Annotated in this window: 203 protein-coding genes and 2 pseudogenes; 94 read left to right on the forward strand and 111 right to left on the reverse strand. The window is 70.2% G+C overall.

The features are described from left to right. The 3 genes from CIK81_RS04540 to CIK81_RS04550 all read right to left on the reverse strand — a co-directional run. The coding region (locus tag CIK81_RS04540; RefSeq protein ID WP_241963962.1) for a tryptophan-rich sensory protein at positions 1-812 on the reverse strand (812 nt) is incomplete at its 3' end. After that, positions 809-2,422 carry an SDR family oxidoreductase gene (locus tag CIK81_RS04545; protein WP_114307490.1) on the reverse strand — a complete coding sequence of 538 codons (1,614 nt, stop codon included), beginning with the start codon at positions 2,420-2,422 and terminating at the stop codon, positions 809-811. The genes CIK81_RS04540 and CIK81_RS04545, both read right to left, overlap by 4 nt. Continuing rightward, complete coding sequence (locus tag CIK81_RS04550) at positions 2,419-3,564, reverse strand: polyprenyl synthetase family protein (protein WP_114307489.1); 1,146 nt, start codon at positions 3,562-3,564, stop codon at positions 2,419-2,421. Before CIK81_RS04550 ends, CIK81_RS04545 begins: the two co-directional genes overlap by 4 nt. Positions 3,565-3,739: 175 nt before the next feature. On the opposite strand from CIK81_RS04550, the gene CIK81_RS04555 reads away from it, so the two are divergent. The 4 genes from CIK81_RS04555 (at position 3,740) to CIK81_RS04570 (ending at position 6,990) form a co-directional block, all read left to right on the forward strand. Continuing rightward, positions 3,740-4,258 carry a MarR family winged helix-turn-helix transcriptional regulator gene (locus CIK81_RS04555; protein ID WP_114307488.1) on the forward strand — a complete coding sequence of 173 codons (519 nt, stop codon included), beginning with the start codon at positions 3,740-3,742 and terminating at the stop codon, positions 4,256-4,258. Between the two features lie 12 nt (positions 4,259-4,270). Next, positions 4,271-5,401 (forward strand): aromatic acid exporter family protein, encoded by a 1,131-nt coding sequence (locus CIK81_RS04560; protein WP_114307487.1) that lies wholly within the window; start codon positions 4,271-4,273, stop codon positions 5,399-5,401. 171 nt (positions 5,402-5,572) lie between these two features. Then, positions 5,573-6,094, forward strand: coding sequence for a MarR family winged helix-turn-helix transcriptional regulator (locus CIK81_RS04565; RefSeq protein WP_241963964.1), 522 nt, complete (start codon positions 5,573-5,575; stop codon positions 6,092-6,094). 56 nt (positions 6,095-6,150) lie between these two features. Further along, on the forward strand, positions 6,151-6,990 hold the full coding sequence (locus tag CIK81_RS04570) for an SDR family NAD(P)-dependent oxidoreductase (RefSeq protein WP_114307486.1): 840 nt from the start codon (positions 6,151-6,153) through the stop codon (positions 6,988-6,990). A 69-nt stretch (positions 6,991-7,059) separates the two neighbouring features. Here the strand turns inward: CIK81_RS04570 and CIK81_RS04575 are convergent, their stop codons facing one another. From CIK81_RS04575 to CIK81_RS04605, 7 genes are all read right to left on the reverse strand, one after another. After that, complete coding sequence (locus CIK81_RS04575; protein ID WP_158541914.1) at positions 7,060-7,650, reverse strand: DUF4282 domain-containing protein; 591 nt, start codon at positions 7,648-7,650, stop codon at positions 7,060-7,062. 202 nt (positions 7,651-7,852) lie between these two features. Next, positions 7,853-8,734 carry an aldo/keto reductase gene (locus CIK81_RS04580; RefSeq protein WP_114307484.1) on the reverse strand — a complete coding sequence of 294 codons (882 nt, stop codon included), beginning with the start codon at positions 8,732-8,734 and terminating at the stop codon, positions 7,853-7,855. 9 nt (positions 8,735-8,743) lie between these two features. Continuing rightward, on the reverse strand, positions 8,744-9,049 hold the full coding sequence (locus CIK81_RS18130) for a hypothetical protein (protein WP_158541944.1): 306 nt from the start codon (positions 9,047-9,049) through the stop codon (positions 8,744-8,746). A gap of 21 nt (positions 9,050-9,070) precedes the next feature. After that, a complete protein-coding gene (locus CIK81_RS04590; protein WP_114307514.1) occupies positions 9,071-10,210 on the reverse strand; it encodes a N(5)-(carboxyethyl)ornithine synthase in 1,140 nt (379 codons plus the stop codon). A gap of 304 nt (positions 10,211-10,514) precedes the next feature. Then, positions 10,515-10,895, reverse strand: coding sequence for a RidA family protein (locus CIK81_RS04595; RefSeq protein ID WP_114307483.1), 381 nt, complete (start codon positions 10,893-10,895; stop codon positions 10,515-10,517). Next, a complete protein-coding gene (locus CIK81_RS04600) occupies positions 10,892-12,634 on the reverse strand; it encodes an amidohydrolase family protein (RefSeq protein WP_114307482.1) in 1,743 nt (580 codons plus the stop codon). Before CIK81_RS04600 ends, CIK81_RS04595 begins: the two co-directional genes overlap by 4 nt. Positions 12,635-12,636: 2 nt before the next feature. Then, entirely contained in the window at positions 12,637-14,013 is a 1,377-nt protein-coding gene (locus CIK81_RS04605) for an MFS transporter (RefSeq protein ID WP_114307481.1), read from the reverse strand. An 85-nt stretch (positions 14,014-14,098) separates the two neighbouring features. Between CIK81_RS04605 and CIK81_RS04610 the strand changes: the two genes are divergently transcribed. The 3 genes from CIK81_RS04610 (at position 14,099) to CIK81_RS04620 (ending at position 16,812) form a co-directional block, all read left to right on the forward strand. Then, on the forward strand, positions 14,099-14,914 hold the full coding sequence (locus CIK81_RS04610) for a transcriptional regulator (RefSeq protein WP_158541915.1): 816 nt from the start codon (positions 14,099-14,101) through the stop codon (positions 14,912-14,914). A gap of 143 nt (positions 14,915-15,057) precedes the next feature. After that, entirely contained in the window at positions 15,058-16,113 is a 1,056-nt protein-coding gene (locus CIK81_RS04615) for a hypothetical protein (RefSeq protein ID WP_114307479.1), read from the forward strand. A 60-nt stretch (positions 16,114-16,173) separates the two neighbouring features. After that, positions 16,174-16,812 carry a Type 1 glutamine amidotransferase-like domain-containing protein gene (locus CIK81_RS04620; RefSeq protein ID WP_114307478.1) on the forward strand — a complete coding sequence of 213 codons (639 nt, stop codon included), beginning with the start codon at positions 16,174-16,176 and terminating at the stop codon, positions 16,810-16,812. Positions 16,813-16,884: 72 nt separating this feature from the next. Here CIK81_RS04620 and CIK81_RS04625 read toward each other — a convergent pair whose 3' ends face one another. The 3 genes from CIK81_RS04625 to CIK81_RS04635 all read right to left on the reverse strand — a co-directional run bounded on the left by CIK81_RS04625 (position 16,885) and on the right by CIK81_RS04635 (position 21,472). After that, positions 16,885-18,129 (reverse strand): alanine racemase, encoded by a 1,245-nt coding sequence (locus tag CIK81_RS04625; RefSeq protein WP_114307477.1) that lies wholly within the window; start codon positions 18,127-18,129, stop codon positions 16,885-16,887. Between the two features lie 144 nt (positions 18,130-18,273). Continuing rightward, positions 18,274-18,936, reverse strand: coding sequence for a carbonic anhydrase (locus CIK81_RS04630; protein ID WP_096166714.1), 663 nt, complete (start codon positions 18,934-18,936; stop codon positions 18,274-18,276). A gap of 202 nt (positions 18,937-19,138) precedes the next feature. Next, positions 19,139-21,472 carry an AAA family ATPase gene (locus CIK81_RS04635; protein WP_241963965.1) on the reverse strand — a complete coding sequence of 778 codons (2,334 nt, stop codon included), beginning with the start codon at positions 21,470-21,472 and terminating at the stop codon, positions 19,139-19,141. A 45-nt stretch (positions 21,473-21,517) separates the two neighbouring features. Between CIK81_RS04635 and CIK81_RS18485 the strand changes: the two are divergent. Next, positions 21,518-21,654 (forward strand): annotated as a pseudogene (locus CIK81_RS18485) (DUF2277 domain-containing protein); the annotation flags it as partial. Positions 21,655-21,718: 64 nt separating this feature from the next. Here CIK81_RS18485 and CIK81_RS04645 read toward each other — a convergent pair. After that, entirely contained in the window at positions 21,719-22,426 is a 708-nt protein-coding gene (locus CIK81_RS04645) for a TetR/AcrR family transcriptional regulator (protein ID WP_114328973.1), read from the reverse strand. A gap of 51 nt (positions 22,427-22,477) precedes the next feature. Here CIK81_RS04645 and CIK81_RS04650 point away from each other — a divergent pair, with 51 nt between their 5' ends. Together CIK81_RS04650 and CIK81_RS04655 are read left to right on the forward strand one after the other, a co-directional pair. Next, positions 22,478-23,923, forward strand: coding sequence for an MFS transporter (locus CIK81_RS04650; RefSeq protein ID WP_338076148.1), 1,446 nt, complete (start codon positions 22,478-22,480; stop codon positions 23,921-23,923). Positions 23,924-23,925: 2 nt separating this feature from the next. Further along, positions 23,926-25,221 carry an alpha-L-fucosidase gene (locus CIK81_RS04655; protein ID WP_114328969.1) on the forward strand — a complete coding sequence of 432 codons (1,296 nt, stop codon included), beginning with the start codon at positions 23,926-23,928 and terminating at the stop codon, positions 25,219-25,221. A 33-nt stretch (positions 25,222-25,254) separates the two neighbouring features. Here the strand turns inward: CIK81_RS04655 and CIK81_RS04660 are convergent, their stop codons facing one another. Both CIK81_RS04660 and CIK81_RS04665 read right to left on the reverse strand, forming a co-directional pair. Continuing rightward, a complete protein-coding gene (locus CIK81_RS04660; RefSeq protein WP_114307473.1) occupies positions 25,255-27,024 on the reverse strand; it encodes an ABC transporter ATP-binding protein in 1,770 nt (589 codons plus the stop codon). Next, the gene (locus CIK81_RS04665) at positions 27,021-28,673 is read right to left on the reverse strand and encodes an ABC transporter ATP-binding protein (protein WP_199586280.1); all 1,653 of its coding nucleotides are present in this window, start codon (positions 28,671-28,673) and stop codon (positions 27,021-27,023) included. Before CIK81_RS04665 ends, CIK81_RS04660 begins: the two co-directional genes overlap by 4 nt. Positions 28,674-28,936: 263 nt before the next feature. Here CIK81_RS04665 and CIK81_RS04670 point away from each other — a divergent pair, with 263 nt between their 5' ends. The 6 genes from CIK81_RS04670 (at position 28,937) to CIK81_RS04695 (ending at position 35,123) form a co-directional block, all read left to right on the forward strand. Then, positions 28,937-29,722, forward strand: coding sequence for an AraC family transcriptional regulator (locus tag CIK81_RS04670; RefSeq protein WP_114307472.1), 786 nt, complete (start codon positions 28,937-28,939; stop codon positions 29,720-29,722). 170 nt (positions 29,723-29,892) lie between these two features. Continuing rightward, positions 29,893-30,969 (forward strand): ABC transporter substrate-binding protein, encoded by a 1,077-nt coding sequence (locus CIK81_RS04675; protein ID WP_114307471.1) that lies wholly within the window; start codon positions 29,893-29,895, stop codon positions 30,967-30,969. Next, on the forward strand, positions 30,966-31,883 hold the full coding sequence (locus CIK81_RS04680; protein WP_114307470.1) for a siderophore-interacting protein: 918 nt from the start codon (positions 30,966-30,968) through the stop codon (positions 31,881-31,883). The genes CIK81_RS04675 and CIK81_RS04680 overlap by 4 nt, the downstream gene beginning before the upstream one ends. Before the next feature lie 239 nt (positions 31,884-32,122). Beyond that, positions 32,123-33,088: an iron ABC transporter permease gene (locus CIK81_RS04685; RefSeq protein WP_114307469.1), complete on the forward strand. Its 966-nt coding sequence runs from the start codon at positions 32,123-32,125 to the stop codon at positions 33,086-33,088. Then, positions 33,085-34,167 carry an iron chelate uptake ABC transporter family permease subunit gene (locus CIK81_RS04690; RefSeq protein ID WP_114307468.1) on the forward strand — a complete coding sequence of 361 codons (1,083 nt, stop codon included), beginning with the start codon at positions 33,085-33,087 and terminating at the stop codon, positions 34,165-34,167. Before CIK81_RS04685 ends, CIK81_RS04690 begins: the two co-directional genes overlap by 4 nt. A 53-nt stretch (positions 34,168-34,220) precedes the next feature. After that, complete coding sequence (locus tag CIK81_RS04695; RefSeq protein ID WP_114307467.1) at positions 34,221-35,123, forward strand: ABC transporter ATP-binding protein; 903 nt, start codon at positions 34,221-34,223, stop codon at positions 35,121-35,123. A gap of 6 nt (positions 35,124-35,129) precedes the next feature. On the opposite strand, the gene CIK81_RS04700 is transcribed toward CIK81_RS04695, so the two are convergent. After that, on the reverse strand, positions 35,130-35,768 hold the full coding sequence (locus tag CIK81_RS04700; protein WP_114355454.1) for a TetR family transcriptional regulator: 639 nt from the start codon (positions 35,766-35,768) through the stop codon (positions 35,130-35,132). A 60-nt stretch (positions 35,769-35,828) separates the two neighbouring features. Between CIK81_RS04700 and CIK81_RS04705 the strand changes: the two genes are divergently transcribed. Genes CIK81_RS04705 through CIK81_RS04730 form a run of 6 tightly spaced genes read left to right on the forward strand, consistent with a single transcriptional unit; the run spans position 35,829 to position 40,463 of the window. Continuing rightward, complete coding sequence (locus CIK81_RS04705) at positions 35,829-36,494, forward strand: biotin transporter BioY (protein ID WP_114355455.1); 666 nt, start codon at positions 35,829-35,831, stop codon at positions 36,492-36,494. Next, positions 36,491-37,615, forward strand: coding sequence for a class I adenylate-forming enzyme family protein (locus tag CIK81_RS04710; RefSeq protein ID WP_114355541.1), 1,125 nt, complete (start codon positions 36,491-36,493; stop codon positions 37,613-37,615). Before CIK81_RS04705 ends, CIK81_RS04710 begins: the two co-directional genes overlap by 4 nt. Further along, positions 37,608-38,735 (forward strand): thiolase family protein, encoded by a 1,128-nt coding sequence (locus CIK81_RS04715; RefSeq protein ID WP_096196404.1) that lies wholly within the window; start codon positions 37,608-37,610, stop codon positions 38,733-38,735. Before CIK81_RS04710 ends, CIK81_RS04715 begins: the two co-directional genes overlap by 8 nt. Beyond that, positions 38,732-39,418: an energy-coupling factor ABC transporter ATP-binding protein gene (locus CIK81_RS04720; RefSeq protein ID WP_096196405.1), complete on the forward strand. Its 687-nt coding sequence runs from the start codon at positions 38,732-38,734 to the stop codon at positions 39,416-39,418. Before CIK81_RS04715 ends, CIK81_RS04720 begins: the two co-directional genes overlap by 4 nt. Further along, the gene (locus CIK81_RS04725; RefSeq protein ID WP_096166722.1) at positions 39,412-40,008 is read left to right on the forward strand and encodes an energy-coupling factor transporter transmembrane protein EcfT; all 597 of its coding nucleotides are present in this window, start codon (positions 39,412-39,414) and stop codon (positions 40,006-40,008) included. The genes CIK81_RS04720 and CIK81_RS04725 overlap by 7 nt, the downstream gene beginning before the upstream one ends. Beyond that, entirely contained in the window at positions 40,005-40,463 is a 459-nt protein-coding gene (locus CIK81_RS04730; RefSeq protein WP_114355456.1) for a CHY zinc finger protein, read from the forward strand. Before CIK81_RS04725 ends, CIK81_RS04730 begins: the two co-directional genes overlap by 4 nt. A gap of 48 nt (positions 40,464-40,511) precedes the next feature. On the opposite strand, the gene CIK81_RS04735 is transcribed toward CIK81_RS04730, so the two are convergent. Then, complete coding sequence (locus CIK81_RS04735) at positions 40,512-41,045, reverse strand: SRPBCC family protein (protein WP_114355457.1); 534 nt, start codon at positions 41,043-41,045, stop codon at positions 40,512-40,514. Between the two features lie 179 nt (positions 41,046-41,224). Between CIK81_RS04735 and CIK81_RS04740 the strand changes: the two genes are divergently transcribed. Beyond that, positions 41,225-42,673, forward strand: a complete 1,449-nt coding sequence (locus CIK81_RS04740; protein ID WP_241964038.1) for an SDR family NAD(P)-dependent oxidoreductase — start codon at positions 41,225-41,227, stop codon at positions 42,671-42,673. 73 nt (positions 42,674-42,746) lie between these two features. Here the strand turns inward: CIK81_RS04740 and CIK81_RS04745 are convergent, their stop codons facing one another. Further along, positions 42,747-44,345, reverse strand: coding sequence for a C69 family dipeptidase (locus CIK81_RS04745; RefSeq protein WP_114355459.1), 1,599 nt, complete (start codon positions 44,343-44,345; stop codon positions 42,747-42,749). 135 nt (positions 44,346-44,480) lie between these two features. Next, positions 44,481-45,731, reverse strand: a complete 1,251-nt coding sequence (locus tag CIK81_RS04750) for an MFS transporter (protein WP_241963966.1) — start codon at positions 45,729-45,731, stop codon at positions 44,481-44,483. 242 nt (positions 45,732-45,973) lie between these two features. Here CIK81_RS04750 and CIK81_RS04755 point away from each other — a divergent pair, with 242 nt between their 5' ends. Next, positions 45,974-46,291 carry a hypothetical protein gene (locus CIK81_RS04755; protein WP_096166732.1) on the forward strand — a complete coding sequence of 106 codons (318 nt, stop codon included), beginning with the start codon at positions 45,974-45,976 and terminating at the stop codon, positions 46,289-46,291. Positions 46,292-46,404: 113 nt separating this feature from the next. Here the strand turns inward: CIK81_RS04755 and CIK81_RS18140 are convergent, their stop codons facing one another. Continuing rightward, entirely contained in the window at positions 46,405-46,878 is a 474-nt protein-coding gene (locus tag CIK81_RS18140; RefSeq protein ID WP_158541918.1) for a CvpA family protein, read from the reverse strand. A gap of 252 nt (positions 46,879-47,130) precedes the next feature. Here CIK81_RS18140 and CIK81_RS04765 point away from each other — a divergent pair, with 252 nt between their 5' ends. From CIK81_RS04765 to CIK81_RS04780, 4 genes are all read left to right on the forward strand, one after another. After that, a complete protein-coding gene (locus CIK81_RS04765; protein ID WP_241963967.1) occupies positions 47,131-48,306 on the forward strand; it encodes an alcohol dehydrogenase family protein in 1,176 nt (391 codons plus the stop codon). Next, positions 48,296-49,327, forward strand: coding sequence for a proline racemase family protein (locus CIK81_RS04770; protein ID WP_114307454.1), 1,032 nt, complete (start codon positions 48,296-48,298; stop codon positions 49,325-49,327). The genes CIK81_RS04765 and CIK81_RS04770 overlap by 11 nt, the downstream gene beginning before the upstream one ends. Before the next feature lie 103 nt (positions 49,328-49,430). Beyond that, positions 49,431-51,512: a PhoX family phosphatase gene (locus CIK81_RS04775; protein ID WP_158541919.1), complete on the forward strand. Its 2,082-nt coding sequence runs from the start codon at positions 49,431-49,433 to the stop codon at positions 51,510-51,512. A 285-nt stretch (positions 51,513-51,797) separates the two neighbouring features. Next, positions 51,798-52,175: a PH domain-containing protein gene (locus CIK81_RS04780; protein WP_096196411.1), complete on the forward strand. Its 378-nt coding sequence runs from the start codon at positions 51,798-51,800 to the stop codon at positions 52,173-52,175. A 24-nt stretch (positions 52,176-52,199) separates the two neighbouring features. Here CIK81_RS04780 and CIK81_RS04785 read toward each other — a convergent pair whose 3' ends face one another. The 7 genes from CIK81_RS04785 to CIK81_RS04815 all read right to left on the reverse strand — a co-directional run bounded on the left by CIK81_RS04785 (position 52,200) and on the right by CIK81_RS04815 (position 61,764). Then, positions 52,200-52,964, reverse strand: coding sequence for an SDR family oxidoreductase (locus tag CIK81_RS04785; protein WP_114307453.1), 765 nt, complete (start codon positions 52,962-52,964; stop codon positions 52,200-52,202). Between the two features lie 134 nt (positions 52,965-53,098). Next, positions 53,099-53,803 (reverse strand): DUF3841 domain-containing protein, encoded by a 705-nt coding sequence (locus CIK81_RS04790; RefSeq protein WP_158541920.1) that lies wholly within the window; start codon positions 53,801-53,803, stop codon positions 53,099-53,101. A gap of 125 nt (positions 53,804-53,928) precedes the next feature. Then, positions 53,929-56,130 carry a PQQ-binding-like beta-propeller repeat protein gene (locus tag CIK81_RS04795; RefSeq protein WP_114328946.1) on the reverse strand — a complete coding sequence of 734 codons (2,202 nt, stop codon included), beginning with the start codon at positions 56,128-56,130 and terminating at the stop codon, positions 53,929-53,931. Between the two features lie 106 nt (positions 56,131-56,236). Then, complete coding sequence (locus CIK81_RS04800) at positions 56,237-57,649, reverse strand: sulfatase (protein WP_114307695.1); 1,413 nt, start codon at positions 57,647-57,649, stop codon at positions 56,237-56,239. A gap of 122 nt (positions 57,650-57,771) precedes the next feature. After that, positions 57,772-60,072, reverse strand: coding sequence for an alpha-N-acetylglucosaminidase (locus CIK81_RS04805; RefSeq protein WP_114307696.1), 2,301 nt, complete (start codon positions 60,070-60,072; stop codon positions 57,772-57,774). Next, positions 60,062-60,793, reverse strand: a complete 732-nt coding sequence (locus CIK81_RS04810) for a sugar isomerase domain-containing protein (RefSeq protein WP_114307697.1) — start codon at positions 60,791-60,793, stop codon at positions 60,062-60,064. Before CIK81_RS04810 ends, CIK81_RS04805 begins: the two co-directional genes overlap by 11 nt. After that, a complete protein-coding gene (locus tag CIK81_RS04815) occupies positions 60,790-61,764 on the reverse strand; it encodes an N-acetylglucosamine kinase (protein WP_158541921.1) in 975 nt (324 codons plus the stop codon). The genes CIK81_RS04810 and CIK81_RS04815 overlap by 4 nt, the downstream gene beginning before the upstream one ends. A 207-nt stretch (positions 61,765-61,971) precedes the next feature. Here CIK81_RS04815 and CIK81_RS04820 point away from each other — a divergent pair, with 207 nt between their 5' ends. The 4 genes from CIK81_RS04820 to CIK81_RS04835 all read left to right on the forward strand — a co-directional run bounded on the left by CIK81_RS04820 (position 61,972) and on the right by CIK81_RS04835 (position 65,921). Beyond that, the gene (locus CIK81_RS04820; RefSeq protein WP_158541922.1) at positions 61,972-62,682 is read left to right on the forward strand and encodes a GntR family transcriptional regulator; all 711 of its coding nucleotides are present in this window, start codon (positions 61,972-61,974) and stop codon (positions 62,680-62,682) included. Between the two features lie 116 nt (positions 62,683-62,798). After that, on the forward strand, positions 62,799-64,091 hold the full coding sequence (locus tag CIK81_RS04825) for a sugar ABC transporter substrate-binding protein (RefSeq protein WP_114328944.1): 1,293 nt from the start codon (positions 62,799-62,801) through the stop codon (positions 64,089-64,091). Further along, positions 64,088-65,041 (forward strand): carbohydrate ABC transporter permease, encoded by a 954-nt coding sequence (locus CIK81_RS04830; RefSeq protein WP_114307700.1) that lies wholly within the window; start codon positions 64,088-64,090, stop codon positions 65,039-65,041. The genes CIK81_RS04825 and CIK81_RS04830 overlap by 4 nt, the downstream gene beginning before the upstream one ends. A 1-nt stretch (position 65,042) precedes the next feature. Further along, positions 65,043-65,921, forward strand: coding sequence for a carbohydrate ABC transporter permease (locus tag CIK81_RS04835; RefSeq protein ID WP_241963968.1), 879 nt, complete (start codon positions 65,043-65,045; stop codon positions 65,919-65,921). A gap of 224 nt (positions 65,922-66,145) precedes the next feature. Here CIK81_RS04835 and CIK81_RS04840 read toward each other — a convergent pair whose 3' ends face one another. The 13 genes from CIK81_RS04840 to CIK81_RS04895 form a co-directional block, all read right to left on the reverse strand. Continuing rightward, positions 66,146-67,096, reverse strand: a complete 951-nt coding sequence (locus CIK81_RS04840; RefSeq protein WP_114307701.1) for a GntR family transcriptional regulator — start codon at positions 67,094-67,096, stop codon at positions 66,146-66,148. Then, positions 67,044-68,234 (reverse strand): ABC transporter substrate-binding protein, encoded by a 1,191-nt coding sequence (locus CIK81_RS04845; RefSeq protein WP_114307702.1) that lies wholly within the window; start codon positions 68,232-68,234, stop codon positions 67,044-67,046. Before CIK81_RS04845 ends, CIK81_RS04840 begins: the two co-directional genes overlap by 53 nt. An 89-nt stretch (positions 68,235-68,323) precedes the next feature. Further along, positions 68,324-68,860 (reverse strand): inositol monophosphatase family protein, encoded by a 537-nt coding sequence (locus tag CIK81_RS04850; RefSeq protein ID WP_114328943.1) that lies wholly within the window; start codon positions 68,858-68,860, stop codon positions 68,324-68,326. Positions 68,861-68,866: 6 nt separating this feature from the next. After that, a complete protein-coding gene (locus CIK81_RS04855) occupies positions 68,867-70,177 on the reverse strand; it encodes an ISL3 family transposase (RefSeq protein ID WP_096166914.1) in 1,311 nt (436 codons plus the stop codon). A 103-nt stretch (positions 70,178-70,280) separates the two neighbouring features. Continuing rightward, the gene (locus CIK81_RS04860; protein ID WP_114307139.1) at positions 70,281-70,595 is read right to left on the reverse strand and encodes an inositol monophosphatase family protein; all 315 of its coding nucleotides are present in this window, start codon (positions 70,593-70,595) and stop codon (positions 70,281-70,283) included. After that, on the reverse strand, positions 70,592-71,689 hold the full coding sequence (locus tag CIK81_RS04865; protein WP_114307140.1) for an ABC transporter ATP-binding protein: 1,098 nt from the start codon (positions 71,687-71,689) through the stop codon (positions 70,592-70,594). Before CIK81_RS04865 ends, CIK81_RS04860 begins: the two co-directional genes overlap by 4 nt. 1 nt (position 71,690) lies before the next feature. Beyond that, the gene (locus CIK81_RS04870) at positions 71,691-72,950 is read right to left on the reverse strand and encodes an iron ABC transporter permease (RefSeq protein WP_241963974.1); all 1,260 of its coding nucleotides are present in this window, start codon (positions 72,948-72,950) and stop codon (positions 71,691-71,693) included. An 8-nt stretch (positions 72,951-72,958) separates the two neighbouring features. After that, positions 72,959-73,429 carry a hypothetical protein gene (locus tag CIK81_RS18325; RefSeq protein ID WP_220224682.1) on the reverse strand — a complete coding sequence of 157 codons (471 nt, stop codon included), beginning with the start codon at positions 73,427-73,429 and terminating at the stop codon, positions 72,959-72,961. Positions 73,430-74,196: 767 nt separating this feature from the next. After that, positions 74,197-75,291, reverse strand: a complete 1,095-nt coding sequence (locus tag CIK81_RS04875) for a glycine betaine ABC transporter substrate-binding protein (RefSeq protein ID WP_114355462.1) — start codon at positions 75,289-75,291, stop codon at positions 74,197-74,199. 2 nt (positions 75,292-75,293) lie between these two features. Next, positions 75,294-76,070 (reverse strand): ABC transporter permease, encoded by a 777-nt coding sequence (locus CIK81_RS04880; protein WP_114307142.1) that lies wholly within the window; start codon positions 76,068-76,070, stop codon positions 75,294-75,296. Continuing rightward, the gene (locus CIK81_RS04885) at positions 76,063-77,325 is read right to left on the reverse strand and encodes an ABC transporter ATP-binding protein (protein ID WP_114307143.1); all 1,263 of its coding nucleotides are present in this window, start codon (positions 77,323-77,325) and stop codon (positions 76,063-76,065) included. The genes CIK81_RS04880 and CIK81_RS04885 overlap by 8 nt, the downstream gene beginning before the upstream one ends. After that, on the reverse strand, positions 77,322-77,960 hold the full coding sequence (locus CIK81_RS04890; protein ID WP_114307173.1) for an ABC transporter permease: 639 nt from the start codon (positions 77,958-77,960) through the stop codon (positions 77,322-77,324). Before CIK81_RS04890 ends, CIK81_RS04885 begins: the two co-directional genes overlap by 4 nt. Before the next feature lie 147 nt (positions 77,961-78,107). Further along, positions 78,108-78,782 carry a hypothetical protein gene (locus CIK81_RS04895; RefSeq protein ID WP_114307144.1) on the reverse strand — a complete coding sequence of 225 codons (675 nt, stop codon included), beginning with the start codon at positions 78,780-78,782 and terminating at the stop codon, positions 78,108-78,110. 149 nt (positions 78,783-78,931) lie between these two features. Here CIK81_RS04895 and CIK81_RS04900 point away from each other — a divergent pair, with 149 nt between their 5' ends. Further along, positions 78,932-79,663: a hypothetical protein gene (locus CIK81_RS04900; protein ID WP_114307145.1), complete on the forward strand. Its 732-nt coding sequence runs from the start codon at positions 78,932-78,934 to the stop codon at positions 79,661-79,663. 51 nt (positions 79,664-79,714) lie between these two features. On the opposite strand, the gene CIK81_RS04905 is transcribed toward CIK81_RS04900, so the two are convergent. Together CIK81_RS04905 and CIK81_RS04910 are read right to left on the reverse strand one after the other, a co-directional pair. Then, entirely contained in the window at positions 79,715-80,833 is a 1,119-nt protein-coding gene (locus CIK81_RS04905; protein WP_114307146.1) for a mandelate racemase/muconate lactonizing enzyme family protein, read from the reverse strand. Next, positions 80,830-81,582, reverse strand: coding sequence for a creatininase family protein (locus tag CIK81_RS04910; protein WP_114307147.1), 753 nt, complete (start codon positions 81,580-81,582; stop codon positions 80,830-80,832). The genes CIK81_RS04905 and CIK81_RS04910 overlap by 4 nt, the downstream gene beginning before the upstream one ends. Before the next feature lie 49 nt (positions 81,583-81,631). On the opposite strand from CIK81_RS04910, the gene CIK81_RS04915 reads away from it, so the two are divergent. After that, entirely contained in the window at positions 81,632-82,582 is a 951-nt protein-coding gene (locus tag CIK81_RS04915; protein ID WP_114307148.1) for an ROK family protein, read from the forward strand. A gap of 47 nt (positions 82,583-82,629) precedes the next feature. Here the strand turns inward: CIK81_RS04915 and CIK81_RS04920 are convergent, their stop codons facing one another. Genes CIK81_RS04920 through CIK81_RS04940 form a run of 5 tightly spaced genes read right to left on the reverse strand, consistent with a single transcriptional unit; the run spans position 82,630 to position 87,809 of the window. After that, on the reverse strand, positions 82,630-83,610 hold the full coding sequence (locus CIK81_RS04920; protein ID WP_114329564.1) for an ABC transporter ATP-binding protein: 981 nt from the start codon (positions 83,608-83,610) through the stop codon (positions 82,630-82,632). Beyond that, a complete protein-coding gene (locus tag CIK81_RS04925) occupies positions 83,607-84,419 on the reverse strand; it encodes an ABC transporter ATP-binding protein (protein WP_114307150.1) in 813 nt (270 codons plus the stop codon). Before CIK81_RS04925 ends, CIK81_RS04920 begins: the two co-directional genes overlap by 4 nt. Next, positions 84,416-85,297 carry an ABC transporter permease gene (locus CIK81_RS04930; protein WP_114307151.1) on the reverse strand — a complete coding sequence of 294 codons (882 nt, stop codon included), beginning with the start codon at positions 85,295-85,297 and terminating at the stop codon, positions 84,416-84,418. Before CIK81_RS04930 ends, CIK81_RS04925 begins: the two co-directional genes overlap by 4 nt. Then, entirely contained in the window at positions 85,294-86,274 is a 981-nt protein-coding gene (locus CIK81_RS04935) for an ABC transporter permease (protein ID WP_114307152.1), read from the reverse strand. Before CIK81_RS04935 ends, CIK81_RS04930 begins: the two co-directional genes overlap by 4 nt. Beyond that, a complete protein-coding gene (locus CIK81_RS04940) occupies positions 86,271-87,809 on the reverse strand; it encodes an ABC transporter substrate-binding protein (protein WP_114307174.1) in 1,539 nt (512 codons plus the stop codon). Before CIK81_RS04940 ends, CIK81_RS04935 begins: the two co-directional genes overlap by 4 nt. 93 nt (positions 87,810-87,902) lie before the next feature. On the opposite strand from CIK81_RS04940, the gene CIK81_RS04945 reads away from it, so the two are divergent. Together CIK81_RS04945 and CIK81_RS04950 are read left to right on the forward strand one after the other, a co-directional pair. After that, complete coding sequence (locus CIK81_RS04945; protein WP_114307153.1) at positions 87,903-88,562, forward strand: helix-turn-helix domain-containing protein; 660 nt, start codon at positions 87,903-87,905, stop codon at positions 88,560-88,562. After that, a pseudogene (locus CIK81_RS04950) lies at positions 88,552-89,567 on the forward strand (serine hydrolase domain-containing protein). Before CIK81_RS04945 ends, CIK81_RS04950 begins: the two are co-directional and overlap by 11 nt. Positions 89,568-89,576: 9 nt before the next feature. On the opposite strand, the gene CIK81_RS04955 reads toward CIK81_RS04950, so the two are convergent. The 4 genes from CIK81_RS04955 to CIK81_RS04970 all read right to left on the reverse strand — a co-directional run bounded on the left by CIK81_RS04955 (position 89,577) and on the right by CIK81_RS04970 (position 93,899). Next, entirely contained in the window at positions 89,577-90,641 is a 1,065-nt protein-coding gene (locus tag CIK81_RS04955; RefSeq protein WP_114307155.1) for an NEW3 domain-containing protein, read from the reverse strand. After that, positions 90,641-92,062 carry a Gfo/Idh/MocA family protein gene (locus CIK81_RS04960; protein WP_241963976.1) on the reverse strand — a complete coding sequence of 474 codons (1,422 nt, stop codon included), beginning with the start codon at positions 92,060-92,062 and terminating at the stop codon, positions 90,641-90,643. Before CIK81_RS04960 ends, CIK81_RS04955 begins: the two co-directional genes overlap by 1 nt. A 212-nt stretch (positions 92,063-92,274) precedes the next feature. Continuing rightward, complete coding sequence (locus tag CIK81_RS04965) at positions 92,275-93,210, reverse strand: ribokinase (RefSeq protein WP_241963978.1); 936 nt, start codon at positions 93,208-93,210, stop codon at positions 92,275-92,277. 224 nt (positions 93,211-93,434) lie between these two features. Next, the gene (locus CIK81_RS04970; protein WP_114305662.1) at positions 93,435-93,899 is read right to left on the reverse strand and encodes a hypothetical protein; all 465 of its coding nucleotides are present in this window, start codon (positions 93,897-93,899) and stop codon (positions 93,435-93,437) included. Positions 93,900-94,319: 420 nt separating this feature from the next. Here CIK81_RS04970 and CIK81_RS04975 point away from each other — a divergent pair, with 420 nt between their 5' ends. Further along, the gene (locus CIK81_RS04975; RefSeq protein WP_114355463.1) at positions 94,320-94,919 is read left to right on the forward strand and encodes a GNAT family N-acetyltransferase; all 600 of its coding nucleotides are present in this window, start codon (positions 94,320-94,322) and stop codon (positions 94,917-94,919) included. Here CIK81_RS04975 and CIK81_RS04980 read toward each other — a convergent pair. From CIK81_RS04980 to CIK81_RS04995, 4 genes are all read right to left on the reverse strand, one after another. After that, positions 94,871-96,157, reverse strand: coding sequence for an ISL3 family transposase (locus tag CIK81_RS04980; RefSeq protein WP_114355297.1), 1,287 nt, complete (start codon positions 96,155-96,157; stop codon positions 94,871-94,873). The two genes, CIK81_RS04975 and CIK81_RS04980, sit on opposite strands and share 49 nt — an antisense overlap. Positions 96,158-96,533: 376 nt before the next feature. Further along, positions 96,534-97,265, reverse strand: coding sequence for a hypothetical protein (locus CIK81_RS04985; protein WP_114355464.1), 732 nt, complete (start codon positions 97,263-97,265; stop codon positions 96,534-96,536). Positions 97,266-97,475: 210 nt separating this feature from the next. Beyond that, complete coding sequence (locus CIK81_RS04990; RefSeq protein WP_114355465.1) at positions 97,476-99,209, reverse strand: DEAD/DEAH box helicase family protein; 1,734 nt, start codon at positions 99,207-99,209, stop codon at positions 97,476-97,478. Positions 99,210-99,271: 62 nt separating this feature from the next. Beyond that, positions 99,272-100,171 (reverse strand): ArgP/LysG family DNA-binding transcriptional regulator, encoded by a 900-nt coding sequence (locus CIK81_RS04995; protein WP_114355466.1) that lies wholly within the window; start codon positions 100,169-100,171, stop codon positions 99,272-99,274. 86 nt (positions 100,172-100,257) lie between these two features. On the opposite strand from CIK81_RS04995, the gene CIK81_RS05000 reads away from it, so the two are divergent. Continuing rightward, complete coding sequence (locus CIK81_RS05000) at positions 100,258-100,860, forward strand: LysE/ArgO family amino acid transporter (RefSeq protein WP_241963979.1); 603 nt, start codon at positions 100,258-100,260, stop codon at positions 100,858-100,860. A gap of 64 nt (positions 100,861-100,924) precedes the next feature. Here the strand turns inward: CIK81_RS05000 and CIK81_RS05005 are convergent. Continuing rightward, a protein-coding gene (locus CIK81_RS05005; protein WP_241963980.1) for an IS5 family transposase occupies positions 100,925-101,813 on the reverse strand; the annotation gives its coding sequence in 2 pieces (ribosomal slippage) (positions 100,925-101,449 and positions 101,451-101,813; 888 coding nt in all). A 47-nt stretch (positions 101,814-101,860) separates the two neighbouring features. Then, positions 101,861-102,598 carry a DUF429 domain-containing protein gene (locus tag CIK81_RS05010; protein ID WP_114355542.1) on the reverse strand — a complete coding sequence of 246 codons (738 nt, stop codon included), beginning with the start codon at positions 102,596-102,598 and terminating at the stop codon, positions 101,861-101,863. A gap of 346 nt (positions 102,599-102,944) precedes the next feature. Here CIK81_RS05010 and dld point away from each other — a divergent pair, with 346 nt between their 5' ends. Beyond that, positions 102,945-104,654 (forward strand): D-lactate dehydrogenase, encoded by a 1,710-nt coding sequence (gene dld, locus CIK81_RS05015; RefSeq protein ID WP_114355468.1) that lies wholly within the window; start codon positions 102,945-102,947, stop codon positions 104,652-104,654. A gap of 16 nt (positions 104,655-104,670) precedes the next feature. Here dld and CIK81_RS05020 read toward each other — a convergent pair whose 3' ends face one another. Then, positions 104,671-105,426 carry an SDR family oxidoreductase gene (locus CIK81_RS05020; RefSeq protein ID WP_114355469.1) on the reverse strand — a complete coding sequence of 252 codons (756 nt, stop codon included), beginning with the start codon at positions 105,424-105,426 and terminating at the stop codon, positions 104,671-104,673. Between the two features lie 137 nt (positions 105,427-105,563). Here CIK81_RS05020 and CIK81_RS05025 point away from each other — a divergent pair, with 137 nt between their 5' ends. After that, on the forward strand, positions 105,564-107,063 hold the full coding sequence (locus tag CIK81_RS05025; RefSeq protein WP_096166888.1) for an SPFH domain-containing protein: 1,500 nt from the start codon (positions 105,564-105,566) through the stop codon (positions 107,061-107,063). 143 nt (positions 107,064-107,206) lie between these two features. Here CIK81_RS05025 and CIK81_RS05030 read toward each other — a convergent pair whose 3' ends face one another. Further along, positions 107,207-108,217: an IS481 family transposase gene (locus tag CIK81_RS05030; protein WP_114355470.1), complete on the reverse strand. Its 1,011-nt coding sequence runs from the start codon at positions 108,215-108,217 to the stop codon at positions 107,207-107,209. 196 nt (positions 108,218-108,413) lie between these two features. On the opposite strand from CIK81_RS05030, the gene CIK81_RS05035 reads away from it, so the two are divergent. Together CIK81_RS05035 and CIK81_RS05040 are read left to right on the forward strand one after the other, a co-directional pair. Then, entirely contained in the window at positions 108,414-109,163 is a 750-nt protein-coding gene (locus tag CIK81_RS05035; RefSeq protein WP_096164495.1) for a hypothetical protein, read from the forward strand. A gap of 93 nt (positions 109,164-109,256) precedes the next feature. Beyond that, complete coding sequence (locus tag CIK81_RS05040; protein ID WP_096164496.1) at positions 109,257-110,198, forward strand: endo-beta-N-acetylglucosaminidase; 942 nt, start codon at positions 109,257-109,259, stop codon at positions 110,196-110,198. Between the two features lie 5 nt (positions 110,199-110,203). Here CIK81_RS05040 and CIK81_RS05045 read toward each other — a convergent pair whose 3' ends face one another. From CIK81_RS05045 to CIK81_RS05090, 10 genes are all read right to left on the reverse strand, one after another. Then, entirely contained in the window at positions 110,204-110,785 is a 582-nt protein-coding gene (locus CIK81_RS05045; RefSeq protein WP_096164497.1) for a hypothetical protein, read from the reverse strand. Then, positions 110,782-112,059, reverse strand: a complete 1,278-nt coding sequence (locus CIK81_RS05050; protein ID WP_096164498.1) for an AAA family ATPase — start codon at positions 112,057-112,059, stop codon at positions 110,782-110,784. Before CIK81_RS05050 ends, CIK81_RS05045 begins: the two co-directional genes overlap by 4 nt. Positions 112,060-112,144: 85 nt before the next feature. After that, on the reverse strand, positions 112,145-113,632 hold the full coding sequence (locus CIK81_RS05055) for a C69 family dipeptidase (RefSeq protein WP_096164499.1): 1,488 nt from the start codon (positions 113,630-113,632) through the stop codon (positions 112,145-112,147). 102 nt (positions 113,633-113,734) lie between these two features. Further along, positions 113,735-114,637, reverse strand: coding sequence for a nucleotidyl transferase AbiEii/AbiGii toxin family protein (locus tag CIK81_RS05060; protein WP_158541924.1), 903 nt, complete (start codon positions 114,635-114,637; stop codon positions 113,735-113,737). Beyond that, positions 114,600-115,712 carry a type IV toxin-antitoxin system AbiEi family antitoxin domain-containing protein gene (locus tag CIK81_RS05065; protein ID WP_096164501.1) on the reverse strand — a complete coding sequence of 371 codons (1,113 nt, stop codon included), beginning with the start codon at positions 115,710-115,712 and terminating at the stop codon, positions 114,600-114,602. The genes CIK81_RS05060 and CIK81_RS05065 overlap by 38 nt, the downstream gene beginning before the upstream one ends. Positions 115,713-115,943: 231 nt before the next feature. After that, the gene (locus CIK81_RS05070) at positions 115,944-117,773 is read right to left on the reverse strand and encodes a hypothetical protein (RefSeq protein ID WP_096164502.1); all 1,830 of its coding nucleotides are present in this window, start codon (positions 117,771-117,773) and stop codon (positions 115,944-115,946) included. A gap of 162 nt (positions 117,774-117,935) precedes the next feature. After that, positions 117,936-118,565, reverse strand: a complete 630-nt coding sequence (locus CIK81_RS05075; RefSeq protein ID WP_096164503.1) for an OmpA family protein — start codon at positions 118,563-118,565, stop codon at positions 117,936-117,938. After that, positions 118,562-119,275, reverse strand: coding sequence for a hypothetical protein (locus CIK81_RS05080; protein WP_141393698.1), 714 nt, complete (start codon positions 119,273-119,275; stop codon positions 118,562-118,564). Before CIK81_RS05080 ends, CIK81_RS05075 begins: the two co-directional genes overlap by 4 nt. 118 nt (positions 119,276-119,393) lie before the next feature. Beyond that, positions 119,394-120,647 (reverse strand): serine/threonine-protein kinase, encoded by a 1,254-nt coding sequence (locus tag CIK81_RS05085; RefSeq protein ID WP_096164505.1) that lies wholly within the window; start codon positions 120,645-120,647, stop codon positions 119,394-119,396. Beyond that, positions 120,647-121,315, reverse strand: coding sequence for an RNA polymerase sigma factor (locus tag CIK81_RS05090; protein WP_096164506.1), 669 nt, complete (start codon positions 121,313-121,315; stop codon positions 120,647-120,649). The genes CIK81_RS05085 and CIK81_RS05090 overlap by 1 nt, the downstream gene beginning before the upstream one ends. On the opposite strand from CIK81_RS05090, the gene CIK81_RS05095 reads away from it, so the two are divergent. Further along, positions 121,316-121,798, forward strand: a complete 483-nt coding sequence (locus CIK81_RS05095) for a hypothetical protein (protein ID WP_114355471.1) — start codon at positions 121,316-121,318, stop codon at positions 121,796-121,798. It abuts the gene before it with no gap. Between the two features lie 44 nt (positions 121,799-121,842). Here CIK81_RS05095 and add read toward each other — a convergent pair whose 3' ends face one another. Together add and CIK81_RS05105 are read right to left on the reverse strand one after the other, a co-directional pair. Then, positions 121,843-122,856 carry an adenosine deaminase gene (gene add, locus CIK81_RS05100; protein WP_114305096.1) on the reverse strand — a complete coding sequence of 338 codons (1,014 nt, stop codon included), beginning with the start codon at positions 122,854-122,856 and terminating at the stop codon, positions 121,843-121,845. A 78-nt stretch (positions 122,857-122,934) separates the two neighbouring features. Then, complete coding sequence (locus CIK81_RS05105) at positions 122,935-126,132, reverse strand: GH92 family glycosyl hydrolase (RefSeq protein ID WP_114355472.1); 3,198 nt, start codon at positions 126,130-126,132, stop codon at positions 122,935-122,937. A gap of 248 nt (positions 126,133-126,380) precedes the next feature. Here CIK81_RS05105 and CIK81_RS05110 point away from each other — a divergent pair, with 248 nt between their 5' ends. From CIK81_RS05110 to CIK81_RS05120, 3 genes are all read left to right on the forward strand, one after another. Beyond that, a complete protein-coding gene (locus CIK81_RS05110; RefSeq protein WP_096196461.1) occupies positions 126,381-127,349 on the forward strand; it encodes a hypothetical protein in 969 nt (322 codons plus the stop codon). 285 nt (positions 127,350-127,634) lie between these two features. Then, positions 127,635-131,567, forward strand: a complete 3,933-nt coding sequence (locus CIK81_RS05115; protein ID WP_096196462.1) for a GH92 family glycosyl hydrolase — start codon at positions 127,635-127,637, stop codon at positions 131,565-131,567. A 9-nt stretch (positions 131,568-131,576) separates the two neighbouring features. Beyond that, the gene (locus CIK81_RS05120) at positions 131,577-134,837 is read left to right on the forward strand and encodes a GH92 family glycosyl hydrolase (RefSeq protein ID WP_096196463.1); all 3,261 of its coding nucleotides are present in this window, start codon (positions 131,577-131,579) and stop codon (positions 134,835-134,837) included. 125 nt (positions 134,838-134,962) lie between these two features. Here the strand turns inward: CIK81_RS05120 and CIK81_RS05125 are convergent, their stop codons facing one another. From CIK81_RS05125 to CIK81_RS05155, 7 genes are all read right to left on the reverse strand, one after another. Continuing rightward, on the reverse strand, positions 134,963-135,982 hold the full coding sequence (locus CIK81_RS05125) for a LacI family DNA-binding transcriptional regulator (RefSeq protein ID WP_096196464.1): 1,020 nt from the start codon (positions 135,980-135,982) through the stop codon (positions 134,963-134,965). A gap of 57 nt (positions 135,983-136,039) precedes the next feature. Continuing rightward, the gene (locus tag CIK81_RS05130; protein WP_241963981.1) at positions 136,040-137,053 is read right to left on the reverse strand and encodes a LacI family DNA-binding transcriptional regulator; all 1,014 of its coding nucleotides are present in this window, start codon (positions 137,051-137,053) and stop codon (positions 136,040-136,042) included. A gap of 80 nt (positions 137,054-137,133) precedes the next feature. Further along, complete coding sequence (locus CIK81_RS05135) at positions 137,134-138,231, reverse strand: sugar-binding protein (RefSeq protein ID WP_114305098.1); 1,098 nt, start codon at positions 138,229-138,231, stop codon at positions 137,134-137,136. A 64-nt stretch (positions 138,232-138,295) separates the two neighbouring features. After that, positions 138,296-139,567 carry a sugar ABC transporter permease gene (locus CIK81_RS05140; protein ID WP_096196467.1) on the reverse strand — a complete coding sequence of 424 codons (1,272 nt, stop codon included), beginning with the start codon at positions 139,565-139,567 and terminating at the stop codon, positions 138,296-138,298. Positions 139,568-139,594: 27 nt separating this feature from the next. Continuing rightward, a complete protein-coding gene (locus CIK81_RS05145) occupies positions 139,595-141,142 on the reverse strand; it encodes an ATP-binding cassette domain-containing protein (RefSeq protein ID WP_096196468.1) in 1,548 nt (515 codons plus the stop codon). Between the two features lie 200 nt (positions 141,143-141,342). Then, on the reverse strand, positions 141,343-142,020 hold the full coding sequence (locus CIK81_RS05150; protein ID WP_114305099.1) for a YitT family protein: 678 nt from the start codon (positions 142,018-142,020) through the stop codon (positions 141,343-141,345). Between the two features lie 23 nt (positions 142,021-142,043). Next, positions 142,044-142,352, reverse strand: coding sequence for an MGMT family protein (locus tag CIK81_RS05155; protein WP_096196469.1), 309 nt, complete (start codon positions 142,350-142,352; stop codon positions 142,044-142,046). A gap of 324 nt (positions 142,353-142,676) precedes the next feature. On the opposite strand from CIK81_RS05155, the gene CIK81_RS05165 reads away from it, so the two are divergent. The 3 genes from CIK81_RS05165 to CIK81_RS05175 all read left to right on the forward strand — a co-directional run bounded on the left by CIK81_RS05165 (position 142,677) and on the right by CIK81_RS05175 (position 144,303). After that, positions 142,677-142,877, forward strand: coding sequence for a hypothetical protein (locus CIK81_RS05165; protein ID WP_096196470.1), 201 nt, complete (start codon positions 142,677-142,679; stop codon positions 142,875-142,877). Between the two features lie 95 nt (positions 142,878-142,972). Then, the gene (locus CIK81_RS05170) at positions 142,973-143,416 is read left to right on the forward strand and encodes a carboxymuconolactone decarboxylase family protein (RefSeq protein ID WP_096196551.1); all 444 of its coding nucleotides are present in this window, start codon (positions 142,973-142,975) and stop codon (positions 143,414-143,416) included. 233 nt (positions 143,417-143,649) lie between these two features. Then, positions 143,650-144,303 carry a VOC family protein gene (locus tag CIK81_RS05175; RefSeq protein ID WP_096196471.1) on the forward strand — a complete coding sequence of 218 codons (654 nt, stop codon included), beginning with the start codon at positions 143,650-143,652 and terminating at the stop codon, positions 144,301-144,303. Positions 144,304-144,409: 106 nt separating this feature from the next. Here the strand turns inward: CIK81_RS05175 and CIK81_RS05180 are convergent, their stop codons facing one another. Beyond that, positions 144,410-145,828, reverse strand: a complete 1,419-nt coding sequence (locus CIK81_RS05180; RefSeq protein ID WP_241963984.1) for an FAD-binding oxidoreductase — start codon at positions 145,826-145,828, stop codon at positions 144,410-144,412. Between the two features lie 236 nt (positions 145,829-146,064). Here CIK81_RS05180 and CIK81_RS05185 point away from each other — a divergent pair, with 236 nt between their 5' ends. The 6 genes from CIK81_RS05185 (at position 146,065) to CIK81_RS05210 (ending at position 153,734) form a co-directional block, all read left to right on the forward strand. Continuing rightward, positions 146,065-147,162: an iron ABC transporter permease gene (locus tag CIK81_RS05185; RefSeq protein WP_096196472.1), complete on the forward strand. Its 1,098-nt coding sequence runs from the start codon at positions 146,065-146,067 to the stop codon at positions 147,160-147,162. 86 nt (positions 147,163-147,248) lie between these two features. Further along, positions 147,249-148,124 carry an ABC transporter ATP-binding protein gene (locus CIK81_RS05190; RefSeq protein WP_158541926.1) on the forward strand — a complete coding sequence of 292 codons (876 nt, stop codon included), beginning with the start codon at positions 147,249-147,251 and terminating at the stop codon, positions 148,122-148,124. A gap of 118 nt (positions 148,125-148,242) precedes the next feature. Then, the gene (locus CIK81_RS05195; protein WP_096196474.1) at positions 148,243-149,244 is read left to right on the forward strand and encodes an ABC transporter substrate-binding protein; all 1,002 of its coding nucleotides are present in this window, start codon (positions 148,243-148,245) and stop codon (positions 149,242-149,244) included. 338 nt (positions 149,245-149,582) lie between these two features. Continuing rightward, positions 149,583-151,013 carry an ATP-binding cassette domain-containing protein gene (locus tag CIK81_RS05200; protein WP_147272341.1) on the forward strand — a complete coding sequence of 477 codons (1,431 nt, stop codon included), beginning with the start codon at positions 149,583-149,585 and terminating at the stop codon, positions 151,011-151,013. 787 nt (positions 151,014-151,800) lie between these two features. Then, positions 151,801-152,790 carry an ABC transporter ATP-binding protein gene (locus CIK81_RS05205; RefSeq protein WP_158541927.1) on the forward strand — a complete coding sequence of 330 codons (990 nt, stop codon included), beginning with the start codon at positions 151,801-151,803 and terminating at the stop codon, positions 152,788-152,790. 77 nt (positions 152,791-152,867) lie between these two features. After that, positions 152,868-153,734 (forward strand): arylamine N-acetyltransferase, encoded by an 867-nt coding sequence (locus CIK81_RS05210; protein ID WP_096196477.1) that lies wholly within the window; start codon positions 152,868-152,870, stop codon positions 153,732-153,734. Positions 153,735-153,797: 63 nt separating this feature from the next. On the opposite strand, the gene CIK81_RS05215 is transcribed toward CIK81_RS05210, so the two are convergent. The 6 genes from CIK81_RS05215 to CIK81_RS05240 form a co-directional block, all read right to left on the reverse strand. Continuing rightward, positions 153,798-154,862, reverse strand: a complete 1,065-nt coding sequence (locus tag CIK81_RS05215) for an ABC transporter ATP-binding protein (RefSeq protein WP_114305101.1) — start codon at positions 154,860-154,862, stop codon at positions 153,798-153,800. Next, on the reverse strand, positions 154,859-156,070 hold the full coding sequence (locus CIK81_RS05220) for an iron ABC transporter permease (RefSeq protein WP_143277938.1): 1,212 nt from the start codon (positions 156,068-156,070) through the stop codon (positions 154,859-154,861). Before CIK81_RS05220 ends, CIK81_RS05215 begins: the two co-directional genes overlap by 4 nt. 398 nt (positions 156,071-156,468) lie before the next feature. Next, the gene (locus tag CIK81_RS05225) at positions 156,469-157,503 is read right to left on the reverse strand and encodes an ABC transporter substrate-binding protein (RefSeq protein ID WP_096165872.1); all 1,035 of its coding nucleotides are present in this window, start codon (positions 157,501-157,503) and stop codon (positions 156,469-156,471) included. Between the two features lie 24 nt (positions 157,504-157,527). After that, positions 157,528-158,952 (reverse strand): MFS transporter, encoded by a 1,425-nt coding sequence (locus CIK81_RS05230; protein WP_096165871.1) that lies wholly within the window; start codon positions 158,950-158,952, stop codon positions 157,528-157,530. Positions 158,953-159,105: 153 nt separating this feature from the next. Further along, positions 159,106-159,852, reverse strand: a complete 747-nt coding sequence (locus CIK81_RS05235) for a response regulator transcription factor (RefSeq protein WP_096196480.1) — start codon at positions 159,850-159,852, stop codon at positions 159,106-159,108. Continuing rightward, complete coding sequence (locus tag CIK81_RS05240; protein ID WP_096165869.1) at positions 159,845-160,678, reverse strand: sensor histidine kinase KdpD; 834 nt, start codon at positions 160,676-160,678, stop codon at positions 159,845-159,847. Before CIK81_RS05240 ends, CIK81_RS05235 begins: the two co-directional genes overlap by 8 nt. 579 nt (positions 160,679-161,257) lie before the next feature. On the opposite strand from CIK81_RS05240, the gene CIK81_RS05245 reads away from it, so the two are divergent. The 4 genes from CIK81_RS05245 to CIK81_RS18150 all read left to right on the forward strand — a co-directional run bounded on the left by CIK81_RS05245 (position 161,258) and on the right by CIK81_RS18150 (position 164,421). Then, positions 161,258-162,136 (forward strand): hypothetical protein, encoded by an 879-nt coding sequence (locus CIK81_RS05245; RefSeq protein WP_114382951.1) that lies wholly within the window; start codon positions 161,258-161,260, stop codon positions 162,134-162,136. A gap of 198 nt (positions 162,137-162,334) precedes the next feature. After that, positions 162,335-163,228 (forward strand): alpha/beta hydrolase, encoded by an 894-nt coding sequence (locus tag CIK81_RS05250; RefSeq protein ID WP_096196482.1) that lies wholly within the window; start codon positions 162,335-162,337, stop codon positions 163,226-163,228. A gap of 70 nt (positions 163,229-163,298) precedes the next feature. Beyond that, positions 163,299-163,616: a hypothetical protein gene (locus tag CIK81_RS05255; protein WP_096196483.1), complete on the forward strand. Its 318-nt coding sequence runs from the start codon at positions 163,299-163,301 to the stop codon at positions 163,614-163,616. Positions 163,617-164,211: 595 nt separating this feature from the next. After that, complete coding sequence (locus CIK81_RS18150; protein ID WP_158541929.1) at positions 164,212-164,421, forward strand: hypothetical protein; 210 nt, start codon at positions 164,212-164,214, stop codon at positions 164,419-164,421. Between the two features lie 86 nt (positions 164,422-164,507). Here CIK81_RS18150 and CIK81_RS05265 read toward each other — a convergent pair whose 3' ends face one another. Beyond that, positions 164,508-165,269 (reverse strand): SDR family NAD(P)-dependent oxidoreductase, encoded by a 762-nt coding sequence (locus tag CIK81_RS05265; protein ID WP_114355475.1) that lies wholly within the window; start codon positions 165,267-165,269, stop codon positions 164,508-164,510. 128 nt (positions 165,270-165,397) lie between these two features. Further along, positions 165,398-165,805, reverse strand: a complete 408-nt coding sequence (locus tag CIK81_RS05270; RefSeq protein WP_158541930.1) for a hypothetical protein — start codon at positions 165,803-165,805, stop codon at positions 165,398-165,400. A 647-nt stretch (positions 165,806-166,452) separates the two neighbouring features. Here CIK81_RS05270 and CIK81_RS05275 point away from each other — a divergent pair. From CIK81_RS05275 to CIK81_RS05295, 5 genes are all read left to right on the forward strand, one after another. Beyond that, positions 166,453-167,412: a carbohydrate ABC transporter permease gene (locus CIK81_RS05275; RefSeq protein WP_114355476.1), complete on the forward strand. Its 960-nt coding sequence runs from the start codon at positions 166,453-166,455 to the stop codon at positions 167,410-167,412. After that, positions 167,412-168,353: a carbohydrate ABC transporter permease gene (locus CIK81_RS05280; RefSeq protein WP_114305108.1), complete on the forward strand. Its 942-nt coding sequence runs from the start codon at positions 167,412-167,414 to the stop codon at positions 168,351-168,353. The genes CIK81_RS05275 and CIK81_RS05280 overlap by 1 nt, the downstream gene beginning before the upstream one ends. A 29-nt stretch (positions 168,354-168,382) precedes the next feature. Then, positions 168,383-169,780, forward strand: coding sequence for an ABC transporter substrate-binding protein (locus tag CIK81_RS05285; RefSeq protein WP_096165862.1), 1,398 nt, complete (start codon positions 168,383-168,385; stop codon positions 169,778-169,780). An 18-nt stretch (positions 169,781-169,798) separates the two neighbouring features. Continuing rightward, complete coding sequence (locus CIK81_RS05290) at positions 169,799-170,536, forward strand: glycerophosphodiester phosphodiesterase (RefSeq protein WP_114355543.1); 738 nt, start codon at positions 169,799-169,801, stop codon at positions 170,534-170,536. Positions 170,537-170,612: 76 nt separating this feature from the next. Then, a complete protein-coding gene (locus CIK81_RS05295) occupies positions 170,613-171,548 on the forward strand; it encodes a sugar-binding transcriptional regulator (protein WP_096196490.1) in 936 nt (311 codons plus the stop codon). Positions 171,549-171,688: 140 nt separating this feature from the next. Here the strand turns inward: CIK81_RS05295 and CIK81_RS05300 are convergent, their stop codons facing one another. Both CIK81_RS05300 and CIK81_RS05305 read right to left on the reverse strand, forming a co-directional pair. Continuing rightward, positions 171,689-172,408 (reverse strand): dihydrofolate reductase family protein, encoded by a 720-nt coding sequence (locus CIK81_RS05300; protein WP_114329143.1) that lies wholly within the window; start codon positions 172,406-172,408, stop codon positions 171,689-171,691. Between the two features lie 128 nt (positions 172,409-172,536). Further along, positions 172,537-172,743: a CsbD family protein gene (locus CIK81_RS05305; protein WP_096165858.1), complete on the reverse strand. Its 207-nt coding sequence runs from the start codon at positions 172,741-172,743 to the stop codon at positions 172,537-172,539. Positions 172,744-172,984: 241 nt separating this feature from the next. On the opposite strand from CIK81_RS05305, the gene CIK81_RS05310 reads away from it, so the two are divergent. Further along, complete coding sequence (locus CIK81_RS05310) at positions 172,985-174,139, forward strand: class I SAM-dependent methyltransferase (protein WP_096165857.1); 1,155 nt, start codon at positions 172,985-172,987, stop codon at positions 174,137-174,139. A gap of 13 nt (positions 174,140-174,152) precedes the next feature. Here CIK81_RS05310 and CIK81_RS05315 read toward each other — a convergent pair whose 3' ends face one another. Next, entirely contained in the window at positions 174,153-176,102 is a 1,950-nt protein-coding gene (locus CIK81_RS05315; RefSeq protein WP_096165856.1) for an aconitate hydratase, read from the reverse strand. Between the two features lie 393 nt (positions 176,103-176,495). Between CIK81_RS05315 and CIK81_RS05320 the strand changes: the two genes are divergently transcribed. Then, positions 176,496-177,629 (forward strand): 3-deoxy-7-phosphoheptulonate synthase, encoded by a 1,134-nt coding sequence (locus CIK81_RS05320; protein ID WP_096165855.1) that lies wholly within the window; start codon positions 176,496-176,498, stop codon positions 177,627-177,629. A gap of 633 nt (positions 177,630-178,262) precedes the next feature. After that, positions 178,263-179,681, forward strand: coding sequence for a DUF1990 domain-containing protein (locus CIK81_RS05330; RefSeq protein WP_114329139.1), 1,419 nt, complete (start codon positions 178,263-178,265; stop codon positions 179,679-179,681). Positions 179,682-179,693: 12 nt separating this feature from the next. Here the strand turns inward: CIK81_RS05330 and CIK81_RS05335 are convergent, their stop codons facing one another. The 4 genes from CIK81_RS05335 to CIK81_RS05350 form a co-directional block, all read right to left on the reverse strand. Next, positions 179,694-179,885, reverse strand: a complete 192-nt coding sequence (locus CIK81_RS05335) for a hypothetical protein (protein ID WP_096165853.1) — start codon at positions 179,883-179,885, stop codon at positions 179,694-179,696. 251 nt (positions 179,886-180,136) lie between these two features. Further along, positions 180,137-181,705: an MDR family MFS transporter gene (locus CIK81_RS05340; RefSeq protein ID WP_114355477.1), complete on the reverse strand. Its 1,569-nt coding sequence runs from the start codon at positions 181,703-181,705 to the stop codon at positions 180,137-180,139. Positions 181,706-181,962: 257 nt separating this feature from the next. Next, positions 181,963-182,670: a response regulator transcription factor gene (locus CIK81_RS05345; RefSeq protein ID WP_114329135.1), complete on the reverse strand. Its 708-nt coding sequence runs from the start codon at positions 182,668-182,670 to the stop codon at positions 181,963-181,965. Then, the gene (locus tag CIK81_RS05350; RefSeq protein WP_114329133.1) at positions 182,667-183,986 is read right to left on the reverse strand and encodes a sensor histidine kinase; all 1,320 of its coding nucleotides are present in this window, start codon (positions 183,984-183,986) and stop codon (positions 182,667-182,669) included. Before CIK81_RS05350 ends, CIK81_RS05345 begins: the two co-directional genes overlap by 4 nt. 153 nt (positions 183,987-184,139) lie before the next feature. Between CIK81_RS05350 and CIK81_RS05360 the strand changes: the two genes are divergently transcribed. Continuing rightward, entirely contained in the window at positions 184,140-184,685 is a 546-nt protein-coding gene (locus CIK81_RS05360) for a hypothetical protein (protein WP_199586292.1), read from the forward strand. Next, positions 184,682-184,891 carry a hypothetical protein gene (locus CIK81_RS05365; RefSeq protein ID WP_114329131.1) on the forward strand — a complete coding sequence of 70 codons (210 nt, stop codon included), beginning with the start codon at positions 184,682-184,684 and terminating at the stop codon, positions 184,889-184,891. Before CIK81_RS05360 ends, CIK81_RS05365 begins: the two co-directional genes overlap by 4 nt. Positions 184,892-184,928: 37 nt before the next feature. Here the strand turns inward: CIK81_RS05365 and CIK81_RS05370 are convergent, their stop codons facing one another. Both CIK81_RS05370 and CIK81_RS05375 read right to left on the reverse strand, forming a co-directional pair. After that, positions 184,929-185,765 carry a response regulator transcription factor gene (locus CIK81_RS05370; protein WP_241963985.1) on the reverse strand — a complete coding sequence of 279 codons (837 nt, stop codon included), beginning with the start codon at positions 185,763-185,765 and terminating at the stop codon, positions 184,929-184,931. Next, positions 185,762-187,153: a sensor histidine kinase gene (locus CIK81_RS05375; protein WP_114355478.1), complete on the reverse strand. Its 1,392-nt coding sequence runs from the start codon at positions 187,151-187,153 to the stop codon at positions 185,762-185,764. The genes CIK81_RS05370 and CIK81_RS05375 overlap by 4 nt, the downstream gene beginning before the upstream one ends. A 103-nt stretch (positions 187,154-187,256) precedes the next feature. Here CIK81_RS05375 and CIK81_RS05380 point away from each other — a divergent pair, with 103 nt between their 5' ends. Further along, on the forward strand, positions 187,257-187,997 hold the full coding sequence (locus CIK81_RS05380; RefSeq protein ID WP_114355544.1) for a GAP family protein: 741 nt from the start codon (positions 187,257-187,259) through the stop codon (positions 187,995-187,997). On the opposite strand, the gene CIK81_RS05385 is transcribed toward CIK81_RS05380, so the two are convergent. Further along, positions 187,984-188,616, reverse strand: a complete 633-nt coding sequence (locus CIK81_RS05385; protein WP_114355479.1) for a hypothetical protein — start codon at positions 188,614-188,616, stop codon at positions 187,984-187,986. The genes CIK81_RS05380 and CIK81_RS05385 overlap by 14 nt on opposite strands. 89 nt (positions 188,617-188,705) lie before the next feature. Here CIK81_RS05385 and CIK81_RS05390 point away from each other — a divergent pair, with 89 nt between their 5' ends. Continuing rightward, a complete protein-coding gene (locus CIK81_RS05390; RefSeq protein WP_114355480.1) occupies positions 188,706-189,329 on the forward strand; it encodes a TetR/AcrR family transcriptional regulator in 624 nt (207 codons plus the stop codon). A 31-nt stretch (positions 189,330-189,360) separates the two neighbouring features. Here CIK81_RS05390 and CIK81_RS05395 read toward each other — a convergent pair whose 3' ends face one another. From CIK81_RS05395 to CIK81_RS05410, 4 genes are read right to left on the reverse strand one after another with little or no spacing between them, the layout of a single operon-like run. Beyond that, positions 189,361-190,215 carry a class II fructose-bisphosphate aldolase gene (locus CIK81_RS05395; RefSeq protein ID WP_114355481.1) on the reverse strand — a complete coding sequence of 285 codons (855 nt, stop codon included), beginning with the start codon at positions 190,213-190,215 and terminating at the stop codon, positions 189,361-189,363. After that, positions 190,206-191,219, reverse strand: a complete 1,014-nt coding sequence (locus tag CIK81_RS05400; protein ID WP_114355482.1) for a 1-phosphofructokinase family hexose kinase — start codon at positions 191,217-191,219, stop codon at positions 190,206-190,208. The genes CIK81_RS05395 and CIK81_RS05400 overlap by 10 nt, the downstream gene beginning before the upstream one ends. Beyond that, on the reverse strand, positions 191,216-192,181 hold the full coding sequence (locus CIK81_RS05405) for an ROK family protein (RefSeq protein ID WP_158541931.1): 966 nt from the start codon (positions 192,179-192,181) through the stop codon (positions 191,216-191,218). Before CIK81_RS05405 ends, CIK81_RS05400 begins: the two co-directional genes overlap by 4 nt. 20 nt (positions 192,182-192,201) lie before the next feature. Then, entirely contained in the window at positions 192,202-193,125 is a 924-nt protein-coding gene (locus CIK81_RS05410) for an SIS domain-containing protein (protein ID WP_114355484.1), read from the reverse strand. Positions 193,126-193,390: 265 nt separating this feature from the next. Here CIK81_RS05410 and CIK81_RS05415 point away from each other — a divergent pair, with 265 nt between their 5' ends. The 5 genes from CIK81_RS05415 (at position 193,391) to CIK81_RS05435 (ending at position 198,263) form a co-directional block, all read left to right on the forward strand. Further along, positions 193,391-194,257, forward strand: a complete 867-nt coding sequence (locus CIK81_RS05415; RefSeq protein WP_114305121.1) for a DeoR/GlpR family DNA-binding transcription regulator — start codon at positions 193,391-193,393, stop codon at positions 194,255-194,257. Then, on the forward strand, positions 194,254-195,312 hold the full coding sequence (locus CIK81_RS05420; RefSeq protein WP_114305122.1) for a LacI family DNA-binding transcriptional regulator: 1,059 nt from the start codon (positions 194,254-194,256) through the stop codon (positions 195,310-195,312). Before CIK81_RS05415 ends, CIK81_RS05420 begins: the two co-directional genes overlap by 4 nt. 2 nt (positions 195,313-195,314) lie before the next feature. Continuing rightward, entirely contained in the window at positions 195,315-196,604 is a 1,290-nt protein-coding gene (locus tag CIK81_RS05425) for an alpha/beta fold hydrolase (RefSeq protein ID WP_158541946.1), read from the forward strand. A 179-nt stretch (positions 196,605-196,783) separates the two neighbouring features. Continuing rightward, positions 196,784-197,245: a GNAT family N-acetyltransferase gene (locus CIK81_RS05430; protein ID WP_199586304.1), complete on the forward strand. Its 462-nt coding sequence runs from the start codon at positions 196,784-196,786 to the stop codon at positions 197,243-197,245. 34 nt (positions 197,246-197,279) lie between these two features. Further along, positions 197,280-198,263, forward strand: a complete 984-nt coding sequence (locus CIK81_RS05435) for a S66 peptidase family protein (protein WP_114307083.1) — start codon at positions 197,280-197,282, stop codon at positions 198,261-198,263. Between the two features lie 41 nt (positions 198,264-198,304). Here the strand turns inward: CIK81_RS05435 and CIK81_RS05440 are convergent, their stop codons facing one another. Further along, positions 198,305-198,514, reverse strand: a complete 210-nt coding sequence (locus CIK81_RS05440) for a hypothetical protein (RefSeq protein ID WP_241963986.1) — start codon at positions 198,512-198,514, stop codon at positions 198,305-198,307. A gap of 268 nt (positions 198,515-198,782) precedes the next feature. Here CIK81_RS05440 and CIK81_RS05445 point away from each other — a divergent pair, with 268 nt between their 5' ends. Further along, the gene (locus tag CIK81_RS05445; protein WP_158541932.1) at positions 198,783-200,123 is read left to right on the forward strand and encodes an MFS transporter; all 1,341 of its coding nucleotides are present in this window, start codon (positions 198,783-198,785) and stop codon (positions 200,121-200,123) included. A 112-nt stretch (positions 200,124-200,235) separates the two neighbouring features. Then, complete coding sequence (locus CIK81_RS05450; RefSeq protein ID WP_096165839.1) at positions 200,236-200,877, forward strand: TetR/AcrR family transcriptional regulator; 642 nt, start codon at positions 200,236-200,238, stop codon at positions 200,875-200,877. 109 nt (positions 200,878-200,986) lie between these two features. Here the strand turns inward: CIK81_RS05450 and CIK81_RS05455 are convergent, their stop codons facing one another. Continuing rightward, a complete protein-coding gene (locus CIK81_RS05455) occupies positions 200,987-202,036 on the reverse strand; it encodes a formylglycine-generating enzyme family protein (protein ID WP_241963987.1) in 1,050 nt (349 codons plus the stop codon). A gap of 465 nt (positions 202,037-202,501) precedes the next feature. Here CIK81_RS05455 and CIK81_RS05460 point away from each other — a divergent pair, with 465 nt between their 5' ends. The 6 genes from CIK81_RS05460 (at position 202,502) to CIK81_RS05485 (ending at position 210,119) form a co-directional block, all read left to right on the forward strand. Next, entirely contained in the window at positions 202,502-204,025 is a 1,524-nt protein-coding gene (locus CIK81_RS05460) for a sugar ABC transporter ATP-binding protein (protein WP_176485625.1), read from the forward strand. After that, the gene (locus CIK81_RS05465) at positions 204,022-205,041 is read left to right on the forward strand and encodes an ABC transporter permease (RefSeq protein WP_096165838.1); all 1,020 of its coding nucleotides are present in this window, start codon (positions 204,022-204,024) and stop codon (positions 205,039-205,041) included. Before CIK81_RS05460 ends, CIK81_RS05465 begins: the two co-directional genes overlap by 4 nt. Before the next feature lie 173 nt (positions 205,042-205,214). Next, entirely contained in the window at positions 205,215-206,186 is a 972-nt protein-coding gene (locus CIK81_RS05470; RefSeq protein WP_096165837.1) for an ABC transporter substrate-binding protein, read from the forward strand. Between the two features lie 140 nt (positions 206,187-206,326). Further along, positions 206,327-206,749, forward strand: a complete 423-nt coding sequence (locus CIK81_RS05475) for an RbsD/FucU domain-containing protein (RefSeq protein WP_096165836.1) — start codon at positions 206,327-206,329, stop codon at positions 206,747-206,749. Between the two features lie 156 nt (positions 206,750-206,905). Further along, the gene (locus CIK81_RS05480; protein ID WP_241963989.1) at positions 206,906-208,273 is read left to right on the forward strand and encodes an exo-beta-N-acetylmuramidase NamZ domain-containing protein; all 1,368 of its coding nucleotides are present in this window, start codon (positions 206,906-206,908) and stop codon (positions 208,271-208,273) included. A gap of 10 nt (positions 208,274-208,283) precedes the next feature. After that, positions 208,284-210,119 carry a glycoside hydrolase family 3 protein gene (locus CIK81_RS05485; RefSeq protein WP_096196506.1) on the forward strand — a complete coding sequence of 612 codons (1,836 nt, stop codon included), beginning with the start codon at positions 208,284-208,286 and terminating at the stop codon, positions 210,117-210,119. 99 nt (positions 210,120-210,218) lie between these two features. Here CIK81_RS05485 and CIK81_RS05490 read toward each other — a convergent pair whose 3' ends face one another. Next, positions 210,219-211,532: an MFS transporter gene (locus CIK81_RS05490; RefSeq protein WP_241963991.1), complete on the reverse strand. Its 1,314-nt coding sequence runs from the start codon at positions 211,530-211,532 to the stop codon at positions 210,219-210,221. A gap of 163 nt (positions 211,533-211,695) precedes the next feature. Here CIK81_RS05490 and CIK81_RS05495 point away from each other — a divergent pair, with 163 nt between their 5' ends. Next, entirely contained in the window at positions 211,696-212,271 is a 576-nt protein-coding gene (locus tag CIK81_RS05495; protein WP_096165833.1) for a helix-turn-helix domain-containing protein, read from the forward strand. Between the two features lie 4 nt (positions 212,272-212,275). Here CIK81_RS05495 and CIK81_RS05500 read toward each other — a convergent pair whose 3' ends face one another. Further along, positions 212,276-213,595: a DUF4185 domain-containing protein gene (locus CIK81_RS05500; RefSeq protein WP_114355486.1), complete on the reverse strand. Its 1,320-nt coding sequence runs from the start codon at positions 213,593-213,595 to the stop codon at positions 212,276-212,278. Positions 213,596-214,124: 529 nt separating this feature from the next. Here CIK81_RS05500 and CIK81_RS05505 point away from each other — a divergent pair. From CIK81_RS05505 to CIK81_RS05525, 5 genes are all read left to right on the forward strand, one after another. Then, a complete protein-coding gene (locus CIK81_RS05505) occupies positions 214,125-214,982 on the forward strand; it encodes a glycosyl hydrolase family 32 (protein WP_158541933.1) in 858 nt (285 codons plus the stop codon). Then, a complete protein-coding gene (locus tag CIK81_RS05510; protein WP_114355488.1) occupies positions 214,979-216,085 on the forward strand; it encodes an enolase C-terminal domain-like protein in 1,107 nt (368 codons plus the stop codon). Before CIK81_RS05505 ends, CIK81_RS05510 begins: the two co-directional genes overlap by 4 nt. 35 nt (positions 216,086-216,120) lie before the next feature. Next, a complete protein-coding gene (locus tag CIK81_RS05515; protein ID WP_096196514.1) occupies positions 216,121-216,870 on the forward strand; it encodes an SDR family oxidoreductase in 750 nt (249 codons plus the stop codon). Positions 216,871-217,059: 189 nt separating this feature from the next. Further along, on the forward strand, positions 217,060-218,004 hold the full coding sequence (locus CIK81_RS05520) for a phosphotransferase family protein (RefSeq protein WP_096165828.1): 945 nt from the start codon (positions 217,060-217,062) through the stop codon (positions 218,002-218,004). 291 nt (positions 218,005-218,295) lie between these two features. After that, positions 218,296-219,015 (forward strand): PepSY domain-containing protein, encoded by a 720-nt coding sequence (locus CIK81_RS05525; RefSeq protein ID WP_096165827.1) that lies wholly within the window; start codon positions 218,296-218,298, stop codon positions 219,013-219,015. A 397-nt stretch (positions 219,016-219,412) separates the two neighbouring features. Here CIK81_RS05525 and CIK81_RS18695 read toward each other — a convergent pair whose 3' ends face one another. The 5 genes from CIK81_RS18695 to CIK81_RS05545 form a co-directional block, all read right to left on the reverse strand. Continuing rightward, entirely contained in the window at positions 219,413-219,934 is a 522-nt protein-coding gene (locus CIK81_RS18695; RefSeq protein ID WP_158541934.1) for an extracellular solute-binding protein, read from the reverse strand. Beyond that, a complete protein-coding gene (locus tag CIK81_RS18700; protein WP_158541935.1) occupies positions 219,862-220,806 on the reverse strand; it encodes an ABC transporter substrate-binding protein in 945 nt (314 codons plus the stop codon). Before CIK81_RS18700 ends, CIK81_RS18695 begins: the two co-directional genes overlap by 73 nt. A 264-nt stretch (positions 220,807-221,070) precedes the next feature. Continuing rightward, positions 221,071-221,967: a carbohydrate ABC transporter permease gene (locus CIK81_RS05535; RefSeq protein ID WP_096165826.1), complete on the reverse strand. Its 897-nt coding sequence runs from the start codon at positions 221,965-221,967 to the stop codon at positions 221,071-221,073. 3 nt (positions 221,968-221,970) lie between these two features. Further along, positions 221,971-222,900 (reverse strand): carbohydrate ABC transporter permease, encoded by a 930-nt coding sequence (locus tag CIK81_RS05540; RefSeq protein ID WP_241963992.1) that lies wholly within the window; start codon positions 222,898-222,900, stop codon positions 221,971-221,973. A gap of 3 nt (positions 222,901-222,903) precedes the next feature. Then, positions 222,904-224,253, reverse strand: coding sequence for an ABC transporter substrate-binding protein (locus CIK81_RS05545; RefSeq protein ID WP_096165825.1), 1,350 nt, complete (start codon positions 224,251-224,253; stop codon positions 222,904-222,906). Positions 224,254-224,578: 325 nt separating this feature from the next. Between CIK81_RS05545 and CIK81_RS05550 the strand changes: the two genes are divergently transcribed. From CIK81_RS05550 to CIK81_RS05565, 4 genes are read left to right on the forward strand one after another with little or no spacing between them, the layout of a single operon-like run. Next, positions 224,579-225,712 (forward strand): glycoside hydrolase family 172 protein, encoded by a 1,134-nt coding sequence (locus CIK81_RS05550; protein WP_096165824.1) that lies wholly within the window; start codon positions 224,579-224,581, stop codon positions 225,710-225,712. A 26-nt stretch (positions 225,713-225,738) separates the two neighbouring features. After that, a complete protein-coding gene (locus CIK81_RS05555) occupies positions 225,739-227,388 on the forward strand; it encodes a fucose isomerase (RefSeq protein WP_241963998.1) in 1,650 nt (549 codons plus the stop codon). A 35-nt stretch (positions 227,389-227,423) separates the two neighbouring features. Further along, the gene (locus tag CIK81_RS05560) at positions 227,424-228,476 is read left to right on the forward strand and encodes a LacI family DNA-binding transcriptional regulator (protein WP_096165823.1); all 1,053 of its coding nucleotides are present in this window, start codon (positions 227,424-227,426) and stop codon (positions 228,474-228,476) included. A 9-nt stretch (positions 228,477-228,485) separates the two neighbouring features. Continuing rightward, a complete protein-coding gene (locus tag CIK81_RS05565) occupies positions 228,486-229,370 on the forward strand; it encodes an aldo/keto reductase (protein ID WP_096196521.1) in 885 nt (294 codons plus the stop codon). The last annotated feature ends 52 nt before the right edge of the window (positions 229,371-229,422 follow it).

A 229,422-nucleotide genomic window follows, 5' to 3' on the forward strand; every position in this document is an offset into this window, starting at 1 on the left:
CCGATCACCGCCGCCACCGCGATCACGAGGGCCGCGACGACGGCGGCGATCGCGACGACGGGGGAGTGCGGGGCATCGGTCGCCCGGCCGACGGCGATCCAGGCCAGCCCCCAGATCATCGCGGCCGGTGCGGCGAGCGGGCGGCGCCCCAGCACCGTCAGCGCGATGCCGATGGCGGCGACCGCCGCGAGCACCACGACGGCGAACAGCTCGGGGACCCCGAGCCCCAGGAAACCGGAGCCCTTCAGTGCTGCGGCGATGTCTGCGCAGGTCGCCACGCTCACCCAGCCGAGGTACAGCCCGAAGGTGCCGTCGACCACGAGACATTCGACGAGGCTGCGGGGCGGATGCACCGTGATCCGGCGGAACAGAAGCGCGAGCACCGCGAGGAGCAGGGCGATCACCGGCACGCTGACCCACACCCAGCCAGCCTGGATCACGAGGATCCAGGCGGCGTTGAGCAGCATGGAGGCGATGGCCGGCATGGCGATCCCGCGGTCGTCGCGAGGATCCCACCACTGCCACAGGGTGTAGGCGCCGAGGCCGGCGTAGATCAGCGTCCAGATCGAGAACGCCGAGGAGGCAGGGGCGAGATGGGTGGAATCCGCGGCGAGGAGGCCGCCGGCGGCCTCCTCGATCGGGTCCCCGCCGAAGGCGCCCACGCCGACCGCGGTGCCGGCCATGGCGGCCAGGAACGCGACCGTCACCGCCGCGCGCCGCAGCAGGATGCGGGAGCGGCCGTCGGCGGCACGTCGGCGTCTCGCGGTGTCGGCTCCCCGAGGTGGGGCGGTCCGGCGGTGCGGGGTGGTCATGTGTCCGGCTCCTGGTCGTGTCGTCGCGTGATGCCCTGCCCGGTGGGGCGGGTGGTGAACGGCGTGGGGGACGGTGAGGTGCGCCCGGGCGGGGGCTCGGCCGCGGCGCCGTCGGCGTTCTCGGCCGCGCGCGCAATATTGCGCTGCATGCCGCCGAAGACGATGCCGTGGAAGGGCCACACGGCCCACCAGTAGGCGTCCCCGAGCAGACCGCGAGGATGGTAGACGGCGCGCTGGTGCAGGAGCGACCCGCCGTCGTCGGCGGACTCCACGCCGAGCTCGAGCCATGCCTCGCCGGGGACCCGCATCTCGGCGCGCAGGCGCAGCAGGCGGCCCGGTACGAGGCGCTCGACCCGCCACCAATCCAGCGCGTCGCCCACGGCGAGACGTTGAGGATGGCGACGGCCACGACGGAGGCCGGGACCGCCGACGATCCGGTCCATGAGTCCGCGGGCGACCCAGCCGAGCCGCCAGGAGTACCAGCCGTTCGTGCCCCCGATCCCCTCGATGACCGACCACAGCGTCTCGGGGGCGGCCGCGACGTGCCGACTGCGCTCGTCCCCGCGGACGATGCCGCCGGTCCACTCCGGGTCCTCCGGCAGCGGGGCCGACGGGGCCCCGGCCGGGGCGGCGGAGTGCCAGGCGGTGCTCACGTCGAGATCCCGGATCCGGGTCAGGGCGAGGGAGATGGCACGGTCCACATCGGTGAGTCCGCCCTCGGGGTCGGGGACGAGATCGCGGAGGTCGGACTCCGCGGCGACCGATTCATGGATCAGCGACTCGACCAGGGGGCGGGCGATCCCCGTGGGGACCGGGGTGACCAGGCCGATCCAATGGCTCGCCAGGCGCGGGGTGAGCACGGGCACGGCCTGGATCCGCCGCGGGCGGAGACCGGCGACAAGGGCGTAGGCCCGCAGCAGACCGGAGTAGGTGAGCACGTCCGGGCCGCCGATGTCGAAGGTGCGGTTCGGTGCGCCCTCGAGCCGGGCGGCGCCGACGAGGTAGTGCAGCACGTCGCGCACGGCGATCGGCTGGATGCGGTTGTGGATCCAGCGCGGGGCGACCATGACCGGTAGCCGTTCGGCGAGGTGCCGCATCACCTCGAAGGACGCGCTGCCGGAACCGAGGATCACCGCCGCGCGCAGGACGACGGCGGGGACCGGGCCCGCCAGCAGGATGTCGCCGACCTCCTTGCGGGAGGCCATGTGCGGCGAGAGCTCCTCGTCGTCGGGGTGGATGCCGCCGAGGTACACGATCCGTCGCACCCCGGCTCGGGCGGCGGCGTCGGCGAAGTTCTGCGCGCCGGCGCGGTCGTGCGCGGCGAACCCCTTCCCGCCGCCCATCGCATGGATGAGGTAGTACGCGACGTCGACGCCGTCCAGGGCGTCCTCCAGCGTCGCGGGGTCCATGACGTCGGCCTCGACGACCTCGATGTCGCCCCGCCAGGGGCGTCCGTCGAGCCGGTCGGCGTGGCGGGCCATCGCCCGCACCCGCAGACCGGCGCGCAGCAGTTCGGGGACGACCCTGCCTCCGATGTACCCGGTGGCGCCGGTGACCAGGACCAGCGGCGGCTCCGAGGGGGCGTCGGCGCGGATGTCGGGGGAGCTCATGAAGGGCGTCCTGTCGTCGCAGGGGTGCGATCCGCCGTCATTCCCGCTTCCGTGTCCGCCGTCGCCGTCGACTCGGGCGGGAGCAGGAGGTCGGCGGTGCGGAGGATCTCGTCGGTCACCGTGCTCAGCGCATGCACCAGGGCGCTCGGCAGCCCGTGCCTGGATGCGGAGGAGACGGCGCTGGTCAGGTGCCAGCGGGCGAGCTCCTCGGTCCAGGCACGGGAACCGCTGTCGGTGAGCAGCGCACGGGCGCGTCGCGCATCGGCGGCGTCGAGGTCCGGCTCGCCCAGCAATGGCCGCAGCTGGGGCCACTGGGCGGTGGTGGTCGCGTGCGCGATGAGCGCGGTGCGCTTGCCCTCGCGCAGGTCGCCGAGGGCGCTCTTGCCGGTGAGTCGTTCGTCGCCGAACATCCCCAGCAGGTCGTCGACCAGCTGGAAGCCGATGCCGAGCAGGCCGCCGATCTCGTCGAGGACGCCGAGCATCTCGCTGTCGGCGCCGGCGAGCAGCGCGCCCGCGTGGAGGGGGAACTGGAACGAGTAGACGGCGGTCTTGAACTCGGCGACGGCCAGCGCCTCGCGGAGGGCACCAGGCTGCTCGGTCGGGCCCAGCTGCAGGCGCACATCGGCGAGCTCGCCGATCGCGGAGGAATGGACGGTGGTCTCGAAGAGGTCCAGGAGACGCTCGACCACGGGGGCGGGCGCGTCGCAGCGCGCGATCGCCCGGAACGCGGTGAGCAGGCCGAGATCCCCGGCCAGGATGCCCGCCGCATCTCCATAGCGGCGGGCCTCGGCGGCCGAGGTGCCGTGCTGCTGGACGTCCTGCGCGAAGCGGCCGGGCAGGCTCGGCACGCCGCGGCGCATCAGATCGCCGTCGATCACGTCGTCCTGGACGACGAAAGCCGTGTGCAGCAGCTCCAGCGCTGCGGCGACCTGCACCGCGGCCTCGCCGCGGAGACCGCCGAGGGCGCGATGCGTCGCGGTCAGCAGCGCCGGACGGAACCGCTTGCCGTCGTCGGTGGCCTGCGCGAAGGCTGACCACAGGTCACGCCGACCCGTGCTCGGGGCGGTGCCGTGCGCGGAGACGGCGCCGGTGAGCAGCCGCGCGATCTCGCGATCCACGGCGCGGTGGTCCGCCGTGCTCACGATCCGCTCGCAGGTGCAGGTGCAGGTGCAGGTGCAGGTGCAGGTGCACGCGAGAGTGCGGGGGCGGACGCGGCGTCGGTGCCGCTCGCGGCGTAGGCGGCCGGTGCGGTCGCGGTCATGTCGCCTCCTCGAAGCTGCTTAGCCTATCTATGTAGTTTGACTGTAGCATCGGAGGATGGTCAAGAGTGCGGGCGAGCCGGGCAGTTCGTACTGGTACGACGGCGAGGATTCCGCCGTCGACCTCCTCTCGGCTCTGAGCGGGTTCCGCGCGGCGGATCACGAGCTGCGTCGGCGCCTCAGCGCCGGCATGGAGATGAACAGCACGGACCTCTCCGCGCTCCGCTATGTGATCGCCCATGAGGTCGGGGAGGACCCCGCGACGCCGCAGGCGCTCGCCCGCCACCTGGGGATCTCGGGCGCGTCGACCTCGAAGCTGCTGGACCGCCTCACCGCATCCGGCCACCTCGAGCGCGTGCCCCACCCGCGCGATGGCCGCTCGCGCATCGTCGTGGCCACGGACCACGCCCACGCCCAGGTGCGCGAGCGACTGGGCGGGATGCACGAGCGGATGCTCGCCATCGCCCGCGAGGTGCCTCCGGCGGACCGGCCGGCGATCATCGAATTCCTGCGCGCGATGGCCACTCACCTGGACACCGAGGCGCCGCCCGAGGAGCTCACCGCTCCCGAGGTGTGAGACCGTCAGGTCATGGCGACCTCGGTGCAGCAGCGTGCGCGGACCCTCTGGAGCGCTGCGGCGCAGCCGGAATCGGTCACCGGATGGCTGCAGATCGCCAAGGCCGTGATCGCGGGGACCGTCGCCTGGTGGCTGTCGAGGGACGTGCTCGACTCCCAGATGCCCTTCCTCGCGCCGTGGACCGCGCTGCTCACGGTGCAGCTGACCGTGTACCGGTCCGTCTCCCACGGCCTGCAGACCCTCGTCGCCTCGATCCTCGGGGTCGCGCTGTCCTTCGTCATCGGCGTCGGGCTCGGGGTGAGCGTCGGGACCTTCGCGCTCGCCCTGGCCGTCGGGATGCTCGTGGCCCTGGTGCCGTGGATCCGTGACGAGGGGATCGCGATCGCGACCACCGCGATCTTCGTGCTGGGCGCGGGCTTCGGGGAGCAGCAGCCTCTGCTGCTGGACCGCATCGTGGAGATCGCCCTCGGCGTCGGGGTCGGCGTCGTCGTGAACCTCCTGATCGTCCCGCCTCTCCGGGAGAAGCAGGCGTCGCGCTACGTCGACAGCATCAACCGCAGGATGGGCGGTGTGCTGGTCGACATGGCCGACGAGTTCGCCACCGCCTGGGACATGGAGCGGGCCGACGCCTGGGTCCAGGAGACCCGGGCGATGTCGGAGGAGCTCGGCGGCGCCTGGCAGATGGTGCGGTTCGCGCGCGAGAGCGAACGCGGGAACCCGCGTACCCGGCGTGCGACCGGCCGCTCCCGCCGTGGGCAGGGGGTGGCGGCCGACCATGCCGAGGAGGCCTCCTACGAGGACATCCTGGCCCGGGTGGAGGAGGGCGTCTCCCACCTGCGGCATCTGTCCCGCACGCTGCGCGAGGGCGCCTACGCGGACGACGAGTGGGACGACCGGTTCCGAGAGCGCTGGGTCGCGGTGGCCCGGGACGCCGGCCGCGCGATCGCCGATCCCGACGCCGAGGTGGAGCCGATCGCGGACCGGCTCTCCGCGCTCGCCGTCGACCTGGCGGATCACACCGAGCTGCCGCGCCGCTCGTGGCCGCTGTACGGCTCCCTGATCGCCAGCATGGAGCACATCGCCGTCATCGTGGACGACGTCGCCTCGGCGAGGGCCGCCCGGGAGGCGCCGACGGACGGATGAGGCATGAGGCGTGGGCATCCCGGGCGATCCGGAGCGCCCGCGCCGAAACTGGAGCCGGATTTCGAGGCCGAAGGATCCGATCTCCCCAGATGTGGAGCGCTCCCGCTGGAGCTGTCGGCTGCGTCGCAATATAGTTTCCTCAGGCAATCATATGGGCGTACTGTTCCCCTCATGGACACCGAGAACCTCGAGCAGCGCCGCACGATGCTGCACGCCCTGACCGCGCTCATGGCGCAGTGGTCCTCCCGCGACTTCCAGCGCCGCATCACGGCGCAGAGCGGAGTCGTCCTCGACCCCACGGGCGTCCGCGCGCTCTACGTGCTCGGCATCGCCGGCGGCTCCGGACGGCCCAGCGATCTCGCGGACGAGCTGCACCTCACACGCCCTTCGGCCTCGAAGCTGATCAGACGGCTCACCGCTGCGGGGCTGCTCGAGCGCACTCGCGACACCGCCGATGGCCGCGCGGCACGGATCGCCCTGAGCGCCGAGGGGCAGCGCACTTACGAGCAGCTCGTCGCGTCAGGAATAGACCTGCTCTCCGCCGCCACCGAGGGCTGGGAGGAGGCCGATGTGCGCGCCTTGTCGGCGCTGCTCGAACGATTCACCGACGGACTGCTGCGCAGACCCGGCGGTCCCGAAATCGAGGACGAGTCGCCCTGCCGGACGTCCGAGTCGTCGAGCCGACCCGACTGAACGCTTCATCACCCAGCCACCCGCCGCGGGCGGCTGTCACCCCGAAAGGACACACCATGCCTCGCACGTACGTCATCACCGGAGCCGCCTCCGGAATCGGTCGCACGACCGCCCAGATCCTCACGGACCGTGGTGAGAGGGTCATCGGCGTCGACCTCCAGGGCGCCGACGTCTCCGGAGATCTCTCGACGACCGAGGGCAGGGTCGCGGCGGCCGAGGAAGCCGCACGTCTGGCCGGTGGCACCCTCGACGCGGTGATCGCCTGCGCCGGTCTGTCGATCCCCCAGCCGATCACCGCGTCGGTGAACTTCTTCGGGATGACGGAATTCCTCGAAGCCCTGCAGCCGGCGCTGACCCGGTCCGAGGCCCCTCGCGTCGCGCTGGTCTCCTCGATGGCCTCGATGCAGCCCGTGGTCCCTGCCCTGGTGGACGCACTGCTCGCAGGAGACGAGGGGGTGGCCGTCGAGATCGCGACCCGTATGGCGGATGACCCCCGCACCGCGAACGTCATCTACCCCTCGTCCAAGCGCGCCATCTCCCGCTGGGTGCGCCGTGAGGCCCCCACGGCTCAATGGGCGGGAGCCGGCATCCCGTTGAACGCTGTGGCGCCCGGCACCGTGGTCACCCCGATGACGAAGGATCTCCTGGCCAGTGACGACGGCCGCGCGATGACCGACGCGTACGTGCCGATGCCGCTGAACTCGCACCAGGGGCCGGAGAGCATCGCGCACCTGCTGATCTGGCTCACCTCGGTCGAGAACACCCACTGTGCGGGCCAGACGATCTACTGCGACGGTGGGGCGGATGTCGTGCTGCGTGGAGACGACGTGTGGTCCTGGAACGATGTGGCGATGCGCGAGACCTTCGCGGAGATCGGCGCCGGACTGCAGGAGTGAGCGCTGCGCATACCGCAGGAGAGGCCCGATCGATGATCGGGCCCCTCGTCGTCTGGTGCGCGAACGGCGTCAGCGGGTTGTGGTGGCCGCTTCGGCGATCGTCTTCGTGTTCTGCGCGGTGCGGACGGTCGCGACGCTGAACTCGAGGCCGAGGCGCATTGCGATCAGCGAGATCACCGAGGGGATCCACCCGAACACGATCGCGAGGACCAGGGGCACGGCATTGAAGCTCGCCTCGTCGAAGTAGCTGTTCGCACTGCCCAGCAGCACGCCGAACAGGATCGCAGCGACGATCTGGCCCAGCCACATCAGGATCGCGACGAGGAACGCCACGATGTAGAGGAACGCCGAGAACTTCACCGTGATGAAGTGGGTGAACGTGAAGTCGAACAGGGCGCGGAAGAATCCTGCCTCGCCCTGCGCCGTGGGCGCAGGGGCCCAGGAGGTCTCCTGCGGAATCTGCGGGCCGGAGGTCGGAGAGCCCTGCCCGTACGCGGGGGAGCCCTGTTCGTAGGGGGTGGAGCTCTGGTCGGCACCGGGCACCTGCGCATCCCCGTACGGTGACTGCGGCTGCTCGGAGGTGGCCCAGGGCTGGTCGGCGGAGCTGTTCTGCTCCGGGTGCGGCGATTCGAGGTGGTCCCCGTCGGATGGATGCGTCATAGCGCGATTCACGTCCTTCATGCGTCGATGGCTGGTGCGCGGTGCGCGCGAAGAGGGCCCGGAACGGCTGCCGATCTCCTCGTACTGTCCCCACGGGAACCATAGTGCGGATCCGTGCCCGCAGGCGACGAAACTCCGCAAGCCGAGATCAGCGACGGCAGGCGGCAGCTCGGTGCGCGGTGGGCCAGCATCGCGGGGTCGCTCAAGCCTCGGGGATGTCTCTGCCGAACGACTCGAGCGTGATGTCCACGGGTTCGGGGCCGCCGCGGGTGCCCGTCTCCAGAGCATCGAGGCGGGAGAGCTCCTCGTCGCTGAGCTCGAACCCGAGCACGTCGAAGTTCTCCGCGATCCGCTCGGGCCGCACGGACTTGGGGATCACCTGGCGGCCTTCCTGGACGTGCCAGCGCAGGATCACCTGGGCAGGCGTTCTGCCGTGGGCCTCGGCGATCCCGGTGACCGCGGGATCCTCCAGAGGGCTGCTGGCGTCCGTGCCGTAGGCGACGACCCCGCCGATCGGCGACCAGGCCTGAGCGAGAATGCTCCGCTCCGCGCCGAGAGCGATGACGTCGCGCTGCTGGAAGTAGGGATGCATCTCGATCTGGTTCACGGCGGGAGCGACCTCCGTGGCGGCGAACAGGCGCTCCAGATCCTCCACCATGAAGTTGCTGACGCCGATCGCCCGGACCCTGCCGTCGGCGTACAGCCTCTCCAGCGCCTTGTACGCCTGGATCGTGCGGTCGAAATCGCTCGTGAGCGGCTGGTGCAGGATCAGCAGATCGATCGTGTCGAGCCCGAGCTTGCCGGCCGCCTTGTCGAACGCGTGCAGCGTCTCCTCGTACCCGTAGTCGGAGATCCAGATCTTCGTCTCGACGAAGATCTCCTCGCGCGGGATGCCGGAGCTCGCGATCGCCTCGCCGACACCGCGCTCGTTGCCATAGGCCGCGGCGGTGTCGATGTGCCGGTAGCCCACGCGCAGGGCTTTGACGACGGCCTCCTTCGTCTGCTCCGCCGGGGTCTGGAAGACGCCGAAGCCGATGGACGGGATGACGACGTCGTTGTTCAGGGTGAGATCGGAAGTGGTCATGCGGCCACGCTAGGCGCGGGACGGCGCACGAGGGAGGCACTGGGAGTACGTGGAACGGTGGACCCTTCCGCTGCACGATCCGGCCCGGCAGCATGAGGACGTGGTCGACGCTCTCGAGGAGTTGGACATCGCCCTGGTGGCGTCCTGTTCGGAGTTCGACGAGAGCGCCATGGCCTCGAAGCTCAGCGTCAGATCGCCGACGACCGGATGGTGCAGCCGCTTCACGCCGGTGCGATGGAATCGCACGTTGTGCGCGGCCCAGCGCCGCCGGAAGTCCGCGCTGCACGTGGAGAGCTCCCCGATGTGGTCCTGCAGGTTCTGGTCCGCGCACGACGGTCAGCGGTGCGGGTAGGCCGCTTCGCGGTCCTGGAACTCGAGGATGGCGGGGTTCCGGATCACGCCGTCCTGGATCTCGATCGCGCTGTCGATGGTCTCTTCGCTCGCCCAGGCAGACGGACCCGCCATGACGGTCTCCAGGAAGGGCAGGAGCGCGGAGCTGTTCTCCCAGCTCGCCGAGTTCCAGAGGTACGAGGGGCTGTGGTCGACCGCGTAGTAGTACACGCCGTTGTCGAGGCGGAGCATCGGCTCGACGAAGGAGGTGGGCCGGGCGAAGGAGAAGCCCATCCCCTCGTCACAGGAGACGTCGATGATCAGGCTTCCTGGCGTGAACTGCTCGAGGTCCCCCTCGTTGAGGTACAGCAGCGGGGCGTTGGGGTCCTGCAGGGTGCAGTTGACCACGATGTCGCTCTCGGCGAGGAACGGCGCCAGCGGGACTCGGCCCTCGTCGGTGATGGCCTCGCTCATGTACGGCTCGTCCTCATGGGCGAACTGCACGATGTCCACCGAATGGATCGGGGAGGCGACCGCGGCGACGGCGCGGTTGGTGAGCACGCGGATCTGGGTGATGCCGTGGGCGCCCAGCGCGGTGATCGCCCCGCGCGCGGTGGCGCCGAACCCGATGACGGTGGCGGTGAGGCGGCGGCCGTAGTTCCCCGTCGAGCCCAGCAGCTGCAGGGAATGCAGCACCGAGCTGTAGCCCGCGAGCTCGTTGTTGGTGTGGAACACGTGCAGGTTGAAGGAGCCATCCGCGTTCCAGTGGTTCATCGCCTCGAACGCGATCAGCGTGAGGCGTTTGTCGATGGCCAGCTGGGTGAGGGTGCGGTCCTGCACGCAGTGCGGCCAGCCCCAGAGCGTCTGACCCTCGCGCATGGAGCGGATGTCCTCGTGCTGAGGCTTCGGCAGCGCGAGGATGTCGGCCTGCTCGAACAGCTCGGCGCGGGTGCACACCCGGGCCACGTGCGGGGCGAGCTCGGAGTCGGGGACGCCGAAGCGCTCGCCGTAGCCCTCCTCGATCAGCACCCGGCCTTGCAGATCCGGGGGGATCCGCTCGAGATGCGCCGGGTGCAGGGGCACCCGCCATTCATCCGTCTTCCGGGAGAACCCGAAGAGTCCGAGGGTGGGCGCGGGGCTGGTCATCGACCCGCTCTGGTCGTGGTGATGTGGCAGCACGTGCTTCCGTTCCTGGGTGCCCGGTGGCGCCCTGGCTCTTGACGATAGAGCATGGCGCTTCCCGGCCCCTGCCGCGGTGAGACGACGGACCCCTGCCGCGGTGAGGCAATGGGCCCCCGCCGCGGTGAGGCGACGAGCTCTTGCCATGGCGAGGCCGCGGGCCCCTGCCACGGTGACATGGGCAGGGGCCCGCAGGCGGTCGGCGTGCCGGATGCCGAGGCGTTCAGCCGATCACGGGCTCAGCCGAGCACGGGCTCAGGCGCTGACGCGCTCAGTCGCGGAGACGGGCCACCAGGTCGATCTCGACCCGGATGTTCGCCAGCTGCGAGCCGACGGTGGTGCGCACCGGGAACGGCTCGGAGAAGAACTCGCGGTAGGCCTCGTTGAACTCCTGGAAATCGGCGAGGTCGGCGAGGTGGACGGTGGTCTTCAGGGCGTCGTCCAGGGTGGCGCCGCGCTCGGCGAGCACCGCCTGGATGTTCCGCAGCACCTGGCGGGTCTGCTCGCCGACGTTCTCGGAGACCTCCCCGGTGGTCGGGTCCTGCGGCCCGAAGCCGGCCGTGAACAGCAGGTCTCCGCTGACGATCGCCTGGCTGTAGGGGCCTGCGGGCTGCGGGGCGCTGGTGGTGTGGAGGGCTTCCTTGTGGCTCATCGTTCTCCCTGATGGGTTGTGCTGATAACTGCAGGTGCAGGGTCTGCGCCCTGCGGGGCCGACGGAGCGGGGACATGCCCGCCGTCGGAGCTGTGGTCGTGCCCACCACCGGGTGCGTGAGGGGCCGCGGCGCTGTCGGGGCTGGGGGCGGAGGCGGCGCGCAGGCCGCGGCCGCGATGCTCGCCGGTGAGACGGCCTCCGGCGAGGACGGGTCTGCCGGCGACGAGCACGTCGTCGATGCCGACGGCGAGGGCGGTCGGGTCGTCGTAGGTGGCGCACGCACCCACAGCGTCCTCGTCGACCAGGACGATGTCGGCGAGGTGACCGGGACGGAGACGGCCTCGGGCGCCGAGCCGGAACCGCTCTGCCGCTCCGGTGGAGAGATGCTGGGCGGCATCCGGCCAGGTGAGGAAGCCATGGTCGCGCACATAGGTCGCGAGATAGGTCGCGAACGTGCCGCGGGAGCGCGGATGGGGGTGGGCGCCGACGAAGATCCCGTCGGACCCTCCGAGGTGCCCCGGATGGGCGATGAGGCGGCCGAGGTCCTCGACGGGGCGCTGATCGCGCACCGCCATCACCACGTTGACCTCGAGCGCGGAGGCGGCCAGCAGATCCAGCGCCGCATCGATCGGATCGGTGCCGTGGCGCGCGGCGACCTGGGCGAGGGTCAGGCCGTGCGCCCAGGCGAACTCCGGGGCGACGGTATGGGCGATGGTGATCAGCACCGGCCACTCCGGACCGAGGCTCGGGTTGTGGGCGACCTGTGGGAACCACTCCCGGCGCAGCTGCTCGCGCTGGGCCGGATCGCGCAGCAGCACGGTCGCCTCGGCGGGATCCATGGCGTTGACCGCCGGGGGCAGCAGCGTCATCCCCAGGATCGAGCAGCCTCGCGTGTACGGATAGGCGTCGAAGCTGGCGTCCAGCGCCTGCGCCCGGAGCCAGGCCATCAGCCGTGCGGCCTCGTCGGCCCGGGTGTGGAAGTGGGAGATGTGCACGGGCACGCCGGCGTCGAGCCCGATGCGGGCCGCTTCCTCGATCCCCACCTGCGAGTTCTCCTCGTAGCCGCCGCGCATGTGCGTCACGTACGGCAGGCGGGCCGCCGAGAGCGGGCGGCACAGGGCCGCGATCTCGTCGGCCGCGGCGTAGATGCCCGGGGTGTAGTCCAGCCCGGTGGAGAGGCCGACGGCTCCGTCGGCCACCGCCTGCGCCACCAGCGCCGTCATCTCCTCGATCTCCGCCGACGTCGCGGGGCGGTCCGCGCTGCCCATCACCTGGTGGCGCACGGTGCCGGCGGGCACCAGGTAGGCGACGTTCAGGGGCGTCGTGTCGTCGTAGGTCGCCAGGAGATCGGCCACCGAACCGCCGCGGAAGGTGGGGTGCGGGCCGTTGATCGCCGCGAAGTACCTGCTGCCGTGGGCACCGTCGCCGGGGGCGTAGGAGACGCCGTCCTGCCCGCCGATCACGCTGGTCACGCCTTGGCGCAGCAGTGCGAGCTGCACGTCCTCGTCGAACACGGCGCCCTCGGCATGGGAGTGGGCGTCCACGAAGCCGGGCATGACCAGGCGTCCATCGGCCTCGAGCACCTGCGCGCCCGCCGCACGGTCCGGATCGATCCGGCCGACGGTGGTGATCTGCTCGCCCTCGACGAGCACGTCGGCCGGTGTGACCATGCCGTCCTCGACGACGCGGCCCCCGCGGATCAGCAGGGCGGTGGGACGGAGAGGATCGGGAACGGCCATGGTCATGATCCTTGCAGAGCGTTCAGCCGGTCGGGGTTCGCGATATCGGGTCGCAGGCTCGCCGCGGCGGTCGCGATCGCGCCGACGGTGCAGATCACCACCACGTAGACGATCACCGGCCAGATCGAACCGCTCGCCCAGCCCACGAGCGCGGTGGCGATCAGCGGGGCGAGGCCGCCGCCGAAGGTGTTGGAGAGCTGGTAGCCGATGTTCACGCCCGTGGTGCGCTGCTCGACGTCGAACATCTCGGTGAGCATGGTCTGCAGCGTGCCCTGCATGGCGATGCCGGGGATCACGAAGCCGACGATCATGCCCAACCAGATCAGCACGGGGACGTGCGTGCCGAACAGGGCGAAGGCCGGCCAGACCAGCAGGGCGAAGCCGATGCAGCCCGCGATGTACACGCGGCGTCGGCCGATGCGGTCCGAGAGCATGCCGTAGGCGGGTGCCATGACGATCTGTAGGGCGCCGACGATCATCGTGCCGATGAATCCGACCTGCGGCGGCACCCCGCCGGAGACCATGAAGGCCAGGCCGAAGGTGAGCACCACGTAGCCGGCGATCGACTGGGGCAACCCGATGAGGATCCCGAGGATCGCGTTCCTGGGGTGGCGGAGCACCTCGCGCAGGGGTGAGGGGGCTGCGATCTTATCGTCGGCGATGTCCTGGCTGTGCTGGGTGAACTCCTCGGATTCCTCGAGGTGGCGGCGCAGGAACACGGCGATGATCGCGAGCACCAGGGCGAACACGAACGGGATGCGCCAGCCCCAGGTCATGAAGAACGACTCCGGCCCCAGGCCCAGGCCCGCCATCATCCCGGCCGAGACGACGTTCGCGACGCCGGCGCCGCTGATGAGGAGCGCTCCGTACAGGCCGCGGCGGCCGACGGGGGCGTGCTCGACGACCATGGTCGCCGCGCCGCCCATCTCGCCGCCGACGAACAGTCCCTGGAACATCCGCGCGATGACCAGCAGGATCGGGGCGGCCAGACCGATCGCGGCGTCCGACGGGATGAGGCCGATCGCGGCGGTGGTCAGACCCATGCCGATCACGGTGATCAGCAGGGTGAGCTTACGGCCGAAGCGGTCGCCGATGTAGCCGAACACCAGCCCGCCGATCGGGCGCAGCAGGAAGCCGACGGCGAAGGTCGCGAAGCTCGACAGCTGCGCGACGAAGGCGGAGTCCGACGAGAAGAAGACGGCAGGGAACACCGCCGCCGAGGCGAGCCCGTAGAGGTAGTAGTCGAAATACTCCATGAGCGTGCCGATGGCGCCGCCCGCGATGGTGCGCTTCTGGGTGCTGCTGAGCGTGGCGGCGGGGCCCTGATCTCCGGGGATCGGGGCGTCCGGCTGCACGGTGACGCCTGATGTCGACGACATGCTGTCCTCCTCGACGAGCATTGATTGACTGACTGTATACATGGTTGACAGAGATTATGTCCACCCCGGGTGTCATCATGGCGGCATGACGGCCGAGCGCACCAGACCGAGCACCCCCGCACGCACCACGTCGAGCGCCGAGCCGAGCACCGGCGCCGCTGCCGAGTCGGAGACGGGGGCGGGCATGGCTCCGAGCGCCGGGCCGGGCGCGGCGGCGAGCACGGCTGCCGAAGGGCTGCCCCGGGCCCGATTCGCGACCTTCGAGGACGCCTACCGCGCGCTGACCCCGCTGATGGAAGCGATCACGTCGGTGGTGGGCTCGCACTGCGAGGTGGTGCTGCACGACCTGAGCCGGGGCGACCTCGACCATTCCGTCGCCGCGATCGTCAACGGGCACCTCAGCGGTCGCACCGTCGGCGGACCGTCGACGAACCTCGGTGTCGAGGTGCTGCGTGACCAGAGCACCGACCACGATGCCCACGGCTACCGCGGCCGCACCGCCGACGGTCGCGAGCTGATCAGCTCCTCGACCTACTACCGCGACCACGACGGAAACGTCATCGCCGCCTTCTGCATCAACGTCGATCTGACCCCGGTCCAGACCGCGATGACCGCTCTGGACGCCCTGCTGCCCACGGCCCGCGAGGACGTCGCCGAACGGCCGAAGGAGCTGGTGGGTCCCGATATCTCGAGCGTGCTCGAGGAGATGGTCGACGAGTCCATCGCGCATGTCGGCAAGCCCGTGCCGGTCCTGACCAAGCCCGAGCGGATCGAGGTGCTGCGCCTGCTCGAGGAGCGCGGCGCCTTCCGCATCAAGCGAGCCGCCGATCTCGTCTCCGCCCGGCTCGGGGTCTCCCGTGTGACGGTCTACGGCTACCTCGACGAGATCCGCCGCGGCTGACCCCGGGGGAGTGGGGCGGGCTGTGCCGTCCGGCTCGCCCCGTGCGCTGCCGGCTCGACGGTCCAATCGGCTGATGCGCGAGAAGCTGCGAACCCGCCACGCGGCCGATGCGGAGCAGGGAGCGCGTCCCTAGCGTGACGGGTATGCCTCGCTCCGAGAAGAACCTCCCCGAGAGGGCCCGACGAGACGCCCCCACCCATCGCGGTGGCCGCACCGTCCAGATCCTCGCGGTGCTGGCGCTGACCGGGATCGGTGCAGAGCTGCTGGCCGCGTACGCCGAGACCACCGGTGACCTCGGCGGCGTGGCGTTCTCCCTGGTGTTCTTCGCGGCGCTCTACGGGGCGCCGGCGCTGCTCGCCCGCGACCTCGCACGACGCCTCGGCTGGGGCTGGCCGAGCATGCTCTGCCTGTTCGCGGCGCTGGGGGTGATCCAGGCATGCCTCATCGACCAGTCGCTGTTCTCCGCCGACTACGGCGGGTACGCGGGCTGGGCCGAGAACCGCGAGCCCACACTGATCCCCACGCTGGGCTTCAGCGGATTCAACGCCTACTCGTTCCTGATGGGCCACCTGGTCTACAGCTTCGCGGCACCGATGGCGCTCGCCGAGGCCTGGTCCCCACGGCGGGCCCGCACGCCCTGGCTCGGCCGGGTCGGCACGACGATCGCCGTGCTCGCCTATCTGCTCGCGGCGCTGATGATCCTCGGGGACGAGTCCTCGCACTCCGGCAGCGTGGCCCAGCTGTTCGGCGCAGGGGTGGTGGTCACCGCTCTGGTGGGGATCGCCGTGCTGTGCGGGCGCAGGTCTCGAGGGGCCGGTTCGCCGGACGAGTCTCCCGATGGCCGCCGACGGGTCCCGATCTGGATGGCGATCATCGTGGGCCTCGTCGCCGGGCTCGTTCCGGATCTCATGCCGCCGACGTGGCTCGGGACCGCTCTGTCGATCGCTGTCACCGCGGCGCTCGGCACCGGGGTGCTCGTGGCCTCCCGACGGTCCTGGTGGACGGGGCGGCAGATGGCGGCCGTCGCGTTCGGACTTCTCCTCGAGCGCGGGCTGCTGGCCTTCACCTACTACCCGCTGGCGGGCGAGGTGACGGCAGCGGCGAAATACGGCCACAACCTCGTCATGCTCCTCGCGGTGCTGCTCGCCGGCGTGCTCGCACTCCTCCCACGAGGCCACGAGCAGGAACGCTCACACTGACCGCCTGTCCGTCGGCGGTGTTCAGGTGCGGAGCGCGCAGGATCGTGCAAAGGTCATCGCATGAGGCTCTATCTGTCGTCGTACCAGATCGGTCTCCACGGCGACGTGCTCGCGGGACTGGTCGGCGGGCAGCGGCGGGGGCGAGTGGTCTCGAATGCGTTGGACGGCTACGACGAGGAACGCCGCCGAGCTGATACCCGCCGACAGATCGCGCAGCTTGCCGAGCTCGGACTCTTGGCGACCGACCTCGATCTTCGCCAGCACGACCCGGACACGATCGCTGACGAGGTCGGAGAGCCGGACTTCCTGTGGATCCGCGGAGGGAATGTCTTCACGGCGCGCATGGCGATGGCTCGCTCCGGCCTGGACGAGGTGATCATCGAGGGCCTGCGCCAGGATGCGTTCGTCTACGCCGGATTCAGCGCCGGTGCGTGCGTGCTCGCCCCGAGTCTCGCGGGGCTCGAGCACTGCGACCCCGTGGAGGACTGCATCGCGGAGCACGGCACCGTGCGATACGACGGATTGGGAATCCTCGATCGACCAGTCGTCCCGCACCTCGAGTCACCAGAACATCCGGAGACTGCGCTGCTCGGGGAGGTCGCGGCACGCTACTCCACGGCAGGAGAGCCGTTCTGGGGACTGCGCGATGGCGAGGTCCTGGTGACGGACGGCAACGGCGGTGCTCCGAAAGTCCTCTGAGCTGCGGGTCCGGCGGCCCTCCCGGCTGCCCGCTGCAGACGCCCGCTCACCGACCTGTAGCGGGCGGGCGGCTCAGAAGAAGGTCTCGACCGCCTCGAGCACGGTGCTGCCGTCGGCGTCGACGACGGGGATCAGGCGCCACTTGTCGAAGGCTGTGCAGGGGTGGGACAGCCCCAGGGTGACCACGTCACCGATCGCGATGCCCGGATCGCCCGTGTAGCGCAGAAAGGTGTGCTGGTCGTTCAGCGCGGTGATCTCCGCGGCGGCCTCGGGTGTGAACGGGCGCTCCGCGCCGCCGAGCCGGCTCGCGACGGCAACCGGCGTGGGCAGGCCTTCGTCGAAGGGGACGTCGCGCTTGCCGGCGTCGAGCAGGGCGAGGCCGGGCTCCGGCATCGAGACCACCCGGGCATAGGCGCGCATCGCAGGCAGCAGGGCCTGCTCCGTCGCGACCTCGCGCGTCGTATCCAGCGGGGAGATGCCCCGGTAGAAACCGGAGTCGTGCACGATGTAGGCGCCCGAGCGCAGGATCGCCCGCACGTCGGTCAGCGTCTCGAAGCTCGCGGCGACCAGATCGAAGTAGGCACTGCCGCCGGCGCTCACCCACGGGGTCCCGTCGATCAGCGGGCGCAGGCGCTCCACCAGCGCGGCGAGAGCGTCACAGTAGGCGCCGACCACCCGCAGGGACTCCTCAGCCCGGTCATGGGCGAGCGCGCCCTCGTATCCCGCGGCCCCGTACAGGGTCAGCGTGGTGGAGGCGGCGATGCGCTCGGCGATCGCGACGGCGGTGGCCTCGTCCCGGGCACCGGTGCGGCCCCCGTCGGCCCCGAGCTCGACCAGCACGCCGAGGCGGGAGCCGTCGGGCAGCTCGCGCTCCAGCAGGTCGACGGTGGCGAGCGAATCCGCCCAGCACACGAGCTCCTGCTCGGGATGCTCGGCCAGGTGTGCAGCGAGCCGGCGCAGCAATGCCGGATCCGTGCAGGCGTTCGCGAGCTGCACGGTGGGGATGCCCTCGCGCAGCGCCACATCGGCCTGCCAGCCGGTGGCCACGGTGATCCCGGTGCAGCCGGCGTCGAGCTGACGACGCCACAGCACGGGGGCCATCGTCGTCTTGCCGTGGGGCATCAGCTCGAGCCCACGCTCGCTGGTCCACGCGGCCATCACCTGAAGGTTGTGCGCCATCGCCTGCTCGTCGAGCACCAGCAGCGGGGTGGAAAAATCCGCCAGCGGCGCCTCCAGCGCGGTGATCGGGCGGCCGACGAGGCCCGCCGGGAACGACTTGTCGAGCAGCTCGACCGTGCGCTGGACCTGCTGGGACATGGAGACCTCGTTCGGCTCGACAGTGATGAACTGCGAGTCTCCGAGCTTGGCCAGGATTATGCAAGGCGCGGCAGGCCGACCGGATGGCGGGGCCCGATCGGGACAGGGACCGGGCTGCCGGGCAGGACCGGCAGCCGTCGTCCGTCAGCGCCCGATGTCCAGGCGTCCCACCGAGGTGATCGGGGCGACGCGGCCCTCCTCGAGCTGGTACTGGCAGCCGACGATGCCGAGCTCGCCGGCGGCGACGGCGTCGCTGATCACGCGCGAGGAGCGCATGAGGGCGTGGATGGTCTCGTCGAGGTGGCGGCGGCCCACGGCGTCGGCGTCGATCTTCGTGATGTCGACGTACGGGGTGTCCTGGTGGCTGGCGAGCCACTCGCGCTGCACGGCGGGCTGGATCAGCTCGAGCTCGCGCAGGATCGCGGGGGTGACCGTGCTCGGGTGGGCGGTGGTCTGGTCGATCGCGGCCTTCACCGCGCCGCACGAGCCGTGCGCGAGCACCACGATCACGGCGACACCGAGCTCGGCGACGGCGAACTCCATGGTGGCGACGGTGTTCTCGTTGGCGATCTGGCCGATGTTGCGCACCACGAAGAGATCGCCGAGACCGCAGTCGAAGAGGATCTCGGCGGCGACACGGGAGTCCGAACAGCCCAGGAACGCCGCATCAGGGGCCTGGTAGCCGGTCAGCTGACTGCGTCGCGCCGCGTCCTGCTCGGGGTGCCGCAGCTCGCCCTGCATGAACCGCTCGTTGCCTTCGGCGAGGGCATCCCACGCCTCCTGCACGCTGACGCGGGCTGTACCCATGGTCGACATCCTTCCGGGTGGTCATCGGACGATCGGCGAGGCACTCCTCGTCGATCGAAATCTCGCTGCACACTACTCCGCGCCGCGCGGTGGGCCCGCGCCGAACACCGCTCGTGAGATGGCCGCGACACGGCCACGGAGGGCGTGAAGAGGTGCTTCGCACGCGGCCGGGTCCCCTCGGAACGACCCCCGGGAATCTGTCTCAGTGAGCAGCATCGGCCCAGGTCAGGAACTCTTCTGCGTCCAGCACGGGCTTGCCCCATTTCGCCGCGTTCTTCGACTTGTTGGACTGGGTTCCGCGCTCGGCGACGACCAGCACATCGGTCTTCGTCTTGGTGACGTTCGCGACGGGATGCAGGCCGCGCTGCTCCGCCAAGCGCTCCATCGTCGACCTGTCGAGATAGCCGTGCTCGGGGTGGACCACCTCTCCCGTGAAGCACACGCGCACGCCGGGCCGGAGCACGTCGGCGGCGGTCGGCGGGCCCTCGAGCACGAGGTCCTCCGGGAGGACGCGCACACCGAAGTGCTCCTCGGCGCCGCGCAGCCTCTCCACCACCGCGTCGTCCCGATCGATGACCCGCTCCCAGGCGGTGCGCAGGGCATCGGCCAGCACCTGCGCGGGGTCGTCGTCGGCCGAGAGATTCCCGCCGACGACGAAGCCCTCGGGGCCGGCGGTCCCGCTCTCCCCGTGCGTGCGGGCCAGCAGATAGCCGGTGCCGTGGGTGAACGGCGGGAACGCGGTGCCGGCCGGCGGCTGCCACGCGGAGGGGCCGGTGGCCCCTGCGCGGAGCCGCTGCACCGCGTCCCGCACGGCCCGGGCCCGCTCCAGGGCCGACGGGGCATTCAGCGCGGAGCGCTCGTCGGCCGTGAGCTGGGCGGTGGGCAGGTCGATGCCCAGCGGCATCGGGTCCACCACGCCGTTGCGCTTGAGCTCGAAGTCGATCCAGGCCAGCTGCTCGTCGACGCGGGGGCCCACGGGCACACGCCCGGCCAGCAGGGGAGCGAGGGCGGGCCAGGCCTCGGCGAGCACCGGGGCGAGCTGCACGTCGCGGGTGGTCAGCCCGAACTCGGTGCGTGCCGCATAGAGGTCGCTGGTGGGGTTCACGACGGTGGTGGCCTCATCGCCGTCGTCCGTCACCACCGCGAGCTCCACCGGTCGCGGGCGGTATTTGTCGCCCATCGTGCCCACCGTCAGCGCCGCCAGGTACACCTCGCCGAGCGCCTCGGCCGGCGCGCTGGGATCCGTGGGGGAGGCGAGGAAGCGCCGCACCCGGGTATCGGATTTGAGGTCGCGCGGCAGCACGTCCCGTCGCAGCACCAGGCCCTCCAGGCTCGTGCACCGTGACAGCGCCACGTACAGCTGCCCGTTGGCGAAGGTGCCGCCGGTGAGGTCCACGACCACACGATCGAGGGTCTGCCCCTGGGACTTGTGGATGGTGATCGCCCAGGCGAGCTTCATCGGCAGCTGGGTGAAGGTGCCGATGACCTCGTGGATCAGATGCCCGCCGTCGACCGAGGGGCGCGTGACGTCCCACGTGTGCGGGCGCACCTGTTCGCTGCGCCCGTCCCGCAGGAGCACCTCGACGAGCGGCCCGTCGGAGTCCGTGCCCAGAGCGGTGATCCGACCCAGGGTGCCGTTCACCCAGCGGTCCCACGGATCGTTGTTCAGCATCATCACCTGCGCGCCGACCTTCAGCTGCAGCTGCACGTCCGTGGGGTGCTCGAAGCCGTCGGTCTCGCCGCTGATCTGGGCGGTGAGGGTGTGCACCGGATCGGGGAGGCGCTCGAGCATCTGGCGATTGCGGGAGGTGACGATGCGATTCGTGGTCGCCAGCGTCAGCCAGAACTCCTCCATCGGTGGCTCGAAGTCCTTGTCGGTCCGGGCGTTCAGCTCCTCCCGCGCGTCCTCCAGCAGCGCGCCCTCGCGCACCGCGTTCAGCAGGTCCACCAGGCGGTCATCGCCCTGCTGGCGGAAGACGGTGGTCAGCTCGACCACTTCGACTGCGGAACGGTCGAAGGCGTCGGCGGAGAAGAAGAACGGGGTGCCGTAGCGCTGCTCGAGATGCGCGGCCTCGCTGTCGTGCACCACCGGCGGCAGCTGGTACAGATCGCCCACGAGCACCAGCTGCACCCCGCCGAACGGCTCGCCCGGCTGCGGCCCGAAGCGCTCGAGCGCGGCGGCGAGAGCATCGAAGAGGTCCGCCCGCACCATCGAGGCCTCGTCGATGATCAGCACATCCAGCGCGGCCAGGGTCGAGGCGAAGCGCCCGGGGTAGTAGCGCGGGGAGCGCACGAACTCCTCGTTCGCCCCGATCGGGAAGGAGAACAGGCGATGGATCGTGTAGCCGTCGACGTTCAGTGCGGCGATGCCCGTGGGCGCCACCGTGATCGCGGCGCTGTCGGTGGTCTCCAAGAAGTGCCTGATCAGCGTGGACTTACCCGTGCCTGCGCGGCCCGTGAGGAAGAGGTGGCGGCCGGAGCTGAGGGCATCCAGGGCGCGCTGGAAATCCTCGGTGATCGTGAGCGGAGCAGGCATGGGGAGATTCTCCCGCATGGCGCTGAGGATCGCCGACGCTGCATCGTGGCCGAGATCGCCCACCCCCCGAGCATCTGCTGGCTGACCTGGTGACCTCCGCTCCGCCGAAGGACCGTGACGTCGAGCGAGAGAAGGCCCGCGCCCGCAGCGCCAGGCGGTTCCCGGCGGCCGACGTGTCCTGACTCCACGAGCCGTGCCGACCTCTCAGTCGCGCGAGTGAGCAGCCCCGTGCCGTACTTGTCGGACCTACGCGAGGTTCCCGAGGAGCAGCTCGAGCGTGAAATCGAACCGCTCGTGCTCAGTTCCGGACACGAGCTCGGTCGCGTGATCGCTGATGTGGGGGAAACGGTCTGTCGGCAGAGCGGCGAACCGGGAGATCAGCGCAGCGCGGTCCGTCGTGCTGTGCCGCCAGTCGTCCTGGTCCGACCCCTGGCGTGCGGCAGCGATATCCAGCGTGTAAGCACCGACATAGAGGAACAGGGCATCGATGGTCCATGCCGCCACTTGAGGCGCGATACCGGCCGCGATGAGGATGGCGAACATTCCCTCGTTGATGCGCAGGATCTCGAGGTCCGAGACATCCATCGCGAGGGCGGCCCGTGAGATGCCGGGGTAAGTCAGGTACTGGTCGCGCAGTTGGGCGCAGATCTCGGTGATCTGCTCCCGCCAGAGGCCCGGAGCCACATCGGGCAGGACGATCTCGCTGCACAGGCGGCTGATGATCAGCTCGTCCAGATCGGCCTTGTTCACGACGTGCGCGTAGAGCGACGCGGGGCCCGTTCCGAGCTCGGTCGCCACGCTCCGCATCGTGAGGGCGTCGTAGCCGCGAGCGGCGACGATGCTGAGTGCGGCATCGGTGATCCGATCCACGGTGATCGGAGCCCTGCGGGGAGCGGACGGTTTGTCGCTGTTCGCGCGCCGGGCCGCACGTCGCCGCTGGGGTTCCGAGTTCATGGCGCCACCATACCTTGACACGAACACTGTTCGCCACATAGAACAGCGTTCGTGATTAACGAACAGCGTTCTACTCCGTCTCTCCGAGGATCATGGATAGCCCTGGCGGGCCTGTCCGCCGTCTTCCTCGTCGAGATGCTCGACAACTCGATCCTCAACCTCGCACTGCCCACGATCGGGCGGGAATTGCAGGCATCGACGATCGCTCTGCAATGGGTGACCAGCAGCTATGCGGTGGTCTTCGGCGGCTTAATGCTGGCATTCGGCGCGCTCGCAGACCGTTTCGGCCGACGTCGGATGATGCTCATCGGCCTCGTGCTGCTCGGCGCGGCGAGCATGGCGACTGCGGTCGTGACGACCGCCGAACAGCTGATCGTCGTCAGGATGCTGATGGGCGTCGCGGCGGCGATGACCACTCCGGGCTCGATGGCTCTCGCATTCCGTCTGTTCGAGGAGGAGAGCCTGCGAGTCCGAGCTATCACCCTCATCTCGACCGTCGGTCTCGTGGGACTCGCGCTCGGCCCCGTGCTCGGCGGCCTCGTGCTGACCGTTGCGCCCTGGCAGATGCTGCTGCTGGTCAATGCGCCAATCGCGCTCCTCGCCATCATTGGAATCCGGGGAGGCATCGCGGCCGACGATCCCGCCGAGCTGCACCATGACCCGCTCGATATGCTCGGCGCGCTGCTCGCCACGACGACGATCGCGCTGGCGCTTCTCGCGCCGACGGTCTTCGTCGAGGAGGGTTCGGGAGCGTGGAAGTCGTGGGCGATCGCCGCGTCGGCGGTGATCATGGCAGGACTGTTCGTGATCAGAGAGCGTTCTGCCGAGCATCCGCTCCTGGACCTCGGCTTGATCGCGCGCCCTTCCGTCGCAAGCGGCCTGGCCTTCAAGACAGCGGCGGGACTGGCGACGGCAGGACTCAGCTATCTGGTGACTCTGCAGCTCCAGCTCGCCTGGGGGTGGAGCCCGACCCAGGCCGCCCTGGGCATGCTTCCGCAGGTTGTCGTGCTGCTGGCGCTGGGCCCCTTCGTGAATCGGCTCGTCCAGCGGGTCGGGATCAGCCGTGCGGCCTGGATGGGAGCGGTGGCAGTAGTGGCAGGACTCGCCGTCTACGGCCTGCTCAACGGGTTCGGCTACGTCTGGATCGCGATCGCGCTGGCTCTGGTCGCGGGCGGCCTCCGCGTGGTCGGGGTCGTCTCGGCCGTCAGCGTTCTGAACGGTCTGCCGGATGACCGGACATCCATCGGCGCTGCGCTCATCGACACGACCACGGAGGTCGCCAACGGGGTCGGCATCGCCCTGGCGGGAACGGTTCTGGCTGCGCTGTTCTCCGGGAGCATTGCGACGTCCGGTTGGTCTGCCCAGCAGGCCGAGCAGTTCGAGAGCGGCGTGAGCGTCGGTGGTCTCCTGCTCACCGTGGTGGCAGGCGCTCTCGTCGGATTCGGGTTCGTGCGTTCGCGGGCATTGTCGTCGGCAGCGGCTCGTGCAAGCCTTTAGACATGCGCACCTCCACGGCCTGGGACGCCCTCCCGCAGCGACTGCCCGACTGGTTCCGCGATGCCCCGCTGGGCATCTTCATCCACTGGGGCGCCTACTCGGTCCCCGCCTGGGCGGAACCCACCGCCGAGCTCGGGGCGGTCGAGAGCGACCTCGGCTGGTTCGCGCACAATCCCTATGCCGAGTGGTACTTCAACACCATCCGCATCGACGGCTCGCCCGCTGCCGAGCACCATCAGGAGGTCCACGGCGGCGCCCCCTACGACGACTTCCTGGACCAGTGGGCGCCCACCGAGTTCGACCCTGCCGCGTGGGCGGATCTGTTCCGCCGGGCCGGCGCCGACTACGTCGTGCCCACCACCAAGCACCACGACGGGATCACCCTGTGGGATGCGCCGGGCACGGGGGACCGCAACACCGTGCAGCGCGGCCCGCGCCGGGACCTCGTGGGCGAGATCGCACGCGCCACCACGGATGCCGGGCTGCGCTTCGGCGTGTACTACTCCGGCGGTCTGGACTGGCACGTGCGGCCGACGGATCCGCTGGTGAGCGGGGACGATGTGGGCGACAGGCTGCGACCGCGCGATGACGAGTACGGGACGTACTGCAGCGCGCACGTGCGGGACCTCATCGACCGCTATCAGCCCGACGTGTTCTGGAACGACATCGGCTGGCCCGACGAGAACTTCCACTTCGACGAGGGCGGGCTCGGGGAGCTGCTCGCGCACTTCTATGCCCAGCGGCCCGAGGGTCTGATCAACGATCGGTTCGCCGGCGCCCACCAGGACTTCGTCACCACCGAGTACCAGGCCGGGGAGATCCCGGAGGGTCAGCCGTGGGAGAACTGCCGCGGCATCGGGCTGTCCTTCGGCTACAACCAGGTCGAGGACGCCTCCCAGTACATGTCCGGTGCGCAGGCCGTTCGCCACGTGGTCGACGCCGTGTCCAAGGGCGGCCGCGTGCTGCTGAACGTCGGCCCGCGGGCCGACGGCACCCTGCCGGAGCTGCAGGTGAAGGCGCTCGAGGCGCTCGGCGATTTCATGGCCAAGCACAAGGCGCACCTCGCCGGATCGCGTGGTCTCGGCGAGCTGGAGATCCCCGGCGTGAGCTGGGCTCGCGCGGTCGAGCAGGAGAGCACGTGCTACGTGTTCCTCTCCGGACCGCAGGGACGAGTGTCGCTCAGCGGCGCCGACCTTCCTGGCGGCTACGACTGGCCGGCCGAGGGCGTCGAGGTGGACCTGGCCGGCGAGGAGTCCGCTCCGATCGCGGTCAGCGCGAGGGCCACGAACGGTTCCTGACCGGTAGAGCCGCCGCGCACCACGAGGGCCCGATCAGCCGGCGCTCGGGGACTCGGCGTGCGACGGCCGGTCCTCGTGCCAGGCGGACCAGAGCCGCGCGAAGGGTCCGTCGCCCTCCACCAGCTCAGCATGCCCACCGCTCTCGACCACTCGGCCGTCCTCCATCACTACGACGAGGTCGGCATGCTCGGCGTGGAGGAGGCGGTGTGCGACGACCAGAGCGGTGCGGCCGGCCACGACCGCGGCGATGGCACGGTCCAGCGTGCCATCGCTGCCGGCCTCGGCGGTCGCTTCGTCGAGCACGACCACGGGAGGGTCGGCGAGCAGCACTCGCGCCAGGGCGATCTGCTGGATGCGTGCCTCGTCGAGAGCAGCCCCGGGAATACCCGCAAGACCGCCCGTGGCGTCCGTGCCTGTCGCCCAGCGCGCCCCGACGGCCTCGAGCGCAGCGATCAGCTCAAGGTCCGTGGCCTCGGGGCTCGCTAGCCGGAGGTTGTCCGCGACGGAGCCGGTGAACAGGTGCGCCCCCTGGGTCACCAGCAGCACGGCGGGTCGGGAACCTGCCCGGGCGGAGGCCGGGTCGACGCCGCCGATCCGGGCGGTGCCGGAGACGGGCGCGAGGGACCCGGCGACCGCGCGCGCGAGCGTCGATTTCCCGGACCCGGACGCCCCCACCAGCACCGTCGTGGACCCGGCGGGGAGGCGCAGATCCACGCCGTCCAGCGCGCGGCGCGTCCCCACCTGCCCGGGATAGGAGTGCACGAGAGCATCGATCTCGACCGCGGCGTCGGCGATCTCCCTGGCTGCCGGGACGGGACGCGCCACCTGCAGCACCCCGACCAGCCGTTCGAGCCCCGCGTGCGCCCTCTGCAGATCGTCGATGCTGGTCAGGAGATCGCCGATGGGGCCGAAGAGGCGGTGGAAGAATAGGGCGGCGGCCGTCACGGCACCCACGCTCAGCACTCCGGAGTCCACCCGCCAGTACCCGGCCGCCAGCACCGCGGCGAGACCGATGAACTCCGCGGTGTTCAGGCCGCCGAAGAAGCAGTTGCGCACGGCGGCCTGCCGGAGCTGTGTGGCCACGGCATCGAGGCTGCGCTGCGAGATCAGGTGCAGCCGGTCCTCCGCCCGGCCGTGCGCGCGCACCGTCGCCGCACCAGCCACGGTCTCGATGAGGGCCTGGCCCCGGCCGGCCTCCTGGTGCCGCATGTGCACGTACAACGGTCGGGAGCTCCGCAGGAAGCGGAGGGAGGAGAGCGTCTGGAGCGGGACGGCGAGCAGGGCCGCCGCGGCCAGCCAGGGGTCGAGAGCGGCGAGTCCCACGGCGGTCAGGACGATGGTGAACAGCGCCCCGACGACGCGCGGCAGCACCCCGGAGACGGCGTCGGTGACCGCCTCGACGTCTCCGGTCACCCGGGAGACGACGTCGGAGCTGCCCGCTCCTTCGACGACCCCCGCGTCCAGGCCCACGGCCGCTCGGAACACGTCCTCGCGGAGCTCGGCGAGGGCGTCCTGCAGGCACGCCACCAGGAGTCGGCCGCCCGCCCAGGAGGTCGCGGCGGCGATGACCCCCGCGGCGAGCACCACGAGGCATACGAGCGCGACGCCGCCCGCACCGCCGCCCGCGATCACGTGGTCGACGATCCGGCCGAGGGCGGGCGGGACGACCAGTGCAGCGGCCGAGCCGGCCAGCAGCAGCCCCGTGGTGGCCAGGAGGACACCCCATCGCCGCCCGAGGAGTCGCAGGACCGTGCGGGCGGTGGAGCACGGATCGGCGATCGGCAGCGAGGGTCCAGGCATCATGCGGCGACCTCGGTGCGGAGGGCGCGGGGAGCGACCGTGCGGGCATCGAGCACGTGGGAGCAGGCCGCGAGCAGCGGAGGCTCCCCGGTGACCACGACGAGCGTCCGGCCCAGGCGTGCCAGGCCCTCGGCGACGCGTCGGGCCGTGAGGGGGTCCAGGGCGGTCGTGGGCTCATCGAGCACGACGACCTCGGCGTCGTCGTGCAGCGCACGGGCCAGCAGGAGCCGTTGGCGCTGCCCGCCGGAGAGGCGTCGCCCGGATTCGCCGACCGGCGCCTCCGGAGACCCGACGTGGTCGATCACGTCGTCCAGGGCGGTCGCCGACGCCAGCCCGGGATCGATCGGTCCGCCGGTGAGGCAGACGTTCTCGTGCAGGGTGCCGGTGAACACTGCGGCGTCGTGCGGGGGAGCGATGACTCGCACGCGGTACCTGGCGGGCCCGAGGGTCAGCGCGTCGTCCCCGTCGAGAAGCAGCTCCCCGGGGTCCGGGGCGACGCGGACGGCGAGGAGCGCGGCGATCTCGCGGGCCTGGGCGGCTCCCTCGACGTGCACACCGACCATCTGCCCCGCGCGCACGAAGAGCGATCCCGCCGTGCCGGACGCGTCGGGCTTCCATTCGAGCACCGCCGGGGACTGTGGACCTGACGCGGCGCCGCTGCCCTCGGGCAGGACGAAGTCCTCGGCGATCAGCGCGTGCAGGCGCGCGGCGGAGGCCCGCTTGTGCGACCAGTTCGCCCCGAACGTGCCGATGTGCGCGAGCGCCCCCTGCAGGAACTGGGCAAGACCCACGACGGTCACGAGCTGTCCCGGGGTGATCCGCCCCGTGACCGCCATCCATCCGGCGACCAGGGTCAGCACGGACATGTACAGCACTGAGACCGTGCTGGAGACCGCCTGGTAGGTCAGCAGCGATCGGGCGGCCGCGACGGCGCCGTCGCGGGAGGCGGCACTGGCCCGCCGGTAGCGGCGCACGACCTCGCGCTGCGCACCGAGCCCCTGCAGCACCCGCAGGCCGGCCATCGCATCGGTGGCGACCTCGCTCGCGGACGCCGCCGACGCCTGCTCCCGTAACCCCAGCAGCTCGAGGGGGCGAGCGAGGGCCTTCATCCCCCACAGCACCAGGACCGCTCCGAGGAGCACGCCGAGTCCCAGCGGGCGCGAGATGACCAGCAGCGCCGCGGTGCTCGTCAGCAGCGCCATGACGGTCGCGCCCTGGGCGGCGACGCTCCAGGCCACCCCGGCGACCCGGTAGGTGTCGCTGGTGGTGATCGAGAGGATCTCTCCGGTGGGGCGCGGCGTGTGCTGGCGGTGGTGCAGCACCCGCGAGGCCGTGAGCTGACGCAGATCGTGCTCCCCGTGGCCGTACACGGCGACCATCCCGCGCGAGGCCCGTTGGTAGCTGAGCGAGAGAACGACGAAGACGGCGGCGAGCAGGCCCAGCCAGAGCACGAGCGCGGCACCGTCCCGGGGCATCACGGCACGGTCGATGACCACGCCGATGAGGATCGGGACGGCGGCCTCGCAGGCCTGGTGCAGCATGAGGCCCGCCGTGCACGCGGCGAGGCGGCGATCGCGGCCGTCGCGTGCGAGGGCCACGCGCAGCATGCTGGCGACGGTCAGGGACGGGGGACGCTCGAGGAGGCTCTGCACCCTGTCGACGCTAGGTGTGGCAGGCGCCGCGCGGGTGACGAGGACTGTCGAGCAGCGGACACCTGTGACTTAGGATCACCTCACTTCACCTCCTGGGTGATGGGCCGGGCGTCCAGCGCCTGCCCGTCGCCTTCCCGCCTTCCGCCCGCCCGTGCGGGCCGCATCTCTCTGGAGCCTCCGTGACCGACCTCGTGGACCGACCTCCGGCGCGCCCCGACGCGGGGGCGGCGCCCGCTGACCCTGCGCCTCCGTGCCGCGGGAGCATGATCCCCGAGGGGTACCTGCTCACCACGAGGTTCCTGCGGTACGTGTCCGCCGATGACGAGCAGTCCTCCTGCGTCCCATCCCCGCACGTCCACCGGGAGCACGCCGTGTTCTGGGCCGCCCGCGGCGTCGCGTCGGACCTCGAGGTCGACGGGGTCCAGCGCAGCCTCGCGCCGGGGCAGGGCCTGTTCGTCCCGCCCGGCACGCCGCATGGGGCGAGCCGGGCGGAGACGACGGCACTGGCGGTGCTGTTCGTGCATCCTCACGCCTGGCCCCAGGCTCCCGATCAGGTGGCCTCGGTGGTCGCGAACGCCGCGCTGCGGGAGATGCTGATCCATCTTGCACAGTTCGCCATGCCGAGGGATCAGCGGCTGCGGGCCCAGCGCGTGTGCCTCGAGCTGATCACGGAGGAGCCCCGGGTCTCCCTCGCCCTGTCGGTGCCGAGGGATCCACGCATCGTCGGTATCGCTCGCGCGATCCTGTCCGATCCGGCAGATGGCCGCTCCCTCGAGGACTGGGCGTACCTGACGTCCTCGAGCACGCGCACCCTGGTGCGGGCCTTCCGGGCCGAGACCGGCATGACCTTCGCCGAATGGCGCTCGTGCGCGCGGATGTCTGCGGCGGTTGCGCTGCTGGGTGACGGATTCCCTGTCGGGGTGGTCGCCCGGCGCGTCGGCTACGCGACCGCGAGTGCGTTCAGTGCCGCCTTCCATCGGACGATGGGCCGGCCGCCGCATCGCTTCCTGCCGACGCGAGGGGCCGACGCCTGGCAGACGGACGTCTGACGGGCCGACGTCTGGCGGGCGGACGTGATCGACGCCACCGGCTTCGGGGTGCGGATGTCCGCTGCGCGACAGGTCGTGTCCCTTCTCGACATGCGGACCGCTCTAGGTTTATTGAGGTTTGCCTAACCTATCCTGGCTCTTCGCCCGGCCCCTCTCCGAAAGGTCGCTCCATGGTCACCATGCGCCGTTCCTCGTTCCTGCTCGGCCTCGCGGCCGCTCCGCTGCTGGCAGCCTGCTCGACGAGCGAGGCGGGGACCGGATCCGCCTCCGACGGCGGCAGCACGTCCGGGGGAGACGCCGGCGCGTTCCCTGTGACCCTCGAGCACGTCTACGGGACGACAGAGATCCCCGCCAAGCCCGCCCGTGTCGTCACGATCGGGTGGATGACCCATGACATCGTCGCTGCACTCGGGACCGCGCCCGTGGGCGTCAGCACCAGCTGGGGCGGGGACGAGGAGGGCTTCAACCCGTGGTTCCGCACCCAGGTCGAGGGCGTCCTCTCCGCCGAGCTGCCGACGATCCTCACCGAGGAGGAAGGGCCCGACTACGAGCAGATCCTCTCGCTCATGCCGGACGTCATCCTGGCTCCGCACTCCGGTATCACCGAGGTGCAGTACGAGCGGCTCACCGAGATCGCGCCGACGGTCGCCTATCGCGAGGGGGCCTGGTCCTCGGGAACCTGGCAGGACCTGACCGGCATCGTCGCCACCGCGCTCGGCGAGTCAGAGAAGGGTGATTCCCTCATCGCAGAGACCGAGAAGGGCATCACGGAGGCGGCCGCGCAGTACCCCCGCCTCGACGGCGCGAGCTTCATCTACAGCCTCGCCCTCTCCGCGGCAGACGGCGGCACCGAGATGGGCGTGTACGTCTCCGGGGACCCGCGGGTCTCGTTGCTGCACGCCTTCGGGATGGTCGACTCCCCGGCCCTGGCCGCGGCGAGCGAGGGTGCGGACGCCGATACCTTCAACGTCGCCGTGAGCCTCGAGGAGCTCGACACCGTCGAGGCCGATGTGCTCGTGGCCTGGTCCAACTCCGCAGAGGACACGCAGTACTCGCTCGAGCACCCCCTGTACTCCCGCTGGGCCCCCATCGCCGGCGGTCACTACTTCATCACGGAGGACCCCGTCATGGGCATGGCCACCAGCGGGCCGTCCGTCCTCAGCATCCCGTGGGCGATCGAGGAGGGCTACGTCGAGGGCATCTCCCAGGCCCTCGAGGGTGACGCCGTGGTCAGGCCCGCGGAATGAGCGCCGATGCCATCGCGGATCCCACGGGTGCCTACGTGCCGCGGATCCATGCCGCAGAGGTCACCGGAGCGCGTCGCCTCGGCCCGGGCATGATCCGCATCAGCCTCGGCGGACCGGACATGCTCGACTACCCGACCACCGGCGTCGGCGACGAGTACGTGCGCATCTTCTTCCCCGACGAACCCGACGTCGAGGTGCGCATGCCCTTCGTCGCCGATCGCGGCTGGGACTATCCCGAGGGCGTCGAGCCCTCCGAGATGCGCACCTACACGATCCGCGCGCACCGGGCGGGGGAGGTCGACATCGACTTCGTGGTCCACGAGGGCGGCCTCGCCGCCGACTGGGCCCTGCAGGCCGTCCCCGGCCAGCGCGTCGCGCTGAACCCACCGCAGAAGCTGTACGCGCGGCCTGAGAGCGCGCGCCGTCAGCTGCTGATCGCCGACGAGCCCGCCCTGCCCGCTGCGCTCCGGATCGCGGAGCTCACCGGGCGCCAGGTCGAGACCACCGTGCTGGTCGAGCTCCGAGGCCGGGAGAACGCGCTGCGCACGGAGCACGGGGAGGAGGACCCCACCACCTATCGGTGGCTGTGCGGCACCGGCAACGGGGCCACGCCCAGCCAGCTGCTCGAGACGCTGCGCCGCGAGAAGCTGGAGCACGACACCTACGTGTGGGTGGCAGGGGAGACCCGCCTGACCCGAGAGGCCCGCTCCTACCTCCGGCACGAGCTGGGCCTGCCCGCCGAGGCGTACAAGTGCGTCGGGTACTGGACCGACAAGGCGGAGCAGTGGCGGGAGCGCTACGACGCGCTCGGCGAGGAGTTCCACGAGCGCCTCCGCGCCCTCTACGCCTGCGAGCTGGACGAGGAGGAGATCGTGGACGAGGTGCAGCGGATGTACGAGGCCGTCGGACTGTGAGTTCCGCACCGACGACACCGCCCGACTCCGCGGGCCCGTTCAGCACGGCAGGACGGCGTGCGGTGCAGGTCTCGTCGCGCTCGGGATCGGCGCTCCCAGCCTTGTCGCGCGAGAACCCGTTGCACCGGGATCCGTCGCACGAGGATCCAGCACACCCGGATCCGACGGAGCGCGGGCGGGAGGAGGGCCCGTCGGGCCTGGCCCGGAGCACCTCCACCAGGACCTTCGGGTTCCTTCTCATGGCCGTGCTTCTGCTCGCCGTCACCGCAGCGAGTGTCGCCGTCGGCGCCCGCGACATCGCGTTCGCCACGATCTGGGAATCGCTGGTCGCCTACGACTCCGACCTCGCCGAGCACCTCATGATCCGCGAGATGCGCATCCCGCGCACCGTCGTCGGGCTCGTGATCGGCCCCGCCCTCGGGCTGTGCGGCGCACTGATCCAGGCCTTCACGCGCAACCCGCTCGCAGACCCCGGGATCCTCGGGGTGAACGCGGGGGCGACGTTCGCGGTCACCCTCGCTGTGGGATTCCTAGGCCTGGCCTCCCCACTGGGCTACATCTGGTTCGCGCTCGCCGGAGCGGGTGCGGTGACGGTGCTGGTGTATCTGCTCGGCTCGATCGGCGGCGGACGATCCACGCCCGCGAAGCTGGTCCTGGCCGGGGTCGCGATCAGCGCCGTCCTGGGCGGTCTGACCAGCGCCGTCATCCTCGGCGACCGCGAGGCGTTCGACGACCTGCGGTTCTGGGGCGTCGGCTCGATCGGTGGTCGCCAGCTCGACGTGGTGCTCTCCTTCGCCCCGTTCATCGCGGTCGGCGTGCTGATCGCCCTCGCCGTCGCCCGCCCCTTGAACGCGCTCGCGCTCGGTGACGAGCTCGGCGCCGCCCTCGGGGTGCGGATCGGCATCGTGCGCGTAGGCGTGATCGTCGCCGTGACGCTGCTGGCCGGGACCGCGACGGCGCTCGCGGGCCCGATCGGCTTCCTCGGCCTGATGGTCCCCCACGTGGTGCGCTGGATCGTCGGACCCGACCAGCGCTGGATCATGGCCTACACCCTCCTGGTGTCCCCGGCACTGCTGCTGATCGCGGACATCGTGGGCCGGATCATCATGCCCAGCGGCGAGCTGCGCGTGGGCCTGGTGACCGCCGTGGTCGGAGCGCCGGTCCTGATCCTGCTCGCACGACGCAGGACGGTGAGCGGGCTGTGAGCACTGTCCACCGCGCGGGCACGACAGGCACGACGGGCGTGCGCCTCGAGCACGGCTACCGGGCGCTCGTACCCCGTCTCGGGCGCGTCTCCGCTCTCATCCCGGTGCGGTCGGTGATCGTCTGCGCGATCCTCGCCGTGGCGGTGGCGGCCCTGGGCATCGCCTCGCTCGGGATGGGCAGTTTTCCGCTGGGGATCGGCGAGGTGATCGACGCACTCCTGGGCCGCTCCGACCAGCAGACCCGGCTGCTCGTGGTCGGCTGGCGGCTGCCGCGCATGCTCTTCGCCGTCCTGTGCGGCACGGCGCTCGCCCTGTCGGGGGCGATCTTCCAGTCGCTCACCCGCAACCCCCTGGGATCCCCGGACATCATCGGCTTCTCCTCCGGCTCCTACACCGGCGCGATCGTGGTGATGCTCCTGCTGGGATCCTCCCGCTACCTGGACATCGCCGCCGGCGCCCTGCTCGGCGGCTGCGTGACCGCAGCGGTGGTGTACCTGCTCGCGATCCGGCGCGGCAGCGTGCAGTCGTTCCGGCTGATCATCATGGGTATCGGCATCGGGGCGATGCTCTCCTCGCTGAACTCCGGGCTGATGCTCATGGTCGATGTGGACACGGCGATGCTGGCCGCCGTCTGGGGCGCAGGGTCGCTCAACGCCCTCGGGCACGCGCAGCTGTGGCCGATGGCTCTCTGTCTCGCCGTGCTGCTCGTCCTGCTCGTGGCCGTCGCGGCCCCGCTGCGCCAGCTCGAGCTCGGGGACGACGCCGCGCGTTCGTTGGGGCTGCGCGCGAACCGGATTCGGGCGCTCTCCGTGATCCTCGGCGTGGCGCTGACAGCGCTCGTGACCGCTGCGGCGGGGCCGATCTCCTTCGTCGCGCTCGCGGCCCCGCAGATCGCCCGCCGCCTGGTGCGGGGGTCCGGCGTGATGCTGGTGCCCTCCGCACTCGTCGGCTCCTTAGTCCTGCTGGGATCCGACGTGCTCGCCCAGCGCCTGGGCTTCCCCGTCGGCGTCGTGACGGTGTCCCTGGGCGGGGCCTACCTGGTCTGGCTGCTGGCCGTCGAGTTCCGAGCGCGGCGATGAGCGCGCGCACCCGGAGGAGAACCACATCGCTACTGCTGGAAGGGCACGAGGAGATGACCGTGGACGAGACGGCGACGGGAGTCGCGAGCACCGGCCGGCTGGGCGCCGGGGCGGCGGGGCCGACGGACAGTGTGCCTGCCGGGCTCGCGGCCGTCCCGCCCGCCGCACCGGACGAAGAGGCCCTGCGCATCGAGTCTCTGCGCGTCGGCTACGACCGCAAGGTCATCTGCGAGAACGTGGACCTGCAGATCCGGCGCGGTTCGTACACCGCGGTGATCGGGCCCAATGCCTGCGGCAAGTCCACCCTGCTGCGGGCGATCGCGCGCGTGCTGCCCTTCACGACCGGCAGCGTCCTGCTCGACGGTCAGGACATACGCAGGGTGCCTACCAAGGAGCTCGCGACCCGGCTCGGGCTGCTCCCGCAGACCTCCCTCGCCCCGGACGGCATCCGCGTCTGCGACCTCGTGGCCCGCGGTCGGTACCCACACCAGGGGCTGTTCGACCGCTGGTCCTCGCAGGACGAGGCCGCGGTGAGCGCCGCCCTCGAGGCCACCGGCATCGCCGACCTCTCCGGCCGACTCGTCGAGGAGCTCTCCGGTGGTCAGCGCCAGCGGGTCTGGGTCGCTATGGCCCTCGCCCAGGAGACCCCGGTGCTGCTGCTCGACGAGCCGACGACATTCCTGGACATCACCCATCAGTACGGGCTGCTCGAGCTATTCGAGCGGCTGCGCTCGACGCTGGACCGCACCGTCGTGGTGGTCCTGCACGATCTCAACCAGGCTGCGCGCTTCGCCGATCACCTGGTCGTCATGAAGGACGGCGACGTGGTCGCGGCCGGACCGCCCGCCGAGATCCTCACGGCGCAGCTCGTCGAAGAGGTCTACGAGCTGCCCTGCCGGATCATGCCCGATCCCGAGACTGAAGCGCCGATGGTGATTCCGCGTGCGATGAGCTGAGCGCCGTCAGCCGTGCGGCCCCGCGCCCCGCGTCACGGAGACGTCGAGACCGTCGGCGATCATCGTGAGCGCCTTGGCGAAGCTGTCCCCGTCGCTCGTGGCGGCGACCGCATCGTCGGGGTTCAGGGAGTCCGGTGCGTCCAGGAGCCCGAGGGAGTCCGCGGTGCGGCGCTGCTGCTCGTGGAAGACGTAGCCGACGGTGAAGTGCACGAGCACCTCGGCGGCCACCTCGGACAGTGCATCGGGCACGCCGTGGCGTCGTGCGACCTCCAGCAGCTGGGGTCGCACCGGTGACCCGACCAGCCCGAGGGACAGGGAGCTGGAGACCAGCTCCGAGGCATCCCGGTAGGTGAGCAGGCAGTCGCGCAGCCGTGCACCGAGCACGCGCACCGCCTCATGCACACCCAGGGCACCCAGGTCCTCGATCGGGAGCTCCGCGAGCGGTGCGAGGATCCGCGCGCTGACGGCGGCGAGCAGCGCCTGCTTGTTCGGGAAGTGCCAGTACAGGGCGCTGGGCTGCACGCCGAGCGCCGTCGCCAGGTTCCGCATCGTCAGGTCGGGGAGCCCGTACTCGTCCAGGAGCTGCAGGGCCATCTCGGCGACGTCCTCACGGCTCCGTCTGCGGGGAGTTCCTGAAGTCGCCATCTCTTCACTATAGTGATGAACGGCGTTCAGGTGAACGCTGTTCAGGAGAGAGGTGGTCAGATGGCCGACAGGACCCAGAAGCAGGACAGCACCGACGGGACCGACGGGTGGCGGTGGTCGCTGGACGCGCAGGACATCGCGCGGGTGGCGGTGTTCGCCGCGCTCGTGGCCGCGCTGGGCCTGCCCGGGAGCTTCAACGTGTTCGGCGGTGTGCCGATCACCGCACAGACCTTCGGCGTGATGCTCGCGGGCGCCGTGCTCGGTCCGCGCCTGGGCGCGCTGTCGATGATCGTGCTCCTGGCCCTCGCCGCCGCGGGCCTGCCGCTGCTGGCCGGTGGGCGTGGTGGGCTCAGCGCGTTCGTCGGACCGTCGGCCGGATACATGTTCGGGTGGATCCTGGGCGCGTTCGCGGTCGGTCTGATCGTGCACGCCTCGACCCGCAAGCCCTCCGCGCTCCGGGTCGCGCTCGGCGCGATCATCGGCGGCATCCTCGTGATCTACGCCGTCGGCATCCCCGTGCAGAGCCTCGTGACCCGCCTGCCGCTCGAGCAGACCGTCCTGGCGAGCCTCGTGTTCCTCCCTGGGGACCTGCTGAAGGCCGCTCTGGCCACCGCCGTCGTCGCCACGCTGCTGCGCGCCTACCCGCGAGCGTTCCGCCGCACGTGGCAGCCCGCCCGGCGCTCGGTCCGCCGGGCCGACGCCGCGCCCGCGCAGAGGCAGCGGTGAGCTCGCAGATCGTGGTGCTGGGCGGCTCGGGGGAGGGCCTGCTGGACCGTCTCCGGGCGGTGCGCGCCGACGGCGACGTGCCCCAGGTGGGCAACGACCGCTGGCCGGCGGCGCACTGGGACGCGGTGCGTGAGCTCGCCGCATCCCGGCCCGTCCCGGCGGAAGCGGCCTGGGCAACGCAGACCTCCGGGACCAGTGGGACACCACGGATCGTGCTGCGCAGCGCCGCCTCCTGGGAGCGCTCCTTCGAGGCCGTCTCCGCGCTCCTCGCGAGCCCCGGGGGAGCGGACGCCGAGCAGCGGATCCTGCTGCCCTCGCCGCCCGCCTCCTCGCTCACACTGTTCTCGCTCGCGCATGCGCTCGCGGGTGGCCCGCGACCGGTCCTGCCCGACAGCGCGGACCGCGCCGAGGCTACCGTGCTCCACGGCACGCCGCAGGCCCTGAGCGCCGTCCTCGCGGCCGGCGATCTCCCTCACCTGCGCACGGCGCTCATCGGCGGCTCGCACCTCCCGGCCGGTCTGCGCGCCGAAGCCGAGTCCCGCGGGGTCCGCGTGGTCTCCTACTACGGCGCGGCTGAGCTCTCCTTCGTCGCGCTCGACACCGGCGACGGGCACCGTGCCTTCCCCGGTGCCGAGCTCGAGATCCGTCAGGGCGAGCTGTGGGTCCGCTCGCCCTACCTGGCGCTGGGATACCTCGGCGGCCCGGGCCCGGTGCGCACCGACGGAGACTGGATGAGCGTCGGCGACCTCGCGACCCTCGAGGACGGCGTGCTCACCGTGCACGGGCGAAGGGACGCGGCGATCCTCGCCGCCTCGGCCACCGTGATCCCGGACGAGGTCGAGGCCGGCCTTCGCACGCTCCCCGGGATCGCCGACGCCGTTGTGCTCGGGCTGCCCACGGACGGCATCGGCGCGCTCGTCGCCGCGATGATCGAGCCGGAGCCCGGCGCCGCCGTCCCCACGGCCCGCGCGCTGCGCTCCCTGGCGGCCACCCGCTTCACCTCGTCGCATCGTCCCCGGATCTGGTTCGAGGGCCCGGTGCCGCGCACCGAGTCGGGCAAGCCGGCTCGCGCCGAGGCGCTGCGCCGCGTGCAGGCGGGGGAGGTGAGGCGCTGTGCGTGATCACGCCGTCGTCGTCGCTGCGCGGCGCACCCCGATCGGCACCCGCAGCCGCGCCCTCGCCGCCCACGGCGTCGAGCAGCTGGCCGCGCCGGTCCTGCGCGCCGCCGTGCATGAGGCGTCGGCCGCCCTCGGGACCGAGCCCGTCATCGCGGACGTGGTGCTCGGCAATTGCCTGGGCCCGGGCGGGAATCCCGCCCGGGTCGCCGCCCTCGCCGCGGGACTCGGTGTGAACGTGCCGGCGGAGACCGTGGACCGCCAGTGCGGCAGCGGCCTCGCCGCCGTGATCGACGCGGCGCGCGCGATCGAGGCCGGGGACGAGCGCGCCTTCCTCGCCGGCGGCGTCGAGAGTGCCTCGACCGCGCCGCGACGCTTCAGGGACGGCGTGCCCTACGACCGCGCACCGTTCACCCCGGACGGTTGGCCCGACCCGGACATGCCGCGCGCCGCGGACGCCCTCGCTGCGGCCGACGGAATCGGCAGGTCCCGCCAGGACGCGCACGCCGCCCGCAGCCATCGACGTGCACACGCCGCCCAAGGCGCCGGCCGGTTCGACGCAGAGCTCGTCCCCGTCGGCGGAGTGACCGCCGACGACTCCCTGCGCGCCTCCGCGCCGTCGTTCGGACGGCTGCCCCCGCTGTTCCCCGGCGGCACCCTCACGGCAGGGACCTCGACCCGGATCAGCGACGGCGCCGCAGCCCTGCTGCTCGTCCCGCAGTGCGCGCGGGGCCGTGCCCCGGGACTGGCGATCCGTTCTCACGCCGTCGTCGGCTGCGACCCCGCGCTGCCGGGCATCGGCGCCGCTCCCGCCGTCGACGCCGCCCTCGTCTCTGCGAGCCTCGGCCTCGAGGACCTCACCGCGATCGAGATCGTCGAGGCCTTCGCCGCGCAGTCGCTCGCGGTGCTGGACCGCGTGGGCCTGGCCGAGGACGATCCTCGGGTCTGCGCCGACGGCGGGGCTCTGGCCCTCGGTCATCCCTGGGGCGCGAGCGGGGCGGTCGCCATGGTGCGGCTGTTCAGCCGGCTGATCAGGGGAGCCGCCCCGGCAGGGTCCCTCGGGGTCGCCGCCGCCTCGATCGGCGGGGGCATGGGCATCGCCGCCGTCGTGGAGGTGATCCGATGAGCGTCCTGGACCTCGAGAACGTCGGCGTGCGCCTGGGCGATACCGACGTGCTGCACGGCGTGACCTGCTCGCTGGATGCCCGCACGATCGCCGTGGTGGGGGAGAACGGTTCGGGCAAGTCCACGCTCGCGCGGCTGGCGGGCGGGCTGGTCACCGCCACCAGCGGCAGGATCCGCGTGCTCGGCCTCGATCCGGAGCGTGAGGCCTCACAGCTGCGGCGGGGCGTCTCCGTCGTCTTCAGCAACCCGGATGCGCAGATCATCATGCCCACCGTCGCGGAGGACGTCGCCTTCTCCCTGCGCTCGGAGAAGCTGCCGCGTGCCGAGAAGGCCCGTCGCGTGCAGGCTGCCCTGGAGCGCTTCGGTCTCGTCGAGCTCGCGGACCGTTCCGCGCACGACCTCTCCGGCGGGCAGAAGCAGCTGCTCGCCCTGTGCGGGGCATTCGTGCGGCGCCCCGGACTGGTGATCGCCGACGAGCCGACGGCCTATCTCGACGCCCGCAACGCCCGCCGGATCGCCGATCACCTCTTCGCCGATGCCGGGCACCGGCTGCTCCTGGTCACGCACGATCTCGAGCTCGCCCGGCGCTGCGAGACCGTGGTGCTCGTCCGCGACGGCACGATCATCGCCACGGGCGCGCCCGACGCGATCATCGCGACCTACGAGGAGGCCCTGCGATGCTGACCCTGTACCGACCCGGCACCGGGCTCTGGCACCGCCTGCCGGCCGGCCCGAAGGCCGCGGTGCTCATGATGATCGTGCTCGGCGTGTGCCTGCTGCCCGTGAGCTACACCAGCGCTGCGATCGCCGCGGCGGTGTGCGTGGTCTGCTACGCGGTGCCGGGCACCGGGCCGCGGGAGCTCGTGCGGCAGCTGTACATCACCCGCTGGATCCTCGTGGTGACCGTCGCCGGGCAGCTGCTGTTCCTCGGGCCGGAGGAGGCGGCCGCGAACACCATGCGGGTCGCGGCGGCCGTGGTGCTGAGCGGTCTGCTGGCCCTGACCACCCCGGTCAGCGAACTGCTGGACGCGCTCGAGCGGGCGCTGGGCCCGCTCGCCCTGCTGCGCATCGACCCCCAGCGCGCGGCGCTCGTCCTCGCCGTCACGCTGAACACCCTGCCCGTGCTGGCAGGGCTGGCACGGGACGTGCGCGAGGCGCAGCGGGCACGTGGCGGAGGGCAGAGCCTGCGCCACTTCGCCATGCCCTTCCTCGTCCTCGCGCTCAAGCACGCGGACGCGCTCGGGGATGCGCTGACCGCGAGGGGCGTGCGATGACCCGGCGAGGTCCGGTCGACCCGGTCGACCCGGCCGACCCGGTCGACCCGGTCGAACCGGTCGGCCCTGTCGGCCCTGTCGGCCCGGCGGGGCCGGTGGACCCGGCGGCGCCCGGAGATCGGGCGGACCCGGCGGAGGGCGAGGTGCCGGTGGTGCACGGGCCGACGGTCGATGCGCAGACGCGGTGCATCCACTATCGGACGCCGCTGGACGTGATCGCGCTCCGCTTCGCCTGCTGCGGCGAGTACTACCCGTGTCACCTGTGCCACGAGGAGACTGCCGGCCATGCTTCGCGCCCATGGCCCGCTTCGTCGCGGCACGAGCGCGCGGTGCTGTGCGGGGTGTGCTGGAGCGAGCTGACCATCGCGAAGTACCTCCAGGCGGAGGACTGCCCGTACTGCGCGGCCGCCTTCAACCCCGGGTGCGCACTGCACCACGAGCTGTATTTCGAGTAGGCCGGTCGTCAGCCGTCGTCAGCCGTCGTCAGCCGTCGTCAGCCGTCGTCAGCCGTCGTCAGCCTGATCGGGCCTCGTCTGCGATCTGCCCTCGAAGTCGGCCTGGAGGGCGGCGAGGGTCCGCGCGATGTTGCCGCGCTGGAAGTCGGAGAACAGCTGGCCCGACGTCACGAACCGGTCGAACCGTGCGGCCAGGACATCTGGCCAGCGCCTGCGCCCGTCGGTCCACGTCTCGGTGACCCGGGTGCCGCCCTCGACCGGTTCGAAGGTGTATGCCCAGGTCGCGATGCTGCCCTTCAGGAGGGGCTTGGTCGGCCCGATCGCGGTGACGTCGAAGGCGAACCTCTTCCCGGGGTCTGCCTCGGTGACGGTGCAGGACGTCACCCAGCGGGCCTTTCCACGGTGGTTCGAGCCGACGAACGTCATGCCCACGGTCGCCGGACGGCCGGGGGAGGGCACGCTGGCTCCGGTGTTCTCGGGGCTCCAGCGGCCCATCTGCGAGGGGTCGGCGATCTGCTCGTAGAGCTCCATCGCCTCGGCGGCGACGACGACGCTGTCCTGGACCTGCATGATTCTGGCCATCTGCGGGATGCTACAGCGCGGGGTTGTGAGGCTTTCGGTCATACACTCGCCCGGTGCCAGACCACGATCCTTCCGCGTCGCCCGCGTCGCCCGCGTCGCCCGCGTCGCCCGCGTCGCTCGCGTCGCCCGCAGGCGCCAGCACGCCTGCCGAGTTCACCCCCGAGGAGCTCGCCACCGCCCTGCGCGTGCTGCAGGCCGCGCCCGCCCTGGCCGACGGCAGCGAGGACCTCGTCGCCCTCAAGCGCGCCTCGCGCACCTTCGAGAAGCGCCTGGCGAAGTCGCGCCGCGGCACCAAGACGTGGGCGCAGCGCAAGGCCGACCGCGCCGTGGTGGAGGCGACCGCGACCGGTTCCCCGCTGCGGATCGACGACGAGACCAAGGGGATCCCGCTGGTCTCCACGGCGAAGGGTGCCTACGCCGGGGAGCTGAACAAGGCGCGCGGCTGCTACATCTGCAAGCAGGACTACACCCTGGTGGACGCCTTCTACCACTGGCTGTGCCCGCAGTGCGCGGCGATGTCCCACGCCAAGCGGGACCAGCACACCGACCTCACCGGCAAGCGCGCGCTGCTCACGGGCGGGCGTTCCAAGATCGGGATGTACATCGCGCTGCGCCTGCTGCGCGACGGCGCGCACACCACGATCACCACCCGGTTCCCCAAGGACGCCGCGAGGCGCTTCGCCCAGATGGAGGACGCGGCGGACTGGATCGACCGGCTGAAGATCGTCGGCATCGACCTGCGCGATCCCACCCAGGTGATGGCGCTGGCCGATGACGTCGCCGCCGCCGGCCCGCTGGACATCCTCATCAACAACGCCGCCCAGACGGTGCGCCGCTCACCCAGCGCCTATTCGGGCCTGGTCGAGCTCGAGGACGCTCCGCTGCCCACCGACCTCGCGCTGCCGGAGATGACGGCTTTCGACCGCATCTCCCAGGCGCATCCTGCGGCGATCGCCGGGGTGCTGGAGTCGACGTCGGTGTCCCAGCACGACGGGGAATCTCTCGAGCATGCTCGGGCGGCGCAGTCCGCGGCCTCGATGACGGCGCTCGCGCTGCGCGCCGGGAACGCGAGCCTCGAGCAGCATCGCGCCGGGACCGCGGTCGACGCGGGCGGCCTGCTGCCGGACCTGCAGACCACCAACTCGTGGACGCAGACGGTGGACCAGGTCGAGGCCCTCGAGATGCTCGAGGTGCAGCTGTGCAACGAGACCGCGCCGTTCCTGCTGATCAGCAGGCTGCGGGCTTCGATGCGCGCTGCCGTGCAGGCCGGGGCGAGGCGCGCGTACATCGTGAACGTCTCGGCGATGGAGGGGCAGTTCTCGCGCCGCTACAAGGGCGCCGGCCACCCGCACACCAACATGGCCAAGGCCGCCCTGAACATGCTCACCCGCACCAGCGCCGGCGAGGCCTTCGAGACCGACCGCATCCTGATGACTGCCGTGGACACCGGTTGGATCACCGACGAACGCCCTCATCAGGACAAGCTGCGCATTGCGGCGGAGGGGTGGCACGCCCCGCTGGATCTCGTGGACGGCGCCGCCCGCGTGTACGACCCGATCGTGCGCGGCGAGGCCGGCGAGGACCTCTACGGCTGCTTCGTGAAGGATTACAAGCCCAGCCCGTGGTGACCTGTCGGCGCACGGCCACCCGCTGAGCCACCGCTGGCCGCGCGCCGACGAGCCGGCACCGTGGGCGTCTGCCTCAGCCGTCCGAGCGCGAGAACCGGTTGGTCATGAGGTTGCTCGTCGTGTGCAGCACGGCAGCGAGCACCTGATCGGTCTCGGCCCGGATCTGCTCGGCGATCGTCGTGTTCGCCTCGGCCAGCCGTGCTGAGACCGACGACGTCGAGTCGCCGTCGGCCGATTCCCGGGCAGAGGTTCCGATGGCCTCGTCCGTCGCGTGCACGGCGGCGCGGCCGAGCGCGAGGGTCGTGCGCTGGTACCGCTCGATGTCCGCGATGGTCTCGGCGTAGTGGCCGTCGGCGAGGATCGCGAGCAGACGCGAGGTCCAGTAGAAGCTGTCCGTGCTGACCTGCCCGGTCGTCCTCGTGAGGTACTCGGGGGCTTCGTCGACGTTGGTGAACATCGGGATCAGCGTGGTGAACGGGTTCGAGGCGTAGGCGATCCACTGGAGCGCGCGCGAGCTCTCCGGTCGGTCGGGCCGGATCTGGAGGATCGCCAGCGCGTTGTGCCGGTTGATGCCGATCGGGCGGAACGCTCGACGCTCCGCCCGGGTGCCGTGCGGGGAGTACGGATCGAACGGGGTGCCCTGGTAGTGCGAGCTGAGCACGTCCTTGACGTCCTCGACCGTCAGCTTCCGCTCCGGCCGACGGCTCCAGGGAAGGTCATCCGAATCCGGCCGGTTGCCGGGCTCCGGACCGTCCCAGTCCTCGCTCGTGGGATTCAGGGTGCGCTGCATGTACCAGGCGCGGGGCGTGTTGTAGCGATGGTCGGCGTTCGAATGGGAGCCGAAGGCGTCGCGCGGGTTGAACACGTGCGTGCTCGGCGCGCCGGTGGCTGGATCGGCGGAGGGACCGGGTGACGGGGCGGCCGACGGGTCAGCCGATTCATCGCGCAGCGTGAGGTCGAGATGATGAGTCTGCACGAAGGTGCGCAGGTCCGGGCTCGCGAGATGATCGCGCCCCTCGCCTTCGGCGTCCTCGAGGTCGAAGGAATCGATGCTCAGCTGATTGGGGATCGCCGCGTAATGGTCTTCGGGCACGCGACGCGCGATCCAGTGGTGGCCGCCCACGGTCTCGAGCCACCAGATGTCCTCGACGTCGGAGAACGCGATCCCGTTCATCTCATAGGTGCCGTGCTCGGCGAGCAGCTCGCCCAGGCGCAGCACCCCTTCGCGAGCACTGCGGATGTAGGGCAGGACGAGGGTCAGCATGTCCTCCTCGCTGATCCCGCCGGGTACCTCCGGCCGGTGGCCCGGCGACCCGGGCGTGCCGCTCTCGGGCACGTACTCCACCAGTGGATCCGCGCCGAGCACCCGGGGATTGCTGGTCAGCGTCTCGGTCGCGCTCATCGCGACATTCGCGGAGTTGATGCCGGCGCAGCCCCAGATCCCCTCATCGGGCAGGGCGTTGGGGACGGCGGTGTAGCGCAGCGGGTCCTGCGGCAGCTCGACCCGTCGGTGCGCGAGCACGCTGGTGTGGGTGCGGGGCTGATCCTCGGGACGAACCACGACGACCCGCTTGGGGTCGAAGGACCCGTTCGAGGAATCCTCCGTGCGCGCCACGAGCGGGGACCCGTCGGCGCTGGCCTTCCTGCCCACCAGAAGCGTTGTGCAGCCCATCTGTGACCTCCTTGCGTCGTCCCACTCTCGGAGCGGTCCCGACGTGCCGGGATCGCGTGCCCTGCCACGGTAGTCCTTGGCCAGCGCGAGGCGGGGGTGCTGGCACGTGCCCGGAGCGCGGGCGCGCTGCCCGGATCAGCAGGCGGCGGGGACCTCCGACGCCTCGGCCACGGCCGCCCCGGCCCGCGCCTGCTGACGCAGGTGCACGCGATAGGACCACGTCACGACGCCGAGCCCCAGCACCGCGAGCGCCACGCCGGTCCAGGCCGGGGCGAGCAGGCCCCAGCCCGCGGCGAGCACTCCGGCGCCGAGGGCGGCCCCCAGCGAGTTGCCGATGTTCAGCGCCGAGTGATGCAGTGCGGCGGACAGCGAGGGCGCCTCGGGGGAGGCGTCCAGCAGGAACACCTGGAGCGAGGGGCCCATGAACTGCGAGGTGACGGCGATCGCGAACAGCAGGAGCAGGCCGGCCCAGGCCTGGTGGGCGACGAGCGCGAACACGGCGAGGCTGATCGCCATGCCGATAAGGCCGAGGAAGATCGTCCCGTAGATGCTGCGGTCGGTGAGGCGCCCGGCCACGATGTTCCCGATCGTCATGCCCACGCCGAACACGAACAGCGCGACGGGCACCGCTCGCTCGCCCAGCCCCATGACGCCCGGGACGATCTCGCCGATGTAGCTGTAGACGGCGAACATGCCGCCGAAGCCGATCGAGCCGATGCCGAGGCCGAACCACACCTGGGCACGGCGCAGGCCGCGGAGCTCCCCACGGATCGAGCTCGCGATGCCGGTGCCCTCGGGCTCGGGGACCAGGCGCCAGATCGCGATAGTGGTGGCCGCGGCGAGCACCACCACGATCACGTAGGCGGAGCGCCAGCCCACGTGCTGCCCGAGCGCGGTCGAGGCGGGCACGCCGACCATCGTCGCGATGGTGAGACCCAGCATGACCAGGGAGACGGAGCGGGCGCGTCGGCCGGGCGGTGAGAGCCGGGAGACCACGAGAGCGGAGACGCCGAAGAACGCCCCGTGGGGGAGACCGGCGAAGAGGCGGGCGGAGGCCAGCACCGCGAAGCTCGGCGCGATCGCCGAGAGCAGGTTCCCCAGTCCGATCAGGGCGATCAGTAGCACCAGCAGTCGTGCGCGCGGCATCCTCACGGCGGCGATCGTCACCAGCGGCGCACCGATCACCACCCCCAGGGCGTAGAGGGTGATGAGCATGCCGGCCTGGGGGATCGACACCTCGAGATCGCGGGCGATCTGCGGCAGCAGACCCATGCTGGCGAATTCGGTGGTCCCGATCGCGAAGGCGCCCAGTGCCATGGCCAGGATGACCAGTCGCAGGCGGCCGGGACTCAGCGGGGCGGACGGCGAGGTGGGATGCGAGGTCACAACAGCTCCAGCACAGATCGGGCGGGGAACGCTGCCGACGCTGGTAGCGGTGAGTACGCCTCGATCCTATAGGCGGGCTCGTGCCGGGGCCAGGGTGGGGTGAGGGATCTGCGGCGGCCGCCCGTGGATGGTCCGCGGTCGCGCTGGACGATCCCGGTACTCTGCTGTGGAGCCGGTCGCAGCAGCCCGGCAGGCGCGCAGGGACGTATCGCGCGCCGATCCTCGATACGTTGGGACGCACCATGGAACACATCACCGTCGCCGGCCACTCTGAGCCCATCCCTGCTTCCGCCGTCGCCGCCTCCCTGCTGGAGCAGCGCCTCCAGAGCGTTCGCGAGAAGCGGGGCACCGAGGCGGCCGAGACCCTCGAAGTCCTCGTCGGCGAGCGGATCGGGACCCTGCTCGAGGACGGCATGCCCAGCGTCGACTTCGCGACCATGCGCGCCGTCGTCGACTACGTGGAGCTGCCCGAGGAGGAGGACAACGCCTCAGGACTCGGTCGCGCACTGCGCGGGGTCAAGGAGAAGCTCGCCCAGCGGGGAGGGCCCGCGGGCGGCTGAGCGCGGACGGAGCACGCCTGCACGTCGCCGCCGACGGCTGCTCCGGCGCGAGACCGCCGACGGTGGCTTCTTCGCGTCTCCGCGTCACCCGTGTCAGCCCGGGCGGGTGCTCGTCACCGCAGCCGCTCGAGCACCCCGTCGAGGGCTGCGGGCGTCGTCTCCACCACGATCTGCAGCGCGCGGGAGGAGTCCACGGCCGAGGAGAGGGCGGGGATGCCCGATCCGGTGAGGACTGACCCGGCCAGGTAGACGACGGCCGCGCCGATCACGAGGCCGAGCGCGCCGCCGAGAAGACGGTCGATGATCCCCAGGTGCAGGCGGTCCGCGCCACGGCGCACCATGTGCCCGATCCGGCCGCCGATGCCGCTGCCGATCAGGAGCAGCGCCAGGAGCGAGCCGACCGCGGCCAGGGTGCGCCAGTCAGGATCGACGGCGTCGGTGATGTGCGGGATCGCCCAGACGGCGGCGCCGATCCCGGCGGCCAGGCCCAGCAGTGCCCCCAGGGTCGCGGCGAATCCTGAGCGCAGCCCGGAGGCGGTGGTGCCGAGCAGGATCAGCACGATCACGACGTCGACGATCCAGTCCATGGTCCACCTCTTCTGCTCTTCTGCGTTCAGGGCGTGCGATGGAGGCATCGTGCCACGGCGAGCCTGGGTGAGTGGTGAGTGGTGAGTGGTGAGTGGTGAGTGGTGAGTGACGAGTGGTGAGTGGTGAGCGCGCGGCGCGCCACGCGCGGCGCCGTCGGCCCTCCCTATGGACCGGGACCGCTCCGAGGTGGAATCCTCGATGGGAACCGCGCGACTGCATGGTCGGGCGTTCCGAGCAGGGGAGGCACCCCGATGATGTCGACGACCTCGAACCCAGAGAAGACCTCGATCCCCGAGACGATGAGCGCGGTCCAGCTGGTGGGCCATGGCGGTCTCGAGCAGCTGATCCACACCCGCGAGGCGCCCACGCCGAGCCCGGTGGCGGGGGAGGTGCTGATCGACGTCCACGCCTGCGGGATGAACAACACCGATGTGTGGGTGCGCGAGGGCGCGTATGGCAGCGACACCGATCCCACCGAGGTGTCCTCCTGGCGGCGCGGCCGCTCCACGCTCGAGTTCCCGCGCATCCAGGGCACGGACATCGTCGGCCGCATCGTGGCCGTCGGAGACGGCGTGCCTGAGGCGCGCCTCGGACAGCGGGTGATGGTGGACTTCAGCATCTACCACCGGCCCGAGGGCGACGACAGCCTGGCGGACATCGACTACATCGGCCACGGCCGCGACGGCGGGTACGCCGAGTACGTCGCGGTGCCCTCGGAGAACGCCTACGAGATGACCACCGGCATCAGCGACGCCGAGCTCGCCACCTTCTGCTGCGCCTATCTCACCGCCGAGCAGATGCTGGTGCGCAGCCGTCTGGCCGCGGAGGAGCGGGTGCTGGTGACCGGGGCCTCCGGGGGCGTCGGCTCGGCGATCATCCAGCTGGCGCGGGCGCGCGGGGCGATCCCCTACGCCGTCACCAGCGCCGGCAAGGAGGAGGCGCTGCGGGAGATCGGCGCCGAGGGCATCATCCTCCGCGACGCCCCGGACCTGGTTGCCGAGGTCGCACGCGTGGTCGACGCACCCGTGGACGTGGTGGCCGATCTGGTCGCCGGGCCGATGTTCAACGATCTGCTGCGGATCCTGCGCCCGGAGGGCCGCTACAGCACGGCCGGCGCCATCGGCGGCCCGGTGGTCGATCTGGACCTGCGCACGATGTACCTCAAGCAGCTCGAGCTGCACGGCTCCTCCCAGGGGACCCGCACCGCGTTCCGGCGCCTGGTGCGTTACATCGAGGACGGCACGATCCGTCCACTGCTGGACCGCACCTTCCGCCTCTCCGATTTCCACCAGGCGCAGCGCACGTTCCTGGGCAAGAGCTACATCGGCAAGCTGGTCGTCGTGCCGGACCGCCACTGGGACGAGGTCGGCGCGCCCTTCGCTACGGCCGACGCGACTTCGACGGGCGGTGATCCCGATGCGCGATGAACGCACGATCGAGCTGATCGACACCCAGGCCGGCGGCGACGTGAGCCGCATCGTCACCGCCGGCATCGAGCCGCTGCCGGGGAGCACCGCGCTGGAGAAGGCCCGCTACCTCCAACGGGAGGGAGACGGGCTGCGCCGACTGCTGCTGTCCGAGCCGTACGGGGACCCGGCGATGTCGGTGGATCTGATCGTCGAGCCGGGGCATCCGGAGGCGCAGGCCGGATACATCATCATGGAGGCGATGGGATACCCGATGTACTCCGGGTCCAACACGCTCTGCGCCGCCACCGCCCTGCTGGAGAGCGGCATGATCGAGATGACCGAGGGCCTGCAGGAGGTGGTCCTGGAATCCCCGGCCGGGCTGGCCCGGATCACCGCCCGCAATCGCGACGGGCGGGTCGAGTCGATCACCACCCAGGGCGAACCAGCCTATGTCGCCGAACGTGGACTGTCGGTCGAGGTGCCCTCCTACGGACGGGTCCGCTTCGACCTGGTGTGGAGCGGGGCCTACTACGCCATGATCACCGCCGCCGACCACGGCTTCGAGCTCACGGCCGACGAGCAGATCGCGCTGACGGCCTTCGGGGACGCCTTCGTGCGCACGGCCCGCCCGGGGCTGCGCCAGGAGCATCCGACCCTGGGCGACGTGGGCCCGCTCCCGTTCGTCCACTTCATGGGGCGGGTGCGCACGCTCGAGAACGGCACGGTCGAGTCGCGGTCCGCGACCTACGTGCATCCCGGCGTCATCTGCCGCAGCCCGACGGGGACCGGCACCTCCGCGCGGCTGGCGCTCCTGGCCGGGACCGACGAGCTCGCGACCGGGGACACTCTGGAGACCATCTCCCCGCGGGGCAACCGCTTCGTGGGCACCGTCGGCGAGGAGGCCATGGTCGGGGACTTCCCCGCCTGGCAGTCGACGATCACGGGCCGGGCCCGCCTGATGGCCCGTTCGCGGATCACCGTGGACCTCGATGACCCGCTGGTGGACTCCTCCGATCTGGAGAAGCTGCTCAGCTCGTGAGCCCTCCGGGACGAATCGCCCCGTCATCTGGGGAACGACTCTCCGCCGACCCACTTTGTTAGTGTGGCGCGGGTCACTTGTGCTCGATGGAGAGGACCCCGGCATGCCGATCACCCTGCCCCTGCTGATGACGGGACGCACGCGCGGCAAACGCTCGGCCGTCACCTGCGCGCTGAAATGCGCGAATCAGTGCGCCTACGACACCTGCAACACCAGCGGGAACAGCTACTTCGGCGACATCGCCGATGCCGCCATCTCGCGTCGTGCCCTGTTCGGCGCCGCCGGCGCGGGGGCCATGGTCGTCGCCTATGCCGGCGTCGCGAGCTCTCCCGCACTGGCCGACGGGGCCGAGCCCCCGTCGGACCGATACGCGCCGGCCGGCACCCCGCTGCGCTTCGAACCGATCGCCCCGGTCGATGCCGAGGCCGACGAGATGACCGTGCCGGCCGACTACACCTGGTCGCCGATCATCCGCTATGGCGATCCGCTGTTCGAGGACTCGATCCCCTTCGATCCGGAGAACACGACCGCGGAGGCGCTCGCGACGCAGTTCGGCTACAACAACGACTACACAGAGATCCTCGAGGTCGAGGGCTCCCACGGACGACGCGCCGTCATGTTCAACAACCACGAGTACGACAACATCGCGCTCATGGTCCCGCCGAGCATCGGCGAGAGGGAGAGCATCGAGATCCAGATGGCCGCACATGGGCTCTCCGCCGTCGACCTCGAGCGCAGAGGGCGCGACGGACCCTGGAGCTATGTCGTCGGCGGTGAGCACAACCGTCGCTTCACCTTCGACACCGACTTCGAGCTGGACGGCCCGGCCGCCGGCGGCGAGTTGGTGCGGACCGTCGCCGACCCCGCCGGCCGCACCGTCAAAGGGACGATCAACAACTGCGCCGGCCGCCGCACCCCGTGGGGCACCGTGCTCTCCGGCGAGGAGAACTTCCACGGCTACTTCGGCGGCGGCGCCCAGAACGCGGCGCACGAGCGCTACGGGGTGGGCGTCAGCAGCCGCAACTGGGAGTCCGTGGACCCGCGGTTCTCGACGGCCGACGAGGGCTACGAGAACGAGTGCAACCGGTACGGCTGGATCGTGGAGGTGGACCCCTTCGATCCCACCTCGACCCCGAAGAAGCACACGGCGATGGGCCGCTTCAAGCACGAGGGGGCTTCCACGATCATCGGGGAGGACGGGCTCGCCGTCGCCTACATGGGGGATGACCAGGCGTTCGAGTACATGTACAAGTTCGTCTCCCGCGACGCGTACATCGAGGGCGACCGTGCCCACAACATGACCCTGCTGGAGAACGGCAGCCTGTACGCCGCGAAGTTCACCGGCGACTCGGAGCTCGTCGACGAGAAGGGCACCCTGCCCGAGGACGGCGAGTTCGACGGCACCGGCGAGTGGCTCCAGCTCACCGACGGCGAGAGTTCCCTGGTCGAGGGATTCACCCTCGAAGAGGTCCTGGTCAATACCCGCCTCGCCGCCGACGCGGCCGGCGCGACCGTGATGGACCGTCCGGAGGATGTCGAGCCCAGCGTGCTGACCGGCAGGATCTACGCGGCCCTGACCAAGAACGAGGACCGTGAGGAGTCCGGCGAGCTCGGCATCGACGAGGCCAACCCCCGTGCCGCGAACCGCAGCGGCCAGGTGCTCGAGCTCATCGAGGCCGACGGCCAGTCCGGCACCCTTTTCACCTGGAACATCCTCATCATGGCGGGGGATCCGGACAGCGAGGACTACGAGGTGTACTACGGCGGCTACCCGGTGGACAAGGTCTCGCCGATGTCCTGCCCCGACAACGTCGCCTTCGACTCGGTGGGCAACCTCTGGGTCTCCACCGACGGCGCCCCCGGCGGCATCGGCTGCAACGACGGCCTGTTCCGCGTGACGCTGGAGGGCGAGGCGCGCGGCTACACCGAGCAGTTCCTGTCCGTCCCGGTCGACGCGGAGGTGTGCGGCCCGAACGTCTACGACGAGGACGGCCTGGTGGTCGTCGCCGTGCAGCACCCGGGTGAGGACGGTGAATGGGGAGCCCAGCGCTCGCAGTTCCCGTACCAGGAGTTCTCCGAGCTGCTGCCGCGTCCCGCCGTGATCCAGGCCTACCGCGAGCACCACACGCCGCCGCGCGGTGCGAGGAGCAGCGGCGGCACCGCCGACACCCGGGGCCAGGGCTGAGGCTGACGCCCTCCGGGGTGGATCCCCCGGGGTGAGGTCCGCGGGCCGACGTCACCAGGCCGCCATCATGAGGGCGACATCGTCAGGGTGACGGCCCGAGGGCTGACGACTCCCGGAGCCGATGAGCCGACGGCTGACCTACCCGTCGGGGAGGGCCGCGAAAAGCTCGTCACGGGACGGGCGACCGTATGTCGGTGCTGCTCGGTACTCTGGGCGGAGAAGCACGTTGCCGACTCGACGGCCGCTGCTGACCACCTTTCCCGTAGACATCAAGGAGTCGGCCACATGGACACGTCGGTTGCTGCGATCACCTCGTGGACCTTCCTGGAGGAATGCCCGATCCCCGAGGACGTCACGCCGCTGCTCGTCCCGGAGGAGCGCGCCATCGCGGCGTACAAGACGTTCCGCGACTCCGCCGTCTTCACGACGAAGCGGCTGATCGTGCGCGATGCCCAGGGGCTCCGCGGGAAGAAGGTGGAGATCTACTCCCTGCCCTACTCGGCGATCAACATGTGGTCCTCGGAGAACGCCGGCACCTTGGACATCAATGCCGAGATCGAGCTCTGGACGCGAGCCGGTCACATCAAGATCAACGTCGGCAAGCACATCGATGTGCGCCGCCTCGACCTGCTGATCGCGAACGCGGTGCTGCACTCCTCCTGAGCACCTGCGGCCGCACGACGGCGCTCAGCGCCCTCGCGCCGCGAGCCGGGACATGAGCCCGGCCGGGGCGAAACGGGCGGCGGTGTAGATCGCGCGGTAGCGGCGGCTCGGCACGGAGAGGGACTTCCCGCGATCGACGTCCCGCAGGGATTCCTCGACGACCCGTGGGGCGTCCAGCCACAGCCAGCCGGGGATCCCCTCCTGGCCCTTGGCCAGGCCCAATCGGGCGTGGAAGTCGGTGTGGGTGTAGCCGGGGCACACCGCCGTGACGGTGACTCCGCGCGGCGAGTACCGGCCGTTGGCCCACTGGGAGAAGGACACCAGCCAGGCCTTGCACGCGGCGTAGGTCGACCGGGGCATCACGGCGGAGGCCGAGGAGATGTTGATGATCGTGCCGGAGCGCCGTGCCAGCATGCTCGGCAGCACGGCGTGCATGAGGCGCATGGGCACCTCGTCGTGCAGGCGGAGGTGGCGCACCTCGTCCTCGATGTCGTTCGTCTCGAAGGCGAGGGGGAGACCGAAACCGGCGCTGTTGATCACGGTGTCGACGGGCCGCGCCACGTCGGCGAGGCGATCGCCGACCGCTGCGATGTCGTCTGGCGAGGACAGGTCCGCGGCGAGGACCTCGACCTCCGCCGCGCCCTCCTGTGCCAGCTCGAGCGCCAGGGCCTCGAGCCGGGCGCCGCCGCGCGCGACGAGCACGAGGCGGTCGCCGCGACGGGCGAGCTGGCGGGCGTATTCGGTGCCGAGGCCGGAGCTGGCACCGGTGATCAGGGACGTCGAAGTCATGGGGCGAGCCTAGGTGCTGCGGGCCATGGCGCTGCCGCCGTCGGCGAGCAGGCGCGTGGCCGGCGCATGAGCACCAGCACCATGAGCAGCGGAGATGTCGAGCGATCTGGGGTAGATCCCGAGCGTTTTGCAGCTCAGAGGATCCTCACGGCTCGAGTGACGTCGTCGGCGTGCAGTTCGCGCACCGTGGCCTGCAGGGTCCGCTCCGGCACCCAGGTCGCAGGATCGAAGATCGCCTCCCACGAGGTCTCGAGCTCGGCGCGCAGATCATCGGGCCACCGGGGGAGCGGCCACGAGTAGTAGGGGCCCGCACGAGCGCTGAAGGCCTCCTCGAGCGAGGTCCACCGTTCCTCCCAGGAGCTATAGCTCTCGCCGGGTATCAGGGGCACGTGGAGATACCGGTTCAGTGCGGCGTGCCAGTCCTGGAGATCGCTGATCAGCGCCTGGTCGCGGGGGATCCGCACGGTCAGCATGACCTCGCCGCGAGCCCCACCGGCGTTGTAGCGGAGCACGTTGCGCCGGGTCGACGCGTACAGCCACAGCATCCGGCCCCGCGGGCCCGGGATGTCGCGCTCGTCCATCTGCCGCAGCATCCAGGAGTACGCCTCCTGGAACTCCGGCTCCCCGAGCCAGGACTCCCCGCACAGCACGCCGTCGGCCACCAGTATTCGATAGGCCGACGCGGTCTGGATCGTGTGCAGGGTCAGCACATCGGCCGACGGGTCCGCCGCGACGGTCAGCGGCGGCGCGAGGAACCACGGCCGGATGGGGAGCCGGCCATAGGGCCGCAGGGAGCCACGTGCTGCGGTCCGTCCACGAGCGATCACGTCGTCGATCATGGACCCCGCCCCCGACATCCGAGGGCCCTCAGGACATGACGGTCTCTGCGGAGCGCCGTTGCTGGGACCGAGCGGGCCCGGTTCTCAATCCCACGCTCCACGGCATGCGCCGCCCCCGCCGGTTCTCAGACCCGCTCCACGGCATGCACCGTGCCCGCCAGATCACCGAACACGATGTGGTCGCCGAAGGCCGTGCCGGGAGCGAGCACGGGAGCGATCCCGAGCCGGGTGAGCTGTTCGATGTCCCCGGTCTCCAGATGCACCGCCGTGATCAACCCGGAGTGGCTCGCCGCGTAGACGACGTCGTCGACGAGCACGAATCCCTCGTCGAGGACGCGCTCGGCGGTCGCATGGCGGTCGAGCTCCTCCCCGGTGGCCGGGTCGACCCGCACGATCTCGCCGGCCTCGTTGGCCAGGACGAGGTCGCCATCGCCGGTGACGGCTTCGCGGGCGTACTGGAAGGACCCCTCGAGCCGCCAGCGGGAGCTGCCGTCGGCCGGGTCGAGGCACCAGGTGTCGGCGATGCCCGAGGCGATGACGCCGCCGTCGGGCAGCACGCTGATCGCATCGTTCCAGGGCCCGTAGATGAAGCGCTGATAGCTCCCGGACTTGTCCGTCAGGGACGTCGTCCACAGGGACGTGCCGTCCCGGGCGTCCAGGGCGTGCGCGCATCCGTCGCCGACACCGATGTAGACGCGGTCCCCGTCGGCGGCCGGAGCGCCCATCGCCGACGCCGGCAGCTCGGCCGTCCAGAGAGCCGCCCCGGAGGAGGCCTCGATGGCGTGCAGCGTCGAGCCGGAGCAGATCAGGAGCGCGTCGGTTCCCGCCAGGAGGCCCGCCCCGGGGTCCGCCGCAGTCGGCGTTCCGGTGTCGTACCGCCACTGCGTCGAGCCGTCCGCGTCGAGACGGTGGAGGATGCCGCTGGAATCGGGGACCACGACCGACTTCCCGTCGTCCAGGGCGAGGAGGTCGTGGCGGATCTCCCCGGGCACCTGCTCGGTCCAGAGCGTGTCGCCGACATGATCGATCCCGGCGACCAGGCCGGAGCTGCTGCCGACCACGAGGAGGTCCTCGCCGTCTCGTCGGGCCAGCACCGGCCCGGACTGGACCATGCCGCCCAGAGCGTTCGTCCAGGCGACCCCTGAGCTGCCGCGGACATACGGGACCGTGAGCAGACGGTTCCCGGACCGGTCCTCCGGACGCATCCGCAGATGCAGGCGGTTGTCCCCGGGGGCGACCTCCGAGGCGTCCAGAGCCCCGGAGAACCGGCCGTGCCGCTCCTCGAGCGCGGTCCAGGAGAGCTCGTCATTGCGGCCGGCATAGACCGACGTGTCGTAGAGGGCGGCGTCGATGGCGCCCTCGAAGGGTCGGGGCAGCCGCACGTCGACCGTGACCGCGTCCCCGTCGTCGACGGGCTCCACCCCACGGGGCATCGCGGTGTCCGTGCCGCGTCCGGGCCGCAGGTCGTAGGTGGTGACCGGAGTGCGCACCACGTCCGTGGGCGCGGAGACGTCGGGGATCTCGACCCGGGTGACGTCGAGGCTGTCGACGGTTCCGGTGAGCTCGTAGTAGGCGGCGTCGATCTTCGCCGCCGCGGCTTCCAGCTGGTCGCGACGGTTCACGCGGGCCAGCACCTCCCGGTGGGTGTGCCCCGTTAGATGCAGGGAGATCGGATGCTCGGCGAGGACGTCCTCGAACTGCTGCTGGTTGGCGACGTAGTAGTAGCCCTCGCCCATCGGGAAATGGGTCACGAGGATGCGGGGCAGGTTCCTGGCGGCCGTCATCGCGTCGTCGAGGTCTGCGAGGGCCTGCTCCGACCACCACGCCACCTCCTGCTGGTGGGCGGTGGTGTCCGCCAGGATCACGCGCACCCCGCTGACGTCCCGCACCCGGACGTCGTCCCCGATCCATCGGTGTCGTCTCTCGCCGGCGGTCGAGTCCCACCGGGTCTCGTGGTTCCCCGGCACGGCGACCATCCGGTCCCGCAGGCGATCGGGGACCAGCTCGTCGAACGCCTCGTACTCGACCTCCGTGCCGTGCTCGGTGACGTCGCCGCCGTGGATGACGAGGGTGGGATCGAACTGATCGATCGCGTCGAAGACGGCGTGCAGCCGGGGCATCGTCTCGTCGTTCTCGGGGTCCACGTGGGTGTCGGCGACGAACGCGAGACGCAGCGCCTCCGCGCCGGAGGGGCCGGCCGGGTGCGCGGCGCCCTCGGCCGATGCGGCGGCGGAGGCGGTCGGTGCGGCGTGGGCGGTCGCAGCGGTCGTCGCCCCGGCGAGGGGCAGGGAGGCGAGAGCGGCACGGCGGGAGAGGCGAGTGGTCATGAGCTGTCCTTCGTCATCGGAGGGAGGGTCGTCGTGGCGGCGGTCCTGAGGTGAGCGGTTCTCGAGTGCTGGCTGTGCTGGCGGGAGGGGCGGGGCCGGGAGCGGTTTACTGCGGGGGAGGCTGATCGGGATGCGGCTCGTCGCCCAGCTCGGCCTGGAGCTCCCGGAGACGTCGGGTGAGCTGCCGGCGGATCTCGGCATAGGCCGGGTCGTGCGCGACGTTGAGGACCTCGCTCGGATCGGCTCGCAGGTCGTACAGCTCCCACTCCGGGATGAAGCGACGGCTCGAGGATCCGGGATGCCCGAGCCCGTCGTTGTAGAAGTAGATGAGCTTGTAGCGGTCCGTGCGTATCCCGTAATGCGCGAGCACGTGCGATTCGCGATCGTCGTTCTCGTAGTAGCGGTAGTAGACCGCGTCCTGCGTGGCGGCGGTCGATCCGCAGAGCTGGGGGAAGAAGCTCACGCCCTGCATGTCGTCGTGGGGCTCGGCGCCGGCGGCCTCGAGGATCGTGCGGGCGAAGTCGACGTTCGTGACCAGCTGCTCCACGGGCGGGCCGGGCTCGATGCGCCGCGGGTAGCTGACCAGCAGAGGCATCCTCATCGATTCCTCGTAGATGAAGCGCTTGTCGAACCAGCCATGGTCTCCGAGGAAGAAGCCCTGGTCGGAGCTGTACATCATCATCGTGTCGTCGAGATCGCCGCGATCGTGCAGCCACTGGGCCACCCGGCCGACGCTGTCGTCGATCGCCGCCACGCAGTCCAGGTAGTCCTCCATGAACCTCTGGTACTTCCAGCGCCCCAGGTCCTCCGCGGAGAGATCGGCCGGCGGGTCGATCTTCATGTCGTGCGTGGTCAGATGATCGGCGACGCGCATGGCGGCCAGGTGGGCCGCGGAGGAACGGGTCGAATAGTCGTCGCCGAACGTCCGGGGCAGCGGGATCGGATCGCGGTGCAGACCCGCGTGCGCGGCGTCCGGTTGCCAGTTGCGGTGGGGCGCCTTGTGGTAGATCAGCAGGCACCACGGCTCCTCGCCCTCGAGGGAATCCACCCAGGCCATCCCCCGTTCCGTGAGCACGTCGGTAACGTAGCCCTCTGCGACCTCCACCCCGTCGGGGGAGAGCAGCTGCGGGTCGACGTACTCGCCCTGGCCGCGCAGCACCTCCCAGTGGTCGAAGCCCTGAGGATCGTGCCCCTCGCCCTCGCCGAGATGCCACTTGCCGACGATCCCGGTGCGATAGCCGGCCTGCTGCAGCTGGGTCGCGAAGGTGGGCAGGGAGGCGTCGAACGAGGAGTGGAGCGTGGTGACCTCGTTGCGGTGGCTGTGCTGGCCGGTGAGGATCGAGGCACGGCTCGGGGTGCAGACCGAGTTGGTGCAGAAGCAGGCGTCCACGCGTCGCCCGCGGTCGGCGATCGCGTCCAGGTGCGGGGTGCTGGTGACGACGGATCCGTAGGCGCTGATCGCATGGCTGGCATGGTCGTCCGAGAGGATGAGCAGGATGTTCGGTCTGCGGGTCGTCATGGTCTCCTCGGATGCGGATGCGGATGCGGATGCGGATGCGGATGCGGATGCGGATGCTGACGTGGGCCTGGGCGCGGGTGGGGGCGGGCGCAGGGGAGAGGGGCCGAGGTCGGCAGCCGGGGTCACTCCCGGGATGGCTCGTCGGGGACGAGCCGGGCGAGCTCGTGCTCGGCGAGGTCCAGCAGCTGTTGGATCTGCTCGGCGGGGTCCCCGTTGGGGGAGACCGGATAGGGGGCTGTCGACCCTCTCCAGTCCTCTTCGAGACGTCGGATCTCGTGATGGAGCGTCTCGGGGTCGGGTGCCGCCGTGGGGTCCTCCGCGCCGACAGCGAGCCAGTCCGCCCACGCGCGCCACCTGGCCAGGTGCAGATCGGTCAGGGACCCGGACCAGTGCCGCGCGGAGTAGTCGTGCAATCCGCTGTCCTGCTCGCCCCAGACGCTGATCAGCGACCGTGCGTCGCGCTCGAGCGCGTCGGCGAGATCAGGATCGGATCCGGCTCCGCGGCGGGCATCGGCGATCCATCGGCCGACGAGGTGCTCGGGCCGGGTGGCGGCGACGCGATCTGCGCCGAGGATCAGAGCCTCGAGGCGGCGAGCCTCGCGGCGGAGCCCGGCGCCGTCTCCGGCCTCGGCCGCGGCGACCATCGCCCGCAGGGGAGCACGCGCGGACTGCGCGGCGACGTGGAGCGCGATCTGGACCGCGTCGTGCTCCAGCGCCTCGGTGTGCTCGGGATGACGCAGGAGGGACGTCAGGTCACGGGCGGCCCGGGCCAGCGCGGGCAGGGCCCGGAGCATGTCCTGGTCGTTCTCGGCGTCGACGTTCGCCGAGGGAGGCCCGTCGGCGTCGGGGAGGGCCTCGCCCGCGAGCCGCTGCGTGGCGAAGGGCAGCGCCCGGGTCCAGGGCCGGGCGATCAGCGGGGACGGGGTGGCTCGGGTCCGACCGGGGCCGTAGAGCGTTCGGGAGAGGAGGTCCCAGACCTCGAGGGCGACCGCGGATCGGGTGCCGTAGCGGCGTGCCACGAAGCTCTCGCGCCACCGATCCACCGACGGCATGGGCGACCACAGGGCTCGGGTGGCGAGCTCGTAGACCACCGCATTGTTCTCGAGCGCCTCGGACGTGATGCCGAATCCTTCGAGCCGACCCCGGGTGGAGTCCGCGGCGGCATGGCGGAGCTCGGCGAGATCGGTGCCGAGCGAGGCCAGGTCCCCGAAGACGCCGAAACGTCCGCCGAAATTGTGCGCGAGGCACCACAGCCAGCGGCGGCCGTACATCTCTCCGGTGCTGTGCCACATCGGGGCGTACTCGCCCCAGAGGTCCAGGAGCACCAGTCGGTCCTCGGGGACGCGGGAGAGCAGACTGCGGACCCGCTCCTCGGTCCAGTAGCCGGCGCGATAGTGGAACGGCCATCCCTGCAGGATCCAGACCGCCTCCGGGTCGGCGGCGTGCATCGCGTCGTAGATCGCCCCGGCGTGGGCGGCGAGATCGTCCGGGGACGTGGTCGGGGGCAGCGACTCGATATAGGGATCGACCGCGTAGTGGTGGTCGGTGCCCAGCAGCTCCCGCTGATGGCGGTGGAGCGAGGCGGCGGCCTCGGCGAACAGCGGATCGCCCGGGTCCGCCAGGGAGTTCTGCCATCCCTGCCACTCGATGGTGCGGTCCGACCCGATGAGGGCCTCGGGCAGCTGCCCTCCGAAACCGGGCAGGACCACCGTCATCCCGAGCTCACGCTCCCTCTGCGCGATGCGCTGCCCGAGGCGAGCGCGCGAGGCGAGGGCGTCGTCCGTCAGCGCCGCGCCGAGGTCGTGGGTGATCCCCATCGTGGTCCAGGGCAGGAAGGCGTTCCCGCCCACGAAGCGCCTCGCGTCGTCGTGCTCCATGCCGAGGTCGCCGAGCATGCGGACCAGCACGGCGTCGTGCCCGACGAGGTTCAGCGGGGTGGTCACCCCGTGCAGGGCCATCCAGTCGATGTGGCGCTCCCACTGCTCCCAGCCCCAGAAGGCCATGCTGTAGCCGAAGGTCACCGGGTTGAGGTGATACCGGGTGCGCAGGGAGGTCTCGAACCGCTGCGGGTCCGTCTCGGGCAGGGGAGCGACGGCCTCGATGACCGGCGGGCCGTCCCAGGAGAGATCGGCGTCGAAGAAGGTCTCGAGGGCGCGGGCGAGGCCGACGGAGGCGGCCGACGCCGAGCCGGCCTCGAGGATCAGCTCGTCGTCGGAGGTGCTGACGGTGACGTGCTCGACGCCAGGGGCGGCGGCACCGGAGGCTGCTCCGCCGGAGGCTGCTCCGCCGGAGGCTCCGGAGGCCGCGGCGGGGACGGCGCGCAGGTGAAGGCGGCCGACGAGACCCGGTGCGCGTCGGCGCACCAGATCCCGGACGCCGTCGAAGGGGTCGGCGGAATGGGTGTCGGTGGCCTCAGGGTTCACGGCTCAACCTCTCCCGGAACGGAGCGAGCACCGTCTCGTTGGACTCGTCCCCGTCGGCGCGGTTCATGCTGCGCAGGACGGGCAGCCGTGCCCCGGTGGCCGCGAGCTGCTCCATCGTGGCGATCACGAGCGAGTGCAGCAGCAGGGCAGCCAGCATCGTCGAGGTCGGGCCGGTCTCCGTGCCGTCCTCCAGGGCGATGGTCACATCGCCCTCCGGGGCGTGGGTGTCGAGCACCACGTCGGCGACGTCGAGGAGTCGCAGCCCGTCCGGGTGACGGGACCGGCTCGCCTGGGAGTGCTCACGGCTGGTGATCGCGACGACGAACAGGCCGAGTCCTCGGGCTTCCTCGGCGAGCTGGACGGGGACGGGGTTGATCCCGGAGTGGGACACGATCACGAGGACCTCTCCCCGGCGGAGATCGTGCAGCTCGGCGATCGCCGTGCCGTACCCGGGAAGGCGTTCGATCCGGGAGACGCGCGTGGGCTCCCAGGGCGCCAGCGCCGGATCGTGCAGAAGGTTCACCGGGGCGAGGCCCCCTGCCCGGAAGGTGGCGTCGATCGCCGGGAGCATCGAGTGGCCCGAGCCGAAGACATGGAGCACGCCGTCGCCCTCCAGGGATCGGGCGAGCGCCCGGGAGGCCCGCTCGAGATCCTCGGTCTCCTCCGCTCCTCGTGCGACGAGCTCCAGCACGGAGCGGCGGTACATCTCCACGGATTTCATGCGTCCTCATTTCGGCAGGCAGTGGTCAGCAATCGGGTGATCGGATGCTCCCGGGCGGTGGCGAGCAGCCGACCGCCCTCGAGCGCATCACCGGCGCTCTCCCGCACCTCGGCGCCCGGGCAGTGCTCGCGCAGCTGCGCGGTCACCGTGTCGGCGAAGAGACGGTCGGCGAAGAGCCCGCCGACGCCGGCTACGGGAAGCACCTCGAGGTGCGGGTCGCCCAGCCGCCGTGCGGCGGTACGGATCATGGCGGCCAGCTCCTGCGCGATCGTGGTGACCACGTCGAGGGCCGCCCGGTCGCCGGCAGCGGCGGTGCGCAGCACCGTCGGGGCCAGCGCGGCGACGTCCTTCACCGGGGATACGGAGGAGTAGAGATCACGGATGACCTGCTCGGGGTCCGGCCCGGTGAGATGCCGGGCGAGCTCTGTGTCCGCTCCGGTGCCGTCGAGCGCGGAGCAGGCTGCGCGCAGCCCTGCTCGGCCCAGGGCGAAGCCGCTCCCACGATCTCCGGCGAGATGCCCCCAGCCATCGAGGTGCACCGGTGGTCTTCCGTCGGCGACCCCGAGGACCAGCGAGCCGGTCCCGGCCTGGACGAGAACGCCCGACGACGGACCGAACGCCCCCAGATAGGCGGCGACCACATCGTTGGCCACGATGACCTCGCACCCCAGGTGCTCGGTGAGAGACGTCCGGAGACTGCGCTCGGCCGCTCCGATGGTGCGGATGCCGGTCGCGGCGAGCACGACCAGGTCGTAGGGCGCGCCCCCGAGGGAGTGCAGCGCCCGGCCGACGAGCTCGAGCCCGAGTTCGCGCGCGCCGGGCGCTCCGGGGTGCGGGAATCCCTCGTCGTCCCGGTGCCGGGCGAGCACCCGTTCACCGACGAAGACGGCAGCGCGCACCGTGGACTTCCCGGCGTCGATCACCACGATCCGTCGGGCGTCGCCGTCGTGGGGCGAAGAGGGTCCGATCATGCGGCGGATGCTATGTGGTGTGCTCCACGACGGCCAGAGTAACCAGACCAATGGACCATCGGGCAGGGGTCGCTACGCAGGTCGGCGGGTTCATAGGTGGACCACGACGACGGATTCTCTTGCGGTGGGTAGACCGGTGGTCCAGGATCTTGGGCACCGGAGGGAACGAGGAGGTGCCCTATGCGGCCGGCACGGATTGCTCACGAGGTGCGTGACGCCATCGAGGCGCGGTACATCGCCGGCAGCGAGCCCTCCTCCGTCCTCCCGTCCGAGCGACGACTGGCGGCTGAGTTCGGCGTGGCCCGGGCGACCATCCGCGCGGCGCTCGCGATGCTGCGCGAGCAGCAGCAGATCCGGTCGGGGCCCGGCGCTCCGCCGGTGGTCGTCGACCCCCGCCTGACCAAGGCTCCGCAGCTGACCTCCTTCACCCAGGATGCGCTGGCGCGGGGCTGGCATCCCTCCAGCCGGCTCCTCGAAGCCGTCGACGAGGAGGCTGATGTGTCGATCGCCCGGGACCTGGGGATCGCGCCGGGCAGCGCGGTCCATCGGGTCCGCCGGCTGCGGCTCGCCGATCGCAGTCCGATGGCCCTCGAGGAGGTCTGGCTGCCCCAGGAGATCTTCCCGGACCTGCTCTCCCACGACCTGACGGGCTCCCTCTACGACCTCTTCGACCAGCGGTACGGAACGGTCGTCTATCGACATGACCGGCGGATATCCGCCGTCTCCGTCGATGCCCTGCATGCCGACCTGCTGGAGATCCCGCTGGGCAGCGCGGCGCTGTTCGCCACCCAGATCGGCTACGACCGGCACGGCCGACGTCTCGAGCTCGGTCGCTCCGTCTATCGCGGCGACCGGTTCGACTTCACCACGGTCACCTTCGCCGCCCGGCGCTCGCCCCCATCGGCGAGGAGCGGGTGAGGGGAGAGCCGGACCGGCCGACCTCTCCGTCGGGACGCACCACCGCAGCGGCACGACCTCTCGCGGGCGACACCGCAGCTGAGACCACACCTTCCATGTGAACAAAGGGGAATGTCATGAAACGACGTACTGTTCTGGCCGGGATGGCCCTCGCGGGACTCACCGCCGCAGGATGCAGCAACGGTGGCGGAGGCGGTGGCGCCGGCGGCGATGTCGACATCTCCGACACCGAGATGACGGCCACGATCGAGTTCGCGGTCTGGGAGTCCGACTTCGACTGGGCCTCCGTGATCGACGGGTTCAACGAGAAGTATCCGAACATCACCGTGCAGATGACCAAGAGCCCCTTCAAGGACTTCTTCACCAGGTTGCAGACCCAGGCGTCGGGGGACAACCTGCCGGACGCCTTCATGATGAACGGTCCCAACTTCCAGCTGTATGCCAGCCACGAGAAGCTCGTGTCCTTCGAGTCCGCCGTCGACGACGGCGAGCTCGACTTCTCGAACTATCCCGAGGCCATGGAGGAGCTGTACACCTACGAGGACGTCCCCTACGGCATTCCGACGTCGTACGACTCCATCGGCCTGTGGTTCAACCAGGAGCTGTTCGAGAAGGCCGGTGTCGACCTGCCGACCGACGAGTGGACCTGGGACGACCTGCATGCGGCGGCCAAGGAGATCAGCGAGCAGCTGGAGGGCGAGGGCGTCTACGGCTTCGCCGGTGGTGCCTACAACCAGGAGCTCTTCTACAACCTGATCTTCCAGGCCGGCGGAGAGGTGCTCAACGAGGAGGCGACGGAGGCCGGGTACTCGAGCCCCGAGAGCCGGTCGGCGCTCCAGTTCCTCCGCGACATGGTGGAGGACGGATCCTCCCCGACGATCCAGACGACCGCCGACACCTCGCCGGACGAGCTGTTCAAGAGCGGCAAGGCCGCGATGGTCTACGGCGGCAGCTTCCGCGTGGCCGGATACGCCGACTCGGCGGTCGCCGACGTCATCCAGGTGGTCCGCCTGCCCGAGGGGGAGCAGCGCGGGGTGGTGCTCCACGGCGGAGCGGTCGTGGCGCATGCCGACGGCGAGAACCGCGACGCCGCCGCGGCCTTCGCGGTGTACACCGGCACCCAGGAGGGCCAGCAGATCATCGGTGAGTCGGGGGCATCGATCCCTGCCTACCAGGGCACGGAGCAGGAGTACATCGCCGCCCATCCGGAGTACGACCTGAGCATCTTCCCGGAATCCGCGGAGGAGTACGGCTTCCCCTATCCCGTCTCCGCGAACACCCAGGCCTGGCTCGAGATCGAGAGCGACATGGTTCCCAAGATCCTCGCCGGTGACCTCGGCGTGGACGAGGGCACCGAGCAGCTCGACGAGAAGATCGACGCGCACCTCGCGGAGGAGGCCGAGCAGTGAGCCAGCTGACGGCGTCGCACTCCTCGCCCCCGGCGGAGCCGACGGCTCGGGGGCGACGAGGCGCCAAGCGCGGGGTCTCCAACCCCGACGGGATGTGGCCGTGGCTGTTCGTGCTGCCGACCCTCATCGGGCTCGCGATCTTCTACTTCTGGCCCGTGATCCAGACGGCGTACTACTCGTTCACGAGCTGGGGCGTCTTCGGCGGTGCCGAGTTCGTGGGCCTCAAGAACTGGGTGAGACTGCTCGAATCCGGCGAGGTCCCGCGGGCGCTGGTGAACACCCTCCTCTACACCGCGATGCTGCTGCTCGGGATCCCGATCGCCATCTACATCGCCAGCCTGCTGAACCGGCCGGGGCTGCGGTTCGCGGCGTTCTACCGGGTGCTCTACTTCGCGCCCTTCGTCTCGATGCCGGCCGCGATCGCACTGGTGTGGGGGATGATTTTCAACAGCCAGTACGGCATCCTCAACCAGTTCCTCGGCCTCTTCGGGGTGCCGGCCGTGCACTGGACCTCGACCGAATGGGTCGCGCTCATCGCGATCGGCATCGTGGGGATCTGGTCCGCACTGGGATTCAACATCATCATCCTCGGCGCCGGTCTGCGCAGCATTCCCACGGACCTGTACGAGGCCGCGCGGATCGACGGGGCGACGAACTGGCGACAGCTCATCTCGATCACCGTGCCCTTGCTGAGCCCGAGCATCTTCTTCCTGTTCGTGCTGAGCGTCATCCACGGCATGGAGCTGTTCGACCTGATCTTCATCATGATCGGCGAGTCGAACCCGATCAAGGGGGATACGCAGTCGATGGTCTCGCTGTTCTATCGCGAGGCGTTCATCAGCAACGACAAGGGCACCGGAGCGGCGATCGCGATCCTGCTGATGCTGATCATCGCGGTGCTGACGGCGATCCAGTTCTGGGTGCAGAGGCGGTGGATCAACTTTGACTGACGTGACGACTCCGACGGGCGTGGAGAACGCCCCGAGCACGCGCGGGCGAGCTCCGCGGGGCGGCCGCGGGGGCAACAACATCGGTGCCCACATCATCCTGTCCATCGGCGGGTTCATCATGGTGTTCCCGTTCCTCTGGCAGATCCTCATGTCCCTGTCGAGCACCGCGGAGGTCACCTCGGTCCCGCCCACGCTGTGGCCGAGCGAGCTCCGCTTCGACAACTATCTGGAGGTCTTCCGGCAGGTCCCGTTCCTCGACCAGTTCTGGGTATCGGTGCAGGTCGCCGTGGCGACCGTGATCGGACAGATCGTGCTGTGCAGCATGGCCGGCTACGCGTTCGCGCGGATGCGCTTCGCCGCCAGCGCGATCATCTTCGCCGTGATGCTCTCGATCCTGATGATCCCCAATCAGGCGTACATCATTCCGCAGTACCAGATCGTGCAGAGCCTGGGATGGCTCGACACCGTGCAGGGCATCGTCATCCCGACCGTCTTCAGCGCCTTCGGGACCTTCCTCATGCGGCAGTTCTTCGTGAACCTGCCCAAGGAGCTGGAGGAGGCGGCGCGGCTCGATGGTGCCAACTCCTTCCAGATCTTCTGGAAGGTGATGCTGCCGCTGGCCCGGCCGTCCATCGGCGCGCTGGCGATCGTCACGATCCTCGCGGCCTGGAACAACCTCCTGTGGCCGCTGGTGGTCACCAGCCGTGCGGAGAACCGGCCGTTGTCCGTCGGGATCGCGTCGCTGAACGGGCAGTACGTGATCGACTATCCCGTGATGATGGCCGCCTCGCTCATGGCCATGGCCCCCATCCTCATCCTGTTCATCGTGATGCAGCGCCGGGTGATCGAGGGGCTGGCGCATTCGGGGCTCAAGGGCTGAGCGGATCCGACTCCAGCCCAGGCGGCGAGCAACTGCGCACGCGCTGCGCGAACTTGCTCGCGGGCTTCAAGGCACCCCCGGAATGGGAGATCGTCGACGTCCTGCCGACCTCCTCGACGGCAAGGCGCTCAAGCGCTCCCTGCGTCTGCTGCGCAGCGTTGGCAGGGAGCGAGGGGCCGACCCGCGGCCCGGCGTAAGCCGTCGTTCGTGCCTCGAAGGTCTCCTCATGGAGTGATGGCGCCGCGCACCCGCTCGTTCTCGGGATGGCTGACATGGTGGGAGTATTCGTACTGCCCCTCGTTATCGTGCACGTGCCGGATCTCGTCGATGACGGGAGTGTCGGCGGAGACGCCGAGGAACTCCGCATGGTCACCAGCGACGGTCGCCCGGTACTCGAAGAGCACGCGTCGCTGGCGCACCCCGCCCTCCTGCAGGAGCATCTCCATGCTCTCCATTCCGAGGCGCTCTGGCGCGAAGGTCACGTGGTCCTCGAGGATCCAGTTCTCGAGCACGGCGATCGGCTCCGCGTTGGCGCTGCGATGGCGCAGGATATGGATGACGCGGGTCCCGACGGAGAAGCCGCTGGTGACCGAGAACGTCTCGTCGACCAGGTGATGCTCGTAGGTCAGGAGCGTCGTGATCGGCAGCCGGGACGACGCGGCGATCATCTCGTACAGCGTCGTGGTGGTCCCCGGGGAACGCGTGATCGGTTCCGCGTGGACCACCGTCGTGCCTTTGCCGCGGCCGCGCTCGCGGAGGATCGCCCCGCGCTCCTCCAGACGCGCCATAGCGCGTCGGAGCGTGGTCCTGGAGACCTGAAATCCCTTGCCGAGATCCAACTCGGAGGGTAGCTGATCGCCTTCCGAGAGCATCCCCGCTCGCAACGCCTCCTCGAATTGCAGGACGATCTGAGTGTTCAATGGGATCGATGTGGAGTGGTCGACCGGTACGAACGCTCGCCGGAACGGTACTTTCATCGTGGCGGTCTCCATTCGTCGTCGCCTGCGCTCGCCGCACGCCGTGGTTCGGCGGCTCCTCCCTCGCCTCGGGCGGACACCCTCGCACACCATGATCGAGGCTTGCCCCCATCCGCGATAACGCTCGGACAGTGCATCACGATCTTCACCGGTTCGAGCGCCAGAAATCCTGCCACTGAACAGTATTCTTGAAATCATCTTCGAGGTACTTCGTGCTGAAGTCCTGAGTCTGGTCCAGGAGTTCCTCGATGCCGTGGGGATCCTCCGTGGGCTTCACGTCGGGATTGTAGGACCGTTTGCCGTCGGGCATGATGAATTCCATGCCCTCCTGGCTTGTCGCGAAGTGGATGTACAGCTTCGCGGCGTTGGGGCTCTTCGACTTCGTGACGTACTGCATCGTCTGCGGCATCGGGCCGGCGACGTAGGGGGCGAGGCCGTCTGCGGGGGCGAGAAAGTACCCCTTCTCCTCGTTGTTCCGGAACTTTGCCGCTGCCATCAGTCCGACCGGAGGGTCCTGCTGGCCGGGGGCGCCGACGGCCTCGGAGACCTCCTCGTCGCTCTTGAACACGGCGGGCGAGTTGCTCGCGAGACGCTTGAGCCATTCGTGGAAGGCCGAGGGCTCGTCGGTCTCGAGCTTCTCGCCGAACAGGTCCTCATATGCCTCGGACCACTCGTCCGCATGGTCACGCGCTGATTGGTTCCAGATGTTCGTGTACATCGCCCGGGCCTCCGGGTCCGGTATGGCGATCTTGCCCTTCCAATCCTCCTCGGTCAGCTGCCAGACGTTGGAGATCGGGGACGTGTCCCCGTACGCTTCGGTGCTGTAGGCCCACCAGAGCCAGTTCCCGCTGGTGAGGTATGGGTAGCGGGCCTCCTCCGGGAGCTTGTCGTACGTATCGCCGGGCACCCAGTTGGTGAGGATCCCGTCCTTCAGGAGCTCGGCATACACGGCGGGCGGCTCGGAGATCGCGAGGATATCGGCGATGATGTTCCCCGATTCGCTCTCTCGCTTGATCTTGTCGATTGTATTCGTCTCGATCTTTACGCCGTTGGCCTTGATCTCGTATTTCTCGCTGAAGGCTTCCGCGATCTGCTCGACCTTCCCTGTTTCGTCATAGATCGTGATCGGTCCCTCGTCCTGCGCGGCCTTCACGAGAGCGTCGAGATCGAAGCCGTCCGCTGTCTCATCATCCTGCAGCTCGATGTCCTCGCGCTCGTCCTCCTTCGCCTCCCCTGGATCATCGGCACCGGGCGGCGCGCAGGCAGCGACGGAGAGGCCGAATGCGGCGGTCAGGGCGATGCCTCCGACGGCTCTGCGCGAAATATGGTTCATCATCGATCCAACTCCTGTGTTGTTGGTGTTCTCGTTTGTCGTACACGGCTCCGAGAGCCGAGTGGGGTGCGGGGTGCCGCCGGCTCGAGCTTTCACGGAAGCGGCCGTTTGCTCTGGTGGCGCATGATGCGCTCGAGGATCTCGAAGCTCGCTCCCGGCACGGAAGCGTAGTAATGCGGGTTCTCGTAGTCTCGCGTTGCCGGAAGCTCCTCGCCGTGAAGATAGGTCCGGTAACTGCCGCCTGCTTGTCTGACGATGAATGCCGAGGCGGCGACGTCCCAGGAGTGTGCCTCGAACGAGATCGTTGCATCGAGCCATCCGGCCGCGACCCAGCACAGTGCGATGCAGCTGCTTCCAAGGGCTCTGATTTGAGCGAACTGGTTTGTGACCTCGGCGAACTGTGCGAGGGAGACCTCGGGCTCGTGCACGAGATCCCGCGGGAGGGGGAAGCTACAGGCAACTGTCGCCGCGGCGGGGTCGGTGAAGCCCCAGCTGTGCATTCGCTCCTCGCCCAGGAACGCACCCCGATCGTCGGCCCAGAAGAGATGGTCGTTGGCGGCGTCGTAGACGACACCGACGACTATCTCTCCGTCGAGCGCAACGCCGATGCTGACTGCCCAGAGGGCCATGCCGGCTCATCGCATCTGAGGGTGTAGCTGGTTTCTGAATCCTCCTGATTCGAGCAGGCTGCGGGCGACGTAGTTGGTGAGGTTTCGGAAGCCGAGGGCGGAGCCGCGGAGGTGTTCAAGCCGTCCGTTGATCGCCTCTGTCGGCCCGTTGCTGGTGCCGGGGCGATCGAAGAACGCCAGGACGTCGTCGGCGCGCTTGGTCAGCGTCCGGCCCAGCTTTCCCAGCTCGACGAGGGTGTCTGGGACCTTCGCCCTGAGGGCCGCGATGACCTTCTCCATCTTCGATCTGGCTCTGGCCCGGTCGGGTTCTCGATAGGCGGCGATCATGGCCTGGTAGATCTCCCAAGTAGCCTCGACCGCAGCGTGAGGGTGGTGGGCGAACAGGGCGTTGAGGCGTTCGCGCTGCCGCTGGGTCAGCAGCTTGGTCCCGGTGTGGAGGGTGCGGCGGGACGTGTAGAGAGGGTCGTCCTTGCGGCCTCGACGCTTGTGGAGCTTCTGCTGGATCCGCCGCCGGCAGTCATCCAGAGCGTCCCCGGCGAGGCGGACGACGTGGAAGGGATCCATGACCGCGACCGCGCCGGGCAGGGCCTCGCTCGTCGCGGTCTTGAACCCTGTGAATCCGTCCATCGCGACGACCTCGACGCGGTCCTTCCACGCCTTGGGTCGCGCTTCGAGCCAGGCCTTGAATGCCGCCTTGGAGCGTCCTTCGACCATGTCCAGCAGCCTCGCCGGCCCGGTCTTGTCCCTGGCGGAGGTGAGATCGATGATCACGGTGACGTACTTGTCGCCGCGGCGGGTGTGGCGCCAGACGTGCTCATCAACGCCGATCACGCGGACTCCGTCGAAGCGGGCCGGGTCATCGATCAGCAGGCGCTTCCCCTCGGCCAGGACGGCGTCGTTCGCGGTGTGCCAGGCCACGCCCAGCCCGGCAGCGACCCGCGCGACCGAGAGGTGATCGATGACCAGCGCCTCCAGCGCCCACCGGGTCCCGCCCCGGGAGAGCTTCGCCCGCCCGGCCGCTGCAGCCGTGGTGTCTTCGCGCCAGTGGGTTCCGCAGTGGTCACATCGGTAGCGCCGGATTCGCACCAGAAGCGTCGTGGGGCGGTGGCCGAACGGCTCATGCGCCAGGGACCGCGAGATGGAACCCCGCGACGTCGCCCGTCCTCCGCAGGCACGGCACCACGATTCCTCCTCGGCGACCCGACACTCCAGCACCGCTCGATCGGCCGTGAGGTTCTGGCCGACCACGACCAGACCAAGCTCCTCAAGGCGGGTGAAGGTCGTCAGGTCGGGGTCGCCGAAGGTAGCGTTGGGCATGTCGAGGTCTTCCTGATGGCGAGCGTGAGAACTTCCATCATCGGGAGACCTCGACGTTTATCCCGGCACCGACGCGCCCACCCCACGCCCCGCAGCTACCCCCTCAACTGCGAAGAGCCGCCATGCCCCGGGCGAAATTGGACGTCCCGTCGATCGGGTCGATGTGCCACGCGAGAGGTCCGTTACCGGGCTCCTCTCCGCTCTCCTCCCCGATGATCCGCGAGCCCGGATAGGCCTCTGCGATGGCGGCGCGGATATGGTCTTCGCACGAACGGTCGTATTGCGTGACCATGTCGTGGAAGTCCTCCTTGAGGTCGATGGTGAGGTCTCGATTTCGAAACCCGCCCATGGCGATCGCTCCCGCCTCCTGGGCCACGCGCTGGGTGAACTCGCTCAGTTCTCGGATGTTCTTGGTCATTCCCCTACCTCGATTCTTTGCTCGTGGAGATCGAATGCGTGGATCTGTTCACTTCCAAGGAGCAGGTCGATGTCGCCGCCCGCGAGGAGCGATCCGCGCTGAAGGGTGGTCGCATAGATGCGCTGCGACCCGACCGAGGCTTCGATGGTCCAGCTGCCGCCTGTCGGCATTACGGACTCGATGCGGCCGGTCAGCACGAGGCGCTCAGCCGGATGCTGTCGGCCGGGGATGCCGACGGCGAAGGACTCCGGCCGGATCCCTACTGAACCCAGCCGGCTCGGATCCTCGATCTGCCGCCCAAGGTGTTCCCGCACGGCGGTTGCTTGGGGGGTCTGCTCGGTCGTTTCGATGAAGTTCATCGGTGGCACGCCCAAGAAGTTGGCGACGAAACGGTTCACGGGACGGTCGTAGATATCCATGGGGCTTCCGACCTGCTGCAGCACGCCCTCGTTCATGACCGCGACACGGGTGGCCAGGGTCATCGCTTCCCACTGGTCATGGGTCACGAAAATGACGGTCGCGCCATACTCGGCGTGGATCCGCTTCAGCTCGGCGCGCATCTCCAGGCGCAGGCGCGAATCGAGGTTGGACAGTGGCTCGTCGAGCAGCATCAGATCTGGATTTACGGCGAGCATCCGCGCAAGGGCGACTCGTTGCTGCTGGCCGCCGGAGAGCTGGGATGGGAAGCGATCGCGGTACTGCTCGATTCCCATCGTGGCCGTCAGCTCGTCCACCCGCTTCACGCGCTCGGCTGAGGACATCTTCTGGATCTTCAGCCCGTAGGCGATGTTGTCCGCGACCGACATGTGCGGCCACAGTGCGTAGCTCTGGAAGACGAGTCCGATGTTGCGCTTCTCGGGGGAGACGAACCGCGACGCGCGCGGTTCGTCCACCACCCGGTCTCCGATCGAGAGACGACCCTCGGTCACGGTTTCGAGCCCAGCGATCATGCGTACGGTGGTGGTCTTCCCACAGCCGGAAGGGCCGAGCAGACACATGAAATCACCGTCGTCGATCTGCAGGTCCAGGCTCTCGACCGCATTGGTCTCGCCGCCATAGTTCTTCACGACGTTGTGCAGGCTGATGTCGGGCACGTCATCCTCCGATCCCGTGCGCGAGATCGGTCTTCATGACCTTCTGCACGGTGTAGGTACCAGTGAAAGAGATAAGGGCGATGAGCAGGACCACGGCGTTTCCGGCTTGCGAGTAGCCGACGTCCAGCAGACGGATCGACAGGGTGGTCAGCACATCCATTCCTGGGACGGCCAGGATCACCACGAGGCTGAGGCTCTTGATCCCGGAGATGAAGGCCATGATCGCGCCGGAGGCCAGAGCGCCCTTCTGGATCGGCAGCACGATGGTGGCGAACCGGCGCCACCATCCGGCCCCCGCCATCTGCGCCGACTCCTCGGGGTCAGCGCCCAGCTGCATCATCGCGGAGATCCCGGAGCGGGACGTGAAGGGCATCTGCTCGGTGAAGTAGATGAGAACCAGGATCGCCGCGGTGCCGTACAGGGCTGGGATCGGGCCGCGCTGCACCGAGAACAGCGAGAGGTAGGCGACCGCGAACGCGATGCCGGGCACGAGATAGGGGAAGAACACGAGCTGGCGCAGCGCCGCGGAGAGTAGGGGGGACGGGGAGCGGACGACGACATACCCGACGAAGAGCCCCATGATTCCGGAGAGCGTGGCGGCGTGCCCCACGATCCAGACGCTGTTCCACGCGGCCTGCCAGACGCCGGAGTTTCGAAGGATCCCCTCGGAGAATCCGATCGTGGACAGATCCTTGCCGATCCAGAAGTCGAGGGTGAAGTTGCTGGCGGCGAACACGCCGGGGTTCCACATGACGGTGGACAGGGCGAGGACCACGATCGGGATGGCGACGCTTGCGGTGAAAAGAAGTGTGCAGGCGAGGGTCGCGATCCAGCGGGACTTGCCCAGTCGTGCCACCGTGCCGCTGGAGCCGCTTTTGCCGGAGATCGTGACGAACCGTTTCGACTCGCGGAGGAAGTGTGTGTCGACCCAGAGGGAGAGCGCGCCGATGAGGACGATCGCAGCGACCATCACGGCCGCCGAGCCCTTCTGATCGCTGTACACGTTGCGGTACAAGCTGGTCGCGAGCACGTTCATGTTGACCGGAAGCCCCAGGATGTAGGCGACGCCGAACTCGCCGAGGATCTTTGCGAGCATCAAGGTGACCGCGGAGATCAGTGCAGGGCGCAGAATAGGGATCACGATGCTGAACGTGGTTGCCAGGCGTGACGCCCCGAGCAGGCGGGAGGACTCCTCGAGGGTCGTGTCGAAGCTCTTCAGGGCGTTGCCGATGAGCATGATGACAAACGGCGAGAAGTGCACCGCGAAGATCAGAATGATCGGCAGGCGGCCGTAGGAGAGCCAGTTCGGATGGCGAGGCCGAGGTTCTCCATCCAGCCCGCCTGGCCGCCCGTGGTGCGGTTCTTGAAGAGGGTTACCCACGCCAGAGCGAACGTCCAGGCGGGAAGCATGTACGGCACGATCAGGGCCGTGGAGAACCACTTGCGCCCCCACATGTTCGTCCGTACGAGCAGCCACGCGGCGGAGCCGCCGATCACGAGTGCGAGGATGATCGCGCTGACCGCGATCAGCAGGGTGTTCGCGAGCGGTTCCCAGAAAATCGACACCGCCTGTGGCGAGACGAGGACCCGCCAGAGGTAGTACGAGGTCGGGGCTCCCTCCTCTTGCTGGGTGATCGCAGTGTCCTGTCGATGCACCACGAAGGCGTCGACCAAGAGCGAGACGATCGGCGCGGCGATCAGGTACGTGAAGAGCACCAGAGCGACGACGCCGATGGCCACGACTGGGTTGCGGGCGTAGAGCCTGAGCCGGTGGCTCAGCGGTGTGCGGGGCCGACGACCTGTAGGGCGCCGGCTCTTGCGAGCCGCCTCAGGCGAGCGAACAGGAGGGGTGGTCGTCACGAGACATCCTTGTCCGAAACAAACGTATTGGATAGAAGACCTTTTGTGTAAGTTAGCGAGCCGTCCGGTCGGTGTCAAGGATTTGCCGGACTCCGACGTGGTTCGGAGGCCTCTTCGCTTCGCCGGTCAACAAGCGTCGGAGTCATGCGGAGGGCAGGACTTCTTGCTCAGGTTGCACCTGCCTCGCCGTGCACCGTCCGGATCGTGGCTATCCACGCGGGAGCGGTAGCCCAGCTGCTCGCCGGCGTCTGCTCCCTGGTCGGCATGATCCGGTCATCGACGAAGCCGCCCGATGCGGTCTCTCCCACGATGTCGGGAGCCCGTCGAGCCTGGCGACAGCAGTCCGAACGACCGTGAACAGACCATAGGCGAGCCTGACAGCGGTCGCGGCGGTGCTCGCTGTGTCGTTGCTGATGTACTGGCTCGCTCTGTAGCGGTTCGTGCCGCTCACTGTCGGGATCCAGATATATGCAGTGGTCCGGATACTGCGGCGCGCGGCCAACGCTGCTCGTGATGCTGATGATCGGGCCGACATCTGGCCAGAACCTTGATTGCCGAGGCCGCCGGCTGCTATGTCGCCTGCTCCCCGGTGTTTCTTCGTGCAGAGTGGTCGTGCTGCCCGCTCGCGGAGGCAGACTCGATGCCGGTCAGGGCTTCGTGACGAATCCCTGCTCGACCATGAACTCGAAGGCGACGTCGGCCGGGAGCTCGCCGTTCTCGTCGACCCGCAGGTTCAGAGTGCGCAGCGCGTCGTCGGTGAGGACGGGGGTCACCTGGTCGTAGACGTCGGCGAGCTCGGGGTAGGTCTCCAGCGTGCTCGTGTTGAGTATGGCGGCGACGTTGTAGGCGGGGAAGTAGCCGAGGTCGTCCTCGAGCACCGTGAGGTCGAGGCTCTCGATCCGACCGTCGGTCGTGAAGACCTCGCCGAAGTTGCAGGAGCCGCGGGCGGTCGCGGTGTACACGGCGCCGGTGTCGTAGATGCTGATGTTGTCCTCGGGGACCCCGTCGGGGTCGTCCCGCGGGATGCCGTAGGTCTCGAGCAGGGGGATCAGCCCGTCGGCCCGGGAGTTGAACTCGGCCTCGACGCAGAGCGTGCGCTCCTCGATGGGGAGGTCCGCGAGCTCGCTGAGGGTCGAGATCCCGCCGAGCTCGTCGACCGCGTCCGAGCGCACGGCGAGGGCATAGGTGTTGTTCAGGGGAGCAGGCTCGAGCCAGGTCAGCCCGGCAGGTTCGTCCATGTCCCGCACGGCCTCCCACTGCTCGGTCTGGTCGGGGATGCCCTCGGTCTGGCCCATGTACGTCAGCCAGGCCGTGCCCGTGTATTCCCAGCTCATGTCGGCTTCGCCCGAGGTCATGAGCTCGCGGGCGGGCACGCTGCCGGGCACGTTGGTGAGGTCGACGACGTCGAATCCGGCAGCGGTCGCGGCGATCACCCCGATCTTCCCGAGGATCAGCTGCTCGGTGAAGTTCTTCCCGGTCACGGTGATGCTCGCACCGGCGGGCAGGCCATCGATCGGCGTGATCGATCCGGGGGCGACCTCGGGGACGTAGGCCGTGGCCGGGCGCAGGCCGCAGCCGGCGGGGGAGGACAGGGCCAGCCCGGCGAGCGCACCGAACTCTCGGCGCCCAGGCGGACCGGCACCGCCCGTGCCGGTCGTGCCGCGCGCGCCCACCGTGCCGCCGTGCCGGCCGTGCGGCGGTGCCGGTGCGTGTGACGTGATGTCGCGTGGAGTGCCGGGCATGGTCACAGTCCCTTCGGTCGGGCGACGTGCTCGACGACGCGTCCGAGCCAGTCGATCATCAGCGCGAGCAGTGCGATCAGCACGGCACCGGCGATCAGGACGGTGAAGAGGTAGAGGTTCACGCCGGTCGTGATCAGCAGGCCCAGGCCGCCGCCGTTGACGAAGGCGGCGAGGGAGGCGGTGCCCACCAGGAGCACGAGCGCGGTGCGCACGCCGGAGAGCATGACGGGCACGGCGAGCGGCATCTCGACCCGCAGGAGCACGGAGAGCCCGGTCATCCCCATGCCGCGGCCGGCCTCGACCAGCCGCTGGTCCACGCCGCGGATACCGATCATCGTGTTGCGCAGGACCGGCAGCACGGCATAGGCGACCAGCGCGACGATCGAGGCCTGGAAGCCGTCGGGGATCGCCATGGCCAGCAGCACGATGAGACCGATGGCCGGGGCCGACTGGCCGAAGTTCGCGATCGCGAGCACGGGCTCGGCCACGATCCGCAGCGGGCTCCGCGTCAAGAGGATCCCGAGCGGGATCGCGATCAGCAGCACGATCACGGTGGCGACGAACGTGAGCGCGAGGTGCTGGCCGGTGAGGTTCAGCAGCGTGGTGGGGTTCAGGGTGTTGCGCTCGGCCTCCGTCAGCGGAGCGACCAGGAGCCAGATCGCGAAGCCGACGAGGATCGCCAGCAGCACGGCGATCTGGATGCCGAGCGTCTTCCAGCCCCGGAGCGTCTCGCTGCCGGCGGTGGTCGTCGTGGCGTCCTCGGTGGTGGTCTCAGACATCGGAAACGGTCCCGGCAGCATCGTCGTCGGCCGGAACCGTATCGAGCGTTCCGGTGTTGGTCCCGACGGGGGCGTCGCTCGAGCGCTCGGCGGCGGATTCGCGGGCGGCCCTGATCGCGTCCATCACGGTCTCCACGTCCACGACCCCTTCGAGGGCGCCGCCGCGACCGGTGACGAGGGTGGCGCCGGCGCTCGAGACGAGCATGGTGTCCAGCGCGTCGTTGAGGGTCGCGCCGGAGCCGACGAGCGGGATCGACGGGTCGACCTCGGTGGGGAGCCGCGCCATACGGGCCAGGGCACGACGAGAGGGCCAGGCGACGGGGCGGCCCCGGGAGTCGGTGACCACGACGTGGTCGTGGCCGGCATCCTTCGCGCGGCGCAGGGCGTCGGCCGGGTCGCCGCCGGCGGCGGCGACCACGGCGTCGGTGACCTCGACCTCGCGCACCCGGCGCAGGGCGAGCTGCTTGAGCGCGGCTCCGGAGCCGATGAAGTTCTCGACGAACTCGTCGGCGGGCTCGGCGAGGATCCGTTCGGGGGTGTCGTACTGGACGATCTGGGCGCCCTCGCGGAACACGACGATCCAGTCGCCGAGCTTCACGGCCTCGTCGAAGTCGTGGGTGACGATGACCATCGTCTTGCGCACCTCGTGCTGGATGCTGATGAGCTCGTCCTGCAGGCGCTGGCGGGTGATCGGGTCGACCGCTCCGAACGGTTCGTCCATGAGCAGGACGGGTGGGTCGGCGGCGAGCGCCCTGGCCACTCCCACGCGCTGCTGCTGGCCGCCGGAGAGCTCCTTGGGATAGCGGTCCTTGTACACCTCGGGATCGAGGCCGACGAGGTCGAGCAGCTCGTCGATGCGGGCGTCGATCCGGGCCTTGTCCCAGCGGAGCATGCGGGGCACCAGGGCGATGTTCTGGGCGACGCTCATGTGCGGGAAGAGGCCGCCGGCCTGGATGACGTAGCCGATGCGGCGGCGCAGCTCGTCCCCGTCGATCGCGGTGACGTCCTCGTCGCCGAGCATGATGCGGCCGTCGCTGGGCTCGATGAGCCGGTTGATCATCTTCAGCGTCGTGGTCTTCCCGCAGCCCGAGGGGCCCACGAGCATGACCACCTGGCCCTCGGGGATCTCGAGCGTCACGCCGTCGACGGCGGGACGGGCCTGTCCCGGGTAGCGCTTGGTGACGTTGTCCAGGCGGATCGAGCGGCCGGAGATCTCCTGGTCCGTCGAGGCGGTGGTGTGGTCGATGTCAGTCATCGGATGCCCTTCGAGGTCGTGAGCCGGCCGATGCCGAGCAGGATGAGGTCGAGGATCAGCGCGAGCAGGACGACGCCGACGGTGCCGGTGATGACCGACTCGGTCGCGCCGGCCCCGCCGAGGCGGGAGAGCCCCTGGAAGATGAAACCGCCGAGGCCGGGCCCGAGGACGTAGGCGGCGACGGCCGCGACGCCCATCACCATCTGCGCGGAGATCCGCACGCCGCTGAGGATCACGGGCCAGGCCAGCGGCAGCTCGACGCGCAGGAAGATGCCCAGCCGGCTCATGCCGAGACCGCGGGCGGATTCGACGAGGGCGGGGTCCACGTTCGCGAGGCCGACGACCGCGTTGCGCAGGATCGGCAGCGTCGCGAAGAAGACCACGACGACGACGGCGGGGGTCACGCCGAACCCGAAGGGCGCGACCATGAGGCCGATGAGTGCGAAGGACGGGATCGTCAGCCCCACCGCGCTCACCGTGTTGGCGATCCCTCGTCCGGTCTCGCTGCGGTGCACCAGGGCGGCGACCACGATCGCGATCACGGTCGCGAGGACGACCGACTGGGCGACGAGGCTGAAATGCTGGAACGCCGCGAAGAGGATCTCATCGGAACGCGAGCGGACGAAGTCGCCGATGTTCACGTCAACCTCCTCGCTGAGCGTACGGATGCAGCTCCGATGGTAGCGCGGCCCGGCCCCGGAGGCCCTCGGGCCGTGCCACCGGGCGCGGCCCGCGCTCGCCGGCAACGGCTGGAACGTGCTGCGTACTGCGCTCTGCGACGGTCAGACGCTGTGCGGCTGGACCTTCAAGGCGGGGCCGCCCGGATGGACCGGGATCCGCGTGCCCGAGAAGGTGCGGCAGGCATGTTCGTCGGCCGTGTCGACATCGAAGGACACGAGCTCTCGTGTCGGATGACGGGTGGCTCCTGCGATGCGTCCCGTGAGCGTGACGAACCCTGCCAGCGACGCGACGAAGGGGCGTCCGATCCAGTCCTCGATACGCGTGAAGTACCACCATTCCGTGGCGGCGTCGTAGCGCTCGGGCTCGGTGAAGGCACGGTGGAAGCCGACGTACTGGCGAGGGTCATCGGGTTTATCGGTCAGCGTTCCGGGCCCCAGGCGCACGTTGATATAGGGGCCCGGGGCCTCGCCCGCCAGCGGGACGTCCGCCAAGAGGTCCAGCCCGTGGTGAGGCATCAGGAGCTTCGACCCTGCCCGGATCACCCACGTCTCCTCGGAGGTCTCGGCTGCGGACTCTCGCACGGCCAGGTCTCCGGCCAGCTCGGAGACCATGAGCTGGGTCGCGAGGGACTGGGTGAGGCCGAGTCGATCCATGACGGTTCCCGTCGAGGCCCAGCCGTCCGGGAGCGGCACGGCGAGAGGGCGCCCTGCGAACGTGGACAGGTCAGGGGAGAGGACCGACCGCATGTTGCGCTCCTTGGTCGACGGATCAGACATGGGTGCTCGTGCTGCGCCGTTCGGCCGCCCCCGCGGGGCTCACCAATGTTAACGTGTGACGACATGGGGTTGGTGCGGACGACGGGCGCGGGCCGCGGGGGCCACGCCGGGCAGCTCTCCCTCGATCATCCCCCGACTGAGGAGCGCTCATGACGCAACACGCTGAGACGGCGGAGCATCCGACCCCCGGGCCAGTCCTCGCAGGGGTCGTGGCGCTGGGGCTCGCTGCCCTGCTCAGCGTCCCCTCGCCGTTCTTCACCGGCCTGCTCCTCGTCCCCGCCTTCGGCGCGAGCGCCGTCCTCGGGTACCGCCGTGTGCCATGGGCAGGATTCCTGGGCCTCGCCGCCTCTGCGGCGGCCCTCCTGATCGCCCTGGTCGCCGCCGTCGCGTCGATCTCCCAGCCCACCGCCGTGTCCACCTTGCTAGCTGCATTCGGCGCTCTGCTGGTCGGTCTGTGCGCGTTGGTCGGGGGTGTCGCCTCCGGCGTGCTGGTGATGTACCGCCACCGTCTCGCGCGGGCGTCGGATCGCCCGTCGGGATCCCCGCAGCCGCCTGCCACGTACCCCTCCTCGCCGGCTCCTGAGCAGGACGCCACTCAGCCCGCAGGCGCGTCGTCGCAGCGCCGTGACGACGACTTCCGCAGGGTCGGGCGGGCCACTGCCACCGGCGCACGAGCGCTTGCGGCGGGCGGCGCCGCGGCGTGGAGGACACAGAGACGGCGGGCAGCTGCCCGTGAGGAGCGCGGGGCCCGGGAAGCAGCGGCCCGTGGACCGTCGTACTTCAGCACCCGAGCGATGGATGTGAGGAAGCGCGATCGCGAGGATGCGGAGATCCGCAAGGCGCAGGTCGCACAGGCCCGTCGGTACAACAACCGTCACTGAAGCCGCCGACCCCCTGAGCTGCCGTCGTGCAGGCCGCTCAGGTCGACATCCTCACCCCGTGTAGTCACCCTCTCGTGCGTTGAGGTCGGTGTAGTGGGCGAGCTTCTCCTCGTCGACCTCGACGCCGAGGCCCACCCCCTCGGGCACGCGGAGGCAGCCGCCTTCGAAGGGCAGGGGGTCGATGATGTCGTCGTCGTGCAGGTAGTACATCGAGTCGATCGCACTGGAGAGCACGGGGGTGCTGGCCACGATCGCGAGGTGGGCGGCGGTGGCGATGCCCAGCTCGCCGCCGCTGTGGAGGTTCATGCCCAGCCCGAAGGCGTCGCAGTGGGCGGCGAGATGCTTCGTGGTCGCGATGCCGCCCCACTTGTAGACATCGCCGTGGATGACCTGCACGGCGTTCAGACGCACGGCAGGGGCGAGATCCTCCCAGCGCACCACGCACATGTTCGTGCACAGCGGGATGCGCACCGCCTCGGCCACCCGGGCCATCTGCTCGAGCCCCTGGCAGGGATCCTCGAGGTACTCCAGCCCCAAGGGCTCCAGGGCATGGCCGGCCCGGATCGACTCGGGCACGCTCCACGCGGCATTGGGGTCCACCCTCAGCTCCACCTCGGGGAGCCGCTCGCGCAGGGCCTGCATGATCGCCACGTCGGCCCGGGCGTCGGTGCTGCCCTTGAGCTTCACGGCGGTGAAACCGTTCTCGGCGACGACCTGCTCGGTGGCGTCGGCGAGCGAGCCGGGGTAATCGCGCTCGTCGCCGTCGGAGCGGGTGATGAGCGCGGTCAGGGGAATCTGATCGCGCACGCGACCTCCGAGGAGGTCCACGACGCCCATCCCTGCGGCCTTGCCGAGCAGATCCCAGCAGGCCACGTCGATCGCGGCGAGGGCCGCGTAGCCGAGGTAGCCGTGGAAGAAGGGCAGCATGCGGTGGCGGCCATGGAAGGCCTCCAGGGCGCGTGGGTCGGTGCCGATCACGTCATCGGCCAGCTGGCGCACGAGCCGGGCGACGGGCGCCCCCCACATCGTCTCGCCCCACCCGACCAGGCCATCGTCGGTGGTCATGCGCACGATCGTGCGGGTCTCTCCCTGCTTGGTCTCGAACGACGAGGTGAACCCCTTGCGCATCGGCAGGTTCACCACGCTGACCTCGAGGTCGATGATCTTCATGCGGTCTCTCCTTCGTCAGGGATCCCTGCCGTATCGGGCAGCGAGGTGGTGAGCATCGCGTCGATGCAGGCCTGCAGAGCGGTCGCGGCGTCGGTGAGCTCGGCGTCGCCACGAGCGGGGTCGCCCGCCCCGGGCGGGTCGGTGACCCCGCCGGTGCGCGGCCATTCCCCGTGACGTTCGAGGTGGAGGCCCGGTACCAGCTCCTGATCGAACAGCGGGAGCTCGCTCGGGCCGTGGCCGTCGGGGGCCACGAGCTCGGGATGGGCGGAGCTCATCAGAGCGGTCTCGAACGCGCCGGCATGCCCGGGCGCGTCGGGTGCGGGTTCCAGCAGCTGCCAGTAGCTGCAGCAGGCGGCGAGGATCGGATGCTCGAGAGCGGCGAGCTTCACGGCCTGGCTCATCATCTCGACGTTCCCGCCGTGCCCGTTGACCACGAGGATGCGGCGGAAACCTGCGGCGACCAGGGAGTCCAGAAGGGCGGAGAGCACGTCGAGCAGTGTTCTCGGGGGAAGGCTGAGAGCGACGGCGAACTGGTGGTGCCCGCTGAATCCGTAGGGCAGCGTGGGGCACAGCACCACCTCGTCGCGCTCGCCGAGGGCGCGGTCGACGACAGCCTCCACGAGCAGGGAGTCGGTGCCCAGCGGCAGGTGCTCGCCGTGCTGCTCGAGGGAGCCGATCGGCAGCACGGCGACGCTGCCGGGGGCGAGGTCGGCGACCTCTTGGCGTCGCAGTCCGGTCAGTCGGTGCACGGGGTCCTCCTTCGTCGTGGTGGCAGGGCGGCGCGACTACTGTGTGCGCATGTCCGGTCGAGTCCTGTCCTTCGAGCCGCCCGCTTCACGGAACGGCTCCTATCTCGCCCTGGAGCTCCTGCCGGGGCGGGTCCACGGGGCGCTGATCGACCCCACCGGCCGCTTCCGGGCGCGGCGGGAGCTGACCTTCGACCCGGCGGCCCCGCGATCGGAGATCCTGGCCGAGGTCGACCGGGTCGCGGCGGGACTGACGCGCAGCAGCCGACTGGGCGGGTGCGTGATCTCCGCAGGAGGCGTGCTGGACACCGCCCGCGGAACGATGGTGCAGGTCGTGGACATGCCGAGCCTCGAGGGCTGCGCGATCGCGGAGCATCTGAGCGCGGTGGTCGATGCACCGACGCTGCTCGAGCACCGGGCTCGTCTGCAGGTCCAGGGCGACCACTACTTCGGGGCCGGCCAGGGGGAGGAGACCTTCGCGTCCGTCGCGACCGGGCGCACCCTCGGGGTGGGCATCCTCTACCAGGGCATGATCCTGGCTCCCGACGGAGGGCGCAGCGGGGCGCACATGACGGTGGCCAGCGGACAGATCGCCTGCAGCTGCGGGAAGCGGGGTTGCTGGCGCACGATCGCGACGACCGCCTGGTTGCGTGAGCAGGCGGAGACCCTGGGCTTTCCCGAGCACGATCTCCCGGCCTGGGAGAGGCGTGCCGCGCAGGACCCGAGGGCGGCCGCCGTGGTCACGGAGTACGCCCGGAACATCGCCGTGGGCCTGGCGAACATCCAGCAGCTGTGCATGCCCGGGCTGTTCATCCTGCACGGGGAGGCAGCGCAGGCCTCGGACGGCTTCCGGGACACGATCCTGGACACCCTGCGGGACCTGTCCCGCACCGGCGGAGAGATCGAGCCGCGCCTGGTCACGACCTCGCTGGTCGAGGACGATGCCACGCTGCTGGGCGGGGTGGCGCTGCTGCTGCACCGCGGGCTCCCCTCCATCGGCTGACATCATCCGGCGAGAGGCGCAGGGGACCGGGCGCCCCGATTCCGGGGTCATCCGTCGTCCTCGGACTCCGCGCGAGGCTTAGCCGGTGCCGGTGCCGGTGCCGGTGCCGGTGCCGGTGCGGCTGCCGTCCCGTGAGCTTCGGCTTCGGCCGCCCCGGCCGCCCCGGCGGCGAACGCGGGGTTCGCACGCCGCGGGTCGGGATGGGCGATCGAGCCCAGCAGGCGTCGGGTGACAGCTGAGGAGGGGGCCGACAGCACCTCCCGGCACGGCCCGATCTCCTCGATCCGACCGTCCGCCATCACGGCGACCCTGTCGGCGATCCCGGAGACCACGGCGAGATCGTGGCTGACGAAGAGGTAGGCGACCCCGGTGCGCTCCTGCAGCTCGCGCAGCAGCTCCAGGATCGTCGCCTGCACCGAGACGTCCAGGGCGCTGGTGGGCTCGTCGAGCACCAGGAGCCGCGGTTCGAGCGCCAGGGCGCGGGCGATCGCGATGCGCTGTCGCTGGCCACCCGAGCACTCGTGCGGGAAGCGGCGGGCGAGATCAGGGTCGAGATCGACGGCCTCGAGCAGCCGCCCCACTTCTCGGCGGACGCCGTCGGAGCCGAGCTCACGACGGCGATGGGTGATCAGCCCTTCGGCGATCACGTCCCGGATCCGCATCCGCGGGTTCATGCTTGCGTACGGGTCCTGGAAGACCATCTGCACGGCGCGAGCCTGCTGGGTGGAGGCCCGTCGCCGACCAGTCCTGAGATCCTCGCCGAGGGTGAGCACCTGGCCGTCGGTCGGCTCGACGAGGCCCACGACGATGCGGGCCAACGTGGTTTTTCCGGAGCCGGATTCCCCGACGAGCGCGAGGGTCTCGCCAGCGTGGATGTCGAGGTCGATGTCGGTGAGCACCGGGGCGGAGCGGTGTCCGCGGCGGAACGTCTTGCCGATGCCCAGGAGGCTGATCACCGGGCTGTCGTCGGGGCCCTCGGCGGCAGGGTCGTCGGCCGTCCCGGGGGAGGCGGTGTCGAGGGGACTCATGCGGGGGCTCCGATCTCGAGGCGCGGCGTCGCGGCGAGGAGACCACGGGTGTAGTCGGCGCGCGGCTCCTCGAACACCTGGAGCACCTCGCCCTGTTCGACCAGCACGCCGTCGTGCAGCACGGCCACCCGGTCGGCGACCGAGGCGACCACTCCGAGGTCGTGGGTGATCAGCAGGATCCCCATGCCCGTCTCGACCTGCAGCGTGCGCAGGAGATCGAGGATCTCCGCCTGGGTCGTCACGTCCAGCGCGGTGGTCGGCTCGTCGGCGATCAGCAGGCGCGGGCGGCTCATGAGAGCCATGGCGATCATGACCCGCTGGCGCAGGCCGCCGGAGAGCTGGTGCGGATACTGGGCTGCGCGCTTCTCGGGCTCCGGCACCCTGGCCTGCTCGAGCGCCTCGAGCATCCGCCGCCGACGCTCGTTCCGATCCCCGGTGCGATGGATGCTCATCACCTCCATGAGCTGGCTGCCGACGGTGCGCAGCGGGTTCAGCGTGGCCATCGGGTCCTGGAACACCATCGAGATGTCCCGCCCGCGCACCGCCCTGAGCTGCTTCGGGGGGAGCGCCAGCAGGTCGGTGCCCTCGAAGCGGATCTCGCCGCGCGGGTACGTGGCCGGCGGCTCGGGGTTCAGCCGCAGCACCGACAGGGCGGTGCTGGATTTCCCGGAGCCGGATTCGCCGACGAGGGCGAGGGTGCGGCCCTCCTCGACGGCGAGGTCGATGCCCCGCGCGGCTGCCACCTCGGTGCGGCGCGAGGAGAAGGAGATGTGCAGGTCGGAGATCTCGAGCAGGGGTGGAGTGGTCATGAGGTGTACGTCCTGGGATCCCACCGGTCGCGCACGGCGTCCCCGGCGATGTTGATCGAGAGCACGGTCAGCAGCAGCGCACCGCCCGGGAGCACGGCGAGCCACCAGGCGGTGCCCATGTACAGCTGGCCGTCGGCGAGCATCGAGCCCCAGGTGGCGAACGTGGCCGGGATACCGAGACCGAGGAAGCTCAGCGCCGCCTCGGCGAGGATCACGGTGCCCACCTGCAGGGTGAGGATGGTGGCGAGAGGGCCGGTGACGTTGGGCAGCATGTGCCGCAGCATGATGCGGTGGGCGGGCACGCCCATCACCCGAGCCGCTTCGACGAACTCGCGAGTGCGCAGGGAGATCACCTCGGAGCGCAGCACCCTGGCGTACGACACCCAGCCGGTGACGCCGAGCACCAGGATCACGGTGGTCAGGCCCGGGCCCACGAATCCGATGACGGCGAGGGCCAGCAGCAGGGTCGGGAAGGCCAGCTGCACGTCGGTGAGCCGCATGAGCAGGCGGTCGGTCCAGCCGCCCGCATAGCCCGCGACGATCCCGACCGTCGAGCCGATCACGCCGGAGAGCAGCGCTGCGGTCAGCCCCACGAGCACCGAGATCCGGCTCCCCACGACGAGCCGGGCGAGCACGTCACGACCCAGCTGGTCGGTGCCGAGCACATGGCCCGCCGTGCCGGGCGGCGAGAGGCGCTGCAGCAGGTTCTGCGCGCTCGGGTCCCCCACGAGCAGGTGACCGAGGAGGGCGAGCAGGACCACGAGGCCGAGGAAGGCCGTCGATGCCGCCAACGGCACGTCGAGGCGTCGGCGTCGTCCGTTCGTCCGCGGGGGATCGGCGCGGGTGGGGGAGAGGTCGGGAAGGGCGGTGGGGTTCATGCCTCGGTCCTCACTCGCGGGTCGATGACCGCGTAGGAGAGATCCACCAGCAGGTTCACCACGATGAAGGTCGCGGCGAAGAGCACCACGGTGCCCTGGACCAGGGGGAAGTCGCGGAAGCTGATGGCGTCGATGGTGAGCCGGCCGATGCCGGGCCAGTTGAAGATCTGCTCGGTGAGGATCGCCCCTCCCAGCAGGGCCCCGAGCTCGAGGCCGAGCACGGTGATCACCGGGATCGAGGCATTGCGCAGGGAATGCCCCAGCAGCACGCGGATCTCGCCGGCGCCCTTGGCGCGGGCGGTGCGCACGTGGTCCTGGCCCATCACCTCGATGAGCGAGGAGCGCAGCAGTCGCGCCACGACCGCGACCGAGAAGATCGCCAGGGTCGTCGCGGGCAGCACCAGGTGGGCCGCGGTGCCGTAGCCCGCGGCGGGCAGGAGTCGCAGCTGCACGCCGAACAGCAGCACCAGCAGGATCCCCACCCAGAACGCCGGGGTGGACTGGCCCACCAGTACGCCGCCCATCACCATGCGGTCCACGCCGGTGCCGCGACGCAGCGCGGCGATCGAGCCGGCGAGGAAGGCGACCACCACGGTGATCAGCAGGGCTGCCGCGGCCAGCAGCGCCGTCGCGGGGATGCGTTCGAGGATGAGGGAGGTGACCGGCTCGTTGTAGAGGAGGGACTCGCCGAGGTCGAGGCGCAGCAGCCCGCCCAGGAAGTCGAGGTACTGGACGATCAGGGGCTTGTCCAGTCCCAGGGTGGCCTGCATCTGAGCGACCTGCGTGGGGTCGGCGTCCTCGGGGAGCAGCTGGGCGACGGGGTCGCCGGAGGCCCGTGAGAGCACGAAGACGACGGTGACGGCGGCCCACAGGACCCCCAGGGACGAGAGCAGACGGGTGAGGGCGGCGCGGAGCAGGCGGCCGCGGGAGGTTGGCCCGGGCGCAGTGGACGGTCGGGTGGAGGCAGCGGTGCTCATCGGGCGCTCTCCATGGCCAGCGTGCCGTTGACGTTCGGCTCCCAGGAGATCTCGCCGTTGGTCGCGAAGTCGAGATCCGCCTGGTGGAGGAACAGGAACGGGGCCTCGTCATGAAGCCACTGCTGCATCTCGGCCAGAGCCTCGAGCCGGACGTCCGGGTCGACGTTCTGCTCGATCGTGTCCATCAGGGCGTCAGCCGTCGTCGAACGGATGCGGCTGCGCCGGCGGTCGGAGCGGATGTAGGACTGCAGGGTCGCGCCCCCGTCGAGGGTCCAGCCGGTGGAGCCGGTGAGGTACATGGACCCCAGTGACGAGGGGTCCTCGGATTCCAGACGTTCGGCGAAGGTGCCTGGCTCGAGCAGCTCCAGGTCGACGGTCACGCCGACGTCGCCGAGCATGCCGGCCAGCGCCTCGCACAGCAGCCGGTCCTCGTTCGACGACGTGAAGCGCAGGTCGATCCCGTCGCCGTATCCGGCCTCGGCGAGCAGCTCCCGGGCACGATCCGGATCGCGCTCGGGCGGTGGGATGTCCGGAAGATAGCCGAAGGCCTCCTGCGGCACGATGGTCGCGGCTTCACGACCGGAGTCGTTCAGTACCGCCTCGATGAGCAGGGGGACGTCGACGGCATGGTTCAACGCTCGGCGCACGCGCACGTCGCGGAGGATCTCGTGCTCGGTGTCGAGCACGACGAAGAACATGCGGATCCCCGGGTACTTGGCCAGTGCGATGTCCTTGTAGCCCTCGAGCTGGAGCGCGGCCTCCGGGTCCAGGGCGGAGACCATGTCCACCGCGTCGCTCTGGATACCGGCGAGGGCCGAGGCCGCATTGGGCATCGCGGTGAAGTGGAGCTCGTCGAACACCGGCCGGCCGTTCCAATGCTCGGGGTTCGCCTCCAGTCGCAGCAGCTGGGCCTTGCGCCAGGAGACGAAGCGGAAGGGTCCGGTCCCCACCGGCTCGGCGGCGAACTTCTCGGGGCCGACCTCCTCGAGGTGGCCGGGTGGAAGCATCACGCCGCCGAACAGGGAGACCTTCTCGGGGATGACGGGATCGGGATCGGCCATCACGATGTCGACGGTGAGGGTGTCGACGATCTCGACGTGGTCGACCGCGCGCAGCTCCACGATGGTCGATTCGGTCTCGGGGTCGATGAGCCGCTCGATCGAGAACTTCACGCTTGCCGCGTCGAAGGGCTCGCCGTTGTGGAAGGTGACACCGTCGCGCAGACGGAAACGCCAATGGTGCTCGTCGAGGGCTTCCCAGGAGGTGGCCAGCCGCGGGGCGAGCTCGTTGTCGCTGTCGCGCATGGTGAGCGTGTCGAAGATGTTGATCAGGACGTTCATGCCCTCCAGCCCGCTCTCGAGGTGCGGGTCCAGACCGGTGGGTTCGCTCTTCTGGGCGATCCGCAGGGCACGGGTGTCGTCGCCTGCCTCGGCGTTGCTCCCGCATCCTCCGGAGAGCCCCACGGCACCGAGGGTCGTGCCGTAGGCGCTCAGACGCAGCGCGTCACGGCGGGTCGGGCGATGGGGAGGTGTCATGCGGGGATGCTCGCTTTCATCATCGATGATGAATGCCACTGAATGGAACCTATATTCCGGTGAACGGAACGATGATGGCTTACGCTAGTGCGCATGGGAGACGACGTCAACACGTCCGCGCGGTCCGTCGCGGACAAGGTCATGGCACTGCTGCACGCTCTCGGCAGCGCGGGGGAACCCCTACGTCTGGCAGCGCTGTCCGAGGTCAGCGGCACGAGCAAGGCCACTGCTCGGCGTCTGCTGCTGGACCTCTGCTCGCAGGGCTACGCGCACTCACCCGCCCGCGGCCTCTACACGCCCGGTCCGCGCCTGCAGGGCCTCGCGGCCGCCGTGGTGCGCTACGACCCGCTCGGCGGAGTGATCGCGGATTCCCTCGGTGCGCTGGCTCGAGCGACGGGGCACATCGCGGCGCGGGTGAGCGCGGCAGATGGTCGTGCAGTGGTGCTGGGTCTGGAGAATCCGCAGCGCCTGCCGCTTCCCCTGCGGGTGGGGGACGAGCTGCCGGCGCATGCAGTGTGGTCCGAGGCCGGTGAGGGGGCCCCCGGAGCTCAGCCCGGACGTGAGCCGATCGGCGAGTACCCGACCGCCTCGTCCTGGATGCTCGCCGCCCCGACGGACGTCGACCGCACGACCTTCCTCGTGCTGGTGGGCATGGCCTTCCTGCGCCCGCAGGACGACTCCGCCGCCCAGCTGCTCGCCGGGCACGCCCGCGCGCTCGGCGAATCGATGGACGGACTGCGCGATGTCGGCTGACCGGATCGCCCCCGAGGTGCACGAGCTGCTGGAGCTCGCCCGGGCGGATGGCCGGTTCAGCGCGGCCGCCTGGGCAGTGGGCTCGAGCGCCGGTGCGCAGAGCGGCGGGGTGGTGGGCACCTTCGCGCGGGACGACGCGCGACCGATCGGGCCAGACGCGCTGTTCGATCTGGCCTCGATCACCAAGCCGGTCGTGGCCCTGGCCCTCCTGCGGCTCGTCGACCGCGGCGAGCTGAGCCTTCGCACCACGGTGGGCGAGGTGCTCGAGGAGTGGCCGGAGGGGCCGATGGTCCACGCCGACCTGCGCTCCCTGCTCACCCACACCTCGGGCGCCCCGGGCCCGACGCCGTATGGCGCGATCACGAGGACAGGGACTCCCTGCTGCACGCGCTCGGGCAGCTCGGATTCGCCGAGCCCGGCACCTGGTGCTATTCCTCGATGGGCTTCATCGCGCTCGGGCTCGTCGCGGAGCGCACGGCGGGGATGGCACTGGACCGGCTCGTGGACCGGGAGATCACCGGCCCGCTCGGGATGCGCGAGACGGCGTACGGACCCGTGGACCCCGAGCGCGCGGTCGCCACGGAGATCTGCCCGTGGCGCGGGCACCTGGTGCGAGGCACGGTCCACGATGAGAACGCCGTGGTGCTCGGCGGCATCGCGGGCCATGCCGGACTCTTCGGCACCGCGGACGACCTGGGCCGCCTCGGCACGGCACTGCTTCGCGGCGAGCTGTTCAGCTCGGACATGGACCGCGATGTGCGAGGCGCCGAGGACGGTCGTCCGCTGGGCTGGTGGCCTCGGGAGCAGTGCACCTACCTGGGGGAGGAGTACAGCGCCGAGGCCTTCGGGCACACGGGCTTCACCGGGACCAGCCTGGTGCTCGACCCTGCGGCGGATCGCTGGGCCGTGCTGCTGACGAACCGAGTGCACCCGTCGCGGGAGGCACGGGGGCTCGAGCTGGTGCGGGCGGGGTTCCATCGCGCGGTGGCCGGTCTCCCGGCCTGACGCCCGACCTCATTCGACAATCTGCATGTCGAACACGTGGAGCGACCCGTTCCCGGGCAGCACCACGGTCTCGAGCTCCTTGTCCTCCTCGAGCGGGATCGACACCGCGTACACCGAGTACGTCCCGTTCTCGTTGCCGTAGCCGTCCGGGGTGTTGCGCCCCGAGGTGGCCGCGACCACCTCGGCATCCGGATTCGCTCCCGCACCCGTCCAGTTCGGCACGGAGACGGTGCCGGTGCCGGTGGTGCCGTCGGTGTAGAACACGGTCACGGTGCCGGTGGCGCTCATGCCGGATCCGGAGGCCAGGAAGGCCAGGTCACTGCCGGATCCGGCCAGGGAGATCGCCTGCCCGCCGGCGGTGACGTTGTCCTCCGCGACGGCCTCGACGTCCGGCCAGATGAACTCGGCCCCAGCGCCTGGGACACTCGCTCCCGGCTCCAGTCCGGCCTCGCTCAGCTGCTCGGCGGAGAAGGAATTGCCCTCGCCGTCGAAGTCGCCCTCTGCACGGGTGTCGAGGGTGGTGGCGCCGACGTTGTTGTACGCCTTCTCCAGCGAGGCGACCGGTGTGCCCGTGGTCTGGGTCTTCTCCTGCACCACGGTGCCGTGCCCGTCCCCTCCGCCATACGTGACCGTCGCGGAGAAGGGATGCATGCGGAAGCCCTCGCGCAGAGTGGGCACCCGCACCTGGAAGGACCGGGTGACCGTGTCGCCCGAGGCGATCGGCTCCGCCACGTCGCGCTGCGACGGGGCGATGCTCCAGCCGGCCGGTCCGCCCAGGTCGATGGTCGTCTCGGTCATCGCCTGCCGGGAGGAGTTGGTGACGGTGACCGTGAGGGTCTGGATCGTGTCCTGATCGGCCAGGTCCAGCGGCGTGAGGCGGACATCGATCTGGTGGGGCGCCTGGGTGGCCGCCTGGGCGGGGACCATCGCACCCAGCAGCAGCGCCATCGCGGCGACCAGGATGCTGAGGGCCCGGGCCGTCGAGGAGAGCGCACGGGCGTCCATGCCCGGTCGCGCTCTCGTGGGAGCCGTAGCGGGAGTCTGGTTCTCGGGGGAGTGGTCCTCGATGCTCATCAGGGCATCTCCTTCCGCTCGGAATCGATGCCCTGGCGCAGCGTGCTCCACTGCCCGCGGGTGAAGTCGGGCATGGCCAGCACGGCGCCGTCCTGGTTGATGGACTCCTCGCTGAGCGGGACCGGTGCGCACCAGGTCGCCGAGTCGTAGACGTCGATATCGGGCTCGAGCCCCAGCCGGATCGCCTGCACGGTGCGCCACTGCAGCAGGTAGTCGATGCCGCCGTGGCCGCCGTTGTTCTCCGCGTCCTCGCCGACGTCCCGCCACAGCCAGTGGTCGAACTCGTCGCGGAACCCGTCAAAGCTGCGCCAGACGTCGTCGGCGTGGTCGGGCTCGACGTAGACCCGGGCACCGGAATCGCCCATCGGCACGTAGTCCTCCAGCAGTCCGCGCGTGCCGGCCAGGGAGTTGATCCGGCTGTACGGGCGCGGGGAGGAGACGTCGTGCTCGGTGCGGATCACGCGCCCCCTGTCCGTGTCGTGCAGGCAGGTGATGAGGTCGCCCTTGATGTAGGTGTCGGCCCATGAAGGGTGGTCCTTGGGCATGAACCTCTCGCGGTAGTCGGCCAGCGCCCGTGGAGCGGTCGCCGTGGCCCGGATCGTGGTGATCCGGTCGCCGCGGTTGATGTCCATGGCGTTCGCGATCGGGCCCAGCCCGTGCATCGCGTAGAAGGACCGGTTGTGGGTGGTGTGCCAGGTGCGACGCCAGTGGTCGGTGTAGTAGTCCTCGTCGAACATGAGGCCGCGCAGGTCGTGCAGGTAGGCGCCGGCGCCGCTGGTGACGTCGCCGAACAGGCCGCCGTGGGAGGCGCGCGCCATGGCCAGCTCGTTGCGACCGTAGCAGGTGTTCTCCGCGAGGAAGAGGTGGTTCTGCGTCTGCTCGACGGTGGCGACCAGGTCCCACATCTCGTCGATCTCCGTGGCGATCGGCAGCTCGACGGCCACGTTCGCCCCGGCCAGCAGCGCCGCCTTCCCCTGGGCGTAGTGGAACTCCCACGGCGTCGCGATGTACACCAGGTCCAGCTTGACCTCGTCGAGCATGTCCTGGAACGAGGTGTCCTCGCCGCCGAACTCGCGAGGGCGGTCGTGGCCCTCCTCTTCCAGGGCGGCGGCGACCTTGGTGGCGCGGTCGGCCCGGATGTCGCAGACCGCGTCGATCCGTGCTCCGGGCGGAGCGGCCCAGCCGGAGGCCATCGAAGCACCGCGATTGCCCAGGCCGATGATGCCGATGCGCACGGTGTCGCGCTGCGCGTAGGGCACGCCGATCATGCTGGCAGGGCCGGGGATCGGGGCGGCAGGGCCGGGAGCGGCGCCGGCCGGTGCGGCCATGGCCGTACCTGCTCCGGCGACGGTCAGGCCCGCGATGCCGGCTGCTCCGAGCAGTCCGCGACGGGAGGGGGTGGAGGGGGAGGGATGGTTCACCAGGGTCACCTCAGGAGTGGGGTGGAGGAGGAGCCCTCGCGCGAGGGCCGCGACCGCGGGGACCCGGCGGCCTCGCCCGGTACGTCGATGTGGCCGGACTGGCTCCAATGTGGCACAGACCACGGACGATGGCAATCGTTTTACATGAAGTGGGGCCGACGTCCGAGCGAGCGTGCGGCCAGCTCACTGCGGTGTCCCAGCTCAGTGCGATGTCACTGAGGCAGCTCGTCCTGCCGTGTGGGGTAGGACGGCTGCGCCCCGTGCCGGGTCACGGCGAAGGCGCCGACGCGCACCGCGCGCCGGCAGGCGTCGGCAGCGCTCTCGCCCCGGGCGAGGCCCACGGCGAGCGCCCCGACGAAGGCATCTCCGGCGCCGGTCGTGTCGACGGCGTGCACCTTCGGCGAGCTGACCTCGGCGAACTCGTCGTCGGTCGCGAGGATCGCGCCACGTGGACCGCGTGTCATCACCACGGAGGGGACGCCTGCATCGCGCAGGCCTCGCACGGTGGCCGCATCGTCGTCGGGTGCGTCAGCCCTCGTGAGCGCGGTCAGCGCGAGCCGGCCCTCCGACTCGTTGACGACGAGTGGGTCCGCGGCGGCGAGCGTGCCGGCGCCGACCTCGATCACCGGCGCCAGGTTCAGCAGGAATCGGGTGCCGGTCTCGGCGCAGAGCAGCGCCAGCTGATCCACTGCGGCGGCCGGGATCTCGCCCTGGGAGACGACGAGGTCGCTCGCCTCCACCGCGGCCCGGAGGCTCTTCACGTCCTGCGCCGACCAGGAGCCGTTCGCCCCGGCGATGATGACGATGCTGTTCTCGCCAGCCTCGTCGACGGTGACCACTGCCAACCCGGTCTCCTCCGCGGGCACCTCCTCCGTCGCGGTCAGATCGACTCCGGCGTCGCGCAGCAGGGCGAGGGCGAGGTCGGCGTCGGGCCCGGCGCCGGTGCGACCCGCGAATCGGACGTCGCCGCCCAGCAGAGCCGCTGCGCAGGCCTGATTGGCACCCTTGCCGCCCGGTGAGCGTCGGGACCCGGTGCCGGCGAGGGTCTCGCCCGGCCCCGGGTGCCGGGGAACTCCGAGGACGAGATCCACGTTCACGGATCCGACGACGAGGATCCGCCCTTCATCGGGCCGGTGCTGCTCGGTCACTGTCGCTGTCCTCCGAGATAACGCTGCGGGTTGGTGGTGATGAGCTGCTCGGCTCGGGCGCGGTCCACGCCGCGCGCCACCAGCTCGAGACTGATCGACTCTTCGCGGTACGGCAACTATCGCAGGTGGATCACTGCTCGCGCCCACTGGCCAGCTGGAGGCTCTGGTCGCGCGCTCCTCCAACTCAGCGCTTCGGCCGGTCATCAGCCAGGGCTTTCCGCTCGTTAGCTTCGGAATTGGTTCCGTAGCTCGTGTGCCTTCATGACGTGCTTGTGAGCGATCTGGGCAATGATCGTCCGCCCGTCATGGAGTTCCATGACGAGGAACTTCTCCCCTCCGCGCTCCTTCTTCGCCATCGCGCCGAGGCCGACGCCAGCAAGGAGGCCGATCGGGCCGAGCAGTACGCCACCGACGAGTGCACCGCCGCCGGCGCGGGCGACAGAGACGCGCTTGTCGAGTTCGGTGGCGTCCTCGATCTCTATGCTCTCCACGTCATCTGCCTGGAAGCGGGTGGGCTTCGTGCTGTCTGCGTCGTGATAGGCCATACGGCCGTCTCGCTTCAGGTCGATGAAGCCAGTCTTCATGGTCCCGAAGATCATCGGCTTGTATTTCTTGCCAGGGTCGAACCCAGCCTTCTTGTCCTTGCGCTCCTCGAAAATTTCGCCGATCGGCTTAGTCCAGAATCCCATGGCCTTCTCCGTTCGCAGTGCGGGTCGTCGTGATGCTTGAAGGTTTGCACGAGCGTCCGGCATTTGGGTACCGAGAGACCGCCCCGTGTTCAAAGGCTCTTTCCGGTTCGTGTGGTGATGGGGAGCGTCGCGTCGTTGGCGTAGGACGGCTCGTGGTCCTGCTGTGATGGGTGTTGTCGAGACATCCATGAGGCGAAGGACCACGAGCGTACTGGTTCGCAGCGGGATGCTGCGAGCACGATCTTCGACCTGACCGACTACCACGTCATCGACGCGATCGACCTGCCTGATGGCGGCCGGCGGGTGGTGATCGCCTCGACCGTCTGCTGATCTCGCCCTGCGGGAGCGGACTTGCTATGAAACTCTGGCGTTAATTCACCCTGACACGCAGGGGAGCCACGGACGCTGAAAGGACCACTCATGGATGCCACCTACGACACGCTGCCTCTACTCCGGAAGGGTTGGGGAGCCCAAAAAATGAGGGAGGAACAGATCCGTCTCGCGACGCCACTTGTGGCCCAGGGAGTGCAGTTCGTCGGTTTCCCCTCAGCCGAAGTGGAGGCGACAGCGGTTGCCACCTTCAATGCGGAGATGATCACTGGTTCCACCGCCGAGGACAACCTCCAAGGCGTCGCGGCACTCGACTCCAACGGAACGCTTATTGGCGCAGTCACCCTCGGCCCGCTCATCTCCAGCCCGGACCACAGCCCCTCAGAGAAGACGCTCGCTGTCTTGGTCAGATACCTCGCTGTCGCTCCAGACTGGCGACACCACGGGATTGGAACTGTCCTGCTTTGCATTATGGACCAGCACGGCGTTCCGGGCGACGTCACGCGACGAGTGTTCTTTGGCGGCTGCGCTCCCGAAGAAGCCCGGTTCTACCAACGAGCGGGCTTCGACGTATTGCAGCCCGGAACGCCCGTACCCGGCTCTTCGCGGTTCGTGGTGAATGACCCTGCTGTGGCGGGTATTCACGCTACGGTTCTCGCGGCGCTGGCCAGCAGGATACGGGTGCGGTAGTTCTCGGCGTTGCGGAAGCCGCGGCCGGTGCGTTTGATGTTCTTGATGCCGGTGTTCGCGGCCTCGACGCGGGCGGTGGTCGCGCCGGTGACGATGAGGATCTCGATCGCGTCCCACCAGGTCACGATCGTGTCGTAGAGCTTGGTCGCCTCGGGCATGTTCGCGATCTGGGCGAAGTAGCCCATCCGCATCCGTTCGTCCCAGGCCTGGGCGAGGGTGTCGGTGGCCAGCAGACGGCGGAGCTGCTCCTTGATGCCCCAGGCAGCGGAGAGCTCGTCGGTGGGGTCATCGGTGCGGAACACCGTCTCCAGCCGGTTCCACGCTTTCGGGGTGAGGGTGTCAGCTCCACACAGCAGCAGCATCCGGTGCGCCCAGGCCGGGTCGTCCTTCCGGCCCCGACGACCGTGGTGAGCGCGGGCGAGGCGCTGACGAACGGTGGTGACCATGTCGTTTCCGAGCTTGACGAGGTGGAACTTGTCGACCGAGACCGCGGCGCGGGGCAGGTAGGTCCGCAGTGCTTTACGGAAAGCGGCCGAGGGATCGATCGCGACGATCTCTATCCGCTCCCGCCAGGCGTCAGATCGCTGGGCGAGCCAGTGGCCGACGGCGGTGGAGTCCCGGCCGTCGACGATGCCGAGGACCTGCCCGGTGGCGAGGTCGACCAAGGTCGTCATCCATGGCTCGAACCGTTTCCAGGCACCTTCGTCGGTGCGGAACCAGCGCACCGACCGGTAGCGGTGCTCATCGATGCCCAGGCGCGTTACTGGCACGTCGTCGACGGTGGGCAGGACCACTGCGGCAGCCGCCAGCGCGGCCTGGACCAGCCACCACGAGACGCCATGAGCCCGGGCGACTTCTGAGGCTGCCCGGCCCGAGGTGATCACTGCGGAGACAACCTGATCCCGCAACCGGGTCGTCGAGCGCGCACGGTGCGGGACCTGGTCGGTCGCTTCCCAGAACGTGCGCCGGTCGCAGGCCGGCTCGAGACAGAACCAGCGCCGCTTGGCCCACACCACCTCCACAGCCCCGGCCACGGGGACGTCTCGCACCTTCTGTGACCGGCGGGAGTGGACCTTGGTCGCGCGCACCCCGCACGACGGACATCCGGGCGGGACGGTCGAGGCGATCACCACCCGCCGACCTCCGTCGAGCAGGTCGACAGCGTCTGTGACGCGGTAGTTGGGCAGGTTGAAGATCGTGCTCGCAGCATCTCGCTGCGAACCAGTATTCTCGTGCACAGGCTCGTGGTCCTCTGGGATGTGGCTGTCTAGACAACACCCATCACAGCAGGACCACGGGCCGTTCTACGCCAGCGACGCGACGCTCTCCTTCACCACGAGCCGCGAAGAGCCCCGTACCCGGCGAGGTGCTCGGCTCTGGTGTGGATTTCGCGAACATCAACGCCGAATACCCCTGCTGTTTCATCCGCCCCTGGAGCCAGCAAGCGTGACAGCGCTGCCATGGAGCTTTCCGATGTTCGGGGAGGCCACGGAGAACCCGCCTGCCGTGGGGACGGTCAGGGCGTGGACGGGGCCACTCGGCACTCAGTTCCGATTCAGTCTCTCCCGCGCAAGTCCATGGAAACGTGGGGCGGCATCGTCCAAGCGCCCGAGCTCAGAGAACTTCTGCGTCGACGACCTCGAATTTAGGAACGGTCGTGTAGCCACCGAGGCTGTTATAGCTCTCGCCGCCCTGAAGCACGACGGTCAGTTTCACCTGGTCGTCGGCGACGATGTTTTGGAGCTCAGGGCACTGCGAATCCCCGTCCCCGCTGAAAGCGAGGGAATTGTGCTCGTACTCTAGCCATGACGAGTGCTTGTCGGCGCTGACACTCACACGCATGGTGCATGGCCCGGTATCGGCATCGAACTGAGTGACATAGCCGTACAGGATCAGAGTCTCGCCGGCATGGGCATCCGGGTCCTTCGCGATCCCTGCAAGCGTTCGCGGATCGATCTCGACAAAATCTTCCGGGGAGTGGGAGGCAGCAGCCTCCTGGCTCGGCGCCGGGCCCGAGCTGCCCAGAAGAGCGAGGAGGAATAGCCCAGTAGTCACCAGGGAGGTCAGTCCGGCAATCGTGGACAGGACGATCCCGGCGATGGACAGTCCACGAAGAACCGGCGTGCGGACCGCGATGATCGATAGCAGCAGGCCGATCGCGCCGAGTGCCAACCCGAGGAACGGCACCCACCCGAAGAAGAAGGCCACCAGGCTCGCGATGAAGGCGACGATGGCGAGAGCACCGGACGGCTGGGGGCCGAGAGAGGGGGGATACGGCTGCTGCACAGGAGGACGCGCTGGGCCCCATGCTGGTTCGCCGTACCCGGCGGCTGAGGAGTAGGCCATGGCGGTATTCCTTCGGGATGAGCAGAGAATTTATCCATCAGATTAGCCCGCATATGGTCACAAATTGGACACGGTGCTGCTTCTTGCGCCTGTCGTTCCGGATCCACGGCAGCCGTGGTCATGGGTGCGCCGACGAATGGCCCGCACGCACCGACGACAGAGGACGACGTGTGGCCGCCGTGAGTGGGAGCGGCGGTGGCTCACGCCGGTTCAGGCGCTGCCGTCGGTGAGGCTCGCGGCCGGCAACCACTCCGCCCCGAGCAGCTCGGCGAGGTCGGTGAGCCCGGCGGTGTCGCCGCCCACGGTGTCCGAGGCGGCGGCGATCCGCTCCACCATCACCTTGCTGACCTGTTCTTCGACGGTGCCCTGGGCGTAGGCGATGTGCCACGGGGAGACCTGCTGGTCGCGGTGCGTGCGGCCGGTGACCTGCCGGCCTGCGATGCCCGAGAAGCGAGCCTGGTGGAAGACGCCGACCCGGGGCTCGGTGCTCGCCTGGCGGCCATCTGCGAGGGTCTCGCCGGCGTGCAGGCTGATCGAGGCGACCGTGGTGAACACGCAGACCTTCGCCTGCCCGGTCTGGAACCGCAGTCGTTCGGCCTCGACGTCGAAGCGGTCGCGCCCGTAGATCGTGGCGACCTCGAGTCCGGAATCGCGCAGACGCTCGGCGATCGGGTCGGCGGCGGTCCCGACGAACTCGACGGAGCAGGCCACCTGCCGCTCGGCCTCGACCTGCTGGGCGATCCAGGCGACCGTCGAGTCAACCCGGATCAGTCCGGCCTTCTGCCGGAAACGCAGCAGCGCCGCCCGGCCCTTGGCGGTATTGCGGCCGCGCCGGGCGATGTCCATCTCGCGGCAGAACTCGCCCCATTCGGCCTCGTACGCGCTGCGCTCCGTCGGCGTGAGCGTCACCGGCATCCCGGAGATCGGCACCGGCCCCCAGGGCGCTGCGCGGTGCAGCATGGCGGGCGGCCGAGCATCCTCGAGCCAGCCGCGCACCAGCGAGAGGTCTGCGGCGCGCCGCTCTGCGTCAGTGGTCCAGGTGGCGCCGTAGCGTCCCCTCTCCACGCCGACGCCATGGCTCTTGAGCGCGGTCGCGAACGTGGCGGCGGGCTGGGAGGCCGAGGCCCATTCCTTCATGGACTCGCCGTGCACCTGCGCATAGGCCGGCGCGAGGTAGGGCAGCTCGAGCGGTGTGTGACCGGGCGTCGCGGTGGTCGCGATGACGAACGGGGCCTTGTCATGCGGTGTGCCGTGCCCGGAGATCTTCGCCCAGAGCTTCCACCGCTTCGTGGTGGTTCGACGCAGCGCATGGGCCTCGTCCGCGATGATCACCTCCCACGTGTGGTCCGCGACCTTCTCCAGACGGTCCCAGGTGATCACCACCCACTCCAGGCCGCTGTCGCCCAGCGCCGTGATGGTGCGGCACCAATGCCCGATCGTGATCGCGGCGGGCCGGTCGGCGACGACGAGCACGCGCTGTGCACCACGGAGGTCGCCCACCGCGCTCGCGCCGAGCACGGCGGAGATCGTCTTGCCGACGCCGGGTTCGTCGGCCAGCAGGAACTGCCGCCCGCCGGCTTCTGCGCGTTCGGCGATCGCATCGGCCGCCTCGTACTGGTTCTGCCGGGGCTCGAGGTCGTCGGCCGGTTCGGGAGTGGGTGCGGGGTCGTCGGGGTTGAGCGTGTTCTCGAGGAACCGGCCGAGGGTGTGCGGGCCGGGAGCGTACGGCGCGAGGTGCTCGGGGAGCGCACGGCCGACGTACAGGTGCATCTTCACGGCAGGGTGCCAGGCGGCGCCGTCGACCTGGGTCCCGTAGGGGACGTCCAGCACCCACAGCCGCTCGCCCGGGCCGACGAACGGCAGTGGCCGCTGCGACTGCCGGGATCCCTTCCGGCGCGGGGTTCTGCTGCGACGGCGGGTACTGGATCGGCGAGGGCTGGGCACTCCGCGAGGCTACCGCTGTTCCACCTGTGACCTGGGCGGCTCGCCCAGGGGGTCGGGGGCGCTCAGGGCTGCTGCAGCTCCCGCCGGGCGGTCTCGAGCACCGTGTCCGTGAGTGCATCGAGCAGGGCCGACGGAGTCTTCGCCACCTGCCAGAACAGGGCAGAGGTGACCGGGTCGCCGCCGAGCGCGAGGAGCTCTCCGCGGGCGAGCAGAGGCTCGGCCTGCATGGTCAGCAGCATGCCCCAGCCGAGCCCGGCCACCACCGCATCGGCGAGTTCGTGCGTCGAGGGGACCAGGTGGCGCGGAGCGAGCGAGGGGTCCACGCCCAGGCGGCGCAGCCAGGTGGCCTGGAGGTCATCGCTCGTGTCGTAGTCGATCCGCGGCGCCCGGGCGAGAACGTCCGGGCCTACCGGACCCGTCGTATTTCGTGTCCAGCGGGCCCGCCACCGCGGGGATGCGACTGCGACGTAGACGATGCTGCCCAGCGGCAGCGAACGATATCCCGGCGGGGCGGACGGGGCGGAGGTCACAGCCGCCATGGCCGCACCGGTGGTGAGCAGGCGCGCGGTCTCGTCCTGGTCCTCCCGCTGCAGCTCGAGCTGCGCATCGTGCTCCCGGGCGAAGTCCGCGAGAGCCGGTACGAACCAGGTGGCGAGCGAGTCCGAGTTCACCGCGATCCCGATCCGGGGCTGCTCGCCCTGCGTCTCGAGCCCCAGCTCCGTGCCGGCCTCGTGCTCCAGGAGAGCGTGGCCGCGCGCGAAGCGCACCACCACCTCGCCGGGTGCGGTGAGCTGCACCGGCTTCGTGCGCACCAGGAGGCGCTGGCCCAGCTGCTGCTCGAGCAGCTTCACCCGCTGGCTCACCGCGGAGGGAGTCATGTGCTGGCGGCGGGCGGCGGCCTCGAGAGTCCCCTCCTCCCCGACGAGGCGAAGCGTCTCGGCGAGGGCGGGATCGATGCGCATGTCCCGCATCGTAGATGAAGCGCTACTACAGGCAATGCAGCAATGTTCGCTGGTGCTTCATCACGAACGGATCTAGCGTCGATCCGGTGACCCCCGCTCTGCACGGCCTCCTCGCCGGCCTCTCCTTGATCATCGCCATCGGCTCCCAGAACGTGTTCGTGCTGCGTCAAGGAATCCGGCGCGACCACGTGTTGGCTGTAGTGACGGTGTGCATCGCCTCGGACGCCGTGCTGATCCTGGCCGGCGCCGGCGGCCTCGGTGCCCTGGTGCGGGCCGTGCCCGAGGTGGTCGTCGCTGCCCGCTGGGCCGGCGTCGTCTTCCTGCTCGGTTATGCGGTCCTCGCCGCGCGCCGGGCCCTGCGCGGCGGGGAGTCCCTGGAGGCCGACGAGGCGGGCCGAGGGAGCGGGCTGGGCCCCGTGGTCGCGACGGCGCTCGCACTCACCTGGTTGAATCCGCACGTCTACCTCGACACCGTGCTTCTGCTCGGCTCGATCGCTGCTACCCATGGGGCACAGGCGTGGCTGTTCGCTGTCGGTGCGGTGGCGGGCAGCATGATCTGGTTCTCGGCGCTGGGGTTCGGAGCGCGCGGGCTGGGGCGTGTGCTGTCCAGCGCGCGGTCGTGGCGGGTGGTCGACGGCGCGGTCGCGCTGACCATGCTGATCGTCGCGGGACTGCTCGCCGTCGGGTGAGACGGGCCGGCCATCTTCACCCCCTGACGTCACCCTCATGATCCACACCAGCTAGGGCATGTCTCTAAAATAGGTGGTTGAGCCACTGGATGATCGCGCGGAGGACGGCTCCGGCGCGGTAGGTCAGGCCGAGTTTGTCGTAGCGCGTGGCCAGGCCGCGCCATTGCTTCACGTCGCTGTAGCCACGCTCGATGACGTTGCGGCCGCGGTAGGCCTCGGCGTCCAGTCCGACAGGGCGACCGCCGCGTGACCCGCGGTTGCGGCGGTGTTGCTGCTGGTCGCGAGGTTCGGGAATGACTGCCTTGATGCCTCGACGCCGAAGTGTCTGGCGGGTAGCGCGGGAGGAGTAGGCCTTGTCGCCGCGCAGCATGTTCGGTCTCGTGCGTGGCCGCCCGGGTCCCTTGCGGGCGACGGAGAGGGCATCGAGCAGTGGGGCGAGCATCGGTGAGTCCCCGCCCTGCCCGGGCCCGCACAGGATCACCAGCGGCAGGCCGTGGCCGTCGACGAGCTGATGAATCTTCGTCGAGAGCCCGCCACGGGAACGACCCAGCGCGTGATCAGCCGGCTCGACGCGGAGATTCTTGTGGTTCCACAGCGCCCCCCGTGGTGCGCTCGAGGTTCGTGCCGTGCTGGTGAGCGCGGCAGATCGTGGAGTCGACCGCGACCGACCAGTCCAGCTCACCATCCGCGTCGGCACGGACCAGGAGCGCGTCGAGGACCTGGTCCCAGGTGCCGTCGGCGGCCCAGGCGCGGTGGCGCTTCCACACCGTCTGCCAGGGCCCGAAGTCGGCCGGGAGGTCCCGCCAGGCAATCCCGCACCGGTAGCGGTAGATGATTCCCTCGACCACCTGCCGATGATCCCTCCTCGGCCTTCCCGACCAGGGGCGCTGAGCGGGGAGCAAAGGCTGGATCGTCTCCCACTGGGCGTCGGACAACACGCTTCGTCGGCTCATCCACCCACCATCACACCCCGAACTCCCACAAACTTAGGAGACACGCCCTAGGAGCCGTCGGGCAGCCAGATCCAGCCCTCGTCAGCGGCGAGGTCCGCGAGCTCCGGAGGCGGCGGCATCGCAGTCCCGCGGTGGACGTCGCGGGCGACGAGCGCAGCGATCACTGCATCCAGCGCGTTGTCGTCGTCGGCGCACGCGTCCCGGTGGCCGTCCCACTGGAGCCACGGAAGCCGCACGGACAGTCGCTCGATGAGCGTCGACCGGGACGTCGCGTTCTTCGCGCCCTTGTAGGGGTGGCCCGCGAGCTGCCAGGCGGCGAGGGCCGCACCGGGACAGACCTCACAGGCCACTCCGCGTCCGTCAGGCGTGACGGGGACCCCCTGCTCCCTGAGGCGCGCGGCGATGGCCGCCCAGCGGATGGCCGGGTACGCGATCTTGTCCGCCGCGACGCTCAGGGGAGTCTTCCCCACCCGACGCCTCACCTCGAGGTCGGTCGCGCGGTAGAGCACCTCTCGCCTCCAGTCCGGGCCCGTGTCCGGTGGGGGAGCGAGGGCAGCCGTCCGATGCCCCTGGACCAGCTCGACGAAGGCCCGAGGCCAGCCGAAGGGAACGTCCACCCCGGCCTTTCGTGAGCCCATGATGGCCGAGACGATCGCGTCGTCGTCCACGCCGACCCGGACGTTCTCGATCACGATCTTCGTGCCGTCGTCGCGCAGCTGCGCGATGCCGGTGCGTTTCGGGTCGGCGGCGAGATCGACGCCGAGAAATGTGCTGCCGAGGACCATCGCGCCACGATAGCGGGGCACCGCGTCTGGCTCGATGCGTCCTCCCATCACCGACCTCGCCGATCAACGACGTCACCCACGCGATCGACGACGAAGAGAAGTGCCGCCGGCTGCAGCAGCTCGAGCGGCGCTGGGATCCCGGCCTCGGGCACGACGACGGATTCCCGGCCCCGGGCACGACGACGGAACAGGACGGCGATCTGGCCACGAGAGGCACCGCGGCGGCACCGAACACGCTCCTGGCCCTCCTGGCACTCGGTGCCGTGCTGCCCCGACGCTCGAAGGGTAGGCTCTCTCGACTCGAGAGACGTCGACTCGAGGACCCGAGGCGAAGGAGCTATCGCACATGCACGCACCGCAGAACCCGCGATCGTCAGGGGCCGTGGAGGCCTTCACCGAGATCATGGGGCGCAAGCACGTGCTCACCTCGGCGCGGGCCACGGCGCCGTACGCCACGGGCGACCGTTTCGGGACCGGTGAGGTGCTCGCCGTGCTGCGGCCGGGCTCCCTGGTGGACATGTGGCGCGCGCTGCAGGTGTGCGTCGACCATGACCTGATCGTCATCACCCAGGCCGCGAACACCGGGCTCACGGGCGGGTCCGGGCCCGGCGACCAGGACTACGACCGCGACATCGTCATCATCTCGACGCTGCGGATCGACCAGATCCATCTGCTGCACGACGCCCGTGAGGCGGTCTGCCTGGCCGGCGCCACCCTCTTCTCCCTCGAGGACGCCCTCGCCCCGCACGGGCGGGAGCCGCATTCGGTGATCGGCTCGACCTCGATCGGCGCAAGCGTGGTGGGCGGCATCGCGAACAACTCCGGCGGCACCCAGATCCGCAAGGGACCCGCCTATACCGAGCAGGCGATCTTCGCGCGGGTCGACGAGCACGGGCAGATCCAGCTGGTGAACCATCTGGGCATCGACCTGGGCTCCGACCCCACGCACATCCTGGACCGGCTGCAGCGTGGGCAGTGGGACGCCGCCGACGTCACCCCGCCGCCGCCCGACTCCACCGGCACCGCCTACGCCGAGCACGTGCGCCAGATCGCCGACTCCCCGGCGCGCTTCAACGCCGATCCGACGTTCCTCCATGAAGCCTCGGGCTGCGCCGGGAAGCTCATGGTGTTCGCGGTGCGCACCCGCACCTTCCCGCTCGAAGACGACAAGGCGACGTTCTACATCGGCACGGACCGCCCCGGGGATCTCGAGGCATTGCGGCGCACGTTCCTCGCGGCCGACGGTCCACTGCCGATCTCGGGCGAATACATGAGCTCGCACGCCTTCGATCTCGCGGTCGAGTACGGCAAGGACACCTACGTCTCCCTCAAGCACGCCGGCTCTCGTACTCTGGTGCGCATGTTCGCGCTGAAGAGCTGGGCGAACGGGGTGTTCGCGAAGCTGCCGGGCATGGGCCCGTCGGTCGCCGACGCGATCTCCCAGAAGCTCTTCTCCCTCGTGCCGGAGAAGATCCCACCGCGCCTCGTCGAGCATCGCGACCGCTACGCCCATCACCTGATGCTCGTGGTCAGCGGCAGCGAACGGGAGACGACCGCGCAGCTGCTCGAGGAGTTCTTCGCCGCGCCCGAGCACGAGGGCGCGTTCTTCGAGTGCGACGCCGAGGAGGCCGAGAGCGCCACGCTGATCCGTTTCGGCGTGGCCAGCGCCGCCAGCCGCTTCTTCGTCATGCACCGCGCAGAGGCCTCGGCCATGGTCACCTTCGACGTCGCCCTGCGTCGCGACGACGAGGACTGGCTCGAGGTGCTGCCCCCGCACATCGCCGACCAGCTCCTGGAGAGCGTCTACTTCGGGCACTTCTTCTGCCACGTGCTGCACCAGGACCACGTCGCGAAGAAGGGCGTGGACCCGGTGGCGCTGAAGAAGGAGATGACAGCGCTGCTCGAGAGCCGCGGCGCCGCCGTGCCCGCGGAGCACAACTACGGCCGCCTCTACCCGGCGCCCGACCCGATGATCGAGCACTTCCAGCAGCTGGACCCGCTGAACATGTTCAATGCGGGCGTGGGGGAGACGTCGCCGCGGAGGCGGTGGGCGTGAGGGCGCTGCCCTGCGTTCAGCCCGTCCCGTGCTCCTGCGCGAGCCACTGCGCGAAGGTCGTCGTCCCGATCTGGGCGCTGTCGGGGTCGCCGCGCAGCGCTCCGGACGCGATGCCGCGCCCGGGGGCGCCGGGGAACCGCACCTCGAGCACCCGCCGGGAGGTGCCGTCGTGCGCATGTATCCGGCGGATCATGTCGGCGAGGGTGTGTTCCTCGGGGCCGACGAGGTCGGGGGCGCGGCCGGCCGGATCCGTCTCGGTGACGTGGAGGAGGTGCTCGCCCACCTCGCGGGCGGCGACGGGCCGGGCCAGCAGCCGCGGGGCGATCGTGAGCGGGCCGAGGGAGGTGCGGGCGCTGATCTGCTCGGCGAACTCGTGGAACTGCGCCGCCCGGGCGATGGTGTGCGGGACGCCGGAGGCCTCGACGGTCCGCTCCTGGGCGAGCTTGCCGGCGTAGTACGACTCGTCGATCCCGTCGATGCCGACGATCGAGAGCACCACGTGGTGGGCCACGCCGTGGCGCGCCCCGGCCTCGAGCAGGTGCCGGCTCGTGGTGCGGAAGAAATGGACAGCCTTCCGGCGCGAGAGCAACGGGGTGTTCAGCGCATCGACGACCACGTCGACGCCCCGCAGCCGCTCCTCGAGCCCGGTGCCCGAGAACACGTCCACGCCCTCGCTGCGGGAGAGGACCACAACGTCATGCCCGCGTGACTGCGCGGCCCGGACCGCGTGCCGTCCGATGACTCCGGTGCCCCCGGCGATCGCGATCCTCATGGGTGTCCTCTCCTCGTGCCCAGCATCGTCGTCCTGCTGCGGCATGGGGTCAAGAGCGATGCCTCGCGCCCGCCGCGCGCCTCTTCATGGGAAGCTGGTGGCACTACGCCTCCACTCACTCCACAGGAAGCACCCCCATGAATTCTTTCCTCGGCCTCGGCATCGTCGGAGTGGTCCTGCTGCTCCTGGCTGCCGTACTGGTCATCGCACTGATCGCCTTCGTGGTGATCCGCCGCTGGATCAAGGTCGCACGCGCCGATGAAGCGCTGGTGATCTCCGGCAAGAGCCAGAAGAACGCAGACGGCAGCACCTCGGCGACCACCGTGGTGGTCAACGGCAAGGCGGTGGTCAACCCGATCACCCAGCGCCATGAGGTCATCTCGCTGCGCCAGCGACAGGTGAACATGCAGGCGGACGCCCAGACGGCGGACAACGTCACCGTCTCGGTGGACGCCGTCGCGCTGGTGAAGATCGGCTCCGACTCGGGCCTGGTGCGCCGGGCCGCGGAGCGGTTCGCCTCGCAGGACGAAGCCATCGAGTCCTTCACGCAGGATCAGCTCGAGGGCGTGCTGCGCGGGGTCATCGCCCAGCAGACGGTCATCTCCCTGATGCGCGATCGCAAGGTGTTCTCCGAGCAGATCGCGGAGACGGTGATCCCCGAGCTGCGCGAGCAGGGCCTCATCCTCGACTCGTTCCAGATCCGCGGCATCACCGACGGCGTGGGCTACATCCAGTCCCTCGGGGCCCCGGAGATCGAGGCGAAGCGCCAGGCGGCGGAGATCAGCCAGACCAACGCCGAGCGCGCCGTGGCCAAGGAGCGGATCCGCAACGAGGAGCAGAACCTCGTCGAGAAGCAGGCGCTGGATACGAACCGCGCCAACGCCCAGGCCGAGGTGGGCCGTGCCCGTGCGAAGGCCGAGCAGGCCGAGGCGCTCGCCGGCGAGAAGTCTCGCCAGGAAGTGCTCCAGCAGCAGGCGGAGAACAAGCAGGCGCAGCTGGATGCGGACGTCAAGCGCGTCGCCGACGCCGATCTGTACCGCCGCCAGAAGGACGCCGACGCCGCGGCCTACGATCAGCGCCGGCAGGCGGAGGCACGTGCGGAGGTCGCCGAGGCCGATGCCCGCGCCGTGAAGATGCGCGCCGAGGCCGATGCCGAGGCGGAGCGCCTGGCCGGCGAGGCCCGCGCCGATGCGATGCGCGCCGAGGCCGAAGCCCTCAAGGAGAACCAGGAAGCGCTGCTGGCGCAGCGCGTCGTGGATCAGCTGCCCACCCTCATGGAGACCTTCGCCAAGGGCTACGCCCAGATCGGCGACATCACCGTGATCAGCTCCGACGCCAACGACGGCGACGTCGCCGGCAAGCAGTTCGCCGGCGAGTCCGTCGGGGCGCTGCGGGGCGTCTTCGACTCGGTCGAGTCGACGCTCGGACTGAGCATCCGGGACCTCATCCAGGGCCGTGCCGTGGGGACGGCTCAGGGTGAGGCGCTCGGCGCGGCGCTGCGGGAGCAGGCCGCCGACGGCGCGGCGCCGAAGCGCTCCGCCGCGACGTCCGGCTCCGGCACCGCCGAGTCGGGACGCGCCACCACCCAGACGCGGGAGAGCACCGCGGGCGAGGGCGAGGCATCGCCGCAGGAGTGAGGCGCCCCCCGGCGCCCGCTCCCCGCTGAGCTCAGCTCACGATCCCCTGTCCGGCCATGCGCTCTCATCAGGAGAGACACGGCCGGGCAGGGGACCGCTGCTGTTGTGGGGCGGAGCCGCCGCCGTGCCACGACCGTCCCGGCCTAGATGTAGTTGGTCATGACGTTGTCGACGCCGGCGTGGAGGCGTGAGGCCGGGGGCTGATCGCCGCAGGCGGTGTGGGGCCGATGGTAGTCATAGTGATGGACCCAGATCGCGATGGCCTCTCGTCGCTCGTTCTCGGACTCGTAGGCGCGGGCGTAGAGGCACTCGTCGGCCAGGATCCGCTGGTACCGCTCGATCTTCCCGTTATGGCGGGGAGTGTAGATCCGCGTGCGCTGGTGGCGTCCGATGAACGCGCAGGTCGAGCGGTGGAACGCCGTGGCGGTGTAGTTCGCGCCGTTGTCGGTGACCAGGCGGGAGATCCTGGTGATGCCGTGGGCAGCGAAGAAGGCTCGGGCGCGGTGGAAGAAGGTGATGGTCGTGACGGCTTTCTCGTCCTCGAGCGCCTCGGTGTAGGCCAGGCGGGAGAACCCGTCCTCCATCGAGTGGAGGTAGGTGTAGCCGACCTTCTGCTTGTGGGCGCGTTTGCCGGCGAGGGCCTGTTCGCTGCCGCGGCCGTGGGCCCACCAGCCGCCGCCGTCGGGGATCTTCCCGACCTTCTTCACGTCCATGTGGACCATGTGGCCCGGGTAGCGGGCGATGATCTTCCCTGGTCGGCGAAGGTTCTCGCCGTCTGGGGTGATGTCGCGGATCCGATTCAGTCCGAGCCAGTCCAGCCAGCGCGACACCGTTCTCACGCAACAGCGGAAGCCGTGCCCGTCGGCGAGCTCGCGGGCGATACGGCGCGCGGACCACTTCTTCGTCCGTCGCCAGGACTCGATCAGCTCGAGCACCCAGATCGGGAGACGGGTAGGGCGGTTCGCTGGCGCGCTGGAGTGGTCCTGCAGGCCGAGCTCGCCGTGCTCGCGGAAGCGTCCGACCCATTTCGAGAGCGTGGTGCGGGCGATGTGGAACTCGGCGGCGACGTGCGCAATGGGGCGACCGACCTCGACGACCTGCGCGATAGCGCGCTGTCTTCCGACGACGGTCAATGGGGCATTACGGTGGTGCATGGAACGGGCCTCTTCCTGCGTGACGGCTGCTTTGACACCACCCATCGTGCCGGTCAGGGGCCCGTTCCTTCATCCCCGACCCGGTGTCCACAACGTCATGACCCGCAACAGCTAGACTTCTCGCCAGTGAAGGTGCCGGCGCAGAGGGCGCGGGCCAGGGGTCGGGGCCGATGCGGGCCGGGATGGAGTCACCACGATGAAGCACCTGCGGGGAGTGCGCCGAGCCGGAGTTCTGGCGCTGGCGGCGATGACACTGGCCGGCTGCAGCGCGGGAGGGGGCGCGGAACCGTCGGCGGACCCTGCAGAGGACGGGCAGGCGGCGGCCGCGGAGTCCGAGGGGCCGGCGGAGACCGACGGCAGCGCCGAGGAGGCCGAGGCGACAGCGGCCGCTCTCGAGTTCACGGAGGAGTCGGGCGTCGCGGCGATCGAGGCCGTGGTCCCCACCTCGCAGGTCTTGGGCTCGGAGGAGATCTACGCGTCGCTCGAGGAGTCCGTGACCCAGCTCGAGGGGATGGACTCCACCGATGCCTGCGCAGATCTGGTGGTGGAGTCCTACCGGTACCAGCTCGAGAACCGGCGTCCGCAGGTGCAGGGCGTCATCGCCGAGGAGGCTCTGCTCGAGCGCGGCGCCGTCGAGAGCCTCAGCGTCGCCACGGTAGGGGCCGCCGAGGACGTGGAGGAGGACGGCTCGCTGACGCGCGAGGAGTGCCTGGAGGACACGGACGAGCTGACGACGGAGGAGTCGACGCTCGGGGAGTGCGACGTCGTCGAGGAGCAGTACACCCGCAGCGAGCGCTTCGCACGGTGGACGGTCGTGATGACCTGCCAGGAGGTGCAGGTCATGTACAACCTGACGAAGGAGGGCGCGATGGAGAGCGAGTTCGAGGAGTGGAGCGAGGAGGCCACCTCGCGCGCGACGGAGATCTTCGAACAACTCGCGAGCTGAGTCCCTTTACCTCGCGGGCCCGATCTGTCAGGGTCGAGGTGCTTACGCGGTTTAGTGAGCATTTCAGTTTCTCGACGATGAGGAGTCCCCGCCATGGACCGACGACAGTTCACTCTCGCGACCGCAGCACTCGGCGCATCGGCCGTCGCCGGCGCCGCGATCCCCGCCGCGGCCGATAACCGCACCGCCCCCGCTGAGGAGCCGAGCGGGCCGCAGTACTTCGGCTACTACCGGGTCTGGAACGACACCTCCGCGAAGGACTCCGAGGGCCGCACCTCCATGGCGCAGATCCCGGCGGAGGTCGATCTCGTGTTCGCCTTCGCCGAGGTGACCGCGGAGGATGAGGGCGCGTTCCCCACGGTGCTGCGCAACGGGTACGTGCGCGCCTTGCACGCCAAGGGCACACGCGTGGTCGGGACCGTCTTCGTGGACAAGCTTCTGGACCCCGACTACCCGAACACCGACGAGGGGCATCGGCAGCTCGCCGAGCACCTGGTGGCGACCTACGTGACCGACCTCGGCCTGGACGGCCTGGACATCGACGTGGAGCGCGACTTCAGCGACGAGGAGCTGGAGCGGGCCCGCGGGGTCTTCACGCACCTCAGCGCGCAGCTGGGCCCGCGATCTGGCACCTCGCGCCTGCTCATCTACGACACCAACCAGGAGGGCGACACCGCGCTGTTCGCCCACGCGGCGGATCTCGTGGACTACGTGCTGGTGCAGTCCTACGGCCGATCCGTCGACGGCCTCCAGGCCACGTGGGAGACGTACCAGGAGCTCATCGACCCCTCGCAGTACTTCATCGGCTTCTCCTTCTACGAGGAGCGGGGCGCCACCTGGGGCGACGTGGACCAGCCGATCGAGAACAGCCGCGCCTACGCCTACGCGCAGTGGCAGCCCGACGGGGCGCGCAAGGGCGGGATCTTCTGCTACGCCCTGGACCGTGACGGCGTGGCCGAGGGCGACGACGAGATGCAGCCGACCACCTACTCCTGGTCGAAGACCCTGAAGGATGTGATGGCGCGGGAGGGCTGAACGGTTCAGTCCGCTGCCTCGCGGAATATCTCTTCGATCTCCTGCAGCTCGGGGCACCGCTGCCTGACCCGGCTGTACATCGACCCGGCCAGGCGCCCGATGTGCTCCCTCCCGTGGCCCGGCCCTCGATGCACCCCGAGCGATTCGGCCGCCGGATCGAAAAACGCCTCCTTGGGGTCGCGATGCGCGCGGATAGTGGCGAACGAGTCGGTGAGCACGGTCCTGCCGCATGCCGCGAGGCCCCATACCTCGACTTCCTGGTGCGCCGTTCGGCCATCGACATTCTGAGTCGCGCGAAGTCTCTGCGCGGCGTTCTGCACCGCGGTGAGGAGTCGGGCATCGTTGGCCGGGCTGCCGTCACGGTCGATGCAGTACAGGAACAGATCCGCCATCCCGTAGCGTCGCCGTACCTGGTCAAAAAATGCCGTTGTGAGCACGGTGTCTATCCCTCGGGGGTGGGGCTTGGACACCATCCTCACGGTGGCGCGAGGCTTCCCGACCCAGGCCAGCGCGGCTTTCAGCACCGGGGTGAGGATATACGAGTCGAGGCGATCGTCCTCGGGGATGACGATGACGTTGAAGCTCACTCGTCCTCCTCTCCCGCGGAGGTGGTCCCGGACAGCGCGGCGATGTCCTCGAACCAGCCGTCGCTCATGAGGTCGGAGAGATCGTCCTGATCGATGACCTCGGTCATGCTGCGTTCCTGCTTCACGTCCCATGCGGTGCTGATCCCGCTCTCGGTACGAGCGATGAGGATAGGACGCGCATCGTCAGCGTGGTACCCGTGTTCGAGCAGCTGGGGTGAATGAGAGGTGGCGATTACCTGCGCGGCGCTCGCGCGCACGCTCGTCTCGATGAGATCGAGCAGGAGGTCGACCCTGTGGGGGTGGATCCCGTTCTCCAGCTCCTCGAAGAACAGCACGCGCGGGGTGGCTTCGTGGAGCATCGCGGCGACCATCGCGAGGAAGCGTACGGTGCCGTCCGAGGCCGAGGTGAGTGGTGTCTCGTGGCCATTGCCCTCGATGAGCACAGCAAGTGTGTTGCCGTTCAGATCGTCCTCGAAGCGGAGGTCGACCGCGTCCATCGGGGTGAGTGCGCGGATCCAGGAGGTGAGCACTTCTCGGGCGCTCTCGGTCTCCGAGAGGGCCGCGAGCACCGACGAGAGGTTGTCACCGCGATCCCCCAATGTGGTGATTCCGCGCTGGCTGCTGCGACGTGCTGCATCGGGGTCGAGGTCGAGGAACCGCATCGCTCCGAGGAACTGCTGTGCCCGACGGGCTGCCTCCCTGTTCTGCTCTGAGGTCGCTCCCGGTTCGAGCATCTGTGTGAGCAGCGGCCGGTCGGTGAGGAAGGTCTGCTCCGGTGGGCGGCCGCTGGGGGAGCGCATTCGCACCTTGATTGTGCGGTGGGCGGAGCCTGGGCCGAGGCCGTCACCGTCGGGATGAGTGTCGAACACGTATTTGCCGCGTTCCTCGAGTGCTTCGCCGACAACCTCCGGCGTGTTCCCAGCAACTGCGAGGGTGAGCCGGTACCGCATCGCAGTCGGCTTCGAAGTCTCCGTCGTGCCCGGCACGGTGAAGTCTGCCTCGATCTGGAACGCATGGTCCTCGACGCCGTAGCGGACTGCCTGCCGCGCCCCTCCGCGCACGCCGGTCCATACGCGGACGCCGCCCTCGGCCCACTTCTCGCCCAGGATCTCGGCCACCGAATAGCCACGCCCCACGCCGTGGAGGATCCGGAGCGCATCCCGCACATTCGACTTCCCGCTCGCGTTGGAGCCAATCAGTAGCGTGAACGCATCCAGCGAGAAGGTCGTGTCCTTGAAACTCTTGAAATCCATCAGGCGGAGGCGGGTGAACATGGGCGTCCCTCTTGAATCTCGTCGACGCGTGGCAGCGGGGCCGGGTATAGGGAGTGTAGACGGCCACGATGCCGCAACGGGATGCTCACTCGTCCGAGCGGGAGAACCGGTTCGTCATCCGGTTGCTGGCCGTGAACAGCACCGAGCCCAGCAGCGCGTCGGTCGCCTCGCGGATCTGCTCGGCGATGGCGGTGTTCGCCGCGGCCAGCAGCGCCGGGACCTCCTCGGCGCTGCCGGCCCCGGCGGCGGCCTCGTCGGCCGCGCGGACGGCGGCGTGCCCGAGGGCGAGGGTTCTCTGCTGGTAGCGCTCGATGTCGGGGAGGGTCTCGGCGTGGTGCGCGTCGGCCAGTGCGGCGATGAGCCGTGAGGTCCAGTAGAAGCTGTCGGTGCTCACCGCCTCGCCGGTGGTGGCGAGGTAGGTCGGGGCCTCCTCGACGTTCGTGAACATCGGGATCAGCGTGTTGAACGGGTTCGAGGCGAAGCACACCCACTGCAGGGCGCGGTGCGTCTCGGGCAGGTGCGGGCGGATCTGCAGGATCGCGAGCGCGTTGTGGCGGTTGATGCCGATGGGGCGGAAGGCGCGGCGCTCGGCCTCGGTGCCACGGGACGAGTACGGGTCGAACACGGTGCCCTGGTAGTGGGAGCTGAGCACGTCCTTGACGTCCTCGACGGTGAGCAGGCGTTCTGGGCGACGGCTCCACGGCAGGTCATCGGAGTCCGGGCTCACGCCGGGGTGCCCGCCGTCCCAGTCCTCGCTGGTGGGGTTCAGGGTGCGCTGCATGAACCAGGCACGAGGCGTGTTGTAGACGTGGTCGTGCTCCGAGTGGGAGCCGAACGCCTCGCGGGGGTTGAAGCGTGAGGCGTCCTCGTCGGCACTGTCGCGGAGGGTGAGGTCCAGGTGGTGCTCGCGCACGAACTCTCGCAGATCGGGGCTCGCGAGGTGGTCGCGGCCGGGCCCTTCGGCGTCGCCTACGTCGAAGGAGTCGATGCCCAGCTGGTTCGGCATCGTCACGTAGTGATCCTCCGGCACGCGCCGCGCGATCCAGTGATGCCCGCCCACGGTCTCCAGCCACCAGATGTCCTCGGCATCGGAGAAGGCGATCCCGTTCATCTCGTAGGTGCCGTGCTCGGCCAGCAGCGCACCGAGGCGCTCCACGCCCTCGCGGGCGCTGCGGATATGGGGGAGGACCAGGGTCACGAAGTCCTCCTCGCCGAACCCGCCGGGCTGGTCGCCGTGGCGCTCGACCAGCGGATCCGCGCCGAGCACCCGAGGGTTGGAGGTGATCGTCTCGGTCGCGCTCATCGCGACGTCCGCCGCGTTGATCCCGGCGCAGCCCCAGATCCCCTCGTGCGGCAGGGCGTTCGGGATCGCGGTGTACCGCAGCGGCTCCTCCGGCAGGGCGATCGTGCGCCGCCCGATCACGCTGGTGTAGGTGCGCGGCTGGTTCTCCGGCTGCACCACCACGACCCGCTTGGGATCGAAGGTGCCGTTCGAGGAGTCCTCGGTGCGGGCGACCAGGGGCGAACCGTCGGCGCTGGCATGGCGGCCGACGAGGAGGGTGGTGCAGGGCATGGGGTGGTCACCTCAGGCGGGTTGGGTGGAGTGCGGGGTCGCGGGGTCGCGGTGGGTTCCACGGTAGACCTCAGTAGGGTGTGAGCGGGAGCTTGGCACGTGTCATGCGGTGGGCCGCTCCTCCCACGACTGGTCCAGAGGGCTCCAGATGCCGGTGGTCCGCTGCCCTGACAGCACCTCGTTGAGGCACACCCCACCGGTGCGTAGGGACGCGTCCAGGCTGTAGAGCTCGGGCGGGAACTCCGCGAAGTCCTGCGCAGCTTTCGGGAACTCCGTCTCCCAGGTCGGGTGGGGGCTCTGCAGGGCAGTGGGCAGAGGCTTCATGCGTCGGCGCTGCTGCTCATGGGCCAGCATCTCGCTGAGGCGACCAGCATCTACCTGGACGTCCTGGACGATCCGGACGAGGTCAGCGAGGTCGCGGTACCGTGTCGACGGCTGCCCTTCTCGGTGGATTTCGTACATCGCGCAGACCTTGTCCGCGAAGTGATTCTCGATCGGCACTACGGGGACGGCAGGCAGGCCCCGGATACTTTCGTGGTCGATGATCGGCTCCGGCACGATGTATTCGACCGGTCCGTTGACGTGGCGGCGTGTCGACAGATCGATCGTGAAGGCTTCGAAGTCATCGCCAGCGAGGACGACGCGCAGGTACGCCTTCGCGGACTTCGTCCCGTACCCGTACTGGTCGCGATGATCGTGCGGCTCGACGCGATCGACCTCCAGGGTGAATCCGTCGCCGACGTCGCGCCCGACGATGTCCCGAAGCTCCACCAGCAGCTCGTCCCCGCCGGCCCAGCCGTCGGCCCGAGCCATATCGACATCCTTCGTGAATCGACCGCCTCCCGTGCGCAGCAGCAAGGCATTTCCTCCGAGCACCATCCATTGATCACCGTCCACGCTAAAGAATCTGCGGTAGAGCAGTGCGAACGCGAACTGCTTGCGGATCGGGTCCGAGGCGACTCCGCGCTCACGAGCCTTCGCGTTCAGCTTCGCCTTCAGGGACATCCTCAGTCCAGCTGGCGTCTGCGGCCTGGATTGCTTCGTCGCCATCGCTCACTTTCTTTCGTTCCGAGGCCTGGACATCCATGCCCTGGCCACCCGAAGGGTTCGTGGCCCATGGGGAGCCTAGGCGCATCGACTTGTTCAGGTCGCGGAGGGTCGAGGAGCGGAGAGCATCCAGAGCGGGCATCCGGAATGATTCGAGCACATTCGACGTGGTGGCTCTCCATCGTGTAGCCGTGTGCTGAGCGGGAAGGCTCCGGATAGCGTCGAGGGCCGGTGGGTCGGCAAGTCCCCATAGGGTGCTCGCACGATCAGCGGTGAGGGTCTTCCACTGGTCCGCGAACATGTCGCCGAAGGTCTTCTCCATCAGCTCGCGGACCGCATCGCCCCCGAGGGTCCGCATGAGAGATTCGCGCGCAGACGCGAGATTCTCCGCGACTGGCGGGAGCCCAGCGCGCTCAAGGCACGCCTCGACCAGAACGTCGCCGTCCTCGAACCCGTGGCGTGCCGCCGCCCTGTCGAGGCGGCGTGCCAGATCGCGTGGCCGGACCTGCGGCGACGAGAGCGCGTCTCGCACGACGTAGGCGAGATGGTCAAGGTCGACGCCGCCGTCGGCGATGTCGCCAACGGTTCGCGGGATCGAGGTCACAGGGAGGCCACTGATGATGGCGACGTCGTCGTCGGGCAGATCACCGCGGTGGATACGCACGTCGGGCTGACTGGTGCGCCGCCTGATCGTCGAGGTGAACTCGTGGTGGGGGGCCACGAGATCGCCGAGACCATGGACTCGAGCGGCTGAGACATGAGAGACGGCGACGTCGGGCTGGCCAAGGCGCTGCTCTGCAATCTCTGTGGGATCAGTGCTCAGCCATGCGGCGTGAAGGTCCTGAAGCGACTCGTCCCCGGCGGTGGGAAGTGCGTAGACGCCTCGGCGGGCCTGGTAGATGAGCTCGCGCTCTCGGAGCCTCCCGAGAGCGACACGGGAGATTCCGTACTGCTCTGCCTGGCTGGTGGTCACGAGTCCTCGCTGACTGGAGCCCAGCTCCTGTAGCGTCGCTAGCGCATCGACTGACCTCATCGCACACCTTCCTGGCTCAAATGTTACATCTGAGTGTTACATCTTTGCCATCAATGTGCCAGGGGGTGCCCCGAAAGTAACAGAGGTCGCGGCGTCAGGGCAGACTGTGCAACTCAGAACTCGGTCACCGACGCAGCGGACTCGCCGTCGGCGACGGGGCCTTGGTGCCCGAAGATGTGTTCGTCGAGGGGCACGATGACGTCAACTGGGCAGAGCTGACCACGTCGCCCCTCACTCCGACTGCAGCACGTCCCGCTCCTGCAGCAGCTTCGCACGCATGGAGCCCAGCAGCAGCCCGGGATCGGCGAGCGCGATGCCGGCGAAGCGATGGGGGAGCGCGGCCGCCTGCGCCAGCGTGCGAGCGCGCTGGCTCGGGGCGCTGCGCAGGTCGAAGGCTGCCCGCAGGTCCTTCTCGTGCAGGGGCGCCGGCGCATACCCCATGAGGTCGTTGCCGCGGGCGATGATCGAGACGACCGCCGCAGCGGTGTTGCGGGTGCTCGCCTTCCGTCGCAGCACCGCATCATCGAGCTGGGCGACGCGCACCAGCAGGCGCCGGCAGGCGGTGAGGAGCTCGTTGAGATCGGCGGATCCGGGGTGGTGCTCGAGAAGCGCGGACGCCCCCTCGATCAGGTGCGCGTCGATCTCGGCGGCGAGGTCCCGCAGCTCCTCGGGGAACTGCTCGAGAGCGAGCTCCTCTGCAGGCAGCGGCGTGGTGTTCAGCGTCGCGAGCGCCTCGACCCCGCCCGCCCGCAGAGCGAGATCCGCCAGGCGCAGCGCGCTGGGGTCCTCGAGCTCGAGCGCGAGGTCGACCTGCTCCTCGAGTCGGCGAGCGCGCATTCGCGGATCGGCGTGACGCGCCGGGAACTGCTCGAGCACCGGAGCGATCGCGCTCAGGGTGCGCGCACGCACGGACGGATCCTCGTCGGTCCGCTCGAGGGACCAGGCGATCAGCGCCGGGAGGGCGGACGGGATCAACGTGACCGCGTCCTCGGAGAGGAGCGGGCTCGTGGGCAGCACGTCGGTGACGATCCACTCGGTGAGCTCCGGATCCCAACCCAGCGGATCGCCGAAGCCCGCGTCGAGCAGGATCATCAGGTACGCGACCAGATCATCCAGCGCCTTGCCGTGTGCGAGGCCCACGGCGTGCTCGGAGGCGGTGAACTCCTCGATCAGGTCGGTGCCGTCCTCGAGGAGCCACGGCGGGCGCTCGGGGACGGGGCGAGCGGCATCGCGGGAGACGCCGGCACCGAGGCCGTCCTGGTCGTACCCCGTCCCTCCCTCCGGCATGAGGGTGACGACGAACTCGACGAAGGGTCGCAGCATCGGCCACTGTTCCCAGTCACGAGACTGCTCCACATCCGCCGCAGTGGACGCGAGGGCCTGGTGGAAGCGGGCGCGCGCGTCCGCCGGGTCAACGATCTCGAGGACCTCGTCCAGCGACGTCCCGTCGTTGGCCATGATCTCCCGGTACTTGTCGGTGACCTGCTCCATCGGCTCGCCGATCACGAAGGCGTCCTTCACGTACGGTGCGGGGCTCCACGGGATGTAGGCGATGAGCACGGCCCGCACGCCGCGGGGAAGGGCCAGCTCCACCATCAGGTTCTCCCCGGCACCGTCGGAGAAGGCGACTCCCTCGGTGACGGAGGCCTGCGCGAGCCCGGAGACCTGCGGCGGCATCGGCTGGCGGCGGGCGGTGACTCCCACCCGCGCCCGGGAGCGGAGCTCCGCATCGGGACACATCGCCGCGACCATGTGCAGCAGTGCGGTGGTCTCGGCGACGTTGATCTCGAGGAAGGTGTCCAGCAGGTCCACCCCTTCCGGCAGCTCCTCGGAATGGTGCTGCAGGTCCGCGATCTCCGTGACCAGCGGTGCTGCGGCGACCCAGAACGCGGTGGGATCGTCGGAGCGCAGCGCCGGGCGGAGCACCTGGATCAGGGGGTTCTCCGCCGCCGGTTCGGCGGGAGTGGTCGCGGGCCGCGCAGGGTGCGCGGTGCGACGGTGCGGGTGCTGGCGGGCGGCGCCCTGCCCGAGCGGGTTGCGGTTGCGAGGGCGTGGACTCATGGGGCCATTCCATCAGGTGCGGGCCGACAGGGCGAGAAGGTGACGGTGAGGCGCGAGAACGGGAGAGCCCGGCCTCGCGCCGGCTACCTCGCACCCGGGCCGCCGACTCTCTGCCCCGGCGGGCGTCCGAGCACGGCCACGAGGTGGGCGCCTTCGACCGGCTCAGTCCCCGTAGCGCATCTCGACCCGGCGATTGGCCGCGTAGGAGGACGGGTCGTCGGGGTCCTCGGTCGCGGCCAACTGCTGGCTGCCGTGTCCGGTCACCTCGAGGGTGAGGTCGGGGCGCTGCGCGGTGAGCGCGTCGGCGACAGCCTGGGCGCGGTGCTCGGAGAGCTCCTGGTTGTCGAAGTCGTACAGTGCCTGGTTCACGGGGCGGGAGTCGGTATGCCCTCCCACCTGGACACTCGCCCCCTCGGGGATCTCGGCGGCGAGCTCGGCGATGCGGGCGGTGGCGCTTCCCGGCAGGTCCCAGGTGTTGGAGGCGAACAGGATATCGGCCTCGAGCACGATCACCTGGTCGTCGGCCGGTTCGGTGCTGCCCAGCGAGGTGATCGAGCTGGGCGCGACGTAAGTGGTGATCGAGTCGTCCAGGACCGTCTGGGTGATCTCGAAGGGCTGCTCGGGCGGCCCCTCCGCCTCACCATCAGCGAGTGCCGGTGGACTGGCGATCGCCAGGACCAGCAGCGCCGCCGCGCATGCGGCGAGGCGGCCCACGGGATGTCGGTCGAGCGCGATGCGCAGGTCGGGCCTCCGGGCGGGGGAGCGGCGCGTCGTGGTGTCGGTCATCGTCATCCCTCCCCGTCCTCGGCGCCGGGCTCACCCGTCGCATCGCTCGGGCCCTGCTCGATCGGGACGTCCTCGAACTCGGGGCCGGCCGGTATGCCGACGTTGACGGTGTCGATCTCGTCCACGGGTGCGGCGTAGTTCGCCCAGTACGCCTGGGTGTCGCCGGAGGCGAGCTCGTGCACGGCCTGCTTGCTGTTCCAGACCCCCTCGGTATCCCAGCTGCCATTGGTGCGCAGGATGTCGTAGCGCTTGAGGTTGACGCGGTCGAAGAGCGCCGGCCCCACGTTGCTGTGGTTCTCCCCGTGCAGCTCCCAGAGCGTGAACGCTCCGGGCTCGGTGAACTCCGGGGTGAAGGTGAGCAGCAGCTCCATGGTGTCGCCGCGCACGCGCAGATGGTGCAGGCCGACGGTCATCGTCCCGTCGATGTCGCCGCTCGGCAGGGTGTAGCTGATCGTATCGACCGCGTCGGCCGGATCGATCACGGCGGCGGGCTCGGCCTCGTCGGCCTCCTGCGAGGGATGCTCCTGCCCGCCGCCGTCTGAGGCATCGGATCCGTCGGCCTGCTCGTCGGCGGTGGGCTCGTCGGCGGAATCCTCGAACTCAGCCTCGCCGCCGCCGCCGGAGCAGGCCGTCATCGACAGCCCGGCCAGCGAGGTGAGGGCCAGCACGGCCTGGCGCCGCGTGGGCCGGAGAGTGCGGCGGTCTGTCATGGTCATGCTCCTTCGGTCGGGCGCCGGCTGCGCGGACGCCATCGATGTGGTCTCACGGTGTATGTCGTCGCGGAGGGCGGTTCGGTTGCATCGGATCCCGAGAAAGTTCTCAGCCGCCGCGAGGTCACTCGAGAACCCGCACCGTGCGCCGTGCCTCCAGCTCCTGCCCGTCGGGGGCGCGGGCGCGCAGCACCACCTCCGCGGTGCCGGGCCCGGAGGCGGTGAGGACCGTCTGCTCGGCATCGACGAGGTGGGAGCCGGTGGGCAGGGACCACACCCAGGAGTCGGCACCCTCCACCTCGGCAGTGAACACCGCCTCCTCACCGACTCTCACCTCGTCCGGACCCTCGATCGCCAGCGAGACACCGCCCGCTGCCGACGGCACGGCGCCGCGGAGGTCCAGCAGGCTGCCGAGCCCCAGCCCGGTGACCAGGGCGAGCACCAGCAGCGCTCCGAGGACGGCGCGACGGCGCAGGCGGTATCCGACGCCGGCGCTGGCCGAGAGCGACGAGGCGGACGACGGCTCGGGGCCGACCGGCGAGGCGGCCGACGGCTCGTGCGCGGCCGGTGCAGTCTCGAGGGCCAGGGCCTCCTCGACCTCGCCGAGCCATGTCGTCGCGTCGGCCTGGCGGGCGCCGGGATCCTCCTGCAGTCCGCGCTCGAGCGTCCGGTGCAGCGCCGCGGGCAGGTCGGCATCCTGGACGAGCCAGCGCAGCACGGAGGACATCGCCCAGATGTCGGCGCGGATGTCGACCACAGCGGGCCGGGACTGCTCGGGTGGACGGAACCCGTCGGTGCCGGCGGCGACGGTGAGGCCGGAGCTGACGGCGAGGTCCTTGCACATCCCGAGATCGGCGACCAGCAGGCGCTCGTCGGCGCCGAGCACCGACGCCGGCGGAGTGACGGCATCGCCCTGAGTCACACCGGCGACTCCGCCGGTGCTGGTCAAGAGCAGGTTCCCGGGGCTCAGATCGCGGTGGACCAGCCGGGCCCGATGCACCGCCCCCACCGCGGCCGCCAGCGGCCGGGCAAGAGCCAGCGCATCCTCTCGGGTGGCGCGCCAGCCCTCGGCCCGCAAATTCTCGACGCGCTGACGCAGGGTGCCGCGGTCGGCGATCTCGAGCACCAGGTACGGCTGCTGCCGGGAGGTCTGGCCGATGTCGTGGACCGTGACCAGGTGCGGGCCGCCGACGCGGCGCAGGGTGCGGCCCTCGGCGATGAAGCGCTCCCGGATCTCGGGGTTCAGGCTGTGGTTCTCAGCCAGGACCTTGACGGCCACGGAGGCGTCGAGTCGCTCGTCGTGTGCGCGGTGCACCGTGGCGAAGGAGCCGACACCGAGCACCTCGTGCAGCCGGTAGTGGCCCAGCAGCTCTGCCATCAGAGCTTCTCGGGAGCGGGCTGGTCCGCGCCCAGCCGGCCGGCGAGCATCGCGCGGCCCCGGCTGACCTGTGACTTCACGGTTCCTTCGGCGCGGCCCAGCCGTGCGGCGATCGCCGCATAGGGCAGCTGCTCGAGGTCACGCAGCTCGACCGGCGCCCGGTAGCGGTCCGGCAGACCGGCCAGCACCTGCTGCACGCTGACCCGGTCCGCGATCAGCGAGCTCATCCGTGCCGCAGGGCGGTGCTGCTCCTCGAGCTCCACGGTGCGTCGCTGACGGCGCAGATGGTCCGCCACCCGTCGGCGCACGATGCTGTGTACCCAGGTGGTCACCTTCGACCGGCCGTCATAGCTGTGGATCGACTGCGCGATCGAGATCAGGGAATCCTGGGCGACATCATCCACGGCGGGGGGATCCAGCAGTGCGGCGCCGGCGAAACGGCGCACCACTCCGGTCGCATCGAGGGTCTCGACGAACAGCTCGAGTGCTTCGGGGAGCGTGACAGAGAGCTGCGCGAGCGCGGCCAGCACCTCGTCCTGCGCGCCCGCGCCGAGGAGAGCGTCGGCGGTGCGGCGGGCGGCGTCGATCCGGCCCGTCGTCAGGTATCGCTCCAGCTCATCGCATGCTCGTGCCGCCGCCTCGGCCGGCGACCCCCGTTCCGTCCCCATGTGCGCGAGCCTATCGTGCGGGTCGTGGCGGCCGGTGCCGGACGTCGCAGGCTGGACTGTGCCGATCTCGAGCCCGGGGGCGGCACTCCGCTGAGGGCGAGGTCAGGGTGCCCCATCACGCAGGGACCCCACAGGCTCACCCCCGGTCCAGCGCCCGCGCTCACGGAGGTCGATGGCATCTCGCTGCTCGATGCGCTGAGCGATGAGAATCAGGAGCTCCCTGAGCGCAGCGTCATCTGGACCTACCAGGGGCAGTACGCGGTGCGCCAAGGGCGATACAAGCTCGTCGAGGATGCCCGGGAGGGCATGGATCCGCCGGCCACCGTGGAGCGGGCGCTGTACGACCTCGAGGCGGACCCGCAAGAGAGTGTCGACATCTCAGCCCAGGCGCCGGAGGTCGTCCTCGCCCTGGAGCAGGAGCTCACGGACTATCGCCAGGCCGCGACGCGCTGGGAGCACGAACACGAGCTGGAACCGAGCTGAAGCTGGAACCGGGCTGACAGCGGCACCGGGCAGTTGCTCTTCGCTCACCTCGCCGAGGCGGCGTCCTCCAGCCGGCGCAGCCACTCCTGGATGCGGGCGTCGTCGGCCCAGCTGATCTCGAGCGAATTGCGGGCCAGCTGGACCACCTCGTCCCGGGAGAGCTGCTGCGCCTCGGCGAGGGCCGCGATGTTGTCCCCGACGTACCCGCCGAAGTAGGCAGGGTCATCGGAGGCGATGGAGACCTTCAGGCCGTCGCGCAGCAGCGTGGCGATCTCGCGGCCCTTCATCTCCTCGGTCACGAAGGAGTTCGACAACGGGCAGCAGGTGAAGCCGATGCCGTGCTGCTTCGCCTCGGCGACGAGGGCAGGGTCCTCCAGGATGTTGGTGCCGTGGTCGATGCGCTCCACACCGATGGAGTGCAGGACGGTCGCGATGTTCGCGATCGACTGCTCCTGGTCGATGTCGCAGTGCATCGTCAGCCGGTAGCCGGCCTCCTTCGCGGCGGCGAACACGTCGGCGAACTTCTCCGGCGGATTGCCGCGCTCGTCGGAATCCAGGCCCACGCCGACGATGCGATCGCGGTAGGGGAGTGAGGCCTCCAGAGTCTCGCGCGCGGAGTCCGCGCTGTGGTCCCGCAGGAAGCACATGATCAGGGCCGCGTCCACGCCCAGGGCGGGAGCTTCCTGGACGGCGGACCACAGCCCGTCGATGACCGTGCTGAAGGGGACGCCGCGGCTGGTGTGCGCCTGCGGGTCGAAGAAGATCTCGGCCCGGACCACGCCGTCGGCCGCGGCGCGGCGCAGGTACGCGATGGCCAGGTCATGGAAGTCCTGCTCGGTGACCAGCGCCTCCATCGCCGGGTAGTAGACCGACAGGAAGCTCGTGAGGTCGGTGAACGCGTAGGTCGCGCGGACCTCCTCGACCGTGGATTGCCCGATCTCCACGCCGTTGCGACGGGCGAGTTCCAGCTTCAACTCCGGCTCCAGCGTGCCCTCGATGTGCAGATGCAGCTCCGCTTTGGGCAGGGAATCGATGAACTCTCGGTCGATGCTGGTCATGGTCGAATTTCTCCTCTGACTGTGGGCTCGCGACGCTTGGCAGAGTACGCCTTCGCCAACACCCCTACGTCATCACGTCTACGCCATCTCGGACGTCTCCGCCCCGTCGTCGGCGATCGCGAACACGTGCAGGTTCTCGTTGCTCGGGAAGGTCACGGCGGCGATCTTCGCCCCGTCGGGTGCCGACCAGGCGTCGGTGGCGAAGACATGGGTGGTGCTCGCCTCGCCGGCGTTGCGATCCATCGTCACCACCACCGTGTTGCCGTCGATCGGGGAGCCGTCCGCGGTCGGCAGCACCCAGTCCCCGAGGGTGATCGGCACGTCCTGGGTCGTGCCGTCCGTGAGCTCGACGGACACCATGTCGTCGACGTTCCCGTGGGTGCCGACGCCGATGAAGGAGAGCGACTCTGACGGAGCGGGCAGTTCGACCCGCTGCCCGTCGGCGGTCAGGGCGTTCGGGCTGTCCGGGGCAACGTCGGGCCACGGGAATGCCAGACCGTGGACCTCGTGCTGGGACCCCGGCACGAGGCCCGCGGCGGCGAGCGCCTCCTCCGACAGGCTGTTTCCCGACCCGTCGAGATCGCCCGGTGTGGAGCCGTCGTCGGGGGCGCTGCCGACGGTGTTGAAGGCCGCCGTGATCGACCCGGGTGGGGCGACGCGGAGCCGGATCGGCAGCGTCCTGACCTCGTCGGACCCTTTGCGGCCCACCGTGAGCTGCACGTCGTGGTCGCCGACGGCGACCTCGTCGGAGACGGTCAGGGTGATATCTGCGACCACCTGCCCGGAGCTGTCCGGGCGCAGCGGCCGTGCCGTGGCCGAGATGCCCTCGGGTGCGTCGATGTCGACGGCCACCGGCCGACGATTCCCGCCGAACGCCTGCACGGTGGTGGTGAGGACGGCGGACTCTCCCGGCGCGACGGTCTGGAAGGACGGCGTCGCGGTCGCGGCGAGCTCGGATTCGCCCTCGCGGAACGACGGCGGGGCAGCCTCGTCCCCGGTGCCCCAGTCCTGGTCCGGTGAGTCGGACATGGTGAGGTCGATGACGCCGCCCTCGGCGATCAGGTTCTCGGGCAGGGAGGTCCGATCCCACGGCTTTCCGTCGACCTCCATGCCCTCGATGTATCTGCCCCCGTCGGCGGCGCCCGGGGCCAGGATCTCCAACTGCTGATCCTCACCCAGGTCGATCGCGACCCGTTCGAAGCGCGGGGCGTTGAGGGTCAGTACGTCGGTGCCGGGCGTGGAGGGGTACAGCCCCATCGCGGCCCACACGTACCACCCGGCCTGTGCGCCGAGGTCATCATTGCCGGGCTTGCCGTCCGGCGTGGGCTGGAACAGCTCGGCGATGATGTCGTCGACGAGCTCCGAGGTCCGCGCCGGCTGCCCGACGTAGTTGTACAGCCAGGGCACACCGAAGTTCGGCTCATTGCCGATCCACAGCTTCGGCTCACCGTCCCCGGCATTGTGCTCGGTGGTGAACGCGTCGAGTCGCGCGATCGTGGCGTCCCTGCCGCCGAGCGCCTCGACCAGGCCCTCGACGTTCTGGGGGACGAGCCAGGTATACTGGTGGTCGTTGCCCTCGTCGAAGCCCTCCTGCCCGAAACCGGATCCGGAGGCCGGCTCGATGAAGTCTCCGGACTCGGAGCGCGCGGACATCAGGTCGGTGGCCGGGTCGTAGATGTTCTGCCAGTACTGTCCACGTTCCTGGAACTCGGTCGCGACCTCGTCCCGGCCGGTCGCCTCGGCCATCTGCCCGATCGCGAAGTCAGCGATCGACCACTCCAAGGTCACCGAGGCACCCACGATCCGGTGGTCGCCGCGGAACTCCTCCGTCTGGGGGCCGTACCCGAGCTCGAGGTAGCTCTCGAGCCCAGGTCGCTGCACGTACCCGTCGGTGCCGACGGGGGTCTGCGTGGCGCCCTTGATCATGTGGTCCAGGGCGGAGTCCACGTCGAAGTCATGGGCCCCGAAGGCGTACATGGAGGCGATCAGCGGGACGGTGGAGTCTCCCGTCATCTGCCCGGTCGGCTGGTTCGCCACCGGCCATCGAGGGAGCCACCCGTACTGTTCGGCGTCGTTGACCAGGGACTGCGCCATGTCAGAGGCGCGCTCCGGCGCGAGGACCGCGTGCAGGGCGGCGAGTGAGCGGTAGGTATCCCAGTCGGAGAAGTTGGCGTACTGGGTGTGGCCGGCGGCGACCTCGTGGATCTCGCCGTCGAAACCTGTGTAGCGCCCGTCGACGTCGTTGAAGGTGTTCGGGTGCATCAGCGAGTGGTAGAGCGAGGTGTAGAACATCGTGGTGTCGGAGTCGGCTCCTCCGGAGACCTCGATCCGCCCGAGCATCTCGGCCCACGCCTCGCGGTTGGCCGTCTCGAGGGAGGACACGTCCCCGTCGGGGATCTCTTCGGCGAGGTTCGCGGCCGCCCCGGCCGCGTCCACGTAGGAGAGGGATGACGTGACGGTGACCTCGGATCCTGCCGGGAAGGTGAGCCAGGCGCCGGCCGTCTGTCCGGCCGCGGTCGCCTCGCCCGGACGGAGCTCTCCGTCCTGCCAGGTGCCGAAGTCCTCGACGGCGGTGTCGAACTCCATGACGAAGTGGGTGGTGTGCCGGTTGTCCTTCCCGCAGAACCCGCCGGTGGTCACGGAGCCGGTCACGGTGCTCCCGTCGACCTGCAGGTCCACGTCGTAGACGCTGGCCTTCGAGCCGCCGGCGTCGAGGATGATCTGGGCCGGCTCGGTCTCCGGGAAGTCGAAGGTCATGCCGGCGGAGCGGGTGGCCGCGAACAGCTCTACGCCGATGTCCGAGGACTCCAGCGTGACGGCGTATCTCCCGACCTCGGCGGATTCGGTGTCATGCGAGAACTGCTCGGTGCGGTCCCACGGCGCGTCGCCGATCTCCCCGGTGACCGGGAGAAGCGGGAGGTCGCCGAACACGTTGCAGCCTGCGGCCGCGTGGGTCAGGCTGAAGCCGCTGATCTCGGAGTCGGAGTGCCGGTAGCCCGCGTAGGAGCTCGGAGTGTCGGGCGAGACCTGCACCATCCCGAAGGGCATCGACGGGCCGGGGAAGTTGTTGATCTCCCCGACCACGGCTCCCGTCCCGGCACCTGTGCCCACCATCGGGTCGACGTGGTCGAGAGGATCGTGCACAGCCGCGTCGCCGCTCCTGCTCGCCGGAGGGGCTGCCGTCGCAGCGCCGACCGTCCCGCCGACGCTCAGTGCCAGTGCCGTCAGCAGGGCCGCAGCCCTGTGTGCGGTGCGTGATCTGGTCCAGGGCCTCATCGCGAATCATCCGCTCAGTTCGTGCCGGGCCGTTGCGCCCGGGCCACTGCGGGCCCGCGTCGTCGCGAGCCTCCGGGTGACACCTCCACACCCGGGAGCAGGGTTCCAGTCGCATGACAACCTTGTCAACAGGGTGGAAAAGGTGTTGACTCGGTCGCGTCCGTAGGACGTTCTGCATTCCCCCGACGGGCGGGGTGATCGATGCTCCGGCCCGTGCCTCACGATGACGTGACGACGAAAGGACCGCCATGCGCTGGCGCACCGCACTGTCCACCACTGCCGCTGTAGGACTGATCTCGATGGGCATCGCCCTGCCCGCCCACGGGGCGCTGACGACGTACTGTCAGGGCACCGCCGCCGACGTGACCGTCCCCGGGGACCTGGTCATCCGCGCCGACCAGGCCTGTGACCTGTCCGGCGTGACCGTGACCGGGAACGTCACCGTGCGTGCGGGGGCGGATCTGATTGCCGAGGGCTCCACGTTCGAGGGCAGCCTCCGCGTGCAGGAGGACGCCTATCTGGACTCGAAGGGCTCGACCATCGCGGGCAGCCTGGTGCTCCGCTCGGCTTACGGCGCCTACGTCGAGGACGGTGCCGTCGACGGCCGAACCGACGCACAGGAGTCTGGGTTCCTCTACAGCCTGGGCTCCGAGCACAGCGCATGGGTCGTCGCCGCGAGCGGCGAGACCTACCTCGACGGATCCGTGGTCCGGGGAAGCGTCACCACGACCGACGAGCACCTCACGGACGTCTATGACAGCTGGATCACCGGCGATCTGAGCGTGACGGGCGCCGCCGAGGGCGGGCTGCTGTGCACCAGCGAGGTCGATGGCGACCTCAGCTACACGGGCAACGGGGGACTGGTGCAGATCGGTGCCGATGCACCGGTCGGACCCTGCGGCGTCAGCTATGTCGGCGGTGATGTCGCGCTGACGGACAACACGGACGACGTGGTCATCAGCAACGCGATCATCCGCGGCGATCTGCGCTGCGAGGGGAACGATCCGGCGCCGACCGGTGAGGACAACCGCGTGCGGGGGGCGGCCGAGGGACAGTGCGCCGAGCTCGCCGCGTCGGCGGACGCCTCCGGCCGCTCACGGATCGCGCCGCAGCAGGTCGACGACCGTCGCGACGGCGTCCTGGAGAAGGTCGGGGCCCGCACCGCCGAGGGTGAGCGAGAGGCCGCCGCGGCGGGCAGCGCCGGGATCGGCGACTGACAGCACGTCCCGCGTCCGCCATGCAGCGTGGAGCCCGTCCCCGTCCGGGGCGGGCTCCACGCTGCATCAGGGGGAGTCCATGGTCGGCAGATCATGACGGGGTTCGGGTCGGTGGCCGATCCCGACGAACCGGACATGTTCCGCCGCAGGGGTTCCCGAGGGTGACGTGGATCGCTATCATCGCGGATGACATCGTTGTCAAAGGTGTGTCGGCGTCGGAGCCCGCAGGTGGAGCCCCACCCGCGGTGCACGACGGCCTGGCACTTCATGAGGGGGAACCACCACATGTCCAGGACCAGCAGCAGACGTCCTTCGCGCGCGGCCCGGGTCTCTCGAGCAGCCCTCGCAGGTGCGCTCGTCCTCGGGTTGGCCGTCCTGCCGCCGGCAGCCGCCGCCCCGAGCGCACCGGTCGCGACCTCCGACGAGCCCGAGCCGCGCTTCCTGACCTCGTACGAGACCGGCGACCCGGAGCTCGACTGGACCGATCAGGTCGAGACCCGTCCCGACGGGACCCCCTGGTCCGAGAACATCGCCGCCTCGGCGATCCCCGGCGACCTGACCTCGCGCATCAGCGCCGTGACTGCGAGCGCCGAGAACTCCCCGCAGGAATCGGCGGAGAAGGCGGCCGACGGGAGCTCGGCGTCGAAGTGGCTGGCCTTCGACTCCGCGGCCTGGCTGCAGATCGAGCTCGAGGAGCCGCTCGTCGTCGTCGAGTACCTCCTGACCTCCGCCGACGACTCGCCGGAGCGCGATCCGAAGGACTGGACGCTGCAGGGATCGACCGACGGCACGACCTGGACCACCCTGGACACCCGGACGGACCAGTCCTTCGAGGAGCGGAACTCCGCCACCGCCTACGAGACCGACAACGCCACCGCGTACCCGTTCTACCGCCTCGACATCACCGCTGTCGGTAGCGGGGACATCGTCCAGCTCGCCGAGCTCACCCTGTCCGACGGCTCCGAGCAGGCCGCGCCCGGGATGCAGGTCACGCCCGGCAGCGGCCCCGCCGCCGCCTATGCGTCGGCGACCGAGGTCGGGTTCACCGGAGAGCGCTCCTTGCGCTACGCCGGCAGCACGACCGCCGAGGACGGCGGCCACCACTGGCAGAAGCTGCACGACGTCGATCTCCCCATCGCCGAGGACACCGAGCTCAGCTACCGCATCTTCCCCGAGTTCGGGGGCGACATGAGCTACGCCTCGACGAACGCCGCGATCGACCTCGCCTTCACCGACGGCACCTACCTCAGCGAGCTCGACGCGCAGGACCAGTACCGGTTCGGCAGCTCACCCGCTGCGCAGGGTGACTCCAAGGCCCTCTTCGCCGACCAGTGGAACCAGCGCACGCTGCGGCTGGGCGAGGTCGCGGAGGGCAAGACCATCGACCGCATCCTGCTCGGATACGACGCGTCCGTCGGGCCCGTCGGCTTCTCCGGCTGGATCGACGACATCGAGATCGCCGACCGGCCGATCCAGACCAATGAGCGTCCCTCCGACTGGGTCGACACCCGTCGCGGGACCCACTCCTCCGGCGCCTACTCGCGCGGGAACACGCTGCCCGCCGCCGTGGTGCCTCACGGGTTCAACTTCTGGACCCCTGTCACCGACGCCGGCGCGCTGGACTGGCCCTACGCCTACCACCAGGACAACGACGAGCAGAATCGTCCGCAGCTGGAGGCCTTCGCCGCGAGCCACGCGCCCAGCCCCTGGATGGGCGATCGGCAGACCTTCCAGTTCATGCCGTCGGCGGCCGAGGGCACCCCGGAGACCGACCGGGAGGCTCGGGCGCTGACGTTCTCCCACGACCACGAGAAGGCCACCGCCCACCACTACAGCGTCGAGTTCGACAACGGTCTGGTTACCGAGATGGCGCCGACAGACCACGCCGCGCTCGTGCGTTTCGACTTCCCGGGCGACGACGCCTCTGTCCTCTTCGACAACGTCGATGACGACTCCGGGCTCACGCTGAACGACGACGGCACGGTGTCCGGGTACTCCAACGTCCGCAGCGGACTGTCCGCCGGCGCGACGCGCCTGTTCGTCCACGCGGAGTTCGACCAGGAGGTGGTCGAGCACGACACCGAGGACGGCAACACCGGCTGGGTGCGGCTCGCCCCCGAGGCCGACGGCACCGCCACGATGCGCATCGCCACCTCGCTGATCAGCGTGGAGCAGGCGAAGCGGAACCTGGAGCAGGAGATCAGTGCGGAGGACACCCTCGACACCGTGCGGGACCGCGCGCAGGCGGCCTGGGACGAGAAGCTGTCGATCATCGAGGTCGAGGGCGCCTCGCCGAACGAGCTCACCACGCTCTACTCGAACCTGTATCGCATGAGCGCCTACCCGAACTCCGGGTCCGAGAACACCGGCACCCTGGAGGAGCCGCGACTGCAGTACGCCTCCCCGGTCTCGGACGCGACGGGGGAGAGCACCGAGACCGAGACCGGCGCGAAGATCGTCGACGGCGAGATCTATGTCAACAACGGCTTCTGGGACACGTACCGGACCGCCTGGCCCGCGTACAGCCTGCTCATGCCCGATGACGCGAGCGAGCTGGTCGACGGCTTCGTGCAGCAGTACCGCGACGGCGGCTGGATCTCCCGCTGGTCCTCACCCGGCTACGCGAACCTGATGACCGGCACCAGTTCCGACGCCGCCTTCGCCGACGCCTACACCAAGGGCGTCGAGCTCCCCGATCCGATGGGCACCTACCAGGCCGGCCTGAAGAACGCGACGGTCACCCCGCCCGGCACCGCGACGGACTCCGACGTCGGCCGGAAGGGCCTGGGCACGTCGATCTTCCGCGGCTGGACGGACACCGAGGTCGCAGAAGGTACCTCCTGGGGGCTCGAGGGCGGTATCAACGACTTCGCCCTGGCCCACCAGGCCGAGCAGCTCGCCGAGGAACCGGGGCTGAGCGACGCCGAGCAGGAGCGGCTGCTCACCGAGTCCGCCTACCTCGGCGCTCGCTCGAACAACTACGTCAACCACTTCGACCCCAAGGTCGGCTTCTTCCAAGGTCGCCACGACGACGGCAGCTTCCGCGACGGGCCCGAGGAGTACGACCCGAGGGTCTGGGGACAGCACGACTACACCGAGACCAACGGGTGGAACTTCGCCTTCCACGCCCCGTTCGACGGGCAGGGCCTGGCGAACCTGTACGGCGGGCGCGAGGAACTGGCGGACAAGCTCGACGAGTTCTACTCGACCCCGGAGACGGCCGGGTTCCCCGGCACCTACGGCGGCACCATCCACGAGATGGTCGAGGCCCGCGACGTGCGGATGGGCCAGTGGGGGTTCTCGAACCAGGTCTCCCACCACATCCCCTTCGCCTATCTCGACGCCGGGCAGCCCTGGAAGACCCAGCAGATCACCCGTGAGGTGCAGTCGCGCCATTTCGTCGGCAGCGACATCGGTCAGGGATACGCGGGCGACGAGGACAACGGGGAGACCTCGGCCTGGTGGCTGTTCACCATGCTCGGGCTCTATCCGCAGCAGCTCGGCGACAGCACCTACGCCGTGACCTCGCCCCTGTTCACGAAGGCGACCGTCCATCTCCCGGGCGGTGAGGACATCGTCGTCAACGCCCCCGAGAACAGCACCGAGAACATCTACATCCAGTCCCTCGCGGTCAACGGCGAGAATCGCGACCAGACCTGGATCGACCACGAGACGCTCGCCGACGGTGCCGTGCTCGACTTCGCGATGGGGCCGGAACCGTCCGACTGGGGAGCGGACCCCGAGGACGCGCCGCCGTCACCGACCACGGGCGACGAGCCCCCTGAGCCGCTCACCGATCTCCTGGCCGACCCGGCACAGGTGGGAGGTGTCGAAGGCGTGCAGAAGGTGGTCGACGACGACTCGTCGACCCAGCTCGTCCTCGCCCCGGAGGACGCCATCACCTATCAGTCGGACACCCCGCGCAATGAGGTCACGATGTACACGCTGACCTCCGGCGACGACTCCGTCGGGCACCCGACCGCGTGGGTCGTGGAGGGCTCGCGCGACGGCGAGCGGTGGTTCGAGATAGACCGACGCGAGGACGAGGCCTTCGACTGGGAGCACCAGACCCGGCCGTTCCGGGCCACGGGGACCCGAGGCCCGGGCACGTACACCCATTACCGGCTGCGGGTGCTCGAAGGGTCCTCCGACGAGATCGCACTCGCCGAGCTCGAGCTCTTCGACATCGACGTCGACCAGTCCATCCCCGAGAAGTAGGAGCAGACGATGTGGAATCGCCGCCTCACCCCGTTCATCGCGTTCGCGGCCGTGCTGAGCCTGGCCGCTCCGCTCGCCTCCGCGGCGCCGGCGGAGGGCGTCTCCTCGGACGACTCGGTCGACCTCGTGAACCCCTTCATCGGCACCCAGGCCGAGGGGAACACCTTCCCCGGAGCGAGCCTGCCCTTCGGGATGGTGCAGCTCTCCCCGGACACCGGGCACTACGCCGGGTACCGGTACACCGACGACCGCATCCGGGGCTTCTCGATGACCCACGTCTCCGGCGTGGGCTGCGGGCTGGGCGGCGACCTGCCCATGACCCCGATGACCGGGCGACCCGACACCACCGACTACGCCCAGTACGCCCAGCCGTTCCGGCACGAGACCGAAACGGCCTCCCCGGCGGCCTACCAGGTCACGCTCGACGATCCTGACGGGGCGGTGACCGCGGAGCTCGCCGCGACCACGCGCACCGGGTGGCAGCGCCTGACCTACGAGGGCTCCGAGGAGTCGGGCCTGATGCTGAACGCCGGGCAGGCGCTGCACGGTGTGCGCTCCTCCCGGGTCGAGGTCCTCGATGCCCGGACGGTCCGCACGACGGTCGAGGGCTCCGGCTTCTGCCAGGAGACCGAACCGTATACGCTGCACTTCCTGACCACTTTCGATCGCGACATCGAGGACGTCGAGCTCTTCGACGGTGACGAGTTCACCGCCGCGAGCACCGATGGCTCCGCCGCCACCGAGGGGGAGGCGCGGCAGGGGGCCTGGATCGGCTTCGACACCACCGAGGACGACGACGTCGTGGTCACCACCTCGTTGTCCTGGGTCGACGCCGACGGCGCCGCCGGGAATCTGGCCGAGGAGGGTGGGAGCAGCTTCGACGAGGTGCGGGAGAGCGCCCGCACCCTCTGGCAGGAGCGGCTCGACGCCATCGCGGTCGACGGCGGAACCGAGGAGCAGCGGCGCACCTTCTACTCCTCCCTGTATCGCAGCCTGCTGGGACCTCACCGAGCCGACGACGTCGACGGCCGCTACCTCGGCTGGGACGACGAGGTCCACACCGCCGACGGCCACGGGTACTACCAGACGTCTTCGCTGTGGGACACCTACCGCACCCAGATCCAGCTGTTGGCGCTGATCGCACCGCAGGAGGCGCGGGACCAGTCGATCTCGCTGATCCTGCAGGGCGAGCAGAGCGGACGGCTGCCGCGCTGGGGGTGGGGGCCGGTCGAGACCAACGTGATGACCGGTGACCCGGCCACCCCGCAGCTCGTCACGGCGCAGCAGTACGGGCTCCTCGGGGGCTGGGAGGACCGCCTGTGGACGCAGCTGGTCCAGAATGCCGACACCGTCCCGTCCGAGGACCATCCGGCCAACGGGCGCGCGGGCAACGACCACTACCTGGAGCACGGGTACGTGCCCGCCGAGACCGGGGCGGAGTGCAAGCCGGGCGACTGCGACCTGGACCATGCCGGGTCGGCGACGATGGAGTACGCCGTCGCCGATGCCGCGATGTCGGTGATCGCCGAGGACCTCGGGCACGATGACGATGCGCTCCGCTACGCCGAGCGCTCCCGGTCCTGGGAGAGCATCATCAACCCGGACACCGGGTTCCCGCAGCCCCGCGATGCCGACGGGGTCTTCGTCGGCGACCCGGACCCCGCCTACACCGAGGGGTTCCACGAGGGCACCGCGTGGCAGTACAACTGGCTGGTCCCGCAGGACGTGCCGGGGCTGATCTCGAAGATCGGCGGGACGGAGGCCGCCAACGAGCGCCTGGATCACTTCTTCGCCTACGACCAACTGCTCACGGATCCCGAGGGAACCGCCCGCGACGTCTGGGTCAACAGCGCCTACGAGTACTACGGGACCTCCCGCTACAACCCGCAGAACGAGCCCGATCTGCACGCTCCCTACCTCTACCTGTGGACGGGGCAGCCCTGGAAGAGCGCGGAGGTGGTGCGGGCGGAGCTCACCCTGTTCACGGACAGTCCGTCCGGCATCACGGGCAACGAGGATGTCGGCACCATGTCGGCCTGGCACGTGCTGTCCTCGCTGGGGATCTACCCGGCGATCGCCGGCACCGACGTCCTGACGATCGGGTCCCCGGTCTTCGACCGCGCCGTGATCGACCTGCCGGAGCCGTTCTACGACGGCGACCTGGTGATCGAGGCGCCCGACACCTCGCAGGACGCCCGCTACGTCCAGGAGGTGGAGCTCAACGGCCGCACGCACCGCCACAGCTGGCTGACCGCCGCCGAGCTGCGCGACGGGGCGGACCTCTCCATCGGGCTCGGCACCGAGCCCTCGGACTGGGGCACCCGCCGCGGCGAGCAGCCCCCGGCCCCGGTCCCCGGACGCGGCGAGGGGCAGCGGGAGGACCTCGGCGCCGCGCTCACCTCGGACGCGCCGCTGACCGTGACCGCGGGCCAGGAGACCACGATCGAGGCGACGCTGTCGGCCGTGCTGACCGGGCGCGGCGAGATCACGGCCGACGTCGAGCTCACCTCCGACGACGCCGTGGCCGTGACCCCTGAGCACGGTGAGCTGCACGTGCAGGGAGACGGCGCACCGCAGGCCGCCGAGCTGCCCGTGACGCTGACCGTTCCGGCCGATGCTCCCGCGGGCGAGCACGTCGTCACCGCGACAGTGACCTCCCGCGTGGGCACCGTCGAGTCCGAGCTGGTGGTGCTAGTGCTGGATGCCGGCTGCGAGTCGGCAGGTTCTCAGTGCATCGTGCCGCTGGACAGCGCGCTCACCCTGGACGGCGTGGCGACGCTCGACGACACCACGGCAGGGGACTTCGACGAGAAGGGATGGGCGTTCGCGGGCGATGAGCTGCCGGCGCCCGGTGATGCACCGGTCGATGACGTGGTGATGCGGATCCCCCCGACCGCGGGCATGGACCCGAACTTCGCGGTCGGTCCCTTCAGCGTCGAGGTCGGGCTGCCGGTGGAGCAGCTGACCTTCCTCGCCACCGCCCGCAACGGTGACGCGAACGACGTGTCGCTGACCCTCGCCTATGCCGACGGAAGCACCGAGGAGACCACGGTCTCGGTCGGGGACTGGGCGGGCGGGTCACCGCAGTTCGACAACCGACCGGGCCTCCACCAGGGATATCGGATCGAGAACGGGGTCGGCCGGGTGGGCCCGGAAACCGATCTGTGGCTTCTCGACGTGCCGACCGACCCGGCTCGGGAGCTGACGTCGATCACGGTCGGCGACGACTCCGACCTCGCCGTGATGGCGGTGACGGCGCACCGCTCCTGACCCCCTTCGCTCCTGACCCGCTTCGCCGAAGGGACAGGGCAGGCTGTGTCGGCAGAGGGAAGGGCGGGGCGAGGCGTGTCGGGGGAGGGTCGGCCCGTACCCGCCGCCTGGTCATCGCCGCCTGGTCACTCGAGCGGCGTCGCCGTGGAGCGGCGCACGACCAGCTCGGTCGGCAGCCGCACCCGGCGACGTCGTCCCGCTCGACCGTGGATTCGTTCCAGCAGCATCTCGGCACCGCGGGTGCCCATGTCGGCGGGAGAGTTCGAGACCACGCTGATCCCCAGGATGTCGGCGAGCTCGAGACCGTCGAAGCCGATCAGTGCGGGAGGATTCGCGGTGTCCGCCACCGCGCGCAGTCCACCGGCCGCCATCCGGTTGTTCGTGGTGAACACCGCAGTGGGCGGGGAGGGGAGCGCCAGCAGCTCCCGCATCGCGGACTCGGCCCCGCTGGCGTCGTGGGCGTCGGTGACGAAGAGATCCTCATCGACAGGCACCCGGGCCTCGGCCAGGGCGCGGCGCACACCGGCGATGCGCTCGCGATGGGTGGGCAGCGAGCCGAGATCGCCGATGACCCCTATTCGCCGGTGCCCCTGGGCCAACAGATGGTCGATCGCCGCACGGGAACCCCCGACGTTGTCGAACAGGACCTCGTCGACCTCCAGACCCCGGGCCGGTCGATCGAGGAACACCGTCGGCATGCCGCGCTCCGCATGGCCCTGCTGCAGCTGGGGATGGTTCGTGCGGGAGGAGACGATGAGCAGGCCTGCGACGCGACGTTCGAGGAACCCGCTGATGACCCGCGCCTCGGCATCGGGGTCCTCGTCGCTGACCCCTGTGAACAGGAGCAGGCCCTGTGCGGCCAGCACCTGGCCGGCAGCGAGGGCGATCGCCAGGTAGAAGGGGTTGGAGGCATCCGCGATGACCATTCCCACGACGTTCGATGTGCTGTGCGAACGCAGGTCGCGCGCCAGGAGGTTCGGGCGGTATCCGAGGGCTGCGGCAGCCTGCTTCACCCGCTCGGAGGTTTCCGGCGCGACGTGCGCCTCATCGTTGAGCGCGCGAGAAGCCGTCTTGAGGCTCACCCCGGCGGTCTCGGCGACCTGCCGCAGCGTGGGGAGCCCCCGCGGCGCGATGTGTGTGGACATCCGACTCCCTCGACGACCGCTCCGACATGGTTGTCAGCATGATAGCCGGGCCCTGTCTCAGCCTCCGCATCCGCACGACTGTCGCAGGGTCAGGGTCGTCTCGAGCACCTGATGCTCGACGGGCAGCGAAGGGTCCTCGAGCCGTGCGAGCAGTTGCACTGTGGCGCAGTCGCCCAGTCGTCCCGGGTCCTGCCTCACCACGCTGATTGCGGGGTCGAGCAGATCTGCGTGACCGATGTCGTCGAATCCCACCAGGGCGATCTCCCGCTGCAGTCCCCGCGCCTGGAGGGCGCGCACTGCTCCTGTGGTGATCTGGTTGCGGGCGGCGAACACCGCGGTCGGCGGGCCCTCGCCGTCCAGGAGGCCGAGCAGCGACCGCGCGACCTCCTCCTCGCTCGTGAGCCCGTCGACCACCCGGAGGTCGGCGGCGGGCAACCCGGCCGCGGCCCAAGCGTTGCGGGCGCCGGCGATGCGCTGGGCGGCAGTGGTCAGCGACCCGAGATGGGTGAGCACCGCGACGCGACGATGCCCGTGGTCGAGGAGGTGCGTGACCGCGTCCCGGGCACCCTGGGCGTTGTCCGCCATCACCGTGTCCACCGAGATCCCGTGCGGCGGGCGGTCCACGGCCACGATCGGGGTGTGCAGATCGATCTCGGGCTGGAGGTAGGACAGATCGTCCGGGGAGAGCATGAGGACGAGCCCGTCCACCCGCCGGGCCAGGAGGCCGAGCGCGACGTGCCGCTCGCGTTCAGGATCCTCGTCGGTGCTTCCCGTGAAGACGCTCACGCGGTGCCGCTGGGCGGCGTCCTCGACCGCGCGGTGGAGCGCGGCGTCGAACTCGTTGCCGACGCTTGCGACGAGGAGCCCGAGGCTGTCGGTGCGGCCCTCTGCGCGCCGTAGGTTACCGGCGATCATGTCGCGCCGGTAGTGGAGCTCGGCGGCGGCCCGGCGCACCGTCTCCGCCGTCTGCTCGGAGACCCCGGACACACCGTTGACCACGCGGGAAACCGTCTTGAAGCCCACTCCGGCGCGTGCGGCGACGTCCTTCATGGTGGGGCGCTTCCTCGCCACCAGGCGCTCCTCTCAGCGCAGGTGGCTCCATGGTCGAGCGACCATGGAGCCACCTGCCGTGGTTCTGCCTGCCGGCGGGCTCAGCCGTCCAGGAGCGCCAGACGATCCGGGTCGTCCGCGAAGATCTCCTCCGCGTTGTCTTTCGTCACCACCACCGGGTCCAGCGCGTAGACCGGCACGTCGATCGTCCCGTTGTTCTCCGTCTCGTCGGCCTCCGGGGCCTCGTCGCCCGTCTGGTAGGCGGAGATGATCTCGACGGTCTTCGCGACGAGGTCGCTGGTCGGCTTGTGGACCGTGGAGTACTGCTCACCGGCCCAGATCGAGGTGATCGACTCGGTCTCGGCGTCCAGACCGTCCACGACGGGCACATCCTGGCCGGCGGACTTGCAGGAGGTGATGACCGCGCGGGCGATGCCGTCGTTCGGCGAGAGCACGCCGTCGATCGGCGTGTCCGAGTAGTTCGCCGCGAGGATCGAATCCATCCGGGACTGGGCCTTGCCGTTGTCCCAGTCCTGGGTGGCGGCCTGCTGGAAGTCCGTCTGCCCGGAGAGGACCACGACGGTGCCGTCGTCGATCTTCGGCTGGAGCACGGACATCGCGCCCTGGAAGAAGTTCGGGGCGTTGGGGTCGGCCGGGCCGCCGCCGAACAGCTCGATGTTGTAGGGGCCCTCGCCCTTGCGCTCGGCGAGCCCGTCGAGGAGGGACTGGCCCTGCAGCTCGCCGGTGCGGACGCTGCCGAACTGGACGGTCGCGTCGACCGCGTCGGTGTTCTCGATCAGCCGGTCGTAGCCGATGATCCGCACACCGGCGTCCTTCGCTGCCGTAAGGGCGCTGCCGAGCTGGGTGCCGTCGATGGGGCCGACCACGATGGCCTTCGCCCCCTTCTGCACCATGGCCTCGATCTGCTGCTGCTGCTGCGGCACCTTGTTGTCCGCGGCCTGGATGAGCGCTGTGAAGCCCGCGTCTTCCAACTGTGCTTTGAACAGGTCCTCGGCTTCGGCCCAGTTCTGGGTGCCGAGCCAGGGGAGGGACACACCGATCGTCGCATCGGCGTCGAAGCCGCCGCCGGCGTCGTCCCCGTCGCCGGCATCGGCAGCGGTGCGACCGCCGCCGCACGCGGCGAGGACGATGGTGCTGGCAGCTGCGACGCCGCCGAGGGTGAACGTTCTTCTCTTCATGGGATCTCCTTGGTAGAGCGGTGCCCATCGTGGGCCCCGGTGGGGTGGGGATGGATCGAACGAGTCAACCGCCGTTCGTGCCCGTCGTGGTGGGTGCGATCTTCACGGTGTCGGTCGTACTCTCCGACTTCGCCCGATCACCGAACAGGCGACCGGTGATCGAGGGACGGCCCTGCTGCTTGTTGTAGACGTCGAACGCGACGGCGGCGAGGAGCACGAGTCCCTTGATCACCTGGGTCTTGTCCTGCCCGACGCCCATGAGGAACAGGCCCGAGTTCAGGGTCGCCATGACGAGGCCGCCGATCATCGTCGCGGCCACGGTGCCGATCCCCCCGGAGACCGCGGCTCCACCGATGAACACGGCGGCGATCGCGTCGAGCTCCCACATGTTGCCGTCCGTGGGGCCCGCGGACGTCGCCCGGGCCACGAACAGGATCCCTGCGAGAGCGGCGAGGAAGGACATGTTCGCCATGACGAGGAAGTACACCCTGTTGACGCTCACGCCGGAGAGGGCGGCGGCCTGCTTGTTGCCGCCGACGGCGTAGATGTGACGGCCGAACGTGGTGCGCTGGGTGATCACGTGGTAGACGATCACGAGCACCACCAGGATCACGCCCGGAATCGGGAAGGAAGTGCCCGGACGGCCGCTGCCGAACAGGAAGGTGACATACGCCAGGACAGCCCCGACGAGGACCACGCGGATGACGACGGCGGCGGCGTTCAGGCCGGTCTCGCCGTCGGCGACCCGGCGTCGGTAGGTGCTGAACTGGCTCCACGCGTAGAGCACGATCGCGAGGATCCCCAGCAGCAGCGTCGAGTTGTTCAGGTAGGTGAACGCGGGGCCCCACTCCGGGAGGTAGCCGGCACCCAGCACGTTCAGCTCAGGCGGCACGGGCACGCTGACCGAGCCGCTGATCCAGATCACGCCGCCGCGGAAGATCATCATGCCCGCGAGCGTGGTGATGAAGCCGGGAATGCCGATCTTCGCCAGCCAGAATCCGTGCCAACAGCCGATGAGGATGCCTACCACGAGCCCGGCGAGCAGCGCCGCCCACCAGGGGAAGCTCAGGTCGCGGGCGGAGAGCGCCACGCACATGCCGACGAATCCGGCGACCGAGCCGACGGACAGGTCGATGTGGCCGATGACGATCACCATCACCATGCCGATCGCGAGGATCAGCACGTAGGCGTTCCCGGCGATGAGGTTCTGCATGTTCCCGGGGGTGAGCATGTTGCCCCCGGACGCGATGTGGAATCCGAGGAGCAGCGCCACGAGGGCGAACACCATCGTGAACTGACGGAAGTCCGTCCCGAATACTTGCTTCACAACATTCATGGGTAGTCTCTTTCGTTCCTGCGCCGGTCAGGCAGCGGATCCGACGGTGGTGGTCATCATGCGCATGAGCGTCTCCTGGTCGGCCTCGGACCGAGGCACCTCCCCGGTGATGCGGCCTTCGCAGATGGTGTAGATCCGGTCGCAGATGCCCAGCACCTCGGGGAGCTCCGAGGAGATGACGATGACGGCCTTCCCCTGATCGGCGAGCTCCTGGATGAGCCGGTAGATCTCGAACTTCGCGCCGACGTCGATACCACGGGTGGGTTCGTCGAGGATCAGCACCTCCGGCTCGGGAAACAGCCACTTCGCGAGGACGACCTTCTGCTGGTTGCCGCCGGAGAGGGTCGCGACCCCGATGTCGACGCCCGGGGTCTTGATGCGCAGGGACGTGCGGTACCTCTCCGCGACCGAGCGCTCCTTCGCGTCGTCGATGAGGCCGCGTCGCACGACAGCCCGCAGATTCGCGGACACGATCGTGTCCTTGACGCTGTCCAGGAGGTTCAGTCCCAGCAGCTTGCGATCCTCGGAGACGTACGCGAGTCGGTGCCGGATCGCCTGTCGGACGGTCTTCAGCTCGACCGGGACGCCGTGCAGCCACAGTTGGCCCGAGCGGTGGATCCCGTAGGAGCGGCCGAATATGGAGCGAGCGAGCTCGGTGCGCCCGGCGCCCATGAGCCCGGCGAAGCCGACGATCTCCCCCCGGCGCGCCACGAAGCTCTCGTCATCGCAGACGAGTTTGCCCGGCACCGTCGGGTGCTCGACGGTCCAGCCCTTCACCTCCATCACGAGCTCACCACCGGTGTTCGGCTCGTGGTCGGGATACCGGTTGTCCAGGGAGCGACCCACCATCGCCCGGATGATCCGATCCTCGTCGACATGACCCGCCTCGACGGCGTAGGTCTCCACGGTGCGGCCATCACGGATCACGGTCACGGCATCGGAGACTGCCGCGATCTCGTTCAGCTTGTGGGAGATCATGATCGAAGTGATCCCCCTGCCCTTGAGCCCCTTCATGAGAGCGAGCAGGTTCTCGGAGTCGTCCTCGTTCAGCGCGGACGTGGGCTCATCGAGGATCAGGATCTTGACGTTCTTCGCCAGCGCCTTCGCGATCTCGACGAGCTGCTGCTGGCCGACGCCAAGAGTCTTGATCGGCGTGCCGGGGTCGACGTCGAGCCCGACGCGGGCCAGCAGGTCGAGGCTTCTGCGACGCAGCTCCCGCCGGTGGATGAGCCCCTTGTCGACGATCTCGTTGCCCAGGAAGATGTTGTCCTCGACGGAGAGCTCAGGGATGAGCGCGAGCTCCTGGTGGATGATGACGATGCCGACGCCCTCCGAGGACTTGATGTCCTTGAACGCCATCTCCTCGCCCTCGAACAAGATCTGCCCGCTGTAGGTCCCGTGCGGGTGGACGCCGGAGAGGACCTTCATGAGGGTGGACTTCCCGGCACCGTTCTCCCCGCAGATCGCATGGATATCGCCGCGGCGAACGGTCATCGTCACGTCATCGAGCGCTCGGACGCCGGGAAAGAGCTTGGTGATGTCGCGCATCTCCAAGATCGCGTGCGTATCGCGCATGGGAACCTCCACTCCTCGTCGAGTGCGACCGTCGTCCGGCCGACAACGTTGTCATCCTAAGGGCGGCGCGATGCCGCGGCGACCCCATGGAGATTACGGCTGGGTTACGGTACTAGCGAGTACGCCGGCTCCCCACGGGAGAGCGACTCCATGAATGCGCATTTGCCGCCGGCGCACACGGCCTCTGTCGTTCCGTGCCCTCACGCCCGATACCGTCCCGGGCGATGATTCAGGGCGAGCACCACGTTCAGGATCACGCCGCCCAGGGCGGAGAGCAGCACTTGGGGGATGTTGAGCACCAGCAGGGACAGCAGGATGACGGCGACGTCCAGAGCCATCTGCACGTAGCCGGCGCGCAGGCCCGCGCGCTCCTGGAGGATCAGGGCGAGGATGTTGAACCCGCCGAGGCTCGCGCCGTGGCGGAAGATGATCAGCAGGCCCACGCCCATCAGCAGGTTGCCGCCGATCACGGCGTACGGCAGGGGCATCTCGTCCAGCGGCAGGAACTGCGGGTGGATCAGGCTGAACACGGAGATCAGCCCGACGCAGATGGCCGTCTTCACCGTGAACACCCATCCCTTCTTCCACCACGCGAGGGCGAAGAACGGCAGGTTCACCAGCGCGAACAGCACGGCGAACGGGGTGGACAGGGCATGCGTGAGCAGCAGCGCGAGGCCCGCCGTGCCGCCGGTGACGGCGCCCGCCGTCTGCAGGAAGTACAGGCCGAGCGAGGCGAGGAAGGTCCCGGTGAGCACCCCCAGCACGTCCTCGGTGGGACGGTGCGGGATCACCGCGTCGATCGGCGGCGTATCTCCGACGGGGGAGTCGGAGGGGACGTCGGCCGCGGTGGTCGCCGAGGGGTCGGGCACAGAAGGCATGCGGCCACTGTAGGGGCGCGGCGTCACGCCGCCGTATCGGGCTCCCGCCGCTCCTGGCGCTCCCGGAGCGCGCGCAGATCCACGCGGTGGCCGGTGAACGGCACCTGCTCCTGCGCGAGCAGGGCGGGCGCGGTACCTCCGTGGCAGGTGGCGGGCGTCCCGTCGGCCCGGATCACGCGCCACCAGGGGATGGTTTCGGAGATCACCCCGACCAGGCGGCCCACCTGGCGCGGGTGCAGCCCGGCCGCATAGGCGATGTCCCCGTAGGTCATCACGTGCCCGGGCGGAATCGTGACGGCGACGGCTCTGACCGCGTCCGCAGGATCCTGCATCGCCTCGTCCTCCCGTCGGTCGCTCCGTCCGGACCGTGCAGGTGCCGAGCGGCTGCTGGCCGCACTCTAGTCCGTCGGCCCCGTCGGCCCCGTCGGCCCCGTCGGCCCCGTCGGCCCCGTCGGCCCCGCCGGTTCGGGCACAGCGGAGAAGGCGGAGGTGGGAGAGCGATGACGAGGCGCCCGAACCGGCTCTGTCAGGAACGCTGGTGCGGGTCTATGGTCGAGAGAGGACTCCGGGGAGCCGCACTCAGGGGAGCCGCAGCGCCGCGATAGCCCGGCACCGAAGCTCCATGCAGCAGCGAACCGCAGCAGAGGAGAGTCATCGTGTCCGACCCGTTCTACCCCCGGGCAACATCGGCCGTCGGCGCTCGCCGGAAGGAACTGGCCCCGGAGATCATGGAGGCGATCTGGGTCGCGGCCGAGATGCGCGCCGGCGGCGCCTACGCCCACTCCACGCTCGCACTGGATGTCCTGGGAGGTGGCACGGACGACAGCGGCCACACGCACGAGCATCACCGGGAATGACCCGTTGCCGGCGCGGCGCGAGCACGTTCCGCTGCACGGCGTCCATCCCGGTACTGCAGACCACCGCACACGACGAGACGAAGAAGATGATCCCCATGTCGACCGCACAGCGACTCGATATCGCCGCCACCGACAAGAGCGCCTATGCGCCGCTGATCGCGCTGGAGGAGTACGTCCACGGAGGGAGCCTCGGCGAGGGGCTCCTCGCGCTGATCAAGCTGCGGGCCTCCCAGCTCAACGGCTGCGCGTTCTGCCTGAACATGCACGCCCAGGAAGCACGCGAGGCCGACGTCGACCAGCGGAAGCTGGATGTTCTGGCCGGATGGAGCGAGGCGCCGGACGTCTACAGCGACCGCGAGCAGGCTGCTCTGCGCCTCACCGAGCAGGTCACCCCCATCAGCGGGGGCGTGGCCGACGACGTCTGGGATGCTGCGGCGGAGGTCTACTCCGAGCAGGAGATGGTCGAGCTGCTCATGGCGATCTCGGCGATCAACGTCTGGAATCGCCTCGCGGTGAGCACCCACCAGCACCTGGGGTGAGGGCACGGCAGGGCAGCCATCGCGCTCATGCCATGCCGATAGACTGCGAGATCAACTGATCGCACCGATCGAACTGATCGAGCTGGTTGATCGCACCGATCGACGGCCTGCGCACTGCGGGCCCTCGACGCGGAGACCGCCGCCCCGTCGGTGCCGCGGTCGTCCCCAGAGCCCACAGACCGCTGCCCGTGCTCGACGCCCCCGAGCCCTCTCACCCGTAAGAAGGACTTCTCATGAGCCTGCCCCACCTGCTCGACCACATCGTCATCGCCGGTCCCGACCTCGCCGAGAGCGTCGACTGGTTCCGCGAACTCACCGGTGTCACGCCCGCGCCCGGAGGGACCCATCCCACCGGCACCGCCAACGCCCTGGTCGCCCTCACCGTGAACGGCGAGCCGCGCCCGCACTACCTCGAGCTGATCGGTCCGGACCCCGACCGCGAGGACGAGGAGCTGCCCAAGACCTTCAGCATCAACCGTCTGAAGAAGCCCACCCTCATCACCTACGCCGTGCACCCCGAGGGCATCGATCAGGTCGTCGAGCGCGCCCGCGCCGAGGGCTTCGACCCCGGCGACGTCGAGGAGCTCTCCCGCCAGTCGCCGGACGGCACGGAGCTGACCTGGCGTCTCACGCAGGCGCAGGCTCCCCGCAACTTCGCCGTGCCCTTCCTCATCGACTGGGGCACCACCGAGCATCCGGGCCTCGTGGGTGACCTGCCGTCGATCGAGCTGGTCTCCTTCGAGCGCATCGAGGTCAAGCCCGCGGCGCAGCAGAAGGCCACCGACGCGCTCGGCCTCGGCGACGGCGTCGCCGAGATCCACGAGGGCCGCGGCTCGCGCTTCGTGCTGACGCTGCGCACCGAGGACGGCCGCGAGATCGAGATCTGAGGCGGCTCCGCCTCCCGATCGACGGCGGCGTGCTCCACGCGGAGCACGCCGCCGGGGCGAACGCCCGGCGGCGAGGAGACCGTCGGCCCGGCGCGCCTGGCGGTTTCTAGCCCTCCGGCCCCACGTTGTGGTTCTGGCGGAACAGGTTCTCCGGGTCGTAACGCTGCTTGACCCGCACCAGCTGGGCGTACTTCTGCGCCCCATAGACACGGCGGGTGAAGTCGGTGATCGGGCCGGAGTCCTCGGGGCCCAGGAAGTTGACGTACTCACCGCGCTGGGAGAGGAACCTCATCGCGCCCTGGGAGCGGCGGGCGAAGGCGAGGTGCGAGGCATCGTCGGCGGGGTCTCGCCAGAAGCCGTAGATGCTCATCCAGAAGCGAGGGGAGCGATTGGGGAAGGCCGTGGCCTCCTCCGGCACCCGGGCGAAGACGCCGCCGAGATGATGGATGTCGATCCCGGTCCCGCGCCTGGTGAGTCCTCCGGCGTACGTGACGATCTGGTCGATGGCGTCCTCGTCCATCTCGGAGAACGCCACGTTGTGCCAGAAGCCGCGGGCACCGGCCGGGAAGGTGTCGTCCTGGGCGCTCTGCCAACGAGGCCAGGCCACCGGGCCCACCTCCTCGTCGTCGGGCGGCGCGGCCCGACGCAGCCGGCCCAGGATCCGTTGCCCCCGGCGATGATCGTCCCCGACATAGGCGCAGCGGATCAGCAGCCACGGCGCATCGCCCTTCCCGAGGCGCTCGGGCAGCACCGTGAGCGTGAGGATCGAGGTCAGCTCATCGGGCAGCTGCCTGCTCCACCGCTCGAAGGCCGTCAGGGCCCGACGCCAGTGCTCGGGCCGGTAGGAGAGCGTCGCACCGAGGACCTCGGGCGGTATCGGCACCGCGCGGAACGTGAACGAGGAGACGACCCCGAAGTTCCCGCCGCCACCGCGCAGTCCCCAGAACAGTTCCGGATTCTGTTCGGCGCTCGCCTCCAGGCGTCGTCCGTCGGCAGTGACCACCTCCGCCCGCACCAGGCGGTCCAGCGCCAGGCCCGCAGGTCGTGTCAGCCAGCCGACGCCGCCACCGAGGGTCAGGCCGGCGACGCCGGGCAGGCTCACCGCACCCAGCGGCACCGCGAGCCCGTGCACGCTGGTCGCCGCGTCCACGTCGGCGCCGCGCGCACCGGGCGCGACCGTCACCAGGGACGTGCTCGGATCGACCTCCACGGAGGTGAGACCGCCGAGATCCAGCACGATCCCGTCATCGACGGTGCCGTGGCCCGCCATGTTGTGGCCCCCGCCGCGCACCGCGAGGCGAAGCCCGGTCTCCCGGGCGACCTCCACCGTGGGGGCGATGTCCGCCACGGAGCCGGCGCGCACGATCGCTCGCGGGAACCGGTCGATCATGCCGTTCCAGACCGCGCGGGCGGCGTCGTAGCCGGGCTCGCCCGGCTCGAGCAGAGTGCCCTCGAGGCGCGCGCGCAGCCGTTCGAGAGCCGGCCGCGCATCGGGGGCCGGGTCCCGCGGTGCCGTCATCGCCATGCCTGTCTCCTCTCCGAGGGCCGCTGGGCGCGGGGTGCCCAGCGGTGGTGCTGTCGACACTATGCCGTCGTCCGGGGCGATCCGACGGACCTTCGGCCCGTTCCGGACCGCGCGGTCGTCGCGCGCGAAGCACCCGTGCCAGAGGGCCCGCGTCTGCCCCTCGTCCGCGACCGACACGCTTGCGTCCGTGCCCGCCGAATGGACATCCTTGATGAGAATGATTATCGTCCTAGGTTGTGGCCAGTGAAACAGTCGATCTCCGACCCCTCGCGCGCAGCGTCGCCCCGTCGCGCCCGCGGGGTCGTGCGCGCGGCCGCCGCCTGCTCCTGCCCGTCTGCCTGATCGTCCTCGTCGGCGCGGCCGTCCTGACCGCGACGTCGCTCGGCCCGTCGGACACCGGACCGGCCCGCACCCTGGTGATCCTGCTGGAGCCCGCACGTCCCGCGCTCGAGGCCGTGGGCATCGACCTGCCCTCCCCGTCGGCCGCCGCCACCAGCCTGGTGTGGTCGATCCGGCTGCCGAGGGTGCTGCTGGCCCTCGTGGTCGGAGGAGGGCTCGGGGCCGCGGGACTGGTGATGCAGGCGGTGTTCCGCAACCCCCTCGCCGACCCCGGTGTCACGGGCGTCTCCTCGGGGGCGGCCGTGGTCGCAGTGCTCCTCATCGTCACCGGCCTCGCCACTGCGGTCACGCTGCCGCTGGGAGCTTTCCTCGGCGCGCTCGGCGCGGTGATGGTGGTCCAGCTCGTCGCCGGCCTGCGCGGCGGAGGAGGGGGCACCCTGCTGCTCGTCGGCATCGCGATGAACTCCCTGCTGGGCGCGGTGATCGCCGCAGCCATCGCCAATGCACCCGCGAGCGACGACGCCCAGGCCGCGATGTTCTGGCTGAACGGGGACCTCACCGGTGCCACATGGTCCGATGTCGCCGTCGCAGCCGTTCCGGGGATCCTCGGGATCACCGTGCTGCTTGGCACCGCCGGGGAGCTGAACCTGTTCCTGCTGGGGGAGGACCAGGCCGCCTCGACCGGTATGCGCACCGCCCGCACCCGCCAGATCCTGCTCGCGATCAGCGCCGTGGTGATCGCCGCCGGCGTGTGCGTGACCGGGGTGATCGGCTTCGTCGGCCTCGTGGTCCCGCATCTTGCACGGCTCCTGCTGGGCCCCGACCACCGCGTGCTGCTGCCCGTGTCCGTGCTCGTGGGCGGGGTGTTCCTCGTGCTCGCCGACGTGATCGCCCGCAATCTCCTGGACCCCGTCACCCTCCAGACCGGAACCGTCACCGCCCTGGTGGGTGCGCCCGTTCTGCTCGCCCTCATCTGCCGACGGAGCGGCCGGTGAATATCCAGCACGCGCTCCGGAGACCGCGCCGCGCCCCTGTCGCCGAATCGACCACCACGGCACCGCCCGCCATGACACCGCCCGCCATGACACCGACCGCCACGACACCGACCGCTACGACACCCACCTCCATCGCGCCGCCGACCCGTCCGGCGACTGCCGGCGCACTGCGCGTCGAGGGCGCGCACGTCGCCTACCGGCGCCGCTCCGTCCTGCACGACGTGGACCTCACCCTCGCCCGCGGGAAGGTGCACGGACTCGTCGGCCCCAACGGCGCCGGCAAGTCCACCCTGCTGCGCGCCCTGGCCGGCATGATGCCGCTGTGCGACGGCGCGGTGCTCTCCGGGGAACACGAGATCTCCTCCCTCGGCAGCCGCGAGCGCGCCCGACGGATCGCCTTCCTTCCGCAGGACACCCACGTCGAGGCGGGCCTGCGCGTGGACACCGTGGTGGGCCTGGGCCGCTACGCCCACCACGGCGTGCTCACCCGCATGCAGGGCGATCTCACCGCCGCGGACCGCGACGTGGTCGAGGAATCCCTCGCACGGGTGGGCGTCGACCACCTGCGGGAACGACGGATCGATCAGCTCTCCGGCGGCCAGCGCCAGCTCGTGCTGATCGCCAAGCAGCTCGCGCAGGCCTCCGAGGTGATGCTCCTGGACGAACCCGTCTCCGCCCTCGACCTCGGCTTCCAGGCCGATGTGGTCGAGCTGCTGCGGGACCTCGCCGCGGAGGGCCGCGCAGTCGGCGTGGTGCTGCACGACCTGAACCTCGCCGCCCGTGCCTGCGACGACCTCACGCTGCTGGCGGAGGGTCGGGTGCTCGCCACCGGCACCCCGCACGAGGTGCTGCGCCCCGAGCTGCTGGCCGACGCCTACCGGATACGGGCCGACGTCGACCTCGACCCGCTCACCGGCCGGCCCCGCATCACCCCGCGGTGCCGCATCCCTCGTCCGTCCTGACCGCCCCGTCGGCGGCCGCGCCGTCGGCTGCCACCTCAACGGCAGCCGGTCACCGGCTGCCGACCACCCGAGAACCACCCACCCCAGAACCACCCACCCCGATGGAACAGGAACGCCCATGCACGCGCTCACCCGCCGCAGCTTCGCCCGCACCTCCCTCCTCTCGTTCGGAGCGCTCACCGCCGTGACCGCCTGCTCCTCCGCGGACGGCAACGATCCCTCCGCCGCCTCCGACGGCAGCTGGCCGCGCACCGTCACGCTCGGCAACTCCGAGATCAGCCTCGACGCCGCACCGCAGCGGATCGTCGCCGTCTCCACCGAGACCGGCGACCTCGCCCTGGAACTCGTGGGCCCTGAGCGGATGGCCGGCGTGGTCGAGGGTGCGCAGGACCCCTCCAGCGCCAACCAGTCCGAGCTCGCCCAGCAGGTCGAGGACACCGTCGTCGGCGCTCCCTCCCCGGATCCCGAGCAGATCCTCTCCCTCGAACCGGATCTCGTGCTGCTCACTGAACGTCACGACGGCGAGGAGTCGGTGGGGGCATCCCTCACCGCCAGCGGCGTGCCCTGCGCGGCCTTCGCCTCTTCCGATTTCGAGTCTCCCCAGTCCGTGGCCGGCGTGATCGCCGCCCTCGGCGGACTGTTCGGCGCGGAGGACGCCGCCGCGCAGGTCACCGCCGCCATGCAGCAGCAGATCGACGAGGTCGAGGCCGCCGTCGAGGCCGCCCAGGACGCCCCGCGCACCCTGGGACTGTTCGTGCGTGGCCCCTCGACCATGATGTTCGCCGACTCCTCCTCGACCAGCACCCTCATCGAGCTCGCCGGGGGCACGTCGATCGCCACGGAGTCCGGTTGGCACTCCTCGCCCGCGGCCGATCCGGAAGTGCTCATCGACGCCGCTCCCGACGTGATCCTGGTCCAGGACTTCCATGGAGGAGGCCTGGGCCCCTTCTCCGCTCTGCTGGAGAGCCCGGCGCTCGCCGACGTCCCGGCGATCGCCGAGAACCGTGTGCACCTGATCGATGCCCTGACCACCTCGGGCTCCGCCGGAGCGCGGCTGGGGGAGGGTCTGCGGCAGATCGCTTCCCTGCTCCACCCCGACCTCGTGGACCAGGAGCAGTGAGCGCCCGTGTGGATCCGTGAGGCGCTGTGCGACCCGCCGCCGGGCTCCCGCACCGCGCTGCTGCTGACTTGGGCACGCACCCTCGCCCTCGCGCGCGGCGCGGCCGCTCTCGGCGTCGTCCTCGACACGGCGCCTCGTCGCAGGGCCACAGCGCGCGCCGCGCAGCGCTCGCCCTGCCCTCGTGCTGCTCGCCGCCGCGGCGGGCGCGGGTGCCGGAGCCCGGGTGGGGCAGATGGCGGGGAGACGGAGACCGGCTGGCGAGAGCGCGTGATGCGTTCAGCGCTCGGGGCGGCGCCGACCCGACGACGAGAGCGCGGCCCCGGACGGGGACGGGGCCGGTGCCGAGGCCGGGCACGGAACGATGCTGGACGCCGCCACCGCGGGGGGTCGAGAAGGTCGCCGCCTACCGGTCCGGGTTCCTCACCCCCACCCTGGCCGCGTTCACCGCCCCACTGCTGGTGCTCGCGGTCTGGGCCGCGGTGATCGATGCGCTCGGGGCGCTGGTGCTGCTGGTCGCGATCGCCGCGGTGCCGCCCCTGATCGTGCTCGGGATCACGTGCTGCGCCGCTCGAACGGCCAGTTCCGGCGTGCGCAGAGCCAGGCGCCGCCCGCTATCTCGAGCTCGTCGAGGGACTCGGCACGGTGAGCGTGCTCGGCGCCGGCGCCCGCGTGCTCGCGGACTACGCCAGACGGCGCGCGGCGCGATGCGTGAGCTCACGCGGCTGCTCGCACGCAACCAGGTGGTGATCGTGGTGCACGACGCCGTGTTCGGGGTGCTCATGGGCTGCGTCGCCGTGGCCCTGGTGCTGGCGGGCTTCGACAACGGCCGGATCGGTGCCGGTCAGGCCTTCACGGGGATCCTGCTGGTCGTGCTGCTGCAGGAACCGATGGGGCGGATCGGCCGCACCTTCTACGTCGCCCTCGGAGGCCGTGCCCGGCGCGACCAACTCGAGGAGCTCACGGCCGACGTCCAGCACCACCGAGAGCACGGGCACGCGGCGGACGCCTGCCCACGACACCCCTCCATCGATCGACGAGCTCCGTGGGCTCGGAGTGGTCGCGCGGGCCGGCCCGTGCTCGAAGGGGTGGACCTCGCACTCCCCGCCGGCGCGCGCATCGCCCTCGTCGGCCCCTCGGGCGCCGGAAGTCCACACGCTGCTGCGGGTGCTCGGAGGCCTCGAGGAGCCCGCCGCGGCAGGATCCACCTGGACGGCGCCCGCGGCGACGCCGCCGTGCGCCGTCGCCGCTGCGCCACCCTCGGCCAGCACATCGACCTGCCTCCCAGCACGCTCGAGGACAACCTGCGCCTGGTCGCCCCGGACGCCGACGGATCCCGCCTCACCGAAGCCCTCCATACCGCCGGCCTCGCCCGGACCTGCGCACCATGCCGGCGGGGGAGCGGACCGTCGTCGGGGAGGGAGGCGCTGCTGTCTGTCGGCGGTCAGCGACGGCGCCTGGGCCTCGCGCGCCTGCTGATCCAGGACCGTGGCCTCGTGCTGCTCGACGAGCCCACGGCCGATCTCGACCGCGCCACCGAGCGACTGGTGCGTGAGCGGCTCGCCGTGTCCCTGCAGGTCGGCACGGTCGTGGAGACCTCCACGCCCTGCACACCACCTTGGACGCCGACCTCTCGTGGTGGTGCTCGTGCCGGCGCTGTCGTGGACGTCGGCCCGCCCGACCAGGTTCGCTCGCGGCCCGGCTACTACGCCGAGGCGCTCGCCGCGGAGACCGCCGACGACCCCCGCCTCCGCGAAGGAGCCGCCCGATGACGCAACGGAACCGCCCGATGACGGATCTGCGCTGGCTGCTCGCCTTCGCCGCCCCCGCCCGTGGCGTGCTCGCCGTCTCCGTGCTGCGCCAGGCTCCTGGGGCACACCGCCTCGGCTGCGGCCCTCTGCCCTGCCTGCCTGGGCGATCGCCGCGCGCTCACACAACCGGGGATCTGTCCGTGCTCGTCGTCGTCGCCGGACTCATCGTGCTCGCGCTGGCGGCCGGGGCCCTGCGCTATCTCGAAACAGCTCACCGGGCATCTGGCGGCCTTCCGCCTGCTGGGCGAGCTGCGCATCTGGGTGATGCACCGAGTGCTCCCGCAGGCCCCGGCCGTGATCGATGTGCGCGGAGCGGCTCGCGTGCTCGATGTGGCCGTGGGGACGTGGACCGGATCGAGGTGTTCTTCGCGCACACGATCGCTCCCGCGATCAGCGCCGTGCTCCTCCGGCCGCCGCGATCGGTTTCACGCGCGCCACCGCCGGCCCTCCCACGGCGCTGAGCCTCGCCCTCTGGCTCGCCGCAGGCTGGGCCGTCTCTCTTTCTCGGCCGTGGCGCGGGCCGGCAGACCGCCCGCGTGCTGGGCCGTGCCCGCGGCGACATCACCCAGCATGTGGCGGACTCTCTCTGCGGTGCGGGACGTGATCCAGGGTGCCGGCACCCTGGAGGAGGCGCCTGGCGCGATGCGAAGCTGGACGCACGGCCTCGGCGCCGCGCTGACGGCCCGGTCCCGCCGGGCCGGCGTGCGCCACGGGGCCACCGCCATGAGGGTCTGGGGGGACGCTGCTCGTGCTGCTCGTCGGCCTCGCGACAGCACCCGGAGCGCTGCCGGCCGTGCTCCTGGCGGCCGCGCTGGTGCCGGGCACCGCGACCGGACTGGACACCCTCGAGCGGCTCGCCGTGTCCCTCCCCGCCGGTCTCGAGGCGACGCGGCGCGTGCGGGAGCTCGCCGAGGCCTCCCCGCTCGTGCCGGAACCGTCTGAACCCACCGCGCCGACGGGACCGACAGCGCCGATATCGCCGATATCGCCGATATCGCCGACGGGCCTGCGGGGCCCGGGCTTCAGTGGCGTCTCGACGCAGGCCACCGCACCGGCAGGCGGTTCGCGGATCGCCGCCGAGCTCACCGACGTGACGTTCCGTTACCCGGACCGCCCGGACCCCGTGCTCGAGTCCATCAGCCTGCATCTCGCACCCGGCACCACGGTCGGCATCACCGGACCCACGGGATCCGGGAAGTCGACGATCGCGCGCCTCCTCCAGCGCCACCGGGACCCCGAGGCCGGCACCGTCACGATCGACGGGGTCGACGCGAGACGCCTCGGCTCTACGCAGGTGCAGAGGATCGTCGCGGTCGCTGATCAGGATCCCTTCCTGCTCGACGCGACCGTGGCCGCGAACCTGCGCCTGGCCGCCCCGGGGGCACCGGATGCGGCCCTGGAGGAGGTACTGCGCACCGCCTGCTCACCCCTGCCGCTGGACCGGTGCATCGGCCCCCGCGGCAGCGCACTGAGCGGTGGCGAGCGGCAGCGCCTGGCCCTGGCCCGGACGGTGCTGCGCGCCGGCCAGGCTCCCGGCGGGATCGCGGGAGCGATCCTCGTGCTCGACGAGGCCACCAGCCATCAAGACCCCCTCACCCAGGAGCGCGTGGTCGCCGGCGTGCAGCGCCTGGGCACCTCCACGGTGGTCATCGCTCACCGCCACGAGACGCTGCGCCCAGCGGACCACCTGATCCATCTCGAGAACGGACGAGTGGTGCCCGCTGACAGCAGCTGCTGAGCACCATCGTGGCGGCTGACGCTCACCGCAGCCACGGGGCATCGCCACGCTCCTCCCCGGCGTGAGACGCTCGGGGCGTGAGCCATTTTGCATCGGAGCACGGTATCGACTGGGGCATCGGAGAGTTCGATCCCGCCCTCTACCTGGAGCGGATCGGGGTGGAGACCGACCTGGGCGGAGCGGGGGACGCCCCAGATCTCGATCTCCTCGAACGCATCCACCTCGCGCACGTGCGCACCTTCCCCTTCAGCAACATCGACGTGCTCCTGGGTCGCCACCCCGGGGTCGACCCAGGGACCGTCGCCCACCGGATGCTGCACGAGGGCGTGGGCGGCTACTGCTTCGAGCACGTCCAGCTGATGGCTGGGGTGCTCGAGCGGCTCGGAATGTCGGTGCGGCGTCGGCTGGGCCGTGTCCATTCCGCGACCAACAGCCGCACCCACATGTCGCTGGACGTAGAGCTCGACGGTCAGTGGTGGGTGATGGATCCCGGCTTCGGCCTCTCGCTCACCGGCCCGCTCCTGCGTGAGGACGGCGCCCGGCGCGAGGAGTGGTTCGGGACCCTGTCGATGCACTCTTCCCGGATCGGTGACGCCGGTGACGTCGGAGACATGGAGCAGTGGGAGCTGCGGCGCGGCGAGGATCTCCAGCACGTCACCGATCTGCTGCCCGTCATGCCGGCCGACGTGACCGGCGGTCACCACATCACCTCGACGATGCCGGGCGCCGGTCCGTTCCGGTCCCAGCTCGTGGTGAGTCGCTTCGTCGAGGACGGGCATGTCACGGTCACCAGCGCTGCTCGCACGATCCGCCGCCCCGGTCAGCGGACCCTGCACGAGGAGCTCACCGCGAGCCAGGCCGTCGACGCCGTGGCAGACCTCGGCGTGCCGATGGACGCCTCGACCGCGCAGACGCTCGGCGAGAGACTGCGCGAGAGGGCTTGAGCTCGCCGACGCACTGTCCGCAGCCGGTTCCAGCAGGCCGGGTACGTGGCGACGCTGAACCTCTCAGCCACTCGCGACCGCCCATACGGCCTCGGGGAGGAGGCCGACCTCGACCGCCGTTCCCGGACGCCAGGGCTCGTCCGTCGGTCCCAGCGGACGGCGGATGACGAGTGTCCCGGCGTCGGTCTCGACGTCATGGTCGACGTGGTCGCCGCCGAAGGTCGTCGCGAGGACGTGACCGAGCCGGGGATCGACGTCTCGGCGGTCCGCGACTCGCACCATCGTGAACGCGTGGGGGTGCCCGAGCACGATGCAGCGCTCTCCCACGCGTCGCAGTTCAGACGATGCGGGGACGTCCCAGTGCGCCCCCAGGATGCTCACCCGCACGCGGTGCCCGTCCTGGTCTTCGACGAGGCCGTCGACCTGTGCGGACAAGAAATTGGGTATGCCGACGCGAGTGGCGATCCAGGCGCTCGCCGGATGGGAGTAGACCTCGCGTGGAGTGTCGACCTGCACGATCACCCCGTCCCGCATCACGGCGATACGGTCGGCCACGGCGAGAGCGTCAGACCAGTCATGGGTGACGAGCAGAGATGCGCTGCCCATTCGCCGGTGTATCCGCGAGATCTCCTGGAGCAACCCGCCACGAGCGGCAGGATCCACATGCGCGAGAGGCTCGTCGAACAGCATCACTCTGGGCTGGCGGACGAGGGCCCGAGCGAGCGCGACCCGCTGACGCTGACCGGCGGAGAGCTCGTGGGGAAGGCGATCGGCAAGCGTGCGGAGGTCCAAGGACGTCAGGGCCACGTCGAGTGCGTCCGCCGCCGAGAGCCCCCCGTCGCCACGCCCTACCGCGAACGCGATGTTCCCCGAGACCGTGAGCTGAGGGAACAGCACCGGAGTCTCGAACATCATCGTCGCAGGCCGATGCTCCACCGGCACCCGCGCCATGTCGCGGCCGCTGATGGACACCGTGCCTGCCGGGAGCGGCTCGAGTCCTGCGACGCGTCGCAGCAGAGTGGTCTTCCCGGAGCCCGACGGGCCGATCAGCGCCACCATCTCGCCGGGGTGAACCTGCAGATCGACCCCGGCGACTCCGCTCAGATGCAGTCCGGAGTGTGCTGTCATGCGGGCCTCCTGCGTGCTCCGAGAACTGTGGCACTTGCACCAGCCACCAGAGCGCTCGCCCCGCCCACCAGGAGGGCGACGACTGCAGCAAGAGCGAAAGTCTGCTCAAGCGCAGCTCGATCGAGCAGGTCGAGAGCGAAAGAAGCCACCATCGGCGCATCAGGCGTGGACACGAAGACCACGGGGGCGACCGACACGATGTTCCGCGCGACCACGGCGGCCCCGGTTGCGGCGACAAGCGCTCCGGTCTGCGGCAGGAAGAGGCCGACGGCGACACGTCGCCGGCCGGCACCGAGCACCCTGGCGGTCTCGAGCACGGGGACGGGAACCTGGCGTTGCCCGGCACGTGCGGCCAAGTGCACCATCGGCACGGCCGGTGCCATGAAGACGGCCACGATCGCCACAGACCCGGATGCGAGCGACGCGCCGCCGACCAGCGCCGGCAGCTCTCCGAGAGGCGTGCGCGTCCCGAGCCCGTAGGCCAGGAAGATGGCGATGCCGAGGGTCGTGCCGGGCATCAGCAGCAATGACGTCTGGAGAAGATCCACGCTGCGGGCGAGCCGCTTGCTTCCTCGTCCGGAGGCCCACGCCGTCATCAGACCCACCGGGACCGACAGGAGAAGCGCTGCCACCGCGTATCGCACGGTCGAACCGATGACGTCCATCATCATCGGTGTGAGCAACGATCCTCTCGCCCGGAACATCGTGATCAGTGCAGCCAGCGCCAGCGTCAGCACGATGGCCAGGACGAGGACACTCAGCGCCCGACAGGCCTGCACGAGGACCGAACGGGGCAGTACGAGCCTGGGGCTGGGGCTGAGCCCCTGCCAATGGTCGGCGAGCGCGTTCGGATCGCGTCCGCGCCACAGCGCCAGCAGGACGGGAAGAACGGGCAGGGTGAGCAGGACGGCGATGAGGGCAGCAGTGCCCTCTCCACCCCAGGCGATCACTTCGATGTAGGCGGTGTGCGCGAGTGTCGGCACCCGGCCGCGCAGTACAGCGGGGATCGACGGGTCCGACAGAGCAGAGACGAACAGCAGCGCGGCCGCGATCGCGAGTGGCCTGCGCAAGGGCGGCAGCAGGACGAGACGGACCACCGTCGCGGCGCGCGCGCCGTTGACCCTTCCCATCTCGACCAGCCGGGGGTCCACCACGCGCCAAGCCATTCTGATCGTCAGATAAGGGATCGGAAGGTGCGCCACGACCATCGCAGACGTCATTCCCAGGCCTCCGTAGACATCGGGAAGCATCGCGGTGAGCAGGCCTGCCCGCCCGCCGACGGCGACGACCGATGCTGCGACGACGTAGGGAGGCACCAGCAGGAGCCCGCCGAGGACTGCGTCGAGCAGGCGTCTCCACCCCGGGCGGAGCGTGCGGGCGGTCAGAGCCAGGGCAAAGGCCAGCACGGTGCCGATCACGGTCACCGTGAGAGCGAGTGCAGAGGAGACCGCCATCGTGTGCCCGAGCCCGGGAAAGGCTCGGGTCGTCGCCACGGCTGAGATCGCTTCCGCCAGCATGCGCAGCACCGGCCAGCCGACGACGAGCACCGCTCCCGCACTGCAGATGACGAGGGAGGAGGCCGCTGCCCAGCGGTACCAGATGCGGCTCACCGCTCGACCTCTTCCGAGAACCACGCCAGGAGTGCGTCCCGTCGTGCGGAGCGCTCGGTGAGCGAGGCGCCGATCACCGGATAGGAGCCATCTGCCAGGATCTCAGCAAGGTTGTCGGGCAGGTCCGACCGGGTCGGGATCTGTTCGATGCCGCTCGTCGCGCCGGCTTGCTGCCCATCGGCCGAGAGCGCGAAGTCGAGGTAGTCCCGAGCGGCCTCAGGATGCGGTGCATCGGCGAGCACGGCGACCGCCCCGACCTCGTACTCTGTCGCGTCGTCGGGAAGCACCACGTCGACCTGGCTGCCGTCGGCGCGCGCGGCGTCGCAGTAGGGCGCGAAGGTGATGGCGACGGCGGCCTCGCCGCGTGCCACCACCTGTGCAGGCGCAGTACCGGATCGTGTGAATTGGAGGACCTGCCCGTAGAGGTCTGCGAGGTATCCGCGACCGGCGTCCGCGCCGAGTCGGTCGATCTGCAGCGACATCGCCGTGTAGGCGGTCCCGGAGGTTCGGGGTGACGCCGTGCTGATCTGTCCCTTCAAGGCAGGGTCGAGCAGGTCGTCCCAGGTGTGAGGGATGTCGGTCCCGAGTTCCGCGACCGCCTGCGGCGCCACGCAGAAGGCCAACATCGAGGAGTACACGCCGCTCCAGCGGTTCTCGGTGTCCTGAAAGGCGGCGGGGATTCCTTCGGACTCCCCGGAACGGTAGGAGGCGAGCAGGCCTTCGTCGGCGGCTTCGACGTACATCTCGGAGCCGCCTCCGTGCCAGACGTCGAACTCGGGGAGGTCCTCGCCATGGCGGATGCGCTCGAGCGCCTCCGAAGTGGGCAGTCGCACGGTGGTCACGTCGTACCCGGTGCGCTCCGAGAACGTTCGGGTCCACGCCCGGCAGATCTCGGCGTCATTGGAGCAGAGAACTGCGAGGTCGTGGTCCACGGGCCAGTCCCCGTCGCTCGCCGTGCAGCCGACGAGTGCGAGCAGTGCGAGCACCAGCAGCGCACAGGTGGCGCGCGGTGAGCGACGGGGAGTAGTCATGACTCCCTGAGCGTAGGCCAGTCCTCAGCTCTCGGAGGCGGTGCCGTCGGCCGCCGCTGCTTCAGCGGCCAGGCGCTTCTCCTCGCGAGCCCGCATCAGCACCTTCTCGTCCTTGCCGATCAGCCACATGATGCCGACGACGAGCAGTGCGCACGCTGTCAGGACGGCGAACGAGACGTCCCAGCCGAACTCTTGCACCATCAGGCCCACGCCGGAGGACGCGAGCGTCGCGCCCAGCAGGTACCCGAAAAGCCCGGTGAAGCCGGCCGCAGTCCCAGCGACCTGGCGTGGCGAGAGATCGATGGCCTGCAGACCGATGAGCATGACCGGGCCGTAGATGAGGCCGCCGATGACCGCTACCAGGGCGATCGAGATCCAGAGAGGAGCGGAGACGGGCACCTGCCAGTAGGCGACGAGTGCCACTGCCGTCAGAGCCATGAACAGCATGCCGGTGCCGGCACGGTATCCGCGGAAGAGCGTGTCCGAGACCCAGCCGCACAGGAGGGTGCCGACGATGCCGGCGAGCTCGAACACCACGAAGCCCGTGATGCCGTCGGAGACCTCCGCCCCGCGAGTGTCCGCGAGGTAGACGGTGATCCAGTTCAGCACTCCGTAACGCAGTGCATAGACGAAGACGTTGGCGACCGCCAGCAGCACGATCACTCGGCTGGTGAGGACATGCTTGAGGATGAACTGCCACATGGACGGCTGTTCGTCGGAGTCTTCGTCGATCTCGACCTTCGCGGGGTCGTCGCGATGCTCCTCGATGGGTGGCAGGCCTTCGGATTCCGGGGTGTCGCGGATCAGGAAGAACGCGACGACGGCGACGGCCAGGGCGATGACTGCCGGGAACCAGAAAGCAGCGCGCCAGTCGTCTGCGGTCCAGGCCAAGGCCGCTGCCGCTGCGACGCCCAGGCCGGCTGCGCCCACATTGTGCGCGGTGTTCCAGATGGACGTCTTCCATCCTCGCTCATTGGTCGAGAACCAGTGGACGAGCACCCGCCCCGAGGCCGGCCATCCCATGCCCTGGAACCAGCCGTTGATGAACATCACCGTGGCGAAGACAGCGATGGTCCCGGAGACCCACGGCACGAAAGCGACGAAGAGGTTGGTCAGCGCCGAGAGGGCGAGCCCGATGGGAAGGAAATAGCGGGCGTTGGAACGGTCCGAGACCGTGGCCATGAAGAACTTCGAGAGCCCGTAGGCGAAGAGCACGGCATTGGCGATCAGGCCGATGCCGAGGGTGCTCAGCCCCTTGTCCTCCATCAGGAGCGGCGCCACGAGCGAGACGTTGTTCCGGATCAGATAGAACCCGGCATAGCCGAGGAAGATCCCGAGGAACACATTCACGCGGCGGCGGGGATAGAGCCGCTTCACCTCTGCGTCATCGAGGCGCGGCTTCGGCGGTGGGGCCGAGAGGAACCCGCGGCGCTTCGTGGGGGCAGTCATCGTTCTCCTTCGTCATCGGGGAGGAACGGGCGACAGGAAAGCCCCGGGTCTCCCCAGGGCTCGTGCTTCGTTGCAGCACTCACGCCCGTGCCCATCAGCCTGCCGAGATCGAGGTAACCGTGGGGTGGCGTTCGGTGACGATCGGTGACGAGATCAGCGCGGGTGATTCGCGGGGAGGACCCGAACCCGGTACCCCTGGCCGCGGACGGCCTCGATGAGGTCTGTGGGGGCGCCCTGGGCACGCATCTGCTGGCGAAGCCGGTAGATCATCGATTTCACCATGTCGCGGCCTCCTTCAGCGCGGCTCGTGCCCCAGACCTCCTGGAGAAGCGTGCGCAGAGGAACGGCACGGCCCGCATCCTGCGCGAGGCGGCCCAGCAGCCGCAGCTCGGTCTCCGGCAGGTCGAGGTCGACGCCGTCCCAGCTCGCGCTGCCTCGTTCACGGTCCACGCGGAGAGCACCGCACTGCAGCACCTGGCCGGTAGGGCCGTTGAGCATCGTCGAACCGGTGGAGCGTCGCAGAATCGCCTGCGCCCGCAGTGCGAGCTCGCGTGGGCTGAACGGCTTCGTGAGGTAGTCGTCCGCACCCGCAGTGAGGCCGGCGACGCGGTCGTCCACCTCGCCGAGCGCCGTGAGGAGGATGACCGGCACGTCAGATGTGTCCCGCAATGATCTGCACAGGTCGATGCCGCTCTCGCCCGGCAGCATGACGTCGAGTACGACGAGTTCGATCGGTTCGGCCTCGAGCAGCGTGCGTGCCGAAGGAGCGTCGGGCGCAGTGAGGGTGCGAAGCCCTTGAGTCTCCAGAGCGAACGAGATGATCGCTGTCATCTGCACTTCGTCGTCGACGACGAGCACCAAGGAGGCGTCTCCCTTCGGCGAGATCGTGGGGTCAGTCATGGCTCTCCTCCTGCGAGGGCCAAGGCAGCACCACCAGGATGCGAGTGCCACGGCGTATGAACGAATCGATGACGACGCGTCCATCGTGCGCGTCGACGATCTGGCGGATCACTCCCATGCCGAGCCCGGTGCCCTGAGGGTGGCCACTGGTCTCCGGAGCGAACAGATCCGCGCGTTGATCCGGGCTCATCCCCGCTCCGTCGTCGGAGACGGCAATGGTGGTTCCTTCGGTGGTCACGTCCACTCGAACAGTCACTTCGGCCTCGGGCCCTGCGTGGCGGACTGCGTTGTTGATCAGATTCCACAGCACCTGCCGGATCATCGCGCGGTCGACGTCCAGGACGAGGGGGCCGCCCCTGCTGTCCAGATGGAGGGGCGTGCTCCTGATCCGCCTCAGTTCCAGCACCGTCTCTCGGACCAGTGCGCGGATGTCGACCGCAGTGCGGTCCAGCGTCGGCCTGCCGGCGTCCAGTCTGGCTTCGAGAAGGAAGTCCTCGGCCATGCTCACCACCAGAGAGGTGTTGTCCACGATCGTGTCGACGAAGTAGCGCTGTGTGGAGTTCAACGGCCCGGGGGTCTCCTCTGCGAGCAGATCGGCAGCACCCTTCACCAGTGTGAGGGGAGTGCGGATCTCGTGGGAGAGGACTCGGGCGGAGTGCTTCTCAGGAGGGCCCGTTCCGGACTTCTTGTGGCCGCCCGGCGACCTCGACCGCTGGCGCTCACCCAGGGCTATTGCTCCGCCGCCGACGAGAGCTCCCAGCAGGAGGACGGCCAGCAGCAGGGCGGCGAGCTGCCACCCTGCGAGCTGAAGCACGTCGCCTGACATGTGGCAAGGGTATTCGTGGATGCCGTCGGGCGGCGACGCCAGCTCGGATCAGCCAGCGACCATCCCGTTCACCGGCCCGGTCTCGTCGACGAGACGCGCACAACTGTATTACCGGCCTGCTGCGCCTCTGCGCATACTGCTCGGCGCTGCAATGGCCCATCTCCCACGGCCCTTACACCTCGTTGCCGATGCCCCAGATCGGCACCGCTCGCGGCTCGTCGATCCCGTCGGCCACGCGCAGTCGGGTCATCTCGGTATCGCCGGCGTAGTTCGTGTATTCGACCCAGCGCACCGCGTCCTCTCCCGCTCGGCCAGCGCACCACCGGTATCCCCAGGCCCCGGCAGGCATCGATGACGTCCGGTCATCAGCTGGCCAGCATGCGCGCGGCTCTGGAAGGGCGCAATGGCCTGCGCCGATCTCCGTCCAGACCGAACTCCGGACCGAAGAGACCGGCAACACTGCCTGTGACACTCACCATCTCGGGTGTCACCGCAGGTCAGCGGGCAATATGTCTGTCTCCCAGCCAGCTCTGAGGATAGTCAGGGGGAACTCGGAACCATCCGACCAGGATGAGCTTCATGGCCTCCTCTGCGCATCACTCCGCCCGTCCTCCTGCTGCGCCCGAGGATCCGGAGCGTCCGGCATCCGGCGGGCGCTCGGGCGAGGACTCGGAGCTGCAGGTCAAGAAGCTCTCGCCCACAGGTCTCGTGGCCAGCGGTGCGGCCGCCGCCACGGCGACCGTCGTCGGCGGCCAGCTCGGGATCGCCGGCACCGTCGTCGGAGCCGCACTCACGTCCGTGGTCTCGGCGACCGCGCTCGCGCTCTATACCGATTCCGTCAACCGCAGTCGGCAGACGCTGAAGAAGGTCGCCGCCAAGGGCCCGAAGCTCGCTGCGCCCGCGCGCTCGCAGAGCGTCCACTCCTCGCGCACCGGCTCGCGGGCCGTGGATCGCGACCGTGACGCCGCTGCTCTCGGGCTCGGGGATCTCTCGGCAGGGAGCGCGCCCGACGACGCCCCCTCGCGTCAGCGCAGGATCGTGAAGATCGCCGTTCTGGCCGCGGTGATCGCCCTGGTCGGTCTCGCCGCCGTCTTCGGCATCCAGCGCGTGCTCGGCACAGAGCTCTCCCCGGGCACGGGGCAGATCCAGCGGTCCGTCACCGGCAACGACACGGTCGCGCCGCGCGATGACTCCTCGACGACCGACCGCGATCAGCAGGACGGCACCGGCACAGAGCAGCAGGAGGACGGCGCTCCTGCGACCGAGCAACCGGACAGCACCACCGACGACACGGACACGCAGCAGGACGACCGCTCCACACAGGACGAGGGCGACGCCCCGCAGCAGACCCAGGCCCCGGCCGAGCAGAACGGCGACTCCGCACCGCAGGGGAGCGGCACGACCACGGACGGCGGAAGCGGCGGGTCAGCGCAGGGAGGCTCGGGCTCCCAGCAGTAAGGACGAGTCGTAGGAACGCGCACGCAGCGGGACCGGCCTGCAGTAGGACGCACACACCGACGCCGGCGGACCGGTTCCGTTCTGGCCGAGCACCTGCGCGGCGGCTCTCACCTCGGCCCCCGTCATCACGTGCATGCTCGACCACTACGCTCGGAGAGCTCGTGATCCCTGCCTTGCTCACCCAGAACAGGAGCCCACATGGCCTTTCCGCGGCGTCTCGCCGATGCCCTCGCCAGGCTCGCCCAGCGTGCGCCGGGAGCGCCCCGCATCGCTCCCGAGATCGCGTTCGAGGAGCTGCCGGCTCGCACTGAGCCCCTCACGATCCCCACGCGGCACGGAGAGATCCCGGCCGTGCTGTACTCACCGCCCGGCGGCCCGAGCGGCGCGGGGGTCTACCTGAACCTGCACGGCGGCGGCTTCGTGATGCGCCATCCGGAGCAGGATGATGCGCTGTGCCGTTTCGTCGCGGCCACCGCCGAGGTGAGCGTCGTGAACATCGACTACACACCCGCCCCGCAGCTGCGGTTCCCGGGCCCTGTCGAGCAGGCCTACGACGCGGCGCTCTGGGCGGCGGAGCCCGGCCGACCTTGGGATGGCGCCAAGATCGCGATCGGTGGCCAGTCCGCCGGCGGGTCGCTCGCCGCCGGCGCCTCCCGTCTCGCTCTCGAGAACGGTGGGCCGCGCGTCTCCCTGCAGGTGCTGATGTATCCGGCGCTGGATCTCACCGTGCCTGCCCGTCGCAAGAGGACTGCGGGCAAGGAGGCGTTCCTGGCACGGATGGGGCCGGTCTTCGACCGCGTCTACTGTCCCGAGGAGGCGCAGCGCGCGGATCGCCTCTGCTCGCCTGCGGGCACGCGCGACGCCGCCTCGCTCACCGGCATTGCGCCGGCCCTGGTGGTCACGGCGCAGAGGGACATCCTCCGCGAGGAGGCCGTCCGCTATGCCGCGAGACTGGAGGCCGACGGTGCACTCCTGGAGCACATCGACCTGCCCGACGTCGGGCACGGTTTCAATCTTCTCGGCAACTCCCGCGAGGCCGTGCTGCCCGTCTACGAGCGGATAGCGCAGGCGACCGTCGGCGCGATCGGCTGAGCAGGGCCGGCACGAAGGCGCGGCACCGCTTCCCGCTGGACTTCCACGAACGGTCGGCGAGAATGGTGGCATGGAACACTCACTTCCTCTGCTCACCGGTGATCTCGCTCGGGCCGCTCGCGCCCTCACGCAGATCTCCCCCGACCTGATCGCTCAGCGGGCCGGCGTGGAACCGGACCAGCTGCGGAGCTTCGAACGGGGCGTCATCGATCTCGACAGCGACCAGCTCGCCGAGCTCTGGGTGACGCTGGAGCACTACGGTGCCCAGTTCATCGCCGAGGATGCCGACGGCGGATACGGGGTGCGCCGCAAGTTCTCGGCGCGCAACGTGAAGCGGATCGAGAACTGGGAGAACGAGGGCGGCCCCGCCTACGAGGACGACATCTGAGTCTGAGCCGACGCGCCTCTCGGCTGCGTCCGCGCTGTAGGTCCCGGCCGACGTCGCCGCCGGGACCAGACGCTCGAACCCCGGCTGAGCCGCTCCAGCTCCCGCCCCGATTGGGGCGTCCCTCACCCGGAGAGCCGAAGCACCGGGGAGCGGAACGCCGAGCAGGAGTCGGCCGTGCTATACGTCGATCATAACTCGTTCGATTCTTCTCCGCTGCGCCACCGCAGCCGCCGCACTGACCTTCACGCTCGCCGCCTGCGGACAGGCGCAGGACGGGACCGATGCGCCCGGCAGCGACGGCGGCGCCGACTCCAACCCGGCCGTCGAATCGTCCGAGGACCCCGCCCCCTCCGACGGGGGCGCTGACTCGGACTCTGCCGACGGGGCCGGCGCCGAGGAGTCCGCCGGCGAGTCGGCGGATGACCCGAAGGGCGAGGACTCGGGCGCGGACGCGGATGCGGGCGATGACTCGGAGACGGGCGAGGACGCGGACGCAGCGACGGACACCCTGACGATCACGCTGGACGGCGAGGACACGGAGATCACGCCGGACATCGTGCGCTGCAGCGGGGGAGGCGGCTCGATCCGGAACGTCGTGATCAAGAGTCAGTCCGGTCTGCCGCTGGTCAAGGTCACTCCGGGCGAGTTCGCCATGGTCAAGATGAACAATCGGGGCGAGCCCGAGAAGAGCAGCTCTACGGCAGACATCACGGCCGAGGACGGCACCGTGAGCTTCGACGAGGCGAGCATCGGAGGCGCCGTGGTCGACGGCACCGTGACCTGCCTGCAGGGCGACGACGACTGATATCGCCGGGCCGACGATTGGTTTCGCCGGCGCGATGGCCCGCCGGGCCGCACGCGGCCTGCGGGTCCTTCACGGGGAAGCAGCAGTCAGGTGCGCAGGTGGGAGGCACCGTTGAGGTCCAGCACCGCGCCCGAGGCCCACTGCGCGCCGGGGGACGTGAGGTAGAGGATCGCCGAGGCGACCTCGTCGGCCGTCCCCACGCGACCGAACGGGCTCTGTGCCCGCAGAGCGTCCCCGCTGGCCCCCTCGAGCTTGTCCCGCTGACGCTCCGTGCCGATGAATCCCGGCGCCACCGACGCGACGGCGATGCCGTGCGGGGCCAGAGCGACCGCCATCGACTGGCCGAAGGCGTGCAGCCCGGCCTTCGCCGCCCCGTAGGCGGGGGCGTCCGGTTCGCCGCGGAACGCGCCGCGCGAGCCGACGTTGACGACCACCCCGGGAGCGCTGCGGGCGATGAGGGAGCGTGCCACCAGGTAGGTGAGGTTCGCCGGCGCCGTGAGGTCCACGTCGATCATCCGGGCGAAGCGCTGCTGCCAAGCGTCGTAGTCGGTCGACTCCACCCCGTGATCGGTGCTCGGGCCGGGCGCGATCCCGGCGTTGTTGACCAGGATGTCGATCTGTCCGAGGCCCCGTGCGGCCTCCTCGACGACGGCGCGAGCGGTCTCGGGATCGGAGAGGTCGCCCGCCACGAGCACGTGGCCGCTCCCGTGCAGCAGGTCCAGGGTCTCCTGCCCGGCGGCGGAGTCCGCGCCGTAGTGCACGGCGACGCGCTCACCGCGCTCGCTGAGCGCGATCGCCGTGGCCCGCCCGATCCCGCGGGATGCTCCGGTGACCAGTGCGCCTGTCATGGCGACTCCTCTCGTGGGGTGCGTGAGCGCTTCCACCATGCCCCATGCCGGTACTGCCAGGGGCGCGGCTCACCGGCTGGCCCGGTCACCCCGCCCGTCGGCCCGGCCGGCGCATCGGCGTCGGGTGCTCAGCGACGCCGACGGTCGTGGGACTCCGAGCGCCGGCTCGACCCGGAGCGGTGCTCCTCCCCGTCGGCCTCGGCGCCGCCGCCCTCGCCGTCGGCCGACGCACCGGCATGGTCCGGCCGCAGGATCCGCAGCAGGGTCTTCCGGGTCTGCGGAGTGATGCTGATCGGCACCTCCTGATCCGCCACGCCGTGATGTCCCAGCACGAGAGTCAGGACCGTCCCGGTCGCCGTGGGCAGGGCGCGAGTGCTCAGCAGATCCGAGGCCGCCTCCGAACCCAGGAAGACCTCCTCCGAGGTCGCGGTGAACGCCTCTCCGGCGCGCAGCTGCAGTCCATGCGTGAGGCAGACGTCGAAGGTGAGGCCCCCGGTCTCGAACCATTCCTGGGGGCGCTCGTGGCATCCGTGCACTTCGCAATGGGAGGGGAAAGCAGGTGCGTGCTGTCGGTGTTCGTCGCGCATGGTCGTCCTCCCCTCGCTCGGCGGCCGGCACGGGACGCCGCTCCGGGTCTCGACCGGCGACTCGTCTGCCCGGCCCGGGGTACGGCACCTTCTTCCTCCCACCGTAGGGACTTCGGGAGGACTTCCCAAGGAGTTCGACCGCTCGGACCGCTGCAATGCCCCCGTCTGGAGATCCGGAGACCGGAAGGCCCCAAGCCCCGGAAACCCGGACACCCGGACACCCGGAGCCCCGGAGAACTCCGAGTGAACTCCTCACGAAGTCCTCGGTGCACATAAGAGCGTTGGGCTGGCACGTCGGAGCGACGCCGTTACGCTGGTTCTCGACGTGACCGGGCCCACACGGTACGACGGGCCGCAGTCGGCAGGAGTGTTGCCGCTCCGGAAGGACGATCCATGACCTCGAACTGTTCCCTGGTGATGCCGGAGAACGGGATCCTCGAACTCCGGACCCTCGCGATCCAGAGTCTCGCGATCCAGAGTCTTGAGGGCGGGGCCCTCAGGACCGGCGCACTCGGGAGGGGCGATGTCCCCGTCCCGGCAGCCCCCGCAGCTTCGGCAACCCCGGCAACCCCCGCAGTCCTCGCAGGAGTGCAGCGATGAGCATCGACGTCCGTGCCGAGGCGCCCCGTCCCGCGGCGCAGGCGGCGCCGACCGCGAGGGCGTCGGATCGCCCCGCCCACCGCTCCCGGCGCCGCCGCGGCTACGCCCTGTTCGCCCTGTTCGCCTTCCCGAACCTCGCGCTGATCGCGGTCTTCGCCTACTGGCCGATCGTCGCGAACCTCTACCTGAGCCTCACCAACTGGGACTTCATCTCACCGGAGCCGCTGTTCGTGGGGCTGACGAACTACACCTCGATGCTGGCCTCGCCGTCGTTCCACAAGGTGCTGTGGGTCTCCCTGGTGTGGGTCGTGGTCGTGGTGGGCATCAGCCTGCTGCTCGGCGTGCTGCTGGCCGCGCTGTTCTCCAAGAAGCTGCCCGGCACCTCGGTGGTCACCGGCATCGTGTTCACCCCGCACGTGGTCTCCGGGGCCGCGATCGCCGTGGTCTGGCTGTTCATCTTCGACCCCAACTACGGCCTGGCCCGCGTGGCCTTCAACCTCCTGGGCGCCGAGTCCCCGAGCTGGACCACCGACGCGAACTGGGCGCTGCCCGCCCTGCTGATCGTGTCGATCTGGAAGGGCGTCGGCTTCGTGTCGATCGTCTACCTCGCCGGCATCCAGGGCCTGCCCACGGACGTGCTCGAGGCGGCCAAGCTCGACGGCGCCAGCTCCTTCCAGACCTTCACCCGGGTCATCCTGCCGCTGCTCTCGCCCACCACGTTCTTCCTGGTGATCACCCAGACCATCGGGGCGTTCCAGGCGTTCGACCTCATCGCGGTGATGACCAACGGCGGCCCCGCCTCCGCCACCACCACGCTGAGCTGGTTCATCTACGAGCAGGCGTTCGTGCGCTCGAACGTCGGCCTCTCCGCCGCGGCCGGCACCGTGATGTTCGTGCTGCTCATGCTCATCACCGTCCTGCAGTTCCGGTTCGTCGAGAAGAAGGTGCATTACTGATGGCGAGCCCACTGATCACCCGCTCCTCGACCCCCGGAGGATCCTCCGGGGAGTCGCCGGCCGACGGGGGCCCGGGCGGCGGGGTCACCCGCCGCGGCACCCGGCGTCGGCCCAGCACCCTCAAGCGCACCTGGTGGGGCTACCTGCTGCTGCTCGCTGTGGGACTGGTCTTCCTGATCCCGCTGTACATGCTGCTGTCGACCTCGTTCAAGACCAACGGCGACATCTACTCCTGGCCCATGAAGTGGCTGCCCAGCGAGCTCACCGTCGACAACATGCGCGAGGCCTGGCGGATCGCCCCCTTCGGCGCCTTCATCAAGAACTCGCTGATCGTCACCGTGGTGGGCGCGACGCTGAAGGTGCTGCTGGCGATCTTCGCGGCCTACGCCTTCGCGTTCCTGCCCTTCCCGGGCAAGAAATGGCTGTTCGTGATCATGCTCGGCGCGCTGATGGTCCCCGGCCACGTGACGCTGCTGGTCAACTACATCACCATGGGCAACCTCGGCCTGATCAACACCTATGCGGGCCTGATCCTGCCCGGTGTTGCCTCGGCCTTCGGCACGTTCCTGCTGCGACAGCACTTCATGTCGCTGCCCGCGGAGGTGTTCGAGGCGGCGGAGGTCGACGGCTGCGGCCACCTGCGCCGCCTGCTCTCCTTCACGCTGCCGATGTCGATCCCGGCGGTCGCCACCGTCGCCCTGGTGGCCGTGATCGATGAGTGGAACAACTTCGTGTGGCCGCTGATCATCACCAACTCGGTGAACATGCGCACCCTGCCCATCGGCCTGATGTACCTCAAGTCCAACGACGGCCTCACGAACTGGGGCGTGCTGATGTCCGGCACCCTCATCGTCGTGCTGCCGATGCTGCTGGTCTTCCTGTGCGCTCAGCGCTACATCGTCTCCGGGCTCACCGGCGCCGCCGCCGGAAACGGCCGTTGAGCACCGTGATCCGTCCTTCGAGGAGAGCCATGCCTTCCACCCGTTCCCGCGGGCGCTCCACCCGCCTCCGCACCCCGGCGAGCCTCGGCGGCCCCTCGCGCCGGCAGCTGCTCGGCGCCGGACTCCTGGCCGCCGGGGCCCCGATGCTCACCGGCTGCTTCGGCCTGGGCGACACCGAGGGGCTCGTGCTCGAACAGCCCGGCGGCGAGGTCCCCGACGAGTTCGCGGACCGCCAGCGGGTGGTGATCTGGAGCGCCTACACCGCGCACAACGCCGAGGTGATCCAGGCCAACATCGACGCCTTCCATGCTGCCCAGGACGACATCTACGTCGAAGTGCAGATCTTCGACAGCTACGAGGGCGTGGAGTCCAAGCTCTCCGCGAGCCTGCAGGCACGTCAGGTGCCGGACATCGTCGTGTTCAGCGACGTGGTGTGGAACCGCTTCTACCTCGCCGAGGTGCTCGAACCGCTCAAGGGATACTTCGACTCCTCGTTCGACACCGACGAGTTCCACGAGCGGTTCCTCGCCGAGGGCACCGTCAAGGACGACATCTGGTGGGTGCCCTTCGGCCGCTCGACGCCGCTGTTCTACTACAACCGCGAGATCTTCGATGCGGTGGGCCTGCCGGACCGTGCTCCCGAGACCTACACCGAGTGGGCCGAATGGGGCCGTGAGGTCACCGGCTTCGAGTTCCAGGGCAACACGGTCGCCATGCGTGCCTACCTCGGCGGCGACGACTGGTACTTCCAGGGGTCGATCTGGGCCTTCGGCGGCGCCTACTCCGACGGCCTGGACATGACGCTGACCACCGACGCCTCGATCGCCGCCCTCGAGTACGACCGGAAGTTCATCCACGAGGACGGCTCCGGCTATCTCGCGGCCGACGGCACCGGCGACTTCTCCTCCGGAGCCTGCGCCACCCTGCTGCAGTCCACCGGCACGCTCTCCGGGATCAAGGAGGCCGCGACCTTCGACTTCGGCTGCGGGTTCCTCCCGCAGGAGGTCGCCGCGGGCGTACCCACCGGTGGCGGCGGGCTGTCGATCATGAAGTATGCGTCGGTCGAGAGGAAGCAGGCCGCCTGGGAGGTCATCAAGTTCCTCAGCACCGGGCAGGCCTCCGTGGACTGGACGCTGGGCAGCGGCTACGTGCCGTGCACCAAGGACGCGATCGAGTCCGACGAGATCGCGGCGCGCTCGAAGGAGGATCCCCGCTACCAGGTGGGCATCGACCAGCTGGAGATCGCCCAGGGCCCCGACATCGCCCGACGCTACGTCCCCGAGACGATCGTCGAGGCACAGAACGCCATCCAGTCCGTCTACTCGGCCGGCGAGGACGCCGAGAAGGTGCTGACACGGATGGAGAAGGAGCTGGAACCCGCGATCGACCGGGTCCGGGAGAAGTACGAACAACGAGTGGGAGAGTGACGCGCAGTGAGCGAGACGATGAGGAAGCCGCTGATCGTGGGGCACCGCGGAGCGATGGCGCATGCGCCGGAGAACAGCCTGGAGGGCTACGCGCTGGCCGAGCGGATCGGGGTCGACGAGATCGAGCTGGATGTGCGCCTCAGCGCCGACGAGCACCTGTTCCTGCTGCACGACGGGACGCTGGATCGCACCGCCGGGGACGACTCCGCCCGCGACCGCGGCCCCGTGGGGGAGCTGACCCTCGCGCAGCTGCGCGAGGTCGTGCTCGACTCCGGTCACGGGGTGGTGACCCTCGCTGAGATGTACGACGCCACCAGCACGTTCATCCAGCTCGAGATCAAGGCCCCGGAGACCGTGCCCTACCTCGCGCGCTACTTCGAGAGCCACCCCGAGCAGGCGCAGCGCACGATGCTGACCAGCTTCAAGGAGGGCGCCCTGCGGGAGGCCGCCGAGCTGATCCCCGGGGTCCCACGCGGCGTGATCCGCCACGACATGACCAAGGCCGAGCAGTTCGACGGCGGCTGGCAGGGCCTGGTCGAGCACACCGGCGCGAGCCGCCTGTGCCTCGGCTTCGGCGGCCTCACCGACGAGCACGTCCGCGAGATCAAGGAGCGCGGGCTCGAGCTGCACCTGTGGCCGATGCGCTCGCTGGAGAACATGCGCGATGCGGTGCGCTTCGGGGCCGACGGCGTCACGGCCGACGACCCCGAGCTGGCTCAGGACTGGCTGCGTCAGGTGCAGGAGGGCGCTGCCTGACGGTCGGCGCCGAGAGTGCCCCGTGGATGATCTCCCGCCCCCGTCGCCTGCCCGGACGCGGAACTACCATGCCCGTATGAGCGCGCAGATGCCCCTGGACCAGCAGATCCTGCACGTCTACGTCGCCATGCAGAACCTCGCCCACGGGCGCCCCGTCAACGACATCGCCGAGGAGATCGGCAAGTCGCGCTTCGTCACCGCACGCATGGTGCGACGCGCCCGTGACCTGGGGCTGATCGAGGTGCGCCCGACGGTGTCCGTGCCGATCGACGTGGATCTCTCGGCGCAGCTCGCCCAGCGCTTCGGCCTGCAGTCCGCGCTGGTGGTGGCCACCCGGTCCACGGACGACGCCGAGGTGCGCGAGGTGATCGCCTCGGTCACCGCCCGCTTCATCCGCGAGACCGTGCAGGAGGACGACGTGCTCGGCTTCGCGCCGGGCCGCACGCTCGTGCTCGCCTCCCGGGAGATCGAGGTTCTCCCGAGCGCCGACGTGGTCCAGCTGACGGGCATCGGGTGGCCGCGTCTGGAGGAGGGCGTCGAGGTCATCTCCAACATCGGCCGCGCGACAGGCGGAGCGACCGCGCCCCTGTACGTGCCGATCCTCATCGATCCGGAGGCGACGCCGATCCTCCGCCACCCGGCGATCAAGGAGACGACGGCACGGTTCCGCCATGTCCGCAAAGCCTTCCTCACCATCGGCGGCTGGCCCGATTCCTCGCTGCTCGCGCAGATCCTCGCCGAGAATGGGGAACGGGAGGCCTTCGAGGAGCGCGGCGTGGTGGCCGAGTTCGGCACCACCCTGCTGGACATCCACGGGCGCAGCGTCCCCGGGCTCGAGGGGCGGTTCATCGGCATCCCCGAGACGGAGCTGCGTGCGGTGCCGTTGCGGGTCGCGATCGGCGGGGGAGAGGGGAAGCAGCGCGGAGTGCTCGCCACCCTCCGTGCCGGCCTCGCGCACGTGATCATCACCGACGTCCGCTCGGCCGAGCTCGCGCTCGCCGCGGACGGCTGAGCATCACGCGGCAGGCGTCACTGCCTCCGTGTCAGCCTCCGTACCAGCCTCTATCCCCGCGCCCACCCGTCGCCGCTCCCCGTCGCCGCTCCTCGTCGCTCACCCCGTCGCTCACTTCGTCGCGAGGTGGCTCCGGGTGCTCACCGCCGCCAGAAGAAGCAGTGCGTGGCGCCGCTGGGGGCAGGGATCTTCTCCAGGTGGAAGCGGTCGGTGAGGTCCTCCGGGGCGTCCCACAGCTTCAGGCCGCTGCCGAACTCGAGCGGAGCGATCGCCACGTGCATCTCGTCGATGAGGTCGGCGTCCAGGAAGTGGCGGACCGTGGAGACCCCGCCTCCGATGCGCACGTCCTTCCCGTCGGCCGCCGTGAGCGCCTGCTGCAGCGCCTCCTGCGGGGTGGCGTCGAGGAAGTGGAACGTGGTGTCGGCGAGCGTGAACGAGGGCCGCGGATGGTGGGTGAGCACGAAGACGGGGCAGCGGAACGGGGGCTCATCGCCCCACCAGCCCGTCCAGTCCTCGTCGGGCCACGGGCCGCGCACCGGGCCGAACTTGTTGCGGCCCATGATCTCGGCACCGATCCCGTGGCTGTAGTCGCGCAGGAGATAGTCCTCCAGGCCGCGTGACCCGCCCGGCTCGGTGCGCAGCGTCCAGCTCGCGGTTGCGCCCGCCCAGCGGAACAGCTCGCCGGGGTCGATGTCTCCGAAGCGTCCCCTGCCGAAGGGGCGCTCGAGCGTCTGGTCCTCGCCGGCGCCGATGCCGTCGAGGGAGACACCGAACTGTTGGACCCGGACTCGCTGACGCCGGCTGTGCAGGGAATGACTGCGCTGGAGATTGCTGTGCTGGTCCTGCTCTTGTGGCGTCATCGCGCACTTCCTGTCGAGGGGCGGGTCCGACCTTCCGGGGACGACGAGGGCGGCCCCACCAGGTGGAGCCGCCCTCGGATCAGAGCGCGCCGGAGGTCCGGTCGGCGCAGATCATGCGTTCTCGCAGGTCACTTGTCCTTGTTGCCGAAGACGCCGTCGATCGCACCCTTCACGGTGTCGCGGGCGTCCTGGAGCTTGTCCTTGGCGTCGGCCTTGCCCTGCTGGGCCTGGCCCTCGGCCTGGGTCTCCTTGTCACCGGTGACCTTGCCGAGGCCTTCCTTGGCCTGGCCGCCGACCTTGTCCTTCGCGTTCTCGAACTTGTCATCAGTGTTCATCGAATGCCTCCCGGTGTTGAGGTGACCACGGATTCCGTGCGTGATGCCGAATTCCGTGCGTGACGCCGAGTATAGGAACCACGAGGCGCCCGCGACAGACCTTTCGGTCGTTCCGGCCGCAGAAGCGGGGCAGTCACCCGCTCGGGCCTGCCGGGATGCGCAACCGGCACGGCGGCGCGGGAACTCTGAGATGATGGACGGCCGGACGGGAGATCTTGCTCGGCGTCCTGGGAGGATCCGTATGTCCATGGTCAGCTGGTCCGAGAACGGTGTCGAGCAGTCGGCGCGCTGGCGCTCCGAGAACGGCGCCCCGCCGCCCGCGCGCGTCGAGATCGTGAACGACTTCCTCACCGCGAACGCCGCCCTGCGCCGCCTGCGCGGCGGCAGCGGACTGTTGTGGCGAGGCGATTTCCACGGTGCCCGGCAGCTGCTGAAGGCGGTCTCGCGCCGCATCGATCACCGGGTGATCTCCAAGAACCTCGACATCGCTGCGCTGTTCCGCGCGCATCGCGCCGAGCGCGCCGAACGGGCCGAAGTGCTCGGCGGGATCGTCGTGCTCCTCGAACCCGGCGCACGGCTCTCCCTGCGGCGCGCTCCGGACGTCTCCGACGCCTGCCGGGAGGCGTACGGGGAGCTGGAGGAGCGCACCCTGGTCTCGCTCACCGAGCTGCAGGGTGTGCTCAGCGCCTACCAATGGCACCAGCAGGGAGTGCCCGTCCCGGCGCTCGGCGCGCGCGTCCACCCGCGCCACAGCGTGTTCTCGCCCTCGCGGTCCGAGTACGTCGACCTGGTGGCCCGGGCCCCGATGCCCGAGGTGCCGGGGGGAGCGGACGCCGTGGATCTCGGCACGGGCACCGGCGTTCTGGCCGCGATCCTCGCCAAGCGCGGTGCGGCCCGCGTGGTCGCCACGGACATCAACTCCCGCGCGGTGGAGTGCGCGAAGGAGAACATGCAGCGCCTGGGCCTGGAGGACAGCGTCTCGGTGCTGGAGACGGACCTCTTCCCGCCGGGCCGGGCGGATCTGATCGTCTGCAATCCGCCCTGGCTGCCGGGCGAGCCGACGTCCGCTCTCGAGCTGGCGATCTACGACGAGCGCTCGAGCATGCTCAGCCGCTTCCTCGAGGGGCTCGGCGAGCACCTGCGGCCGGGCGGCGAGGGCTGGCTGGTGCTCTCCGACCTCGCCGAGCACCTGGGCCTGCGCAGCCGCGAGCAGCTGAGGGAGATGTTCCGTCGGTCCGGGCTGGAGGTCGTCGACACCGACTCGACCCCGGCCCGGCATTCCCGGGCCGATGACCCCAAGGACGTGCTGCACGCGGCCCGCCGCCAGGAGATCACCACGCTGTGGCGCCTGCGGGTCGCCCCGGCGGCGAAGGCCGCCGGGGCGACCCGACGCTGACGCTCGGCCCCGCTCAGCTCGTCACTTCGCGGGCGGCGAGCGGGATGCGCCCGCCGGCCAGGATCATCTCCACCTGGCGATCCGAGAGCCGGTGGTGGACCCCCACCTCGCGGCCGCCGATCGTCGCGGTCAGCTGCGTGCCGCTCTGCAGCGCCTCATGCACGCCGTCGAGCACCACCACGTCGTCGCGCGTGATCTGCTCGAGATCCGCCGGATCGTCGAACTCGAGGGCGAGGATCCCGAAGTTGGCGAGGTTCTGCCAGTGGATCCGCGCGAAGCTCACCGCGATCACGGCCTTCAGGCCCAGGTACCGCGGGGCGATCACCGCGTGCTCGCGCGAGGAGCCCTGCCCGTAGTTCTTCCCCGCGATCACGACGTGCCCGCCTTCGGTGGCCTTGGCCCGCGCGGGATATTCGGGATCGATGCGGGTGAAGGCGAAGTCGGAGATCTTCGGGATGTTGCTTCGGAAGGGCAGCACCCGGGAGCCGGCCTGCAGGATCTCGTCGGTGGAGACGTCGTCGCCCATCACCAGGATCGCCGGGACCTCGAGGTGGTCCTCGAGCGGGGCGAAGTCCGGCAGGGAGGAGATGTTCGGTCCCTTCACCAGCTCGACCTTCGCCGCCTCCTCGGCAGGCAGGGGAGCGAGGAGCATGTCCGGGATGTGCGCGTAGCGATCGGGCATGCGCGGGTGCGGAGCGGCGATGCCGTGCGTCTCCGTGAGGGTGCGCGGATCGGTGATCTTCCCGGTCAGCGCCGCTGCGGCTGCGGTCTCGGGGGAGCACAGCCACACGGCGTCCTCCTCCGTGCCCGAGCGGCCGGGGAAGTTCCGCGGCATGGTGCGCAGGGAGTTGCGGCCGCTCGCCGGCGCCTGCCCCATGCCGATGCAGCCCATGCAGCCGGACTGGTGGATCCGGGCGCCGGCGCTCACCAGCGAGGTGAGCCAGCCGCCGGTGATGAGGTCGGCGAGCACCTCGCGGGAGGTGGGGTTGATGTCCACCGACACCTCGGAATGGCTCTGCTGGCCATCGAGGATCTCGGCGACCGCCGCGAAGTCCCGCAGCCCGGGGTTGGCCGAAGAGCCCACGACCACCTGGAAGACCTCCTCGCCCGCGGCCTCGGCGACGGTCACCACGTTGCCGGGGGAGGAGGGCTTCGCGATCAGCGGCTCGAGGGAGGAGAGGTCGATGTGCTCGGTGAGGTCGTACTGGGCACCCTCGTCGGCCTCCCAGCGCTCGAACTCGTCGGCGCGGCCGACGGCGGTGAGGTAGTCGCGCACGGCGTCGTCGGCCGGGAACACCGTCGCGGTGGCGCCCAGCTCCGCGCCCATGTTCGCGATGACGTGGCGGTCCATCGCGGTGAGCTGCTTCAGGCCCTCGCCGTGGTACTCGATGATGCGGCCCACGCCGCCGCTGACGCCGTGGCGGCGCAGCATCTCCAGCACCACGTCCTTCGCGGAGACCCAGTCCGGCAGCTCGCCGGTCAGCTCCACGCCCCAGATCTCCGGCATTGTCACGTACAGCGGCTGGCCGGCCATCGCCATCGCGATCTCCAGGCCGCCCACGCCGATCGCGAGCATGCCGAGGGCTCCGGCCGCGCAGGTGTGGGAGTCCGAGCCGATCAGCGTCGCGCCGGGGCGGCCGAAGTGAGCCTGGTGCACCGGGTGGGAGACGCCGTTGCCGGCCTTGGAGAACCACAGCCCGTACCGTTCGGCCGCGGACTGCAGGAAGAGGTGGTCGTCGGGGTTCTTCTCGTCGGTCTGCAACAGGTTGTGGTCGACGTACTGGACCGACAGCTCGGTGCGGATCCGGTCCAGCCCCATCGCTTCGAGCTCCAGCATCACCATGGTGCCGGTGGCGTCCTGGGTGAGGGTCTGGTCGACCTTCAGGCCGATCTCGGACCCGGGGGCGAGATCGCCATCGACGAGGTGAGAGGCGATGAGCTTCTGAGCGATGGTGCTCGGCATGGGACTACCCTCCAATGAACGACGGTCCCCGCCGGTCCGGCGATGGACCCTTCCTCCACCATAGGCCGTTTCTCCTGGTCTGCCCAGGATCGGAGGCTGTCCTGCCGTGTTTCCGAGCCGGACCGAGAGGTCGGGCCACGAGGCGCCGAGCACCGTGCGCGATGTGCTGCGGGACCACCCGATGACCTGTCGATTCGACAGGACGCGCATCCGGGGTACAGTCCCCGCATGATGAATCGGTGGTTTACCTATGCGAAGTCGGCCCTGGAGGGGCCGGCGATGCCATAGCGTCCCCACCCCTTCAGAGCCGCCAGGGCAGAGCATCCGCTCTGCCCTTCGCCATTCCCGGCGGGCTCTGAGCATCGGGTCCGCCCCTCCCCAAGGACAGGACCCATGACGATTCTCGACACCGCATCCACCGCGCAGGCCAGCGCCTCGCAGGATCCCACCTCGTCGGCCCCGGTCAGCACGTCCGACCGGCACATCTCGAGCCTCACGCCGCTGCCCACCCCGCACGAGCTGCTCGCCGAGCTGCCCCTGCGACCGGAGCACGCCGACCAGATCGCAGGCCACCGCGACGCCGTCCGAGCGGTGCTCTCCGGCGAGGACGACCGCCTGCTGGTGGTCGTCGGCCCCTGCTCCATCCACGACCCCGAGGCCGGGCTCGACTACGCCCGCCTGCTCGCCGGCGTCCAGGCGGAGATGGGCGATGACCTGCTGCTGGTGATGCGCACCTACTTCGAGAAGCCGCGCACCACCATCGGCTGGAAGGGTCTGATCAACGACCCGCACCTCAACGGCAGCCACGACATCGAGGGCGGCCTGCGCACGGCCCGTGCTTTCCTGCGCGAGGTGACCGCGCTCGGCCTGCCCTGCGCCACCGAGTTCCTCGAACCGATCAGCCCGCAGTACATCGCGGATCTCATCAGCTGGGGTGCGATCGGGGCCCGCACCACCGAATCCCAGATCCACCGCCAGCTCGCCTCGGGACTGTCGATGCCGATCGGCTTCAAGAACGGCACCGACGGAGCCATCCAGGTCGCGCTCGACGCGGTCGCGGCGGCCTCGGCACCGCAGTCCTTCCTCGGGATCGGGGCCGACGGGCGGGCGAGCCTGGTCTCCACCACCGGCAACGCCGACGCGAACCTGATCCTCCGAGGCGGGACCGACGGCCCGAACTGGGGCCCGGCGCCGGTGCGCACCGCCGCCGACCGCCTCGCCGCGCAGGGTCTGCCGGCGCGGCTCGTGATCGACGCCAGCCACGGCAACTCCGGCAAGGACCACGTGCGCCAGGCCGAGGTCGCCACGATGCTCGCCGACCAGATCGCGGTGGACGGCGCAGCGGTCGCCGGGGTCATGCTCGAGAGCAACCTCGTCGCCGGCGCGCAGACCCTCGACGTGGACTCGGGCCCCGACGGGCTCGTGCGCGGCCAGTCGGTGACCGACAAGTGCATGGCATGGGAGACCACCGAGGGTGTGCTGCGGGCGCTCGCCGGGGGAGTCCGGCGACGCCGTGACAGGAGCTGACCTGCGCGCCGGGCTGCGCGCGGCACGGCTGGCCCGGCTGTGCGCGGAGCAGCTGGCCAGCGGGGCCATGCGCGGAGAGGCTGGCCTGGCTGCGCGCGGAGCGGCTGGTCGGGCCGTGCACGGAGCAGCTGGTCGGCCCGTGCGTGGCGCGGCCGGCCTGGCTGCGCGTGGAGCGGCTGGCGCGACCGGCCTGAGCACCCCGGGGAAATAGGCGTTGAGACGGTGCTATTCCGCCTACTTCCCCGGGGTAGAGGCGATCGGGTGGGCGTTGAGGCGGGCTGGAGCAGGGAAACGCGCGGGCCGGGCGGGCCGGCTGGCGCAGGGAAGTGCGCGGTCGGGGCGAGCGGGTGCAGGGAAACGCGCCCGGGCGGAACGAGCCGCAGCTCGGCCACTGCAAAGATGTGGAGCCCTGTGCGTGCTTCGCTGTACGTTCGCAGGATGACCTCCCCGTCCGCGCCGCTCTGGTGGCATGAGCTGAACGAAGCCCTCCGGGAAGGCGCCGAGAGCGGTCCCATGCGGGCTTCCGAGCGTGAACCCATGCCTGCTGCCGGGGGCGGCCCCATGCGTGCGGCTAAGGTTGGCCCCATACTTGCTGGCGAGGGCGGCGCCATGCCCGCTGCCGAGCGTGACCCTATGCCCGCTGCCGAGGGCGATCCTGTGCTCACCGCCGAGGGCGATCCGACGTACGCCGACGAGCCCCTGAGCGAGCAGGTCATCGCGCTGCTCGACGACGTCGAGGCAGCCTTCGCGGTGACCGGCGCCGACACCCCCGGATGGGAGGACCCGCATCTCGGGACCGATGGTGAGCGTCGCGACAGCCACGACGGGGAGTACAGCCGCTGCCTGGACCCCGGCAAGTACCGGATCCTGTGGGCCCGCGCCAAGGCCTGGACCCAGGTGCTCATCGCGCGTGGGTGGGCCGACGGGGTCGAGATCATGGACGGCGCACGGGTCAGCTGGGTCCTGGAACCGCTCGCGGACCGCTATCGAACCACCGTGCTGCGCCCTCGTCGGCCAGGAGCGCAGCCGCTCGTGCTCGCCCGCACCGCCCCGGACGACGCCGCCGGCAGCACCGACCTCACCGCAGGCGACGCGGAGGTCCCGGATCTCGTCGTCGGCATCGGGGAGCCCGCCGTCGTCGCCCAGGACACCGACTGCCTGTGCGACGCCTGCGACGCCGGCTCCCGCGAGCTGCTCGAGGAGCTCGATCGGACCATCCTCTCGATCATCGATGGCTCCTTCGAGGCCGTCGTGACGTCCGAATCCCACAGCGAGCGCACCTCCTTTGGCGCCTCGAGCGGCAGCGGCCGGGACGACCTCGAGGAACCGATCCAGGTCACAGCCGGTCCGTGGGCCGACGGCTGGACGCCGCGGGAGCTGTGCCCACCGATCGACCCGATGGACTCCTCCTGGACGGAGGAGATGCTGCGGGAGCCCTGGCCGACGCGGCTGCTGGACATCACGCTCGCTGTTCTGCCGGTTCCTCTGGAAACGCGGATCAATCGACTCCGGCCCGGACGCTCCGGGACGCTGACGAGCTATGCCACCCTCGTGGACCCGGAACGGGCGATCACGGCTCCGCTCGATGCCCTGGAGAACCCGCCGGAGGGATACCACCGGATGCACCGCAGCGCTGCGGTGACCGACATGGACTTCGAGCGGGCGAGCTCTGCCGTGCGCAGCTGGTTGGTGCATCGTCGGTCAGGGCTCCAGGTCGCGGCCTCGCACACCCCTGCCGCGCCGGGGGCCGAGGTGCACCTGCGCGTGGGGATCGGGCCGCTTCGCATCACCGCGCCCTGCCGCGTGCTGTGGGTGATCGACGAGCCGGACCGCGCCGGCTTCGCCTACGGCACGCTGCCCGGGCACCCGGAATCCGGGATCGAGCAGTTCACCGTGACTCGCACCGCGACCGGCACCGTGGGCTTCCATCTCGACGTCGTCTCGAAGCCCGCCACCTGGTACGCCCGGCTCGGCGCACCCCTCTCCCGGATCGCCCAGGAGATCATCACGCGGCGCTATCTGCGGGCGCTCTCCCTGCCCGCGCGGCGGTAGCCGGCCCGGCCGTCACGAGTCGAGGTCGTGACGCAGGCCGTGGATGATCACGCCGAGGAAGCAGATGACGAGGGCCGGTGCGAGGTTCACCGTGACCTCCAGGAACTCGCGGTCGAAGAGAGCGGCGACCGCTGCGACGAGGACGCACATCCCCACGGCGTAGAGCGCGACGACGAGCGTCAGATATTTAGCACGGTCCGCCATCTGGTCACGCCCTCTTCGCTCGGATCGGACGGCCATCGTCTCGCACGTCCGAGCCGTCTCGCACGGCCGGGCCGGGCGGGGCGTGGTCGGGCGCGGTCGGGCGCGGCAACGGCGTCGAGAACCGTGAGTGCGACCTGCAAGCATTCGGCCCCCTGCACGACCTCGACGCCGTACGGGCGGTGAGGCTGTGCAGAGGACCGAAAGGTGGTGAGGACCGGACGTCCTCACGGCCGTGCCGGGCGCTGAGAGACTCAGGCGGCCTGCTCGACCTCAGCCGGGTTGCTCTTGAGCGTCGCGCCGAGCACCACGGCGATCGTGGTCATGACGCCGCCGAAGGCGAACGCCCAGGAGGCGCCGCTGGCCTGGGCGATGGTCGCGGACGCTCCGGATTCTGCCGCGACGACGGAGCCGAGGGTGAGCAGGGCGATGAACACGGCCGTGCCGAGCGCACCCGCGAGCTGCTGCAGGGTGTTGAGGATGGCGGAACCGTGCCCGTACAGAGTGCGCGGCAGCGACCCGAGGGACAGTGCCATCAGCGGCGTCATGACCATGGCCATGCCGATGCCCAGCGGCACGTTCAGCGCGATGATCAGGCCCTGCGAGGAGTCGGCATCGAGCAGGAGCACCTCGAGCCAGCTCACGAGCGCCATCAGCGCGGCGCCGGGCACCACGATCGGGCGCGGTCCCACCCGGTCGTACAGAGTGCCGACGAGCGGCCCGAGCACCCCCGAGGCTGCCGCGCCGGGCAGCATCGTCAGGCCCACGTCGAGCGTGGACATGCCCAGCGAACCGGTCATGTACAGCGGCAGCGCCACGACGGTGCCGAGCATGGTCGCGAAGCCCAGCAGGATCACCAGCACGGACACCGAGAAGGTGCGCACCTTCAGGGGGCGCAGGTCCAGCAGGGGCTCCTTGCCGGTGGCGTGCATGCGCACCTGACGCGCAGTGAACACGGCGAGAGAGATCACGCCGACCGCGGCGACGAGCAGCGGCACCAGGCGGGCCTCGCCCTCGACGATCTGGCTGATCGAGGCCAGCGCGTAGATCACGCCGCCGAAGCCGATCGCGGAGAGGATCACGGAGACGACGTCCAGCCGCACCTTCTCGGGCTCGGTGTAGTTGCGCATGAAGATCAGGCCGATGACCAGGGCGATCACGATGATCGGCAGCATCATCACGAACAGGTAGTGCCACGTCCAGTTCTGCAGGATGAATCCGGAGATGGAGGGGCCGAGGGCCGGGGCGGCCGAGATGACCACGCCCACCAGGCCCATCACCAGGCCGCGGGCCGTGATCGGCACGAGCGCGAGGATCGTGGTCATCAGCAGCGGCAGCACCATCGCGGTGCCGGCGGCCTGGATGACTCGGGCACCGAGCAGCACGGGGAAGGTCGGGGCGACCACAGCGGTCGCCGTGCCGACCAGGAACAGCAGCATCGCGGTGATGAACACCGCGCGCACCGACAGCCGCTTCATGAGGAAGCCGGTGGTGGGGATGACCACGGCCATGGTGAGCATGAAGCCGGTGGAGAGCCACTGCGCGGTGACTGCCGTGATCGACAGATCGGCCATCAGCGTGGGCAGCGCGACGGACAGCAGGGTCTCGTTGAGGATCATCACGAACGCGGAGACGACCAGGACCGCGATGATCGGGGCGACCTTGTAGGACGCCGGGGCGCGGCCATCCTCGACGGAGGTGTCAGGATTGTCGGCACCCTCCCGGGTGGCGTATTCGGCGTCGGCGGAGGCGGCGCCTCCGGCGACGATCCCGGGTGCGTCGACCGCGGGGAACTCGCCCGTGGGCTGACGGGTGGAGGTCATAGGGGTGGCATGCTTTCTGCGTCGAAGGACCGGAGGGCCGGGACCCGCACGTCCGCGCTCGTTGTGGGCGGAACAGTCAGGTCACCATCCGGTGGGGCCGACGGGCAGTGCCCGCGACCAGGACGATTCTTGCATGGGATGCAGGTTTCGTCCGTAGGGAATGTGCTGTACGCATCCCCCAACGCCGTGCTGCGCTCCCGCATTCCCGGGACGTCGCCATCTGCGCCACGGCGGCTCTGTTCCAGTCCCCTTGCAGCTCATGCACCGGGCTCCGGGCCCTGGCGGCGACCCGCGCCCTCCCGTGCGGCGCGGCCGGGAGTGATCAGGCCGGATTCGTAGGCCAGCACCACGAGGCGGGACCGGTCGCGGGCTCGCAGCTTCGCCAGCAGCCGGCTCACATAGGTGCGGGCGGTGGCGGGGGAGAGGAACAGCTCCGCACCGATCTCGTTGTTGCTCATCCCGCGGCCGACGAGCGCGAGCACGTCCCGCTCACGAGCGGTGAGGCCGTCCAGCAGCTCGGGCCGCACGGAGGTGGCCAGATGCGTGCCGAGCCGGCCCAGCACGGTGGTGGTGACGGAGGGTGCGAGCAGGGACTCCCCGCCGGCGACCACGCGGATCGCGCTGCGCAGATCGGCGGGCTCGACGTCCTTGAGGAGATACCCGCCGGCTCCGGCACGGATCGCCGCGAGGATGTCCTCGTCCTCGTCGAAGGTGGTCAGCACGATCACCCGCACGTCCGTGAGCTGCGGATCGGCCACGATCTGCGCGGTCGCTGCGATACCGTCCAGTTGGGGCATGCGGATGTCCATCAGCACCACGTCGGGGCGGAGCTCGCGCACGATGCGCAGCCCCTCGCGCCCGTCTGCCGCCTCGCCGACCACCTCGATGTCGCCGTCGCGCTCGGCGAGGGAGCGCAGTCCCGTGCGCACCAGCTCCTGATCATCCACCAGCACGATGCGGATCATGATCCCGTCCCGCCCGCAGGGGCCGTCGCGCTCGGCCGCTCCTCCGCGGCGGCGGGGCGCGCCGGCATGGACACCTCTATCGTGAAGCCGTCGCTGGGCGAGGTGCAGATCGCGAGTGTGCCGCCGAGCAGCCGCACCCGCTCGCGCATCCCGTCGAGACCCACCCCGCCGGTGGTCTGCGCCGAACCGCGGCCGTCGTCGGCGACGACGATCCGCAGCCTCTCTGCGTCGAGCCGCGCGCTGACCCGCAGGCGCGACGCCTCGGCATGCTTCAGCACGTTCGTCACCGACTCCTGCACGATGCGGTATGCCGCGGAATCCGCGGCGTGCGAGAGGGTGCCCGGCGGCACGTCCACCTGCTCCTCGACGGCGAGACCGGCAGCCCGCGCGGTCGCCGTGAGGGCGGGAACGTCCGCGAACGAGCGCACATGGCGGGGAGGTGGTGCCCCGGGATCGATGTCGGCACCGCCCGGCATGGCCTGCGCGCCCCGCGAGCCCTGCGTGCCCCGTGAGCCCGGCGCCTCGTGCAGGCCCTGTGTCTCCTGGGTGCCCGGCGTGCGCAGCAGGCGCACCATTCCGCGCAGCTCCTGCAGCGAATCGCCGGCCTGCTCCCGCACCTGTTCGAGGGCTCGGACGGCCGCCGCGTCGTCCTGGCCCACGGCGTCGCGCGCCACCCCGGAGTGCAGTGAGATCACCGCGAGAGCGTGACCCACGGTGTCGTGCAGCTCGCGGGAGATCCGCTCGCGCTCCTCGCGCATCCGGAGCTGCGCCTCCCGACGGGTGCGCTCCTCCTGCAAGCGGGAGATCTGCTCGCGCTGGGCGATCTGCAGCCGGTGAGCACGCACCGCCGCCCCGAGCGCGATCCCCGCCGCGATCAGCGCGAGATTGGTGAGGGCGTCGGTGCCCAGCAGGTACCCGAGCGGCTGCGGGTCATCGCGCAGGCGGAAGCCCAGCGCGACGGCGAACACGACCGCACCGGTGCCGATCGACCAGCGCAGCACGCCCTGCTCCGCAGCGGAGAACAGCGCGGCGACCACGGGCAGCGCCACCCCGATCGTGGGCAGATCGAGCGTGTAGTACGCGAAGGTGCCCAGCGCGCTGAGCACGAGCATCGCCACCGGCAGCGGGCGACGCAGCAGCTGCAATGCCCCGAAACCGACCGCGAACAGGTACGCGATCGGGCTCGGAGCCGTGCCGGTCCCGGCCTGCGAGACAGTGATGACAGCGCTCAGCAGCACGGCGACGGAGCCGGCGAGCACCACGTCGCCGGCACGCAGAGCGGGCCGGCGGGAGGAGTCCTCAACGGGGGTGGTCACTCCATCAGCGTAGGAGGCGCTCGGCGCGCGCGCCCGCGACCGCAGTCTGCATCTGATGTCGCCTCTCGACGTACCCGGCCTGCGTCGGCGTGCGATCCGTTTCGCGCCCACAGCCGGATGCCCAGGTCAAGGGGGTTCCGTAGCGTCGAGGAGATGTCCACGAATCAGCCCCAGAACCCGAATCAGCCCCAGAACCCGAATCGGCCCCAGAACCCGAGCCAGGCCCGGAACCCGAACCTGCCGCACGAGATCCCGCCCTCGGCTGCGACGACTCCTCCCGGCCCCGTTCCGACGGTGAACTGGCTGCTCGTGATCGGCCTCGGTGCCATCGCTCTCGTTCGACCGATCACCAACACCGTCCTCGAGCAGATGGGGCTCGACCTCGGCCCCGTCGTGCCGCTCGGCTGGACCCTGGTCATCTCTCTGCTGTGGATCGCAGCGGTGGGTCTCACCCGCACGTCCCGACCGGTCCTCACCCTCACACTCACCGGGATCGCATACGCGATGTTCGCGCTGCTGCTCAGCGGGATCCTCTCGTCGCTCCTTCTCGACCATCTCCACGGGCCCCTCGCGAACCCCATCGCGATCGTGCCCATGCTGCTCACCAACGCCATATGGGGCGTGGTGACCGGGGCGCTCGCGCTGGCCGTGCAGACCGCACGGGGGAGCCGTCCGAGGACGACCGCGGGGGCTCGATGATGCGGCACCTCGGTCTGACTCTCCTGGGGCTGATCGGCGGCCTGCTCGCGGGAGTCGTGCTGCAGGACGTGCTCGCGCCCGTCCTCGTCAGCGGGGGAGAGGTGAATGCGCTCGGTCTGGTGCTGCTGCCCGTCCTGCTCCCGATCAGCGGCCTCGCCGGCGCGGGATTCGCGCTGACGCTCAGCCTGTCCCGGCGTTCACGCTGATCAGCGCGTACGCCTCCTCACCCTGAGGCGACTCCCTTCAGCCGCGGTGCTGCTGCCACCACAGCGCCGCCTGCACCCGGGAGTCGAGATCCAGCTTCATCAAGGCGTGGGAGAGGTGGGACTTCACGGTGGTGACCTCGACGAAGAGCTGCTTCGCGATCTGCTGGTTGGAGAGCCCCTGCGCGACGAGCGTGAGCACATCCTCCTCGCGGCGGGTGAAGGTCGGGTCCGCGGCGCCGGAACGCGTGAAGGCGCCGCTGTCCTGCGGTGACGCTCCTGGCGCAGGGAAACTGCCGGGACTCGATCCCGACCCGCTGTCGACTCTGTCGAGCCTGTCGTCCGCTCCCTCCGCAATCCCATGTCCCGGGCCCGCGGTGCCTGGGGACCATGAGTCTGCGGTGCCAGGGAGCCCCGCAGTCCGGCCGCGCGGCTGACCCCTGTCCCGGTCCCTCAGCGCGCCCACCACCGCCCGTGTCGCCGCGGCGGAGAGCACCGCATCGCCACGGTGCACGTCCCGCACGGCGGCGAGGATCCGCTGGGGGTCCTCGGACTTCACGAGGTATCCGTCGGCCCCTGCCGCCAGTGCTCCGAGCACATAGTCGTCGAGATCGAAACCGGAGATCACGAGCACGTTCGCGCCGGTCTCGCGGAGACGCGGCGTGATCTCGATGCCGGTGGCGCCCGGCATGCGTACATCGGTGAGGACCACGTCCGGGCGGTGCTCGCGGGCGGCGGTGACCGCGGCATCGCCGTCGGCCGCCTCGGCGATCACGGTGATGTCCGCCGCGGAGTCCAGCAGAGCCACCAGGCCCGAGCGCACGGCGGGGTGGTCGTCCGCCACCAGCACGCGGATGGGCATCGAGGCGTCGTTCACGGTGTGACCTCCTGATTCGTCGAGGGGGATGTCGTCGCGGCGTCGCGCCTGGACGCGTCACGGGCGGAGGCGTCGGTACCGGCCCCGGCCCCCGGCCCGCCCTCCGCGTCGAGTTCCGTCGGGCACTCCCTTCCCGTGGCACACGACGGCAGATGCGCGAGCACCCGCCAGCTGCCGGCGTCCGGGCCGTCCGCGGGGGCGGGCCCGGAGGTCGCGCTGCCGCCCACGGCAGCAGCCCGGTAGGCGATCGCGCCGCGGCCCACCCCGGTGCCCGGCACGGAGGACTGCGCCCGTCGGTTCGTGAGCTCGAACGTCACCATCTCGGCCGCCAGGCCCTCCACACCCTCCGCGGTCGTCTCGTTTCCCGCACTCTCCACGCGCACCGCGAGCGTGATCGGGGCGAGCCCATGGCGCACCGCATTGGTGGAGGCCTCGGCGGCGATGCGCAGGAGTGCGGCCTGCACCGACGGCTCCACCCGGGAGGGGTCCTCCACCGCCGGGGCGATGCTCACGGAGGCGTCGGGATCGCGGCCGTGCAGGCGGGCGGTGAGCGACGGCCAGTCCAGGGTGACGGAGGGGAGCGTGGCGGAGTGCTCCGTGGAGAGCACCCCGATCATCGAGCGCAGGTCACGCAGGGCGGCGTGCGCCGAGTCCCGGGCCGTGGCCAGGGAGCTGTCACGGGCCTCGGGCTGCTCGAGGGAGGCGGCGAGATTCGTGTGCAGCGAGACGGCGCTGAGATGCCCGGCGATCACGTCGTGCAGGTCATGGGCGATCTTGCGGCGCTCGGTCTCCACGGCGTGGGCGGCCCGGGTGGCGGCGAGCTCGTGCTCCATCTCGGTGAGGCTCTCGGCGGTGACGCGGGCGTCGCGGTGATGGCGCACCTCCCAGCCCCACAGCAGCGGCGTGGAGACCACCAACGACGCGACCAGCACGACGACCAGGAGTATCGGTCCCGAGGCACCGAGGCCGACGGCGATCAGCAGGGCGAGCACGGCGAGGGAGATCGCGGTCCCCGTGGTGAAGCGGGCGAGGCGCTTGGAGCCGTGCATGATCGGTTCGAAGAGCGCTTCGAACAGTAGCAGGTAGGCGGAGATCTGCCCGCCCACGATCACCTCCGCCGCCGCCAGCGGACCCGCCACGACGAGGGGGAGCACCGGGAGGCGCCGCCTCCACACGAGGCTCGTGCAGGCGACCAGCAGGATCAGCACCGAGAACCAGCGCGGCCAGCCCTCCCAGCCCTCGACGAACCCCGAGTTCCGCGCGCCGGTCGCCGCCAGCAGCAGGACAGCCGCGGCGTATCCGGCAGCCATCAGCACGTCCTTGCGGGCGACCCGCGGGCGCGCGGGCACCGCGTCGGACGCGGGGGCCTCGGGCGGGTCGGCGAACATGCCCTGAGGCTACGCGGCCATAGGGCGAGGGAGCGCTCCAGCGGGCGCAGTCGGCACTTTGGGAGGAGGACGGCCGACGGGCGCTCGCGGAACCATGGATCCCATGGACTCACTGCCCGATGCCGCCGGACCGCTAGGTCTGGTCCTCCTCGCCCTCGTGGACTCCACCTCGATGGGAACGCTGGTCATCCCCGTGATCCTGCTCGTCGTAGGGCAGGGAGGGGCGCTGCGTATCGCGGGCCGCACCCTGCTCTATCTGGCGGTGATCGGCGTGTTCTACCTGGCGCTGGGCATCGCCCTGCTGGCCGGGCTGCTGCCGCTGATCGAGTCCTTCGGACACCTGCTGGACTCCCCGGTGGTGATGCTCGCGCTCGCGCTGCTCGGCGGCTTCCTGCTGTGGTGGTCCTTCCGCATCGACCCCAAGGCGGTCGCGAAGCGCGGCGGTGATCCCGAGGCTTCGGCGCGGAAGTGGACGGAGCGGGCCCGCCGTGCCTCGGGCCGTCCGTCGCTGCTGATCGGTCTCGCGCTGCTGGCCGGCGTCATCGAGGCGGCCTCGATGATCCCGTACCTCGCCGCGATGGGGATCATCGCCGACATGGGCGTCGGTCTGGGCCACGGAGCCCTCATACTCGTGGGCTACTGCGCGGTGATGATCGTGCCTGGTGCTGCGCTGTGCGGAGTCCGTGCCGCGCTCGGCGGCCAGGCCGACGCCTTCCTCGATCGGGCCCATGACTGGTCGGTGCGGCACGCCTCCAGTGCCTTCTCCTGGGCCGTGGGCATCGTCGGCGTGATCATCCTGCTGAACACCCTCGGCCCGGCGCTGAGCCTGTTCACCGGCGAGTAGGGCCGGTGCCCCGGGTCCCGCGCAGCGAACGGTAGGCGGTCCACGCCGCGCGGGCGGTGTCCGCGACCATGACCGTCGAGTCCCGACCTTCGCTCGGGTCGCGCCGCCGGGTGGTGACGGCGATGGTCAGGGCGAGGATCGCGAGCCCGAGCGCTCCGAACTCCACGGTCTCGCCCAGCAGCGCGACCACGAGCGCGAGACCGCTGCGGTCGTGCAGCGTCATGAGATGCTCCAGCTCGGCTGCGGGGATCGTCACCAGCAGGCCGAGCATGAGCAGCACGACGGCAGCGGTCAACCAGGGCAAGGTAGGGCGGCGATCGGAGCGCCCGGTCAGTGCGGCAACGGTCAGCATCGCGATGGCTGCGGCGAGCAGGCCGAGCCGCAGCACGGACGCTGTGCCGAGCAGGTTCGACATTCCCTCCGCCCCGCCGCCCTCCAGGGCACCGAAGGGGAGGGCCCGCTTGCCGATGAGCCCCACCAGGGAGCTGAGCGCGGCGAACAGGCAGCCGGTCACCCCGAATGTCATGGCGACCGGGGGCATGGAGCGGCGGCAGACGACGAGCAGGGCGAGGCCGGCGAATGGAGCCAGCAGGCCGAGGAGCTCGAGAACTCGGATCATGGGAACGTTCCTCCGATATGTTATGGCATGCGCGTGCTAAAACGCTACCGATCGCAGGCGGATCTGGCAAGAACGTGCTATAAAAAGGTGTGCCCAAGATCGTGGACCCCGAGCAGCGCCGCCGTGACGTCGTCGCGGCGGTGTTCCGTGTTGTCGCGCGCGATGGCCTCGCGCGCACCTCGTTGCGCAGCATCGCCGAGGAGGCCGGACTCGCGATCGGCTCCGTGCGCCACTACTGCGGCAGTCAACAGGAGATCCGGGAGCTCGCGATCGAGGCCCTCTCACGCGGCTTCGAGGAGCGGTTCCGTCGCCACCTCGAGGATCTCGCTGCTGTGCGATCCGGAGAGCTCTCCCGCCGCGCGCTGGTGCAGCGCGCTCTGGAGGATCTGCTGCCTCTGGACGCCAGCCGTCGCGCGGAGACCGCGGTGTGGCTCGAGTTCTCCCTGGCCGCCCGCACCGATCCGGACGTCGCCCCGCAGGTCGCACAGCTCTGGCACGGGATTGCCGAGATCGTCCGACGGATCCTCGCAGGCCTCGACGCGGCAGGAGCCCTGCGTGAGGGGGTGCAGGTCGATCTCGAGGCCGACGCCCTCGGTGCCCTGCTCGACGGGCTCGCCATCGGCGGGCTCGACCCCGATCATCTGCCGCCGCAGCGCTCACGCCAGGTGCTTGAGCAGCACCTCGCCGGCATCATGCGCCCCGACCTCCCCTGACGCGGTGGGAGTTCCCGGAGCGCCCCGAGCCTCAGGCGGGCACCCCCGCCTTCGCGTCCCGGAACAGGGTCATCAGCCGCGCCGCCTCCTCGGCGCCCGCCTCGCGCCCCGCCCGCATCCACGTGCGGGTGTCCACCACGTCCGGATCCGTCTCCAGCAGCTCCCGCACGGCTCCGGTGAACACGGTGTTCAGATGGGTGGAGACGTTGATCTTGGTCATTCCCGCGCGAATCGCGGCCTGGATGTCGGCGTCGGCCACGCCCGAGGAGCCGTGCAGCACCAGCGGCACCTCCACGGCGGCGGCGATCTCCTCGATCAGTGCGAGGTCGAGCAGCGCGGTGCGCTCGGTCATCGCATGGGAGGTGCCGACGGCGACGGCGAGCAGGTCCACCCCGGTGTCCGCGACGAAGCGAGCGGCCTCGGCCGGATCCGTGCGGGCGGTGGGGGAGTGCACGCCGTCCTTCCCACCCACCTCGCCGAGCTCCGCCTCGACGCTCACCCCGAGGTCATGTGCCGCCCGCACCACCTCTGCGGTGCGGGCCCGGTTCTCCTCATCGGGCAGCTTCGAGCCGTCGTACATGATCGAGCTGACGCCGAGGTCCAGCGCCTCGCGCACGAGGTCGAGATCGTCGGCGTGGTCGAGGTGGACCACGACGTCGGCCTCTGCGGCGCGCGCGATCTCGAGGGTGGCCAGGCCGATCGGGGCGAGCCCGCCGTGATAGCGGGCGGCGTTCTGGCTGATCTGCAGCACCACCGGGGTGCCGGCGCGAGCGGCGGCCGACGCGAAGGCCTCGGCGTTCTCCACATGGACCACGTTGAAGGCGGCGAGGCCCTCCCCGCGCGAACGGGCGGCACGGGCCGCGGGGGCCAGGGGGATCAGGGGCATGGGATCTCCTCGATCGAGACGGTGGGCAGGAGCCGCGTGGCGAGGCCGACATCGATCTGCCCGGCGACGGGGCAGGTCACAGCGCTCGCACTCACGGCGACGGCATGGCGCAGGACGTCCGGCAGCGGATCCGCGTCCATGAGCAGGCGGGCCGCGAGCACGGCCACGACGGAATCGCCCGCACCCGTGGGGTTACCGCTGATCGCCTCGGCCGGCACGGCCTGCCAGGCGGCGTCTCCCGCGGGGGTGCGGTGCACGCCGAGCATCCCGTCGGCCCCGAGGGAGCACACGACGGTGCCGGCACCGAGGTCGAGCAGGGCCCGTGCCGCAGCCAGCGGGGTGTCCTCGCCGGTCGCGGCGAGAGCTTCGCCGAGATTCGGCTTGAGCACATCGGCCCCGGCGCGCGCGGCGTCCAGCAGCGCCGGGCCCGAGGTGTCCACCAGCACCGGTCGCTCGTGCTCCCGGCACGCCTGCACGAGGCCGGCGAGCTGGTCGCCGTCGAGCCCGGGAGGCAGAGACCCGCTCAGCGTGACCGCGGCGATCCGGCGTGCGTCATCGGAGGGCTGCGGCGAGGTGTCGGAGCTCTGCGGCCCAGTGTCTGAGCTCTGCGGCGCAGCGTCGGAGGAGAGCTGGGCGCGGAGGCCCTCCTTCAGCTGCGAGCACTCGGCGGGGGAGAGGGCGGGTCCCGGCTCGTGGAACCCGGTCGCGCCGTCGGGCGCGACGACGGTGACCGTGCGCCGGCTGCTGCCGGAGATCGGGGTCCAGGCCTGCCGCACCCCGTCGGCCGCGACCAGCAGGTCACGGATCTCCTCGCCGGTCGCGCCGCCGAGCGGGCCCGCGCACAGCGCCCGTCGTCCCAGCTGCGCGAGCACCCGGGCCACGTTGACACCCTTGCCGCCGGGAGCCGCATGCACGCGGCGCACGCGATGCTCGGCGAAGACGGCGATCGTGTCCACCTCGTAGGTGAGATCCAGGGCGGGGTTCGGGGTGAGGGTGAGGATCATCCGACGGGCTCCGTGCGTCGGGCGCGGATCATGCCCAGCAGTCCCGCGCCCTGGCAGCCGGCCCACATGCCGAGCGAGGACGGCAGCACCGGGGGAGCGGGCACCACACCGAGCCGGGCCGCGATCGAGGAGCGCAGGGCCTCCAGCACGATGGAGCCGCCCTCGGCGAGGCCACCGCCGATCACCACCGGACGCGTGCCCACGCTCGAGATGATCGTGGCCAGCGCCTGACCGAGCGTGTCCAGCGCGCTGAACAGGATGGTCTCGGCCTGCGGGTCGCCGTCGCGGGCGCGATCGACCACCGCGCGGGCCGCGGGCCGGCCGCCGTCGGTGAGCACCAGCGGGTCCTCGCCCGCATCGACCAGCGCGGCGTAGCGGCGACCGATCGCGGAGGCGGAGGCCACTTCCTCCAGTCGCATCCTCTGCCCGGTGTACGGCTCCTCGACGAGCACCTGGCCGATCTCCCCGGTGAAGCGGTCGCCGAACACGGCGCCGTCGTGCACCACGGCGGCGGCGATGCCGGTGCCGATGGGCACGAAGAGGAGGTCGGCGACCGGGGGCAGTGACGGCGTGGTGGTGCTCTGGGTGAAGAGCCGGCCGGCGCCCCAGGCGGCCTCGGCCAGTCCGCCGGCGCGCACATCGTGGCCGAGGGCCAGCGGCGCGCCGACCTCTTCCCGCAGCATCGCCCCGAGCTCGAGGTCCTTCCAGCCGAGGTTCACGGCGAGCTCGACCACCTCTCGGTCCTCGTCGAGGATCCCCGGCACGGCGATGCCGACGGGCACCTCGCCGTCCAGCCCGGCCTGGGTGCGCACGGAGGCGGTCTCCCGTGCGATGAGCGCGCACAGGTCATGAGGGTCGCCGGGGGTGGGCAGGGAGTAGGGGATGCCGAGCGAGCCGTCGGAGCCGACCAGGCCGATCTTGGTGCGGGTCCCGCCGACGTCGACCCCGATCGCGCGGGTCACCACATCGCTCCTGGTGCCGGTCACGGCTCGAGGTGGACGGCGCGGGTGAGGTGGCGCGGGGAGTCGGGATCCATGCCGCGAAGCGCGGCGCGGCGCACCGCCCAGAGGTGCACGGCGACCAGCTGGGCCAGGGGGTCGGCCTCGGAGGCGACCCAGTCCGCGCCGGTCGCCGCGACCTGGTCCTGCAGTCCGTCGGGGGCGTCGCCGAAGACGTGGACGACGCGGCCCGGCTCGGCGATCGCGATCGGGCCGTGGCGGTACTCCATCGCGTAGTACGCCTCGGTCCAGGACTGGGTGGCCTCGCGCATCTTCAGCGCCGCCTCGTCCGCCAGGCCCTTGGTCCACCCCGTGCCCAGGAAGGTCACCTGCTCCGCGGTGACCAGCTCGTCGGCCGGTTCGGAGGACAGCACCTGCTCGGCGTCCGCGATCGCGGCGGAGAGGTCCTCCCCGAGGGAGGCGCGCAGCAGCACCAGCGCGGTGGTCGCGAAGCGGGTCTGGACCACGGAGGTCTCGTCGGCGAAATCGAGCACGATCTCGGAGCTCGCCTCCGCGGCGGCAGGCCCCTCGCCCACGGCGGTGATCAGCACCGAAGGTGTCGACGTCGCACGCAGCAGCGCGGTGATCTCGGTGGTGGTCCCGGAGCGGGAGAGCGCCACGATCCGGTCGTACTCGCGGGCGGGGGAGACCTCGGTCGCGGTGACCGCGTCGGTGACCCCGTGCCCGGCCGCCTCGCGCAGCGCCGCGTACGCCATGGCCATGAACCATGAGGTCCCGCAGCCGACGACCAGCACCCGCTCGCCCGGCCGGGGCAACCGGCCGCTCACCTCCGGCAGCACCTCGAGGGCGCGGCGCCAGGTCTCCGGCTGCGAGCGCAGCTCCGACTCGGTCGCCGTGAGGGCGGAGGTCGGGACGGCCGCGGTGGTGGTGGCGGACGAGGTGGTCATGGGGCCTCCCAGAACGAATCGAGCAGAACGAGTCGGGCAGAACGAGTCAGGTGGGCGGGCGGACCCACCCCAAATGCATGTTCCTGACTGTAGCTGCCCTAAACGAGCAAAAGCAATCATTCTGATCCGAGGGTCGTGCCCTTCTCGGGCGGCGACCGTGCGACCTGCCCGCGTACAGCGAGTAGCCCGGTCTGCCGGGCGGTAGCATGCGGGGACCGCGGCCCCGGACCGGCACGCCGCTCGAGATGCTCCAGGAGGGGACCAGGTGAAGTCTGTGCCGGAGTCTGCTCCGGGCGATCCCGGCCCCCGAGGCGCACGAGGGCGCCGTCACCGCCAGGACCTGGTGCTCGATCTCGTCATCGATGCCGGACACGTGAGCGTGGACGACCTGGTCTCGTCGCTCGGGATCTCCCCGGCCACCGCCCGTCGCGACCTCGACGCTCTCGCCGACCAGCAGCTGGTGATCCGCACCCATGGGGGCGCCTCCGCCAATCCCGACGCCAGCTCGCTGCCGATGCGCTATCGCGCCGCCCGCCATGCGGGCGCGAAGGAGGCGATCGCCCGCCGCGCGGTGGGCCTGGTCGACCCCGGCTCCGTGATCGGTCTGAACGGCGGCACCACCACCACGGCCCTCGCCCAGGAGCTCGCCGCCCGCGCCTCGTTCCGCGAGGCCGAGCGCCCCACCGTGCTGGTCACCAACGCGATCAACATCGCCCAGGAGCTCGCGGTGCGCAAGCACCTGCAGCTCGTCGTCACCGGCGGGGTGGTCCGTGAGTCCAGCTTCGAGCTGGTCGGATCCTGGGGCGAGCAGCTGCTCGCCCAGATCCGCATCGACACCCTCTTCCTCGGGGTCAACGCCGTCAGCGCCCGCGACGGCGCCGTCACCCATGACGAGTCCGAGGCCTCGATCAGCGCCCGGCTCATGGAACGCTCCACCCGGGTCGTCGTCGTGGCCGACGCGGAGAAGATCGGTGCCAGCGCGTTCGCGCGCATCACCCCCGCCTCGGGGATCCACGACCTCGTCACCGACAGCGCCGCGGACCCCGCCGCGCTCGAGGCGCTGCGCGAGTCCGGAGTGCGGATCCACCTCGCTGACCTCGATCCCGTCCACCAGGAGGCCGAGCAGGCATGAGCAGCGACGTCACCGTTCCCGCCCCCCACCGCGCGACGATCACCCTGTCGGATGTCGCCCGCGAGGCGGGTGTCTCGATCGCGACCGCCTCGTTCGTGCTCAGCGGGCGGGGAGGCAGCCGCTCCGCCGGTTCACCGGCCACGAAGGCCAAGGTGCGCGCGGCCGCGGAGGCCCTCGGGTACGTCCCCAACCGCAACGCCCAGGCGATGCGCACCGGCCGCGGCGGGGGCATCGTGCTGGCCCTGGGCACGCTGGACGACCCATGGGGCGTGCAGCTGGCCACGCAGGTGCGGGAGGACGCCCTCCCGCACGACCTGTCCACCCTGGTCCTGGCCGACGAGCGCTGGGTCGAGTACCTCTCCGGAGCCTCGGCCGACGCCGCCTTCATCACCAGCGTCGACTTCGTCGAGGAGGGGCCGGAGCGGGTGCGCCGCCTGGCCGCGACCACGCAGACCGGCATCGTCGCCTTCACCGCGCAGATGGAACCGGCCGGGTTCGACGTGATCTCCTCGACCCCGTACCAAGCGATCGCCCACGCCTTCGCCCGGCTGCGGGCCCGGCACGCGACGGTGCACCTGCTGGCACCGGAGCTGGGCGGTGGCGCGTCGCACACGTTCTCCCACCCGCGTGCGCTCGCCTTCCTCGATGCTGCTCGCGAGCACGGGGACCCGAGCCCGGAGAAGCACGTGCGCCTCACCCCCATCGGCGCCCGGGACACCTACCGCTCGAGCCTGGACTGGCTCTCCGGCCCGGACCGCCCCGAGGCCGTCATCTGCTTCACCGGGTACCAGGCGGTGGCCCTGCAGTCCGCCGCCGAGCGCCTGGGGATCGATGTTCCCGGGAGCCTCGAGATCATCTCGATCGGTGACGTGCCTGCCGAGTCCGAGTACTTCGACCCGATCAGCTACTACGGCGTGGACGACGTGTTCGCCCGCATCTCCGCCGTGGTGGTCGACGCCGCCCGCCACCGCGGCGAACGCCAGGGAGAGCTGCACACCTTCGAGTGGCAGTTCTTCCACGGCGCCACCACCCACGACGAGGACGACGAGGAATGAGCATGATGACCTCCTCCACCTGGACCCTTCCCGGCCTGCACCTCACGGACCTCACGCTGCCGGTGCCGCTGGACCACGCCCGGCCCGACTCGCCCACGATCGAGCTGTTCGCGCGCATCGTGGCCGAACCCGACGGGCAGGACCGCCCCTTCCTGGTCTTCCTCCAGGGCGGCCCCGGCTCCGAGGCTCCGCGCCCCGTGGAGGCTTCGTCCCCGCCGTGGCTCGCACGCGCACTGCGGGACCACCGGGTGGTCATGCTCGACCAGCGCGGCACCGGCCGCTCCGCCCCCGTCGGCCTGGACGCGCCGCTGCCGGACGGCGCGATCGACGGCGCCGCCACCCTGCGCGACGCGACCGCCGCCCAGCAGGCCGCCTATCTCACCCACTTCCGGGCCGACGCGATCGCCCATGACGCCGAGCTGCTGCGTGAGCATCTCGGTGCGCAGGCCTGGTCGCTGCTGGGGCAGTCGTTCGGCGGCTTCACCGCCCTGCGCTACCTCAGCGCTCACGCCGGCAGCGTCGACAAGGCCCTGTTCACCGGGGGTCTGCCGACGGTGGGACCCGATATGGACGCCGTCTACGCCACCACCTGGGACGGCATGATCACCCGCAGCGAGCGCTACTGGGCCCGCTTCCCCGAGGATCGCGAGCGCTTCCGTCGCCTCGCCGACTCCGCCGCGTCCGGCACCCTGCGCCTCCCGGACGGCCAGCGCGTGGGCGTCGAGCGTCTGCGCCGCCTGGGCCACCTGCTCGGCGCCTCCGGCGGGCAGGAGCGCCTGCACTACCTGCTGGACCTCGACCCCGCCTCCCCGGCGTTCCTGCACGACCTCGCCGCGGCCCTGCCCTTCGGCGGCCGCAATCCGCTGTACGCCGTGATCCACGAGAGCTGCTGGGCCGACGGGGTCGCGACCCGCTGGACCGCGGACCGCATGATGCCTGACGCCGTGCGCGAGGATCCGACCCTGCTGGCCGGCGAGCACATCCACCGCGACCTGTTCGCGGAGGACCCCGAGCTCGCGCCCTGGGCCGAGGCCGCGGATCTGCTCGCCGAGCACGAGTGGCCGCGGCTCTACGACGAGCAGGCGCTGCGGGCGGCCGACGTGCCCGGCGCAGCGGCCGTCTACTTCGAGGACGCCTATGTGCCGCGGCAGTACTCGCTGGCCACGGCCGAGATGCTGAGCGGTGTGCACCCCTGGGTGACCAGCGAGTACGAGCACAACGGCCTGCGCGCGAGCGGTCAGGGCGTGATCGACCACCTGCTCGACCTCGCCACCGGCCGCCGCGCCGCCTGACGCCCCGCGGGCGATGCGCGCCCCGGAAGAGTGCGCCGTGTCGATCCTCGCGCCTGAGCGATTTCGGATGTTTGACTGGGTGCGTGAATCTTCGGCAGTACCGGCCGGCTGATGCTGGCGCTCTGACCGCGTTCTTGCGCGAGGTCGATCTGACGTTGAGCGGCTTGGATGAGTCGAGCGTGAGGCTATGGGTCGAGCGTGACCGGAGCGGTGAGATCGTCGGGAGTACGGGCTACGAAGTCAGCAGGGACGGCCACCATGCGTTGATCCGCAGTGTGGCCGTCAGCCCGGCCCAGCGGTCTCGTGGGCGGGGGCGCGCTCTCGCGATGTTCGCGCTCGAGCGTGCCGCTGAAGAGGGCTCTACGAGGGCGTGGTTGTTCAGTCGGCGCTCGGGGCCCTTCTGGCAAGGACTGGGGTTCGAGTCTGCTGACCGCGGCGACCTCGCGGAGGTCCTGGCTGACTCGCATCAGGTTCGCTTGTTCCGACAAAGCGGTCAGCTGGCCCGTGAGGTCGCGTGGTCGCGACCTCTGAGCTCTGGGCGGGATGCGCAGGACGAGCTGTTATTCGTGGATGCCTCTCAACAGTTCCCTCATGATCGGGCCGCTTCGACCGGCACCTCGGACCTCGCTGAGCCACGCTGAGCGATGTGTGGAGCCGTCCGGATAGATTTCTCCTATGCCGACATTCCCTCCCCTCCTGCAACCGGGGGACTTGGTGCGAGTGATCGCTCCGTCTCTTTCTCGCTCCTGGGTGACGGAGCACGACCACACGTCGATCATCGAGAAGCGCTTCGCCTCGATGGAATTGCGGTTGAGCTACGGACGCCACGTCGATGAGCGCGATGCCTTCGGCTCCTCGTCGATCGCCTCGCGGGTCACTGATCTGCACGAGGCTGTCGCGGACCCGGAGGTGCGCGCAATTCTCACGGTCATCGGGGGTACCAACAGCAACGAGCTTCTCCCGCACCTGGATTTCGACCTCTTCGCCGCGAATCCCAAGATCCTCTGCGGCTACTCTGACATCACTGCTTTGCAGTGTGCGGTCCTGGAACGTGCGGGGCTCGTGACCTACAGCGGCCCGCACTGGTCCAGCTTCGGCATGCGCGACCACTTCTCCCAGACCCAGACGGGGTTTCATCGAGCGCTGTTCGAGGGGGCGCCGTTCGAGGTCGAGTCTTCGAAGGAGTGGACGGACGATCTCTGGTTCCTCGATCAGGAGGACCGGCATCTCGAGTCTGACGGCGGCTGGTGGACGCTGCAGGCCGGGTCAGCGGAGGGGCGCGTGGTCGGGACGAACCTCTGCACACTGAATCTGCTTCAAGGCACCCCGTACATGCCTTCGCTCGAGGGCGCGCTGCTCGTCCTGGAAGATGACTCGGCGAGCGATGCCGCGGAGTTCGCTCGCAACCTCACGTCGCTGCTGCAGCTTCCGGATGCCGACGGCGTGCGGGGGCTCGTCGTCGGGCGGTTCCAGCGTCGATCCGGAGTGACGCGGGATCTTCTCGCGGAGATCATCGCGCGACAACCGGCACTTGCCGGAAAGCCCGTGCTGGCCGGCGCCGACGTGGGACACACTATGCCGTTGGCCACCCTGCCGATCGGCGGGCGGGCAGAGTTGGTCGTCGGCAGCGAGGCTCGATTCCGGATCGTGGAGGGCTAAGGGGGCGAACCGGGTCGGGCTGTATGAGGGCCCAACCGGCTTCACACGTCGAGATCCGGCTCCACCGAGCTGATGACCTTGTTCTTCTTCCGGGCGTACTCGATCTCGCGTCGCGTCGCGGACCCGATGTAGCCGGCTTCGCTCACCACGCGGACCTCGTCCGCCAGGTCGATCCTTCTCAGATGCAGCTCGCCCAGCGCGGCCCGTCGAGCGGGCGTCAGCTCTTCGCTGATCGTCTCCGGGCTGAGCACGATGACTCCCAGGGAAGTCAGCCGTCGCCGCTCTCCAGGGGTATCGACTGATCGGCATGACGATCTGCATGAGTGACCTCACTCACTGAATGTCCCCAAAAGGCCCGTGTACGGCCGTGTCCACTTGTGGATGTCGACCAGTGGTCGGGAACGGCTCGACTTATTAGTGCGATGCAACTAATAATGTTCGCCGTGGCCGTTCCGTGCGGCCCGCACTGATGCGAGGCCCCACTGCGTGCTCGCGAACCCTGACGAAGGAGTCCACCTCGTGACGATCCAGGAACCCCGGGCGGGCTTCGCTCCGGACCCGACCATCGACCTTGAGGGCAGCCCGAACCGCATCGGGCCGAAGCTGCCGATCCCGCACCTGGGGATCAAGCCCGAGGCCAAGCGCCCCATCTGGTTCATCGCCGGCATCGTGCTCGCTCAGTTCGGCATCTACGTGGCCCTGCTCGGGCCGGCGACGGTCTCGATCCAGCTGAAGGCGCAGACCCTCACCACGGACGCGGCCGAGCAGGTGGCGATGACGGCGATGGTCATCGCGCCCGGTGCGCTCGCGGCGGTCATCTTCAATGCGATCGGCGGGCGCATCTCGGACCGCACCACCTCCGGTCTGGGCAGACGCCGCCCCTGGATGGTCCTCGGCATCATGGGCCTGACGCTCTCACTGCTGCTCATCGCCCTCGCCACCGGCCCCCTCATGATGGCCATTGGGTGGTTCCTGTCCCAGGCCTGCGCGAATCTCGCCTTCGCCGCCTTCCTCGCGTCCGTCGCGGATCAGCTGCCCGCCGAGCAGTACGGCAAGACCTCCGGCCTGATCGGCATCGCGCAGAACTCGGCGGTCATGGTCGCGACCTGGCTGAGCGCCGCCTTCTCCAGCAACATGCTGCTGCTCTTCATGGTCCCGGCAGTGCTGGGCCTGGTCCTGGTGTCGGTGTACGCCCTGATGCTCCCGGAGCCGGTGCTCAAGGCGAACCGCTATCCGTTCAACCTGCGAGAGCTCGTCGCGACCTTCTGGACCAATCCGGTGAAGCACCCGGACTTCGGTCTGGCCTGGTGGGGCCGCTTCCTCATCATCCTGGCGTCCTACCTCTTCATCACCTTCCGCCTGTTCTACATGACCAACCACCTCGGCCTCTCCGCCGGGGCCGCAGCGGCTGCGGTCGCCGTCGGGGTCACGGTCTACACCGTGGCCTCGATGGTCGCGGGTCTGCTGGCCGGGTGGCTCTCCGACAAGCTCGGCCGACGCAAGGTCATGGTCGCCGTCTCGATCCTCGTCTTCGGCATCGGCACCTACGGCCTCCTGCACGTCGACACCGTCACCGGCTTCTACGTGTGCGAAGCGATCATGGGTATCGCCTATGGCATGTACCTCGCCGTCGATCTCGCCCTCGTGTTCGAGGTGCTCCCGGACCGCGAGAACGCCGGCAAGGATCTGGGCGTGTTCAACATGGCCAACGCCCTGCCCCAGTCGCTCGCGCCGGGCGTCGGCGGGTTTCTTCTCGCCAAGCTCGGAGGCGGCACCGACTTCACGGCGCTGCTGGTTGCCGCGGCCATCTCGGCCCTCTTCGGGGCGGTCCTCACGATGTTCATCCGCGGCGTGAAATAGTGGGCGTCTGACAAGGCACGGCTGGGACGGGACACCTCGTCCTGGCCGTTCCTCGTCGTCCCGGAACTGGTGGACGCCGCGAGCCGAGAAGAACGATGAGCCGAGGAGAGCGATGAGCACTGCTGCTCACGACGGGCGATCCGTGCGCCGGCGCCCCGGGCGTCCGCGCGGCCAGGATTCGGCGGTGGTGCGCGAGGCGGCATTGCGCGCGGCGATCGACCTCATCGCCCGGCAGGGCTTCGCCGCGACCTCGATGGCGCAGGTCGCGGCGGCCGCCGGCATCTCGCCCTCCGGTCTCGCCCATCACTTCTCCTCGAAGAAGGCGTTGCTCGGAGCGGTGCTCGATCACCGCGACGCCGCGGACTCCGACCCGCGAGCGGCGTTCGGCGACGGTCCCTGGGCCGATTTCGAGCACCTGACTCATGTGGCGCAGCTGAACCAGGGCAGGCGCCAGCTCGTGCATCTCTACACCACGATGATCGGCGAGGCCGCGACGGCCGAGCATCCTGCGCACGAATGGATGCTGGGCCACTACTCCGTCGTCGTCGGGATGCTCGTCGACGGCATACGAGCGGCACAGCGCGAGGGCCACGTGCGGGCCGACGCCCCTGCTGAGCGCATCGCTCGCACGACGGTCGCTCTGATGGACGGCCTGCAGGTGCAGTGGCTGCTGGACCCGGAGATCGACATGGGTGCGGCCATGGCCGAGCACGTCGAGGAGCTCAAGCAGAAGTGGAGCACCGCGGGCGCCTGAGACGGCTGCTGGTCGCGTCGGCCGAGCCGGCTGCGCTGGTCGCGTCGGCCGAGCTGGCTGCGCTGGCTGAGCCGACTGCGTCGGCTGCGTCGGCCGAGGCGCCGCCAGGTCAGACGTCGACCGCGAGCCGGAAGCCCTTGTTGCCACTCGCATCCTCCGCCGCGGTCGCACTGCGCGCAGCGACGCGATAGCGGTTGCAGTACGAGTCGTGGCACAGGTACGAGCCGCCCCGCATCACGCGCACGTCGCCGGTCATCGAGGAGGCCTGTCCGGTGGTCCAGGGGTCGCTGCACCATTCCCAGACGTTCCCCGCCACCTCGTACAGGCCGAAATCGTTGGGAGGGAACGAGCGCACCGGCGCTGTCGCGAGATATCCGTCCTCGAGCGTGTTGCGCACGGGGAAGGCACCCTGCCAGATGTTGCAGCGGTGCTCACCGCCGGGAGTGAGCTCATCGCCCCAGGCGTAGCGGGCCTGGTCCAGGCCCCCACGGGCCGCTTTCTCCCATTCCGCCTCCCGGGGCAGACGCATCCCGCACCACTGTGCGAAGGCCTCTGCGTCCCGCAGCGAGACGTGCACGACGGGATGTTCGGCGCGCTCGGCGACGTTCGATCCCGGTCCCTCGGGCTGGTCCCAGCGCGCGCCCTCGACCGCGCGCCACCAGGGCGTCCCCGGAGGCTTGCGGCTCGCCCGGCGCAGCTCCTTCTCGAGCAGCGCGGCGAACACGAAGGACCAGCCGAACTCCTCGGCCTCGGTGACATAACCGGTCTCGTCCACGAAGGCGGCGAACTCCGCGTTGGTCACGCAGGTCGGATCGATCCGGAATGCCGGCAGGTCGACGGACCGCACGGGGGACTCGCCATCGCCAGGATTGCGGTCCCGATCCTCGGTGCCCATGCGGAAGGAGCCCGCAGCGATCGTCACCGCGCGCTCGGCGCGGGCGCGCACGGCGTCCGTCGGAGCCGCCCACGCATGAGAGGTCGAGGGAGCCGACGCCGTCGGCCGAGTGGCAAGGCCCCCGCCCGACGAAGGAGGCTCGGCACCATGCATCGATTCGCGCCCGGCGGCGCAGCAGGACGCCACGGCGGCGGGCGCGGCGTCGGGTGCGGCATCAGAGGCGGGGGCGTGCGTGGGGTCGCGACGATCGCGCGGGGCAGTCATACGGACCACCGTATGCCGCCGCGGGCCGGGACGGCTGACCCGCCGTCCCCGTACGGCGAGGACGGTGCTGACGAGGAGCGTGCTGACGAGAAGTGTGCTGGCTCCTCACGTCGTCCGGCACTGGACGCGACCTGCAAGGATGCCGCAACACCTCCGATGTGTCCGCGTAGGGTTCTGGGAAACATCCCTCGATGATCATCGCGTGGCCAGGGAGGGCCCTTCCCGAGGAGGAGCCGGATCGAAGCGCGCCCGTGTCGCCCTCGCCGATGCCTACCTGGGGCTCCTCAGGGATCTGAGTGCATGAACACAGATCCGCGACCTCGATGTATTGGCGAGTAAACGATCCCTTGCTACGTTAGGGTGCACGTCACACCGGCCGGCATTTCCGGACCTCAACGATCCGATGTCTTCCTGCAGTGTCTTCCTGCAGGGAGACGCGTGAGCGGCCCCCTCCGATGAAGCGGGATGACAGTGGAACCACCTCTCCTCGAAGTGCGCGGGATCAGCAAGAGCTTCCCGGGCGTCAAAGCCCTCCAGGGCGTCGAGTTCCAGCTCGACGCCGGGGAGGTGCTCGTGCTGGTCGGCGAGAACGGCGCCGGCAAGTCCACGCTCATGAAGATCCTCTCCGGCATCTATGCGCGGGACGAAGGCACGATCGCGGTCGACGGCCGCGAGGTCGACATCACCGGGCCGGCCGACGCCCAGGAGCTGGGGATCAGCATCATCCACCAGGAGATGAACCTGATGCCCGACCTCACGGTCGCGCAGAACATCTATCTCGGCCGTGAGCCCCGCAGAGGCCTGATGCTCGACGAGAAGGCCCTGAACCGGCAGGCCGCCGCGCTGCTCGGCGATCTGGGCATCCAGCTGGATCCGCGCACCAAGGTCTCCACCCTCACGGTCGCCGCCCAGCAGATGGTCGAGATCGCCAAGGCGCTGTCCGTGGACGCGCGAGTGCTGATCATGGACGAGCCCACCAGCGCCCTGACCGACACCGAGGTGGAGACCCTGTTCGGGCTGATCGAGTCCCTGCGCGCCTCCGGCACCGGGATCATCTACATCTCCCATCGGATGGAGGAGCTCAAGCGCCTCGCCGACCGGGTGACCGTGCTGCGGGACGGCCAGTACATCGGCTCCCTGGACCGCGACGAGATCGATGTGCCCACGATCATCGAGATGATGGTGGGCCGCACGATCGACACCGGGTCGAAGCCCGAGCCGTTCGACACGGCCGGTCGCGACGTGGTGCTGAAGGTCGACGGACTGAGCACGAGGACCCTGCTCAAGGACGTCGGCTTCGAGCTGCACCGCGGGGAGATCCTCGGCTTCGCCGGCCTGATGGGCGCCGGGCGCACCGAGACCGCGCGGGCCATCATCGGCGCCGACCCGTCCACCAGCGGGCGAGTCGAGATCAACGGTCGCGTGGCCCGGATCCGTCAGCCCGCAGACGCGGTGCGTCACGGGATCGGATACCTCTCCGAGGACCGCAAGAGCCTCGGCCTGCTGCTCGAGCAGTCCGTCACCACCAACACCATCGCCGCCTCCCTCGGCCGCTTCTCGGGCCTGCTCGGGATCATGAACGACCGTCGGGCCCGACGCGTCGCGCAGCAGCACGTGGAAGACCTGCGCACCCGGACCCCGAACGTCGAGCAGCCCGTGAAGCTCCTGTCCGGAGGCAACCAGCAGAAGGTCGTCATCGCCAAGTGGCTGGTGCGCGACTGCGACATCCTCATCTTCGACGAGCCCACCCGAGGCATCGACGTCGGCGCGAAGGAGGAGATCTACACGCTCCTCCAGAAGCTCGCCGCCACCGGCACCTCGATCATCGTCATCTCCAGCGAGCTGCCCGAAGTGCTCCGCCTGTCCCATCGCATCGTCGTGATGGCCAACGGCCGGATCACCGGGACCCTCGCCAGCGAGGACGCCACCCAGAACTCGATCATGGACCTCGCCACGAGGTTCGATGCCGCAGAAGGAGCCGCAGCATGAGCAGCAGCGAGAACGGCGCAGCCGTCGCCACGGAGGCGAGAGCGGGCGGCACGACCGCCGCGCCCTCCACTCCCGCCTGGAGGGCCTGGCTCCAGCAAGGTCTCGCCTTCGGCACCCTGATCGCCCTCCTCCTGTTCTTCTGGGCGGCGAGCCCGCGCTTCCTGACCTGGTCGAACATCTCCGGTGTGCTGCTGGCCACCGCGGTGATCGGCATCCTGGCGCTGGGCACCACCTTTGTGATCACCACCGCCGGGATCGACCTGTCCATCGGGACCGGCATGACCCTGTGCTCGGTGATGACAGGCATCTTCGCCGTGGACCTCGGGCTGCCGATGCCGCTCGCGGTGCTGCTCGGAATCCTCACAGGCGGAGTGATCGGCCTGCTCAACGGGCTCAACGTCGCGATACTGGGGCTGCCTCCGTTCATCGCCACCCTCGCGATGATGATGATCGCCCAGGGCCTCGCCCTCGTGATCTCCGGCGTCTCCCCGATCTACTTCAACGACGTGCCCTCCTTCCAGAGCATCGCGCTCGGCACGCTGATACCGGGGCTCCCCAACGCCGTGCTGATCATGTTCCTGGTGGCCGCGCTCGCCTGGTTCCTGCTGTCCAAGACGATCTTCGGCCGGATCACCGTGGCCATCGGCTCCAACGAGGAGGCGGCGCGCCTGTCCGGCATCGACACCCGTCGCTGGAAGCTGATCATCTACATCGTCGCGGGCCTGTTCACGGGTGTCGCCGGCGTGGTGATGGCCTCCCGCCTGGGCTCCGCACAGCCACAGCTGGGCGTGGGGTACGAGCTGCAGGCCATCGCCGCCGTGATCATCGGCGGCACCTCCCTGATGGGCGGCCGCGGTTCGATCACCGGCACCCTGATCGGCGCGCTCATCATGAGCGTCCTCATCAACGGGCTGCGCATCCTCTCGATCCAGACCGAGTGGCAGAACGTCGTGGTCGGCATCGTCATCGCCCTCGCGGTCTTCTTCGACACCCTGCGCAACAAGAGGTCCGCCTGAGGCCCCGGCCGAAGGAGCGTCCGACGAGCACCACCGCCACGACCTCCGTCACCCCCACCAGTTCCACCGCCCGCAGCCCCACCCCAGCCCGCAGCACCCGGCCTCCCGCACCGACGCGAGGAGCCCGCCCCACCCACGAGGTGCCGGATCCGGCACCGAGGATCGGAGTCACGATGGAGTTCACCCGAAGGTCCGGTATCACGGCGCTCGCCGCCGCACCCCTGCTCGTCGCCCTGTCCGCCTGCAACCGCGGAGGCGGTGAGGGCGGTGAGGACGCACTCGACATCGCCCTCATCTCCAAGGGCTTCCAGCACCAGTTCTGGCAGGCCGTGAAGAAGGGCGCGGAGGAGGCCGCCGAGGAGCACGGCGTGACCATCAGCTTCGACGGCCCCGCCGCCGAGACCGAGATCGACAGCCAGCTGCAGATGTTCCAGGCGGCCATCGACCGCGCCCCCGATGCGATCTGCTTCGCGGCCCTGGACCCCGAGGCCTGCGTGCCTCTCTACGACAGAGCCGAGGGCGCGGACATCCCGATCGTCGAGTTCGACGCCGGCTGCGACAGCGACTACTCCCAGAACCTCGCAGCCACGGACAACAAGGCCGCCGGGGCGATCGCCGCTGAGCACCTCGCCGAGGCCATCGGCGGCAAGGGCGAGATCGCGATCGTCGCGCACAGCCAGATCAACGCCACCAGCGTGGACCGGCGCGACGGCTTCGTGGAGTACATCGAGGAGAACAATCCCGACATCGCGATCGTCGACATCCAGTACGGCGACGGCGACCATCTGAAGTCCGCTGACGTCGCCAAGGCCATGATCGGCGCGAACGACCTGGTGGGCATGTACGGCACCAACGAGGGCTCGGCGATCGGCGTCGTCAACGCGGTCAAGGAGCTCGGCCTGAGCGGCGAGGAGATCAAGGTGGTCGGCTTCGACTCGGGCTCCGCGCAGCAGGAGGCGATCCGCGACGGCGTCATGCTCGGCGCCGTCACCCAGGATCCGCAGTCCATCGGCCGCCTCACGGTCGAGGCCGCGATCTCCGCGGTCAAGGGGGAGGACCTCGAGGAGTTCACCGACACCGGCTCGTACTGGTACGACGCCGACAACATCGACGACGACGAGATCCAGGCGATGGTCTACGACTGAGAGGCCCCGACCGGCCCGGCCGGCCTGACAGAACTGGCCGGGCCGGCCGCTCCGACCGGCTCGCGGTCCTGCTCCCGCCCTCCGCTTTCCGCTTTCCGCTCTCCCGCGATCCCACCACTCCACCGAAAGGCCCACCACCCATGCTCACCGGCATCGACCCCCTGCTCTCCGGCGACCTGCTGCGGCTCCTCGACCACATGGGGCACAACGACACCCTGCTGGTCACCGACGCCCACTACCCCTCTCATGCGATGGGTGTGCCCGTGATCGATCTGGCCGTCCCCTCACCGGAGGCAGTGCGCGCCGTGCGCACCGTGCTGCCCGTGGACATGTACGCAGGCCCGTCCGTCACCCTCATGACGCCCGAGCCCGGCACCGGCGAGGAGGTGCAGGCCGAGATCCAGGAGGCCGCAGCCGCACGAGCCGACCGCATCGCATGGATCGACCGCTTCGACTTCTACGACCGTGGCCGAGAGGTCTTCGCGGTGCTGCGCACCCTGGAGACGCGCAAGTACGGCTGCGTCATGCTGCGCAAGGGCGTGGTGGGGGACGACGACGCCTGAACCGCGTGTGACGGTTGTCACCGGCACGCTTCGTTGTTAGCGTCGACGGGGCGCGCAGAGCGCCGAAAAACGTTTCCGCGTGCACCGCACGACGTGGTGCGGTGCCTTCGGCGCCGCGCGCGACCAGACCCGACGACGATGACGGAGGAACGCGCCGTGACGCACCGAGCCCCGCAGCAGAGCGACCAGAGCCGACAGGACCGCACAGGCAAGGACGGGAAGAAGCCGGGGCGCCGCCGTGTGCTCGCCTCCCTGGGCGCCCTGCCCGCCGGGGCGGTGCTCGCCACGGCCGGTGCGGCCCAGGCCGCTCCCTCCGGACGGGGCGGGCGCGCCGCCGAGGGGGACTTCTCCCTCGGCGTCGAACGCCTCCAGGAGCCCGAGGCGCTGGAGACCCTGCGCGATGCGAACGTCGGCCTCATCACCAACCCCACCGGCGCCGATCGCGAGCTGCGCTCCACGATCGACATCCTGGTCGCCGCGCAGGAGGAGGGCGGATTCACGCTGACCGCGCTGTTCGGCCCCGAGCACGGGGTCCGCGGGGCCGAGCCCGCGGGCGGATCCGTCGGCGACTACGTCGACGAGAAGACGGGCCTGCCGGTGCGCTCGCTGTACGGCGACACCCAGAAGCCCACGCCGGAGATGCTCGAGGACGTCGACGTGCTGATCTTCGACATCCAGGACGTCGGCGTCCGCTATTACACGTACATCTGGACCCTCTACTACGCGATGGAGGCGGCGGGGGAGAACGACAAGCGCTTCATCGTGCTGGACCGCCCGAACCCGCTGGGCACCGACATCGAGGGCTTCCTGCTCGAGCCCGAGCTGTCCTCCTTCGTGGGTCTGCGGGAGATCCCCCAGACCCACGGCCTCACCGTCGGCGAGCTCGCCTCGCTGTTCAACGGCGAGTTCCTCGACAAGGCCGTGGACCTCGAGGTCCTCGAGATGACCGGGTACGACCCGTCGGCCCCGCCCATCCAGGAGCTGCCCTGGGTGCTGCCCTCCCCGAACATCCCCACCCCGGACACCGCCGTGGTCTACGCCGGCACCGGACTGATCGAGTCGATCAACGTCTCCGAGGGGCGCGGCACCACCACCCCGTTCCTCTGGTTCGGTGCCCCCTTCATCACAGAGGCCCAGGTCGACGCGATCATCGCCGATCTGCAGGCCGCGAAGCTGCCCGGCGTGCTGTACCGACCGATGTTCGCCACCCCCACCACCTCCAAGCACGCCGGGGAGTTCTGCGGCGGCCTGCAGCTGCACGTCACCGACGCCGCGGCCTACGAGCCGGTGCGCACCGGCATCCACGTGCTCGCCGCGCTGTTCGCGAACGTCGACGAGGTCGACTGGCGCGAGGAGGAGGACTGCCGCACCGAGGACGACGTGTGCTGGATCGACAAGCTCTCGGGCACCAAGCGCACCCGCACGATGCTCGAGGCCGGCAAGAGCGCCGAATCCATCGTCACCGCGTGGAGGCGCGATGCACGCCGCTTCCAGCTGACCACCGAGCGCTACCGTCGCTACTGAGGAGCAGCCCATGACACCCCGCATCCCTCACCCTCGCCCCCCGCAGACCCCCGCTTCGGCCTCCGCCGCCCCGCCCTCCGGCTCCGCGGATCGCACCCTTCTCACCCGTCGTGCGTTCGGCGCGGCCGCGCTCGCCGGGGGAGCCTTCGCGGTGCCCGCTGCCGCCCGAGCCGACGGCGCGCGGCAGGAGGAGCGGATCGACGAGCTGCTCGCCGCCCTGAGCATCGAGCAGAAGATCGGTCAGATGTTCGTGGCCGTCGGATACGGCGCCACGGCGGACGAGCCCCACGAATCCAACACGAGCACCACCGGCGTGGACACGATCGCCGAGATCGTGCGCACCCACCACGTGGGCGGCCTCATCTACTTCACCTGGAGCGAGAACCTCGAGGACATCGAGCAGGTCGCGACGCTCTCGAACGATGCGCAGACCGCCGCGCTCGACGCCGGTGGGATCCCGCTGCTCATCAGCGCCGACGAGGAGCGGGGCGTCGTCTACCGCCTGCCCGCTCCTGCCACGCCGCTGCCCGGAGCGATGGCCCTCGGCGCGACGGGGTCCCGGGCCCATGCCCGACGGGCCGGGGAGATCGTGGGCGCCGAGATGCGCGCCGCCGGCCTCCACCAGGCCTTCGCCCCCGTGGTCGACGTCAACGTCGAAGCGCAGAATCCTGTCATCGGAGTGCGCTCCCTGGGCGCGGATCCGGCCGCGGTCGCCCGCCTCGGCACCGCCCAGATCCTGGGCCTGCAGGGCGCGAACTGCTCGGCCGCCGCGAAGCACTTCCCCGGCCATGGCGACACCGCGACCGATTCCCATGTGGGGCTGCCGGTCATCGATCACACCCGCGAGCAGCTCGACGAGCTGGACCTGCCGCCCTTCCTCGCCGCGATCGAGGCGGGGATCGACTCGATCATGACCGCGCACATCATGGTCCCGGCGCTCGACGACTCCGGAGTGCCCGCGACCCTCTCGCACCCGATCCTCACCGGGCTGCTGCGTGAGGAGCTCGGCTACGACGGCGTCATCGTCACCGACTCCCTCGCCATGGAGGGCGTGCGCACGCTGTTCTCCGACGACCGGGTGCCGGTCGAGGCGATCCTCGCCGGCGCGGACCAGATGCTCATGCCGCCGGACCTCGCCGCCGCGATCGGCGGCGTGCGCGACGCGGTGGCCGGCGGCGAGATCACCGAAGAACGTCTGGACGCGTCGGTGCGCCGCATCCTCGCCCAGAAACTTCGTCGCGGACTGTTCGAGGGGGTCGAGGTCGATGCCGCCGCCGCGACCGGCACGGTCGGCGCACGACGCGCGATGAGCTCCGCCCGGTCCATCGCGGAGGACTCCCTCACCCTCCTCGCCGACGACGACGGCACCCTGCCGCTCGAGGCTGGAGCGGCGGTGCTGGTCACCGGGGCGGGCAGCGACGCGAAACTTCGGGTCGCCGCCGATGCCCTCGAGGATCAGGGCTTCGCGGCCACCGTCGTCGCGACCCCGACGATGGACGCCACGGAGATCGACCAGGCGGCGACGGCGGCTTCCGAGGCCGACGCAGTGCTGGTGTTCACCTCGTCCTCCGCGTTCACCACGCCGGACGAGCAGGTGGCCCTGGTGACGGAGCTGGCCGCGGGGGAGGCGCCCGTCGTGCACGTCTCGCTGCGCAACCCCTACGACGTGGTGCACGTCGGGCCGGTCGACGCCTCCCTCGCCGCCTACGGCGACTCTGATGCGTCGCTCCGCGCCGTGGCCGGGATCCTCGCCGGGACCGTCAGCCTGCGCGGGAGGCTCCCGGTCGCGATCCCCACGGCCGACGGCACGGGGGAGGCGTACCCGCTCGGTCACGGCCTGCGCTGACCGGCTCAGGCCTCGCGCTGACCGGCTCGGTTCGTGCGCCGACCGGCTCGGGCAGGTGCTGACGGGGCTTGACCTGCCTGGGCCGGAGCGCCCGCCGGATCAGCCGGGGATGCCCGCGTGCTCCTCGGCGGTCCGCTCGGGATCGGTGCTGTCGGGATGCCCGACGGGCGTCGCGCCGTGAACGGCCCGACTGTCCTGTCCGCCCGGAACGCTCGCGTCGGGCTCGAGGTCGCGCAGCGCGTCGGCCTCGCGGGCGAGCCGGCGGCGTCGGGCCTGCACCCAGGCGGTCGTGAACACGCTGCCGGCCAGCAGCAGCACCACGGTCATCATGGTGATGACCACCGCGAAGGTCGCCGGCAGCGAGACCAGCGAGATGAGCGCGCTCGAGGTGATGATGCCCAGCGCGCTCGCGGTGCGCAGCAGCGCGAACACCTCGGCGCGGTGCTCGGGATCCACCAGGCGATCCAGGATCAGCGAATAGTAGGTGGCCAGCGGTGCGAGCACGGCGCCCACGAGCAGCGCTCCCACCACGGTGGCGGCCACCGAGTTGCCGAACCCGACCGACGCCACGCCGAGCGCGGTGATCGCGAGCCAGGCCAGGACGGTGCGCCGACGCGGCACGCGGTTGCGCACGCTCACCCAGACCCCGCCGCAGATCGAGGTCACGCACAGCGCGACGGGGAAGAGCACGCCCCATGTGGCGGGCAGGCCGAAGGACACCGCCATCGAGACGGCGCCGATCTCGATCGCGGAGATCGCGGCCGCGCTCGCCGCGGCGCACGTCAGCCACAGGGCGATGCTCGGGGTGAGGCGCATGCGGCTGCGCCGCCTCTCCGGGCCGGGCGCAGTGGCGCTCGCGACGCGGGGCAGCAGGAACATCGGGCCCATCCCGAGCACCACCATCGACCAGACCGCTGCCTGCGGGGAGATCCCGCCGAGCGCTGCCGCGAGCACCGGGGACGCCACGAAGGTGACCTCGTTGAGGGTCGCGGCGATCCCGAGCGCGCGTGGCAGCCGCGAGGCGGGCACCAGGTGGTTCAGCACGGCACGCAGGGTTCCGAAGGCGGCGCCGTTGACGAGCCCGGCCAGCGCCGCACCGCTCACCACGAGCGCGAAAGGTGCTCCGATCCCGGCGAGCACCGCGATCGCCACCAGGGCGAGGGTGCGCAGGCCGATGAGCACGCGCACGAAGGGCACGGGGGAGAAGCGTCGGCCGAACCGGGTGATCGGCACAGCGCCCACGACCTGGGCGAGCGTCATCGCGAGCATCATGGCGGCGCCGCTGGCGGCATCGCCGGTCAGCGGCAGCGCGACGAGTGCGAAGGCGATCGGCGCCGCGGCCTGCGGCATCACGAAGAGGCCCGAGGAGGCGAACCAGCGCAGCAGGGGCGTATCCGGGGTGGGACGACGCATGGGACGGACCTCCTTCGACAGGGACGGGGCGGCGCCCGGGCGGGCGCGCGCACAGGCAGACGCGACGGGCTCGCCGCATCGGGCGGGCCCGCTCTGAGCAACATAGTGCTCATCGCATCGCATGCGCAATATAGTTCCCATCACCCCGGATAGGCTCTGCGTCATGACCGGAGGAATGCGCCCTGCCGTCGTCGCTCAGCTCGGCGACCGCATCCGCGCCGCGCGCCAGGAGCTGGACCTCAGCGTCGCCGCCCTGGCCGAGCGCAGTGACGTCAGCCGCCGCATGCTCACCCAGATCGAGCTCGGTCAGGCCAACCCCTCGGTCTCGACCCTGGATCGCGTCGCCGCCGGGCTCGGCACCACCTTCGCCGCTCTCATGGGCGCCGGTGAGGGCGCCGCCCCGGACGGGATCGAGGTGTGGAGCACCGAGAACGGCAGCTGGTCCGTGCTGCTGGACGCGATCGATACCGAGCAGCTCTCCGTGGAGACCTGGAAGTGGAGGCTCGTGGGGGCCGACGAGCGCCGCGGGGGCTCGGGAGTGCCGAGCCCGGGCATGATGATCCATGTCATCGAGGGCGCCCTCGAGGTCGTGATCGGCACGGACGTCCGGGTCATCGAAGCTGGCGGCTCCGGCCGGGTGGTCACCGACAAGGAGTACGTCTATCGCGCTCGCGACGGACAGGGCGCCGTGTTCACCTCGGTCGCGCTGCAGTCGCGCGCGAAGGGCTCCGCGGGCTGACCCGTCACGCCAGTGACCGCATCCCGGCGCCGAGCCCCTCCACTCGGAACTGTTCGACGTGGTATGGCCAGTCCGGCCCCGTTCGCCACTGCGAGCACGCCAGGTGCAGATCATCCAGTGTGGAGCCGGGCAGCACATAGGGCCCGTACAGCTGCGCCACGCGCTCGTCGTCCTCCTGGTCCCAGTTGCAGCCCCACAGCAGGGTCTCGCCGAAGGGCGACTCCGTGAGGCCCACGGGGGAGTCCGCGATCAGCACGTCCACTCGGTACAGCCCGGAGTTGAACCAGGTCAGGACCCACGAGTCCTCGACGATCCGCAGGCACATCTCGCCCACCTGTCCGTCGACCGCAGCGGTCGGCTCCGCGCCCCAGGAGCCGGTGCGCTCCTCGCCCTCGCCCGTCGTCCCCCAGGTCTCGTAGGCCTCCGGGTCCAGGATCGACTCCGCGGGGACGCGCTGCAGGATGGCCTCCTTGTCCCGCTGGAAGCCGGTCGTGAGCAGGTATACGTGACCGTCGGTCGGATGCAGGGCCCAGGTGCACTGCTGGCACCGGCCCTCGAGGTGGTCACCGGGGAACATCTCGGCGGTGCGCTCCCAGCTCTCGCCGGAATCGGTCGATGTCCAGATCTCGGTGGACCCCACCGTTCCGAAGCCGTGGTTGACCATCATCCACAGGTACATGGTGTCGCCGATGGTCAGCACATCCCCGGGCAGGATCGTGGAGACCGGATCGCTGTCGTGCTCGTACTCGACCAGCTGCTCGGCGGTTCGTCCGCCCACGGCGCTGGTCCAATCCACGCCCTTCTCCAACGGGCGGTCGGGGTCGGCATAGAGGCCGACGGGGGAGCGCCACCAGCCTCCGCCCACCTTCGGCTCCTCGAAGGTGTCGCCGAAGATCATCAGGATGCGGCCGTCGGGCGTCACCGCCGGAGCGCCCAGATCGGTCGCGTCCATCCGGAACCGTGTGGTCCTCTCCGGTCCGGTGAGCGTCGCGAGGCGCGTGATCCGGGGTCGCTGATAGTCAGGATTGGGGTCCACTCCGGTGCTTCCTCCTCGTGCGGGGCGCTCCCGATCCCGGGGGCGCGCGTCGGCCGGCGGTGCGGCGAGCGACGCGGCGAGGCCCGCCGCGCCGATCGACCCGGCGCCCAGTGCCAGGACTCCGCCGCGCAGGAACGAGGAGCGCGAGACGTCCTCGTCCTCGGCGGGCAGTCCATCGGTCGGGTCGTTCTCGTGGCGACCCTCGGGAGGGCCGACGGGGCCGTCGGCAGAGCAGTCGAGGGGCTCCTCGGCAGAGCGGTCGGTCCGGGGACGGTGCGCGGGGGTCATCACAGCTCCAGTGGTGTGGTCGGCGTCACGTCGGGTGCGTTCAGCGTAGATGTTCGGCCACCTGTCAGCAAACGTTTACGCGCGGACGGGCGGCGACCCACTGCAGGGCGTCCAGTATTCGTCGCCACAACTCGATGGGTGCTGTCAGGGCAACGCACGAGGTCATGCGGTCGATGAGGTGATCCTGGGCAGAGCAGGCATATGCGGGCTCGCCGGAGACGCGGTCCACCACTCTTTACTGGCCCTTCGAGGGTCGCCTATGATTCTCATACACTGAGAAAACGATTCGTCACCGATGGAGTGCCGAACGAGTCCGATCTCGTCGATACGGGGGCAGGCCCCCGATCCGGTGGCGACGACGCACCGGGACCCGCGACGACGCTTCCGATGCCGGAGAGGAAGGGCCTTCTTTCAATCCCCACGGGCTCCCGGCCCACCGTGCGCTCACCGAGAACCTGCTGGCCCCGATCTGGCGCCGGCCCGCCATCCACCCGTTGACGCCCACCGCTCCCTGACCTGGAGAAGCCCTGTGTCCGCTGCACCCGTCCGTCTGCTCCCCGGCGCCAAGCGGCGCCTGCTCGACGCCTCGCCGTCGGCCGAGGAGCCCTGGTACATCAATGACCACACGCTGATCCGCGCGGCTGATGGCATCTGGCACGTCTTCGGGATCTGGCATCCCGAGCCGGCGGACCCGCTGGGGGAGGATCGCTTCCTCCACGCCACCGCGGCGGACCTCGAGGGCGCCCCGTGGACCGTCCACGACCCGGTGCTCCACGCACGGCCGGAGATCGGCGAGACCCACGTCTGGGCGCCGCACGTGATCGCCCACGGGGGCCGTTACTGGATGTTCTACGCGGGCGGCACGGCGGACCACACCGCCTATCGGATGACGCTCGCGACCAGCGCGGACCTGTTCGCCTGGACCCCGCACGAGCCGGCGCTGTTCACCGACGGGTTCGACGCCCGGGACCCCATGGTGCTGCGCGACGGACAGCGCTGGCTGCTGTACTACACGCGCACCTCCGCGCCCGACGGGGGCTTCCATGAGGTCGCCGTGCGCACCTCGGAAGACCTTCTGACCTGGTCGGATCCCGTTGTCGCCTATCGCTCGACTGCGTCCGGGACCGTCGGCGGCCCCACCGAATCCCCCTTCGTGATCCGCGCGGGGGAGCGCTGGGTGCTGTTCGTCTGCGACTCCGACCAGTACGACCGCACGCTCGCCTGCTGCTCCTCCGATCCGCTGCGCTTCGAGGACTCCGGCGCGCTCGACGTGGACCTGGACGAGCACTGCGCGGAGATCGTCGCCGACGGGGACCGCACCTGGATCACCGGCGGCGGCTGGGACCGCGGCGGCCTCACGATCCGCCCCCTGGAGGTGCGCGCATGAGCACCGCAGCTCTCCCGGCCGACTCCCTGACCGGGCACCGGATCACCTCCGTCGACAGCGCTCCGCTGCGCAGCAGGTATCCCCGCACCATCGGCCGCAACGCACGCCTCGGCGCCCACGGCGACGGCCCCGAGGCCCTCGCGATCACGGTGCGCACCGACACCGGGGCGAGCGGGTGGGGGATCTATGAGGGGCCCGAACCCGACCTCGGCGCCTGCATCGGCCTCCCGCTCGAAGAGATCTTCGACCCCGCCGTCGGGGTGATCGCCCCGCGAGCGCTGCCGCTGGACATCGCCCTCCACGACCTCGCCGCGACGATCCTGGGAATCCCGGTCCACAGGATGCTCGGCGGCCATGGCGCGCTGGCCGTGGACTGCTACTCCGGGGCGATCTACTTCGACGACCTGGACCCCGAGCAGGATCCGCGCGGTACGGCCGGGGTGCTCGCCTCGTGCGCGGCCGACTGGGAGGCCGGGTACAGGGCCTTCAAGCTCAAGATCGGCCGCGGGAACCGGTGGATGCCGGTGGTCGCCGGATTCGACCGTGACCTGGAGGTCCTCCAGGCGGTGCGCACCGCCTATCCCGGAGCCCGGCTGATGGTCGACATGAACGACGGCTACAGCCCGGAGCAGACCGTCCGCTTCCTCGACACGGCCCAGGAGTGGGACCTCTTCTGGATCGAAGAGCCCTTCGCCGAGCACCGCAGCGGCCTCGCGCTCGTGCGCGAGCACCTGACGCGCAACGGATCGGAGGTCCTGGTGGCCGACGGGGAGTTCGAGCCCGATGTCGGCCTCGTGCTGGACCTGGCCCGTGAGGGACTGCTGGACGTGCTGCTCATGGACGTCCTGTCCTTCGGGTTCACCGCCTGGCGTCGCCTCATGCCGACCGTCCACGAGATCGGCGCGGTCGCCTCGCCGCACGCCTGGGGTCACCCGTTGAAGACCCTGTATGCCGCGCAGCTCGCCGCAGGCCTGGGGAACATCGACGTCGTCGAATCGGTGCCCGGCACGACCGACGGGGTCGACGCATCCGCCTACCGGTTGCAGGATGGACGCATCACGCTGCCCGCGACGCCCGGCTTCGCCCTCGAGCTCAGCGGGTGAGATCGCCGGCAGCGCCGCAGAGGGAGGAGTCAGCAATGGCACAGGTCATCGCCGTCGTCGGAGCGACAGGAACGCTCGGCGCGAGAGTCGTCGAGAAAGCCCGCGCCGACGGACACGAGGTGCGGGAGATCGCCCGGTCCACAGGCATCGACATCATGACCGGGCAGGGCCTGCCCGCGGCGCTCGCCGGAGCCGACGTGATCATCGACTGCGTCAAGCCGCCCACCCTCGAGGCGACGGAGGCCACGCAGTGGTTCGGCCGGGCGATGGAGACCCTCGGCGCGGCCGCCATGGACGCGGGGATCTCGCGCACCGTGGTCACCTCGATCATCGGGATCGACCACATGCAGGATTATGGGTTCTACCGTGCCCAGCTCGCCCACGAGCAGGCCGCGCGCGAGCATTGCCCCGGACCGGTGACCGTGCGGGCCACCCAGTTCCACGACTTCGTGGGGAACATGCTGCAGCGCGAGGGCGACCAGCTGACCATCATGGACGTGCCCTCCCAGCCCGTCGACACCCGCGAGGTCGCCCGCGTGCTGCTCCGGGCCGCGCTGGAGGAGCGCCCCGAGGAGCTCGTCCAGGTCGCCGGGCCGCAGGTCGAGAACACGCTGGACCAGGCGCGGCGCCTGCTCGCCGTCCGCGGGGACGACACCGCCGTCGTCGGCGTGACGCCGAGCGCGTCGATGGCCCAGGGCGGCATGCTGCCCGGGCCCGAGGTGCCGGCCGTCGGCCCCACCTATGCGCAGTGGCTCGCCGAGCACGAGCCACGGCCCCACGGCTGAGCCTCGAGACTTAGTCGGAGTCGGAGTCGGAGTCGGAGTCGGAGTCGGAGTCGGAGCCGGAGCCGTGGTCAACCCCCGCGGCCCAGCACCGCCGCGCACAGCGGTCCACGACCGCGGGTCGGCCCTCGGCGCGGGACCAGCGCCGGATATTCCCGTGCGGCCCGCTTCCGGCCGTGCCAGGGTGAGGCCATGACGCTCCGCCTGACCTGGTCCGACTTCCCTGACCGGTTGCGCGCACGCCTCGAGGAGGTCCTGGGCGGCCCCGTGGTGGGCACGCACTCCTGCCGGGGCGGCTTCTCCTCCAGCAGCGCGGAGATCCTGCGTTCGTCGGCGGGCCGTCGCCTCTTCGTGAAGGCGGTGCGGGAGCAGGACAACCCCGGCTCGATGAGGCTGAACCGGGCGGAGGCCACCGTGCTCGAGCAGATGCCGGACGCGGCGCCGGTGCCCGCACTCGTCGCGGTCATCGAGCAGGACGAGTGGTTCGTCCTGGTCACCGAAGCAGCACCGGGGGAACTGCCTGCAGAGCCCTGGGACCCTGCACAGCTGGACCAGGTGCTCGCCGCGTTCGACGCCCTGCAGGACGCGACCACTCCCTGTCCGGTACCTGGCCTGCCGAGCGTCGCGGAGTCCCTCGGTCCCGACATGCTGGGCTTCGACCGCGTCGCCGAGGATCCGCCGACGGGTCTGGACCCCTGGCTCGCCGCACGGCTCGACGAGCTGCGCGCCGCTGCCCGCCGCGGCATCCACGCGCTGGACGGCGACACCCTGTGCCACTCCGACGTGCGTGCGGACAACCTCCTGATCGTCGACGGGGGCGGGCACATCGACGGGGGCGAGGTGAGCATCGTGGACTGGGCGTGGGCCTCACGGGGCAGCCGGGTCGCCGACGCCCTCCAGCTGCTCTCCTCCGTCGAAGACGTCGGCGGCACGCTCGCCGTGAACGCCAGGGCCGACGCCGTGCTGGATGCCCACGGCCTGCCGCGGCAGGTGGGCTCCGACGTGTTCGCAGGGATCCTCGGCTTCTTCGTCGACGCCTCCCGCTGGCCCCGCGACCCGAGCCTGCCGCTGCTCCAGCAGCACAGGATCCAGCGGCGCGACTCCCTGCTCGCCCTCGTCCGGGAGCGCTGGGAATAACGGCGAGGAGTCCGCTCGAGCCTCACGGGCCGGCTCACGGGTCCGCCGACGGACCGGCTCAAGGGCGCGTTCAGCGACCCGCTCACGCGCCTGTTGACGGACCAGGCGGTCACGAACCGTCGTGCCCTCATCGATTCTGCATCGATGCAGGTCATGCCGTGAACCGCAGTGCCCACCCGGATCCCTCACCGATCACACCTCCCCGTTCGGAGGCATCGGACGTAGCCTCGAGAGCACGATTCAGTGACTGAATCCGTCCGGCACCGTCGGGCGCAGCGAGAGGAGAGTCGGATGACCACACGACGCGGACTGTGGAGCAAGGCGGCCCTGGTGGCCACGAGCGGGATCCTCGCCGTCGGCGCGGTGGGCTGCAGCAGCGACTCCGACGACTCCGGTGGCGGCGCGGATGATGGCGCCTCGACGACCCAGAGCGACGCCGGCGGCGACGAGGGGATGAGTGGCGCAAGCGGCAGCAGCGACTCCGGGGGCGCCAGCGATTCCGGTGGTGCCAGTGACTCGGGTGGTGCCAGCGACGCCGGCGGAGACACCTCCGCGAGCGCCGACGACTACGGCCCCGACACGGACCTGCGCACCGACGCGCCGCCGGTCCAGGCGGAGGACGCTGTCGAGACCGCGCAGGGCGAGGTCGGCGACGGCACGCTGCACGCCGTCGAGCTCGACTACGACGAGTCCGACAGCGCCTGGCAGTGGGACGTGAAGATCCTGGCGGGCACCACGGACCACAAGGTCGTGATCGACGCGGTGACCGGTGAGGTGGTCGCCGACGAGAGCGAGACGACCGATGACCAGGAGAAGGCGATCGACCTGAACGATCCCATGACGTACGACGACGCTCTCAAGGCCGCCACGGCCGAGCGCGACGGCGAGCTGCGCGGCTGGAAGCTCGAGTATGACGACGGAATGATCCAGTACCAGTTCGACATCGCCGACGGCGCGGACGAGCAGGAGGCCACCGTCGACGCCGAGACCGGCGACGTCACCGTCGACTGATCCTCGCCTCACGCCTCACGCCTCACGCCTCTCGCCTCTCGCCTCTCGCCTCACGCCCACTGCCCAACGCCCAACCGCTCAACTGTTGGGCACTCGGGCTGTCCAGCTGCTCGGTACCCCCAGTCGCGCGCCGGATTGGGGCCAGGTCTGAGGGACGTGGGCCTGGGCGATGCGCTCCTGTGTCACGGGCGGGCCGCTGGTGAGGTCATCTGGCTATATCGCCCGTGCGCCTCACCATCGGCCCGTCGGCGACGCCCCGTCACTGTCGGCTTGTCGGTGACGCTTCCTCACCATCGGCCCATCGGTGATGCCCTCTCACGAACGGTCTGTCGGTGACGCGCCCTTATTGGTGGCTCTTCGCTGACGTCCGTCGGAGGTCGGGAGCGCGTGCGACGGATCAACGGTCGAAGTGAGGGTCCGGTTCGCCGAACCCGTCGGGGAGCGTGACCGGACAGAACTGCTGCATCGTGGGATCGACATAGGCCTGGGCCGTCTTGATCGCCTCGTCGGGGCTCTGCGACTGCTGGTTGAGGCTGTCCTGCATCATCATCATCGCGTCCCAGAGCTTCGTCCCGACGGGCAATGGCGGTCGGGAGCGGGCGAACTCCATGATCTCGACGAAGAACTCGATGCTCGAATCCCAGGCCCGATCGTCCTGGACCGCCTCCAGGCTGGTGGGGATCCGGGAGATCTGCGGCATGAGGATGCGCTGTCCCTCGTAGCCGGCGTAGAACGTCATGAGCTTCCAGGCGGCCTCGGACATGCTCGAGCCCTTCGGCATCGCGAGGCCGAATCCGCCGGCCCAGGTGAAGGGATCGTCCGCGCTGTCGGCGACGGGAACGTGGGTCACCCCGTAGCGCATGTCCGGCCTGTAGTCGTGCTGGGCCTGCACGCCCCAGGGTCCGGAGATCTGGAACATCTGCCGGTCGGAGAAGAAAGAGGTCTGCGTCGGCGGGGCGTTCGGCGGCTCGTACGTCGCCTTGAGGCGTCGACCCGGGAGAACTGGAGCCGCTCGACCCAGCTCGCGTACTCGGTCGCGACGTCCAGCATCTCCGGGGAATCGAGCGTCATGCCGCAGGTGCTGTCGTCGAAGAACCTCACTCCGGAGGCCATCGCCCACATCATCAGCGACGCTTCGCCGTCCCACGGGATCCAGGTGATCCGCTCGTAGGTGCCCTGCTCGTCCTGGAGATCGAAGGCGTCGCTGATCTCCCACATCTGCTCCAGCGTCATCGGTCCGCCCGCCGGGTCGAGCAGCTCCGGGTCCACGCCGGCCTCGTCGGTGAGGTCCTTGTTGTAGTACATGGCGCGGGTGTCCGTGTCCATCGGGAGGCCGTACCACTGGCCGTCGTAGAGCAGCTCGTCCGTCGAGAACTTCACCCAGTTCGCCATGAACTCCTCGGGCTCGACGCCCTCGTGCTCCCGGATCAACTCATCGATCGGTTCGAGCAGGCCCAGGGAGGCCATCTCGGCGCCGCTGAATCGCCCCATGAAGTAGACGTCCGGTCCCGTCCGTCCGCGGACGGCCGTGATCACCGAGGAGGCGTCCCCCTGCGAGCTGCTGGGAACCTGCGAGACGGACACCGTGATCCCGGGATTCTGCTCGGTGAAGGCCTCGATGACATCGGCTTCCTTGTCCACGTCGCTCGCCCAGATGCCCCACATGGTCACGGTGTTCGGATCCCGGTCGGATCCGGTGGGGCGATCGGTGCATCCGGTGATGGCCCCGCCGGTCACGGAGACCGCGCCCCCGGCCGCGAGGGCGCGCAGGAATGCCCTCCGGTCGATCATGGGGAAGCCTCGGGAGCCATGCCGCTCGGGCGGTGAGGAACGTTCATCATCGGCCTTTCCACGGGAACGGCAGACCGGTGAGGACAGACCGGTCCGGTCTCTCACGCTATCCAGCAGCGACGGTGCCGGATAGGCCGCAGACAGACGCACGAGTTCGCTGGACGGACGCCGGTGTCGTCCTGCTGCTCCCTGCCGAGCGCGCTTCAGCGTTCTCGGTGCTGTGTGCGCCTCACCATCGGCCCGTCGGCGACGCGGGGCATGCCCTTACTTCAGCCCCGCCATCTTGATGTTCGCGATGATCTGCCGCTGGAAGATCAGGAACAGGACGATCACGGGCGCTGCGGCGAGCGTGGACCCGGCCATGAGCATCGCCAGTTCGCTCGAGCGCTCGGAGCGGAAGGTCGCGAGGTACTGCTGCACCTGGTAGAGATCCGGGCTGGTGATCGTCATGACCGGCCAGACGTAGGCGTTCCAGAACACCAGGAACGAGGTGATGCCGACCACGACGAACGGCGGTTTCGACAACGGGACGAACAGCTTCACGAAGATCTCGAACTTGCCGCAGCCGTCGATCATCGCGGCCTCCTCGAGGCTGCGCGGGATGTTCAGGTAGAACTGGCGGATGAAGAAGACATGCACCGCGGCGGCGGCTCCGGGCAGGATCAGCACGGCGAGCGTGTCCAGCATGTGCAGTTTCGTGACCACGATGAACGAGGTCAGCAGGATGGTCATGCCGGGGATGAACATGGTCGAGATGACCACCACCCATAGGGCCCGTTTGAAGTGGAAGTCCAACCGCGCGAAGGCGTAGGCGGCGAAGGAGTTCACGGTGAGGCTCAGCAGGGTGAACAGCACCGCGCCCAGCCCCGTGATGGCCAGGGTCCGCACGAATGCGGGGTCGTCGAGGATCGTCCGGTAGTTCTCCAGGCGCCAGACCTCGGGGAAGAACTGGAACGGGGTGCGCACCACCTCCTGCTTCGACTTGAAGCCGGCGATCGCCATCCAGGCCAGCGGGAACAGCGCCGCACCGATGATGAGCACGGCGACCGCGACGCGGACCATGCCTGCCAGCACTCTGGTGGGAGTGAGGGCGCGACGGCGCCTGACCACCGGGGGCGACGTGACGGCGGTGGAGCCGGAGGGCTCGTGGGTGAGGGTCATCGGTCAGTCCACCAGCTTCTCGGAGCTCAGCACGCGGAAGATCAGGGCGGAGATCGCTCCGAGGACGAGGAACAGCAGCAGCGCCGCCGCGATCGAATAGCCCTGGTAGGTGTCCCCGCGGAAGTGGTTGAAGATGAAGAGGTTGGGCAGTGTGGTGGAGTCGAGGGGACCGCCGCCGGTCATCACCAGCGGCAGCTCGTACTGCTGGATCGCCGCCACGAAGCCCGTGATCAGCAGGTACAGCAGCACGTTCTTCATCTGGGGGATCGTGATGTACAGGGTGCGCTGCCACCAGTTCGCCCCTTCGAGCTCTGCCGCTTCGTAGAAGCTCTCCGGGACGTCGAGCATCGCGGCGATCATGATCAGCGTCATCAGACCGAGGCCCATCCAGATCGCCGGCACCGCGATCGCCGGCAGGGCCAGTCGGACGTCGCCGATCCAGGCCTGGTCCTCGATGCCGACCAGGCCCACGACGGCATTGAGGAGACCGCCGGAGTACTCATAGATCAGGGCGAATGTGATCGAGGTGATCACCGCGGAGATGATCGTCGGGATGTAGACGGAGATCTTCAGAGCGGTGCCCAGGCGCTTGCCCACCCCTGTCACGAAGCTCGCGATGAGGAACGACAGCAGCAGCTGGATGGGCAGTGTCATGAGCACGAACAGCACTCCGCGCCGGATCGCGGCCCGGAACTCCGGGTCGGTGAGTGCGTTGGTGAAGTTCCGCAGGCCGACGAACTCCGAGTCCTGGTAGAAGCTCCAGTTGAAGAAGCTCAGGTAGATCGCGTAGATCGTCGGCACGATGACGAAGATGCTCAGCAGGATCAGCACCGGTGCGAGCATCAGGAACGCGATGCGGTCATCGCGGGGAGGGTGTGCTCTCAGCGGTGTGCCGTCCGCGGAGCGGGGCGGGGACGTGACGGTCGTGGACACCGGTCAGTCCTGCGGTGCCTTGCCCGCGAGCTCCTCGCGGTCGATGACCTTCTGGATCTCCGTGCCGGCGGCCTTGAGCGCGGCGGCGGGATCCTCGCCGTTCATCCCCTTCTCCAGGGCTTTGCCCATGGCGAGCAGGATGTCCCAGGGGTAGGAGGGATTGGAGATCGAGGCCGGCGCGATGTCCTCGCTGACCACGGCGGACCACGGTGCGTCGTCGGCCTCCGGGGCGGCCTGGACGGCGTCGGCGACGGAGGGCCGGGCCGGTGCCTTGGTGAACTGGGTGCCGACGAAGAACGGCACCAGGTTCTCGACGTCCCCGGCGAGGCACCAGGACACGAAGTCCGCGGCGGCCTCGGGCTGCTCGGTCTTGGCGTCGATGACCCACTTGAAGTTGCCCAGCGTGGCCACGGAGTCCGAGAGGTCTCCGTCGCTGGTCGGGAACGGCGCGATGCCGGTGGAGTCCAGGAGCTCCTCGTAGTCCGAGGCGATCTCGCTGAACGCCCAGGAGCCGGAGGTCATCATGGCGCACTTCTTCTCGCCGTAGGCCTTCGCCTCGACATAGGGTCCCAGCGGCTGCTTGGGGATGTAGCCCTTCTCCCGCAGCGTCTTGTAGAAGCCCAGCAGCTCCTCGTACTTCGGGTCGTCGGTATCGGCCTCGGACCAGTCATCCGTGATGGGGAAGTGCCCGGACACCTGGTACTGCTGGCCCACCGTGGCCCACGCGAAGGTGTCCTGGTCACCGGCGGTGGTCAGCGCGAAGGTGCCATCGGGGAGGGCGGGGAGGAGCTTCTCGCAGGTCTCGTAGAGCTCGTCCCAGGAGGTCGGAGGCTTCTCGGGATCCAGGCCGGCCTCCTCGAACATCTCCTTGTTCCAGAACAGGGCGGACTGCGGCTCGAGCAGGAGCGGGTATCCGTACACCTTCCCGTCGACGGTCACGAGCTCCTTGGCCTGGTCGGTGAGGTCGTCCAGCTGCTCGGCGTCGAGCAGGTCGTCGAGGGCGAGGAACTGTCCCAGCCGCGCTCCCTCGTCCATCGTGGAGGGGTCGGTGTAGACATCGGGCATGGTGCCGGCGGCCTGGGCGGACTTCACGCGCTGCTCCCAGGCGTCGGCCGGGACCTCGACGTCCGTGACGAAGTACGTGTCCTGGGCGTCGTTGTACTGCTTGACGATGTCCGCGTACCACTCGTTCTCGAACGGCGTGAACGTGCGGTGCCAGAACTCGATCTGCGTGCGGTCTCCTGCCGCGTCGGCGTCGTCCTTGGACTGGCCGGGGGTTCCGCTGCCGCAGGCGGCGAGCGAGGCGGCCGTGGCGGAGAGTCCCGCTGCGGAGAGGAGAGTACGTCGTTTCATGGTGCTGCTCCTTGTGTCAGTGCCGACGGATCGTGCCAGGAGCTGCGGGTCATCCGGAGCAGCTCCAGGCGCGCGGACGGATCTCACGGGACGCACGTCGGTGTGCGGTCCGCCGGTCGGAAACGGGCGGTAAACGATTACGTGCCAATGTATCCACGAGTGAGAAACGTGTCAACGGTCACAGGACGCAATGGCATGACGTGCGGTGGGTGTGGTGCCATGCCTGCTCGCACCTGGGCGATGTGCCCGTTGACGGTCGCCCACACCTTCCGTATCGTGCCGGTAAACGTTTCCTGATCAACGTCGATCTTCCTAGGGGTTCCCCGTGACTCGTCCTGTTCGATCCCTCTCCTCCCTCGCCCGTCTGCGCCCCGTGCGGACCCGCTCCATCAGCCCCGAGAACTTCGACGGCTCGCCGTCCGGAGGCGGCCGCGCCACCGAGGGGACCGGCGCCGAGGCGGCGCGGGACCTGGGTCAGGGCTGGAAGGTCTCGCCGAGCGTGGACGTGAAGGCGGGGGAGACCTTCACCCTCGCCGACATCGATTCCGCCGGTGTCATCACGCATATCTGGATCACCACCCACACCGACCACTGGCGCCAGCTCGTGGTGCGTGCCTACTGGGACGGCAGCGAGGAGCCCGCGGTCGAGGTGCCCTATGGCGACTTCTTCGCCAACGGCTGGGGAGTGTTCGCCCAGGTCGACTCGCAGATGGTCGCGGCGAACCCGCACGGCGGCTTCAACTCCTACTGGCCGATGCCCTTCCGGGAGGGAGCCCGGCTCACCCTGGAGAACACCTCGGACGCCGACGCCCGCGTCTACTACCAGGTGACCTACGAGCTGGGCGGCGACCACGGCGAGGATGCCTACTTCCACGCCCAGTGGCGCCGGTCGGACCCGCTTCCGGAGGTGACCGAGCACGTGCTGCTCGAGGGCATCGAGGGCCAGGGTCAGTACGTGGGCACCTACATCGCCTGGGGCGTGCACTCCAACGGCTGGTGGGGCGAGGGCGAGATCAAGTTTTACCTGGACGACGACGATCCCGAGGCGGGCTTCCCCACCATCGCCGGCACCGGCACCGAGGACTACTTCGGCGGCGCCTGGAACTTCGACGTCCCCGGTGAGGGCTACACCGCCTTCTCCACCCCGTATCTGGGGACGCCGCAGGTGATCCGGCCCGACGGCCTCTACATCGCCCAGCAGCGCTTCGGGATGTACCGCTGGCACGTGGCGGATCCGATCCACTTCACCACGGGCCTGCCCCGCGTCGACATCCAGGCGCTGGGATGGAAGAGCGCCGGCCGCTACCTGCCGCTGCGCGACGACATCGCCTCGACCGCGATCTTCTACCTCGACCGGCCCGCGACCGCCCGGCCCGAGGCGCCGAGCTTCGACGCCATGGAGATCCACCTCGGATCCGGCCCCGGACCGCACAGTCCCGCCGGCCCCGCCCGCGCCTGACCTCCGCCTCACGACCAGGGAGAACCATGACTGCCGCCTACCAGATGCCCACCGTCCGCGACGAGATCCCCGCTCCGGACAGGACCGTCGTCCTCATCCCCAGCGGCGACCTGCGCGAGAGCGCGAACGTTCCCGCCTGGCCCTTCCAGCAGGAGCTCGAGCGGCTCGTCGGCGAGGCCGTCGAAGCGGCCGGATGGACCGTCCAGCGCGGCTTCGAGCCCGACGCGGAGTTCGGTCACGGCTTCATCCGCTCCCAGCGCATGGGCATGGAGGTCTTCCAGGACATCCCGCCCGAGGCCCCGCTGATCGTCGCGACCGCCAACTGGCAGTACAGCCACCACGTGCTCGCGGGCCTGCGCACCCATCGAGGCCCGATCCTCACCGTCGCGAACTTCGCCCCGGAGTGGCCCGGACTGGTGGGCCTGCTGAACCTCAACGGCGGGCTGACGAAGATGGGTCGCGGATACTCCACGCTCTGGACCGTGGACGGCACCGACGACTTCTTCCGCGAGGGCATCGCCACCTGGATCGCCACCGGCGAGCTGGCCCACGATGAGTCCCACGTGCGCCCGCTGCCTCACCTGCCCCGCACTCCCGAGGTCGAGCTGGGGCGCGCGCTCGCCGATCAGCTGATGGCCGACAAGGCCATCATCGGGATCTTCGACGAGGGCTGCATGGGCATGTACAACGCGATCATCGACGACGAGATGCTCAACCCCCTGGGCATCTACAAGGAGCGCCTGAGCCAGTCCGCGCTGTGGGCCGAGATGCAGACGGTCACCGACGAGGAGGCCGACGCCATCGGCGCCTGGCTGCGCGAGGCCGGGATGACGTTCCGGCTCGGCACCGATGAGGCCACCGAGCTCACCGAGTCCCAGCTGCGCAGCCAGTACGCGATGTACATCGCGGCGCTGCGCATCAGCGACGACTTCGGCCTGGATGCTGTGGGTATCCAGTACCAGCAGGGCCTGAAGGACGTCACCCCCGCCTCCGACCTGGTCGAAGGACTGCTCAACAACGTGCAGCGCCCGCCGGTGACCAGCCGTGACGGCTCCCGGGTGCTGTGGGAGGGCGAGGCCCTGCCGAACTTCAACGAGGTCGACGAGGGCGTCGCGGTCGACGCCCTGGTCACCCATCGCCTCTGGACCGCGATGGGCATGGATCCCGCCACCACGCTGCACGACGTGCGCTGGGGGGAGGAGTTCGACGGGCAGTACGTGTGGGTCTACGAGATCTCCGGATCCGTCCCGCCCAGCCACTTCGCCGGCGGATATGCCGACGCCGAGGGCTGGCGCCAGGGCCCGGAGTTCTTCCCGGCCGGCGGCTCGACGATCAACGGCGTCTCCAAGCCCGGCGAGATCGTCTGGTCCCGGGTCTACGTGCAGGACGACATCCTGCACGTCGACATCGGCCGCGGCAGCGTCGTCGAGCTGCCCGAGGAGGAGGTCCGTCGGCGCAAGGAGGCCACGAACCCCGAATGGCCGATCGCCAGCGTCGTGCTGCACGGCGTGAGCCGGGACCAGTTCATGGGACGGCACAAGGCCAACCACGCCCAGCTCGTCTACGCTGATGACGCAGCCGCCGCCGATCGCGCGCTCTCTGCGAAGGCGGCGCTGTTCCACCGCCTCGGGGTGACCGTGCATCTGTGCGGTGACGCCGTCATCGTCGAAGACTGAGCAGACGGCTCGTGCCGAGCGTGAAGAGGAGCCCCATGGTGTCGCCGAGACCCACGATCCTGGATGTCGCCCGGACGGCCGGGGTCTCCTCGGCGACGGTCTCCCGGGTGATCAACGGCGCCGCGAGCGTCGACAAGGAGCTCTCCCGTCGGGTGCGTGCCGCCGTGCGGTCGACGGGCTACGTGCCCAACGCCATGGGGCGCTCGCTGCGGCGCGGCGGCACCTCCCAGATCGCGGTGGTCGCGCCCGACGCGGCGAACCCGTACTTCACGCAGATCATCAGCGAGGTCGAACGGATCGCGCGCGGCGATCACCAGTCGGTGACGATCGCACACACCGAGGACGATCTCGAGATCGAGCGGGAATGCTTCGCGCAGCTGGTGGGCCGTCACGTCTCCGGGGTGCTGCTCGTCCCGGTGCACAGCACCCTCACGGATCTCTCCCCGCTCACCGAGGCGGGGATCCCGGTGGTGCTGGTGGACCGCTGGATCGAGGGGGCGAACACCGACCTGGTCGCCACCGACAACCTCGACGCCGGCCGCCAGGCCGCCCGCCACCTCCACGAGCGCGGCTACCGCCGGCCGGCCGTGATCGGCGGGCCCTCCCAGCTGCGCACCACCGAGGATCGCGTCAGTGGATATCTCGCCGCCTGGCGGGAGGCGGGGATCGAGCTCGACGAGACGGTCGTCCTGCGCGGTGACCTGCAGCTGGAGTCCGGCGCGGCGCTGATGGCGCAGATCCTCGCGGAGGGCGACGCCGACTGCGTCTATGTCACGAACAACCGGATGTCCGCCGGGGCGTTCGAGGCGATGCGCGGCCGGGACGACGCTCCGGCCCTGCTCGCGACCGACGACGACCTGTGGACCCGTCTGGTGACCCCGTCGGTCTCCGTCGTCCATCAGCCGGTGCGCGCCACCAGCCGCGCCGCCGCACGCATGCTCGGCCAGCGCATCGCCAATCCGGACGAGGAGCCCTCCACGACGCTGCTGCGCTCGAAGATCATCGAGCGCGAATCCACGCAGCGTGGGCGGCGGCCGCGGACCGACGGCTCCTGGACGCCTCGTGACGCAGGCCACGCATCGTCCTAGGCTGAGGGCATGACTGCACCCACCCGCCGTATCGGCTCCCTGTCCGTCTCCGCCCTGGGCCTCGGCGCCATGCCCCTGTCCATGGGGCGCGGCGAGCCCGCCCCGGCCGATCGTGCGACGGCCACGATCCATGCCGCGCTCGACGCCGGCGTGACCCTCCTCGACACCGCTGACATCTATGCCCCGAGCTGGGACACGATGGGCCACAACGAGGAGCTCGTGGCCGAGGCGCTGCGCAGCTGGGGCGGCGATCGCTCCTCCGTCACCCTCGCGACCAAGGGCGGCATCACCCGCTCGGCCGAGGGCGGCGGCCGCGACGGCTCCGCCTCCTATCTCCGCTCCGCGCTCGAGAAGTCGCTCGCCGCCCTCGAGATCGACTCGGTGGACCTCTACTACTGGCACCGCCCGGATCGCAGCATCCGCTACGCCGAGGGCGTCGAGGCGCTCGCCGCGCTGAAGGAGGAGGGTCTGATCCGCGAGATCGGCATCTCCAACGCGAACGTCGAGGAGATCGACGTGGCCCTCGAGGTGCTCGGCGACGGGGGCCTGGCCGCCGTGCAGAACGAGTTCTCACCCACCTTCTTCCACACCAGCCGCCGCGAGCTCGAGCACTGCGGCAAGCACGGCATCGCGTTCGTGCCGTGGTCCCCGCTGGGCGGCACCGGTGGCGGCGCGAGCGCGGTGGGGGAGAGGTTCCCGCAGATCCAGCGCATCGCCGAGTCCCACGGTGTGAGCCCGCAGCAGGTGGTCCTGGCCTGGGAGCTCTCGCTGGGAGAGCACGTCGTCCCGATCCCCGGCGCGAGCCGTCCCGAGTCGATCAGCGACTCCGCCCGCGCGATGACCCTCGAGCTGAGCGTCGAGGATCTCGAGCAGCTGAACCAGATCATCGCCTGATCCCGGTGTCTCGCGGGCCACGCCGCACGGGAATCCCCTTGTCGAGGTTCCC

This window comes from Brachybacterium sp. JB7 (assembly GCF_003335205.1).
Classification (GTDB): domain Bacteria; phylum Actinomycetota; class Actinomycetes; order Actinomycetales; family Dermabacteraceae; genus Brachybacterium; species Brachybacterium alimentarium.

Bases quoted from the DNA above. Each gene is read 5' to 3' on its own strand.
- CIK81_RS04545 (WP_114307490.1), bottom strand. From the start codon at position 2,422: ATGAGCTCCCCCGACATCCGCGCCGACGCCCCCTCGGAGCCGCCGCTG.
- CIK81_RS04555 (WP_114307488.1), top strand. From the start codon at position 3,740: ATGGTCAAGAGTGCGGGCGAGCCGGGCAGTTCGTACTGGTACGACGGC.
- CIK81_RS04560 (WP_114307487.1), top strand. From the start codon at position 4,271: ATGGCGACCTCGGTGCAGCAGCGTGCGCGGACCCTCTGGAGCGCTGCG.
- CIK81_RS04565 (WP_241963964.1), top strand. From the start codon at position 5,573: ATGGACACCGAGAACCTCGAGCAGCGCCGCACGATGCTGCACGCCCTG.
- CIK81_RS04570 (WP_114307486.1), top strand. From the start codon at position 6,151: ATGCCTCGCACGTACGTCATCACCGGAGCCGCCTCCGGAATCGGTCGC.
- CIK81_RS04575 (WP_158541914.1), bottom strand. From the start codon at position 7,650: ATGACGCATCCATCCGACGGGGACCACCTCGAATCGCCGCACCCGGAG.
- CIK81_RS04580 (WP_114307484.1), bottom strand. From the start codon at position 8,734: ATGACCACTTCCGATCTCACCCTGAACAACGACGTCGTCATCCCGTCC.
- CIK81_RS04590 (WP_114307514.1), bottom strand. From the start codon at position 10,210: ATGACCAGCCCCGCGCCCACCCTCGGACTCTTCGGGTTCTCCCGGAAG.
- CIK81_RS04595 (WP_114307483.1), bottom strand. From the start codon at position 10,895: ATGAGCCACAAGGAAGCCCTCCACACCACCAGCGCCCCGCAGCCCGCA.
- CIK81_RS04600 (WP_114307482.1), bottom strand. From the start codon at position 12,634: ATGGCCGTTCCCGATCCTCTCCGTCCCACCGCCCTGCTGATCCGCGGG.
- CIK81_RS04605 (WP_114307481.1), bottom strand. From the start codon at position 14,013: ATGTCGTCGACATCAGGCGTCACCGTGCAGCCGGACGCCCCGATCCCC.
- CIK81_RS04610 (WP_158541915.1), top strand. From the start codon at position 14,099: ATGACGGCCGAGCGCACCAGACCGAGCACCCCCGCACGCACCACGTCG.
- CIK81_RS04615 (WP_114307479.1), top strand. From the start codon at position 15,058: ATGCCTCGCTCCGAGAAGAACCTCCCCGAGAGGGCCCGACGAGACGCC.
- CIK81_RS04620 (WP_114307478.1), top strand. From the start codon at position 16,174: ATGAGGCTCTATCTGTCGTCGTACCAGATCGGTCTCCACGGCGACGTG.
- CIK81_RS04625 (WP_114307477.1), bottom strand. From the start codon at position 18,129: ATGTCCCAGCAGGTCCAGCGCACGGTCGAGCTGCTCGACAAGTCGTTC.
- CIK81_RS04630 (WP_096166714.1), bottom strand. From the start codon at position 18,936: ATGGGTACAGCCCGCGTCAGCGTGCAGGAGGCGTGGGATGCCCTCGCC.
- CIK81_RS04635 (WP_241963965.1), bottom strand. From the start codon at position 21,472: ATGCCTGCTCCGCTCACGATCACCGAGGATTTCCAGCGCGCCCTGGAT.
- CIK81_RS04645 (WP_114328973.1), bottom strand. From the start codon at position 22,426: ATGAACTCGGAACCCCAGCGGCGACGTGCGGCCCGGCGCGCGAACAGC.
- CIK81_RS04655 (WP_114328969.1), top strand. From the start codon at position 23,926: ATGCGCACCTCCACGGCCTGGGACGCCCTCCCGCAGCGACTGCCCGAC.
- CIK81_RS04660 (WP_114307473.1), bottom strand. From the start codon at position 27,024: ATGATGCCTGGACCCTCGCTGCCGATCGCCGATCCGTGCTCCACCGCC.
- CIK81_RS04670 (WP_114307472.1), top strand. From the start codon at position 28,937: ATGATCCCCGAGGGGTACCTGCTCACCACGAGGTTCCTGCGGTACGTG.
- CIK81_RS04675 (WP_114307471.1), top strand. From the start codon at position 29,893: ATGGTCACCATGCGCCGTTCCTCGTTCCTGCTCGGCCTCGCGGCCGCT.
- CIK81_RS04680 (WP_114307470.1), top strand. From the start codon at position 30,966: ATGAGCGCCGATGCCATCGCGGATCCCACGGGTGCCTACGTGCCGCGG.
- CIK81_RS04685 (WP_114307469.1), top strand. From the start codon at position 32,123: ATGGCCGTGCTTCTGCTCGCCGTCACCGCAGCGAGTGTCGCCGTCGGC.
- CIK81_RS04695 (WP_114307467.1), top strand. From the start codon at position 34,221: ATGACCGTGGACGAGACGGCGACGGGAGTCGCGAGCACCGGCCGGCTG.
- CIK81_RS04700 (WP_114355454.1), bottom strand. From the start codon at position 35,768: ATGGCGACTTCAGGAACTCCCCGCAGACGGAGCCGTGAGGACGTCGCC.
- CIK81_RS04705 (WP_114355455.1), top strand. From the start codon at position 35,829: ATGGCCGACAGGACCCAGAAGCAGGACAGCACCGACGGGACCGACGGG.
- CIK81_RS04720 (WP_096196405.1), top strand. From the start codon at position 38,732: ATGAGCGTCCTGGACCTCGAGAACGTCGGCGTGCGCCTGGGCGATACC.
- CIK81_RS04725 (WP_096166722.1), top strand. From the start codon at position 39,412: ATGCTGACCCTGTACCGACCCGGCACCGGGCTCTGGCACCGCCTGCCG.
- CIK81_RS04730 (WP_114355456.1), top strand. From the start codon at position 40,005: ATGACCCGGCGAGGTCCGGTCGACCCGGTCGACCCGGCCGACCCGGTC.
- CIK81_RS04735 (WP_114355457.1), bottom strand. From the start codon at position 41,045: ATGGCCAGAATCATGCAGGTCCAGGACAGCGTCGTCGTCGCCGCCGAG.
- CIK81_RS04745 (WP_114355459.1), bottom strand. From the start codon at position 44,345: ATGGGCTGCACAACGCTTCTGGTGGGCAGGAAGGCCAGCGCCGACGGG.
- CIK81_RS04755 (WP_096166732.1), top strand. From the start codon at position 45,974: ATGGAACACATCACCGTCGCCGGCCACTCTGAGCCCATCCCTGCTTCC.
- CIK81_RS18140 (WP_158541918.1), bottom strand. From the start codon at position 46,878: ATGGACTGGATCGTCGACGTCGTGATCGTGCTGATCCTGCTCGGCACC.
- CIK81_RS04765 (WP_241963967.1), top strand. From the start codon at position 47,131: ATGATGTCGACGACCTCGAACCCAGAGAAGACCTCGATCCCCGAGACG.
- CIK81_RS04770 (WP_114307454.1), top strand. From the start codon at position 48,296: ATGCGCGATGAACGCACGATCGAGCTGATCGACACCCAGGCCGGCGGC.
- CIK81_RS04775 (WP_158541919.1), top strand. From the start codon at position 49,431: ATGCCGATCACCCTGCCCCTGCTGATGACGGGACGCACGCGCGGCAAA.
- CIK81_RS04780 (WP_096196411.1), top strand. From the start codon at position 51,798: ATGGACACGTCGGTTGCTGCGATCACCTCGTGGACCTTCCTGGAGGAA.
- CIK81_RS04785 (WP_114307453.1), bottom strand. From the start codon at position 52,964: ATGACTTCGACGTCCCTGATCACCGGTGCCAGCTCCGGCCTCGGCACC.
- CIK81_RS04790 (WP_158541920.1), bottom strand. From the start codon at position 53,803: ATGATCGACGACGTGATCGCTCGTGGACGGACCGCAGCACGTGGCTCC.
- CIK81_RS04795 (WP_114328946.1), bottom strand. From the start codon at position 56,130: ATGACCACTCGCCTCTCCCGCCGTGCCGCTCTCGCCTCCCTGCCCCTC.
- CIK81_RS04800 (WP_114307695.1), bottom strand. From the start codon at position 57,649: ATGACGACCCGCAGACCGAACATCCTGCTCATCCTCTCGGACGACCAT.
- CIK81_RS04810 (WP_114307697.1), bottom strand. From the start codon at position 60,793: ATGAAATCCGTGGAGATGTACCGCCGCTCCGTGCTGGAGCTCGTCGCA.
- CIK81_RS04815 (WP_158541921.1), bottom strand. From the start codon at position 61,764: ATGATCGGACCCTCTTCGCCCCACGACGGCGACGCCCGACGGATCGTG.
- CIK81_RS04825 (WP_114328944.1), top strand. From the start codon at position 62,799: ATGAAACGACGTACTGTTCTGGCCGGGATGGCCCTCGCGGGACTCACC.
- CIK81_RS04840 (WP_114307701.1), bottom strand. From the start codon at position 67,096: ATGATTTCAAGAATACTGTTCAGTGGCAGGATTTCTGGCGCTCGAACC.
- CIK81_RS04845 (WP_114307702.1), bottom strand. From the start codon at position 68,234: ATGATGAACCATATTTCGCGCAGAGCCGTCGGAGGCATCGCCCTGACC.
- CIK81_RS04850 (WP_114328943.1), bottom strand. From the start codon at position 68,860: ATGGCCCTCTGGGCAGTCAGCATCGGCGTTGCGCTCGACGGAGAGATA.
- CIK81_RS04855 (WP_096166914.1), bottom strand. From the start codon at position 70,177: ATGCCCAACGCTACCTTCGGCGACCCCGACCTGACGACCTTCACCCGC.
- CIK81_RS04860 (WP_114307139.1), bottom strand. From the start codon at position 70,595: ATGACCAAGAACATCCGAGAACTGAGCGAGTTCACCCAGCGCGTGGCC.
- CIK81_RS04875 (WP_114355462.1), bottom strand. From the start codon at position 75,291: ATGCCCGGCACTCCACGCGACATCACGTCACACGCACCGGCACCGCCG.
- CIK81_RS04880 (WP_114307142.1), bottom strand. From the start codon at position 76,070: ATGTCTGAGACCACCACCGAGGACGCCACGACGACCACCGCCGGCAGC.
- CIK81_RS04885 (WP_114307143.1), bottom strand. From the start codon at position 77,325: ATGACTGACATCGACCACACCACCGCCTCGACGGACCAGGAGATCTCC.
- CIK81_RS04895 (WP_114307144.1), bottom strand. From the start codon at position 78,782: ATGTCTGATCCGTCGACCAAGGAGCGCAACATGCGGTCGGTCCTCTCC.
- CIK81_RS04900 (WP_114307145.1), top strand. From the start codon at position 78,932: ATGACGCAACACGCTGAGACGGCGGAGCATCCGACCCCCGGGCCAGTC.
- CIK81_RS04905 (WP_114307146.1), bottom strand. From the start codon at position 80,833: ATGAAGATCATCGACCTCGAGGTCAGCGTGGTGAACCTGCCGATGCGC.
- CIK81_RS04915 (WP_114307148.1), top strand. From the start codon at position 81,632: ATGTCCGGTCGAGTCCTGTCCTTCGAGCCGCCCGCTTCACGGAACGGC.
- CIK81_RS04920 (WP_114329564.1), bottom strand. From the start codon at position 83,610: ATGAGTCCCCTCGACACCGCCTCCCCCGGGACGGCCGACGACCCTGCC.
- CIK81_RS04925 (WP_114307150.1), bottom strand. From the start codon at position 84,419: ATGACCACTCCACCCCTGCTCGAGATCTCCGACCTGCACATCTCCTTC.
- CIK81_RS04930 (WP_114307151.1), bottom strand. From the start codon at position 85,297: ATGAACCCCACCGCCCTTCCCGACCTCTCCCCCACCCGCGCCGATCCC.
- CIK81_RS04935 (WP_114307152.1), bottom strand. From the start codon at position 86,274: ATGAGCACCGCTGCCTCCACCCGACCGTCCACTGCGCCCGGGCCAACC.
- CIK81_RS04940 (WP_114307174.1), bottom strand. From the start codon at position 87,809: ATGACACCTCCCCATCGCCCGACCCGCCGTGACGCGCTGCGTCTGAGC.
- CIK81_RS04945 (WP_114307153.1), top strand. From the start codon at position 87,903: ATGGGAGACGACGTCAACACGTCCGCGCGGTCCGTCGCGGACAAGGTC.
- CIK81_RS04955 (WP_114307155.1), bottom strand. From the start codon at position 90,641: ATGAGCATCGAGGACCACTCCCCCGAGAACCAGACTCCCGCTACGGCT.
- CIK81_RS04970 (WP_114305662.1), bottom strand. From the start codon at position 93,899: ATGGGATTCTGGACTAAGCCGATCGGCGAAATTTTCGAGGAGCGCAAG.
- CIK81_RS04975 (WP_114355463.1), top strand. From the start codon at position 94,320: ATGGATGCCACCTACGACACGCTGCCTCTACTCCGGAAGGGTTGGGGA.
- CIK81_RS04985 (WP_114355464.1), bottom strand. From the start codon at position 97,265: ATGGCCTACTCCTCAGCCGCCGGGTACGGCGAACCAGCATGGGGCCCA.
- CIK81_RS04995 (WP_114355466.1), bottom strand. From the start codon at position 100,171: ATGCGCATCGATCCCGCCCTCGCCGAGACGCTTCGCCTCGTCGGGGAG.
- CIK81_RS05010 (WP_114355542.1), bottom strand. From the start codon at position 102,598: ATGGTCCTCGGCAGCACATTTCTCGGCGTCGATCTCGCCGCCGACCCG.
- dld (WP_114355468.1), top strand. From the start codon at position 102,945: ATGCACGCACCGCAGAACCCGCGATCGTCAGGGGCCGTGGAGGCCTTC.
- CIK81_RS05020 (WP_114355469.1), bottom strand. From the start codon at position 105,426: ATGAGGATCGCGATCGCCGGGGGCACCGGAGTCATCGGACGGCACGCG.
- CIK81_RS05025 (WP_096166888.1), top strand. From the start codon at position 105,564: ATGAATTCTTTCCTCGGCCTCGGCATCGTCGGAGTGGTCCTGCTGCTC.
- CIK81_RS05030 (WP_114355470.1), bottom strand. From the start codon at position 108,217: ATGCACCACCGTAATGCCCCATTGACCGTCGTCGGAAGACAGCGCGCT.
- CIK81_RS05035 (WP_096164495.1), top strand. From the start codon at position 108,414: ATGAAGCACCTGCGGGGAGTGCGCCGAGCCGGAGTTCTGGCGCTGGCG.
- CIK81_RS05040 (WP_096164496.1), top strand. From the start codon at position 109,257: ATGGACCGACGACAGTTCACTCTCGCGACCGCAGCACTCGGCGCATCG.
- CIK81_RS05050 (WP_096164498.1), bottom strand. From the start codon at position 112,059: ATGTTCACCCGCCTCCGCCTGATGGATTTCAAGAGTTTCAAGGACACG.
- CIK81_RS05055 (WP_096164499.1), bottom strand. From the start codon at position 113,632: ATGCCCTGCACCACCCTCCTCGTCGGCCGCCATGCCAGCGCCGACGGT.
- CIK81_RS05060 (WP_158541924.1), bottom strand. From the start codon at position 114,637: ATGTCCCTGAAGGCGAAGCTGAACGCGAAGGCTCGTGAGCGCGGAGTC.
- CIK81_RS05065 (WP_096164501.1), bottom strand. From the start codon at position 115,712: ATGAGGTCAGTCGATGCGCTAGCGACGCTACAGGAGCTGGGCTCCAGT.
- CIK81_RS05070 (WP_096164502.1), bottom strand. From the start codon at position 117,773: ATGAGTCCACGCCCTCGCAACCGCAACCCGCTCGGGCAGGGCGCCGCC.
- CIK81_RS05075 (WP_096164503.1), bottom strand. From the start codon at position 118,565: ATGACGATGACCGACACCACGACGCGCCGCTCCCCCGCCCGGAGGCCC.
- CIK81_RS05080 (WP_141393698.1), bottom strand. From the start codon at position 119,275: ATGACCATGACAGACCGCCGCACTCTCCGGCCCACGCGGCGCCAGGCC.
- CIK81_RS05085 (WP_096164505.1), bottom strand. From the start codon at position 120,647: ATGGCAGAGCTGCTGGGCCACTACCGGCTGCACGAGGTGCTCGGTGTC.
- CIK81_RS05090 (WP_096164506.1), bottom strand. From the start codon at position 121,315: ATGGGGACGGAACGGGGGTCGCCGGCCGAGGCGGCGGCACGAGCATGC.
- add (WP_114305096.1), bottom strand. From the start codon at position 122,856: ATGACCAGCATCGACCGAGAGTTCATCGATTCCCTGCCCAAAGCGGAG.
- CIK81_RS05105 (WP_114355472.1), bottom strand. From the start codon at position 126,132: ATGAGGCCCTGGACCAGATCACGCACCGCACACAGGGCTGCGGCCCTG.
- CIK81_RS05110 (WP_096196461.1), top strand. From the start codon at position 126,381: ATGCGCTGGCGCACCGCACTGTCCACCACTGCCGCTGTAGGACTGATC.
- CIK81_RS05115 (WP_096196462.1), top strand. From the start codon at position 127,635: ATGTCCAGGACCAGCAGCAGACGTCCTTCGCGCGCGGCCCGGGTCTCT.
- CIK81_RS05120 (WP_096196463.1), top strand. From the start codon at position 131,577: ATGTGGAATCGCCGCCTCACCCCGTTCATCGCGTTCGCGGCCGTGCTG.
- CIK81_RS05125 (WP_096196464.1), bottom strand. From the start codon at position 135,982: ATGTCCACACACATCGCGCCGCGGGGGCTCCCCACGCTGCGGCAGGTC.
- CIK81_RS05135 (WP_114305098.1), bottom strand. From the start codon at position 138,231: ATGAAGAGAAGAACGTTCACCCTCGGCGGCGTCGCAGCTGCCAGCACC.
- CIK81_RS05140 (WP_096196467.1), bottom strand. From the start codon at position 139,567: ATGAATGTTGTGAAGCAAGTATTCGGGACGGACTTCCGTCAGTTCACG.
- CIK81_RS05145 (WP_096196468.1), bottom strand. From the start codon at position 141,142: ATGCGCGATACGCACGCGATCTTGGAGATGCGCGACATCACCAAGCTC.
- CIK81_RS05150 (WP_114305099.1), bottom strand. From the start codon at position 142,020: ATGCCTTCTGTGCCCGACCCCTCGGCGACCACCGCGGCCGACGTCCCC.
- CIK81_RS05155 (WP_096196469.1), bottom strand. From the start codon at position 142,352: ATGCAGGATCCTGCGGACGCGGTCAGAGCCGTCGCCGTCACGATTCCG.
- CIK81_RS05170 (WP_096196551.1), top strand. From the start codon at position 142,973: ATGTCGACCGCACAGCGACTCGATATCGCCGCCACCGACAAGAGCGCC.
- CIK81_RS05175 (WP_096196471.1), top strand. From the start codon at position 143,650: ATGAGCCTGCCCCACCTGCTCGACCACATCGTCATCGCCGGTCCCGAC.
- CIK81_RS05180 (WP_241963984.1), bottom strand. From the start codon at position 145,828: ATGGCGATGACGGCACCGCGGGACCCGGCCCCCGATGCGCGGCCGGCT.
- CIK81_RS05190 (WP_158541926.1), top strand. From the start codon at position 147,249: ATGACACCGACCGCCACGACACCGACCGCTACGACACCCACCTCCATC.
- CIK81_RS05195 (WP_096196474.1), top strand. From the start codon at position 148,243: ATGCACGCGCTCACCCGCCGCAGCTTCGCCCGCACCTCCCTCCTCTCG.
- CIK81_RS05215 (WP_114305101.1), bottom strand. From the start codon at position 154,862: ATGACAGCACACTCCGGACTGCATCTGAGCGGAGTCGCCGGGGTCGAT.
- CIK81_RS05220 (WP_143277938.1), bottom strand. From the start codon at position 156,070: ATGGTCGTGGCGCACCTTCCGATCCCTTATCTGACGATCAGAATGGCT.
- CIK81_RS05225 (WP_096165872.1), bottom strand. From the start codon at position 157,503: ATGACTACTCCCCGTCGCTCACCGCGCGCCACCTGTGCGCTGCTGGTG.
- CIK81_RS05230 (WP_096165871.1), bottom strand. From the start codon at position 158,952: ATGACTGCCCCCACGAAGCGCCGCGGGTTCCTCTCGGCCCCACCGCCG.
- CIK81_RS05235 (WP_096196480.1), bottom strand. From the start codon at position 159,852: ATGACTGACCCCACGATCTCGCCGAAGGGAGACGCCTCCTTGGTGCTC.
- CIK81_RS05240 (WP_096165869.1), bottom strand. From the start codon at position 160,678: ATGTCAGGCGACGTGCTTCAGCTCGCAGGGTGGCAGCTCGCCGCCCTG.
- CIK81_RS05245 (WP_114382951.1), top strand. From the start codon at position 161,258: ATGGCCTCCTCTGCGCATCACTCCGCCCGTCCTCCTGCTGCGCCCGAG.
- CIK81_RS05250 (WP_096196482.1), top strand. From the start codon at position 162,335: ATGGCCTTTCCGCGGCGTCTCGCCGATGCCCTCGCCAGGCTCGCCCAG.
- CIK81_RS05255 (WP_096196483.1), top strand. From the start codon at position 163,299: ATGGAACACTCACTTCCTCTGCTCACCGGTGATCTCGCTCGGGCCGCT.
- CIK81_RS05265 (WP_114355475.1), bottom strand. From the start codon at position 165,269: ATGACAGGCGCACTGGTCACCGGAGCATCCCGCGGGATCGGGCGGGCC.
- CIK81_RS05275 (WP_114355476.1), top strand. From the start codon at position 166,453: ATGAGCATCGACGTCCGTGCCGAGGCGCCCCGTCCCGCGGCGCAGGCG.
- CIK81_RS05280 (WP_114305108.1), top strand. From the start codon at position 167,412: ATGGCGAGCCCACTGATCACCCGCTCCTCGACCCCCGGAGGATCCTCC.
- CIK81_RS05285 (WP_096165862.1), top strand. From the start codon at position 168,383: ATGCCTTCCACCCGTTCCCGCGGGCGCTCCACCCGCCTCCGCACCCCG.
- CIK81_RS05290 (WP_114355543.1), top strand. From the start codon at position 169,799: ATGAGGAAGCCGCTGATCGTGGGGCACCGCGGAGCGATGGCGCATGCG.
- CIK81_RS05295 (WP_096196490.1), top strand. From the start codon at position 170,613: ATGAGCGCGCAGATGCCCCTGGACCAGCAGATCCTGCACGTCTACGTC.
- CIK81_RS05300 (WP_114329143.1), bottom strand. From the start codon at position 172,408: ATGACGCCACAAGAGCAGGACCAGCACAGCAATCTCCAGCGCAGTCAT.
- CIK81_RS05305 (WP_096165858.1), bottom strand. From the start codon at position 172,743: ATGAACACTGATGACAAGTTCGAGAACGCGAAGGACAAGGTCGGCGGC.
- CIK81_RS05310 (WP_096165857.1), top strand. From the start codon at position 172,985: ATGTCCATGGTCAGCTGGTCCGAGAACGGTGTCGAGCAGTCGGCGCGC.
- CIK81_RS05315 (WP_096165856.1), bottom strand. From the start codon at position 176,102: ATGCCGAGCACCATCGCTCAGAAGCTCATCGCCTCTCACCTCGTCGAT.
- CIK81_RS05320 (WP_096165855.1), top strand. From the start codon at position 176,496: ATGACGATTCTCGACACCGCATCCACCGCGCAGGCCAGCGCCTCGCAG.
- CIK81_RS05330 (WP_114329139.1), top strand. From the start codon at position 178,263: ATGCCCGCTGCCGAGGGCGATCCTGTGCTCACCGCCGAGGGCGATCCG.
- CIK81_RS05335 (WP_096165853.1), bottom strand. From the start codon at position 179,885: ATGGCGGACCGTGCTAAATATCTGACGCTCGTCGTCGCGCTCTACGCC.
- CIK81_RS05340 (WP_114355477.1), bottom strand. From the start codon at position 181,705: ATGACCTCCACCCGTCAGCCCACGGGCGAGTTCCCCGCGGTCGACGCA.
- CIK81_RS05345 (WP_114329135.1), bottom strand. From the start codon at position 182,670: ATGATCCGCATCGTGCTGGTGGATGATCAGGAGCTGGTGCGCACGGGA.
- CIK81_RS05360 (WP_199586292.1), top strand. From the start codon at position 184,140: ATGTCCACGAATCAGCCCCAGAACCCGAATCAGCCCCAGAACCCGAAT.
- CIK81_RS05365 (WP_114329131.1), top strand. From the start codon at position 184,682: ATGATGCGGCACCTCGGTCTGACTCTCCTGGGGCTGATCGGCGGCCTG.
- CIK81_RS05375 (WP_114355478.1), bottom strand. From the start codon at position 187,153: ATGTTCGCCGACCCGCCCGAGGCCCCCGCGTCCGACGCGGTGCCCGCG.
- CIK81_RS05380 (WP_114355544.1), top strand. From the start codon at position 187,257: ATGGACTCACTGCCCGATGCCGCCGGACCGCTAGGTCTGGTCCTCCTC.
- CIK81_RS05385 (WP_114355479.1), bottom strand. From the start codon at position 188,616: ATGATCCGAGTTCTCGAGCTCCTCGGCCTGCTGGCTCCATTCGCCGGC.
- CIK81_RS05395 (WP_114355481.1), bottom strand. From the start codon at position 190,215: ATGCCCCTGATCCCCCTGGCCCCCGCGGCCCGTGCCGCCCGTTCGCGC.
- CIK81_RS05400 (WP_114355482.1), bottom strand. From the start codon at position 191,219: ATGATCCTCACCCTCACCCCGAACCCCGCCCTGGATCTCACCTACGAG.
- CIK81_RS05410 (WP_114355484.1), bottom strand. From the start codon at position 193,125: ATGACCACCTCGTCCGCCACCACCACCGCGGCCGTCCCGACCTCCGCC.
- CIK81_RS05420 (WP_114305122.1), top strand. From the start codon at position 194,254: ATGAGCAGCGACGTCACCGTTCCCGCCCCCCACCGCGCGACGATCACC.
- CIK81_RS05425 (WP_158541946.1), top strand. From the start codon at position 195,315: ATGATGACCTCCTCCACCTGGACCCTTCCCGGCCTGCACCTCACGGAC.
- CIK81_RS05435 (WP_114307083.1), top strand. From the start codon at position 197,280: ATGCCGACATTCCCTCCCCTCCTGCAACCGGGGGACTTGGTGCGAGTG.
- CIK81_RS05450 (WP_096165839.1), top strand. From the start codon at position 200,236: ATGAGCACTGCTGCTCACGACGGGCGATCCGTGCGCCGGCGCCCCGGG.
- CIK81_RS05455 (WP_241963987.1), bottom strand. From the start codon at position 202,036: ATGACTGCCCCGCGCGATCGTCGCGACCCCACGCACGCCCCCGCCTCT.
- CIK81_RS05460 (WP_176485625.1), top strand. From the start codon at position 202,502: ATGACAGTGGAACCACCTCTCCTCGAAGTGCGCGGGATCAGCAAGAGC.
- CIK81_RS05465 (WP_096165838.1), top strand. From the start codon at position 204,022: ATGAGCAGCAGCGAGAACGGCGCAGCCGTCGCCACGGAGGCGAGAGCG.
- CIK81_RS05470 (WP_096165837.1), top strand. From the start codon at position 205,215: ATGGAGTTCACCCGAAGGTCCGGTATCACGGCGCTCGCCGCCGCACCC.
- CIK81_RS05475 (WP_096165836.1), top strand. From the start codon at position 206,327: ATGCTCACCGGCATCGACCCCCTGCTCTCCGGCGACCTGCTGCGGCTC.
- CIK81_RS05485 (WP_096196506.1), top strand. From the start codon at position 208,284: ATGACACCCCGCATCCCTCACCCTCGCCCCCCGCAGACCCCCGCTTCG.
- CIK81_RS05490 (WP_241963991.1), bottom strand. From the start codon at position 211,532: ATGCGTCGTCCCACCCCGGATACGCCCCTGCTGCGCTGGTTCGCCTCC.
- CIK81_RS05495 (WP_096165833.1), top strand. From the start codon at position 211,696: ATGACCGGAGGAATGCGCCCTGCCGTCGTCGCTCAGCTCGGCGACCGC.
- CIK81_RS05500 (WP_114355486.1), bottom strand. From the start codon at position 213,595: ATGACCCCCGCGCACCGTCCCCGGACCGACCGCTCTGCCGAGGAGCCC.
- CIK81_RS05510 (WP_114355488.1), top strand. From the start codon at position 214,979: ATGAGCACCGCAGCTCTCCCGGCCGACTCCCTGACCGGGCACCGGATC.
- CIK81_RS05515 (WP_096196514.1), top strand. From the start codon at position 216,121: ATGGCACAGGTCATCGCCGTCGTCGGAGCGACAGGAACGCTCGGCGCG.
- CIK81_RS05520 (WP_096165828.1), top strand. From the start codon at position 217,060: ATGACGCTCCGCCTGACCTGGTCCGACTTCCCTGACCGGTTGCGCGCA.
- CIK81_RS05525 (WP_096165827.1), top strand. From the start codon at position 218,296: ATGACCACACGACGCGGACTGTGGAGCAAGGCGGCCCTGGTGGCCACG.
- CIK81_RS18695 (WP_158541934.1), bottom strand. From the start codon at position 219,934: ATGTTCCAGATCTCCGGACCCTGGGGCGTGCAGGCCCAGCACGACTAC.
- CIK81_RS18700 (WP_158541935.1), bottom strand. From the start codon at position 220,806: ATGATCGACCGGAGGGCATTCCTGCGCGCCCTCGCGGCCGGGGGCGCG.
- CIK81_RS05535 (WP_096165826.1), bottom strand. From the start codon at position 221,967: ATGACCCTCACCCACGAGCCCTCCGGCTCCACCGCCGTCACGTCGCCC.
- CIK81_RS05545 (WP_096165825.1), bottom strand. From the start codon at position 224,253: ATGAAACGACGTACTCTCCTCTCCGCAGCGGGACTCTCCGCCACGGCC.
- CIK81_RS05555 (WP_241963998.1), top strand. From the start codon at position 225,739: ATGACTGCCGCCTACCAGATGCCCACCGTCCGCGACGAGATCCCCGCT.
- CIK81_RS05560 (WP_096165823.1), top strand. From the start codon at position 227,424: ATGGTGTCGCCGAGACCCACGATCCTGGATGTCGCCCGGACGGCCGGG.
- CIK81_RS05565 (WP_096196521.1), top strand. From the start codon at position 228,486: ATGACTGCACCCACCCGCCGTATCGGCTCCCTGTCCGTCTCCGCCCTG.